Genomic DNA, 230686 nt, shown 5'->3' with positions numbered 1-230686 from the left:
ACCTGAAGCCGACTACATGTAAAGAGGCGTTGACTGGCTGGCCATCCCTCGGAGCAGGTTATCTGGCGCACGGGGGCTGCCCCACGCGCCAGATGACGCGAAAGGCCGGCTGCGGGTCGATCGATTCGGATACTCGCGGCCTTCGCCAAGGTCGACCATTGCGCGGTGTCCCGGTGAATCTGCTTGGCTATCTGGGAAGCGTCTTCAGCCGAGAGCCGCCGGCGCGATGGCCAGGACCTGTTCCATCAGGCGATCGCCACTGGCCTGGCGCAGCAGGCCGCGGCGCAACTGCTTGGCACCGGCGATGGCGGGACCTGGCGGGTGCCGTTCCATGCGCTGCGCCACGTGCTCGACGTCCGAACATCGTCGAGTTCGTCAACGAGTCGACGTCAAGAGTTGCTATGTGGGGTGATCTCGGTTTTCGTGCATTTTGTGGCGCTTGACCCGATTGACCTCAATCAACTCAATGAGTTGCGAGATGCTCGCGTTTGGCCGGACGTCGTGACCAGGTCCCGGTTATGCACATCACCATCCACGTGTCGCCGGAACGCAGCCGGATCTTGATGGATGTGCGGTGGAAAGCCTGAACACCCTAGGCGCGGGGCAGATTCCGCACGATGTGCCGCCGCTCTAGCGTCAGGCCGATGCCTATTCATGCCTCCAACTGATCGTTGCGCGGCTGCGCTCGGCCGACGTGCGTCATCTTCGCTTGACTGCCCGGTCGGGCCGTCAAGCTTGTCCGTCATTCCATCTCCACGCCCGCAGCCTTGGCCGCAGCACCCCACTTGCGCGTTTCGTCCACAAGAAATTTCCGAAACTCTTCGGGTGTGCCCCCCGACATCTCGCTGCTGGATGCCTTGGCGGAGGCAATCACGTCGGGCCGACTTTGCGCCTGCAGCAATGCCTTGTTGAGCTTTTGAATGACGGCCGGCGGGGTGTTGGCCGGCGCCACAACGCCGGTCCATGCCGCCGCTTCGAAACCGGGGTAGCCCTGCTCGGCCACCGTCTTCAGTGCGGGCATTTCCGAATACCTGGACGTGCTCGACACACCGAGTGCCCTGAGCTTGCCTAGCTTGATCTGCGGCAGCACCAATCCGCCCGCATCCATCATGACGTCGATCTGCCCTCCCATCAGGTCGGTCAAGGCACTTGCCGAGCCCTTGTAGGGAACATGCAAGATATCAATCCCTGCTTCCTTCTTGAACATCTCCATGGCGAGATTTGCCGTGATCCCCCGGCCGCCAGAGCCGTAGTTGAGCTTCCCGGGGTGGGCTTTGGCATATTGGACGAGGTCATCAAGCGTCTTGAACGGCGAGGCGGCGGGAACGACGATGTAAAGACGCCCGATGCCACTCAACGTCACCGGCGCGAACTCCTTGAGCGGGTCGTAGGGAAGTCTCTTGTACAGGCCGGGATTGATCGCAAGCTGGCCGGAAGTTCCAAGGAGCAATGTGTGTCCGTCGGGCGCCGCTTGCTTCAGTTCCTGGGCGCCCAGGATCCCATTGGCCCCGGCCTTGTTGTCCACGAAAACAGGTTTTCCCAGGATCTCCGCGAGCGCAATGGCCATTGCGCGAGCTGCTGAATCCACGGTCTGCCCCGGCGGGTAGCCAACAATGATGCGAACGGGCTTGGTCGGGAAGTCGCTCTCTTGCGCGGCTGCGCGCAGCGGGACCCACAGAGGAAGTGCAACCAGCGCTGCTGATCGCTTGATGAATGCTCTCTTCGAGGCTGTGACGGTCAAGGTGTCTCCTTGGATTGCTTGTTGAATTCTGGGATCGCTGCCTCATTGGCCCAGGACGTTGACGTCCCGAACTACGGATCGAGCCGGATGTTCGCGGTCTTCACCAGTGCCGCCCACTGCGCCGTGTCGCGGCGAATCTGGGCGGCCATCTGGGCGGTGTCGTCAACCGTTACGAGCGAGGTGTTTCGGCGCAGCATCTCCGCCCGAAATGCCGGGTCCGCAAGCAGTTCGCGCAGCGTGCTCGCGAGGGCGGTTGCGACTGGCGCGGGAATGGCCTTGGGTGCCAGCAAGCCGCTCCAGCCCACCACGTCGAAGCCCTTCAGTTCGGGGATGCCTTGGCTGCCCAGAGGCTGATACTGAGGTGCGGCCGCTTCCGGGATCGGCGAACTGACGCCGTAGGCGCGAAGGCGGTTGGCGCGGACCTGCTCATTGCCGGTTGCCACGGCGTCGAACATCAGTGTGACTTGTCCGGCAATGACATCGGTCTCCGCCTGTGCGGGCCCCTTGTACGGAACGTGGACGAGATCGAGCCCTGCCATCTGCTTGAACAGTTCCATGGCCATGTGGGAGTAGCTGCCGTTGCCGTTGGACGCGTAGCTGTACTTCCCGGGGTTGCGTCTGATCAGCGCGATCAGCTCCTTCAGGTTCTGTGCCGGAACGCTCGGGCTCGACACCAGCAGCAGTCCGCCGCTGCTCAGCAACGCGATCGGCGCCAGGTCTTTCTCCACGTCGTAGCTCACGGTCTTGTCGATCAGCGGATTGATGACAAGCGGCGACGACGTCGTGAGCAGGAGCGTGTAGCCATCGGCCGCAGACTTCGCCACCACACCGACGCCGATGGTGCCACCGGCACCCGCGCGGTTCTCGACGATGAACGGTTGCTTCAGCCTTGCGGAGAGCTTCTCGGCAAACACGCGCGCTGCGTTGTCCGAACTGCTTGCCGGACTGAACGGAACAATGATCTTGACGGGTCTGATGGGGTAGCTGTCGAGGTTCCCCTGGGCCGAGACCAACGCACAAGTGCCTGAGAAAAGTGTGAGCGCGATCAGTGATTTCATTCTCATGCCTGTTTCCTTCTTTCCGTTCAGTGCGCGACCCGGAGGCGATCTGCGGGCAGTTGCAAGCTGCGAACGAGCGATGCCGCAGAGGGCTCCTGCCGAAGGGAAAGGAGCCGTTGTGCGAGCCGTGTGGCGTGGTCCTTGCCGTAGACGGGATCGGCGAGCGACATGAACTTCTGCTGAATCCGTGGGCGTCCCAACGGCGTGGAGGCCTCCCCGATCGGAAGCATCACCTCGATCGCGAGCTCCGGCGCGCCATGCACGCTCAGACGGCATCCGGCGCCCGGAAGGTCCTTGTCGACACTGACCTGTATGTTTGCCGCCAGTCCTTCGATGTCCGGTGCTCCCAGGCGCTCATAGCTCTGCCAGTCGGCTCTTCCGTCGAGCCAGGCCGTCGCCAGCTGGAAATAGACGCTGAATTGCCCGTCGACGATGTTGCGTGGCGCCATCTTGTTGGCCAGCGGTTCACCGACGATCTTGAAGGCCGTGGGTGAGAGCTGAATCCGAAGCGCCGCATCCTTTCTCTGCGCGGGTGCGCAACGCTCGCGCAGAGCCAATGCCGCGTCGATGGCGCTGTGGGTCAGACGGCACGAAGGGTAGGGCTTGATGGCAGTCTCTGCCGTCACCCACCGTTGCCCGAGTCCCTCCGTCAGGTTCGAGGGCTTTGAGACATTGGTGTAGCCGGTCAGGAGACCGAAACGACCCGCGATGGGCTCATTGGCACTCAGGACTCCTGCCTTGGCATAGGCCAGGGCCATCAATGCGTTGTGGCCCGCAAAGCCCGGGTGCAGTCGCTTGTTCCAGGCGCCGTTGTCCAGGTACTGCATCGACCCAGCGGCCAGGCTGGCCGCAATGCCGAAAGCGCTCTCGATTGTTGCCGCGTCGAGTCGCTGCAGGCGCGCGGCCGCCGCAACCGCACCGAAGATTCCCGCGACAGACGTGTTGTGGAAGCCGCGCTCATAGGCACTCGCAGTCAGAGCGCCGCCAATTCGGCAAGTTACCTCGTAGCCGATCACGATCGCGTCGAGGAGCGCGCGTCCGCTGACATCGCTGCGTTCCGCGCAGCCCAGCGTGATTGGAATGACCGGGGCACCGGGGTGCAACACGCCGAAGCCGTTCGTGTCGTCGAAGTCCATCGTGTGGGCGAACGCGCCATTCAGGAGCGCTGCTTGCGCCTGCGTGTAAGTCGCACGTTCTCCGACCACGGTGAAATCGCCGGCCTCGGGCGCGAGCTCGAGCGTGCCGGCGCGAAATGCGGCACTGCTCTCCGCAAATTGAGCCGAGTACGCGGTGTGGCCCACGAAGTCGAGCATGCATTCTTCGACGCACGCGAGCGTCGCTTCCGGGATCTGTGTGCTCGGGGTGTCGGCTGCAAACCGAGCAAGATCGCGCGACGGCGTGCCCACTGCTTGTTGCGTCGCGGGATCGTTGTTGGCGGTCAGGTTCAAAAGGTGCCTCCTAGGGTTCTTGTCTTGATCACTGGATACGGGTCAACGGGGCGCCTTCATCGGGAACTTCATGGGGCTCGACGTATGGGCTTTCCAGTGAGCGCCTGGTTGTCTCGAGTCCGAATACCGCGACAACGACCATCTGGACGATGCCCAGGCCGATCACGGTGAGGACCACCGCGTTGACGCCGTTGTAGGCATACAGCGCGGCGACAGCCTGCGGCGCAAAGATGGAGGCGGCGCGCCCCGATACGCTCGAAATCCCGGTTCCGCGCAGGCGGACCTCCGTGGGAAAGAGTTCAGGTACGTACGTCGAGAACCCGACAGTTCCCCCGAAATAGAACGCCGTGATCAGGATGACGCCCACGGCGGTGGTCGCTTCCAGGTTCCCTGCATTGGCATAGGCCCAGCCCAGCAGCGCGCCCACGAACGAAGAAAGAACGATCCAGTTCTTGCGACTCCACTTGTCCGCGAGCAGGCCGGCGAGCACCACGCCCAACAGGCTCCCCACGGACATCAGCGCGGTATGTCCGAGCGACGAGGCGACCGAAAGCCCTTGCTTCACCAGGAAGGTCGGCAGCCAGATGATGAAACCGTACAGCGAGGCCAGCGCAACCACATTGAGGGTGACGCCGAGAAAAGTCGAGCGCAGCAGCGGTGGCTTGAAGAGATCCGCAAAGCGGTACTTGTTCTCCGCGGCTGCCCTCTGTGCCACTGGCTCGGGGAGTGGCTTGCCCGTTTCCCGCATGACTTCCCGCTCGATCTCTTCCACGATCTTGTTGGCCTCGGCATGACGACCGACGGACTCCAGCCAGCGCGGCGACTCCGGCATCTGCTTACGCATCAGCCAGACGGCCAATCCACCCACGCCAGCGATGCCGAACATCCATCGCCAGCCCAAAGTCGGGATGACGAAGTAACTGACGACGTTGGAGACGAGCAGGGCCGACGTGGCGAGGAAGAACAGGACGGCCCCCCATTTGCCCCGCTTTCCCGGCGGAACGAATTCCCCCATCGTGGCGTAGCCGACGACGATCTCGGCCCCCAGCCCGATCCCCATCACGAACCGGCATGCGATCAGCCAGGCCATGGTCGGCGCAAACGCGGCAGCGACCGACATGACGCCGAACAGGACCAGGTTGAACTGAAAGGTGAACTTGCGACCGAATCGGTCGCCAAGCCAGCCGGCACTGAACGCGCCGATCAGCGCGCCCAGCGCCCCAGCGGAGGCAAAGTCGGCATTCGACGCCATCGTCGACCAGCCGGAGGACGTCAGCGCGACCATGACGCCGCTGGCGAGATAGAGGTCGAACGCATCGAAGAAAAGCCCCGCGCCGATCATCAAGGCCATGCGGCGATGAAAGGAGGACTCCGGCAAACGGTCGAGCCGCTCCGCGGATGAATACTGCATGTTTGTCTCTGTTGTCATTGTTCTTTGATGAAAAGGGGTCAGCCGGCGAAGTCGATGGGCACGTAGAGCTCGCCGGCCATCAGGCGCCGTGCAGTGCGCGCGAAGCCGAGGGCGGCAAACTCGGGTCGAGTGGGATCGCCCTGCGCGCGAACCTTGACGTCCATCACGCCCAGGGGATGGCCGATGCGCAGTTCGTCCGTTGCTGCTGCGCCATCGCGCAGCGCCTTGTTCACCACGGACCCTTCGACCCTGGACGCCGCCGCGGTGCACACGGACCCCGTGCCCGCCATGCTCTCGTGGCATTTGCCGAGGAACACGAGGCGGGCGCGGATGTCCATCGCATCGGCTTTCTGCGTCTCGCCGTTCATGTCGATGTACATGGAGGGAGGCGCCACCATCACGAACAACGGCAGGCCGGGCAGATGAACGGCCTTCCAGTCCGGCCAGAAGCCCATGCGTTCACCCATCTTCGACTGGATCTCACCGATCGTTTCGATGAGCGACGGGTCGGCCATGATGTCTGCGGGAAGCTCGCTGCCCGTCAGGCCGATGTCTGCGGCGGAGACGTAGACACACGGGTTGCCCACGTCGCAAGCCGTGACTTCGATGGTCCTGCCGTCCTCCAGCCGAACCGTATCGGTCACGTTGCCTGTGGGGAGCAGCCGGCCGGTTTTCGCACCGACCGTGCCGGCGTAGTCCATCAGCAATTCCGCACCGGTGCCTGGCACGCCGGCGATAGCGCAATCGCCCTGGACGCGCGCCTTGCCGCCTTGCACCTGCACCTTGGCAACCAGCACCTTGTCGGTGTTGGTGTTGTAGATACGGACCGTGGTTAAGGGCTCCTTCGCTTCCACAAGCTGCTCGTCGATGGCGAAGGGCCCGACCGCCGAGGATATGTTTCCGCAGTTGCCGTCATAGCCCACGACATCACGGTCTATGTCGACCTGCGCGAAGGTGTAGTCGACGTCGGCGTCGTCACGAGAAGAGCGCTTGACGATGGCGACCTTGGAAGTGACGAGTCGCGAGCCACCCAGCCCGTCGATCTGAATGACGTCTGGCGTTCCCATCGCGCGCTTGAGGAGGCGATCGCGTGCCGGCCCTGGGGGCGGAATGTCCTCTTCGTGAAAGAAGAGTCCTTTGCTGGTGCCGCCGCGCATGAGCACGCACCGCACGGCGGTTTGGTCGGGAGAATGATTGGATTGCATCTCTGTGTCTCTGGAAGGAGGGGATCGTGCGGGTGCGGCGCCTGAGCGCAGGACGGCATTCACTCGTCGAAGGGAAAGCGTTTGACCAGTGCGCCGAAGTACGCGTCTTCGCGCCGGATCTGTGCCGCGAATTGTTCGGGCGAAGAGAGCACCGGATCGGCCGCTGCTGCCGACATGGCCTGCTGCACCCGGGCGTCCTGTCCGGCTTCTTTCACTGTTCGGGCAATCGCCTGGGCCACGTTGGCCGGCGTGGCGCGCGGTGCGAACAGGCCGTACCAGGTGACCGATCGGAAATCGCCGAAGCCGGCTTCGGCGCTCGTGGGTACGTCGGGCAACGCCCGGGGCCTGGTTTCACCTTCCGTCACGAGTACGCGCAGCGTTCCTGCCTTGTGATGCGGCAGGGCCGCCGTGAGGCCGGTGAAAGCCATCGTGACGTTGTCCCCGATCAGGTCGGACACGATGGGTGCAGTACCCCGGTAGCTGGCCACCACGAGGTTGTCGATGCCGAAATCGGCGGCGAACTTGCGAGCCGTCAGTTTGGAGATGTTCTCGCCGGAGGCGGCCGAGCACTTCACGCCCGCGGTCTTGCAATATCGAACAAGTTCGGCCAGCGTCTTTGCGGGGACCTTCGCGCCCACGACGATGGCGGCGGGGGAGGCGGCCACGCTGCTCACCGGCGCCAGGCCCGCCATCGGGTCCACCCCCTTTAGCGCTGGCACGTACTTGTTCAGCAGCAGCGAGGGCACTTGCATCAGCAACGTGTAGCCGTCAGGCTTTGCATCGATGACGCGACGCGTGCCCAGGAGTCCGTCGGCGCCGGGTACGTTTTCCACCAGCACCGGCTGCTTCCACAGCTCGGACAGTCGCAGTGCGATAGCGCGTGCATTTGCGTCCGTGCCACCGCCCGCGGCATAGGGCACGATCAGCGTGACGGGCTTGGTGGGTTGCCAATCCGCTTGTGCCAGTGCACTGCCCGTGGCGAGCACGCCTGACAGGAGTGCGAGCAACCCGGGCAGCTTGCCTTGGCGCCGGCTCATACCGTTGCTCCTGCTGCATGCCCGGAGGGCCAGGCCCAGGGGCGTCGCTTTCGGTCATCGTCTTGCCAGGCGCGGACCAGCGTATCGTCTTTCAGCGTCAATCCGATATCGTCCAGCCCGTGCAGCAGACCCTCGCGGCGCAGCGGATCGATCTCGAAGGCGGTGACCGCGCCGACGGGCGAGGTCAGGACTTTCTGCGTCAGGTCGACGGTCAGGGTGGCTCCGTTGGCGCACGCCGCAGCGAGGGCTTCGATCTCGGCGGCCGGCAGCCGGATTGCGAGCACGCCGTTCTGAAAGCAGTTGTTGAAGAAGATGTCGCCGAAGCTGGGTGCGATCACGCAACGCACGCCCATGCCTTGCAAGGCCCATACGGCGCCTTCGCGCGACGAGCCGCATCCGAAGTTGTCGCCTGCCAGCAGAACTGGTGCGCCCCGGAATGCGGGCTGATTGAAAACGAAGTCGGGGTTCTCGCTGCCGTCGTCGCGATAACGCAGCGCCTCCATCGCATAGGCGCCGAGTTGATCCTTGGCGGTGATCGATGTGAGGCGCTCGATCCGGATGATCACATCGGTGTCGATGTTGGCGCGCGGCAGATGCGCAGCTGCACCGCGCAGGGTTGTGAACGGTTGCATGCTCATGACGCGGCCTCCAGATCTGTAATGACGCCGGCAATGGCCGCCGCGGCTGCCATCGCCGGGCTCGCCAGATGGGTTCGCGCGCCGGGGCCTTGCCGTCCGACGAAGTTGCGGTTCGAGGTCGATACCGAACGTTTCTGCGGCGGCACCTGCTCGCCGTTGGCGGCCACGCACATGCTGCATCCCGGCTCGCGCCATTCGAAGCCTGCGGTCTCGAACACTTCACGCAGGCCCTCGGCCTCGGCTGAGCGCTTCACGTTCTCGGAGCCGGGTACAACCCATGCGGTCACACCCGCCGCAACGTGCTTGCCGCGCACCACGTCCGCAGCCGAACGAAGGTCGGAGATGCGCGAATTGGCGCAGGAACCGATGAACACCCAGTCGATCGGCGTACCGGCAATTGTCTGACCCGCAGTGAGGCCCATGTAGTCAAGGGCTGCATTCAGCGTGTCGCGCCGTGTGGCGTCTGCAGCGTCCGCCGGGTCTGGCACGCGGCCGTCGATCGATATCGCGTGCTCCGGGCTGGTCCCCCAGGTGATGGTCGGTCGCACGGCGGAAGCGTCGATGACTTCCTCACGGTCAAAAGTCGCGTCTGGATCGCCAGGCAAGGTGCGCCAATGCGCAACCGCCGCATCGAAGGCGTCGCCTTGTGGTGCGAAAGGGCGACCGCGCAGGTATTCAAACGTGCGCTCATCGGGGGCCACCATGCCGAAGCGGGCGCCGAGCTCCACGGACAGGTTGCAGAGCGTGAGCCGGCCTTCGACGTCCATTCCCTCGATGGCCGATCCAGCGAACTCCACGGCAGAGCCGACACCGGCCGCAGCGCCGAGGTTGCCGATGATGTGAAGCGCAAGATCCTTCGCCGTCACGCCTGCACGCAAGGCACCGTCGCATCGAACGCGCAGCTGCCTGGGTTTCTGTTGACGGAGTGTTTGCGTCGCGAGCGCATGCGTGCTCTCGGAGGAGCCCACGCCGAAGGCCATCGCGCCGATGCCGCCGTTGGTGCACGTGTGGCTGTCTCCACAGATCACGGTGAGGCCGGGCAGCACGATGCCGAGTTCAGGCCCCATCACGTGCACGATGCCCTGGCCTGGCTGGCCGAGATCGAACATGCGCACGCCCATCTCGGCACTTCGCGCCTTGAGCGCGCCATGCAGCTTTCCGCCGAGCGGGAAGGTCGAAGCCACGCGCCCCGGCTGACTCGAGACCGCATGGTCGGGCGTCGAGAAGACAAGCTCGGGGTTGTGCAATGGCAGGCCGCGCGCCGCGACCTCGCCGAGCGCCGGGGGGCCGGAGAGGTCGTGCAGCAGATGACGATCGATGTGCAACAGCGCCCAGCCATCCCCCAGCTCGCGGATGACGTGTGCGTCCCACAACTTGTCGAAGAGGGTTTTCGCAGCCATGGCGTTCACCGGCCTTCCATGGTCGCGCCGGCATTGAACCGGGTGCGAAGGGCATCCCATTCGTCGGCGCCAAAGCGGCGGAAGGTCTGCGCGACGCTCTGCGTGACCTTTGGCGGCAGGTGCGTCGCCTTCAGTTCCGCCAGCGCGGCATCCCCGGCCTCGATCGTCGCCTTGAGCATCAGCCCGGGAAGGATGGCGAGCTTGTAGCCCATGCGCTCGACTTCTCGCAGATCGATGTTCGGAGTGCGACCGCCCGGCACCACGTTCAGCAGGCAGGGGCCGCGAACCTGCTTGGGCACCGCGGCGATTTCCTCCACGCTTTGTGTCGCCTCGACGAACACCATGTCGGCGCCTGCTTCGAGTGATGCATTGGCGCGCCAGATGGCCTCGTCCAGACCGTGCATCGCGCGGGCATCGGAGCGCGCGATCACCACGAACTCCTTCGAGCGTCGCGCTTCCACGGCCGCACGGATCTTCGAGACGAACTCGTCACGTGAGATCACCTCCTTGCCATCGAGATGGCCGCATCGCTTGGGCGATACCTGGTCTTCAATGTGGATCGCGGCCACGCCACGCGCTTCGTACTCGCGCACGGTACGCGTCACGTTGAGTTCGTTGCCGTACCCGGTGTCAGCGTCTGCGATCAGCGGGATGTTTGTGGCGCGCGCCATCACGGCGGCGTTGTCGACCATCTCGCTCATCGAGAGAAGGCCGAAGTCGGGAAAGCCGCGTGCGGCGGAGGTTCCGGCGCCAGTCATGTAGACGGCCGCAAAGCCGGCTTGCTCGATCAGGCGCGCGCCGATGGCGTCGTAGGCGCCAGGCGCGATCACCATGCCGGGGGCGCCGAGGAGTGCGCGCAATGAAGTGGCAGTACTCATCTGATTTCCATTCCTGTGGTCTGTTGTCTCTCGATTTGAGATGGTGTTTATAAAGATATCACAACATAACCACAGGTCAACACGGGTATTCTCGGGGTCTCTCGAACCGCTTATCTGCTCATGAACACGTCCTCCACGCGCTCCGTTCCTCCCCCGCCTGTACTGGCCAAGGGGACGCCGTTGCATCGCCAGCTCTTCCTGACGCTGCGTGACCAGATTTCGCGCGGTGTGTTTGCGCCGGGAAGTCCCTTGCCGAAAGAGGAAACGCTGTGCGAGAACTTCGGTGTCTCGCGCATCACGGTGAGGCGCGCACTGGCCGATCTGGTCGCGCTCGGATTGCTCGAGAAGCGACACGGTCTGGGAACGTTCGTGCGATTGGATTTACCGCTGGCGCGGCCGATTCCGTCCCTCGGATTGGTCGACAGCCTTCGCAAGACCGCGCTGGCGACACACGCCGAAGTTCTGGAAGTCGCGCATGCTGTGCCGCCTCCCGATGTCGCGACGCTGCTGCAGCTCGATCCCGGCGCCCTGGCAGTTCATGCGCTGCGTCTGCGCAGCAAAGGCGATGTGCCGGTCATGCTGACCGACGCCTGGGTTCCCCTGCGTCTGGGGCGACGGGTCTCAGCCACGGCACTACGCAAGCAGGCCCTCTACGAAATCCTGATGGGGCAGGGGGTCAAGTTCGGGCGCGCCGTGCAAGAGCTGACGGCCATCGCCGCCGATTCATTGCAGGCGCGTCTGCTGCGAACCGAGCTGGGCGGGCCTTTGCTCAAGCTTGTCCGAGTGATTCACGATACCGATCAGATGCCGGTCCAGCACCTGACGGCCTACATGGCACCGGCGCACAGCCGCATCCTGATGGACATCCCAGGAGAAACGGTCAACACGCTGACGGCCGGCCAGATTGTGTTCGATGAGTCTTGATTGTTGTTTCAGGCGAAAACATCGGAGACGTAGCGTCCGTGCACGTGCTCGACTTCGTCGGCCCAGGCTTCCGCCCGCTCTTTGGACACTCCGGCCGCCACGCTGTAGATGTCGATGAAGGTTGACCTGACAGCAGGCGCCATCTGCTTGCCATCGCCGCAGACATAGACTTGTGCGCCTTGCCTGAAAAGATGTTCCACGTCATCGCGATCCTTCCAGATGCGATGCTGGACGAAAGCCATGCCGTCCTCGGGGGCCTCCGCAAACACGGGACGCATCTCAACCGCCCCAGCCTGTTGCCAGGCTTCAAATTCGTCCTGGTACAGGTAGTCACTGTCAGGGTGATTCACGCCAAAGAAGAGCAGCGCGCGCCCCGTGGCCTGACCGTTGGCCCGCAGCAGTGCACGCTCCTGGATGAAACCCCGAAAGGGGGCGATGCCTGTACCGGCGCACACCATCACGAGAGGTGTCGACGGATCCGCGGGCAGGTGAAATCCCGCTTGCGAAGGCTTCACCGCGACGATCATCCGGTCGCCTGCCTGCAGGCTCGCCAGATAGTTCGAAGCCACGCCGTGATAGTGACTCTGCCCGGACAGTGCTGGCGCGTCGACCACGGCCACGGTGATGGTCGCGTGTGCGCCGTTCCAGCGCGGCGACGAGGAGATGGAATACTGCCTCGGCCGCAGTGGCGGGAGCATGGTCAGAAACTGGGAGAACGTCAGTTCACAGGACTGCGCCCTGTCCAGAATATCAAGGGCACTCAAGCGCTTGGGCAGGACCTCTTGTGCGTATGAGGCTTCCAGCACTTGAAGGTGCTGCTGTTCCGGCGGGCAGCGCGTTGAGGTGGCCATCGTCCGGATCTGCAGCTTCGTTGCAGGCAGGGCCAGTTCCACATAGCTGGAGAGTAATTCGAAGGCGCTGATCGCATTGCCCAACGGCAGAAATTCCCAATGCGAACTTGCGGAAGTCGCGATGAGCTGAGCGTCGCGCGCGAGTGCGAAGCGTCGCAGGACACGTTCCACGGTGGCAGGCGGATTGCGCGCCAGGATGGACAGGTAGTCGCCGGCCCGATACGGCATGTCTTCGGGTAGTGCAATCTCAAGATGCCGCTTGGAGCGGGCGCCGCGATGCTGCTGATTCACCAGTTCCCGATTGGCAATGACGGTGCCTTGGCGCAATTCGTCGGCCTGTAGGTGTACGGCCCTGGCGGTGCTGTCGATCTCGACGACGATGCCGGGATCGCTCTGTGCGGCGGGCAGGGCCGTTCCTTCTGCATTGCCCAGGCAGTTCCAGAGGCTGGCGCTCCACGCGTCGAATGCGCCGAAGAGGTCGCCTCCCGCGTCCCCTTCACCCCGTTTGCAGAGCCGCCCGCCTGAGGATTTTTGCAGAGCCTGGTCCAGTTGCTTTGGGATCGCTTGGTAGGTTCTTGCCCATTGCTGGTTGCCGCACCCGAACACGGCGAATCGCAGTCCGTGAAGCATGTCTGCTTCAAGCCCTCCGATCCAGTCGACGAAGCGCCGTGCATTGTCGGGAGATCGACCTTCATAAGAGGAGGCCAGCACGATCAAGGTCTGCTGCGGCGACAGCTTCTCCGTGAAATCGTCGAGCGTTGCCAGAATAGGTGCATAGCCTCGATCCGCCGCATCGGCGGCGACACGTCGCGCGAACGACTCGCAAGTGCCACTGTTCCCGCCGAACAGGATGATAAATGGCCTGCCATCGGGCGCAGGACTTTTCGCTGGGGTCGGGGAAGGGGCAGAGCGCAGCGAAGTGGGCCGGGTGCCGAAGACCCCAGGCTTTCGCGGGCGCGCCCGGATAGTCAAACCTTCCGGCTTGATCGTCAGTGTTTCCGCGATCTTCAGTTTGTAGTCCGGATCGTGAAACTCGATGTCGAATCTCTGCAGCAGCATTGCGAGAACGAGGTGCGCCTCCTGCATCGCAAATGCTCGCCCGATGCAGGCACGGGCGCCATTCCCGAAAGGTTTCCAGGAATTCGGCGGCAGGGCTTCCATCTCACCCGGACTGAAGCGCTCCGGCCTGAAGTCTTCTGCATCCGCTCCCCAGACCGCGGGATCGCGGTGCAACATAGGCTCGAGGATGAGCACGGTGTCGTCCGGTGTGAGTCGATACCGGTTCGCCAGCAACGTCTCCTTGATCGGCTTGACCGCGAATGCGGGTGCCGTCGGCCACAGTCGAAGGGACTCCATCAAGATATGTTCGAGGTAGCGAAGTTGTGCCAGATGCTCCACGCGCGGTGAGTCGCCAGCGACAACGGAATCGACCATCTTCTGCGCCTTGCGCAGCACCTCGGGATGGCGCAACAGGAGGTACACGACGAACGACAAAAGACCACTGGTTGTCTCATGTCCTGCAACCAGGAAGGTCACGAGCTGGAAGCGGATGTTCTCGTCACTGAGAGTCTCTCCGGTGACCGGATCCACGCCGTTGAGCATCAGATTCAGCAGGTCTTCCTTCTCTTGCCTGAGAGGATCCTGTCGGCGCTGGGCGATCAGGTCGGCGGCGACCTGGCTCAGTAGCGATTTATTGGCTTCGTAGCGCCGGTTGCTCGAGACATACAACCCCGCAATCGGACCAGGGCGCCTCCCTCTCCGCCCGGACTCGTCCAGCGCGCCCACCATCGCAGCGACGAAGGGGTGCATCTCCTCATGGTAGAAGCTGTTGAAGCGGTAGTCGAATGCGCATAGTGCGATGGTGTCCAGCGTGAGCCTCGTCATGTTCTCCGCAACGTCGATGACCGCCCCTGGGCCGAAGCGCTCCCACCGCAAGAACATCTGCTCGGCGATGTCGAGCATTCGTGGAAACATGCCGCGAACGCCGAGGGGACCGAACGCCGGCATGAGCAATCGATGCGCTTTCGCCCAGTTGGGCTCGTCGTTGTCGGCAGTGAACAGGCCATCGCCTGCGAAGGCCCGAATCTCTCTCAACGCCGCGTAGATCTTCTTCTGGAACCGGGTTTCGTCGCAGAGTTCGTTTACCAGTTCCTGCGAACTCGCGACGTGGACGTAACGAGAGAATATTCTGAATCTGTAGAAAGGCCCCAGCGTCTTCGCAAGCCTCATGAGGCTCTGAATTCGGGAGGACGGATCGATCGAACCGATGTTTCCGACAATTGGCCGGGTCGGCGGCTGGGGAATCTCGACGATGCCGTTCATGTGTTCTCCTGGCAATTGGTGCTTCTGTCGCGGAGATCTCGGCTGCGCCTCGCGTCGATTCAGGCTGAGTGTTTATATTACTATAAACACAAAATAACAAGAGATGGAATTGCGCTCAACGAGCGCCACGAGTTGCGTGCGCCACTGGGTGCCGAGCCTTCGGCATCACAGATTCGTTGCGAGCGAGATCATGTTGGCGACGGCCGGCGCGAGCGCCGAACTGCGATAGGCGATGCCAAGGCTGGCGACCAATCCAGAGTTCCTGAGCGGTATGTAGCGAACCTCGTCCGAACGACTGCTGCGCATGCACGCAGGCACGATCGTGATGCCTAAGGAACTGGCGACCAGATTGATGGTGGACGAGATCTGGGGGGCGTGCTGCACCACCCGCGGACTGAAGCCGAGCGCCTCGCAAGCGGTAACGATCGCATCGGACAGGCCAAAGCGTGTGGCCCGTGGATAGAGGACGAACAGCTCGTCGCGCAACTCCAGCAGCCGCAGGCTCTTGCGCCCGGCCAGGCGGTGCGCCTTCGGCACCGCCACCACCATCGGTTCGTTGGAGATCAGGTCAAACCGCACGTCGCTGTCCATCCCGACAGGGAGGCGAACGAACGCCACATCGATCCGCCCCTGGCGCAGCGACTGCATCAGCTGGACCGATCGGTTTTCTTCCAGCGTCATTTCCACGTGCGGGTAGAGCTCGCGGTATCGGTGAAGCGCAGAGGTCACTTCGCCGTGGAAGGACGCGGACTCGGTGAACCCGACGCCGATCCGGCCGATGACGCCGCGCGCGCTCAGTTGGCAACGCAGCGTGGCCTTGGAGACGCGGTCCAGGATGGCACGCGCCTCTTCGAGGAACACTTCGCCGGGACCGGTGAGCGTGACGTTTCCGGGTTGCCTGTCGAACAGTTGGACGCCGAGTTCCTGCTCCAGAGACTTGATCTGGAACGTCAACGGCGGCTGCGCAATTCCGATGCGTCGCGCGGCCCGGGTGAAGTGCAGCTCCTCCGCAAGAACGACGAAGTAACGCAGGTGCCGTAGGTCCATATGGAGTAAGTATTGAGAGTGCTCGTCCGATATATTGGACGAGCGTATCACGGCTAAATAGACTTCACTCCACTGATAAAAGTGGAGACAAGATGCAGAGAAAACCGACACGCGGCACCGTGAGCCGCAGGCTTTTCGTCACGGCCACGTTGCTGCTTCCGGCCATGTATGCGAGCGCGCAGAGCCCTGCAGACACATCGGGCTACCCGAGCCGCCCGATCCGGCTCGTGGTCGGATTTCCGCCCGGGCAGTCCAGCGACGTCATTGCGCGCGCTTATGCCGCGGCACTGCAGCCGATCCTGAAGGCGGCCATCTACATCGACAACAAGCCGGGCGCCAACGGAATCCTTGCAGCGCAGACCGTCAAGTCGGCGGAGCCCGATGGCTATACGCTGCTGTTCGGCACCTCGGGTCAACTGGCCATCAATCCGGCGCTCTACGCGAAGCTTCCCTATTCGCCTTCGACGGATTTCGTACCGGTCGCGCCGATCGCCAGAGGCAGGCTCTTCCTGGTGGTGAACAACGACCTGCCGGTTTCATCGCTGAAGGAACTGGTGGCCTATTCCAAGGCGAACCCCGGAAAGCTCAGCTTCGGTTCCGGCGGCACTGGGATCACGTCGCACCTTGCTATGGAGATGCTGAAGTCCGCGACGGGACTGAACGCTGTCCACGTGCCCTACAAGGGGTCGCCAGCGGCCCTGGCTGGCCTGATGGGCGGTGACGTACAGCTGATGTTCGATTCGGGCGGGTCGCTCTTGCCACTGGTCGCCAGCGGCAAGGTCAAGGCGCTCGCTGTGTCCACGAAGGACCGGTATCCGGCGCTTCCCAATCTGCAGACGGTGCAGGAGCAGGGCGCGCCAGGCTTCGAGGCCTACGCATGGAATGCGGTGCTGGCGCCCGCTCGGACGCCAGAGGCCATCGTCAGGAAGCTCAACGCAGCTTTCCTCGAGGCCAGCAGATCCGAGATGGTGACTGCGCCCGTGGCAACGGCGGCCCACGACGCGCTGCAGATGGACCTGCCGCAACTCGGCGAGTTCATGCGCGCAGAAACGGTGCGCTGGGGTAAGTCGGCCGCGGCGGCCGGTGTCAAACCCGAGTGATTCATTCCCGTCTTTCCGAGATATCCAAATGCTTTTGAACGACCCCAGCAACCAATCTTCCGACGCAGCCCAACCCACGCGACAACTGGCGGAGTTCGCCGCCGCCCTGCAGTTCGACGATGTTCCCACTGCGGTGATTGAGAAACTGAAGCTGCACATGCTCGACGGACTGGGAGTCTGCCTGCACGGCTCGGCTTTGCCTTGGACGAGAAAGGTCGCGGAAATGGTGATGGCCGAGGGCGGCAATGCCAGGGCGTCCGTGTGGGGCAGGAGCGTGCGCACCTCGGTCTCCCAAGCCGTGCTGGTCAATTGCACGGCCGGGCATGCCTTCGAGATGGACGACATCCACAAGGAGTCGGTGCTGCACCCCAACTCGCTGGCCGTCCCTGTAGCCTTGGCCATCGCCGAAAGCCAGGGGGGCGCGACTGGGCGCGATGTATTGACTGCCATCGCGGCGGGGTATGAGGTGGGTACGCGTGTTGGCAATGCCGCGACAACGGCTTTGTTCCTCAACGGCTTTCATCCGCAGGGAACCTCGGGAGCATTCGTCGCCGCGGCAACCGCAGGTCGATTGCTTGGGCTGGACGCCGATGCCATGCAAAACGCGCTCGGCATCGCTGGCAGCATGGGGGCCGGATTGATGGCTGCCCAAGAGGGCGCGATGGTGAAGCGATTGCACGCCGGTCGCGCTGCCCAGAGCGGTGTCTATGCGGCCATGCTGGCGCAGCGCGGATTTACCGGCATCGCCAACGTCCTGGAGGCCGAGTACGGTGGCTTCCTCAGCTCGCTGGCCCGCAACTTCAAGATCGAGCGACTCACGGACGGACTGGGCACGGACTGGGAAGCAGGAAAAGTCGGCTTCAAGATGTACCCCAACGTGACCAGCATCCATGCAGCCCTTGACGCGCTTCAGGCCATTCAATTGACTCACAAGGTGACACCGCAGGACATTCGCCTGATCGAGGTCGGCTGCGGCCACATGACCTATGTGCACACCGCATGGGAATACAAGCCCGTGAGCGTGACTGCAGCGCAGATGAACATCTTCCACGGGCTTTCTGTCATGGCCCTGCGAGGCAAGGTGACGGCCGCTGACTACACCGAAGATTCGATTGCAGATCCTGACGTGCTGTCGTTCATGGACCGCATCAGGCCCTTTGAGGATGACGCCATCGAAAGCCGCGGGCCAGAGGCCAGGCACGCGGCCACCATGAGGGTGCACACAGCCTCCGGAGAAATCCTGGTGCAGGACATCTGGGCGCGTCGCGGCAGTCCTGAGAACCCCGTGACCTCCGATGAGGTGAAGGAGAAATTCTTCGGCAACGTCGTGGATCGGATCGAGGTGGGCAGCGCGGAACGTATTGCTTCGCTGACGAGTGGCCTTGACCTACTCGCTTCGATGGATGAACTCAACGCTCTTCTCTGAAATTGGCGTTTCGGCAGATCGGCCGCCTGGCCGATCTGATGCTGCGCCTTCCTCCGAAACGAATGCTATGCGAGCCATCACGATCGAGCAGTACGGCGGCCCCGAAGTTCTGCAGAGGCGCTCCGACGTGGAGATTCCTGTCCCCGGCCCGGGTGATGTGCTCGTGCGAGTTATTTGCGCTGGCATCAACTTCATGGATATTCACACCCGCCAGGGCAAGTACGCCAACTCTCGAACTTATCCAGTACGCCTGCCTTGCACGCTCGGAATGGAAGGCGCAGGCGAGGTGGTCGCCGTCGGGCAAGACGTGCAGCATCTAGCGATTGGCGACCGCGTAGCCTGGTGCATCGCTTGGGGAAGCTATGCCGAGTACGCCCGCATCCCTGCGGCGCTCGCTGCTCGTATTCCAGACGATGTGGACTACGACCTCGCCGCCGCATCGATCTTCCAGGGCTGCACCGCTCACTACTTGGTGGAAGACGTTGCCTGCATCGTGCCCGGCTCCACATGCCTCGTGCACGCCGCATCAGGAAGCATCGGCCAGCTGCTCATCCAGATGTCCAAGCGGCTAGGGGCAACGGTTTTCGCCACGGCCAGCACTGAAAAGAAATGCGCGGCCGCAATTGCTTGCGGGGCGGATCGGGCCGTGGTCTATGGAGATGGAAGCTTCGTCGACGTCGTTCGTCAGGCGACCGACGGCAGGGGTGTGGATGTCGTCTTCGATTCCGTCGGCCAAGCGACATTGCGCGACAGCATGAGAGCCGCCAGAACCCACGGTTTGATCGTGAACTACGGAAACGTCTCCGGCTCTGTGCGAGACCTCGATCCGATCGAGCTGGGCGAGGCGGGTTCGCTCTTCCTGACACGCCCGCGCCTGGCGGACCATATGGCCGACGCCGTCACCGTGCAGCGCCGCGCCGATGCGGTGTTCGCGGCCATGCGGCAAGGCGCATTGCGTATCGAGGTCGCAGCGCGCTAAACACTCGACGATCTGGACCTGGCGCTCGCCCGGATCGAAAGCCGCGAGCAGATCGGCAAGGCAGTCGTATGCATCTGAGTACCCCCTCGCACAACAGTCATCAAACACCAAACACCGACGACGACCACACTCCATGAACTCGATCAATCAGCACCCTGGCGCCTTGCTGCGCAGTCACATCGAGGCCCGAAAGGGACTGCTCGTTCCGGGCGCGGGCAACGCCCTGGCCGCACGCGTCATCGAAACGATGGGGTTCGAAGCGGTCTATCTCAGCGGTGCCGGGCTTGCCAATACTTTCTACGGCTTGCCCGACATGGGGTTTGTCAATCTGTCGGACATTGCAAACCACACGGCTGCCATTCGTGATGCCGTGACATTGCCGCTGATCGTGGATGCCGATACCGGCTTCGGCAATGCACTGAATGTCCGGCACACAGTCCGCACGTTGGAGCGTGCTGGTGCCAACGCGATTCAGCTCGAAGACCAGGTGATGCCCAAGAAGTGCGGACACTTTGCCGGCAAGGCCGTCATCGAAAAGTCCGAAATGGTGGCCAAGGTCAAGGCTGCCGTCGATTCGCGCCAGAGCGAAGACTTTCTGGTGATCGCGCGAACCGACGCGCGCGCGGTGCACGGGCTGGAAGATGCACTGGATCGAGCTCAGGCATTTGCAGAGGTGGGCGCTGACGTGACCTTCATCGAGGCACCTGTCAGCATCGAAGAGCTTCGCCGAATCGGCAGCCTTTCAACGCCTCAATTGGCGAACGTGGTGATCGGTGGCAAGACGCCTGCGATGCCGTTGGGGGACTTTGCAGCAATGGGTTTTTCCATTGTCTTGTACGCCAACGCTGCGCTGCAAGGTGCGGTGCGCGGCATGACCAACGCGTTGGGTCAGCTGAAAGAACACGGCGAACTGCCGGAAGATCCCTTAGTGGTCGCTACATTCCAAGAGCGTCAGGACTTGGTGCAGAAGCTCCTGTTCGACGAATTGGACCTGCGTTACGCCTCTGAGGCCGTCTAGATGTCCATTTCGGATTGTCTGGTCTGGATGGTTCGAATGTTCTTGGCCCAAGCGACTCGGTCTCTGGGCAGAGCCATGCCGTTTTTACAGCCAGCACTCGCGGTGGAGGGGCATAGGTGCCGGGGTTCCGCGCGTTGATGCGGTGCAGTTGACCTGGTTCCCGCAGGTCGAATTGCTGGGTTCTGCGCGTGCTTGCCTCATAGCATCAGCTGGCTGCTAGCTGTCAAAGGAAAGACCCCGACCAAAGGGCGACCGACTGACCAGTGTCCTGGGGCAGGGGACGGTCCGCAGCTGTCGCCGCTGGAGGATGCGCCGGCAGCAGGGCTTTTGCGACACGACCTGCTGCATGTCGATGGATCTATTGTTGCCGCATCGATGAGCGCCGCCGCCCTGGCGATCCCGACGCTCGCGAACGTCAGGTGCGCGTCGCGCGAGGGCTTCAGCATCGGAAGAAGGGCACGCGGAGTGCCCGTCAGGGCCAGGGGAAGCGCGTCAGGCTTGATCGCGCTTGAACGCTTCCTTGCGCTCATGTCGCTCAGCGTCGAACGACTTACCGAGCGTCGCGGAAAGTTCTTCCCTGCGCATCTCTTTTCCGCATTCCCGACACATCGGACCCAGTCCCGGATCCTTTCCGCAGGGAACGTGCGTATAGCGAATGGCCACCTCCTGTTTTCCGGGCTTGCACCAAGTCTCACCCCAGGCGCGAAATGCCAGGAATACGGGGTAGAAGCCGATGCCCATCTTGGTGAGGTGGTACTCGTTTCGCAGCGGCCTTGTGCTGTAAGGACGGCGTTCGATCATTCCGTCTGACTCGAGCTTCTTCAGCCGGCCTGCCAGCATCTGCGGTGTGGCCTGAATCTGCGCCTGAATCTCCTCGAAGCGATGGCTCCCGAGGAACAACTCGCGCAGCACCAGAACTGTCCAGCGGTCGCCGACGATCTTTTGCGCCAACGCAACCGGACAAACGGTGTCCTGTGTCACCGATGGCGACGCACTTTCAGCCATTCTTTTTCCTCAAAGTCTATGTACCTATGATAATCATAGGTATAGTGATCATGTTCGCGAGAGGGCCTACCAACCGGACGCGAGCCGCGGAATCAGCTGATGCACCGCGAATAGGAGCTACTGATGCAGAAAGGTTTTTTCAACATGTCTGAAGCTACAAATCTCAATCTTGCCGCGATCGCCGACCGCTACGCTGCGGCATGGCTCTCGCACGATCCCCAAGCCATTGTCGCGCTGCATACCCCTGACTCGACCTTCCAGGCGCATGGCCGCAGCGGAGCTGTCAAGGGCAAGGCGGCATTGCTCAAGGAGTTCGCCGGCGTGTTTGAGCTCTATCCGAATTTCGGCGTCGAAATACGCCGCCTTCTTCTTGGTGACAGGCACTGGACTCTCGATTGGGACCTGACATTCCAACCGCCCGGCAAGGAGTCCAGGAAGTTCCACGCGCTCGACGTCGTGGAAGTGGATGACGCTGGTCTTGTCACAAGGAAAGACACCTTCTTCGATTTCGCCCAAGTCAAAGCAGCGCTCGAGGCGAAGTGAGAGATAGACCATGACGAACACAACGACCTTCGCCACCGCACCTGCGACGCCGCTGTTCGGTCGGCCGTTGATCAGCGCATTGCCGGTGGAGCATTTATGCGACCTCAGCATCGACCTGGAACTCGGTCAAGTTATCAAAACCCACCTCGGCATCCGCTTGACTTTCGTGGTCAAGGGCGGACGCTTCGAAGGTCCCCGTTTCCGAGGCGAACTGTTGCCGGGCGGTGGCGACTGGGTCCACCTTGGTGCTGACGGGATCAGCCGCATGGATGTTCGCGCCACCTTTCGCACCCATGATGGCGTCCTCATCCACTATGACTCGCAAGGCCTGCTCAGGTACCCGGCCGACGGCCGCGAGCGGCTTGCCAAGGGCGAGCGGCTGTCCTTCGATGAAACATACATCCGTCCAACGCCTCGGTTCGAGACGTCCGACGAGCGCTATGCCTGGCTCTCCGGAATGGTCACCGTCGGCTACGGCGAATACGGCCCTGGCCGCATCGACCATCGGATGTATTGCGTCCTGTGACATGACCCGCGCAGCGCGCGAAGGGCGATGCTGCGCGGGCCAGTCTCACGCTTCGCTCCACCACAGGGATATGCCTTGGCTGATGGCCCGGCTTTGCGGCAATGCGCGCGCCAGCGCTCGCATGAGGTGGTTTGTTCAAGGCTTTATGGCGTGATGCCGCTAGCTGCATTCGTATGGCGGCGGGAATGTACGGTTTGCGCCGCTCAATGCAGACATCAGTGGCTCTGAGCCCCATGACGGCAATCGCTGCATACCTGCCGCTCGTAGAGGTGAGGTGCCGACCTGGGCGCAGCATGTTCCTTGCGTTTGCGGTGCGCTCTCAGTCGCCGATAAGGAGGGGGTTCTCATGACCTTCGTTATCGCAAATTGGGGCGTGAGACTGAACCAGCCACCGATAACTGGGTGTTTACGTGCCTTTGGTTATCGTCGGTTATCGGGGTTTCGGGCTCACGAGGTCATCATCGTGCTGTGAGTGCAGCCGGCAGCGAGGTGACGGGGCAGGCTGTGCGCAACCTGGGCCGCACGTTGGCAACGCGCTAGGGGCGGGGGGCATGCACCTGACCTTGCGGCTACGCAGCCGCGTGAACGCCACTCGCGCGGCGGCATGCCTGACGCTGGTCGTCAGTTCGTCGCGTCCAAGCGCTGAACACTAGGTGAGGAGGGGCTGGACTGTCGGTGGCACAGTTGTCTGACTGGGTATGGTGGCCCGGCAGGCAAGGGGCATGCGTCGCAGGTCAGCCTAGGTGGGGGCTAGCCCCGCCCGCTTGTCGTTTGCACTTGACCACTCCCAGCGCCGCAGGTGGCGGCGCTGGAGGATGCCTAGGGATTCATGCAGCCGGCGTAGGCCTCTCGGAGGCACGAAGCGGCACTAGCGACGGGCTACACTGAGTGTGGCACGGTGCCCGTGAATCGGGTTGGTTTCGCCTAGAGCGAAATTCGAACGAAGAGAGGTGGCGGAAGGGCGGTCGTGCACCATCCATGACTTACGATTGACGGGCTGGTGACCACACGCACACGTAGGGACTGGCCGATGAATGAGCCGCAGTGTGCACACCCAAATGGTGTGCAGATTCGATGACCACATCCGTTCATTACTTGAACGACATACTCACACCACATTTACGCCTTAGGGGCACATAGTTGAACGCCGTTGAGATAGAGCAGGCCATCACCGATCTTGCGGAGCAATCGTTCGATGGCGAGAACTTTCCATATGCCTTCCTTGAAGCCTTCGGCAACAAGGCGACGACGATCCAACGCCTGCGTAGCGGTGCGACGAACAAATCCGACCTTGGCGGCGTTCTTCAGACCAACAACATCCATTTCGCTGCCTGCGACAGCGGCCATGTCTCGAACACCCTTAAGGCCTTGAAGGGCAGCCCGGCGACCGCCCGGGCTAAGGCGAAGTTCATCCTTGCCACGGATGGCGTGGACTTTGAGGCTGAGGACTTGACGAGCGGCGAAACCGTCGCCTGCTCTTTCAAGGACTTTCCCGACCACTTTGGCGGCGGGTATCAGCACCGTCCGGCAGATCAGCGAGAACGCCTTTGACATCCGGGCGACCAGCCGCCTGAACCGCCTCTATGTTGAACTGTTGAAGGACAACCCCGAATGGGGCAAGTCCGATCGTCGCCATGACATGAATCACTTCATGGCACGGCTCATCTTCTGCTTCTTCGCCGAAGACACGGATATTTTCATCGGCAAGCGTCTGTTCACCGACACTATCACGCAGATGGGGGCGAAGGATTCATCTAACTCCCATGAGGTGATTGGCACGCTGTTCCTCGCCATGAACACGAAGCCGGGTGAGGACCGGAGAGAGGCCAAGATTCCCCGCTGGGCCGACGCCTTCCCCTATGTCAACGGCGGGCTTTTCTCGGGCAGCCTCGATGTGCCGCGTTTCAGCAAAATCGCCCGTTCCTATCTGCTGCACGTCGGCGGTCTCGATTGGACCAAGATCAATCCGGACATCTTCGGGTCCATGATCCAGGCCGTCGCCGACGATGAGGAGCGGGGCGAGCTTGGCATGCACTACACCAGCGTGCCCAATATCCTCAGGGTCCTGAATCCGCTTTTCCTTGACGATCTGCGCGCGCGGCTTGAGGAGGCGGGCGACAACCCGCGCACTTTGCTCAACCTGCGCAAGCGCATGTCGAAGATCCGGGTCTTTGACCCCGCCTGCGGCTCCGGCAACTTTCTTGTCATCGCCTACAAGGAGGTGCGCGCGATAGAGGCTGCGATCAATAGGCGGCGTGGGGAGCCAGATCGCAACTCGGAAATCCCGCTCACCAACTTTCGAGGCATCGAGCTACGCGACTTCCCGGCCGAGATCGCGCGGCTGGCGCTGGTTATCGCCGAGTACCAGTGCGATGTGCTGTATCGCGGACAGAGGCTAGCCTTGGCTGAATTCCTTCCCCTTCGCAGTGAGAACTGGATCACCTGCGGCAACGCGCTGCGGCTCGATTGGTTGAGCATCTGTCCGCCGACTGGAACCGGCGTGAAGTTTCAGGCGGACGATTTGTTCAGCACGCCCTTGGATCAAGCACAGATCGACTTTGAGAACGAAGGCGGCGAGACTTACATCTGTGGTAATCCGCCTTATCTTGGCTCACGCGATCAGACGGACGAGCAAAAGGCTGATTTGGCAATGCTCTTCGACATGCGAATCCAGAACTGGAAGTCACTTGACTATGTTGCTGGCTGGTTCATCAAGGCCGCCGACTATGGCATCAAAACGCAGTCCACCGCCGCCTTTGTTTCCACAAACTCCATTTGCCAAGGTCTGCAAGTTCCAATCTTGTGGCCGGCAATCTTTGCCGGAGGCTTCCAAATCGAGTTTGCCCACACATCCTTTCCGTGGGCCAACCTTGCAAGCCACAACGCAGGTGTGACCGTAGCCATCATCGGAATTACGACGCAACCACGCAGCCCGAGGCGCTTATTCTCTCTGGACGATGCTGGACAAACCATCGGGCGCCAATGCGCACATATCAATGCATATCTAGTGCCAGGCGAGAGTGTGATTGTGGACAAGGCTAGCCAGCCTTTGTGCACGCAGAGTGATATGACCTTTGGAAACACGCCAATAGACGGGGGTCATTTGCTGCTCTCGCGAGACGCACTTGACGCGCTGCAACTCACACCTGAGCAGCAAGACCGCTTTGTCCGTCGAATCTACGGCTCGGCCGAGTTCATTCGCGGCCTAGAGCGCCACTGTCTGTGGATTGAAGATCGACACTTGGCTGAAGCACGAGCCATTCACTCCATTGCTCAGCGTCTTCGTGATGTGCGCAGTCTGCGGCTCAACGGCGGGAAAACAGCAAGGGACATCGCTGAGAGATCGCACCAATTCCAAAGGATGTACTTTGGCAAGGTTTCAACGCTCATTGTTCCTAGCGTTTCATCAGAAAGCCGCGAGTATCTTCCTGTAGGGCTCATTGACAACCGTTCTGTTGTCAGCAATCTCGCATTCGCCCTCTACGATGCGCCCCTATGGAACGTGGCACTGATCGCCTCTCGCCTGCACCTCGTCTGGATCGGAACCGTATGCGGCAAGATGAAGACGGATTACCGCTACTCCAATACCCTAGGCTGGAACACGTTTCCAATCCCCGCTCTAACCGATAAGAATAAGACCGACCTCAAACGCTGCGCCGAGGACATCTTGCTGGCGCGCGAGCATCACTTTCCGGCGTCGATTGCTGACCTCTATGAAGTCAAAAATGGAGTTTCGCAAATGCCACACGATTTGCGCGCGGCGCATGAGCGGAACGACGAAGTGCTTGAGCGTATCTACATCGGTCGTCGCTTCAAGAACGACACCGAGCGGCTGGAAAAGCTGTTCGACCTCTACAAAAAGATGGCTGCTGCGGTTGGGCCGGCTAAGACCAAGAAGCTAAAGACGGGAGTCACCGCATGAACGACAAGAGCAAATCCGTCCCTTCGGTTTCCGTTACCTACGCCCGCAACGGCGCGTCCACCAAGGCCAATGCCCTTGGAATGCGTCCGATGCAGGAGCGTGCCTACGAAAAGCGTGGGGAGCAGTACCTCCTCATCAAGTCGCCGCCCGCGTCAGGCAAGAGCCGTGCGCTAATGTTCGTCGCGCTCGACAAACTCAAGCACCAGAGCTTGAAGCAAGCCATCATCATCGTGCCGGAGAAGTCCATCGGTGCGAGTTTCAACGATGAGCCGCTGTCGCAGTTCGGCTTCTGGGCCGACTGGCACGTCGAGCCGAAATGGAATCTGTGCAACGCGCCCGGCAACGACAACGGAGGCAAGGTGAAGTCGGTCGGCGCGTTCCTCGACAGCACCGACGAGGTCCTAGTCTGCACTCACGCGACGTTCCGCTTCGCGGTCGATGCATATGGCGTAGAAAAGTTTGACGACCGGCTGATCGCCGTTGATGAGTTCCACCACGTTTCGGCGAACCCCGATAACAAGCTCGGCCTGCATCTTGGGCAGTTCATTGCGCGAGATCGTGTTCACGTCGTTGCGATGACCGGCTCCTACTTCCGGGGCGACGCCGAGGCCGTGCTTGCTCCACAGGACGAATCCAAGTTCGATTCCGTCACCTACACCTACTACGAACAGCTCAACGGCTACGAATACCTCAAGCAGCTCGACATCGGCTATTTCTTTTACAGCGGCCCTTACGTCGATGACATCCTCAATGTCCTCGACCCGGTGGAGAAGACCATCATCCATATCCCCAACGTCAATTCGCGCGAAAGCACGAAGGACAAGATGCGGGAGGTGGAGCACATCATCGAGGCTCTTGGTGAGTGGCAAGGCATCGACGCCGCGACGGGCTTCCAGCTAGTCAAGACGCCTCAAGGCCGCGTGCTGCGTATCGCCGATCTTGTCGACGACGACGTCACGAAACGCGACCGCGTATCTGCCGGACTAAAGGACCCGACGCAGAAGAACAACCGGGACTATGTGGACATCATCATTGCCCTCGGCATGGCGAAGGAGGGTTTCGACTGGATTTGGTGTGAACATGCGCTCACGGTCGGCTATCGCGCCAGCCTGACCGAGATCGTGCAGATCATCGGGCGTGCAACCCGTGATGCGCCCGGCAAGACCCGCGCGCGCTTTACCAACCTGATCGCCGAGCCTGACGCTTCGGAGGAAGCCGTTACCGAGGCCGTCAACGATACCCTCAAAGCCATCGCAGCCAGCCTACTGATGGAGCAAGTTCTCGCACCGCGCTTTGAGTTCAAGCCAAAGAATCCGGATAACGGACCCATCCCGGGCTTCAACTATGGCGAAGGCGGCTACGATCCCGACAAGTGCAACATCGGTGTTAATGAGCAGACTGGGCAGTACCAGATCGAGATCAAAGGCCTTGTTGAGCCCAAGAGCAAGGAAGCCGCGCGCATCTGTCAGGAAGATTTGAATGAGGTGATTGCCAGCTTTATTCAGGACAAGACCGCCATCGAGCGCGGCTTGTTCGATGAAGAATTGGTGCCCGAGGAACTGACTCAGGTCCGCATGGGCAAGATCATCAAAGACAAGTACCCCGAGCTTGACGCGGATGATCAGGAGGCCGTGCGGCAGCATGCCATCGCCGCCCTCAATCTGACGCAGCAGGCCAAGCAGCTTGCCACGGGCGGCGATAGCGCCGAGCCAACAGCCAACACCGCCCTTATCGACGGCATACGCCGGTTTGCGATGGACGTGCGCGAGTTGGACATTGACCTCATCGACCGTATCAATCCTTTCGGCGAAGCCTACGCCATCCTTGCCAAGACCATGAGCGAGGAAAGCCTGAAACAGGTCGCGGCGGCTATCTCCGCCAAGCGCACGAACCTGACGCCGGAAGATGCGCTCAGTCTCGCCAAACGCGCAGCGCAATTCAAGAAGGAGCGCGGTCGTGTGCCTGCGCTCGATTCGCAAGACGTATGGGAGCGACGCATGGCCGAGGGGGCATCGGCCTTCATGCGCTTCAGGGCGGAGGGGCGCTATGAGTGATCCTGGTCTCGACGAACTAGCGGCAGAACTTTCCGACTTCGCCGCGCCTGAGAAAAAGGGCGGACGTCCCCCGCGCGAGGAGCGCATCATTGCTGGTTTTGAGGAGATTCAGCGGTTCTTTGAGAAGCATGGCCGTGTACCGCAACACGGGGAAGAGCGCGACATTTTCGAGCGGTTATACGCCGTGCGCCTCGATCGTCTGCGCGCGCTTGCGGATTGCCGCGCCGTGCTTGCGCCGCTGGACCGTCAAGGGTTGCTTGCGGGCGCGTCTAGCGTCGCCGCAACCGAGGAGGCTATCAACGTGGACGAGCTCGCGGCCGAACTGGGGGGCACGAGCAACGCCGAGGACATCACCGTCCTGCGTCATGTCCGTACGAGTACCGAGAAGCGCGCCGCCGAAGAAATCGCGCAGCGCCAGCCATGCGAGGATTTCGAGACGTTCAAGCCGCTCTTCGAGTGCGTGCAGCGCGAGATCAAGGAAGGCATCCGCGAAACGCATGCCGTCCACAAGCTGGACGAACTCAAGCTGACCGAGATTCAGCAGGGTGAGTTCTTCATCGTGGAAGGCCAGCTCGCATACATCGCAGAGGTGGGCGATGACATTCGGACGAAATACGAACGTCGGGATAGCCGCCTTCGCGTCATCTATGACAACGGCACCGAAAGCGACGTGCTGCAACGCTCGTTTCAACGCGCCCTTTACCGCGACGAAGCGGCGCGACTCGTCACCAACCCTTCCGCCGGTCCGCTGTTCTCCGATAAAGCATCGGAAGACGACCAGGAGAGCGGCACGATCTACGTTCTTCGCAGCAAATCGAACCTTCCCATCGTCGCTGCCAACCGCGACGTGCTGCACAAGATCGGAGTGACGGGGCGCAGCAATATTGCCGCGCGCTTTGCCAACGCGAAGAACGAAGCAACCTTCCTGCTAGCCGACGTGGAAGTCGTCGCCACCTACGACCTCTATAACATCAACCGCGTCAAGCTCGAAAACCTGATCCACCGCGTGTTCGATCCGGCGCTCCTCGACATCGACATCAAGGATCGATTCGGCAAACCGGTGGTTCCGCGCGAATGGTTTCTGGTGCCCGTGTTCGTCGTCGACGAAGCTGTCGAGCGCATTAAAGACGGGACGATTACGCAGTACGTCTACGACCCCAAAGCGGCGCGCCTTGTGAAGGCCCCAAGGGTGGCGCGGACCTGAGCGAAAACTTGCTCTTCACTGAAGACGAATGGAATGCCGCGATTCCAGGCGTCGTCGCTGCAATGACTGACTTCCTGCACCCCTATCGCACCGCGATCTATGAACATAAAGGGGAGTACGGCGAAGGGTGGGGTAGCGGCTCATTCCTGCGTTTGGGAGACAAGGTCTTCATACTGACCAACCAGCATATTGCCCGCATACGCGAGGAGAGTCGGATGCTTGCCTATCAATTAGACGGTCAGGAGGATATCCGCGCAATCGCTGGGAACCACACCGCAGAATGTCCGTGGCCCCTTAACCTGGCTGTGCTGCCGGTAGACATAGAGGCGTGGCCGGATGCGACCAACAAATCAAGGCCAATCACGGTAGAGCAGATCGAGCTCTGGCACGACCCCGTGCCGACGGAGCTCCTGGCGTTCACCGGCTTTGCCGGTCAGAACACATCCTTCCACTACAACACACTGTTCAGCAAGGGCACGTGCTACACCGCCCGCGAAATCGAGCCTCCTCAGGATGAACGGTTCTCTTCGCGTTTCACTTCGGGCTGGACTATCGTCCTGACCTTGCATCGAATGTGAACAGCAGGGACGCCTTGCCGCTTCCGCCCGGCCTGAGTGGCTCCACGGTTTGGGATACCAAATTTGTGGCCGCAAAGATGGCCGGTGTTTCGTGGACGCCGGACTTAGTAAGGGTGGCTGGTGTAGTCTGGGGCTGGCCTTCCGGCAACGCCTGTCTGGTTGCCACCCGTGCGGAGTTCGTGCGCAGCTTCCTTTTGGAAGTGACATCGAAAATGTGGCCAAGCACGTAAACCTGATTCAACGCAACGCGGCAGGCAACATCTTCAGTTGCCTGCCGCTTTCTTTTGCCGACGGTTATTGCGTGGCTAGTTCTTCTTGTCTTTCGGGGGATTGGGATCGTTGCCGTAGCTGTCGCTGTCGCGGATCGTGCCATCCTTGCGATGGATCACGACCTCGACGTGGTCCCGCTTCGCCTGGTCGCGCGCTTTGTCGATGGCGGCCTTCTGGGTGTCGACGACAACCCCGGCACGCTCCGCGCCTTCCTTCTTCGTCGCCCATCCATCCTTGTGCGGTACGACGTGAATGTCTTTCTTGGTCATTTGCGAATTCCCTCATGTGAGCTCACGACACGAAGCTGAGGCGGCTTGCCAGTTTTGGCCTTGCCAGTTCCCCCGCCGCTGAGCCCCGTGAGTGCGAGCCCAAACACAAGTTGATCCAGCTCCTCGACAGGGACGCACAGATCGCTGGCGATGTCGCCCTTGGAAATGCTTTCATCCCGCAAGGCTGCGAAGACCTTTTGAAGAATCTGAGAGGCTTCGCGCTGTCCTTCGTCGGGTTCGCTCTTGCGATACCCGCGCGACGACAGCTCGATGTAGAGCGACTGGTAGTGCCAGTCGCTCAAGACGCCGACGGTGTGCAGCCGATAGGTCAACGCCGCCACCGAAACGCTCCAGTACTTCTTGATCTTGATCAGATGATCGAGGGTTGCCATGCGCGGCGCATAAGCCAGCACGCTGGCGCGCGGCATCAGGAATGCCGAGGCAAAGGTGTTCGCCTCGCGCTCGGCTTCGCGGCCCTGCGGCGAGCCGTGCCGATGCAAGACCAGGTGCCCGAGTTCGTGCGCGGCATCGAAGCGACTGTGTTCGGCGGACTTCTTCGTGTTCAGGAACACGAAGGGCGTACTTTGCCGCCACATCGAAAACGCATCGACCTCGGCAGCATCCACCGATAGGGAGAAGACACGGACGCCCTTCGACTCGAGCAGGTGGACCATGTTCTTGACCGGGAGCTCGCCAAGGCCCCATTGCTGGCGCAGCATACGCGCCGCAGCCTCGGGGTCGTCTTCGCGGCTCAGGTCGGGCAGGTCCTGCGCCGGCAGCTCGAAGCGGGCCTCGATCCAGGCGTTCAGCATCAGGGCGATGGCACCGGCACCGAGCGCGGTGTCACGCTGACCGGCGGTCATCTTCGAGAGGGCACGAAAGCTGGCGATGTCCGGCGTCGGTTCGTCTAGGTCGTCCCCAAAGAAGAATTCTTCGGGGAACCCCAGGACCGAGGACAGGCTGGTCAGGCGGTCATCGTCCGGGCTGAACTCGCCTTTCTCATAGGCCGAGATAGAGCGCGGCTCTACGCCGACCGCTGCAGCCAGCTTGGTCATCGTGAGCCCGCGCCGTTTGCGAGCCAGGGTGAGCCGTGACGGGTTGAATAGAGCGGCTTCGATCATGCTCGACGCTTAACGTCGACATTGATGTCCGGCTGATGCGGCGGCGAGGGCGGGGTGATCTCCAGGAGGTCCGGATCGGTCGGGATTGCGCCCAGGATGATCCGCTCCTGCCAGCCATCCACGCGGCCATCCGGGCCCATCGATGTCGGCAAGGACAATTCGCAGCGCACTTCCCCCTGCGCGCGGTGGACCAGAAGAATCCACGTCATGCGCGGCTCATCAGATGCCGCCGGGCGCGCCGCAGGCGGTACTTCGGCCGGAGGGAAGATGAGGTCGAGCTGCAGTTGGTTGCCGGTCACCGCGCTGGCGGTGCTCGGCCCCTTCGAGGACTTGGTCGTCGGCTGGAACTCGGCGCGGCCCGTGGCATCGTCGCCGGTCGCCACCGCAATCGCCACCGCGCCCGCCCCGTTGATCACCAGCGAATAGTTGTTGTCGTCGCATCGGTCCCAGCCTTCGGGCAGCAGATATTCGCGCAGGCCGCGCACCATGGTCGCCCACGCGCTGAAGCCGGGGAAGAGCGGGGGATCGTTCGGGGTGCAGGACGTAAAGGTCACATAGCCGCGCTTCACGATCTCCGCGAGCCGGAACTCCTCCAGCCCGAGCTGCGCTAGGCGGCTGCCTACGTCTCCGGTCTCGATATGGGTCTGCGTCACTTCAGTTTTCCTTTCTGCGCCTCGCGGCCAACTTCCGGTTTTTATACCTTAAGTCAGGAGGAAAAACAAGAAGTCAGAGCGATTTTCCTGTTCTTTTCCACAGTGAGGGGAAGGTTAGGCCTCGCCGTCGCCGCCTGCCGATGGGATTGGCAGCGCAAAAGGGAAAATTCGGGGGTTCGATCATCTCAATCAGTTCGAGTCGGCGTTCGTCGAGCAGGGCTCTTCCCGGCATCCGCTGTATCAACTCAAGCTGCGCCTTGCAAGGCGGCCTCCACCTTCGGCTCGAGGAGAAAACGGCTCAGCTTTGAGTATTCGCGGCGGACGCCACTTACCTTGATTGGCGAGTGGCCCAGCCAAATCCGCTTGCGTGCGCGGGTGATAGCTACGTAGAGGACGCGGCGCTCCTCGTCCAACTTTTCAACCGTCGTCGAGCGGCGATCGGGTAGCACACCCTCTGTGACGCCAATCACAAAGACGTAGTCCCACTCCATGCCCTTCGCAGCATGGATGGTGGAGCAGGTAATCGCGCCGGTGCCGGCGATCTCTTGGATATGGACGCTCATCTCTGCGGCGCACGCGAAGCGTCGGGACAGAGGCTCCCATCGATTCAATGCGTTGCGTAGCACCTTGTTGGCGTTGACGCCGCCGTGAAGCCTCAAGTACGCACGGACGCAAGCTCTGTACGCGCCCTCCGTGTTTTTTCCGCCGGTGATGTTGAGGAACTCGTTGACAAACTGGTTCCACTTCTCGAGCTTCGGAAGAACCATCCGTGTGGTCTTGACATTCGGGTCGGCACCGGAGTCCTCCGTGGCGCCGGATAGATCGATCAGCCAGGCTGAATCGTCTAGGCCCAGCCTATCGCGCATCTCGGCCTCCAATTCGGCCGTCATGCGAGCGCGTCGGCTGTTGACGCCCGTATCGAGACCGATCCCACAGTCGTGCAGATCCTCGAACTTGTCGGCTAGCCACAGCACATCCAGGACGGCCTGGAAGTGGCTGTCGGATCCGGCGAGCAGCGTCGCTACGTTACGGGCGGCGAGTTCCTGCGCCAAGGGGTGGAGAACGGCTCGTGTGCGACCCAGAAGCGCAATTTCGGAGTGCGGCACGCCCCGTCGCAGCAGTTTGCTTACGCGCTTCGCCACGGTGCTGGCCAAGGTGCGTGTATCCGACTCCTGGATCAACACCGGAGCTTTGCCCGTCTTGTCGGTCTTGATGGCGGGTGGATCTAAAGGCGCAGCCACGGCTTGAGCAAGAGCTGCGATCTCGGCTGTCAGCCGATGCGACCGGCGCAGCACGTGTTTCTTCGACTCACCGGCAACCAGCACGACGCCAGCCTCGACCAGCGCTCGACGAAGCGAGGTGTACCGGCCGCCCGCGAACCCGTAGATCATCTGCAGGCGATCGCCCAGCACGACCGTCGTCTTCACTTGCTGGGCCAACCCGGCGACCAGCTTGGCCTGGGTGAGCGTGCAGTCTTGCCATTCGTCGACGATCAGGTGATCGATCCCCAGTTCTTCGCCAGATAGTTGGGCCATCAGACGGAGACCCAGCCGCAGCATGTCGTCGTAGTCAATCGCGCCGGACGAACGCTTGTGATCTTCGTAGGCCTGATTGCGGGTCAATTTGGCGGTCGAGGTCTTGGAGCGAACAGCGGACCTCCTTGCGGATCCCTGCTTAGCTGCGCTGAAACTCGCACCCGTCTTCCCCGCGCGAGAGCTGCCATCGATCCGTTCGAGGATCTTGGTCAAACGGGAGGGATCGACAACCGCGGGAACTGCACGATAGCCAAGTCGACGGTGGTGCCGACGAATCAGGCCGTAGAAGAGGGCATGGATGGTAGACACCTTGACGGTAGCGTCCCTGCCGGCGCTGATGTTGACGTCGGCGGCCTGGAGGCGTTGCCTGAAGTTCACGACCGTGGCGTTGGTGGCCGAAAGGACCTGAATTCGAGCAGCGGGATCCTGTTCGAGAAGATGCTTCACGCGAGCTACGGCAGTAGTGGTCTTACCACCGCCGGGGACGGCCGTGACTTCGGTGAATCTGTCCGTGCTACGGATGACGCGGCGCATGGCCCTTGTGGTCTTGATGGGCACGATGAAGGAACTCCTTGAGAAAGCTGATCGATCAGGTGAGGGCGGCGGCTCTTGGCAACTGCTGCCTCTTTGGCCTTCGCCATCCTTCTGAGTGAGCAGGATGGATGGGGCACTCGATGTAGTGTTGCGGCCGAGAAAGTGAGGTGTTTTGGCCGAGGGTGGAGGTGCGAAAAGTGCGCTAAATTGCATGAAAAAGGCCCCCAACACGATGTTTTGATCGGTTGAGGGCCCGGTGCAAGATAAAGATCCGGTACCTATACCAGGTGCAGATTTTCAGGGCCACTCGCGAGGGGGCGCCGCGATGACGCGGGCCGCTTCGCGCAGCCACGTCTTCGCGGTCATCGGCAGCAGAGCATTGGTCACCGAGGGGCGCTTCCGGCACAGCATCTGGAGGACGAACGCGTCGCCTGCTGTGTACTTCGGGGTCGTGAGCGCCCGGCGAACACGAGCCTGAAGTGCGCCGTCCCCCGTATCTCGGCGAGCGGATCGACTCAGCGCGGCTCCTATCGCGGCCCGGTTGCCGAACGCGTGATAGCGGACCTGCGTTGCCCAGAACTTGCTGAATTTAAAGTCGATCAGTGCTTCGATGGTGCCGAGACCCATCCGCTCAATCAGTTGCGTCTCTTGCAAGCGAATCTCGGTGTGCAAGCAGCGATAGCCTCGCGCGGCGGTGGCCAGCTTGGACTTGCGGTCGGAGTAGGTGACGAGGCGACGGGGAGCGTGGGGCTTTCCGAAGTAGTGCGTATTCTTGTGCTCGGTCACCTGCGCTGGTCCGTACCGCATCGTGATCGTGCGAAGGAAGTAACGCTCGAGGCGCTGCGCATCAACCTTCCAGCGGACCGGATAGTCCCGGGCAATCTCGACGTACGCGACCTGAGCTGCGATGCGAATGCCCAGCATGCGTTGAAGGACGTGCAAAGTGCTCGCGCTGGGCTGAAGCACGCGAAGAACGTATTTCCAGCGCGGGTTGTAGGGTACGTTGACCGGATCGATGGTGACCTCCTCGGGCAGGGTGTCGACCCACTCTTGGCCGGGGTGCAGGTCAATCCAAATGTCGAGGCGGTCGAACGCATCGAAGAAGCGTTTGAGAAAAAAATTGCGCATGAAAGTAGCGACCGCCCGGGGCGGCCGCGGTGAATGAAGGCTGTGATTTACCTGTCGTTGTTGGACGGGGTTTCCATGTTGGCGGACCTCTCGTACGCGCCGGCGTAACGAGAATGCCAATAGCTCGGGATGTGCGAGTGGCGCAGGGGGCGCATGGCCGTAAGTCGGGCGTCGACCTGCTCGATGCTGAGCTCGACGGCGTTGGCGATCAGGGCTCGAGGCTTTTCTTCGGCGGCGAGGTACCAGATCACGCGATCTTTGACCGTGCTTGCCACGAAGGGCTGGAAGTCAAGTTTGAAGCGCTCGCGACCGCGCGCTACTTGCGCCATGACCTTGCCGCATCCGTCCGCGAAGTAGTTCTCGCAAGTCAAGTACTCCATCGAAATGGCGACGCTGAACTCAGGATCGGGCTCGCATTCCTTGCACAGAACAGCCTCGTCGGCCGCAGCGCCGAGGATGACGAGGTCTTCGCAACTGGCGACTCGTGCGACCACCACGATGTGCTTCTTGTGGGCAACTGCGGCTTCCCGGACGGAGGCCAGGTCATCGGCCATGGCAACGGTCAGGCCGGGCGATGGAATCTGAAGAAGCAAGACGTCCGGGGAGGCGGGGTCAGCGATCAGTCGGTCGAGGTCGAGGCGCGTTGGACCGCTCAGCCAGATCGCGGCTTCGTCCAGAGACGGGTGCAGCAAGACGGGTTGCTTGCGCTTCTTCTTGCTCTCGTCTTTCTGCTTTGCCAGGTACATCTCCATGAGGCGGCTTTCGATCATGTACTTCGCAGGCGAGCCGCCGACAACAGATCCGCTGAACATGTCTGCTGCCTGCGGCAAGTACGGAAGCGATTTGGGGCGACGGAACATCCGGAGGAGGGCGCCGGAGATGTCCTGGATCAAGTTGTCCGTCAAGGTGGCGACTATCTGGAGACCGATGGAGCGGGGTGACGCGATGTGTTGTTCCCACATCGTGTTCTGGTAGGCGTCGGACGCAGTACGTTTGACGGGCTTGGCCGTCTCGGGGGTTTTCTTGGGAGGCATTCGTTATCTCGAATGGATCGAGCGCAGCGACAAGTGGTGAGTTGGCTGCTGGCTCGAAGGGGCTGCTAAAAGTGGAACGGTCTTTGTGAATACACATTGCGACCGCGGTAGCCGTATTGCTAGGCCTATGTACAACTTCGCGGGCATAGGCAGAGCAGCGGAAAAGCTCCGCCCAACGGCAGACTTTTGAGGGCTGTCGTGGGCGAAGAACGCAGGGTGAACCGGCTTGCCGAGATTCCCTATCCGGGCATCACGACTGACCGGCCAGGGAGGCCATCGAATGTGCGGCGTGGCGGCAATGCCTCGCCGATCTATGTGCCAAGCGACCGTTGAATTTCGGTAACTACAGCAGCGTAGTAGCCCTTGGTTCCCGGCCCATTGCTTTGGGCTTTAGGGATAAGACCTGCGCGCACGCGGTTGTAATAGGTCGAGCGTGACCAACCCATCAACTCAATAAACTTTTTAAGACGAACGAACTGCTGCGGAGGGTCCATGGGAATCCTCATAAAACTTCTTGACAAATCGCTTTTGGGAAAGCGCGCTAGTCAGCCGGATACGTAACGCGATGGCGCATCTCATCGCGATCCGGCGCAGAGTCAAGCCTTCGGCCTGCGCAAAGAAGGCAGCCTAAAGCTTCGCCCCGTCGTGACGGCGGCGTCTGGCGTATGGGGTTCGACGACTGGAGTGCCAGCCGGAAAAAAGGGTAGCGCGTAAAAGTAAGAAGCCAGTCACGCTAGTTGCTTAACTGGCTCCCGAGCTGACCATTGCGGTCGTGCCCTGATCTAAAAGTAGAGGTAAGGCCTCGAATCAGGTATGAATATACCTGCGTAGAAAACTCCGGTCAATACGGCGCCGCTAAGTCGGCTGCGTCCAATTCCTGGTTCTATGCCGCAATATCGGGTCACGGCCGAGCCGCTCATGCCGAGCGCACGAAACGCATCTGAGGCCGCCGTTGATTGGTGCTGCTGGCAACTGCAGCTCAGGGCGCTCAGATCGACACAGAGTGCCTATCGGCGCATGCGCCATCGTGCAAGCGCAGGCGTGTGCTAGGTCCGAGAGCCCACGGGGGCAGTTGATCTACTTTAGGACCATCCCAGAGTGATTAGGCTTCGCTGGCGGCACTTCAATCTAGCCCTGCATGCTCAGTGCTTCCTCGATCTTCTGACTCAGCAGGTCCCATGCTGCGCGCTTCTCAGGCGCGTAGTCATGGTGCAAATATGCCCGCCGCACCTTGCTGCCACCGAGCACATGGTTCTGGCACCGGTCGATGATGTCCAAGCCAATGCCTGCTCGCTGCATCATCGTGGCACCTGTGCGACGCATGTCATGCGGCGTCCATTCCCCATTGGCGCCATTGGCAAGCACTAGCGTGTTGTCGTTGGTTCGGTTCTTAAGCGCCTTGCGTTCCTTGAACATGGTCTGTCGGTCACCAATCTGCTTCGACACGCTTTTCAAACATACGTGTGTGTTCTCGGCGTCGTTGATTTTCTTGGCGTTGCGGGCGGGGAAACACCAGGGACCGATCTTGTCGCTCTGAAGCGACTTGAGCGCCTGAAACTGCCGCAGAGCAAAGGCGCTTAGGTAGACGATGTGGTCCTGCTGCCTAGCATTGGTTTGCTTGGTGTTTTTCTTCGGGATGCGCCAGACGCCAGTTTCCGTGTCCACGTGCGCCCACTCGGCCATCAGCAACTCGCCAATGCGGCAAAGGGTGGACAAGCAAATCCAGATTGCAATTTGGCTTTCGCGCTTCAGGCCATGGGAAACGGCGCGCTTGTCCTCGGCGTTTTGCCGCGCCTCTCGCATGTGGTGGAAGACATTCTGAAGCTCCCGTAGTTCATCCGGCGACAGCACGCGTTCGCGTTCATCGTTGATGTCGTACTCGGGAGCGACGATTTTTTCGATCTCGAGTAACGCGGCGGGGTTCTGCTCTATGAACAATTCTCGCCAAGGCTTGCGTTTCTCGCCCCATGCGAACAGCTGAACGAGGTCGCGATAAACGCGCACCGCCATGCGGTTGCGGCCGCGTTCCACGATGGAGGTGAGAACTTTACGAAGATCGTGTTCCGTCAACTCCTTGATCGGCTTGTTGCCGATAGCGGGGAGCACGTCTTTTTGGAAGGACCTGCGCAGTTCTGCATTACCGTCTTTACGCAGCACGCCGGTCGACAGCCATGCGTCGAACATCTCGGAAAATGGGAGCAGGGTGGCACGTAGCTGCTCTGCTGCTTGGCGTTGCTTGGCCAGGGCTTCCGCCGCCTGCTGCTGAAAGTCAATGCCGGACCGGGCTAGCGATTGAATTCTTGCGTTCTCAGCGGCGGCGTCAGCCACTCCCAGAAACCCTTCGCCGCTGCTCCCATAAGGCTTGGGGAGGCGGGCTTCTCGCTGCCTGCCGTCAACCACGTATTTGACGAGCCACCGCTTTTCTCCGTTGGCTGCGACGCGGATATATAGCCCGGTGTCTACCGTGAGCTTGTACGGCTTTTCTCGTGGCTTGGCAGCCTCGATCGCCCGAACAGTAAGTTTTGCCATGCCCTAGTCGTGCCCTAAATATGCCCTAAATATCAGTGCATTTTAGCAGGCCTGGATGCGCTAGGTTGGATGGGCGATTGTGTAAGTTATTGAATTTAAAAGGATTTATTTGTTCAGGACGGTGCAGCGCTGTGCATATTTAAATGCATGGGGTGCAAGGGGTAGAAGGTTCGAATCCTTTCACACCGACCAAAATCAGTAGATAGAACGACGGGTTACGCTCACAAGGCGTAACCCGTTTTTCTTTGATAGAGCCAACCAGAAATAGACGGCATCAGTCCAGAGTAGTTGGACTGCCGACCAACTTCTGGTGCTGCGACTAAGGCGGCTTCTTGGGACCTTCCTTCGGCCAAACCAACTCCTTGCCGGCGTATCCGATTGCGCACAAGGTCGCAACCACGGCAGTCGCGTGGAAGCTCGCTCTGCTTGCCCTGATCACATAGCCTCTGACTCCTCTGGCGCCGGGGTAGTACTGGGGGAGGCTTCGGTGCGCGACTTTGTGCGGCCTGACCGGATCTTCCTCGGATATGAAGATGGCGTTGGGTCGATTCGCAGGACCAACGAAGACTTTGCCCACGACGACCCGGTTCTTGTTCTGGAAAAACAAGGGCTTATTCGTGAAATAGTCTTCCCAGACGTCAGCAACCAGCGATGTCTCGACTGACAAGGTGGGCTTGGTGAAGTCGTGATTGCCCAACCAGCCGAAAAAGTAGCCCAGCAGGTCGTACTGGCCTCGTTGAAGTCGTGGAGCAATGCCGTGCCAGAGCGCGTTGTCGGTCAGCGGGTGCCCCATTCGCACGTTCGCCACGGAATTGGAAAGTCCCAAGGCCAATGAATTCCCGTATGCCAGCTGCCTGGTTTGTGGCAGTCCTGCTGCTTGAGCCGCGACGACCGCCAGCACCTTTGCCAGCGCACTGACCCATTGCGCCCAGATCACGAAGAGCCGTGGGGTAACTATCACGTCGACCCAGCTCGTCAGATAGAGCGTGCCGATCCGGTCGACGAATCGTCCAAGGGTTATCTGCCTGTTCAGGTACTCGCAAACACACTGCTGGATCACATGGTCGGCCACATGATGCGCCCGCATGGTGTTCTGGCCGGGGACCGAGACCCCCGTCTTTGACGTCGTGCCTATGTGAGGCACACCAGCCAGATACCTCTGTTCGATCAACCCCAGCGGGTTATAGCCGCCCAGAGGGTACATGGCTCGTTGCAGCCAGGAGGTCGATCGGTCGACGAACAGCGTCGTATTTTGTTGAAAGTCGTTCCTGCCCCTGACTTCGAAGCGTGGAGGCGGGCCTGGATTGAAGACGATCGGCATGGCTTTGCATTGCCACCTCTTATGTCGCCCGACGGGCTTGTGTGGCCTCCTCTTGCGTAAATGTAAGTTTGCGTCACACAAGATGCAAGTCGGGCCGTCTATCGCTTGCGCGGTGGCGAATGACGGTGCGGGCAAAAAAAAGCTCGCACAAAGGCGAGCTGAAGGACCCCGTTCTTGCGCATGGGGTCGGAGGGAGGAGCCCGCCGGAGGGAGGCGGGCAAGCCAATGATCGCGACCAATCTGGGAGACATTAAGGATGAGGGGCACGCCAGATATCCCCCTGATGACAATCTTGAAGTATTGCTAATGCGAAGGAACTAGTTCCTTGGGCGCTGCGGGTTCGAGGCCTATCCTCAGCCTCAACATGAACGTCCAGCAGCAACCGCAACTACAACTCCTCGTCAACCTGCCCGATGGCTGGTCGAGCCGCATCGATATCAAACAGACCACCAGCGGCCGTTACGCGGGCGTTGCCGAGTTGAGCCTTCGTGGGCTCAGGCGGGGAGTGGTCGTATTCATGCAGCAGCCCACGCTGGAGGCCGCATTGCAGCGCGTGCGGCTTCGGGCCAGCCAGTTCGCGAGGGAGCGGCTCTCCTTGCCGGGTACCAAGGCGTAGATGCTGCTCTTGCGGGTTGGGGTTTTCTATCCCGCGCATGAGGATTCCCAACTCACGAACACCCCGCCGCGCGGCACCATAGAGCTTCACTGAAGGAGAACAACGCCATGAAGGCATTCAGGAAGTTCGTCGGCGGCGCCATCTCTATCGCCGGGGCCGTGGTGCTCGTAGCTCAGCACCTGTAAGGGGCAGGGCACCGGGGCGATCAGCCGAAGGTGAACACGTAGGCCTGCGCGCCCGCGTCGAGAAATTCGATTTCGAACAGGCGGTCTTTTTCGTTCACCGTCTGACGCACCAGTTGGTACAGCCGTTGTCCGTCGATGGTGCCGTTGCCCTGCGCATCGGTATCTGTGCCGTGGTCCGCAAGTGGTGGCTTGCCATCGATCAGCACTTTGAAGCGCACGGGCTTGCCATCGGCTGACGGGCCGAGCACCAGGTGCAGGTCGCGTGCATGGAAGCGATAGGCAACGCGCCCGTTGGCGCGCACCAGCACCGCGCGTTCGCTCCCCACCGTCCATTCGCCGCTCAGCGCCCATTGGTTGACACGCAGCGACGAAGCAGCGGGATAGACCCGCGCGCGATCCTTCGCGATGCCACCGGGCGAAGCAAAGCTGTGCGCCCGTTCGTAGCCCAGGTAGGTCTCGCCCGACAAGGCCGGTGATGAAGCCGGCGCGGCCTGCGTGCCCTGGCCTTCCGGCGAGACCACGTCGGCCGATACAACCGGCCGCCCGGCTTCCGCCAGCAGCTGCTGGATGACCTGCTCCGACTTCGCGTACTGCCCCTCGCCGAACTGGTGATGCCTGATGCGCCCCTGCGCATCGACGACATAGAACGCCGGCCAGTACTGGTTGCCGAAGGCGCGCCAGATCGCGTAGTTGCTGTCGACGGCCACCGGGAAGCCGATGCCCAGGTCCTTCGTCGCGCGGCGCACGTTGGCCGGCAGCTTCTCGAACGCGAACTCCGGCGTGTGCACGCCGACGACCACCAGCCCCGCGTCCTTGTACTTCTCGGCCCATGCGCGAACGTAGGGCAGGGTGCGCAGGCAATTGATGCACGAGTAGGTCCAGAAGTCGACCAGCACCACCTTGCCTCGCAGGCCCTCGGGCGTCAGCAGTGCGGAGTTGATCCATTCGGTGGCGCCGGCCAGCGAAGGAAGGCTGCCTTCGTCGGGCAGCGTCAATGCGGGCTTCTTCGGCTCCGGTTGAGTCGACGTCCGCACCAGGCCGCCCGAGTCGATGGAAGCCTGCGGTTGCGGCGACGGCATGGGCATGTCGATCTTCTCCACAAGTGCTTTCTCCAGCGCCGAAGTCGTGCCTACCGAGAGACGGCTGAGCAGCCCGGTGTCCAGCCCCAGCGCGATGGCGCCGACACCCGCGAGAACGGCTACGCCGGCTACGCGCCGCATCCATTCACCGGTGCGCAGCGACCCCTTCATCGCCGAGAACAGCCGCCCGCCAAAGAGCAGCGCGGCCGCCAGCGAGGTGCAAGCACCGGCCGCATAGGCCAGCAGCAGCAACGACGTACCGATGCTCGCGCCGTTGAGCGCGGCGCCAGTCAGGATCAGCCCGAGGATTGGCCCCGCGCACGGCGCCCACAGCAGCCCCGTGCCAACCCCCAGCAGCAGCGGCGAAAACACCGACGCCTTCCCAGAGGCGGGCCCCGACAACCGCAAGCCGAGCGCCACCAGCGGCCGGCTCAGGCGGTCGGCCACCGATGGAAACAGCAGCGTCACGCCGAACACCGCCAGTAGCGCAATCGCCGCACTGCGCCCGTATTCGTTGAGCGCCACGACCCAGCCACCACCCACCGCCGCCAGCGTGGCGATGGCCGAAAACGCCAGCGCCATGCCCAGCAGCATTGGCAGGCCATGCGAGCGAAACGGCCGGTCGGCGCGCGCAAACACGAACGGGAGCACGGGCAGGATGCACGGGCTCAGGATGGTGAGCACACCACCCAGGTAGGCAACGATGAGGAGGAGCATGGTCGGGGTCTGGTCAATGGAGGGATGAGCGCGCGGCTCAGTTCGGCGGCGCGGCGCGCGTGCTCATGGTCAGTCGGGCTTCCAGCCCGCCTTCGGGGCGGTTGCGCAGCACCAGCTCCGCGCCCATCGCCATCGCCAGTTGATGAGCGATGGCCAGGCCCAGCCCGGTGCCGCCGGTATTGCGGTTGCGCGATCCCTCCACACGGTAGAAGGGTTTGAGCACGTTCTCCAGCTGGTCGGGCGGAATGCCCGGTCCGTTGTCGACTACGGCCAGTACCAGCCAGTCGGCCTCGGCATGCACCTGCAGGCGCACGTCGGTGCCGAACTTCAGCGCGTTGTCGATCAGGTTCGTCAAGATTCGACGCAGCGCATTCGGCCGCGTCACGATGGGCTCGCCCGTGCGGCCTTCGAGCAGCACCTGCTCGCCCGAATCCTCGTAGTCGGCCACCATGCTCTCGAACAGCGCATCGGCGTCGATGCGGCACGGTGGTTCGGTGGCGCCGTGCAGCGTGCGCGCGTAGGTCACGCCTTCGCGCACCAGGGCGTGCATCGCGTCAAGGTCTTGGCGGAACTTGTCGCGGTCCTGGTCGCTGTCCATCAGGTCGGTGCGCAGCCGCATGCGGGTGATGGGCGTCTGCAGGTCGTGCGAGATGGCTGCGAGGATCTCCACGCGCTCGGCCATGTAGCCCGCGATGCGCTTCTGCATTGCGTTGAATGCGCGCGCCGCGTGCTTCACCTCGGTCGGGCCTTCTTCGGGCAGCTGTTGCCCCTTCAGGTCCGGCCCCAGTTCGTCGGCCGCATCGGCCAGTTGCGCCAGCGGCCGCGTGACCAGCCGCACCGCATACCAGGCGCACACGGCCAGCACCAGCAGTTGTATCCACAGCAGCCACATCACCCAGCTCGACACCGGCATGTCCACGCGCCGTGCATGCACGACCACGGAAGAACCGTCCGACAGCCGCACCTGGATCTGCAAGCTTTGCGACGGGCTGTTCACCTGGCCGACCTTGACGATCTCGAACGGGCGCATCGCATCGACGATGGCTGTGGCGAACTGCTGCACCATCGGCGTGTCGGGCGGCGTGCCCTGCGCGCTGCCGCCCAGCACGAAGCGGTAGTTGCGCCGCTCCAGCCGCGCGAGCCAGCTTTCGCGCTCTGCGGCCGGCAGCCGGTCGAGGATGGCGACCGAGCTCGCGATGTCGCGCTCGATGCCGATCATCATCAGCTCGCGCATCGCGATGCCGCGTTCGTAGCGGATCGCCGTGAAGGTCAGCAGCTGCGCGATGGCCAGACCGATGACGATGATCAGCGTCACGCGCGAGAACAGCGAGCGCGGCAGCAGCCGGCGCAGGCCTGCGGGGTTGGCCAGGGCGAGGGGTGCGGGGAGGCTTGCGGATGTAGGCATGGGCTGGTTTATAGACCCGGGGTCATGCTGCAGATCACTTCTTTGTATTGCAGTGTGTTGGGCGGCGAACAGGACATACAACATTACCTACCCGGCCCAGGTGCCGCCGCAGCCTCGGCTTTGTATGGCCGTGTATCGGGTGCAGCCCGTACACACGGCCATACAAGAACACCCCTGGCATGACACATGCCGCATACATCCGGCGCATTCAATCGTTCCGTCGCCAACACAAACGAAGGAACATCCCATGTCCGAAGAACCCGTCAACCGTCAACGCCGCTTCCTGCTGGGCGGTGCCGCCGCCAGCCTCGCGGCCGTCGAGCTGGCATTCATGAGCAGCACCGCCCACGCGGCAGATGCCGTGCCCGCCACCAGGCCGCGCAAGCTGGAGCCCATCCGCCAGATCAAGGCTGGCGAGCTCGACGTCGGCTACTACGAAGCCGGCCCTGCCGACGGCATTCCCGTGCTGTTGATGCACGGCTACCCCTACGACATCCACAGCTATGCCGAGGTCGCGCCGCTGCTCGCGGCCCGTGGCTGCCGCGTGATCGTGCCGCACCTGCGCGGCCACGGCACCACGCGCTTTCTCGACAGCGCCAACCCGCGCTCCGCGCAGCAGGCGGCAGTGGCGCTCGACCAGATCGCGCTGCTCGACGCTCTCAAGATCGACCGCGCCGTCATCGTCGGCTACGACTGGGGCGCGCGCACCGGTTGCATCATCGCGGCGCTCTGGCCCGAGCGCTGCATCGGGCTGCTTTCGGTCAACGGCTACATCATGACCAACCGTCCCGGCAACAGGCTGCCGCTGCCTGCGAAGGTCGAGCTGGGCTGGTGGTATCAGTACTACTTCGCTACCGAGCGCGGCCGCCTCGGCCTGGAAGCGAACCGGCGCGACATCGCGCGCATCCTGTGGACCACGAATTCGCCGAAGTGGGCGTATGACGACGCCACCTTCGAGCGAACCGCCGCGTCGTTCGACAACCCCGATTACGTGCAGATCGTCATTCACAACTACCGCTGGCGCCTCGGCCTTGCGGACAGCTTTGCGCAGTACGAGGAATACGAGAAGCGCCTGGCCGCGTTCCCGACGATCAAGGTGCCCACGATCACGATGGATGGCGACTCCGACGGCGTCGTGCCTGCCACCGATGGCAAGGCCTACGCCGCCAAGTTCACCGGGCCGCGCACGCACCTGGTCGTGAACGCGGGACACAACGTGCCGCAGGAGACGCCGCAAGTGTTTGCCGATGCGGTGTGGAGGCTCGCGTCGGCAACGTAGTGTGGCTGGCCGGGGCGCCGGATACACAGGAATACAAACCCGCTTGTCCCGGCCCGCAGCCGGGCTACATTGCGGCTTCCGACGTACCGGCCACCTGCATGACGACCTCGAAGACTTCCGACCACATCCTCATCGTCGACGACGACCGGGAAATCCGCGAGCTGCTCACCACCTACCTGGTCAAGAACGGCCTGCGCGTGGTCGCGGTGCCCACGGGGCGGCACATGCGCGCGGCGCTGGAGGAGTCGGGGCCGTTCGATCTCATCATTCTCGACTTGATGCTGCCGGGCGAAGACGGGCTCACGCTGTGCCGCGACTTGCGCACGGGCAAGTACAAGGCGACGCCGATCCTCATGCTCACTGCGCGCAGCGAGGAGGCGGACCGCATCCTCGGTCTGGAGATGGGCGCAGACGACTATCTGGCCAAGCCGTTCTCCGCCCGCGAGCTGCTGGCGCGCATGCGATCGGTGCTGCGCCGCACGCGCATGCTGCCGCCGAACATGCGCTCGACCGAATCGGCCTCGAAGCTGGCGTTCGGCGAGTGGCAGGTCGACACCACTGCGCGCCATCTGATTGACGACAGCGGGGTGATGGTGGCGCTCAGTGGCGCGGAGTACCGGCTGCTGCGCGTGTTCCTCGACCATCCGCAGAAGGTGCTGAGCCGCGACCAGCTGCTGAGTCTCACGCAGGGGCGCGAGGCCGAGCTCTTCGAGCGCTCGATAGACCTGCTCGTGAGCCGGCTGCGCCAGCGTCTGCGGGACGATGCGCGCGAGCCGCGCTTCATCAAGACGGTGCGCAGCGAGGGCTACGTTTTTTCTTCGACGGTCGAGGCGTTGGACTGAATCGTGCTGTGATGCACTGGCAGCTCACCGGGTTGCGTATTTCGTGCGTGAAGCCGCCTGCAAGGAAGAGGAGGGCGAGCCAGAGCTTCTTCATTTTTTTGTTCCAGCGTGGGTTGTGTTTTCGGGGGGCGTGTTCGGGGTGCGTGCGAATGACACCGGGTACTCCCCTCCGCGAATGTCCCCCGCCTTCGGCTCCTCCTTTATTTCGCTGCGGGGAGCACCCGGTGCCATTCGCACATGGACGCAGCGCTTGTGCGGGCCGATCAAACGCTGCGTCCATCGATCACGTCGATGGTGTGCTCTGCGCAGCGAAATAAAGGAGGAGGCCGAAGGCCGGGGGACATTCGCGGAGCAGAGCACGCCGTCGGCGTGATCGTGCCCTGAACAAAGCTCTCAAGATCCCACCGGCGAAGGCTCAGCCAGCAGCGCCTGAATCTTCTTCTCCGTAGTGCCGTAGCTGCCTTCGCCGAAGTGCGAATAGACGATCTTCCCCTGCTTGTCGATCAGGTACACGGCGGGCCAGTACTGGTTCTTGAAGGCCTTCCAGGTGCCGTAGCTGTTGTCCTGCGCCACCGCATGCCTGATCTGCAGCCGCTGGATCGCATCCTTCACGTTCTTTGTCGATTTCTCGTACGCGAACTCCGGCGTGTGCACGCCGACGACGACCAGGCCCTTGTCCTTGTACTTCTCGTTCCAGTCCTTCACGTAGGGCAGGTGGTTGAGGCAGTTGATGCAGGTGTAGGTCCAGAAGTCGACCAGCACGACCTTGCCGCGCAGCTCACTGAGCTTCAGTGGCTGCGAGTTGAGCCAGGTGTCGATGTTTTGGAATTCAGGCGCGGGCACTGCCTCGCCGGCAGGAATGTCGCCGCCGAGCGGCGATGGTGCGGCAAAGGTCAGCGTGAGGGCCGCCGCAGAGGCCGCGATGGCGACGGCGAAGAAGAGGGTGGAAGAGCGAAAGCGCATGGTGGTTCCTTCGGAAGAATGACGGGCGTTCGTCTGTGAACGGAGCCGATTCTTCGTTGGACCACCCTGTCGTGGCGCGAAACGCGTATGCCTCTGTATCTGCGGGGAGAAGCCCACACACTACGTTTCACACCCCGTCGAGTGCAGGATCAATCGACCCTGATGTTGCGCGCCTTCACCAGCGCGCTCACTCTTCCCGTCTCGTCCTGCACGAACTTCGCGAACGCCTCTGGCGTGGTGCCGGCCGGCTCCAGGCCGAGCTGCAGTAGCTTCTGCCGCACCGTCGGGTCGTTGACCGCTGCCTGCACTGCCTTGCCGAGTTTCTCCACGATGTCGGCCGGCGTGCCCTTGGGCAGGAACACGCCGTTCCACTCGACCACGTTGTAGCCCGGCAGGCCCGACTCGGCGAGCGTCGGTGTGTCTGGCAGCCCCGGCACGCGCTTGATGGAGCTCACGCCCAGCGCGCGCAGCTTGCCGCCCTTGACGTAGCCCAGCGTCGAGGCCACGTTGCCGAAGTAGGCCGACACCTGCTCGCCCATCACGTCGGTCAGCGCGGGCGCGCCGCCTTTGTAAGGCACGTGCATCAGGTTGATCTTCGCCTGCTCGTTCAGGGCTTCGCCCGCCAGGTGCGAGCCGGTGCCGCCACCTGCCGACGCAAAGCTCAGCTTGCCCGGGTTCTTGCGCGCGAAGTCGATGAACTCCGCCACGGTCTTGTAGGGCGCACTGGTCGGCACGACGAGGATCTGCGGCGCGGTGGCCACCAGCGACACCGGAATGAAATCTTTCGCCGCGTCGAAGGGCAGCTTGCGCAGCGACGGGTTCACCGAGAACGCCGATGCGTCGTAGAGCACGGTGTAGCCGTCGCCGGCCGCCTTGGCCACGTTGTCGGCACCGATCACGCCGCCCGCGCCCGGCTTGTTGTCGATGACGATCTGTTGGCCCAGTGCTGTGCTCATCTGCTGCGCCACGATGCGCGCGGTGTTGTCGGCGCCGCCGCCCGCGGCGTATGGCACCACCATGCGGATGGGCTTGTCGGGCCAGGCGGCCCAGCTCAGCAGGGGAGCGGCGCAGGCGGCCAGCGCTACGACGGATTTCAGAAGGCGCTTCTGTGGTTGCTTCATGCCAATGTCTCGGAGTTTGTTTGTAGTTCAGGAAAAGTCGTAGAGCCGCGCCGGGTTGTCGACGAGCGCGCGGCGGCGCGCGGCCTCGTCGGGAATCCATTGGCCCAGCAGGTCGAACAGCTGTGCGTCGTCGGGCTTGGCGGCGCGCTCGGTCGGGTGAGGCCAGTCGCTGCCCCACACCACGTGGTCGGGTGCGTGCCGTACCCAGGCTTGTGCGACGCCCGTCGTGTCGGCATAGCCGCCTTCCGCACCGACACGCGAATCCAGGTAGGCGCCCGACAGCTTGATCCACGTGCGGCCGTTGTCGAGCAGCCGGCGCACGACGTCGAACGCGGGGTGTGCTAGCGCATCAGGCAACGGCAGGCGGGCGAGGTGATCGAAGACCACCGTGCAGGGCAGGCGCGCGAGCAGCGCCGCGTGCTCGACGATCTGGTTGGCGTTCCAGTGCAATTGCACATGCCAGCCGAGCGCATGCACGCGCTGCGCCAGCGGCTCGACCATGGAGAAGTCCGTCGCCGCATTCGCCGGCGTGTACAGCGTGAACCGGATGCCGCGGATGCCACCCGCGTGCAGGCGTTCGAGTTCGGCATCGCTCACCTCGGGCCGCACCACCGCCACGCCGCGCGTGTGCTCGGTGCCCAGCGCCTGAATGGCCGCCAGCGTCACGCCGTTGTCGGTGCCATGGGCGCGCGGCTGCACGATCACCGTGCGCTGCGTGCCGATGCGTTGCTGCAGCAGGCGATAGTCGTCGGCCGTGGCGTGATCGAGCATGGCGTCGGGCGGCCCGTGCAGCGCGAAGCGTCGGTCGTACACATGCATGTGAGCGTCGCATGCGCCTTCGGGTGCCGCGCTGGTGGGCTTGCGAGTGCCGCTGCTGTGGGGCACTGTGATGTCGGTGGGCATGGCTTATTTGTCCAAGCGCTGCGCGGCCAGCACGACCCCGGTGTGCTGCCCCAGCGTCGGCGCGGCAAAGGGCTCGGGGCCCGGCGTGCGGCCGAATCGCACCGGCCGGGTGAAACCGCGGTACGAGCCCAGCGTGGGGTGCGCAAAGTTCGCCACCATGTCCTCGGCCAGCACCTGTTCGTTGTCGAACATGTCTTCCACGGTGCGTGCTGCCGCGCAGGGCACTTCCTCGCCGAACAGTTCTTCCCATTCGAGCGCGGTGCGCGCGGCCAGCGCGGCACGCAGCTTTGGAACGATCTCGGCGGCATGCTGCGCGCGCTTGCGGACCGAGTCGTAGCGTTCGTCGGTCGCCAGCTCCGGCAGGTCGACCTTCGCGCACAGCGCCTGCCAGAAATGCGGCGTGTTGGCCGAGATGTAGATGTGGCCCTCGCGCGTGGGGTGAAGGCCCGTGATGCCGCCCGAGCGCATGTCGCGCCCCACGTCTTTCGGCTCGCCCTCGGCCCACACCATGCGGGCCGACTGCATCGTGAGCGCGGAGCGCAGCAGCGACACGCCGACGAACTGGCCTTCGCCGCTTTTCTCCCGCTCGTACAGCGCCGAGGCCACGCCGGCAGCCACCAGTGCGGCCGCGTAGTAGTCGACCACCGAGCCGTAGATGATCTCGGGTGGCTCGCCGCGCTTGCCCTGCAGTGCGCACATGCCGGTCATGGTCTGCAGCACCTGGTCGTAGCCTGCCTTCTCGCGCAGCGGCCCGGTCTCGCCATAGCCGGTGACTGCGCAGTAGATGAGGCGCGGGTTCACCGTTTTCAGCTGGTCGTACGCAATGCCCAGCCGCGGCGGCACGCTGGGGCGAAAGTTATGCACCAGCACGTCGGCAGTGCGCACCAGCGCCATCAGCGATGCGAGGTCTTCCGGGTTCTTGAGGTCGAGCACCACACCCAGCTTGCTGCGGTTGACGCCGATGAACGCACGGCTCTCGGCCTCCAGCGTCGATGGGTACTTGCGCAGGTTGTCGCCGGTAGGCGGCTCGATCTTGATGACTTCCGCACCCTGGTCGGCCAGCAGCGAGCAACCGTACGGACCCGCGATGTAGGCGCTCAGGTCGAGCACACGCAGGCCGCTCAACGGCCCGGCTGGGCCTCGGCGTGCGCTCGGACCTGTGTTGTCGGGGGCGGCGGAAGTGCTCATGGGGGTTTCTTTCTTTCCTCAGTCGGCTGTGATGTTCTGTTGCTTCGCGAGCTTCTTCCAGCGCTCCACCTCGTCGGCGATCACGGTGCCGAATTGCACCGGCGTGAGCGGCGTAGCGATGGCGCCTTCGCGCAGGAAGTTGGCCGTGATCTCGGGCCTGGCCAGGATCTGGTTGACGGCTCCGTTCAGCTTTGCGACCACATCGGGCGGCGTGCCTGCCGGTGCCAGCAGGCCCCACCAGAGTTCGAATTCGTAGCCTGGCACCGCGGTGGCCATCGGCGTGAGATCGGGCGCGACGGGGCTGGTCTTCAGGCTCGTGATGCCAACGGCGCGTAACTTGCCGGCGCGCACCATCGGCAGAAGCGAGGGGCCGCTCGAAATCAGCAACTGCGTCTGGTTGCCGATCAGGTCGGTCACGGCCGGACCCATGCCCTTGTAGGGGATGTGCGCGATCTGCAGGTCGCCCACCTTGGCCTTGAGCAGCTCGGTGCCGAACTGGTTCACGCTGCCCGAGCCCGACGAGGCGTAGTTGTACTGGCCCGGCTTGGCCTTGATGGCGGCGATCAGCTCGGCCGGCGTCTTCGCGGGAAACTCGTTGTTGACCGCGACGATGAACGGGCCCTTGGCGAACATGGCCACCGGCGCGAGGCCCTTGACCGGGTCGAAGGGCATCTTCGATTGAACGGCCGCGTTTGTCGTCATGCTGGACGACACCGCTACCAGCGTGTAGCCGTCGGGCGCGGCGCGCGCCACCTGCGCCGTGCCAGTGTTGCCGCTGGCACCGGGGCGGTTGTCGATGATCACCGGCTGCTTGAGCTGGTCGCCCAGCTCCTTGGCCACCTGGCGCGCGAAGGTGTCGTTGGAACCGCCGGCCGGGTAGGGCACCACGATCGTGATGGCCTTGCTGGGATAGGCGCCCTGGGCGAATGCCGCGCCAGCGAACGCCGCTGCCGCAACAACGGCGAGCACGCGCGGGCGAAGGATGGAAGGGAAATGCATTTTCTTGTCTCCGGTTTCTTATTGATGAGAAGCTCAGTTCGGCAGCAGCCCCAGACCACGTGCGCTCTCGACGATGGCGCGCGCACGAATCACGAAAGGGATGTCGATCATTTTTCCGTCCACCACGTAGGCACCGATGCCGTTGGCATCGGCCTCGCGCGCAGCCTCGACCACCTTGCAGGCGTGCGCAATCTCTTCGTCCGTGGGGCGGAACACCTCGTTGGCGATGGCGATCTGGCTCGGGTGGATGCAGGTCTTGCCCAGAAAACCGAGGTCACGTGCCAGCATGGCTTCGGCGCGGTAGCCCTCGGCATCGCGGATGTTCGCGAATGCGCCGTCATACGCATACATACCTGCTTCGCCGGCCGCGATGCGCACAGCGAACATCGCCTGGCGAATCGCCGAGGGTTCGCGCCGAGCGATGCCCAGCGGCTCGAAGAGGTCGCCCAGCCCCAGCTGCAGACCCGACACGCGCGGATGCGCCAGCGCGAGTTCCGATGCCGTGCGCAGGGCGGTGGGCGTCTCGATATTCAGCAGCAGGCCGATGGGCGCCTGCACTCCGTTGGCTCGCTCAGCGTGCTCGATGGCCTCGACCGCTGTGCGCACATGCTCCGGGCTTTGCGGCTTGGGCAGGTTGATCAGATGAACGCCGGTTTGCGCCACCGCCGCCACGTCGCGCTCGAAGTGCGGCGTGTCCATGGCGTTGACGCGAACGATCAATGTCTTTTGCGATGAGGCCGCATTGCCGCCGGCCAGCAACAACTGGCGCACGGTCTCGCGAGCCTCATCCTTGCGTGGCTCGGACACCGCATCCTCCAGGTCGAGGCAGATGGCATCCGCCGCACTGGCCAGTGCCTTGGCGAACAGTTCAGGACGGGTACCGGGAACGAAAAGTTTGCTTCTCATGCATGCAGTGTCCGCAGTTCATGAGAAGAGAAAAACAGCTGCTCTCTGCGATCAGATCGCAGAAAATCTATCTTCATGGAAACGGCCTACCTGCAAAGCTTTCTTCTGGTGGTGGAGTCGGGCTCGATGTCGGAGGCCGCGCGCCGGCTCGACCTGACGCCCGGTGCGGTGGCGCAGCAGATCCGCGCGCTGGAGCGGGAACTCAACGCGCCGCTGCTCGCGCGCGCCGGCCGCACGGTGCAGCCGACCGAGGCGGGGCACCGGCTGGTGCAGCGGGCCCGTACGCTGCTGCGCGAAGTGAGCGATATCAAGGCGCTGGTGGGCAGCGAGGCGGCCGGTGGCGAGCTGGTCATCGGCACCATCAACACGGCCATTCACAGCCTGCTGCCGGACATCCTCGCGCGCTTCGTGAAGACGCATCCGGGCGTCAAGGTGTATCTGCAGTCGGGCAACACCGCCACGCTCTACAAGGCCATGCAGCAAGGCGAACTCGACGCGGCCGTGTGCCTGTATCCACCGTTCGCGCTCGCCAAGACATTCGACTGGGCCCTGCTGCGCGAGGAGCCCCTGGTGCTGCTCGCGCCCAGCCGCCTCGCGCGGCGCGATCCCCACGAGCTGCTGCGGACCTCGCCGCTCATCCGCTACGACCGCAACTTGGGCGGCGGCAAGCAGGCCGACCGCTACTTGCGTTCGGCGGGCATCGTGCCGCAGGAGCGCTTCGAGCTCAGCTCACTGCTGGCAATCGCGATGATGGTCGATCGCGGCCTTGGCGTGTCGATCGTGCCCGACATTGCGTCGCCGCTGCTCGACGGGCAGCGCATCGCCAAGATCCCGCTGCCGCTGCCTTCGGAGACGCGGCGCTTCGGCGTGCTGTGGCAGCGGGCGTCGCCGCGGCTGAGGTTGATTCACGGCTTTGTCGAGAGTGCGGGGCTTGTCATTGCCGGCAAGGGCAATGGCTCTCGCAAGTCGACGGCCCGCTAGGCAGGCTCCATGCCGTGGCGGCGCTTCGCTTCTGCAGCGTCGGCTGAGGCCAGGTAAGCGAGCAGCCCGCGCGCGGCATCCGGCTGCGAAGTGCATGAGCCCGGTGCCGCGCTGAAGATCGTGGTGATCTGGATTTCCGGTGGCAACGGCCCCAGCAGCGCGATGCCTTCGACGCCGATCAACTCGCTCAGCTGCTGAAAGCCCAGCGCGGCTTCTCCCCGTGCGATCAACGAGCCCACCGGCACGCCGGGTGGCGCTTGTACCAATCGGCCCTTGATGGTGTCGGCGATGCCCCAGCGCTCGAACAGTGCGGCCAGGGCAACGCCACTTGGACCAGTCGAATACGCGACGCTGGCCGCATCCAGAACGGCGCGCCGCACCGCTTCTTCCGTGGAGATGTCGACCCGCGCGGCGTTCGCGGCAACGGCCACCGCAACACCGGAGCGCACCACGTCGGTCTTGCGCGATGCATCCACCTTGCCGGCAGCCGCCAGCTTGTCGATGGCATCAGAGGCGAGAACCACCACGTCGAATGGCTCTCCTGCCGAGACGCGCTTTGCGGCATCCACACCGCCCACCGCTTCGAAGGAAACCGGCACGCCGCTCGAGCGTGTGTACGCCGCGGCCAGCTCCAGCAGCAGGCCCTTCGTGGCCATGGAGCAGATGCCCCGTATCGAATCCGTCATGGTCATGCGCGGCCGATGAGGCGATCCGCGTAGGCTTGCCAGTCGCTTGCGGCATCCAGCCCCTCGAACAGGCCATCGCGTGCCTGCGTCGCAACCCAATCCTGCTTGGCCGCGATGGCCGCCGTCATCAAGGGCTCGAAGCCGGCCTCGCGCACGGTCTGCGCTGCTTCGCGCATTTCTTCCGCGCGACGCTTGCCGTGCTGCACGACACGGCTGAAGAAGTAGGCGCCTTGCTTGTCCCAGTCGATCTGCGGAAAGGTTTCCTTCAGCGTCGGCAGCACATGGGCTTCGACGCCGTAGCGCCTGGCGGTGGTGTAGCTCTCGATGACCAGCGCCTCCAGCCCCTTGATCATGATGCTGCGGCTCATCTTGATCGCCGAGGCCACGCCGAGCTGGTCGCTCACCACGCGAATGTCCATGCCCCAGCCGCTCAGCGTTTCGGCAATCGCTTCGGCCTGTGCGCCGCCCAGCAGCATCGGCACGCGGATGCCGTAGGGCGGCACCGAGGTCATGACGCCGGCCTCGACGTAGGCGACGCCCATCGGTTCCAGCGCCGCCGCGGCGCGCTGCTTGGTGCCGGGCGATGCTGAGTTGAGGTCGAGAAAGCGACTGCCGGCACGCGCGTGACGCGCGGCTTCTTCGGCCACCGCCAGCGTATTCGAGGCGGTGACGGCCGAGATGAGCAGGTCGGCGCGGCTGCAAAGCTCCTGCATGCCGCTTGCCACGAGCATCCCGTCGCTTTCTGCTGCAGCGCGTGCAGCTGCACCCGTCGTGGGGTCAGCAAAGCGCTTGTCCCAGACCCAGACCGCATCCACGCCGCCTTGCCCGCGCAAGCCGCGTCCGAAGATGCCGCCCACTTCGCCATAGCCGATGAGGCCCAGTGTCGTTCCCATGATCGTGTGTGTCCTTGTCAGAAGATGGCCTTCTCGCCGGGCTTCAGTGCCAGCACGCGCGTGCTGGTGTTGCCCAGCGCGCGGATGTATTCGTCCGGCGTACCTTTGCCGAGCGGGTTGGCGCCATAGTGCATCGGAATCACCGCGCGCGGCTTGAGCCATTCGCGTGTGGCGTAGGCGGCGTCCACCGGGTCCATCGTGAAGTGGCCGCCTATCGGCATCAGCACGAGGTCGGGCTTGTAGTAGTCGGCGATGAACTTCATGTCGGCGAACAGGCCCGTATCCCCCATGTGGTAGATGCGGAATCCGTTCTCCAGCTCGATGATGTAGCCCACGGGCTCGCCGCCGGGGTGCACTTCGTCCTTGCCGGTGGCCGGGTTCTTCCACACGATGACCGATGAGTGCTCGGCGTGCACGGCAGTCACCTTGATGCCCGGCACGGGGTTGATGGTGCCGCTCTTGTTGAAGCGCGGCACCAGGTTGGGCGGCAGGATGCCGAGCACGCCCACCGTCTGGTTCATGTCGCCGGGCGCGTACATCGGCACCTGGTTGAGCAGCGCAAGCGCAGGCGCATCCGCGAAGTGGTCGAAGTGGCCATGCGTGACCAGCAGCACGTCGACCTTGCCGAGCGCTTCGAGGTTCTTGTATTCAGCGGGCGTCAGCGGGTTCAGCTTGAGCCACGGGTCGGTCACGATCACCTTGCCGCCCGGCGTGGTGATGCGGAATGCCGACTGGCCGAGCCAGAGCACTTCGGTCTTGCCGCCGCTCGTGGGTTGTGTCGATTGCGGCGATTGCGCGCAGGCGGCGAGCAGTGCCGCGACCACAAGGGCAAGCAGCAGACGGGCGAGCGATTTCATGGTCGGTATGTTCCTGCGCAATTTCTGTCAGTCGACGGTGATGTGGGCGCTCTTGATCACGCGGTCCCACCGTTTCATCTCGCTCGCGATCAGCTGGCCGAAGGCCTGCGGCGTCGTGGGCGTGGGCTCGGCGCCCTCGGCCGCCAGCCGCGCATGCACGTCTGCCGTGTTGAGCGATTGGTTGATCTGCCGGTTGAGCATGGCGACGATGTCCGCAGGGGTTCCAGCGGGAGCGACCACGCCGTACCACTGATCGGCTTCGAAGTCCTTGGTGCCGGGCACGCCGCTTTCCGCGACCGTCGGCACGTCGGGCAGCAGCGCGATGCGCTTCGGGCTCGACACCGCCAGCGCACGCAACTTGCCGGACTTGATGTGCGGCAGCAGTGCGGGCGCGCCGGTGAAGAGCAGTTGCAGCTGGCCCGCGAGCAGGTCGGTCACCGCCGGGGCCGTGCCCCTGTAAGGCACGTGCAGCAACGAAGCGCCCGTCTGCAGCTTCAGATATTCGGTCGCGATGTGCGCCGCGCTGCCGTTGCCACCGGAGCCGAAGGCCAACTGGCCCGGCCGCGCCTTGGCCAGCGCGACCAGTTCGGCCAGCGTGCGTGCCGGAACGGAGGAATGCACCACCAGCACGTTCGGCACGCGCGCCACCCAGGCCACGGGCGCGAAGCTGCGCACCGGGTCGTAGTCGAGCTTGGGGTACAGCGATGGATTGATGGCCAGCGTGCCGATGTGCCCCATCAGCAGCGTGTAGCCGTCGGCGGGCGACTTCGCCACCTTGTCCGCGCCGATGGAGCCGCCGGCGCCGGGAAGGTTATCGACCACCACGGGCTGGTGCCACGCGCGGCCCAGCTCGATGCCGATGGCCCGCCCGAGCACGTCGGTGGAGCCGCCGGGCGTGAAGGGAATGACCATGCGGATCGGCTTCGACGGATAGGCCTGCTGCGCCATTGCGGCGCGGCTTGCCGGCAGCAGGGCGGCTGCTGCGGCCGCGAGGCAGGCGTGACGGCGTGTGATGCCTGTTGTGGTCATGACGATCAATCGGGCTTGATGTTGGCTTCGCGGATCAGCTTGCCGTAGCGCGCCACATCGGCCTTGAGCAGCTTGTCGAACTGCTCGGTCGGCCCCGGCAGCGGAACCCCGCCCGCTGCTGCAAGCTGGGCGCGCACTTCGGGCGAGTCGATGGCCTTCTGCACGGCGTCGTGCAGCTTGTCGACGATGGGCTTCGGCAGCCCTGCCGGCCCGACGAAGCCATACCAGACGCTGGCCTCGAACCCCGGGTAGCCCGACTCGGCAACGGTCGGCACGCCCGGCAGCACGGCGGAGCGTTCGGCGCTCATTACCGCCAGCACGCGCAGTTTGCCGGCCTTGGCGAGCGGCAGTGCTTCAAGTGCATTGACCGCGACCACGTCGACGTGGCCGCCGAGTACGTCGGTGAGCGCCTGCGCGCCGCCCTTGTACGGCACATGCCGCAGTTGCAGGCCGGCGGTGTGCTGGAACAGTTCCATTGCCAGGTGCGGCGTCGAGCCATTGCCCGGCGTGGCGACGGTCACGCTGCCCGGCTTCGCCTTGGCCGCCGCGACCAGTTGGGGCAGCGTCTTGATGGCCGACTCTTCGCGCACGGTGAACACCACAGGCACCCGGCCGACCGAGGCCACCGGCGTCAGTTCGCGCTCCAGGTCGTAGGGCGCCGGCTCGAACAGCGACGGATTCACCGCCAGCGCATTGGCGGCCAGCAGCAGGGTGTAGCCGTCGGGTGCGCTCGTGATGACGGATTTCACCGCGATGTTGGTGCCCGCGCCGGGCTTGTTCTCGACGATGACCGGCTGGCCGAGGATGGCCGACATGCGCAGGCCGACCGAGCGCGCAATGGCATCGACCGCGCCGCCAGCGCTGTAGCCCACGAGGATCTTCAGGGGCTTCGACGGAAAGGCGTCGGCCGCGCTGGCAATGCCGAGCTGGCCGAATGCGACCAGTGCGGCCACGCCGAGGGCGAGGCGTCGGGAAAGAGGCTTCATTTGTGTTGTCTCCAGAATCAAAAAATCAGGTGCGGCTCAGCGGCGATCCCACGCCTGCGGCGCGGCGTCCTTGCCGGCCACTGAATAAAGTGCGCCGGGCGCATTGCGGGTCTGCTGGAAGTCCTCCAGCGACTGGCCGCGCATCGCGGCATAGATGTGCAGGTTCGACACGCCCACCACCGCGCCCAGCTTTTCCAGCATGAAGAAGATCACGCCGTACTGGATCAGGCCGCGCCAGTCGCGGCGGCGCACCATGTCGCGTTCCTTGTCCGTCAGCGCGGCGGCGTCGAACGCGGCCTCTTCGTCGGCAAGAAAGGCCGCGCGGTGCGCCGGGCGCGTCATGCCGTGCAGGAACTTGTTGAGGCGGTAGGCGCGCACGCTGGTCTCGAGCGTGAACGGGTAGGTGCCCTGCAGCGCTTCCACGCCCGCCAGCTCTTCGGCGATGCGGCGGCGGTGCCGCTCGACTTCACCCGCGATGGGCGGGCTCGCCAGGTTCTCGTAGATGGCTGTGGCAATGCCCGTCATCGAGGGCAGGTAGTAGCTCTGGTGCGTCTTGCGCACGTTGGACGACAGTGCGCCGCGCATCACCAGCCACATGATGACTTCGGCGCCTTCCATGCCTCCGAGCGTCGCCAATTCGGCCTGCGTCATCTCGGTCAGCCGCACCGGGTCGTTCTCGATCAGGTCGAGAAACTGCGCATCCCACGCGGTGTTGTTGAAGCCCGCACGTTCGCCATGCACCTGGTGCGAGAGTCCGCCGGTGGCAACGATCGCCACCTTGATGTCGTCCGGATAGCTTTCGATCGCGCGTCGCAGCGCCTGGCCAAGCTTGTAGCAGCGCCGCGCCGACGGCACCGGCGACTGCAGCACGCCGACCTGAAGCGGCACCACCGGTATCGGCCATGCCGGCTCGTGCGGGCACAGCAGCGACATCGGCGAGAACACGCCGTGGTCCAGCGCCCGGTCCTGGAAGAAGGACATGTCGAACTCGTCGGCCACCAGTGAGCGGCCGATGTGCCGCGCCAGTGCTGGATGCCCCGACAGCGGCGGCAGGTCGCGTGCGCCGCCGCCTTCGTCGGCCACCTCGTGCCGCTCGCCCACGCCAAGGGAGAACGCCGAGTAGTGGTCGAAAAAGAACGAGCTGACGTGATCGTTGTAGATGAAGAACAGCACGTCGGGCTTTTTGTCGGCCAGCCATTGCTGCACCGGCGCGAAGGCCTCGAAGATGGGCGCCCAGACCGGGTCCTGCTGCTTGTTCTTGTCGAACGCGAAGCCGATGGTGGGCGTGTGCGAGCATGCGACGGCGCCGATGATGCGAGCCACGGTGCGGTCCCTTGCTCAGTCCACGTAGCGCAGGCCGGCCTTGGCAAGCGGCTCGCGCATGGCGTACATATCCAGCCCCAGCTCGCCGGCCGCGAAGCGCGCGCGCTTGCCGGCTTCGTTGGCTTCGCGGGCTTCGGCGGCGTCGGCTACGCGCGCGGCAAGCTGCGCGGGCACCACCACCACGCCGTCGATGTCGGCCACCACCACGTCGCCCGGCTGCACCAGCGCGCCGGCGCACACCACCGGCACGTTGACCGAACCCAGCGTGGCCTTGATCGTTCCCTTCGAATGGATGGCGCGGCTGAACACGGGGAAGTCCATGGCGATGAGGTCGCGCACATCGCGCACGCCGCCGTCGATCACCAGGCCCTTGCAGCCGCGCGCCTTGAGCGAGGTTGCCAGCAGGTCGCCGAAGAAGCCGTCGGTGCTGTCGGCGGTGCAGGCCGCCACGACCACGTCGCCGGGCTGTATCTGCTCGGCCGCAACGTGCAGCATCCAGTTGTCGCCGGGCTGCAGCAGCACCGTGATGGCGGTGCCGCACAGGCGCGCCTCGGGGTGGATGGGGCGAATGCGCGGCGCCATCAGGCCCAGGCGGCCCAGCGCCTCGTGCACCGTGGATACGCCGAAGCGCGACAGCTTCTCGACGGCGGCTGCATCGGCGCGCACCACGTTGCGGTGCACGACGCCGAGTTCCTGGAGGAGGGGAGAGGTTGACATGTTCAGAGTCCTTTTTTCGAGAGTGCGCGGTCCAGCCGCGGGTACACGCGGCGCGCGTTGCCTTCGTAGATCTGGTGGCGCGCCTTGTCGTCGAGCATCGGCGTGGCGTCGATGTAGCGGCGCGTGTCGTCGTAGAAGAAGCCGGTCTCGGGGTCGATGCCGCGCACCGCGCCGATCATTTCGCTCGCGAAGAGCACGTTGTCGACCGGAATCACGCGCGTGAGCAGGTCGATGCCCGGCTGGTGGTACACGCAGGTGTCGAAGAAGATGTTGTTCAGCAGGTGGTCTTTGAGCAGCGGCTTCTTCATCTCCTGCGCCAGGCCGCGAAAGCGCCCCCAGTGGTAGGGCACCGCGCCGCCGCCGTGCGGGATGACGAAGCGCAGCGTCGGAAAGTCGGTGAACAGGTCCGAGGTGAGGCACTGCATGAAGGCCGTGGTGTCGGCGTTCAGGTAGTGCGCGCCTGTGGTGTGAAAGCAGGCGTTGCAGCTCGTGCTCACGTGCACCATGGCGGGAATGTCGAGCTCCACCATCTTTTCGTAGAGCGGGTACCAGTGCCGGTCGGACAGCGGCGGGCTGGTCCAGTGGCCGCCCGAGGGGTCGGGGTTGAGGTTGACGCCCACGAAGCCGTATTCGTTCACGCAGCGCTCCAGCTCGGGAATGCAGCTGGCCGGATCGACGCCCGGCGACTGCGGCAGCATGGCCGCGCCGATGAAGTGATCGGGAAAGAGCTGGCTCACGCGATGGCACAGCTCATTGCAGATGGCCGCCCAGGTGGACGAGACCTCGAAGTCGCCGATGTGATGCGCCATGAAGCTTGCGCGCGGGCTGAAGATCGTCAGGTCGCTGCCGCGTTCCTTCATCAGCCGCAGCTGGTTGCCCTCGATGGACTCGCGCAGCTCGTCGTCGCTGATCTTCAGCTCCGAAACTTTGGGCTTGGCCGACGGGTCCTGGATGCCGGCAATCTGCCGGTTGCGCCATGCCTCCAGGGCCTTGGGCGCGGTCGTGTAGTGGCCGTGACAGTCGATGATCATTCGCAATGCTCCGGAAGATGTGCAGGGGGTGCTTCAAGCATGGAAGAAGTCTGCGCGGCGGCGGTCGTGCATGGGGTGAGTTAGCGTTTTGCTGCCATCATTCTTTTTTATCGATAAAGGGTTTACCCTTAAACGTGAAAATGCATGATCGAGAGGGACGCACCCGCCCGTGAACAAAAAAACCGAGCATCACAAAGTTATCGAGCACGCCGACAGCGTGGCGCTCGGCATCAACCTGCGCCACCTGCGCGCGTTCTCGGCCGTGGCGTCGACCGGAAGCATTGCCGCGGCTGCCGAGGCGCTGTTCCGGGTGGCGTCGGCGGTGACGCGCTCGATCCTCGATCTGGAGGCTGCGCTCGGCAGGCCGCTGTTCGACCGGCGCTCGCGCGGCGTGGCGCTCAACGCCTATGGAGGCTTGGTGCTGGTGCGTGCCCTGCGCATCGAGCGCGAGTTCGAGGAGGCACGAACGCAGCTGGTGGCGCGCGGCGGAATCGACAGCACCGCCGACGTGCACTCGCTCTTCACCTCGATCCTGAACGGCCGGCGCCTCGCCGTGATCGCGAGCCTTGCCGAGAAGCGCAACATGCCTGCCGTCGCGCGCGAGTTCGGCATCACGCAGCCGGCCATCAGCAGTGCGCTGAAAGACCTGGAAAGCGGGCTCGGCGTCACGCTCTTCAACCGGAACGCGCGCGGGCTCTCGGCCACCCCTGCGGGCGAGATCGTGGCCTTCTACTTCAAGCGCGTGCTGTCGGAGCTGCGGCATATCGGCCCCGACATCGCGGCCAGCGAGGGCACCTTGCAGGGCCGCGTGAACGTCGGTGCATTGCCGCTCGGGCGCACGCAGATCCTGCCGCTGGCGATTGCTTCGCTGCTCGCGCGGCACCCGGGCCTGCATGTCACCACCGTCGAGAGCCCGTACGACGCGCTGGCCGCGTCGCTGCGCAGCGGCGACATCGACTTCATCCTCGGCGCACTGCGCAGCGCGGGCGAAGCGAAAGACCTGCAGCAGGAGCCGTTGTTCGAAGACCGCATCTCGGTGATCGCCCGCGCCGGCCATCCGCTCGCGCGCGCAAAGCGCATCGACTTCAGGATGCTGCGCGAGGCGAGCTGGACACTCTCGCGGCATGGCTCGCCATCGCGTGAGCTGCTGGAGCGCTTCTTCTCGGATGCACGGCAGGCACCGCCGCTGCCCGCGGTCGAGACAGGCGACCTTGCCGTGCTGCGCGGCTTGCTTCTGGAAAGCGACATGCTGACCGCGATCTCGGCGCACCAGTTGCGCTACGAGATTCGCGACGGCAGCCTGGTGGTGCTGGACTTTCCGCTTGAGGAGACCCGGCGCGAGATCGGCTTGACTCAGCGTTTGGGCGCGTTTCCGTCGCCGGGGGCGCGGGCCTTGATGGACGAGATCCGCAAGGTGGTGGCCGGGTCGCCGGATTTCCACGTGCCGGAGGGGCGGAAGTGAGGCGACCGGGCATTGCCTTCAATGTGGCGCTGCCGGCGACTTCCGGCTGAAGTCGAAGCCGCGGCATACGCCGGTAGCGATCACCCCGGTGACGGCGAGCATCGCCGCGGTGTGAACACCAACGGCCACGAGCGCCAGCATCAGCGAGCCCGATGCGGTGATCTCGCGTGCTGCTGGCGCGTCGCCCATGCACAGCGGGATCAGCGCCGGCACCAGCATCAGGCCCGCGCCGTGCGCGGTGGACATCATGAAGGACCAGAGCGCCAGTCCGGCGTGCCCGGCCGTCTTTCTGGAACTGCGACCCCATAGGTGATAAGCCACGACGGCAACAAGCAGCCCACCCGCCAGCACCTGCAACGCCACGCGATCCATCGACAGGCCCAGTGCCACAGCAGCGGCGACGAGCGCGACCGATGCGGCGTGCCCGGCCCCAATCGGCACCAGGGCGCGCAGCGCGAGCGACCAGTCGTGCGAGCGCACGCCCCAGGCGGCTGCGAACGCCCAGCCGGTGGCGGGGTTCAGCCCGTGAAGGGCGCCGACCCCCGCAACCGCCAGCCAGGGCCAGAGGCTTGCCATGATGCTTCGCGCTTCAGCCGTGCGCCGAGCAGCATGAATCGCCTGCCGCCTTTGCCTGCGGCTCGTAGCGATCGTGGTGGCGCACCCATTCCATCTTGTAGGGCACCTCGCGCTCGTCGCGGCCCTTGGGCGTGAGATCCATCATGTAGTAGGCGCCCATCATCACCTCCACGCCGCGACCGAAGGTCGAGTAGGTGTGGAACACCTCGCCAGCGTCGTCCTTGTAGAACACGCTGACGCCGGGCGCCTCCTCCTGGGGAAAGGGCTGCACGGCATAGTTGTAGTAGACCTTGCCGGTAGCCTGTTCCTGGGGCGTGAAGCTGACGTGGAAGTCGTGGTTGAAGTCGCTGCCGTTCGCCGACACCCACTTGAACTGCCAACCCATGCGCTCGCGAAAGCGCGCAATTTCGGCCAGCGGTGCGCGCGAGACGGCCACCATCGTGATGTCGCGATGCGCCAGGTGCATATTCATCCCGTCTGTGTGGTCGGCCATGAAAGAGCAGCTCTGGCAGCCTTGCTCCCACCCCGGGCCGAGCATGAAGTGCTGCACCATCAGCTGGCGGCGGCCCTCGAACAGCTCGGCCAGCGTGCGCTTGCCTTCGGGCGTGTCGAAGACGTAGTTCTTCTCGACACGCTCCCACGGCAGCGCGCGGCGCTCGCGGGCGATCTGGTCGTGCAGGTGCATCAGCTCCTTTTCGCGCGCCAGCAGTGCCTTGCGCTCGGCGAGCCATTGGCCGCTGGACACGACAGGGTGGTTCGCGGTGCCCGGTTCAGTAGTAGCGGTGTTCATGATCGATGTCTCCTAGTGCCAGTTGCCGATCTGCACGTCATGGGGCGCGGGCTCGCCCTTGCCCGTTTCGACGAGGCGCTTGAGGCTCATCATGAAGATCGCCCACTTCGTGCTGCAGTGATAGGTGAACTCGACCGCCTCGCGCCAGTTCTCATGGCTGAAGAGAACGATGGTGAAGTCGCCGTCCAGGGCCAGCTTGAATCTCGCGTCGGTGCCGATCCATTCCTCCGGCCCTGAGGTGAAGCGCCATCGCACTTCCTTGTCGGGGTCGAGCGCCGCCACCTGCATGCCGATGCCGCCGATGACTTCTCCGCTCGGGGTGCTGAAGTTGAGTTCGAGATTGCCGCCGACTTCAGAGGCACCGGTGGTTTCCTTTGTCCACCAGCCAGCCACGCCCTCGCGGGTTGCCAGCGCTGCGTAGACCTTCGAGACGGGGGCCTTGATGCCGACCCCGTGAACGATGTTGATCATGTCAATGCTCCGTTGGGTTGCGGGGACGGCGAACGGCGAACGGCGCGGACCTTGCCGCTCTTGCCGCCGCCGGCATAGAAAAGATCGGCGCCGTCGGACTCGAGCCCGCTGACGCCGACGCCGTGCGGCATTTCCAGCCGCTCGAGCACGGCGCCGCTTTGCGGGTCGATGCGGCGGATGTCGCTTTCTTCAGCCTCCCAGGTGCCGTGCCACAGCTCGCCGTCGACCCAGGTCACGCCGGTGACGAAGCGGTTCGACTCGATGGTGCGCACGACTGCGCCGGTCTCGGGGTTGATCTGGTGGATCCTGCGGTCGCGGTGCTGCCCCACCCACAGGCTGCCTTCGGCCCAGGTGAGCCCCGAGTCGCCGCCGTGGCCGGGCGAGGGAATCGACGACAGCACCTTGCCCGTGGCCGGGTCGATCTTGTCGATGCGCGACTCGGCGATCTGGTAGAGGTATTTGCCGTCGAAGGCGGTGCCGGCGTCGCAGGCGGTGTCGAGCGTGCGCGTGGTCTCGCCGCTGGCCGGGTCGAAGGCGACCAGCCGGGCGCCGGTGGCGGCCCAGACGCGCTGGCCGTCGTAGGTCACGCCGGCCACCTGGGTGGCGTCGGCGAAGGGGCCGTACTCGCGCACGATTTCGGCTGCCCGCACGGTGGGCTGGGGTCTGCTCTTGCCTGTCTTCTTGTTGCTGCTGCTCATCGTTGGCTCCTTGTGAAACGCCTCGGATCGGCGCCTGGAGACAACTCTATTCAAACGGCAGCGCAGCGGGGAGTAACAAGATCGTCGTGAATCCCGCCAGCGGCGGCGACAGCCAGCGGCGCGACCGCGTCTGGCCGATGGAGCGCACCCGCCCTTCGGCCTCCAGGTCGGCGAGCGCGCGCTGCACCGTGCGCTGGCTGGCTCCGAGCGCCAGCGCCAAGGCCGAGGTCGACCATGCCGAGCCGTCGGAGAGCAGCGCGACCAGCGAGGCCTGGTCGCCGTCGATGGGCGGCGCCAGCAGGGCGACGGCGCGTTCGCCGAGCGGCTTGAGCACGAAGCCGCGCGGCGTGGCTTCGATGCTCGCCAGCGTGGTGACGAGTGCGCGCAGCCGGCCGATCTCGACACGCAGGCGCGCGCGATGCGTTTCGTCGGGGTGGCGGGTGCGGAATGCGCTTGCGATCAACGCTTCGCGATCGACATCGCCGGGCCACGCCTCGGCCAGCGAGCGCGCGAGCGTGAAAAGGATCGGACGGCGCGCCAGTGGCTGCCACGCATCGCCGGCGCCCAGGCCCCGGCGGCAGGCGTCGACCACCAGTGCGTCGGAAGCCAGCAGCGCCGCGACTTCATCGAGGCGCAGCGCCTGCTCGCCGCCCGCGAAGATGCGCCGCGCGGCGGGGCGCTCGAAGGCCGCGCGCGCCTCCGCCACCTCGGCCAGCAGCGCCGGCACCCGCGCGCGGGTGGCTGCCTCGTGTGCGCGGGCGAGCGCTGCCTGCGCCGGGCCGATGCGCAGCGAGCGCAGCGCCAGTTCGGCCGCGCTCAGCTCGGCCACCGCCGCCAGCGACGGCGGCAAGCCGCGCGCATCGAGGCGCTCCAACGCAGCCGAGGCCTGGTCGAGGCGGCCGAGCAGCAGGAGCCGGCGTGCCGCGATCAACCGCGCCTGCAGCGCGTTGGCGTGATCGTCGTGCGCCTCCAGCGTGGCTGCCGCCGCCGTCAGCGTGCGCGGCGAGCCGCCAAGGTCGCGCATGGCCAGCGCTACTTCAGCCTCGGCCACGATGCAGCGGGCGCGTGACAGCACTTCATGGGCACCGAAGTCGCGCGCGGCGCGCCGCAGGAGTTCGCGGGCGCGCGTATGTTCGCCGAGCTGGGCCATGGCGATGCCGCGCAAGGCCAGCGCAGGCGGGTCGTCGCGCAGGGCGACCCGCTTGAGGGCACCGAGCGCATCGCCCGCGGCGAGGGCGCGGGCGGAGGCGGCGATCAGGGAGTCCATGGCGCAACAGGTTACCTTGGTGTGCTGACGCCATCTTTTCGACGGCTCGTGGCCCCTAGCGCACGGCCTCGATATGCGTCACGGTCGGCTTGCCCTTGACGACCTCCACATGGAACCTGACCTTGTCGCCCGCCTTGACCTGGGTGAGCATCTTCCTGTCGGCCACGTCGAAGCCCATGGTCATGGCCGGCATGGCGAGGTTGGGAATGTCGCCGTGCTTCAGCACGATCACTCCGCCGGCCTGATCGATCTTCTGGACGACAGCGTCGGTCAGCATGCCGGCTGATTGCTGGCTGGGCGCCGGCATCTTCATGGATGACATGTCGTCCTTCGGCATCTGGGCCTGGGCGGCGCCGGCCAAGCCAGCAAACAGTGCGAGCGCGAGGGGATACGAGACTTTCATTGAACAACTCCTTGGTTGGGTAGGGTGGAAACAGCAGACAAAGGGGCGCGCGCCGGGCGGCCATGCCGGCGCAGCAGATACCAGGCAGCAGGAACGACAAGCATGCTCAGCAGTGGCGCGGTGACCATGCCGCCCACCATGGGCGCGGCAATGCGGGTCATCACCTCCGAGCCAGTGCCGCTGCCCCACAGGATGGGCAGCAGCCCGGCCATCACGACGGCCACGGTCATGGCCTTGGGCCGCACGCGCAGCACAGCGCCTTCGCGGATCGCGGCCAGCAGGGTTTCGTCGTTCATCGGCTCTCCGGCGTTCAGGCGCCGTGCCAGCGCGTTCTTCAGGTAGACCAGCATCACCACGCCGAACTCGGCCGCCACGCCGGCCAGCGCGATGAAGCCGACTGCCGTGGCCACCGAGATCGAATGGCCCAGTGCCCAGATCAGCCAGAAGCCGCCAATGAGCGAGAACGGCACGGCCGCCATCACCAGGGCTGCATCGGCGAACGACCTGAACAGCAGGTACAGCAGCACGAAAATGACAGCCAGCGTGACCGGGACGACCAGCTTCAGCCGCTCGGTCGCGCGCTCCAGGTACTCGAACTGGCCCGACCACGACACTGCATAGCCGGCTGGCGTCTTCACGGCCTTGTCGACTGCAGCCTGCATGTCGTTGACGGCGGAGCGCAGGTCACGGCCGCGCACGTCGACGTAGACCCAGCCCGACAGCCGCGCGTTCTCGCTGCGCAGCATCGGCGGGCCGTCTTCGATGGCGATCTTCGCAACGTCGCCCAGCAGCAACGTCGCACCCTTGTCGGTCACGAAGGGCAACTGCCGCAGCCGCTCCAGCGAATCGCGAATCTCGCGTGGGTAGCGCACGTTGATCGGGTAACGCTCGCGGCCCTGGATGACTTCGCCGACGTTGTCGCCGCCGATGGCCGTGGACACCACGGCCTGCACGTCAGCCACCGAGAGCCCATAGCGGGCGGCGGCGAGCCGGTCGACATCGACGTCGATATAGCGTCCGCCGGTGAGCCGCTCCGCCAGCGCCGACGACACGCCGGGAACGCCCTTGACCGCCGCCTCGATCTGCGTGGTCAGCGAATCGATCGTGGCCAGGTCTGCCCCCGCCACCTTGATGCCGACCGGGCTCTTGATGCCCGTGGCCAGCATGTCGATGCGGTTGCGGATGGGCGGCACCCACACGTTGGTCAGGCCCGGCACCTTGACGGCGCGGTCCAGTTCCTCGACCAGCTTGTCCGGCGTCATGCCGGTGCGCCATTGCGCCTTCGGCTTGAACTGGATGGTGGTCTCGAACATCTCGAGCGGCGCGGGGTCGGTCGCGGTGTCGGCGCGGCCGGCCTTGCCGAACACGCGTGCGACTTCGGGCACGGTCTTGATGAGACGGTCGGTCTGCTGCAGAAGCTCGGAGGCCTTCGATACCGACAGCCCCGGCAGCGCGGAGGGCATGTAGAGCAGGTCGCCTTCGTCCAGTGGTGGCATGAACTCGCCGCCCAGCCGCATCAGCGGCACTGCGGTCAGCGCCAGCAGCACTGCGGCGACGGCGAGCGTTCCCTTGGGAAAGCGCAGCACCAGTTCCAGCGCAGGCCGGTACACCGCCATCAGGAAGCGGTTCACGGGATTGGACGCTTCGTGCGGAATGCGCCCGCGCACCAGATAGCCCATGAGCACCGGTATCAGCGTGACCGACAGGCCTGCCGCAGCGGCCATCGCATAGGTTTTCGTGAAGGCCAGCGGCGAGAACAGCCGCCCCTCCTGCGCCTCGAGCGAGAACACCGGCACGAAGGACAGCGTGATCACCAGCAGCGAGAAGAACAGCGCAGGCCCCACTTCCACCGACGCGTCAGCGACGAGCTGCCACCGTTCCGCCACCGTGGGCTGCTGGCCCTGCGCCGTCTCGAAAGCCTCGATGTGCTTGTGCACGTTCTCGACCATCACGATGGCACCGTCCACCATCGCGCCGATGGCGATCGCGATGCCGCCCAGCGACATGATGTTGGCGTTGACGCCTTGCCAGTGCATGACGACGAACGCCGCCAGCACGCCAATCGGCAGCGCCACTACCGCGACGAGCGCCGAGCGCAGGTGGAACAGGAAGACCGCGCAGACCAGCGCCACCACGATGAATTCTTCGATCAGCTTGCCGCGCAGGTTCTCCACGGCGCGGTCGATCAGCAGCGACCGGTCGTAGGTGGGCACGATCTCGACGCCCGGTGGCAGGCTGGGCTTGAGCGTTTCGAGCTTTGCCTTGACGGCCTCGATGGTCGAGCGTGCGTTCTTGCCGGAGCGCATGACGATCACGCCGCCGGCCACTTCGCCTTCGCCATCGAGCTCGGCGATGCCGCGGCGCATCTCGGGGCCGATCTGAACGGTGGCCACGTCGCGCAGCAGCACCGGCGTGGCGCCCGTCACGGAAAGCGGGATCGCGCGGAAGTCGTCCAGCGAACGCAGGTAGCCGCGCGAACGCACCATGTACTCGGCCTCGGCGAACTCGATGACCGAGCCGCCCGATGCCTGGTTGGCCTTCTGCAGTGCCTCCACGACCATCGACTGCGTGATGCCCAGCGCGCGCATGCGGTCGGGGTCGAGCACCACCTGGTACTGGCGCACCATGCCGCCGATGCTGGCGACCTCGGCCACGTCGGGCACGGTCTTGAGCTCGAACTTGAGGAACCAGTCGTTCAGCGCGCGCAGTTGCCCGATGTCGCGCTTGCCGGTGCGGTCGATCAGTGCGTACTCGTAGACCCAGCCCACGCCCGTGGCATCAGGGCCCAGCGAGGCGTTGGCGCCCACAGGGAGCTTGCTCTGCACCTGGTTCAAGTACTCCACGACGCGCGAGCGCGCCCAGTACGGATCGGTCTTGTCGTCGAACAGCACGTAGACGAAGGAGTCGCCGAAGAACGAGTAGCCGCGCACGGTCTTGGCGCCGGGCACGCTGAGCATCGTGGTGGTGAGCGGATAGGTGACGAGGTCTTCGACCACCTGGGGCGCCTTGCCGGGAAAGGGCGTGCGGATGATGACCTGTGTGTCCGAGAGATCGGGTAGCGCATCGAGCGGCGTGCGGGCGACGGACCACCAGCCTGCGGCCACGAGGAACAGGGTCGCGATCAGCACCAGGAAGCGGTTGCCGACCGACCAGCGAATGATTGCGGCGATCATTGCTTGGCGCCCTGTTGCATGCGCTGCACGGAAACCAGCTCGTAGCCTGTCGGGCCGCCTTCCTTGAACTCGAAACGGACCTGATCGCCGGGCTTGATTTCGGGGAAAGCGTTCGGTGCTGCCTTGGCGAAGCCCATGGTCATGGACGGCCACTTGAGCGTTGCGACGGGCCCGTGCGAGATGGTGATGCCGTCGGGCGCCACGCTTTCGACTTTGCCTTCTGCCTTGTGCAGCACCACGGTCGGTGGAGCGGTTGCAGGCGATGAGGTCATGTTGCCCAGTACGGAACGCAGCCGGGCCTCGGAGTCGATGAGGAACTGGCCGCTGGCCACCACCTGATCGCCTTCGCTCAGACCCGAAACGACTTCAGTGTCGTCGCCCTGGTCCGCGCCCAGCGACACGTCGCGCGGCTCGAATGTGCCGTCGGCCTTGCGCACGATGACGACGGCGCGCTTGCCGGTGCGGATGACGGCCTCGGACGGCACGACCAATCGGGTGCTGGCGAGGCCGGCCACCTGCAGGCGCAACAGCATGCCGGGCGTCAGCTTTCCGTTCTTGTTGTCGACCTCGAAGCGGGCTTTCAGAGTGCGGGTCGAGCTGTTGATTTCGGGAAGTATCTCGTCGAGCGTTCCATCGAAAGACTGGGTCGCATCGGCCTGAAGGATCGCCTTGACCTTCTGGCCGCGCGCGAGACGCACCGCCTGCGCCTCCGGAATCTCGGCTACCGCCCAGACCTTCTCCAGGCCTGCGATTCGGAACAGCGTCATGCCCGGTGTGACCGCGACGCCTTCGCGCACGCCAAGCTCGGCCACTACGCCATCTGCCGGCGCGGTGAGCACGTAGCGCGCCTGCGCCATGCCGGTCTCCTCGCTGCGGCGGATGAGTTCGGCGGGGATGGACATGGCCCGCATGCGGTCACGCGCAGCTGCGACGAGATCGGGGGCAACGCCTGATCGCTTGAGGGCAAGCAGCTCGTTCTGCGGCCCGAGCCACTCCGGTGCGAAGACCGTCGCCAGTGCCTGGCCCTTGCGCACGCGTTCCATGGGCGCGCGGACCGACAGGCGCTCGATGTAGCCTGCAACGCGCGTCTGCACGACGACATTGAGCCGCTCGTCGAACTGCACGGCGCCGACAGCGTCGAAGGACGCGGAGGTTTCCGCGCGCCGAACGCTGGCATACCGGATGCCGAGGTTCTGCTGGACGGTGGGGCTCACTTGCACGCCGCCTTCATTCGCCGTGCCCGTTGCGCTGTCTGCGTACATGGGCACCAGTTGCATGTCCATGAAGGGCGACTTGCCGGGCTTGTCGAAGCGCGGGCCCAGAACCATGGGGTCGTGCCAATAGAGAACCTTGCGGCCGTCGGCTGTGGGTGCGTTGGCCGGCGCGGTCATCGACGTGTCCGCGGGCTGGGCTGTCTTGCGGCCCAGGTAGAAGGCGCTGGCCGCGAGCAGCAGGGCGGCCAGCAACGAGACGCCGATCATGCGTGTTCTGTTGTTCATTGCGCCACCTCGGCAGTGAGCGGCCGGAAGGCCAGTTGGACTTGGGTTCTGGCAAGGTCGCGCTGCAGCGCCAGCAGCTTGCGCTGCGCTTCGACCTCGGCGTGCCGTGCCTCGAACAGGGCGACGAGGCTGACCTGGTTGGACTGGTAGGCGGCCGTTGCCGTGGCTGTTCTCTGGCTGGCAGGAACGACGACACCGGCGCGATAGCGGTCGATGCGCTGCTCCAGGCGTCGCGCGTCGCTGCGCAGCGACCGGTATTCGGCGGTTGCGGCCCGGGTCGTTTCAGCCAGATCGGCTTCGGCCTTCTCGACCAATGCCAGCTTGGCCGCAGTGTCCCGGTCCTGCCGTTCGCCGGGTGCGACGGGCAGAGGAATGCTCACGCCCACCGACACCATGTCTGAATAGCCGGTGCGCTGGCCGTAGGCGACCTCCCAGGTCCAGTTGGGCTTGCGGTTGGACGCGGTGACGGCTGCCGTCTGCCTTGCCACGTCGACATCGCGCTGCATCGCCGCGACCGTGGGGTGCGCGGCAACGTAGGCTTCTTCGGACGGCAGGGTGATGGCACCCGGAGGCAGCAGTTCATCGGGCGGCACGCCGACCCATCGCTGGAACGCGACGCCTGCGACGCTTTGCTGCTGCAGGATGTCGGCCGTCTCGTCTTCCGAGACGCCTCTTGCACCGGCCAGCGCCAGCACGTCCTGGCTGCTCCCCGCAGCCGAAGACAGGCGTGCACGCGATGCCTCCAGCTCTTCGTGCGCATGGTGCTCCATGAGCGTCGCGAGCTTCAGGCTCTCGCCAGCGTAGAAGGCGTCCACGTAGGCGAGCGCTGTCTGCCGGCGGGTGTCGGCGGCAGCGGCTTGCACCAGCACCGTCTCCCGGCCGACCGAGGCATCGGCGGCGGCCTGCCGCGCGGCGCGCTTGTCGGCGGACAACCATTCCTGGCTGATGCCGATGCGCTTCATCGTCATCGAGTCGCGGGTTGTGTGAAAGCGATCCGGCCCGGTCGCGGGCAGGTTGTCGACGCCGATGCGCAGCGTGGGGTCGGGAAGCTGGGCTGCGGCTTGCGCCGCCTCCGTGGCACTCAATGCGCCGGCACGGGCGGCGCGGGTGGTTTCGGAGCGCCGGGCTGCAAGCCGAAGCGCTTCCTCGAGGGACAGGGGGGCTGCCGTCGCAAGATACGGCAGCAACGCGGCGGCCAATACGGCCGTGCGCGGGAAAAGAATGAACATGAGAACTCCGCAGACGAACGAGGTAATCGCTGGCGAGCGGACAAGCCGCACCAGCACCGGTCAGTCGACGGAGATTTCAGACGCGAAGTCTGCGTGTGGCGAGAAAAACGGGATCGGGCGGCGGATGTTGCCGCTCCGGTACGGCCTGCTGCGGAAGGGCGTGGCCTTCCGACACCAGCACCAAGGGCATGACCACGATCTGCACGATGGCGGGCAGCGATGGGGTGGTCAACTTCACTGGCTCGAAGGACAGCGACATGTCGGCGGCATGCTGGAAGCACAGCACCGGCTGTGCCATGTCCATGCCTTCGCAGGGCTCGCCCGAAGCCATCATTTCGGACATGGCGCCCGTATCCGGCGCACCCGGGCAAACGTAGCTTGCCAGCGCCAGCTGCGAGAACAGCAGCGACAGGACCACGAAGAACGTGGTCATGCAGCGGGGGAGCTGGCGGCGGCTGGGCATGGCGGGGTAGTGTATCTGCGGCGCTGGAAGTTCAATGTCCGATGGCGCCCGAGCCGCTTATGCCGCCTTCGGCTCGGGGATGACTGCCGTCAACGCAAAGTCGACGAGATAGAGCCAGGTCTCTTCCAGGCCCATGATGCTGTGATGGTTCGACGCGGGAACCGTCTGCACGCTGACCGGCGTGGGCCACGCCGCAATGAGTTTTTGCGAGCGCTCGGGCAGCACGACGTCGTCGTGCTCGGCCAGCAGCACTTGCGTCTTGGCCGCGACCTCCTTGCAGTGCTCCAGCGAGTTGAACTGGTGCCGCAGCAGCAGCGAAAGCGGCACGAGCGGGAAGCGCTTCTTCGCCACCTCCAGCATCGAGTCGTAGGGTGTTACCAGCTGCAGGCTCTCGAAGTCCTGCCGCGCCACGAGCTGGATCGCCACGCCCGTCCCCAGGCTGCGGCCGACCACGTGCAGGCGCGCCTGCGGAAATGCGTGGCGCAGATGGTTGGCGAACTGGCTTGCGTCTTCGACGGAGGCGATCTCGGAAGGGCGCCCCTGCGAGTCGGCCACCCCGCGGTAGTTGAGCGCGGCGAAGCCGAAGCCCTCGGGCAGCCAGTGCAGCATCTGCGCGGTGGCGCGCACGTCCTCGCCGCGGCCGGCGAAGTAGACGAACAGGTCCCGCAGCGAGTCTTCACCCTGGGGGTGATAGACATACCCGCGGACCATGCCGCCCGGCACGGTGTGGGAGTACGTGGAGAAGTCGTCCGACAGATGAACGACGGGCAGTTTGCGGGCGTTGAAAAGGATATGCCCCTGGCGCGTGGCAAGCAGGGTCCAGTACGCCGCGATGCTGCCGATGGCTGCAGCCGAGGCCGACAGGGCAATGCGGGAGACTTTGGATGACAAGGTAGGCTCCGGAGGAAAGACTGAGACGTGGCGCCTAGTTTCGCCTCATTCCTCCGTGCAGGGCCTTTGTCGGCTTCTTCCGGGCTAGTGGGACGCGATCAGCTCCTGGTAGGCGCGTGGCGCGTTGGGTGCGTAGGCGTTCAAGGCACTGACCGACGTGTTCGCGGATGCGGCGGCAGTGTGCTGCCGCTCCAGCTTGAACCTGCCGACGATCCGCGACAGGCTGCCCGCCTGCTCTTGCAGCGATTGGGCCGCGGCCGAGGCTTCTTCGACCAGCGCCGCGTTCTGCTGAGTCGCCTGATCCATCTGCGTGACGGCCTGGTTGATCTGCTCGATGCCCGAGGTCTGCTCCTGGCTCGCCGCGCTGATCTCGCCCATGATGTCCGTCACGCGCTTCACGCTGCCGACGATCTCTTCCATGGTGCGACCGGCATCGGCCACCTGCCGGCTGCCTTCCTCGACCTTGTCGACGGAGTCACCGATCAGCGTCTTGATTTCCTTGGCTGCCGCGGCCGAGCGCTGCGCCAGGCTGCGCACTTCGGAGGCGACCACGGCGAAGCCACGCCCCTGATCGCCCGCGCGCGCTGCCTCGACGGCCGCGTTGAGCGCCAGGATGTTGGTCTGGAAAGCGATGCCGTCGATCACGCTGATGATGTCCACGATCTTCTTCGACGACGCATTGATCGAGCCCATCGTCTCCACCACCTGGAACACGACGCTGCCGCCCTTCACTGCCACTTCCGAGGCGGACGCGGCCAGCTGGTTGGCCTGGCGCGCGTTGTCCGCGTTCTGCTTCACCGTGGAGGTCAGCTCCTCGAGGGAGGCGGCCGTCTGCTCCAGTGAGCTGGCCTGCTCTTCGGTGCGCGACGACAGGTCCTGGTTGCCAATGGCGATCTGCGAGCTGGCCGTGGATACGTTCATCACCACGCCATGCACCTGCGTCAGCGAGCCCTGCAAGGCGGTGCGCATCTGGTCGAGGGCGCGCAGCAGGTGGCCGGTTTCGTCCTTGGCATAGCTTGGCTGGACTGCGCCCGTGAGGTCCATCTCGGCGATCGATTGCGCGATGGTTTCGGCGCTGCGCAGCGGATGCGTGATGCTGCGTGCCAGCAGCCAGGCCAGCAGGGTGCCGAGCACCAGGCTCACGGCGGAACACACGATCAGCAGCGTGCTGGTTTGCGCGCGCAGATTGTTGGCGCGGACGGCGGCGGCGTCGAGCTGCTCGCGCTGCATGTCCACCACCTGCTGCACGCCCGCGATGTAGCTGACCGATGTGGGCTGGAACTGGGAGTCGAAGATGCGGTTGGCGCCTTCCAGGTCTCCCTTCAGCTTGAACTTGCTCACTTCTTCGCGCGAGGCGAGATACGCCTTGCGCAGGTTGCCGACCTTCTCGAGCAGTTCGCGCTCTTCGGGCTTGACCAGCTTGCCTTCGATGAACTTCTGCAGCTCGTTGGTGTCCTTGATCGACTTGGCCGTGGCCGGCGCGAAGTAGTCGATCAGGCTGGCGTCGCTGCTCTTGGCGATGGCCGCCGCCCGCTGCACGCCCGAGGTGGTGTGGCGCAGCCAGTCGGAGCCGGCACGCTCGGTCTTGACGTTGTCCTCGATCATGGTGTCGATCTCCTGGCTGAGCTGCTGCAGCTTCCACACCGCGGCGACGCTGGTGGCGAGAAAGAGCGCCAGGATGAGGCCCAGCACGATGGCCAGGCGCTTGCCAATTGAGACGTTGCTCAGAAACATATTCGGACTCCGGAATCCAGGGGAATGGCTGGATATCGGCAGTCCAAATGAAAACTTTAGTAAATGACCCACAGATGGAGCCGCGCCGGGCCCTCGGGCCCCTGCTTCAGATCTTCAGGGGCGCGAACGACTTGACCAGATCGTCCAGCGCTTTGATCTGCGTCAGGAACGGTTCCAGCTTGTCCAGCGGTAGCGCGCTCGGACCGTCGCACTTGGCTTGCGCCGGGTCCGGGTGGGCTTCGAGGAAGAGGCCGGCCAGGCCGACGGCCATGCCGGCACGCGCCAGGTCTGCCACCTGCTCGCGGCGGCCGCCCGATGCGGCGGCGCCGGCTTCGCGCTGCTGCAGCGCATGGGTCACGTCGAAGATGATGGGCAGGTTCTGCGTGACCTTCTTCATGACGCCGAAGCCCAGCATGTCGACCACGAGGTTGTCGTAGCCGAAGCAGGTGCCGCGGTCGCACAGAATGAGCTTGTCGTTGCCGGCTTCCTTGAACTTCTCGACGATGTTGAGCATCTGCGACGGGCTGAGGAACTGCGGCTTCTTGATGTTGATGATGCGGCCCGTCTTGGCCAGCGCCACGACGAGGTCGGTCTGGCGCGCGAGGAAGGCGGGCAGCTGGAGCACGTCGACCACTTCCGCGACCGGCGCGGCCTGCGCGGTTTCGTGCACGTCGGTCAGCACGGGCACGCCGAAGGCGTCTTTCACGGCTTGCAGGATCTTCAGGCCTTCCTCCAGGCCGGGACCGCGGTAGGAGTGGATGGAAGAGCGGTTGGCCTTGTCGAAGCTGCCCTTGAAGACGTAGGGAATGCCCAGTTTCTGCGTGACGCGCACGTACTCCTCGGCGCTGCGCAGGGCCAGGTCCTTCGACTCGAGAACGTTGACGCCGCCGAAGAGGACGAAGGGGGCTTCGTTGCTGGCGTTGACTTGAGGGGTGATGGTGACGGTGGACAAGGTTTTCTCCTGGACAGGTGCTTCACTGCAGGCGCCTATTGTCGTTGCGCCGGCAGGAGGGGGTCAGCCTGCCGGCGTTACCGTCAGGTAAAAGGGCGTCAGCGTCCCGGCCACGGGCCGCAGCAGCTTGAGCAGCAACGGCCGTCCATAGCCTTCACCCGCCAGCCGTTTGAGCAGGTCGGACAGCTGGGCTAGCGGCACGCCGTCGCACCCGATGAGGATGTCGCCGCTGCGCAGCCCGTCGCGCGCGGCGGCCGAGCCGGCCACCACTTCGACCACGCGCACACCGGTGGCCACGGGCCATTCGTTCTCGCGCACCCAGCGCCTGGGCAATGCCACGGCCGCGCATTGCACGCCCAGCTTGCCGCGCCGCACCGCGCCATGGCGCATCAGCTCGCCGGCCACCCAGCGCGCGGTGTCGATGGCCACCGCGAAGCTCAAGCCTTGCGCCGAGGGGATCACCGCCGTGTTCACGCCGATGACCTGCGCCGCGCTGTCGAGTAGCGGGCCGCCCGAGTTGCCCGGGTTGAGGGCCACGTCGGTCTGGATCACGTCCTCGATCATCCGGCCGCCGCGCGCGGGCAGGCTGCGGCCCAGCGCGCTCACGATGCCGGCGGTCACGGTGAAATCGAAGCCCAACGGGTTGCCGACTGCCACGGCCAGCTGGCCGGGTTGCAGGGCGGCCGAGCTACCCAGCGGCAGGAAGGCGCTCGGGTGCGACTCGATGCGCAGCACCGCGATGTCGGTCGAGGCGTCCAGCCCGACCAGGCGCGCGACGCTTTCGGTGCCGTCGGCGAATGCGGCGCGCAGCTCGCTCGCGCCCTCTACAACGTGGGCATTGGTGAGCGTGAAGCCGTCGGGCGTGAAAAGAAAACCGGAGCCGCTGCCCTGGCCGCCCGGGTTGCCGCGCTGCGCCTGCTTTCGGACCTTGATGTGGGCGACCGCCGCGCTGGCGGTGTGCGCCACCCGCGTGACGGTGGCCGAGTAGGAGTCAAGAATGAATTCGTCGCGCGCGCCCATGGAGCACCTCTTTTCAGTCGCCAGATCCCAGAGGAAATGGCGGCGTGCCGGGGCTTTTCAACCCGGGCACGGTGCCCGGTGGCAACTCAGGGCGCCTTCGGCCGCGACGACGGCTCCCACGAGTCGGGCGTGGTCGCCACCAGCGACTTGAAGTCCTTCCACGACCGGGCACCAGGGATGGTGCGCCCGCCGACGATCAGCGCCTTCGCGAACACCACCATGCGCTCGCGCAGATAGGCTCGGTCGGATTCGGGCCAGGTCTCGATCGAATGCGGCCCGCGCGCCAGCACGATCTCCTTCACGCCGCGGATGCGGTTGTAGGCGGCCACCGTGCCTTCGAGCGTTTCCGCGCGGTCCCACAGGCCCTTGCCGAAGAAGGCGGCAGGCCAGCGGTCCATGCCCGCGAGCGTGGACGAGTTCGGATAGAAAACGATGTGGTGGTCGGCCGCCATGCCGCCCAGGAACAGATTGCGGTCGGCCAGGTCGGGCGCATCGCCCACATAGCCCGCGCCGCTGGCGAACGACGACAGCAATATTGCGCCGCGGATGTTCCGCAGACCCTTGGGCGGCGTGCAGTTGGGCTCGGGCATGTCGAAGCTGCACTGGGCCACGTAGTTCCTCGTCATGGCCCAGGCGGTGGACATCGAGCCGCGCGAGTAGCCGCCGAGCACCAGCGGAATCTCGCTCGACGCCATGCCCGCGAGCAGCTTGCCCCGGGTGGCTTCGCCTTCGAGCACTTGGCCCTGGGGCGTGAGGATGCGTAGCCCGCGCCCGGTTTCCAGCGCCGTGAGCGCGCGGAACACGTCTTCGCCTTGCTCCAGCGTGTTGGTGTCGCTGAAACCGCCCGACAAGCCTTCGCCGCGTCGGTCGTAGGCCAGCACGTCGAAGCCGGCCTGATTGAGCGCATACAGGTTCTCGCGCCACCAGCGTTGGCCCATGGTCTCGGTGGTCGCGTTGGGAAAGTTGATGGGAACGGTCTTGCCGGTCTTCTCGTCGATGCGGTACGAGGCTTCGTCGGGGTGCTGGATGGCCGTGAGCTGCCCGCCGCCGCCCGGCGCCATGATGACCAGCGCGCGCACCTTCTTGCCCTTGCCGCCGTCTACGCCCGCGCCTTCGATGTACCAGCCGCGCAGCTTGATGTCGCCGGTCATCTTCAGGTCGATGCGCTCGAAGGTGTCGCGCGGCGCGGTGAACTCGACCACGTAGGTGCGGGCGTCGGCCTCGGCAATGCCTTCGCGGTACGGCGCCTTGGCGAAGAAAGCGGGCCGGCGGATCTGCTTCAGGTCGACCTGGCCGTCCGGATCAATCTTGCCGGAGGGGTCGACCACGCCGGTCGAGCGCGTGGCGCGCTCCTTGTTGGGCGGCAGCCAGCGCTGCATCTGCGCGTCGATGCGCTTGAAGCACGCCGGGTCTTCCTTGCAGGCGCGCCAGCGGGCCTTGAGCTTGTCGTCGGTGAACTCGGCGATGTGATAGTCGCCGCCCGCATAGCCGGAAGGCGTAGGGTTGGCCGTCATCAGCACCGGCACGCAGACCTTGGTGCCGGTTCCCTTCGGGCCTTGAGGCAGCAGGTAGCCGCCCATCATGGCGTTGCGGTCGGTGCCGACCCAGGCCGTGCAGTCGGTAGGCGGCGGCGTGCTGGCGGTGGCCAGGCGCTGGGCTTCGGTGGGGCCGGTGCAAGCGCCCAGCAGGAGCACAAGCGCGGCGGCAAGGCCAGATGCGGCGGATGCGGCGGATGCGGCTGCGCGGCGGCGAAGCCGGGCAGGGCGCGTGATCGTTTCGGTCATCGAATCGGGTGCTCCGGGAAGGCTCCGGGAACAGGAAATCTGGAAGCTCCGATCTTCGCCGCATCGGCGCTGCGCAACGGGAGCCGAAACCGTTTCTGGATACAAGTTCGCTCCTTGTTTTTGTAGGACATTTCCTGCACGTGCATGCGAATATTTCTACTCTTTGCCGCTGCTGCGTGCGCGTCCAATCGCCGCCGCTTCACAAGGAGACAAGAGAGATGAACTTCGAAGGCATCTATTGCTTCGACACCGCGAGCGTGCGATTTGCCTTCTACCCCGAAGGCCCTGGCGGCCCCCGAGTCATCGCGCAGATTTCCGAAGAAACTTTGCATGACGAATTCGGCACGCGCGAGGTCGGCGACCACCTGCTGGAAACGTGCCGGCAGCACTTTCACGTCATAGAGCCCGTGGCCGTCGCCCGCTACCAAGCCGGGCCGCGTCGGTCCATCACGCTCACGATCGACGACTTCGCGCTGCACGCCTGAGCCGGTAAGGCTTGAAGGCGCTGTGTGCGATTCAATCAATCAACCGTGTCCGGCAGGCGCGCGGAGACGGATCTCGCTCTGCAGCGCACGCTGGCCGGCTGAGAGCGCCAGTTCGTAGCTCTCCACAGCGTCATACGCTTTGCGCAACACGCGCGGGTGCGTGCCCCTGTCGTCGGTTTCCAGCAACTGCCAGACAAAGGCGCCCGGTAGCGGTTCTTCGATGGTGAGTTCGATGGGGTGTGTCATGGGTTTCACCATGGCGCGGCGGGGGAGTTTTGTCTGTAGGTCAGCGGCGATGGCTGTTGCGCGGAGAGCGGGGCAAACGCCGGGCGTCGCGCGCGAATTCACTGGCATGCGGTGGCGGTGCATGTCGAGTAATTCATATGCATTACATCGGCCGAAAAATTTCGACGTGTTATTACAAATCGTGACTAAATGCCTTGCTGAGATGTAACGCTATCCCATAATCGCGCCCGCAATACGTGTTTCGACACAAAAGTGTTGCTAATTAACAGAGATTTCAGGGGCGTAAAACATGAATCGGCACTTGCACCGCGTTGTCTTCAATGCGGCCAGAGGTATGCGTATGGTGGTCCAGGAAACGGCCACCAGCACGGGCAAGGGGGCAAGCAAGGCCACTTCTACTTCCGGCGTCGCGTTGCTTGGCGCGGTGATTGCTGGCGCTCTGGCTGCAGGACCGGTTCATGCGCAGATTGCCGGCGCACCCAACGTTTCCGGCAACCTTCGCCCAACCGTACTGGTGGCGCCCAACGGCGTGCCGCTGGTCAACATCCAGACACCCTCGGCCGCAGGCGTTTCGCGCAACGTCTACAACCAGTTCAACGTGGGCGCGAACGGCGCCATCCTGAACAACAGCCGGGTGAATGTGCAGACCCAACTGGGCGGGTTCGTGCAAGGCAATCCGTTCCTGGCAACGGGCCCGGCGCGCATCATCCTGAACGAAGTCAACGGCGGCTCGCCGAGCCAGCTTCGCGGGTACATCGAGGTGGGTGGCCAGCGAGCAGAAGTGATCATTGCGAACCCGGCCGGCATCAGCGTGGACGGAGGCGGCTTCATCAACGCCTCGCGGGCCACGCTCACCACGGGGACGCCGCAGTTCAATGCGATCGGGGGGCTCGACAGTTTCTTGGTTCGAGGTGGCACCGTCACCATCGATGGCGCCGGGCTCGATGCGAGCAAGACCGACTACGCAGCCATCCTGGCGCGTGCTGTGCAAGTCAATGCGGGTATCTGGGCGAGTGAGCTCAAGGTGGTGACTGGCGCGAACGAGATCAGCGCCGATCACAGTCAGGTTACGCCGACAGCGGGCACCGGTGCTGCTCCGACTTTCGCGCTCGACGTTGCGGCGTTGGGTGGCATGTATGCGAACAAGATTTCGCTGATTGGGACTGAGGCTGGTCTCGGGGTGCGCAATGCCGGGAACATCGGTGCTGGTGCAGGCGGGCTTGTCGTCACTGCAGCGGGTCGTCTTGAAAATATCGGCACGCTGGAAGGCCAGCGTGTTGAACTGACCACTCCCGGTGACATCGACAACCGTGGCGGCACGATCCGCCAGACCAGCACGGCTGGCCTGACTATCGCCTCGCCAGTCTTGAGCAACACCAATGGCGGCGTGATCGGCGCCGAGCCTGTAAGTGCTGGCACGGGCAGCACCAGTACAAGCAATGGTGGCACAACAAGCTCGGAAGGCGCGAGTTCTGGCACCAGCGGCGGTGGCACGACGACGCCATCTGCAACGGACGGCACCGGCACTGGCGGTAGAGCCGCGTCCACCACGTACACGCCCCCCGCACCTGGCGCCATCACCGCAGGCGGCACCATCTCCAACGACGGTGGACGCATCTACGCGGGCGGCCCCATCACGCTGAACACGCCCCAGATCAACAACGCAGGCGGTACGTTGAACGTTGCGACGATGGCGCTCAGCGGGGCGAACTTCAGCAATGCCGGCGGCACCCTGAATGTCAGCAACAGCTTTAGCGCCAACGTCGGCCAACTCGACAACAGCGGCGGCACCTTGCACGCGGGCAGCCTGCAGATCAACACCACGGGCAACCTGGTCAACGTCAACGGGAAGCTCACCAGCGACAGCGATGCCAACCTGACCATAGGGGGCAAGGTCGACAACACGCGCGGAACCGTCTCGGCCACCGGGGCACTGACCGCAAGCGTTGCTGGATCGGTCCACAACACGTCGGGCACCCTGGTCGCCAACAACAGCGTCGCACTCACCGGCGCGTCCCTGGACAACGCCCAGGGCAGCATCCAGTCGGCCAACGCGAACACGCAACTCGCCGTCACGAACCAGTTGACCAATAACGGCGGAACCATCGGCGCGGGCACGGACGTCTCGGTGCACGCCGGCTCGCTGAGCAACAGCGGTTCCATCCGGGGCACCGACGACACGGCGCTCACCGTCTCTGGCGCCTTGACCAACGACGGCAACATCACCGCTGGGCGCAACGCCACGGTCACAGCAGGCAGCGTGGCATTTGGCACCGCCGGCGTGCTCGGTGCAGGTGTGGGCAACGACGGCAAGCTCGGTGTAGTCGGCGATCTGCGCGTGACTGCTTCCGGTGCACTGGTCGCCAATGGCACCAACCTCGCCGCAGGCAACGCCATGCTGCAAGGCGCGAGCGTCGACCTGTCATCGAGCCAGACCAGTGCGGCCAACATCGCGGTCGCGGCCACACAAGGCAACGTGACCACCAGCGGCGCTACCGTCTCCACACCGGGCACGCTCGCCATCACGGCCAACAGCCAGCCCACGCAGACGCTGGTCAACAACGCCGGCCTGGTCAACGCCGGTGAACTCGATCTGCACGTCTCGAACATCGCCAACACGAACAACGGCCAGATCGTGCAGACCGGCACCGGTGCGACCACCATCGCCGCCTCCGGGAGCATCGACAACTCCGGCGGCCGCATTGCCAGCAATGGCCAGGACCTGCGCCTGCAGGCCGCGAGCATCGTCAACACGGCGGGCAAGATCGAGCATGCCGGCGCCGGCACCTTGACCCTCTCCGGCGGCACCTACAGCGGTGCCAACGGACAGATCACGGGCAACGGGACCCTCGCCGTTGCCATGTCCGGCAATTTCGCCCAGGACGCAGGCACGACCACCGCGAAGCAGATCACCATCAACGCGGGCTTCTTGAGCAACCGTGGCGGCCAGATCATCCAAACCGGCCCCAATGCCACGCGCATCACGGTCGTTGGGGCTTTCGACAACACCGCTGGCACCATCGCCAGCAATGGCAACACGACCATCGCGGCCGGCAGCCTGACCAACCAGGGCGGGACTGTGCGTGCCGCCGAGGCGTCCAGCCTTGGACTGAGCGTCGGCGGGGCAATCGACAACAGCAACAAGGGCGTGATCGGTGCCGGTGGCAGCACCACCGTCACAGCGGGCAGCCTGAACAACAATGCCGGCAGCGTGACCGCCGTCGGGGATCTGAATGCCACGGTGGACGGTGCTGTCACGAACGTCGGCGGTACGCTGGCGGCCAACGGCAACACCACGCTCGTCGCCGGGACGCTGGACAACAGCAGTGGAACCGCTGCCGCGGTGAACGGCAACCTCAGCGTCACGACCTCGGGCACGACGACCAACAACCAAGGGACGATGCAGGCCGGCGGCAACACCGCGCTGGTGAACGGTGGATTGGTGAATATCGCGGGCAAGGTCACTGGCAATGCTCTGTCGGTCAACACGAACGCCAACACGCTGAACAATGGCCAGGGCACGCTGGCTGCGACCACCGCCGTCAGTCTGCAGTCGGGCGCCCTGGCCAACGACGCCGGTCTGATCCAGTCCGGCGGTGCGATGACCATCAACACGAATGGTCAGAGCCTCAGCAACACCAACGCGGCCGGCTACAGCAACCAGCAGGGCGGCATCACCAGCGCCGACACACTGGATCTGAAGACGGGCGCTGTCAACAACGCGGGCGGCTTCATCGGCGCCAAGAACGCGCTGACGGCCAACACCCAGGCGTTCTCCAACACTGCAGGCGGCGTAGTGCTTGGCCAGTCGGGCGCCGCCATCAATACCGGCGGCGCGGCCTACGACAATAGCGGCGGGCAGACACTCGCCACGGGTGACCTGGGCATTGCTGGCGGCAGCATCACCAACAACGGCGGCCTGATCCGCTCCGCAGCCACCACCACGCTTAACGCCGGCAGCGTCGGCAACACCAGCACCCAAGGCAGCAATCAAGGCATCGAGAGCAAGAATGTCGTCATCGGCACCGGCAATCTCGACAACACCTCCGGCGCCATCCGCGCCGATGTCGATGCGACCATCACCAGTGGCGGTACCGTCAACAACACCTCGGGCCTGATCTCGGCGGCGAATGCGCTGACCATTCGGGACCCGAACGCGAGCCCACCCGCCGCCAAGACGCTCAGCCTGCTCAACACCAACGGCACGCTGGTGGCGGACAAGAGTCTGAAGATCGACGCCGCCACCTTCAGCGGCGACGGCAAAGCCATCTCCGGCCAGGACCTGAGCATTGGGCTCACGCAAGACATCGTTAACAACGGCGAAGTCGCGGCCAACGGCAACCTGAGCTACACCACCACGGGCAACTTCACGAACAATGGCAAGCTGCTGGCGGGGCAAACGCTTACCGTGGGCGGCAACAACGTCGACAACACCGCCAGCGCAGAAATGTCGGGGGCGAATACCACCGTCAACGCCAGCGGCACGCTGACCAACCGCGGTCTGATCGACAGCAAGGGAAATACGCAGATCAATGCGGGCACGCTGAACAACATCGGCACAGGGCGCATCTACGGCAACGCGATCTCCATCGCGGCTGGCACGCTCAACAACGACGCCGAGACGGCCAACGGCGTGACCAAGGCGGCAACCATCGCGGCGCGAGATACCCTGAACATCGGTGCAGGCACGATCAACAACCGGGAGCACGCGCTGATCTTCAGTGGCGGCCTCGGTGTGGGTTCGATGAACATCGGTGGTTCCCTCGATGCCAATCGCAAAGCCACCGGTCAAGGCGGTGTTCTTAACAACCTGAGTGCGGACATCGAGTCCTTGGGCGACATGTCGATCTCGATGGCGCAGGTCAACAACCGCGACGTGCACATCCAGAAGGGCACCCCCACAGTGACCTCCAGTCTGGTTATTGGCATCGCGCCCAAAACGCCCGTAGGCAGCGGCGTAGGGCGGACCACGACCTATTCCTTGGATGAGGTCACTCTCGACTACGCCAACGGACTTGTCTATCGCAAGGACACGGGAGAGCTTGTCGGCATCGGTGGCTTCGGCGTCTGGAACAACCAGGTCACCACCACCACGGATACCGCGATCAACGCCGATCCGGCCCGTCTCGTAGCGGGCGGCAACATGAATGTGAACGGACGCCTGTACAACCAGGACAGTCAGGTGCTGGCCGGAGGGACGATCACCACCAACGATTACGTGCCCGATCAGATGACCGGCCAGCTCACGGTCACAGGTTCGGCGACGGTGTACGACAACCTCGGTCAGCTGCAGATGGCGAACATCCCGATCATCGTTGCGCCCAAGACGATCGACCTCGGAGCCTATAAGCACCAACCCAACATCAATGCCTCCAGCGGCTATGACGCGGGAAGCGCCCCGGTCGGTGGCGCGACGGGCGGTGCGGGCGGCGCTGGTGGTGTGAATGGTGCCAGTCGCCTTGGCGCCATCGTCGAGGTGCCGGCCAATGTAGGTGGGTTCGTGAAGACCTCAGGCAGCACGGCGGGCGAGGCCGCCAGTGCAAGCGGTGCCGGTGGTGCCGGCGCCAGTCAGACGGTACCGATGGTTGTGCGTACCAGCATGCCGAACATCGGTCTTCCGACGGCCAGCTTGTTCAACATCCACACCGGTCCAGGTGGCTATCTGGTCGAAACCGATCCGCGTTTTGCGAACTATCGCAACTGGCTCAGCAGCGACTACATGCTGAGCAGCCTCGGGTTCGATCCGAACAACACCCTCAAGCGTTTGGGCGATGGCTTCTATGAGCAGAAGCTCATTCGCGAGCAGGTGGCGCAACTCACGGGCTACCGCTACCTGGATGGTTTCAGCAATGACGACGACCAGTACGCTGCATTGATGGATGCAGGCGCCACCTTCGCCAAGCAATACGGCCTGCGTCCGGGCGTAGCCTTGAGTGCGGCTCAGATGGCGCAGTTGACCAGCGACATCGTTTGGCTCGTGGAGCAGACGGTGACGCTGCCCGATGGAACGACACAACGGGTGCTTGTGCCACAGGTCTACGTGCGTGTGCGGCCCGGTGACGTCGATGGCTCGGGGGCTCTGCTGAGTGCTGACGCGGCGGTGATCAAGAGTTCGGGGGACCTCGTCAATACCGGCACCATAGCGGGGCGAAGTCTGGTCAAGATCGACGCGGAAAACGTCAGCAACCTCGGCGGCCGAATTGTTGGTGGCAGCATTGGCATCAACGCCCGTAACGACCTGAACAACATCGGCGGAAGCATCACAGCCCGGGACTCGGCAGTCCTGACAGCCGGGCGCGACATCAATATCCGGACGACGACACAGACCGCCGGCACGAGCACCGGCATTGATCGCGTGGCCGGTGTCTACGTGACCAATCCCGGAGGCGTGTTAATCGCCTCGGCGGGACGGGATGCCAATCTCATCGGAGCAGCGTTAGTCAGCGCGGGGGCTGCGTCGGTGGGGGCGGGGCGCAACATCAACATGGGCACGGTGTCTGAGGGATACACCATCTCGTTCGCAAACAAGAACGGTGCAGGTATTTCATCGGAGAGCCGAGAGGTGGGGTCGGTCATACAGGGGCAGGACAACGTGCGGTTGGCGGCTGGCAATGACTTGAACATCCGCGCGGGTGCCGTCGCCAGCGTGGATGGCGCGTTGGTCGCCACAGCCAAGAACGACATCAACGTCACGGCCGGGCAGTCCACGACCAGCGTGACCGCGGCCACGCAACGGTCGTCCAAGTCTCTGTTCAAGAAGAGCAGTTCCAGTACCTTCGACAGCACCACTACCACGGACGTTCTCTCCAGTAGTCTGAGTGGCAAGAGCGTGGCATTGCTGGCGGGCAACGACATCAACCTCCAGGCTGCACAGCTTCATTCCGACGAGGCCATGAGCCTCTCGGCGGGGCGGGACATCAATCTGACGACCGCCAACCGCACGAGTCAGGAACTCCATGCCGCGCAAAGCAAGAGCAGCGGCACGGTCTTCGGTCAACTCGCCGCTGGCGCCACGTTCGCCGGCGATGCGACTGCAGTGGCCATTGCCGGCAACAAGAAATCCTCCAACCATGCCGAAGCCAGCATCGAGACCCGAGCCATCGGCACTAGCATTTCCGCCGGCAACCTGCAGACCTTGAGCGGCCGAGACACGACCCTGCAGGGGGTCACCGTGGTTGCCGACAACGACGTCACCATGATGGCCGGGCGCAATCTCACCATCGAGAGCGCACAGAACACCCGCGCCGAGACTAGCTACGACGCCAACGGTAAGTCCGGCATGGTCGGCACTTGGTACAACCCAGCCATCGGCAACGTCAAGGGCTCGCAAGCGAACGCGACCGTCAGCACAACGCAGCAGGCGAGCCAGGTGGCCAGCCTGCAAGGCAACGTGACCCTGGTGGCGGCCAACGACTACCGCCAGACCGCCAGCAGCATCATGGCTGCCGGACAAGCAGGTCCGTTGGTGGGCGGCGACGTCAACATCCTCGCCAAGAACGTAGTCATCAACGAGGCTTACAACACTACGCAATCGGTCACGCTGGATAAGAGCTCCAGCACGATCGTGGGCGGTAGCGCCAGCTTCGCCGGCGTTAGCACCGACACCCTCAAGGGCGCTTCCAGCACGATCAAGGCCATGGGCGACACAGGCGACGGCCGCATGCAGGCCCTGGGCGCCGTCAATCTGGCCATGAGCGGCAAACAGGCCTATGACGCTGCCCAGGCCATTGGCGGCACAGGTCAACTCAGCTACGGCGTGAGTGTCAATGTCAGCCGCAACACCAGCCAGAGCACCAGCTTCACCAACAGCAGCGAAGCTGTGGGATCCAGCGTGGTGGGAGCGAACAACGTCAATATCGTAGCTACAGGCGGCGGCAAGGGATCCAACATCAGTGCCATTGGTTCCACCATCGCAGCAGGCAACACCGTCAATTTGGTGGCGGACAACGACGTGACGCTGCAGGCCAGTCGCAACACCAGTGTGACGGCTGGCCAGAACTCGAGCCATGGCGCCAATGTGGGGGTCACGTTCGGCGCAGGCGCGCAAAACGGCTTCAGCATCCAACTCGGCGTGAACAACGGACAGGGCAAAAACGACCAGAACGATGTCAGCTACAACACCACCCAAGTGAGCGGTGGCAAGGCTGTCAACATCAGTTCGGGCGGTGATCTGAACATGCGAGGGGCCACCGTCGAGGCCAATCGCGTCACGGCGGACGTGGGCGGCAACTTGAATATCGAGAGCCTGCAGGACGTGAGCGTGGGGCAGTCGCGCCAGAGCAGTTCGGGCTTCGGTTTGAGCTTGTGCATTCCACCGATCTGTTATGGCGTGGTAGCCACGGCCAGCGCCAGTGCGGCTGGTGCCAAGGCCGACGGCATCTTCGTGAGTCCGGCTGTGCAGTCCGGTATCAAGGCTGGGGACGGCGGCTTCGACGTGAAGGTGGCGGGCAACACAGATTTGAAGGGCGCCGTGATCGAGAGCACGCAGGCAGCAATCGACGCGGGCAAGAACAGCTTCAACACCGGCGGCACGCTGACGATGGTGGATCTGCAGAACGTCAGTCAGTCGAGCGGCAGCAGCTACTCGGTCAGCGGTAGCGTGGGCATTGGCTACACAACGGCGCCGACCGCAGCCACAGACACGGCGCCAGCCAGAGATATGACTGCTTCGTGGGCCGGACCAAACAACAGGCCTGGTGGCAGTGCTGGCATTGGCAGCTATTCGGGAAATAACCAGACCAGCGTCACGCGATCCGGCATCTCGGGCATTGCGGGGGGTCAGAGCGTCAGGACGGGCGACACCAGTAGTGCGGGCAAGTTGATCAAAGACTGGAACACGCAGACCATCGTCAAAGACGTTCAAGCACAGGCGCAAATCACACAGCAGTTCAATCAGAACGCGGCGAGGGAGATCGGCACATATGCAGGCAACCAGGCCGCCCAGCTTCGTACCCAAGCCAAGGTGGAGACCGACCCTGCCAAGCAGCAAGCGCTTCTAAACGAAGCCAGCCAATGGGACGAGGGTGGCTCCTATCGAGTGGCGTTACACACGGCCGCAGGCGCGCTGGGAGGCGGTATCGGCGGCGCATTGGGGGCAGGCGCCAGCGCAGCGCTGATGCCACGGATTGGGCTGGCCATCGCGGACATGGACTTGCCAGCACCGGTTGCGCAGGCATTGGGGGCCGTCAGCGCGGCGGCGATTGGGGGCATGACTGGAGGAACTGCCGGTGCAGCGAGCGCCTATAGCGTCGATATCAACAATCGGCAACTGCACCCTGCGGAAACCAAGCTGATCAAAGACCATGCCAAGGAATATGCGGCCCAAAAGGGCATCAGCGTGGCCGATGCTGAGAAAGAGCTGGCAGCTCAAGCGTTCAGACAGGTTCAATTCGGTGCGTCTGGTGCCTGGGACCAGGATGCCAGCAAATTCTTGATGACTATTGCCAAGTACTACAGCCAAGGTCAGAACCTGCCAATAGATCCGGCATTTCCGCAAGCTGGCCTTGGGTACTACTTCCAGGCACCTGATGCACAAAAAGCCAATGCGGCAATCTATCTGAATGAGGTAATTCGCAGTCCCCAAGCTTTGCAGTTTTATCGCGACAACAACATTCAGCAGCCTACCATTGCCCAGATCGCTGTGGCTGCGAGCAAGAACCAAGGCTCTATAAATGAGATTACTCAACTAACGATTCAGGCCGCGACACTTGCGGGAGGGCTTGCCTTGGCGCCTGCCCTGAGTGGCCTTGCCGCCGAGGGTTATGCGTTCACGCAAAACCCGGTCGCGTACTGCACACTCAATCCAACAGGCTGTATTGTGGCGGCTGACTTTGCGGCAACAACCGTCGCTGGCGTACCAACGAGTGGCGTAGCGATTCCAGGCCAAGTAGGCAAAGCCGTAGGAAAAGTGGCTGAAGCAGAGTTGAACTCTGTTAGGGCAGCCGAAAGGGTAAGCGTTGGAAGCTTAGCAGAGGCGGGAACTGTAAATTTAGCTTTAGAAAACAAAGCTAGTGGTGAATTGCTTAGCGCGATCAATAACTTAGGATCAAAATCCTCAGCGCGTGGATCCTCCGTGATGGTTGGTGCTTATGATTCGACAACCGGACTCACATCGGTTGGTGCTAGCGGTGCGCTGAAGGCGGAAGATTTGAGTCCCACCATGGTGAAATTTGTAGAAGACAAGTTGGGTGTCCCGATTGGGCAGGCAACCAGCTTTTGTTCGAATCTTGCAGGATTTTGTGCCGAAGTTAAAGCGGCTGATAAATTGGTTCGGCAGGGCGCCGATCCTGCCAACATCAAATTTACAAATCCAGTTCGCCCGGGAATGGTCTATGGGAACACTTCAATTCCAGAAAATGCATTCGTGCCAACCTGCGCAAATTGCTCTACCACTTGGCCAAATGGATATAAAAATTGACTAATGAAAAATTAAATCCCAACTGGACGCCTCAAGGCGCGGACTGTTTTACATGGATTGCCATGGATTGCTCGGGAAAATTGGCAGTGATGAGCAATAACGGCTTCGGAGATTTGCCCGAGAGTCTGCTTGCTCGAAATGATTCGGAAGAGTTGTTAAATGAATTTTCGGATTTTTTGTTTGAGGAGTCTGAAAAATATCCAAGTAATCTTCAAAAAAATGGGTTGGTGAATTTGCATTTTTATTCCTCTTGGATTTATCGCTCGAAAAAGGACAAAAATGAAGTTTTTCTTGATATTTTGAATGATTGGAAGGGGCGGAGGAATCTTGCGAACGCAAATTTGAGCATCAACAAAGGGATGTTTGTTTTTGAGGCCTTGGATCATGGGAATATACCCGACGAATTTCCGGTCGGCTATTCTGGAAAATGTGAAAACGGTGATTATTACAAACATTTATCGCCAACGATATTTTCTCGCATCGAAGATATTCCATTTCCACTGAGGGGGATTGTTGCGAAATCGGATTTGCTTGATTTTTCTCGGGTTGATTTAATTTCGAGAAATGAAATTCGAAAATCGTTTGAATGAGTGGGCTCAATGAATTAATGTCTGATTAATTTATTTGGGCGTGGGGTAATTGCGACTTTGATAGAAATATAAATATGGCGTATAGGTGTGTTCTTTTTGCTGCCCTGTCTGCGACGACTCTTTCGTCATGCGCGTATCACGAAATCAACCCCGACGCGGCGCTGGCCGACATCCGTGCCAACAACGGCTACAACGAGTTGCCCGATGTCGAACCTGGCACCGCCAAGCTCATCCTGCGGGCCACCGGATCAGGCTATCCGGCCAACTTCTCGGTCAGCACCTCGTCACAAGCCTGTCGGGACTTCACGTCTCTGGGCAGCGTGGCTTACGCCGGCCGTGGCATCGTGTACCCCTGGATCGCCAACGCGGTGCAGCGCGGACGTCGGACCGAGCCTTATCTTGTTTATGAGGTTAAGCCGGGCGAGCCGATCCAAGTACGCGGCTATGGCTCCTGGGCGGATGGAACAGGCTCCGGCTATCGCACCGGCCATTGCGGCCCCTCCACGGTGAAGTTCACGCCGCAGGATGCGCACGCCTACACCGTTGAGTTCGTGTGGGGTAGCAAACCGGCCTGCAGCTTGAACGTCATGGATGCCACCGACCGTGATGCCCCGGTATCCGTTCCGGTGCAGATCGTCGCGGATTGCCCCGCACCCGTTCGCTGAAGGCGGTTCTGGCCCATACAGGCTTCGATCCTAGGACAAGAAAGAGAAGAGGGAGTCTGATTTGAAACGCAATTTGTTGGCGGCCGCCATGGCGGTCTGTCCTCTGCTGGCGATGAGCCAGCAATCGCCGACCACGCCACAACCCTTCGTCGAGCAACAACGACAGCAAGAGCGCGAACGTGCCTTGCGCGAGCAGAACGAGCGTACTGTCGATCAGCGTCCACAGACTGCACCGCCAGCACCGGTCCAGCGCATCCCTGAAGCCGAGTCCCCGTGCTTCCGCATCGACCGCGTGCTGCTGGTCGGCGAGCAGTCCGAATCCTTCCAATGGGCCGTGGCCGATCTGTCCGGCCCAGAGCGAAATGATTCACCCGTTGGCCGTTGCCTCGGCACGGCTGGCGCCAACGTGGTTCTCGCGCGCGCGCAGCAAGCTGTCATTGCGCGCGGCTACGTCACCACCCGCGTACTGGCTGCGCCGCAGGATCTCTCTGCCGGCACACTGACCCTGTCGCTGGTGCCCGGCCGCATCGCAGCCATTCGGACAACGCTCGACTCTTCGTCCACGCTGCTCGGCAGCTCCGCCTTGTTGACCACGGCCATTCCTGCGCGTCCAGGCGATCTTCTGAATTTGCGTGACGTCGAGCAGGGCCTTGAGAACCTGAAGCGTGCTCCCACGGCAGAGGCCGACATCCAGATCGAACCATCGACCGCCCCCAATGCCAAGCCCGGCGACAGCGACCTCGTCGTCAAGTACATCCAGGCCAAGAAGTGGCGTGTCACCTTAAGCCTGGACGACAGCGGCACCGAAGCCACCGGCCGCTACCAGGCTGGCGCAACCCTGTCCCTGGACAACCCCTTCGGTCTGAACGACCTGTTCTACGTCAGCGCCAACCACAACATCAACAACCACGTCTTCAGTGATTCGGCCAAGGGCACCGAAGGCCAGACCGTTCACTACTCGCTGCCTTACGGCTACTGGCTCTTGGGCTTCACCGCTTCCAACGGCCAGTACCACCAGAGCGTGGCCGGCCTGAACCAGGACTACGTCTACGCCGGCAAGTCCAACAACGCCGAGGTCAAGCTCTCGCGCCTGATCTACCGCGACCAGAGCCGCAAGACGACGGTGGCCATCAAGGGATGGCGGCGCGAGTCGCGCAACTTCGTGGACGACACCGAGGTCGAGGTACAGCACCGCGTGGTCGGCGGCTGGGAGTTGAGCCTGAACCACAAGGAGTTCATTGGTGAAGCGACGCTCGAGGGCACGCTGGCCTACAAGCGCGGCACCGGCGGCTTCGGCTCGCGTGTTGCGCCGGAAGAAGAGTTCGGCGAGGGCACCTCACGCCTGAAGCTGTATACGGCCGACATCACCCTCAACGCACCGTTCAAGCTTGGTGAGCAGAAGCTGCGCTACTCCGGCCTGATCCGCGCCCAGTGGAACCGCACGCTGCTGACGCCGCAAGACCGCTTCGCCATCGGGGGGCGTTACACGGTGCGCGGCTTCGATGGAGAGACGAGTCTGTTGGGCGAGCGCGGCTGGCTCATCCGCAACGACATCGGCTGGGCGATGGGGCAGAGCGGGGCGGAGCTGTACACAGGCATGGACTACGGCCATGTGGGCGGACGTTCGACGGTTGACCTTCTTGGCCGCAGCCTTGCCGGCGCAGTCGTCGGCGTGCGCGGCCAGTGGAGCAGGCTGAGCTACGACTTCTTCGTCGGTGCGCCGATCAGCAAGCCCGAGGGCTATCGCACTGCGAAGGTGACTTTGGGGTTCAACCTCAATGCGAGCTTCTGACACGCCGCTCGTCGCGTCCTTGAGAGTTCTCGCATGATCGAGACAAGGGCCCATCGCTGCATGAGTTCGTTCGCCAGGCCGTTCTTGCTGGCGACGTTCTGCGCGGCGACTGTTGGATGCACTTCCGTCCCCAAAGAGCCCAAGGCCGTCGTCGAGGCCTACCGCCGGTTCCTCCTCGACACGGAGACGCCGTTTCTCCGTCGAGCCCAGAGGCATCTTGGAATGCAGGCCGAAGTCGACCCTGCTGCGCTGGAAGAGGGCCGCTTCACACGGTTGGGGCCATCGCCCGGGAATGCATTCAACTACGCGACGGTCACCCTGTACAAAGCCGATCCGCAGTTTCCTCTGGGAAGAATGAACATGGCACTTGATGCATCCGTTGTGTGCATCAAGCCAAGCGATCTGGCTGCGCTTGGCTTCATCTCTCCTGGCATGCCCATCGTCAATCACGAAATCAGAAACGGACAACTTGTCGTCAGCGGGCTCATACCAACACCGGATCGAATTGATTTCCCGACGCCACGCGGGCGGATAGATATCTCTCTTCTTGCTGTTGTCGATCCGGGTTGTATTGCCCGCATAGAGCACGGCATCCAATTGGCGCCCGCACGCTGAACTTGCCGGACTGCTGGTGTGCGTTCAGTGGATGCCTGCCGGCACCGACATCCGCCGCAGCAACGGCTGCCTCGCCAACACCACCTCGCACGGCCCATGGTCGAGCACATGCCCCGCCTCCATCAGCACCACAGTGTCGAACCGCTCGAGCAAACTCAGCCGGTGAACCGACGCGATCAAGCAAGCATCCGGAAACGCATCCGCAATGCGTTCGAGCACGCGGGCTTCGGTGTTTGCATCCAGCGCACTCGTCGGCTCATCGAGCAGCAGCAGCGAACTGCCTTGCGCTGCGAGCACGCCGCGCGCAAGGCACAACCGCTGTCTCTGCCCGCCTGAAAGATTGAAGCCCCGCTCCGACACGGCCGTGTCGAGGTCGCCGTGGTTCGCTTTCAGCACTTCGTCAAAAGTGCTGGTGTGCAGCGCGGCCTGCAGCAGCGCGTCGTCGCGCGGCTGGCCGAAGGCGAGGTTTTCGCGCACGCTGGCTTCGAACAGTTCGGTCTCCTGCGGGATCAGCGTGGCGAGCCGGCGCAGTTGTGCCCAGTCGACTGGTTGGCCGTCGAGCAGCAGCGTGCCGCCGTCAGGCGGATAGAGCCCGGCCAGCACGCGCAGCAGGGTGCTCTTGCCGCCGCCGCTCGGGCCAACCAATGCGACGCGCTCGCCGCGGCGCAGCGTCAGCGCCACGTCGTGCAGGCCGCTGCGCACAGGTTCGTTGGCAACGCCGGCTTCTTCGGCCGAAGCGCCGCGTGATGCATAGCGCCATTGCAGCGCCTGAATGTCCAACTGCCGCCACGGCGCACCGGCCTCTATCCGCTCTCTCTCGGGCACCTGCTCGGGCGGCGTGGCCAGCGCTTCGTCGCCCGATGGCGCCTGCCAGATCGGCTCGGCGCTGCTGTAGTCGGTGTGCATGCGCGCGAAGAAACTGAAGTTAGCCGCCACCGAGGTCACGACACCGGCCGCCTGCTGCGCGTATTGATAAATCATGAACACCGCGCCCAGCATCACGGCCTGTCCGGGCGCGCGCGCCTGCCACACGTAGACGACCACCAGCCCCCAGGTCAGCGCCAGCCCCATGAGGTCGACGGCGAACCACTTGCCTTCGTTGAGGACCACGGTGCGCTTCAGCGGCAGCGAGATGGCGGCCATGCGTCGCCGCAACAGCAGCCGCGAAGCGCCCTGGAGGCGCAGACCGATCATGGTCGAGGCGTTGCCCAGGAAGTCGAGCAGCGTGGCCACGTAGCGGCGGTCGGCATCGTTCTCGGCACGCGCGAGTTTCATCAGCGCGCGGTCGATGCGCACGATGACGAGGCCGATCAGCACGTAGCCTGCGAGCGCGGTCATGCCGCTGGTGCGCGACAGCAGCGCCAGCGCGACCAGCGGGCCGACGAAGTTGACGGCGTTGGTGAGCCAGATGAACTGGTTCTGCGCGAAGTCCGACAGCGCGCGGCTGGCCTGGTGCACTCGGTGCTGCAGCTCGCCGGAGTGGTGGCCGTCGTGCCAGGCGAGCGGTGCGGCGGCGATGCGCGCATACAGCTGGTCGGCGAGGGTCTCGCGCACCTTCACGCCGACGTTGCGCTCGAGGATGCGACCCGGCCCGTGCAGCACCCATGCGGCAACGGCCACCCCGACCAGTGCCGCGATCCAGTAGCCGGCTGTGTTCAGCTCGCCGCGCTGCAGTGCGTTGATGGCCTGCCCCGCGAGATACGGCAGGGTGAGTCGGATCAACTGCGAGGCCGCGAGCAGGGCAGTGGCCGCCAGCAGCTGTCCGCGCGCGCCTTCCGCAAAGTGCCACAGCGCGGCATAGAGCTCGCGGATGGCGCTGCCGGGGCCGGTCTTCTTGTTCGTCTTGTCGCTCGCCTGCATGCGTGTCAGCCCGCCTTGCGGAATGTGAGGTTGATGCGCGTCGCGCCCAGCAGCGGGTGCGGCTCGTCTTTCAGGGGCAGCACGCCGTGGTAGCGCAGCCGGTCTTCGCCGCCCCAGACCACGACGTCGCCGTGCACCAGCGGTACGCGCACCTGCTTGTCGCTGCGCGCGTGTCCGCCCAACAGGAACACGGCGGGCATGCCGAGCGACACCGAGACGATGGGGGCGCCGTAGTCGTGCTCGTCCTTGTCCTGGTGCAGCGACAGCCGTGCGCCCGGTGCGTAGCGGTTGACCAGGCAAGCGTCGGGCGCGAAGCCGTCGAAGCCGGCCGCCGAGGCTGCCTCGCGCGCCAGTCGTGCGAACGGCTCGGGCATGGCGGGCCAGGGCTTGCCGCTGTCGGGGTCGGTGGGGCTGTAGCGGTAGCCGCGTCGGTCGCTGGTCCAGCCGAGCGCGCCGCAGTTGGTCAGCGCGACGGACATGGTGAAGCCGCCCGGCGTGACGAGGTGGCGGAAGGGCGCGCGTTCTGCCAGCCCTTCGATGGCCGGCAGGAGCGCGTCGACGAAGGGCAGGGCGAAGCCTGGCAGCACGAAGGCGCCGGGGCCGAGCGGCTCGCGCGCCTCGTGCGGCGGGTCGTCGAACAGTGAAAGGGTGGCAGGTCCGCCGCCGCTGGAATTTCGGGAGCTCGTCGTTGAGTTCATGCCCCTCGATCTTTGCCTAAAAGCCGCGTCGGCCCCAATTCGCCGTAGCTCCCATGTTCGGGTGATGTCGTTTGGCGGTGTTGCATTTAGCCTCGGCTCCCCGGCCATAAGTAGTGCTTAGGGTTTAAATTCTTGAAACTGCGTAATAAAAGGAATACGGTGTGCTCACCATGGACAGCGCTCGACTCCCCCTCAGCGTTCCAGAAGGCTGGACGGGTTGGTTCGAGCTCATGCGCACGCCGAGCGGCACCTATGCCGGCATTTGCGAGTTGAGTCTGCGCGGCATTCCGCGCTGCGCCCTGGTGATCACCCAGCAGCTGACATGGGACGCGGCGATCGAGCGGGCCACGCTGCGGGCGGACCACTTCGTCAGGCAATGGGGCCCGGCGCGCGAGCATTGAACTGAACGCGTGCGGCGGCGCAGCAAGGTCGGCAGGCGCGTGGTAGAAACCGCGAGCCTTTCGATCCACGCTCCAACCCACGCCTCGTCGTTCCAATGCCGAACTCTCCTTGTCGGGCTGCTGACAGACCGCGCGCCCGGTGGCTGTCGTGGCTGCTGCTCGGCATCGTCGCGCTGTGCATGGCCGGCTGCGCCGGACTTCCTGTCGACGTGCAGCGCAAACCTTCCGTCGCAATCAGCGACGGCGCGGACACCACCCTCGGCCGCCTCGTGAAGGCGGCTGCCCCGCCCGGCGAGCCGCTGAGCGGGTTCAGGCTGCTGCCGATGCCGCAGTTCTCGCTGCACGCGCGCATCGAGCTCGCACGCCGCGCGCAGCGCTCCATCGACGTGCAGTACTACCTCGTGCAGAACGACGAGACCGGCCGCTACCTGCTGCGTGCCCTGCGCGATGCGGCCGACCGCGGTGTGCGCGTGCGGCTGCTGGTGGACGACCTCTACACCGCCGGCGCCGACCCGCTCTTCGCCAGTTTTGCCTCGCACCCGAACGTCGAGGTGCGCTTCTTCAACCCGTTTCCCGCAGGGCGCAGCCGCTTCGGCACGCGCTGGGCCTGGTCGATCCTCGACTTCGACCGCGTGCACCGCCGCATGCACAACAAGCTCTACGTGGTCGACAACACCATCGCCGTCATGGGCGGGCGCAACATGGCCAACGAGTACTTCCTGCGCGACGGGGGCTCGAACTTCATCGACATCGACACGCTGGTGGCCGGCGCCGTGGTGCCCAAGCTGTCGTCGCTGTTCGATATGTACTGGAACAGCCCTTACGTGTACCCCATCGAATCGCTGGTGCCGCCCACCGGCGAAACCTCGCAGCAGCTGCGCGAGCGCTTCGACCGGCTGACCTCCGGCCCCGACCAGCTGCACCCCGAAGAGCCCGACTCCACCGACCTGCTGGGCAACAACCCGCTGGCCAAGGACCTGGACGCGGGCGCGCTGAAGCTGGTGTGGGCCCGCGCCGAGGCGTATGCCGACCCGCCGGCCAAGGCGCTCGGGCCGACCGAAGAAGCGCGTGGCCCGCCCGCCGACGAGTCGAAGGACAGCGTGCTCTACAACGTGCGGCGCTACGTGCGCGGCGCCGAGAACGAGGTCATGCAGACCACGCCCTACCTGATTCCGGGCCGCGGCGGCATGGAGACGATCCGCCTCGTGCGCGGCAACGGCGTGGCCTACACCATCGTCACCAATTCGCTGGCGGCCACCGACGAGTCGCTGGTGCACATCGGCTACCGCCGCTATCGCCCCGAGATGCTGCGCCTGGGCGTGGAGCTGTACGAGCTGAGCCCCAAGCGGGTGGAGCAGACCAAGCGCTTCGGCATGTACGGCTCGGCCAGCGGGCGGCTGCACGGCAAGTCTGCGGTGGTCGACCGCAAGATCGTGTTCATCGGCTCGATGAACTTCGACCCGCGCTCGATGCTGCACAACACCGAGGTCGGCATCTTCATCTTCAGCCCGCAGATCGCGCAGCAGCTCACCAGCCTGATCGGCTTTCTCCGGCTGGACGGCGCCTACCAGCTGCAACTGGGGCCGACGGGCGCCATCGAGTGGGTGAGCCCGGCCTCGGGGGACGCGGCCGACACCATCCTGCACCAGGAGCCTGAAACGGACTTCTGGTCGCGCTGGAGGCTGGAGCTGCTGGCGCCGCTGGTACCCGAGAGCCTGCTCTAGCTCGCACGGGCCCGCATCCTCAAAACAGAGGATGGTGAGGAAGGGAGGGGCACAGAAGAATCGCAACGCTCGTGTTACGAGTTGATTCTTTTGTTTGCCCTTTCACCTGAAAAACCATCCATGAAAACAAACTTCGCGACCCCCGAGGCTTTCAGCCCGCTCTTCTTCAAGACGACGCGTTCCGCATGCGCAGTGGCACTGCTGATCTCGCTTGCCGCCTGCGGCGGAGGTGGGGGCGGCGGTGGCGGCGGGTTCGCCGGCTTCCCGGCCGCGGGCGGCGCCAGCAATCCGCCGGCCAGCGATCCGCCGGCCGCATCCACGCCGGTTACGTTTTCGGGCACGGCGGCCTCCGGCCTGCCCCTGGTGGGTACCGTCACCGTCAAGGACGCCAAGGGCGTGACCAAGACCGTGACGCTGGTCGACGGCAACTACAACATCGACGTGAGCGGCATGACGGCGCCTTTCGTCTTTCGCGCCGAAGGCACGGTGGGCGGCGAGCGCACGGTGATCCACTCGGCCGCGACCGCCGCAGATGCCAACGGCACCATCAACATCACGCCGCTGACCGACCTGGTGGTGGCCAACATCGCCGGCCGGCTGGCCGAGCAGTATTTCGATGGCGGCGAGTTCGCCTCGCTCACGGACGCCGAGCTCAAGGCCGAGTCCGATGGCCTGAAGGCCAAGCTGCTGCCGGTGCTGCTGGCGCTGGGCGTGGATGCGAGCATCGACCTGCTGCGCACCGCCTTCACGCCGCTGTCGAGCGCGCTGGACAAGGCGCTCGACGTGCTGCGCGTGAGCGTGGACCCGGCCACCAACGTGGCAACCATCACCAACATCGTCACGCAGCAGCAGATCGCCGACGACCTGGCTGTGAAGGCGGCGGCCGAGACCTCAACAACGCCGCTGAGCGGCGACGGCATGGGCACCGCGGCGGACGACATCACACTGATCCGCAAGGTGCTGTCGGACTTCGTGGGCAAGTTCGCGAACGGGCTGCCCGCGCCGGCCGAATTGCTGCCCCTCATGACCGATGGCAGCAATCCCGTCACCGGCACCTACGGCTTCAGGTCCTCCGACCTGAACGCGGCGCAGTTCGCCGGCGACGCGGCGGCGGACCCCAGCCTCGTGGGCGCGAGCTTCACGGACGTGGTCATCCAGCGGATCAACTACACCATCGACGCGAACAACACGAGCCCGCGCGCGTTCGTCGAGTTCACGCACAAGGACAAGAACGGCGTCGCCTTCAGCAACAACCAGGGCATGCAGATCGTCAAGGGCACGGACGGCACGTGGCGCCTGCGCGGCGACGGGCGCGTGCTGGACATCAACCCGCACATCCACGCCACCAAGGAGAAGGCGACGGGTTGCGTGAGCAGTTCGCTGCAGTTCGCGATCCAGGACACGAACACCGGCAACAGCGGCAACGTCGCCTCGGTTGTCGTTACCGGCCCGGGGTTGCCCGCGGGCGGCTTGCGGCACATGCGTCCTTCGGGCGGCGGCGACTGGCCGATCCAGGGCTCCTCCAACAACAACTATTACTACCTGACGTCGAACTGCAGCGGCCTGTCGACCGCCGGCCTGAGCGACAGCGCGATCGCGGCGATTTCCGCCACGCCCGAGTACACCTTCACGGCCTACGAAAGCGACGGCTCGACGGTGGCCAAGTTCAGTGGCTTCGACATCGTCTACAAGCACCGCTTCCATGGCCGGCCGATGACGCTGGCAGAGGCGGCGGCCGCAACTTACCCGGGCTTCTCGACCACGCCAGCCCTCGCGTCCTACGCAGGAGGCAGCGACTTCGTCGTCAGCGCCACGGACCTGAACCCCGGCTTCGCCGCGGAGTTCTTCCTGAACCTGGCGTCCGGCCCTTCTGCCGGCGCGCAGGACCGGGCCGATGTCGCGCCGTCGGCGGCAGGCACGGCTTCGAAGACTTTCAATCTGCCGGCGCAGGGTTCGGTTGTCTACAGGAACGTGTACGTCAGCACGTACGACGCCAACTGGCGCGAACTGGCGCTTCGCGACCAGAACTGAGGCCGGAGCACCCCTCAAAGCCGAAAGCCCCCGCGAGGGGGCTTTTTCATGGGCGCGGCGCCAGCAGACGGGCTGCTGCGGGGAGGCTACTGCTGCAGCCGTCCGCTGAGGTACGGCTCGGGGTCGACGGCCGTGCCGTTCTTGCGGATCTCGAAGCGCAGCTTCACGCGGTCGGCGTTGCTGCGGCCCATTTCGGCGATCTTGTCGCCCTGGCGCACCACCGCGTTTTCTTTCACGAGGATGGTCTGCACGTGCGCGTAGGCGGTAAGGAAGGTCTCGTTGTGTTTCACGATGACCATGTTGCCGTAAGCCGGCAGTTCGCCGCCCACGTACACCACGCGTCCATCGGCCGAGGCGACGACCGGGTCGCCGAGGTTGCCGGCGATGTCGATGCCCTTGATGCGGTCGCCGTCGAAGCGGGCGATGGTCGCGCCGTTCGCGGGGCGGATGAATAGGGCTGCCGGGCGTTGCTGGACCGGTGGCGGCTTGACCGCCGGAGCCGGCCACGGGGTGTTGAGGTCGACCGTGGAGCAGGCCGCGAGGCTCGCGGCAAGCAACGCTGCGGCGCCGGTACGTAAAACAAAAGTCTGAAGGTGCATGGCGCTCTGTTGGAACGGGTTCGTTGCGGAGGGTTCCTGCGGTCTGGCTCGCCGGGCGGGCCAAGCGGCAGATGCTAGCAAACTCATGCGTCGGAGCTTGAAGAGCAACCCGGCGCGAAGTGGCCATTGAAGGCCGGCCGAGGCTATTTCAGCGGAATCGGCGTACCGCGATCGATGGGCACGGCCGTTACGCTGTTCTTGGGTGAACCGTCGATCAGCAGGTCGGAGTAGGTCAGGTACACCAGCGTGTTGCGCTTTGCGTCGACCATGCGCACCACGCGCAGGCGCTTGAAGAGCACCGACAGCCGCTCGCTGTAGACCTCTTCGCGCTTGGGCAGCGGCTGCGTGATGCTGACGGGGCCGACCTGGCGGCAGGCAATGGAGGCTTCAGACTTGTCCTCGGCCACGCCGAAGGCGCCGGCCAGCCCGCCCGTCTTGGCGCGCGAGACGTAGCAGGTAACGCCAGTGACCTTGGGGTCGTCATACGCCTCGATCACGATCTTGTGGTCGGGGCCGATGAGCTTGAAGGCGGTGTCGACTTCGCCCACCGTTTCCGCCTTGGCCGCCGATGCCGCCAGCGCAAAGCCGAGGCCGGCGCCGTAGAGGAGGGTGGCGCGCAGTGTCTTGTTCATGGATTTCGTCAAACGATGCTGAGTTCGTGCACGCGGTCGAAACTGCCACGCCGCCGGTCGGCGAAGTAGTGCTCGAGGGTTTCGCGCACGGTGCGAAAGGCGATCTCGTCCCAGGGAATTTCTTCTTCGGTGAAGAGCTTCGCCTCGATGGTTTCGTGGCCCGGGTCGAACTTGTCGTCGAGCAGCCGGGCGCGGTAGAACAGGTGCACCTGGCCCACGCGCACCACGCTGATCACCGAAAAAAGACCTTCGAGCTCGAAGTTGGCGCCGGCCTCCTCGTCGGTCTCGCGGGCCGCGCCCTGGGCGGTGGTTTCCTCGAGTTCCATGAAGCCGGCCGGCAGCGTCCACTTGCCCCAGCGCGGCTCGATGTTGCGCTTGCACAGCAACACCTTGTCGCCCAGGACCGGAATGGTGCCGACCACGTTCAGTGGGTTCTCGTAGTGGATGGTGTGGCAGGCCGGGCAGACGGCGCGCTGCTTGGTGTCGCCGTCGTCCGGCACGCGGTAGACAACCGCGGTGCCACAGTTCTTGCAGTGCTTGATGGGTACGCGCAGGAGCATGAAACCGGCCGCCGACTTCAGACGACCTTGACGGTCAACGTCGGCAGGCCCGCGACTTCGCCCACGAGCGTGTCGCCGGCCACCACGGCGGCCACGCCTTCGGGCGTGCCCGTGAAGATCAGGTCGCCGGGCTGCAACTCCCACGCGGCCGACAGGTGCTCGATGGTTTCGGCCACGTTCCAGATCAGCTTGCTCACGTTGCTGCGCTGGCGGTCGGTGCCGTTCACCTGCAGCGAGATCTCGGCCTTTTCGGCGTCGCCGGCCTGCGCCACGGGCACGATCGGGCCGATGGGCGCGCTCTGCTCGAAGCTCTTGCCGATGTCCCAGGGACGGCCCTGTTTCTTCATGTCGTTCTGCAGGTCGCGGCGCGTCATGTCGAGGCCGACCGCATAGCCGTAGATGTGCTTGTGCGCGTCGGCGGCCGCGATGTTCTTGCCGCCGGTGCCGATGGCAACCACGAGTTCGATCTCGTGGTGCAGATTCTTCGTCAGGGTGGGGTAGGCCATGGTGCCGGTCTGGCCCGCATCGACCGCCACCAGCGCATCGGCCGGCTTCATGAAGAAGAAGGGGGGCTCGCGGCCGGTGAAGCCCATTTCCTTGGCGTGATCTTCGTAGTTGCGGCCCACGCAGTAGATGCGGTGCACCGGAAAGCGGGCGGGCTGGCCGGCCACCGGCACCGAAACGGTGGCGGGCGGGGCGAAGACAAACTCGGAAGCCATTTCGACGTGTCCTTTTTCAGCGAAACCTAGGCGGGAGACCGGCAGTGTGCCAGAGGCGGGAGGCTCACAATAGACGCTTCGCGCATCTGTTCATCTGTTCATTTCCACCATGCCTATCCGAATCGGCAAGGCCGGCAAGGCCAACGCCCTCAACGAACTCGGCCGCCAGCGCGACGAGGAGGGCGACCAGGACGGCGCGCTGCAAGCCTATGCCCAGGCCAGCGCCGTGCACCCGTACTGGTCGGCCCCCTGGTACAACGCCGGCCTCATCCACAAGTACCGTGGCGACTGGGCCGCCTCGCTGCAAGCCAACGCACGGGCCGTGCAATGCGAGCCGCGCAACGAAGGCGCGATATGGAACCTGGGCATCGCCGCCACGGCGTTGGGCGACTGGGCGACGGCGCGCAGCGCCTGGCGGCAGTACGGCATCGAGGTGGCGGACGGCGAAGGCCCCGTCGATCTTTTCATCGGACTCACGCCCATTCGCGTGCACGGCGACGAGGCCAGCGAAGTGGTGTGGGCCGACCGCATCGATCCGGCCCGCGCCATCCTGCGCAACGTGCCCACGCCAGACTGCGGCCACCGCTACGGCGATCTCGTGCTGCACGACGGCGCGGCCAACGGCTACCGCCTGCGCGGCGACCGCGAGGTGCCGGTGTTCGATGCGCTCGAACTGATCGCGCCGTCGGACTATTCGACCTACGAGGCCACCGTCGAGGACGCGACCAAGGAAGACATCGACGCGCTCGTCCAGCGCTTCGAGGCTGCAGGTGCCGGTGCCGAGAACTGGACCACCAGCATGCAGATGCTCTGCCGCGCCTGCTCTGAAGGCCGCCCCTTCGGCGAGGGCCAGCACAACCACGCGGCCGGCGAGGAGCCGGGCACGCTGGGGCCGTGGCGCATCGGCATCGCCGCGCGCGAGGAGGCGGCCGCGCGCCGCATCCTCGATGAATGGCACAACGCCATCTCCACCACATCACCAAAGGCTGCGCTGCACGACTTCCGCTGCGTGCTGGCGGCCACGCCTCGTTCCTGAGGGAGCGCTATGCTTGGAAAACCATGAAGCTGCATAACTATTTCCGTTCTTCCTCCTCGTTCCGCGTGCGCATCGCCCTTGAGTTGAAGGGCCTCGATTTCGAGTACGTTCCCGTGCACATCGCGCGCGGCGACCATCGCACCGGTCCTTATTCCGCCATCTCGGCCGACAGGCTGGTGCCGCTGCTCGAAGACGAGGGCGAGCGCTTCTCGCAATCGATGGCCATCATCGAATACCTCGACGAAGTGCACCCCGAGCCGCCGCTGTTGCCGAGCGACCCGGTGGGCCGCGCCCACGTGCGCGCGCTGGCGCAGTCGATCGCCTGCGAGATCCATCCGCTCAACAACCTGCGCGTGCTCAAGTACCTCGTGAAAGACCTGAAGCTCGACGACGAGGCGAAGAACACCTGGTACCGCCACTGGGTGCGCGACGGCATGCTGGCCTTCGAGCGCCAGCTCGCGCAGTACCCCGCCAGCACCTATTGCTGGGGCAACACGCCCACCATGGCCGATTGCTGCCTGGTGCCGCAGATCTTCAACGGCCGCCGCTTCGACTGCGACTTCAGTGGCCTGCCGCGCACCATGGCCGCCTTCGAGGCCTGCATGGAGCTCGACGCCTTCCAGCGCGCGCAGCCTTCGCAGGCGCCCGACGCGGAGGCCTGAGCCTCATGAACGAGCGCTGGCTCGTGCCCGACTGGCCTGCGCCGCCGAACGTGCGGGCCGTGTGCACCACGCGCGACGGTGGGGTTTCGCGGGGGCGCTATGAGAGCCTGAACCTCGGCGATCACGTGGGCGATGAGCTCGCGCACGTGGCAGAGAACCGAAACCGTTTGCGCATGGCCATCGGCACGCGTCCTGTTTTCCTGCAGCAGGTGCATGGCACAGGCGTCGTCGCGCTCGATGCCGCACAGGACGTGGTACGTGACGGTACTGCTGCCGATGCCTGCACGGCTACGGCGGCCGGCCTGGCCTGCACGATCATGGTGGCCGACTGCCTGCCAGTGCTTTTCACCGACGAAGCAGGCCACCGCGTGGCGGCTGCGCACGCCGGCTGGCGCGGACTCGCGGGCGGGGTGCTCGAACAGACCGCCAAGGCCTTCAAGGCGGATGGCGCGGCCCGGGGCATCGCCTGGCTGGGCCCGTGTATCGGCCCCAAGGCGTTCGAGGTCGGCCCTGAGGTCAAGGCCGCCTTCGAGGCGCATGCGTCCGAAGCGGCGTCCTGCTTCCGGCCTGCGCCGGCACCCGGCAAATGGCTGGCCGACCTGCCTGCGCTGGCGCGCCAGCGGCTGCGCGCGGTTGGCATCGAAGCTGTCTATGGCAATGACGGCAGCGACGGCTGGTGCACCGTCGGCAACCCGTCACGGTTCTTTTCGCACCGGCGGGACGGCGTCAGCGGCCGCTTCGCCGCCCTGGTCTGGAAGGCCTGAGTCTGTACTCGGTGGCGCGGCTTCTTCGGCTGCGGCACGTCGGGCAGCTTCCTGCGCTTCGGCCTCGCGCTGCCTGATCGCACGACGCCGAGCAGGCGTGCCCATCAGGTAAACCACCAGTGCCACCGGCGCCAATCCGTACAAAAGAAATGTGAAGATGGCGCCCAGCACCGTGCCGTTGGTGTTGGTGGCTTCGGCCACCGCCATCATCACGGCGACATACAACCAACCGATGACGATCAGATGGATAAACACGAGAAGTTTCAGTTGGTAAGCAAAGGGGGCGGCGTTGTGAGTGCCTTGTGAATGCAGGATACTCAAAACACGCAAGCCATCCGTATCGTTTCAGGCGAGGACCAGGAGACATGATGAAGCAACAAGCCACGGGGGCCGATGCGTTCGCGCCCTTTCAGCAGGCACTTTCAGAGGGATGGAGCAAGGCGCTGGAGTCGTTCCAGCAGTCCGTCGCACAGGGCACCGTACCGGGGGCTTCGGCCTTCAATGCCGGCGGCACGCCGCTATGGCAATTGCCGCAGGGCGCGAAGATGCCCGAGCTGCCCAAGTTCTCCATCGACCCCGAAAAACTCCAGTCCATCCAGCAGCAGTACCTGGCGGAAGCCACCGAACTCTGGCGCCAGGGTTTCGCCGCCAAGCCCGAAGGCGACAAGCGCTTTGCCGGCGATGCATGGGGCAGCAACCCGCTGTCGGCTTTCTCCGCGGCCGTCTACCTGCTCAACGGCCGCACCATGCTCGGCATGGCCGAAGCCATCGACGCTGACGAAAAGACCAAGGCGCGCATGCGCTTCGCGGTCGAGCAATGGATGGCCGCTTCGGCGCCCAGCAATTCGCTGGCCTTCAATGCCGAGGCGCAGAAGAAGGCCATCGACACGCAGGGCGAGAGCATTGCCAAGGGCATCCAGAACCTGCTGCACGACGTGAAGCAGGGGCACCTCAGCATGACCGATGAAAGCGCCTTCGAAGTGGGGCGCAACGTGGCCACCACCGAGGGCGCCGTGGTGTTCGAGAACGAGTTCTTCCAGCTGCTCGAATACAAGCCGCTCACGCCCAAGGTGTACGAGCGGCCGTTCCTGCTGGTGCCGCCGTGCATCAACAAGTTCTACATCCTCGACCTGCAGCCCGAGAACTCACTGATCCGCTATGCGAACGAGCAGGGCAACCGCGTGTTCGTGGTGAGCTGGCGCAACCCGGACGAGTCGATGGACAAGGCCACCTGGGACGACTACATCGAGAACGCCGCCATCAAGGCGATCCACACGGTGCAGGAGATCAGCGGAAGCAAGCAGATCAACACGCTGGGCTTCTGCGTGGGCGGCACCATCCTGAGCACCGCGCTGGCGGTGCTCGCGGCGCGCGGTGAGAAGCCTGCCGCATCGGTCACGCTGCTGACCACCTTTCTCGACTTCAGCGACACCGGCATCCTCGACATCTTCGTGGACGAGACGATGGTGGCGTACCGCGAAATGCAGCTCGGCAAGGGCGGCCTGTTGCCCGGCGGTGACCTGGCTTCGACCTTCAGCTTCCTGCGGCCCAACGATCTCGTGTGGAACTACGTGGTCGGCAACTACCTCAAGGGCGAGACCCCGCCGCCCTTCGACCTGCTGTACTGGAACAGCGACGCCACCAACCTGCCAGGCCCGTTCTACGCCTGGTATCTGCGCAACACGTACCACGAGAACAAGCTGGCCAAGCCGAATGCGCTCACCGTGTGCGGCGAGAAGATCGACCTCGGCAGCATCGACATTCCGGCCTACATCTACGGCTCGCGCGAGGACCACATCGTGCCCATTGGCGGTGCGTATGCCTCCACGCAGCTGCTGCCGGGCAAGAAGCGCTTCGTCATGGGCGCGTCGGGCCACATTGCCGGCGTGATCAACCCGCCGGTCAAGAAAAAGCGCAGCCACTGGATCCGCGACGACGGCAAGTTCCCGAAGACGCAGGCCGAATGGCTCACCGGCGCGCAGGAGCATCCCGGCAGCTGGTGGACCGACTGGGCACAATGGCTCAAGGGCCACGCGGGCAAACAGATTCCCGCTCCCAAGGCGTACGGCAACGGCAGGGCTTACAAGGCCATCGAACCGGCGCCGGGACGCTACGTCAAGGCTCGCGCCTGACCTTCGCTTCGCTACATCCCGATTTCAAATCACTTCAACGGAGAACCTCATGGAAGACATCGTCATCGTTTCGGCAGCACGCACGGCGGTCGGCAAGTTCGGCGGCTCGCTCGCCGGCATCGCGGCCACGGAGCTGGGTGCGATCGTGATCAAGGAAGTGATTGCACGCGCCAACCTCACGGCCGAGCAAGTCGGCGAGGCCATCATGGGCCAGGTGCTCGCGGCCGGTGCGGGCCAGAACCCCGCACGCCAGTCGTGGCTCAAGAGCGGTGGCGCCAAGGAAACGCCGGCGCTCACCATCAACGCCGTGTGCGGCTCGGGCCTGAAGGCCGTGATGCTGGCGGCGCAGGCCGTGGCCACGGGTGACAGCGAAATCGTCATTGCCGGCGGCCAGGAAAACATGAGCGCCGCGCCGCACGTGTTGCCCAACTCGCGCAACGGCCAGCGCATGGGCGACTGGAAGCTGGTCGACACCATGATCGTGGACGGCCTGTGGGACGTCTACAACCAGTACCACATGGGCATCACCGCCGAGAACGTGGCCAAGAAGTTCGGCATCGACCGTGCCGCACAAGACGAGCTGGCGCTGGGCAGCCAGACCAAGGCCGCTGCCGCACAGGACGCCGGCAAGTTCAAGGACGAAATCGTCGGCGTGAGCATTCCGCAGAAGAAGGGCGACCCCATCGTCTTCAACCAGGACGAGTTCATCAACCGCAAGACCAACGCCGAAGGCCTGGCTGGCCTGCGCCCCGCCTTCGACAAGGCCGGCGGCGTGACGGCAGGCAATGCCTCGGGCCTGAACGACGGGGCAGCAGCCGTGATGGTGATGACGGCCAAGAAGGCCGCCGCCCTCGGCCTGAAGCCTCTGGGCCGCATCGCCAGCTACGCCACCGCCGGGCTCGACCCCGCCATCATGGGCATGGGCCCGGTGCCCGCGTCGACCAAGGCGCTGCAGCGCGCCGGCTGGAAGGCCGCCGACCTCGACCTGCTCGAGATCAACGAAGCCTTCGCAGCGCAGGCCTGCGCCGTGAACCGCGAAATGGGCTGGGACGTGAACAAGGTGAACGTCAACGGCGGCGCCATCGCCATCGGCCACCCCATCGGTGCGTCGGGCTGCCGCATCCTGGTGACGCTGCTGCACGAAATGCAGCGCCAGAACGCCAAGAAGGGCATTGCCTCGCTGTGCATCGGCGGCGGCATGGGCGTGGCGCTCACCATCGAGCGCTGATCGCAGCAGGGCGCAGGCGCCCGTCGACGTTGCCGCTCAGCGCGACATCGACGGCCGCTGCGCCATCGCAGCGCGCCAGCGCATCAGCTCGGGGTGCTGTTCCCCGGGCTTGACCCGCACCACACGGGCGAAGTCCACCGCCACCACGGCGGTGATGTCGGCAATGCTGAACTGGTCGGTGGCGATGAAATCGCGGCCGACCAGCCGCTCGTTCAAGGTCTGGAAGAACTGGTGCACCCGTGCCAGTCCGCGCTGCGCCAGCTCGGGAATCTGGGCGTAGTTCACCGGTCCGGGCAGTGCCCGGTCGGCCATGGCCGGCGAGCCGTTGCGCAGCGTCTCGGCAATGGCCAGCAGGCCTTCGAATTCGATGCGCCAGTTCCAGCTGGCGATCTCGGCTCTTTCCTGTGGCGTGACGCCCATCAGCGGCGGCTGCGGATAGCGGGCCTCCAGCCAGGCTGCGATGGCGGCGTTGTCGGTCAGCAGCAACTCGCCATCGTCATCAGTGCGTAGCGCCGGCACGGTGCATTGCGGATTGATCGCGCGATAGGCGTCACCCATTTGCTCACCATGAGCGAGGTCGACCTGCACGGTCTCATGGGCAATGCCCTTTTCTGCAAGCAGGATGCGCGCGCGCCGCGGACTGGGTGCGGTGGCGCAGTCGTAGAGAATGATCATCGTCCGTCCAACTCCTGGAACTCATCGCATGAATGGCACGACAGCCTACACGCCGCCCACCGTCTGGTCCTGGAACAAGGAAAGCGGTGGCCGCTTCGCGAACATCAATCGCCCCATCGCGGGTGCTACCCATGAGAAGAACTTGCCGGTGGGCAAGCATCCGCTGCAACTCTATTCGCTGGCGACGCCCAACGGCGTGAAAGTCACGGTGATGCTCGAAGAACTGCTGGCGCTGGGCCACACCGGCGCGGAGTACGACGCCTGGCTGATCCGCATCAGCGATGGCGACCAGTTCTGCAGCGGCTTCGTGGCGGTGAACCCGAACTCCAAGATCCCCGCGCTGATGGACCGCAGCGGCGACAAGCCTGTTCGCGTGTTCGAGTCGGGCGCGATCCTGCAGTACCTGGCCGAGAAGTTTGGCGGCGCCTTCCTGCCGACCGAGCGCGCGGCCCGCGCCGAATGCCTGTCGTGGCTGTTCTGGCAGATGGGCAGCGCGCCGTACCTGGGCGGTGGCTTCGGGCACTTCTATGCCTACGCGCCCACGAAGATCGAGTACGCGATCGACCGCTTCGCCATGGAAACCAAGCGCCAGCTCGACGTGCTCGACCGCCGGCTGGCCGAGAGCCGCTACCTGGCGGGCGACGACTACACCATCGCCGACATGGCCATCTGGCCCTGGTACGGCACGCTCGCCAAGGGGCAGCTCTACGAAGCGGGCGAGTTCCTCCAGGTGAGCGAGTACAAGAATGTGCTGCGCTGGACCGACGAGATCGCGAAGCGACCGGCGGTGCAGCGCGGCCGCATGGTCAATCGCGCCTGGGGCCAGCCGAACAGCCAGCTGCACGAACGCCACGACGCCAGCGACTTCGAGACCCGCACCCAGGACAAGCTCGAAACGCCAACCTGAGCGCGGAACACAACGATGAGCGACAAGATCCTGGTCTTCTACGGCTCGTACCGCTCCGACCGCATGGGCGTGCGCCTGGCGGACTACATCGTCGCCGGGCTTCGCGCACGTGGCGACGATGCGGAGCTGATCGACGCGAAGGCAGTCGGCCTGCTCATGCTCGACCGCATGTACAAGGAATATCCGAAGGGCGGTGCTCCCGCGGCGATGGAGGCCCTGGCCGAAAAGATCCGCACGGCCGACGCCTTCGTCTTCGTCACCGGCGAATACAACTGGGGCCCGCAGCCGGGCCTGAAGAACCTGACCGACCACTTCCTCGAAGAGTGGTTCTGGCGGCCCGCGGCCGTCGCGAGCTATTCGGCAGGGCGCTTCTCTGGCGTGCGTTCGGGCACGGTGTGGCATTCGATCCTGTCGGAGATGGGCATGGTCGTGGTGTCGAGCACGCTCGCGGTCGGGCCGATCTCTCAGACGCTGGATGCGGCAGGCAAGCCGACGGGGCCTGCGGGCGAATCGCTGGAGCGCTCGTTCGGCCGCTTTGCGGACGACCTTGCCTGGTGGACCGAGGCCGCGCGTGCGCAGCGGGCGCGCAAGGCGCCGCCTTACTGAGAAGCTGAAGTGCAGGCTCGCGGCAGGCCGGGCAGCGCAGCTTGTTCACCGCCCAATTTTTGGGCAAAGTGATTAATCCCTTTATAAAACAACAGCTTGCATTCCTTTTACAAGGCTCTGCATGAGTTACCCCCAAAGTTGTCCACGGAAAATGGGGACGACATCGGACTTTTCGCAATCGCGTGCAAGTTGCTGATTCAATGACGTTTTCTGCCCACCGGAAATCGCGAAAAAGTTCTCTTCGCAGCCGCTTTCGAGCCCATGAGGCCTGTTTTGCCTGTCAAAGTTGTTCACCGCCCAAATTTTGAGCAAACTAAGGAATACCCTTGTAAAACAATGACTTAAATCTGTTTTACAAGGCTCCTCATGAGTTACCCCCAAAGTTGTCCACGGAAAATGGGGACGGGACGGACTTGTTCAGCAAACGCCTGCAAGTCCATGTTTTTGGGGTGTCGCGCTCAGTTTTCTTCGGCCAGCTGTCCGGCGTAGTGCCGACACAAGGTTTCGACCAGCGCCTGCGCATAGATCGGCAGCGCCGCCCGGTCTCGCACCAGCAGGTAACGCTCCCGCACGCACCACGCATCGCTGAGGTCGATCAGCGCGAGCTGCATGCTTTCCTGGTTGCGCCGCGCGGCCGACTCGGGCACCACGCCGATGCCCACGCCGCTGCCGATCATCCGGCACATGGCGTCGAAGCTCCCCAGCTGGATGCGCAGCTTCTGCCGCTTGCCGAGGTTGTCGGTGATCTGCGCTAGGAAGGTCTGCAGCGTGCTGCCTTGCTGCATGCCGATCGCGTCTTCGTCGAGCGTCTCGGCGAACGAGATCTTCCGGCGCTTGGCGAAGCGGTGCTTGCGCGAGGTGACGAGCACCAGTCGGTCGGTGCTGAAGTGGATGGCCTCCAGTCCCAGCGTGTCGACGCGGCCCGCGACGATGCCGATGTCGGCGCGGCCGTCGAGCACGCCGCGCGGGATCTGAGCATTCGGTTTTTCCTGAAGGTCGACGTTGATGCGCGGGTTGTGCGCCAGGAAGCCCGGCAGGATCTCGGGCAGAAAGTCGGTCACAGCCGTGGTGTTGGCGAACACGCGCAGGTGGCCGCGCAGGCCGCCGCCGTATTCGAGCAGGTCGGCGCGCAGCTGCTCCGTTTGATGCAGCACGAGGCGCGCGTGGTGCAGGAAGGCTTCGCCCGGTGGTAGCAGGCGCACGCCGCGGGCCTCGCGCTGCAGCAGCTGCAGGCCGGCCTGCGTTTCCAGCGCCTTGATGCGCGCGCTGGCCGCGGCCAGCGACAGATGCTGGCGTTCGGCGGCCCGCGTGAGGTTGCCGAGTTCGGCCGTGGCCACGAACAGCCGCAGGTCGGTGAGGTCGAAAAGCATCGCGCGATGCTAGACCCTCCCAGGCCCCAAGCCTTCGGAAACGCGGAAGGCTGGGTTCCGAAATCGCAGATTGCGCGCGGGGGGAGGGCGAACGACCATGCGGCCATGGAGACACAACACATGAGATTTCGCGCCTTCGCATTGCTGGCGTTTGCAGCGGCTGCGGCATTGGTCCAGGCCGGCCCGGTACGCGCCGAGGCCTACCCCTCGCGCCCTGTCACGCTGGTGGTGCCGCAGGCAGCCGGCGGAACCAACGACATCGTCGGCCGCCTCGTGGGCCAGAAGCTCGGCGAAGTGATGAACAACGCCAGCGTGGTGGTCGACAACCGCCCAGGCGCGGGCGGCAACATCGGCACACAGCTGGTGGCCAAGGGGCCGAAGGACGGCTACACGCTGCTCATGACCATCAGCAGCAGCCAGGCCATCAACCCGGCGCTGTACAAGAACCCGGGCTTCGATCCGGTGAAAGACTTCAAGCCTGTCGGCCTCATCGGCGCGGTGCCCAACGTGCTGCTGGTCAACCCCACGTTCCCGGCGAAGAACTTCGCCGAGTTCCTGAAGCTCGCGCGGCAGAAGGGCGCCAACTACCAGTACGCCTCGGCCGGCAACGGCACGCTCAACCACCTGCTGGGCGAAATGCTCAACAGCATGGCCGGCATCTCGCTGCAGCACGTGCCGTACAAGGGCGTGGCGCCGGCGCTCAACGACGTGCTGGGCGGGCAATTGCCGATCGTGTTCGCGAGCCTGCCTTCGGCGCTTTCGCATATCAAGGCCGGCAAGCTGCGCGCGCTGGCCGTGAGCGGAGACAAGCGCTCAGCCGTGCTGCCCGACGTGCCCACCATTGCCGAGGCGGTGCCCGGCTACAACGGCACGCTGTGGATCGGCCTGTTCGCACCCGCGGGCGTGCCGGCCGACGTGCTCGCTACCTTGCAGGACGCCACGCGCAAGGCGCTGGCCTCGAAGGATCTGCGCGACAAGCTCGACCAGCAGGGTGTCGAGATCGCGGCGCCCACCACACCCGAACAGTTCGCAGCGCTGCTGCAGGACGACCTCGCCAAGTGGGCGCGGATCGTCAAGGCCTCCGGTGCTGCGGTCGACTGAATGAAGCAATACATGTCTAACGAAACTCCCACGACCCCTTCCGTGATCGACGGCGAAACACTGGCGAAGCTGCAAGCCTGGCAAGGCCGCAGCGAAACGCTGGCCGACGACATCACCGCTGCGCCCGTGCGCGCGCTCTCCGCCACGCTCGACCGCGACGATGCGCCGCCCGAAGCCGGCACGCGCCTGCCCGAGCTGTGGCATTGGCTCTACTTCCTGCCGCACCACCGCCAGTCCGAGATCGGCGACGACGGTCACGCGAAGCGCGGAGGCTTCCTGCCGCCCGTGCCGCTGCCGCGCCGCATGTGGGCCGGCGGGCGGCTCGCGTGGGAGCCGGGCAATCCGCTGCAGGTCGGCGACAAGATTGAGCGCACCTCGACCATCGCATCTGTCACGCACAAGGCAGGCCGCACCGGCGAGCTGGTTTTCGTGCTCGTGCGCCACGAGGTGCGCAACGAGCGCGGCCTTGCGCTGACCGAGGAGCACGACATCGTCTACCGCGCCGCCGCGCAACCGGGCGAAGCTGGCCCGCCACCCACGCCCGCGCCGAAGGACGCCGCCTTCAGCCGCGACATCGCGCCTGACGACGTGCTGCTGTTCCGCTACTCGGCGCTCACCTTCAATGGCCACCGCATCCACTATGACCGCCGCTACGTGACGCAGGTCGAGGGCTATCCGGGCCTGATCGTGCACGGCCCGCTGATCGCGACGCTACTGGTCGACCTGCTGCGCCGCAACGTGCCGGGCGCGCAGCTCGCGCGCTTCGAGTTCCGTGCGGTGCGACCGACATTCGACATCGCGCCGTTCAGCGTGCATGGCAAGCCCGGCGCCGATGGAAAAACATTCAGCCTCTGGAGTGAAGACGCCGACGGCTGGCTCACGATGCAGGCCACGGCTGTGCTGGCCTGAGGGGAGAAAGAACACATGACAAGACCTCTTGACGGCATCACCGTCATCTCGCTCGAACACGCGATTGCCGCGCCGTTCTGCACCCGCCAGCTTGCCGACCTCGGCGCGCGCGTCATCAAGGTGGAGCGTCCCGAGGTGGGCGACTTCGCGCGGGCCTACGACGCCCGCGTGGGCGGCGAGGCCTCGCACTTCGTGTGGGTGAACCGCTCGAAGGAAAGCCTCACGCTCGACCTGAAGCAGCCCGCCGCGCTCGCCGTGCTGCAGGAGCTGGTGGCCGATGCCGACGTGCTGGTGCAGAACCTCGCGCCCGGCGCCGCCGCGCGCATGGGGCTCGGCGCGCAGGTGCTGCAGGCGAAGCACCCGAGGCTCATCGTGTGCGACATCTCGGGCTACGGCGAAGACGGCCCGTACCGCGACAAGAAAGCCTACGACCTGCTGATCCAGAGCGAGGCCGGTTTTCTCTCGGTCACGGGCACGCCGGACGATCCGTGCAAGTCGGGCAATTCCATCGCTGACATCGCGGCGGGCATGTACGCGTACACCGGCATCCTCGCGGCGCTGCTCCAGCGCGGAAAGACCGGCAAGGGTTCGCATATCGACGTGTCGATGCTCGAATCGCTCGCGGAGTGGATGGGCTACCCGATGTATTACGCCTACGACGGCGCACCCCCGCCGCCGCGCAGTGCCGCTTCGCACGCGACCATCTATCCGTATGGACCGTTCCCTGCCGGCGATGGCGGCACCGTGATGCTGGGCCTGCAGAACGAGCGCGAGTGGCGCACCTTCTGCGAGAAGGTGCTGCTGCAGGCGGGGCTTGCGGCCGACGCTCGCTTCGACAGCAACGCGCGGCGCAACGAGAACCGCGAGGCCCTGCGCGCGATCATCGTGGAGACCTTCGGCGTGCTGAGCACGGCGCAGGTGCTGGAGCGGCTCGACACAGCGCAGATCGCCAACGCCCGCATGAACGACATGGCCGGCCTGTGGGCTCATCCGCAGTTGCAGGCGCGCGAGCGCTGGCGGCAGGTGGGTTCGCCGGCGGGTGACATTCCTGCCTTGCTGCCGGCCGGGCGCCAGAGTGCGTTCGACTACCGCATGGACGCGATCCCGGCTGTTGGAGAACACACCGAGGCGATCTTGCGCAGCCTCGGGCGCAGCGAGGCGGACATTGCGGCGCTGCGCGAGGCGAGGGCGGTGTGAGCACACTCGCCTTGGCACGTGCCTTTCTCTTCGTGCCGGCCGACCGGCCCGAGCGCCATGCGCGCGCGCTGGCCACTGGGGCGGGAGGCGTGATCGTTGATCTGGAGGATGCGGTGGCGCCGGAGCGCAAGGTGGTGGCGCGAGACGAGCTCGCCGCTTCGTTCGCCACGCTGCCCGACATTGGCCGGCAACGCCTGCTGGTGCGCATCAATGCCGCCGGTACGCCGTGGCATGACGATGACTGCGCGCAGGTTGGCGCGCTGGTGGCGCAAGGCCTGATTGCCGGTGTCGTGCTGCCGAAGGCGGAGCGCGCGGCCGACCTGCGCCGGCTGGCCGAGGCCGTCGGTCCACGGGGCTTGCTGGTGCCGCTGGTCGAATCAGCCGCGGGCTTGGCGGCGGTCGATGAACTCGCGGCCGGCCCGCAGGTGCTGCGGCTCGCGTTCGGCAATCTCGATTTCCAGGCCGATCTTGGCCTGGCCTGCGACGCGGACGAAGCCGAGCTGGTGCCAGTCCGCCTCGCGCTACTGCTGGCCTCGCGCCGCGCCAACCTGCCAGCGCCCATAGACGGCGTGACGCCCGACTGGCGCGACGGCCAACGACTGGCCGCCGACATCGCACGCGCCCGGCGCGGCGGCTTCGGCGCCAAGCTGTGCATTCACCCCGATCAGGTCGCGCCAGTGCATGCCGCACTGGGCCCCAGCGCCGACGAACTGGCGTGGGCCCGCCGCGTGGTCGAAGCCATCCGCGCATCGGGCGGCGGCGTGGTCAGCCTCGACGGGCGGATGGTCGATGCGCCCGTGGTGCGCCTGGCCGAACGCCTGCTGGCGCTCGAAGACCAGCCGACGCCCTGACAGAACACCCATAACCATAGGAGACAAAGAAGTGACAGCAACGAAGACAACGACAAAAGCGAAGACCTGGAAATTCAAGGCCCTGCTCGCGGCCTCGGCCGGTGCCTGCCTGTTCGCCCTGCAATCGCCCGCCGCAGCACAAGCCGCGTGGCCCGACAAGCCCATCACCATGGTCGTGCCGTACTCCGCCGGCGGCCCGACCGACGTGGTGGCGCGCATGCTGGCCATTCCCATGGGCAAGTCGCTGGGCCAGACCGTGATCGTCGAGAACACCGTGGGCGCGGGCGGCACCATCGCGCCCACGCGGGTGGCCAGGGCGGCGCCCAATGGCTACACCATCCTCATCCACCACATGGGCATGGCCACCGCGCCCGCGCTCTACAAGAAGCTCAACTATGACCCGCTGAAAGACTTCGAATACATCGGCCAGGTGTTGGACGTGCCGATGACGCTGCTGTCGCGCAAGGACTTTCCGGCCAACAACTACCAGGAGCTGCTGGCCTACGTGAAGGCCAACAAGGACAAGGTCACGCTGGCCAATGCGGGCGTGGGTGCGGTGTCGCAGCTGTGCGGCCTGCTGTTCATGAACCAGATCGGCGTGCAGCTGACGACGGTGCCGTACAAGGGCGCCGGCCCGGCGCTCAACGATCTCATGGGCGGGCAGGTCGACCTGCTGTGCGACCAGACCACGCAGACCGCGCCGGTCATCAAGGACGGCAACCGCGTGAAGGTGTTCGGCGTGACCACGCCTCAGCGCCTGTCGAGCATGCCCAACATCCCGACGCTGGACGAGCAGGGCCTCAAGGGCTTCGACGTGCGGGTGTGGCACGGCATGTATGCGCCCAAGGGCACGCCACCTGCCGTGATCGAGAAGCTTAACGTCGCCCTGCGCGCCGCGCTGCAGGACGACATGGTCAAGCACCGCCTTGCCGAACTCAGCTCGGAAATCGTGCCGCTGGACAAGCAGACGCCGGAAAGCCTGCGCACGCACCTCACGGCAGAGGTCGCCAAGTGGGGCAAGGTGATCCGCGCGGCGGGCGTGCAGGCGGATTGATCCTTCGTTCAGGCGGGCGGTGGCTCTGGCTGCGTCCGCAGCGTCTCGTCGAACAGCGCGAGCAGGTGCCGCGCGAACACGTCCATGTTCGCCGGCCGGTCTGTGTCGCCGGTCTCGATGGTGCGGCTCACCGTCACCGCGCCGACCACTGCGATGCACACGTGCCCCGGTGCATCGCCATACGGGCTGCCTGACGGGCCGGCCGCGCCGCTTTCGGCGATGCCCCAGGTGGAGTGGTGGGTGTCGCGCACCCGACCGGCGACGAGCAGGGCGTAGGGCTCGGTTTCCCCGCGCATGCCGGTCATGTCTTCAGCGGTCAGGCCCAGCAGCGCCCGGCCGGCGCGCCGCGAATAGACGACGGCGCCGCCGCGGAAGTAGGCCGACGCGCCCGGAACGGCAAGCAGCGCAGCTGACACGAGGCCGCCGGCCGAGGACTCGACGACCGAGACCGTCTGGCCCCGTGCGCGGAGCGTCTTGCCGATGCGCGCGGCGAGCACCGGCAGCGGTTCGGGCAGGGCGGGCGCAGTCATGGCGCCCGGAAGCGGGAGCCGGGCCGCTTCACGTATGCCGGCGCGCGCTCGTGGCTCGCCGTGTCTCCGTAGACCGTGTCCGCCGGGTAGTACTCGGCCTGCAACTGCACCCGGGCCGCGGCTTCCTCGCCCGCGGTGTGGGCGATGAAGGCCAGCATCAGGTCGGTACCGGCCGATACCCCGGCCGAGGTCCAGACGTTGCCGTCCCGCACGAAACGCTGCTCGACCACTTTCACGTCGCCCAGCGCGCGCAGGCGGTCGAGCGAGCCCCAGTGCGTGGTCGCGGTCTTGCCCGAGAGCAGCCCGGCCGCGTGCAGCACGAAAGCGCCGGTGCACACCGACATGAGCGTCTGGCAGCCCGGCGCCTGGTCGGCCAGGAAGCGCGTCATCGCTGGGTTGTCGACCTCGCGGCGCGTGCCCATGCCGCCGGGCACGAGCAGGCAGTCGAGCGGCGGGCAATCGGCAAAGGACACGTGCGGGTTGATGGACAGGCCCTTGGCGCAGACCACCGGTTCGCGCTTTTCGGCCACGATCAGGCAGTGCTCGGGACCGCCGGCCAGCTTGCTCCACATGGTGAGCATTTCCCAGGGGCCGACGAAGTCGAGTTCCTCGACCTCGGGGAAGACGATGATCCCGAAATTCATACTTTCGAACTCCTTGGGTGTTGCCGCTTGCACGGGCTTGCACAAGAACAGACAGTGCGAGGATAGAGGCTGGGCACGAAGGCCGCTCTTCGTGACAGCTGGTTGCAAGCTTGGCTCAGTGTTTTCCTCAGAGGACGCAGGCTTGAAACTCGCTAGAGTGAAGGTGGCCGTTCAGGCTTTTGCTACGTACACAAAGGAAATCTTATGAGCAAGAAAGTTGCATATGTCACCGGGGGCATGGGTGGCATCGGAACAGCCATCTGCCAGCGTCTGCACAAGGACGGGTTCACCGTGATCGCCGGTTGCGGCCCCACGCGCGACTACGCCAAGTGGCTGGCCGAACAGAAAGCCGAAGGCTTCGAGTTCCACGCGTCGGTCGGCAATGTCGGCGACTGGCAATCCACCGTCGAGGCCTTCTCCGCCGCCAAGGCAGCGCACGGCGCCATCGATGTGCTGGTCAACAACGCCGGCATCACGCGGGACCGCATGTTCCTGAAGATGACGCCCGAAGACTGGAGCGCGGTGATCGAGACCAACCTCAACAGCATGTTCAACGTCACCAAGCAGGTGGTGGGCGACATGGTTGAAAAGGGCTGGGGCCGCATCATCAACATCAGCTCGGTCAACGGCGCCAAGGGCCAGGCGGGCCAGACCAACTACTCGGCGGCCAAGGCCGGCATGCACGGCTTCACCATGGCGCTGGCACAGGAGCTGGCCAACAAGGGCGTGACGGTCAACACCGTGAGCCCGGGCTACATCGGCACCGACATGGTCAAGGCCATCCGCCAGGAAGTGCTCGACAAGATCGTGGCCACCATCCCGGTCAAGCGCCTGGGCGAGCCGAGCGAAATCGCCTCGATCATCGCGTGGCTCGCCACCGACGAAGGCGGCTACAGCACGGGGGCCGACTTCTCGGTCAACGGCGGCCTGCACATGCATTAAGCATGCTGACCTACACCTGATCGACAAGACCCGCTTCGGCGGGTTTTTTCATTTGATCGATGCGGATTCCACGGATAGAAAGCCGCCGACACGCGTCCTACAGTTCTCAACCCTCCGGAGGCAAGCAATGGAAAACACAACAAGCACATCCGCCAAAAAGCTACCGCTCTACCGTTCGCTCTACGTGCAGGTGATCACCGCGGTGATCATCGGCGTGCTGCTCGGCCACTTCTATCCTGCGGCCGGCGAAGCGATGAAACCGCTGGGCGACGGCTTCATCAAGCTGATCAAGATGATCATTGCGCCGATCATCTTCTGCACGGTGGTGGTGGGCATCGCCGGTATGGAAGACATGAAGAAGGTTGGCAAGACCGGCGGCCTGGCGCTGCTGTATTTCGAGGTGGTCAGCAGCATCGCGCTCGTGGTCGGGCTGGTGCTGGTCAACGTACTCAAGCCCGGCGCGGGCATGAACGTCGACCCGGCCACGCTCGACACCAAGTCGATTGCCTCCTTCACCGGCCCCGGCAAGATGACCGGCACGGTCGACTTCATCCTGAACATCATTCCCAACACGCTCGTCGATGCGTTCGCCAAGGGCGAGATCCTGCAGGTGCTGCTGATCGCGGTGCTGTTCGGCTTTGCGCTGCACCGCTTCGGCGGCCGCGGCACGCTGGTGTTCGATGTGATCGAGAAGGGCTCGCACGTGCTCTTCGGCATCGTCAACTACATCATGAAGCTGGCGCCCATCGGTGCCTTCGGCGCGATGGCCTTCACCATTGGCAAGTACGGCCTGGGCAGTTTGTTCTCGCTCGGCAAGCTGATGGGCACGTTCTACCTGACCTGCCTGCTGTTCATCTTCGTGGTGCTGGGGCTCATTGCAAGGTTCCACGGCTTCAGCATCTGGAAGTTCATCAAGTACATCAAGGAAGAACTGCTGATCGTGCTGGGCACGTCATCGAGCGAATCGGTGCTGCCGCGCATGATGGAGAAGATGGAGAACCTGGGCGCGAACAAGACCTGCGTGGGCCTCGTGATCCCGACCGGCTACTCGTTCAACCTCGACGGCACTTCGATCTACCTGACGATGGCGGCGGTGTTCATCGCCCAGGCGACCAATACGCCGATGACGCTCACGCAAGAGATCACGCTGCTGGCCGTGCTGCTGCTCACCTCGAAGGGTGCGGCGGGCGTCACGGGCAGCGGCTTCATCGTGCTGGCGGCCACGCTGTCGGCCGTGGGCCATGTGCCGGTGGCGGGGCTTGCGCTGATCCTGGGCATCGACCGCTTCATGTCGGAGGCGCGCGCGCTGACCAACCTGATCGGCAACGGCGTGGCCACCATCGTGGTCGCCAAGTGGACCAACGAGCTCGACGAAACGCGGCTGCAGGCGGGGCTCAACAACGAGAGCTGGGTGGAGTCGCAGGAACCCGAAGTGCTCGATGCTGCTCGCACCAGCAAGATGGCTGGCTAGGACGAAGGGCATGGTTCGGGGCGCGATCACGCCGACGGGGTACCTTGCTCCGCGAATGTCCCCCGGCCTGCGGCCTCCTCCTTTATTTCGCTGCGCAAGGCACCCCATCGGCGTGATCGTTCAGAGCACCGGCTAATCGGCCAGCACAACGACTGCGCCCATGTGCGAATGGCACCGGGTGCTCCCCGCAGCGAAATAAAGGAGGAGCCGAAGGCGGGGGACATTCGCGGAGGGGAGTACCCGGTGTCATTCGCACGCACCCCGAACACACGCACCAGGAACCCGAACAAGATGGCCGTGTGAAATAAAAGGGCAGACATCGTTCCTGCAAAATGGAGCGATGCCCCACAGCGTCTCCCTCATCAACACGATCGCCGCCGGCTTGGGGCTGGCGCTGGTGTTCGGATTCCTGGCAGCCAAGCTGCGGCTGCCCGCGCTGGTCGGCTACCTGCTGGCGGGCGTGATCATCGGCCCCTTCACACCGGGCTTCGTGGCCGACGCGGAAATCGCCGCCCAGCTTGCCGAAATCGGCGTCATGCTGCTGATGTTCGGCGTAGGCCTTCATTTTTCCCTCGACGACCTGCTGGCCGTGCGCAAGATCGCACTGCCCGGCGCGATCGCGCAGATCGGCGTGGCCACGCTGCTCGGCGGCGGGCTGGCCCTGTGGTGGGGCTGGAGTCCCGGCGCGGCGCTGGTGTTCGGGCTGGCCCTGTCGGTGGCAAGCACGGTCGTGCTGCTGCGTGCGCTCGAAAGCCTGGGCATCCTCGATTCGTTCACCGGTCGCATTGCCATCGGCTGGCTCGTGGTCGAAGACCTGGCGATGGTGCTGGTGCTCGTGCTGTTGCCGCCGCTGGCGGGCACGCTGGGCGGGCAAGGCGCGCAGCAGGGCGGGCCGGCCGATCCGCTGTGGCAGACGCTGGGCCTCACGCTGCTGCAGGTCGGCGGTTTCGTGGCGCTGATGCTGGTGGTGGGGCGGCGCGTGTTCCCGTGGATCCTCTGGCAGGTCACGCGCACCGGTTCGCGCGAGCTCTTCACGCTGTGCGTGGTGGCCGCGGCCGTGAGCATCGCCTTCGCCTCGGCGGCGCTGTTCGGTGTGTCGTTTGCGCTGGGCGCCTTCTTCGCCGGCATGGTGATGCGCGAGTCGCAGTTCGCCCACCGCGCGGCGCAAGAGTCGCTGCCGCTGCGCGACGCCTTCGCGGTGCTGTTCTTCGTGTCGGTCGGCATGCTGTTCGACCCCTCGGTGCTGATCGACCGGCCGCTGCAGGTGCTGGCGGTGGTGCTGGTCATCGTGCTGGGCAAGTCGCTTGCGGCCTGTGCGCTGGTGCTGGTGTTCCGCTACCCGCTGGGCACGGCGCTCACGGTGAGCGCCAGCCTGGCGCAGATCGGCGAGTTCTCGTTCATCCTGGCCGGGCTGGGCGTTTCGTTGGGCCTGCTGCCGGTGGAAGGCCAGAGCCTGGTGCTGGCGGGCGCGTTGATCTCCATTGCCACCAACCCGTTGTGGTTCAGCCTGATCGGGCCGATGCAGAAGTGGCTGCACGCCCGTTCGTCCTTCGCGCGCGGGCTCGAATCGCGCGACGACCCGCTGGCCGAACTGCCCATGACCACCGAGGCCAAGTACCTCTCGCGGCAGGTGGTGCTGGTGGGCTACGGCCGCGTCGGGCGCCGCATTGCGGCCGAACTCGATGCGCACGACATTCCCTACGTAGTGGCCGACCAGAACCGCGAACTGGTCGAAAAGTTGCGCGAAGCCGGCACACCCGCCGTGTGGGGCGATGCGGCCGACCCGGCCGTGCTGATCCAGGCGCACATCGCGCGCGCCCGCGTGCTGGTGGTGGCCACGCCTGACGCCATGAACGTGCGCCAGATGATGGAAACGGCGCGCACGCTCAACCCCACCATCCAGACCGTGATCCGCAGCCACAACGAGCAGGAGGCCCGGCTGCTCACGCAGGAAACCTCCGCCACCGTGTTCCTCGGCGAGCATGAACTGGCCCAGGCCATGGCCCGCGATGTGGTCCAGCGCGCCGTGTCGATGGCCGTGCCGGCTTGAAGACGCCCGCCTTCCTCTTCTTCTCAGAGGTCTTCGATGACCAGCGTGCGGTAGCGCTGTGCGATGGAATAGGGCACGGTGCGCACCAGTTCCATCAGGCGTTCGGCGGCGGCGCCGTCTCTTGTCCTTACCAGCAGGCCCGTATGGCCGTCGTGCGCCAGCTTGGTATAGGCGCGTACCGTCGCGGCGTCGGTGCCGGCGGAGGGCAGGGGGTTGTCGGATGCCTTCGCGGTCGGGGCGATCTCGGCCAGCACCGCTTGCGCGGGAAGCAGATAGACCTCGTCGCCACTCATGCCTTTTTCGATCAGGCGGTGGCCGATGCGGTCGGCGTCTTCCGCATTCGGAAACATCACCATCGAATAGCCGGTCGGATAAAAGGCTCCGCCGATGCTCGATCGCATGCCCGGTTCAAGAGTGAAATGCTTCATGCTGCCTCCTGTTCTTGGAAAGGCTTCTGAAAGGTCCCTGACTACAACATTAGGTCGCACCGGCACCGGGCTCTGTAGGAGAAACCCGAAAGCACTGTCAACCGCGTGCGTACCCCGCCCATTCAAAAAAGAACCGACAACCTTGTCAGCCACTCGCACCTCCATGTCCTCATCGAGAAACATCGCGCTCACCGTCCATGAACTGGAGGCGGGCGAGTTCTATTGGGTGCTGATGGAGGCGGTCGACGATACGCCCGGCGAGACCTCCCACATCTACATGCCGCTGGAGGCCGCGCACGATCCCTATGCCACCTATTCGAATGCGCTGGTGGCGGGCGTGGCCGTGATGCGGCGGCTGTTCGGACCCGAGGGAAGGCCTGTCTGAGGCTCGCCCGAGGCCTTCGGCGGAAGGCCGCTCCCTATAATCCCGCCGTTCTGGTGTGTTAATTCTTATTAATCCCGCCAGGCAATACGGTTCGAAGGTGCCCCGCACGCCATCTCATGGCCACGGGGTTAAACGGGAAGCAGGTGCGCCGCGTCGTTCATTCTTGATTGATTGACGCTGCAACTCCTGCGCTGCCCCCGCAACGGTCAGCGGATCTGGAAACCCTCACGCTCATGTCCCCTCGATGGCATGGGCAGCCACTGCGCTTCGGCGTGGGAAGGCGAGGGTTTCGGCCGCGGTGTGCATCCATTCATTGATTGATTGATTGGCACGCCGCGGCGCTCCGCAAGCCCGGATACCGGCCTTCGCAACCGCCTTCGGATGCTGCGGGAGTGCGTGTCCGGGCCTGCCACCGCTTCGCGCTCGCGCGTACCGTCGCAGTCCCTTCGTCTCTTCCGCCACGTCCTTTATCGGTCAGGAGCCTGCGGGGACGCAGGTCGGAGGAGAAGTCACATGGGTCATGCATCGCCAGCGCGCGATAGCAGGGGCGCGCCGCTGTGTTGGGCACGCCTTTCGGGTCTTTCGCTGGGTCTGGGGCTGGTTTTCGGGCCTTCCGCGGTCCTCGCGCAGTCGTCGGGTGAAACGGCCAACGGCAGCGGCCAGAGCCTCAAGCCGGTGCAGGTCGAGGCCGAGCGGCACACGCCGCTGGCCATCGACGAGCCCTCGCACACCGGCAGCCGCCTGGGCCTGACGCCGCTGGAAACGCCGGCCAGCATCGAAGTGCTGACGGGCGACACCATCCGCGCACGCGGCGACGTCTCGGTAATCGATGCCGCCACCCGCGCCACCGGCATCACCGGCTCGCCCGGCCCCGGCAACGGCGGCACCGCGATGGCGGCGCGCGGCTTCTCGGGCCACGGCTCGGTGATGCAGCTCTTCGACGGCACGCGCCTCTACGCGGGCGCGGGCACCGTCACATTCCCGTTCGACACCTGGTCGGTCGACCGCATCGAAGTGCTGCGCGGCGCGGCCTCGGTGATGTTCGGCGAGGGCGCCATCGGCGGCGCGATCAACGTGGTGCCCAAGAAGCCCACGCGCGGCCCGATCCAGAACGAAGCGCTGGTCACGATGGGCTCCGACGCCACTCGCCAGGTGGCCTTTGGCAGCGGCGGGGCGATCAACGACAAGCTCTCTTACCGCTTCGACATCAGCCACCGCAAGACCGATGGCTTCATGCAGCGCGGGCAGGCCGAGAGCCTGGCCGTGGGCGCGGCCGTGCGGCTCGACGTGTCGCCGCAGCTGCAGTTCACGCTGTCGCACGACGAGGGCCGCCAGTCGCCGCAGCGCTACTTCGGCGTGCCGCTGATCGACGGCCGCCTGAGCAGCCAGACGCTGCGCCAGAACTACAACGTCGACGATGCGGAAGTCAAGTACCGCGACAAGTGGACCCGGCTCGACGCCCAGTGGACGCCCAACGATGCCGTCACCGTGCGCAACCAGCTCTACCGGCTGGAGAGCAAGCGCCACTGGCGCGACAGCGAGACCTACACCTACAACGCCACCACGCGGCGCGTGACGCGCGGTGACTACCTGGAGATCGGCCACGACCAGGAGCAGATCGGCAACCGCACCGACGCAACGTTCAAGCACAGCCTGTTCGGCCTGGCCAACCAGGTGCTGGTGGGCTTCGACGCGAACCACATCAACTTCCAGCACAGCAACGATTCGCCCTACGGCGGGCGATCGGTGGTCGACCCCTTCGTCTTCAACCCCGGCTACTACGTCTCGCCCGTGGCCTACACGCCGCGCTACCGGACCAAGACCGACACCTACGCTTTCTTCACCGAAGACAAGCTGGCCTTCAACGAGCAGTGGTCAGTGGTGGGCAGCCTGCGCTGGGACCATGCCAAGGTGGCGCGCACCGATCTGCAGAACGCGGCCAACAACCTTGGCAAGACCTTCGAGTACGCCACCGGCCGCCTTGGCGTGGTGTATGCGCCCGATGCGTCGCAGTCGTTCTACGCACAGGTGGCGCGCGCGGCCGACCCGCTGACTTCGCTCATCACCACCTCGGCCACGCAGGTGCCGTTCGAGCTCAGCACCGGCCGGCAGGTCGAGGTGGGCTACAAGCGCCTGCTGGCCGACAACCGCGGCGCCTGGACCGTGGCGGCCTATCGCATCGAGAAGACCAAGCTGCTCTCGCGCGACGCGACCGACCCGACCATCACCCAGCAGATCGGCAAGCAGTCGTCCGAAGGCATCGAAGCCACGCTCGACCTGGCGCTCACCTCGACGCTGCGGCTCGAGGCCAACGTGGCCAAGCTGCGTGCGCGCTATGACGACTTCAACGAAGTCGTCAGCGGGCGCCTGGTCTCGCGCGCGGGCAACACACCCACAGGCGTGCCCGAAGAGGCCGCGAACCTCTGGCTCAACTGGCGCTTCCTGCCGCAGTGGGAGGCCGATTTCGGCGTGCGCTACGTCGGTCCGCGCCAGGTCGATACGGCCAACTCGCGCAAGATCGGCTCATACACCGTGGCCGACGCGGGCGTGAGCTGGCAGGCGAACCCGTCGCTGAAGTTCGCGCTGCGTGCCTACAACCTGGCCGACCGTCGCTACGCGGTGTCGTTCTCGAACGGCGGCAACCAGTGGCTGCTGGGCCGCCCGCGTTCGTTCGAGCTGTCGGCTCTGGTCAACTTCTGAGCGACGCTCTCATGACTTCCGCATGGCGCCGCGCCTGGCCGGGCATCCGGCACTGGCTCTACTGGACGCACCGGTGGCTGGGCATCGGCGGCTGCCTGCTGTTTGTCATGTGGTTTCTCTCAGGCGTCGTGATGATGTATGTGGGGTATCCCAACCTCACGGACGAAGAGCGGCTCGCAGGCCTGGCGCCGTTGCGTTTCGAGCAGGCGGCGGTGTCACCTGCGGCCGCGCTCGATGTGCTTCCGCAGGCCGCCCGCGCGCAGCCGCCGCGGCGCATGGTGCTGGAGATGCAGGGCGGCATCAACGCCGAACCCGTATGGCGCATCGTCGATGCGAGCGGCGGCCGGCACACGGTCTCGGCGCGCGACGGCCACCTGCCCGGCCCGGTCGATGCCGCGCAGGCCGAGGCCATCGCACGGGCTTTCTCGGGTCACACGAGTGCGCATTGGGCCGAGACGCTGGAGCGCGACCAGTGGACCGTGCCGCAGGGCCTGAACCCGCTGCGCCCGCTGCACCGCATCGAAGTCGGCGACGCCGCCGGCACGGAGCTGTATGTGTCGCAGCGCAACGGAGAGGTGGTGCGCGACACCACGCGTTCGGAGCGCTTCTGGAACTGGCTGGGTTCCGTGCCGCACTGGATCTACTTCACGCCGCTGCGCGCCGATCCGCCGCTGTGGCACGACGTTGTGGTGTGGTTGTCGGCGGCATGCATCGTTTCGGCCGTGACGGGCATCGTCATCGGCATCCTGCGGGTGCGCTTGCGGCGCAGGTTCCGAAATGGCGCGGTCACGCCGTACAGCGGGTGGATGGCGTGGCACCACATCGCGGGGCTCATCGGTGGCTTCTTCGTGCTGACGTGGATCATCAGCGGCTGGCTGTCGATGAACCCCAATGGCTGGTTCCAGCGTGGGGCTGGCGATGCGGCGGCGATGGCGCGCTACACGGGGGCCGGCACCTCGCCGTTCCCCTGGCCGCCAGCGGTGTTGCCCTCAGGCGAGGGCGACGCCGCACCACGCGAGGCTGTGCTGCTGTGGTTCGACGGCAAGCCGCTGCTGCAGCTGCGCGACGCGAAGGCGCGTGTGCGGGTGGTCGATGCGGCCACGGGCGACCTAGCCTCTATCGCCAAGGACGACATCCTGCGCACCGCCGCCCGCCTGCGGCCCGGCGCCATCACCCAGGCCACGCTGCAGACCCGAGAAGACTTCCACTGGTATGGCCACCACCGCGAGCGCATCGTGCCCGTGTGGCGCCTGCAGTTCGACGACCCCGCGCGCAGCTGGATCTACATCGACCCGGCCAGCGGCCAGGTCGCCGGCAGCAACGACAGCAATTCGAGGCTGCGACGCTGGCTATTCAACGCCGCGCACAGCCTCGACTTTCCCTGGCTCATCCAGTACCGGCCGGCTTGGGACGTCGTGGTGTGGCTGCTGTCGATCATCGGCACCGTGGCCTCGGCCAGCGGCGTCGTGATCGGCTGGCGACGGCTGCGGCGCAAGCCCCGGCCGTCGGCCGTATCGAAGGGGCTTGCGCAAGCAGGCCCATGAACCAACAATCAACTTTCGCACTGCGGTGCATTTCAGGAGGTGCTTGATGCACATCGAACCAGGTCTCGTCGACGGATCCAAGATCTTCCTCAGCTACGCCACGGCGGCAGCTGCTCTCGCCTATACGGGCAAGGTGGCCTTCGATACGGCCGTGAAGGACGGCCTTGCCGCCCTGGCGCTGCGCTCGGCCATTGCCATTGCGCTGGTGTTCTGCTTCTTCGAAGTGTTGCCGCATCACCCGGTGGGCGTGTCCGAGGTGCACCTGATTCTCGGCACGACCCTGCTGCTGGTGTTCGGGTTGGCGCCTGCGGCCATCGGCCTGGCGGGCGGGTTGCTCATCCAGGGACTGTTCTTCGAACCGCAGGATGTGCCGCAATTCGGCATGAACGTCACCACCTTGCTGGTGCCCCTGTTCGCGACTGCCGCGCTGGCACGGCGCATCATTCCCCAGAACGTGGCCTACGTGGACATCGGCTACCAGCAGGCATTCAAGCTGTCTGTGGCCTACCAGGGTGGCATCGTGGTCTGGGTCGGCTTCTGGGCGCTCTACGGACGCGGCACCGGGCTCGAGAACCTGAGCCAGATCGCCAGCTTCGGCGCTGCCTACATGACCGTCGTGCTTGTCGAGCCGCTGGTCGACCTGGGCGTGTTGGCCGCCGCAAAGGCCTGGCGTCGTCTGCAGGGCACGGCCTTCGTCGAGCGCCGCCTGTACAGCGCCATCTGATTCAACCAATGCATCGCCGCGCTCACGAGGTGCTACCTCGGGGAGTGGCACAGGCGCTTCCGCGCCTGAAAGAACATCTCCCATGACACAAGCAAGCAACGCCAAGATCCCCGTCACCATCGTCACGGGCTTCCTCGGCAGCGGCAAGACCACGCTGCTGCGCCACATCCTCGGCAACGCCGAAGGCCGCCGCATCGCGGTGATCGTCAACGAGTTCGGCGAGCTCGGCATCGACGGCGAGATTCTTCGCGGCTGCGGCATCGGCTGCGACGACGAGGGCAACGAGCGCGAAGGCGCGCTGTACGAACTGGCCAACGGCTGCGTCTGCTGCACCGTGCAGGAAGAATTCCTGCCCGTGATGCTGCAACTGGCCGAGCGGCGCGGCGACATCGATGCCGTGATCATCGAGACCTCGGGCCTCGCGCTGCCCAAGCCGCTGGTGCAGGCCTTCCAGTGGCCGGACATCGCCAACATCTTCACCGTGGACTCGGTGGTCACGGTGGTAGACGGCCCGGCCGCCGCGTCGGGCCAGTTCGCCGAGAACCCCGAGGCCGTCGACGAGGCGCGCCGCGCCGACCCCAACCTCGACCACGAATCGCCTCTGCACGAGCTGTTCGAAGACCAGCTCTCGGCCGCCGATCTCGTGGTGCTCAACAAGACCGACCTGATGGACGACGCCGCGCGCGCCAAGGTCGAGGCACTGGTGCGCGAGGAGCTGCCGCTCGAAGTCAAGATCGTCGCCGCCACCGAAGGCAGGCTGCCGCTCGCGCTGCTGCTAGGCCAGGGCCGCGCGGCCGAGGCCACCATCCACCTGCGCGAAAGCCACCACGACCACGAGGAAGACCACGACCACGACGAGTTCGACTCGCTCGTGATCGAGCTGCCGCCCGTGGACCGCGACAGCCTGCTCGCAGTGCTCGGCAAGCTGGTCGAGCAGCACACCATCTACCGCGTGAAGGGCTTCGTCGCCATTCCGGGCAAGCCGATGCGCCTTTTGGTGCAGGGCGTGGGCCGCCGCTTCGACCACCACTTCGACCGCCGCTGGCGCGATGGCGAGGCGCAGCGCACGCGGCTCGTGTTCATCGGCGAAGACCTCGACGAGGCCGTGTTGCGCAAGGCGCTGGAAGAGGTGAGCGCGGTCGCAGCCTGACGGCCTGAACGCATGCACCTGCTGAGCACCCAGCCCGGACGCTTCGTCGAAGACGACAGCGTTGTCACCCGGCTCGACCAGACGCCGGGCGACATCGTGGTGCTCAGTTCGGCCGACACCACGCTTGCGCTGCTCGCGGCGGCGCGCACGGCGCTGGCGGCCACCGACCCCGGTTATCCCTCGCTGCGGCTGGCCAACCTGATGCACCTGCGCCAGCCTGCGTCGCTCGACCTGTACATCGACGAAGTGCTGCAACATGCGCGCGTGGTGGTGGTCGATCACCTGGGTGCGGAATCGGCCTGGGCCTACGGCTTGCAGCAGCTTGAAAAGCTGGCGAAGCGCAAAGGCCAGCAGCTCGCCATGTTCTCCGGCGACCTGCAGGAAGACGAAGACCTGCTCGCGCGCAGCACGGCGCCGCGCGTGGTGAGCCACCAGCTCTGGCAGTACATGCGCAGCGGAGGGGCGGGCAATGCGATGCAGTTCCTGCGCGCGGTGGCCTTTCATGGCCTGGGCCACGGCGAGGCGCCGTTGCCGCCGCGCAGCCTGCCGCAGGTTGCGCTGCATGTGCCGCGCGGTATTGACGCGGCCCACACCGTGGCCGGCATCGATGACCTGCGCGCCGGGTGGCATGCGGGCGCGCCGGTGGTGGCGCTGGTGTTCTATCGCTCGCATCTGCTTTCGGGCAACACGGTGGCTTTCGATGCGCTCGCTGCCGCATTGAGCGCAGAAGGGCTGAACCCGCTGCCGGTCGCGCTCGATTCGCTCAAAGACCCGCTGTGCCTGTCCACGCTGCGCGAGCTATGCATCGAGCATGACGTGCAGCTTGTGCTCAACACCACGGCCTTCGCGGCACTGGGGCAGGGCGCGCAGAACGAAGAGGGCGAAGGCATCGCGCTGGCCGGCGACGCACCCGTGCTGCAGGTGATCGTGAGCGGCGGCAACCGCGAAGACTGGCTGGCCGACAGCCAGGGCCTGCGCCCGCGCGACATCGCGATGCAGATCGCGCTGCCCGAGATGGACGGCCGCATCATCACCCGGGCCGTGAGCTTCAAGGGCCTGTCGCACCGCTGCGAACTCACGCAGACAGAGGTGGTGAACTACCAGCCCGAGCCCGATCGCATCGCCTTCGTGGCCGAGCTGGCGCGCCGTTGGTGCAGGCTGCGCAGCCTGCGGGCCGGCGAGAAGCGCATCGCGCTGATCCTTGCGAACTACCCGGGTAGCGAAGGGCGCATCGGCAGTGGCGTGGGGCTGGACACACCGGCTTCGGTGATGGCGATTCTGCGAGCGATGGCGGCCGAGGGCTATGCGCTGGGCGAGCCCGGCACGATGCCCACCGACGGCGATGCGCTGATGCGCAAGCTGCAGGAAGGCATCGCGAACGACCCCACGCAATGGACCGCGCGGCCGGCATGGCAGAGCTACGGGCTGGCCGAGTACCGCGCATGCCTGGCGAAGCTGCCCGACGGCATGGCGGCCGCCATCGACGCGCGCTGGGGGCCGCCCGAACAAGACCCGATGGTGCGAAACAACCGCTTCATGATCGCCGGCCTGCGACTGGGCCGCGTGTTCGTCGGCATCCAGCCTGCGCGCGCCCTGGGCACACTGGGTGCGGCCGACTACGCGAGCTATCACGACGCGGAGCTGGTGCCGCCGCACAGCTATCTCGCTTTCTATTTCTGGCTGCGCGAGGCTTTCGCCATCGACGCGGTGGTGCACGTCGGCAAGCACGGCAACCTCGAATGGCTGCCGGGCAAGAGCATCGCGCTGTCGCAGTCCTGCTGGCCCGACGCCATCCTCGGGCCGCTGCCCAATGTGTATCCCTTCATCGTCAACGACCCGGGCGAGGGCGCGCAGGCCAAGCGGCGCACGCAGGCGGTCATCGTCGACCACCTGATGCCGCCGCTCACGCGCGCCGAGAACCATGGTCCGATGCAAGACCTGGAGCGGCAGGTCGACGAGTACTACGACGCGCTGCTGGTCGACGCGCGCCGCGCCAAAGTGCTGCGTGCCCAGATCCTCGCGGCGGTGCGGGCGCAGCATCTGGTCGAGGAGCTGGGCATGCCGGGTGTGGAAGACGATGCGGTGCTCGCGCGCGTGGATGCCTACCTGTGCGAACTGAAGGAAACGCAGATTCGCGACGGGCTGCACGTGTTCGGCGCGTCGCCGCAGGAGCGGCTGCGGCGCGACACGCTGCTGGCGCTGGCGCGCTATCCGGCTGCCGATGGCGTGGGTGCGAATGCCGGCCTGCTCGGCGCGCTGTCGCAAGACCTGCTGGCGGGCGATGCCTTCGACCCGCTCGACATCGACGCGGCCAAGCCTTGGCAGGGCGCGCGTCCTGCGCTGCTGCAATCGGTGAGCCCTGAAGCATGGCGGCATCAGGGTGACACGCGCGAACGGCTGGAACTGCTGGCGCAGCGCCTGCTGGAAGAGGGCGAATGCCCGCCCGAACTGCCGAAGACCGCCGCTGTGATGGGCCGTATCGCGCAAAGCCTGGCGCCTGCGCTCGATGCCTGCGGTGCGCAAGAGCTGCTGCAACTCTCTCGCGCCCTGCAAGGCCGCTTCGTGCCGCCGGGCCCGAGCGGTTCTCCTTCGCGCGGCCGTCCCGACGTGCTGCCCACCGGGCGCAACTTCTACGCGGTCGATACGCGCGCCATTCCCACACCCACTGCCTGGATGCTCGGCCTCAAGTCGGCCGCGCAGTTGGTCGAGCGGCACATGCAGGAGCACGGCGACTATCCGGTGGCCATGGGCCTGTCGGTTTGGGGCACGGCCACCATGCGTACCGGCGGCGACGATCTGGCGCAGGCCTTCGCGCTCATCGGCGTGCGGCCCAAGTGGGCGCCGGGCAGCCAGCGCGTGGTCGATTTCGAGGTGCTGCCCACGGTCGGCCTCGGCCGTCCGCGCATCGACGTGACGCTGCGCATCTCGGGCTTCTTCCGCGACGCCTTTCCCAACGCCGTGCAGATGTTCGATGCGGCCGTGCAGGCTGTCGCTGCGCAGGAAGACGAAGACGCCGAGCGCAACCCGATCCGCGCACGCATCCTCCGCGAAGCCGCTGCGCTGGAAGCACAGGGCACTTCGCCGGAAGAAGCGCGCCAGCAGGCCGGCTGGCGCGTATTCGGCTCCGCGCCCGGCAGCTACGGCTCGGGCCTGCAACCGCTGTTCGACCATGGCGACTGGCAGACCGACGACGACCTGTCGAAGGCCTATGTCGGCGGCAGCGCTCACGCTTACGGCCAGGGCAGCGACGGCGTGCCCGCCACCGACGCACTGGTGCGCCGCCTGCGGGCCATGAACGTCGTCATGCAGAACCAGGACAGCCGCGAGCACGACCTGCTCGACTCCAACGACTACTACCAGTTCCAGGGCGGCATGGTGGCCGCCGTGCGCCACCTGAGCGGCCGGCAGCCGACCATGTATCACGGCGACCACGGCAACCCGCAAGCGCCGCGCGTGCGCACGCTGAAGGAAGAAATCAGCCGCGTCATCCGCTCGCGCGTGGTCAATCCGAAGTGGATCGACGGCGTGAAGCGCCATGGCTACAAGGGCGCTTTCGAGATGGCCGCGACGGTCGACTACCTGTTCGGCTTCGACGCCACCGCGCGCGTGGTCGGCGACCACCAGTACGCGATGGTGGCCGACGCCTACGTGCTCGACGAAGCCACCCGCGACTTCGTGAGCGAACACAATCCGCGCGCACTGCACGACATGCTCAGCCGCCTGCTCGAAGCCATGCAGCGCGGCCTGTGGCAGTCGCCCGGTGACTACAAGAACCAATTGGAAAACCTGTTGCTCGACCACGAGCAGCAGATGGAAGGAAGCCTGCGATGACCACTGCCGCCCCGATGCCGGTGCCTTTTCCCTTTTCCGCGATAGCGGGTCAGCCGCAATTGCGCCAGGCGCTGCTGCTGGCCGCTGTCGATCCGGGGCTGGGCGGCGTGCTGATCGAAGGGCCGCGCGGCACGGCCAAGACCACGGCCGCGCGCGCGCTCGCCGAGCTGCTGCCCGGTGCGCCCTTCGTCACGCTGCCGCTGGGTGCGAGCCTCGAAAGCCTTGTCGGCACGCTGGACCTCGGGCATGCGCTGGCCGGCCATGAGCTCAAGTTCGCGCCCGGCCTGCTGGCGCGCGCGCATGGCGGTGTGCTGTATGTGGACGAAATCAACCTGCTGCCCGATGCGCTGATCGACTCGCTGCTCGACGCGGCGGCCAGCGGTGTCAACGTGGTGGAGCGCGACGGCATCTCGCACCGGCACGCGGCGCGCTTCGTGCTGGTCGGCACCATGAATCCGGAAGAGGGCACGCTGCGCCCGCAACTGCTCGACCGCTTCGGCCTGTGCGTACAGCTGCGCAACATCGGAGACGCGGCGGAGCGACAGGCCATCGTGCGTGCGCGGCTGGCTTTCGATGCCGATCCGCTGGGCTTTCGCGCGAAGCATGCACAGGAAGAGGCCGAACTGGCGGCTGCGCTGGTTCGTGCGCGGGCGCTCGTGGCCGATGCATTGGCGCTGCCGTACGGCGATGCGGTGCACGAGGCGGTTGGTGCGCTGTGTATCGAGGCCGGCGTCGATGGGTTGCGCGCCGATCTCGTGATGCTGCGCTCAGCCCGGGCACTAGCGGCGTGGGAGGGCTCTGCCGCCATCACCACCGACCACGTGCAGCGCGTGGCCGAGGCCGTGCTGCTGCATCGGCGCAAGCCTGAAGCCGAGGCGACTCCAGCGCCGGCCCCCACCCCCCGAGTCGCCAAGCCCGACGGGAGCAGTAACGGCAAGGATGAAGCGAACAGCACAGGCGACGAAGACTGGGGTGCCATGCCGCCAGAACCCGTCGGCATCGAGCGCGTGAAGCCGCTGCGCCCGCTGATCGCCCCGGCGCAGGCCGCCCCAAAAAAAGCCTGAGCCTCCGGGACGCCGCACCCGCTGGCGCACGCCAGGGTGACCGGAGGCAGGGCTCGCAAAGGGAGGCATGGCACGGCCCCTCGCCGCAGGGCACGGCCTTCGACTGGCCGCGCACTCTTGTGGCGCGTGGCGCCGATCGGCTGCGTGCCGAACACCTGCGCCATCGCCCGCAAGAGGCGCGCAGCGGCGCGCTCCATTGCTTCCTGCTCGACTGCTCGGCCTCTATGCGCAATGACGGCAACCTTGCACGCGCCAAGGGCCTGCTGCTCGTGCTGATGCAGGAGGCCTACCAGCGCCGCGACCACGTTGCGCTGCTGTGCTTTGCTGGCGAAGTGGTCGAACTGCGCCTGCCCCCACGCCGCGCCAGCGCCTGGAACGACGAGTGGGTCGCGCCGATTGCCGCTGGCGGCGGCACGCCGCTCGCGCTGGGTGTGCAGCGTGCCGACCAGTTGCTCGCGAAGAGCGAGGCGCGGCAACGCTGGCTGTGGCTGCTGACCGACGGCCGCAGCAGCGAAAGCCCCGCGCGGCCCGAGGCCGCCGATGTCGCGTGCGTGGTCGATTTCGAGGCAGCGCGAGTGCCGCTGCACCGCGCCAAGCAGCTCGCCGCGCAGTGGGATGCGCGCTACCTCACCGTGTAGGGCTGATTGGCGGTTTTTGCACCGCCGTTGCGTTACCGTGCGGCATGAGCGTCAAAACCTTTTTCCTGGCCCTTGCGTTGAGCGTGACGCTGCCTGCCTTCGCACAATCCGCCGTGCCGCCGGACGGCGCGACTTGCCAGGCGGAGGAGGCATCACTTGAGCGCGACATCGATCTCGCGCGTTCCCGGGGCCAGATGCTGCGGCGGCGAGAGCTTGCCGAGGCATTGAGCGCTCTGCAGACGCGTTGCAGCAAGACCGCGCCGCCGGCCGAGAGCCGCGCAGCCCGCATCGACAAGCTGGAGCAGGAAGCCAGGGCGCTTCGCCTGGAACTCGATCGCACCGAGGAGCAACTGCGCAAGCTGAAGAACGAGTCGCCCTGACGGCAAGGCCACCTCGGACGACGGGTCGCTTACGGGGCGGGCGCCTCGGTTTCTTCAGGCGCCAGCATCGTCCCCCTACAGCCCGGTGAGCCGCAATGGCAGGGGTACTTCGATGGCGGCGAGCCGTCGTCCGCCGTCAGCGAATAGTCGATGAACAACTCGTCGCCCGCGTCCACCGCCACCAGCGTCTGGAACTTGAGCACCAGTTCGCCAGCTTCGTCGTATTCCTCCACCGCTTCGCAGTTCGGCTCGCACGAGTGGTTCAGGTGGCGCGTGGCGTTGCCGCCCTTGGCGCCATCGATGGTCTCGTGGTTCGTCAGCGTGAACAGGTAGGTGAGCTGGTCGTCCCAGACCTTGGTGGCGATTTCGGCCTTGGTGTAGCGGCGGCCTTCGTAGAGGCCGAGGAAGGCTTCGGGCGGCAGGTCGCGCGTGGCGAAGGCGCCGAGGCCGTGCACGCCGCTGGGGCCCACCCGGACGAAAGGGGTGGAGGAGGTTTGCTTGCGATGCTTCATTGGGGAAAGAGGGAAACGGTGGGCGTGTTGTTGTCGCTGTCTGTCATTCAGGGCTTCGGCTCGCCCAGCGAGGCCAGGCACCCCACGATGGCATCGGCCGCCTCGTCCAGACGCGGGCCGGGGCGCATCATCAGGTCGAAACGCGCCGACGCAAAGCTGCACACGCGCCCGCGCTGGATGGCCGACATGGCCGACCAGCCGGGCCGCGAAGCCATGGCGGAGATTTCGCCGAGGGCCGAGACCATCAATACGTCTGGGTTGGCGCGCACCACGAATTCGGGGCTCATCTTCGGGAACGGGCCGAGCGTGCCCGGCACGGCGTTGCCGAGCCCGAGGCGGGCCAGCGTCTCGCCGATGAAGGAGCTTTCGCTGGCCGCGGCCATGCCGCCGTGCACTTCGAAATACACGCGCCGGCCTTGCCAGCCGGCCGGCACGCGGGCCTTGGCCGCGTCCAGCCCGGCATCGAGCTTGCGCCAGAAGGCTTCGCCCGCACCGGGACGGCCTGTGGCTCGGGCCACGGTTTCCATCACGCGGCGCATGTCGGCATGGGTCTTGGCGTCGAGCGCCAGCACCTTGATGCCCAGGCGCTCCAGCGGTTCGGCGGCGCGGCTGCGCGGACGCAGCAGCACCAGGTCGGGCTTGAGCGCGACGATGCGCTCGATGTTCGCGTCGTCGATGCCGCCCACCTGCGGAAGCCCTTTGACCGACGCTGGCCAGTTGGCGTGGCGGTCGATACCCACCAGCCGATCGCAGGCGTCGAGCGCGCAGACGGTTTCGGTCAGCGAGGGCATCAGCGACACGATGCGTTTTGCTGGCGCCTGCAGTTCAAGCGTGGTGCCGCGGTCGTCCTCGAGGCGGATGCCGGCTGCGTGCGCGTGCATCGCCGCTGGGCCGAGGCCCAGGGCCACGAGGGCCGCGGCCTTGGCGATCTGTCGTGCGGTGGTGGTGGAAAGGGGCGGGCGCAGGGCGGAAGAGTTCATCGGGCGGGCATCGTGAGCCCGCTATTGTCGCGGCGTCTGCATGCGCAGGCGCCGCGCCGCTTCTTCCTCGCGTGCATCGTCCACCTCGCGCAGCACGTTGCGCAGGTCGACCGGGCCGGTCTCGTGCACGAACATGCCCGTCAGCTCCGTCTCAGGGCGCAGCAGGCCGCGCTCGTAGAGGTGCCAGATTTCGTCGCCATAGTGCGTACGCAGCAGCGCGGGCGCGAATTGGCCGAAGAAGTCGCGCAGGTTCCCGACGTCGCGCAGCAGCATGCGCCGCGCATGGTTGTTGCCCGCTGCGTCCACCGCCTGCGGCAGGTCGATGATCACGGGGCCGTCTTCGGCCAGCAGCACGTTGAACTCCGAGAGGTCGCCGTGCACGATGCCGGCGCACAGCATGCGCATCACTTCCTTCAGCAGGCTGGCGTGGTGGCGTATGGCATCTTCGGGCGAGAAGGCTACGTCGTTCAGGCGCGGGGCGGCGTCGCCGTTGGCGTCGGTCACGAGGTCCATCAGCAGCACGCCTTCGAGAAAGTTGTGCGGCGTGGGCACGCGCACGCCCGCGGCGGCCAGGCGGTAGAGCGCATCGACCTCGGCGCTCTGCCAGATGGCCTCGGTCACCTGTCGGCCGAAGCGCGTGCCCTTGGCCATGGCGCGCGCTTCGCGGGTGTTCTTGACGCGGCGGTTCTCGGTGTAGTCGACGGCCTGGCGGAAGCTGCGCTTGTCGGCCTCCTTGTAGACCTTGGCGCAGCGCGTCTCGTCGCCGCAGCGCACGACGTAGACCATGGCCTCCTTGCCGCTCATGAGCTGGCGCACCACGGTGTCGATCAGGCCTTCGTCGATCAGTGCCTGCAGTCGCTGGGGTGCTTTCATGGACGTGTCTCCTGGAGGAAGGTTCTCAGGCTTTCCGTGCCGATCTGGTAGAGCCCATCATGCCTGTGCGCGGCATAGCCGAGCCGGTGGTTGATGGAGAGCATGGGCTCGTTGACCTCGGCGTTGTGGGTAAAGGCCATCGCGACCTCGGGATGGCGCTGGCGCACGAGCTGCAGCATGGCGGCCTTCACGCCCTTGGCCAGGCCCTTGCCGCGCCACCGGCGCGCCACGGCCGTGAGCCGCTGGTGCATGCGGTCGGGAAAGCGCTGGTTCCAGGCGGCGTCGCACACCGCGATCACTTCGTCGCCGTCGAGCAGCAGCACGAGAAAGTGGTCACCGCCGCGGCGGTCCATGTCGGCGTACCAGGGCGGAAAGTCTTCCAGGTCGTAGCGCAGCGGCGGCCGTTCGAGCATGGTGGTGGGCGCGTCGCTCAACAGCACGGATAGCGGCTCCATCAGCGTCGCGAGCCGCTCGAACGGCACGCGGCCGGCGTGCACCTCGGCGCGCAGGCCGTGGGCGGGTGCAAAGCCTTCGGCACGCCAGCGTGCGAGTGCCTGCCAGTCGAGGCCGGCGAAGGCCATGCGGTTCTCGACGCTGCGATGCTTCTCGACAGCGCCGATGGCCTGCAGGAAGGCGTGGCCTTCGGGCAGGTGCGCCTTGATGGTCGCTACGGACTTGCCCTGCGCCTCCATCAGCGCCAGCAACGTACGAAGCAGCGCGCTCGCCACGCCGCGGCGTCGGTGGGGGCGCAGCACGCCGCCCCAGGCTTCGAGGAACGGCGTGAACGCCTCGTACTCTGGAGTGCCTTCGCGGCGAAAACTCGCGCTCAGGCTGCCGATGAATTCGCCGTGCTCGCCGACGGCCAGCACGCGGTGAAAGACATACAGCGGGTTGGGCCGCTGCACGTTGTACCGGGTGTCGGCATCGGGAGCGATGGGGTCGCCGGGAAAGTCTTCTTCGGTGCGCAGGCGCCAGTACGCGAGGAAGTTGCCCCAGTCGGCTTCGCTCGCGCGTTGGGGATCGAAAACAGTGATCACGGTATGCCGCGCAGATGCGGCACGGGTTTCGAGCATGGTTGTTGGCCTTGATTCGACAAATGAACGGGGCGCCGCCGGCACATGCGTGCCGGTGGCGGCGTTTGAATCGGGGCGGCTTGGGGGCGTCGCGACGGCCGGGAGGCCGTGCGGGGCAGACTGGCTACGCGATAGACGCGTGAGCGATCAGTTCAGATGAGGCCCGACAAACCGCACGTGGATGGGGGCATGAATTGCAGTGTCTACCATCGCGCACCTCCGCTTTCTGTGTGGTTGTCGAAGCGTCGAATGTAGCGGGCTCGCCGCGTGCTGGGAAGTGCCGTGTGGTTTTGGCGCATGCAGCGCGTCAGTTCTTCATGCCGTGCACGACCGACGCAATCACCGAAGACACGAGGATGGCCGCGATGAAGCGCAGCCAGCCGGGCTTGCGCTGCAGGAAGTTGCTGATCGCCACGCCGCCCGTCAGCAGCCAGATCAACGGGCTGGTGCCCGCGAGGAAGACGCTGACCACGTAGAGGGCCTGCAGCACCATGCTCAAGACCCAGCCGATCTGGGCGGCGGCGCCCAGCGTCCTGGTGGGTGCTTCAGCCTGGCTGGACGCGGGCCGTGCCGTGCTGCGCGTCGCTGCGGGGGCGGTGGCCGGCTGCTGCGGCCGTGCTGCTTCGCGCTGCGCCTTCTTTTCTTCCGCCAGTTGCTCGGCGGTTTTCTCCAGCACCGGCGCGGGCGCTTCTGCCGGCTGCCACCACGCGGGCCAGGGCGCCTTGCCCGCGGCGGATTGCTTGCGGAACTCGCCTGCTGCGAGCTTGCGTTGAGAGGCTTGTGGAGCCGTCGTCGTCGCTGCCGCGCCGCTTCCTTGGTGCTTTGCAGCCAGCGCACGCACGCGTTGCAGGTACGGCTCGCCGCGCGCCGGGTCGGTCATCGCGATGAAGTTCGCATAGCCGCGCAGCGCACCGATCACGTCGCTGTTGCCGTTCCACTGCAGGCCCTGCGGTCCGTGCCGTTCGGCCTGGTGCAGCACGGCGCGGAAGCGCCGCAGGGTGTCGCGGTCGACCGAGAGCTTGTCGTTCACCACGATGCCCGTCACATGCTGCTGCTGATGCTTGCGCATGACCTGCTGCTTGTCGGGATGCACCGTGAGGCCTTCACTGGCTACGATCTGCTTCACGCGCCACAGCAGCTTGCCGGTGTCCTGGCTGTGCTCGGGGCCGGCCGAGAAGCTCAGGTCGTCCGCATAGCGCGTGTAGCGAAAGCCCAGCTTGGCGGCGCTGGCGGCCAGCCGCGCGTCGAGGCGGCGACACAGCAGGTTGGTCAGCATCGGGCTGGTGGGTGCGCCCTGCGGCAGCACGCGTTCGCCGCGCGCGACGAAGTAGCGCCGGCCGTCGAGCTGCACTTCGTCGGTTGGCGCCTCGGTGCACACCAGCGCCAGCAGGCTCGCCACCTGCGACGAATAGCCGAGCTGGCGAAACACGCCGCGCACGCGGCGCATGCCGATGGAGGGAAAGAAGTCTTTCAGATCGAGGTTGATGACCACGTCCTGGCCCACGTGCGGCGCAGCATTGGTGAGGATCGATCGGCCTGGCAGAAAGCCGTGCACGGCCTCGTGCACCGGCATCTTCGCGAGGATGTTGTCGAGCACCCAGTACTGCGCGCGCTTCATGCGCGGCATGGGCGCGGAGATGTGGCGCTCGCCGCCGCTCTTCTTGGCAATGGTGAAGCGCTGGTAGTGGCTCACGCTCGCCACCTCGCGGTGCCAGGCGAGAAAACGCAGTTCGCCGAGGCCGATGCCCATCGCGGTGGCGAGGTCGCCCGCATGGTCGAGCGCGGGCAGGGCGTTGCGGGCCAGCGCCTGGCTGTCGCTGTGTGCCTCGTTGAGGCCGCCCGATACGCCGTCGCCCACATACAGCAACTCGCGCTGGCGCCGGTCGTGCCATGCCACGGCGCGCGCATGGCGGCTCTGTGCAAGGCGCTGGCGGGTTTCCTCGCGGCGTTCGCGGGCCTTGGCCATGCGCTCCTTGCGCATCGTCTTCAATGCCCTGTCGCGGTCTTCGATGCCGCGCAGTTCGTCGCCGAGCTTGGAGAGAGCCGTCTGCAGCTCGCTTTCGCGGCGGATCAGTTGCGCCTCGACCGTCGGCTGCGCAGCGTCCTGCGGCCAGAAGCCGAGGCGCTGCATTTCCTCGAGGATGACTTCCTGCTTGGAGCCCTTGCGGATGCGCTCGTACAGCTCCTCGCGCGTAAGTGCCGAGTCGGGAATGGAAGAAGAGGAGGCGGGGGACTGCATGGTCATGGCGCTGCGCCACTGGCCGATGCACTGCTGATGATGAATCAGAAAAATTGCGAACGAAGCGGGAATCTCGTCGAAGAGCCTCGGGACTGGAGGGCTCCACTCGACGCCGGATGGCCATGGTGACGCCGATGAGCTTCGAGGAAGCCGCACTGTTGTCGCGTCACCATGGCCATCCGGCACAGTGAAGAGACGTCCAGTGACGCTTGGGAAGTGCTGTGTACGAGGACGGCGATACGCCGTCCGGATTGCAAGAGCCTTCCCGCTCCGTTCGCAAAAAACAGTGTATCAGCCGATGTGTGCGGTGGTCCTTTCCTGATCGGTCGATGTTGCTGCCGGATTGGCCGACAGGCGCAGCGCGAGCATGTGCTCGCACGGGCCCTTGGTCATGCGGTGGCGGACGAAGTGGGAGCACTGACAGTCGCCCGAGGCCACGCGCTGATCGGCGTCGAGCTGCAGGCTCATGAGGTATTCGCGCTGCCCCGAAGCGCCCTTGCACTTGCCGCTCAGCGTGAGGCCGCCGTTGGGGCGAGCAAGCGTCTTCACGTTGGCGATGCGGCGCGCCTGCACCAGTTCGGCCGCGGCTTCTTCTTCGGGGCTGGCGTAGCGCAGCTTGTCCATGGGCAGCGGCTCGCGGCTCAGTTCGCGCAGCCGCCACACGCCGTGCGCGATGTCGTACACCACGCGCCCGGCCTGCACATAACCGCCGAGGGCTGCATCGACCGTGAGGGTCGACAGGCCCGTGGCCGCTGCCAGCTCGGCCGTGGTGGCGCGCCAGCGTTCGCCCAGCGCCGCGAACACGCGCAGCTGGCTGTCCTGGTCGACCGTGTGGCGTGGCTGCAGCAGCTCGAAGTGCCCGTTGCGCGACCAGTCGTTGGCGGTCCAGCCCGAGAGGCCGAGCGTGAATTCCATGTCGGGCAACTGCGCCACCCAAAAGCTCGGCATGCCCGTGCCCAGCAGGTGCACCGTGAAGCCCTGCGCCACCGGCACGAGGCGTTCGAGCTGCAGCAGGCGGCGCCGGCCCCACACGCGGATGTCGATGTCGGAGGTGGCGCTGTGCGTGGAACGCGGGCACACCAGCTCGTGGCCCCAGGGCTCGAACAGGATGCGCACCGGCTGCCCCGGCCGCAGGATGAAGCGCAGCGAGCGCGGGCCCACGCGCTCCTTGCGGCGGCGCAGCACCAGGCAGATGTTGTGCACGTCCATCGGGTGCAGCTGCAGCCGCTGCGCCGGCAGCAGCATCGCGCTGCTCACTTGCAGGAAGCCGCGCACCCAGCTGTCGGGCACGTCGATCTTCGGCTCGTGGAAGGCCGGGTCGTTGTCGCTCTGCACCTGGAAGCCACCGGGGTCGATGGCCAGGCGCGTCGTCTTGTAGTCGCGGATCTTCTGGAACTCGTCGTACAGCGATTCGGAATAGTCGACGTTGGTAGTGCCGAAGGCGTGGTCGCTCACGCGGTCGAAGATGTCGTGGCTGCACGAGAACATGCCGTAGCTCGACTCGTCCTGGCTGAAGCACTCGAAGAACACGCGGTCGGGGTGCACCGTGATCACCGGGTCGAGCACGAACCAGGCTTCGCGGTTGACCTTGTAGATGTGGTCGAAGTAGCGCTGCTGCGCGCTCATGAAGGGCTGCAGCACGGCCCGCTTGCTCTTGCGCAGCTCGGCCAGCTCGTTGCTGATGGGCGCCATCTGCGCCTTCAACTGGTCGCTGCGGGCCATGAACTGCGCGAGCAGTTCGTTCTCCTGCCCGGCCAGCCATTCGAGGTACGCGCTCTTGTCGCGCGGCTTGAAGCGAAGGTCGCCCACCACCACGTCGTGCAGCGCGGACATGCCTTCGCGGAACGGCAGGTGGCGGTTGATGTCGGCGACGAAATGCACCGGCGCGCGCAGGGTGTCGGGCGCGAACTGCAGCGCCGTGCTGTTGGCGGTGTGCTGTGCGCCCGAGTGGCCGAAGTAGCGGTACTGGAATCTCATGCGGCGGGCCCTCCGGTGGGGGCTACAGGGGCTATGGGCAGTGCACGGCGCGGCGCGACGCTGCGCACCGGTGCGGTCTGCAATGGGTTGTCCAGCCCGGGGAACGCGGCCTGGATGCTGCGCAGGCCGGCCACGTACTGGGCGCGTTCGGTGATGGCGCCGGTAACGGCCTGCCGTGCGAACACCCGCGCGACGATGCGTGCGATGTCTTCCGAATGCGCCGCCTGTGCGGCCAGGAACTCCATGACGCGTGCCTTGGCCAGCCGGCCCCGGTTGGCCTGCGACAGCACGCTGAGGAAGTAGGGCTCCAGCCGCGCGAGCACGTCGACATTCCGGCTTGCGGCCGAGGCCAGCCAGTTCGTGACGAAGAGTTGCATGCCGGGCGAGGGATGCTGGCTCAGCTGCAGCATGTAGGTGGTGACGTCGGTCACGTCGAAATGCGTGGTGAGCAGCTCGCGGCCCAGGCGCTGGGCGCCTGCGTCCTTGTGGTCGCACAGGCGCACCAGCAGTGCAGGCGTCCACTGGCTTGCGCCGCTCTGGGCGCCGAACCATTGGCGGGCCCAGTCACGTGCGTCGTCCCAGCGGCTGTCGAACATGCGCAGGGCATCGCCCGGCTGCGCCAGTGTGCGTTCCGGGTTCGCGGCCAGTTGGTCCATGGCCCAGCGGCGCGCGGCGGCGGTGTCGACAAGGCCGAGGCTGGCGGTCTGCAGCACGTCGAAGCTTTGCGGGTCTTGCTGCGGCAGCAGCCATGCACCGAGGCGTTGCGCGCCCTTGCTGCGCGCTTCGAGCAGGCGCAGCGTGACGGCGGTCTCGCCGCGGCGCGTGTGCTCGGCCAGCGGGCCGCACAGCCATTGCAGCAGCGAATCGAACACGCCCTCGGCGGCTTCGGCGCGGAACAGTTCGTCGCGCAACAGCGGCATCAGCGCGGCGCCGAAGTCGGGGTGCGCGGGCAGCAGTTGCGCGAGCCGGGGCGCGACGGCCGCGCGCACGGCTGGCATCGGGCTGCTGCAGAAGGCGGCGAACAGCTCTGGCTGGGTAATGAGTGTGGCGTCGGGCAGGGCCGTGAACAGCCGCACGCCTGCGCCGCGCAGGCGCTCGTCGTCGGACTGCAGCAGGCGCGTGAGCACGCTCACCGGCAGGCCCTGGACCGACGATGGGTGCAGCAGCAGCCATTCGGCAGCGGTGCGCACCACGTCGGGGCTCGCATGGTCGAACAGCGCGAGCAGTTCGGGCAGCGGTGCCTTGGCGGCCGGGTTGCGCAGCAGGCCTTGCAAGGCCCACTGCAGGTTCTCGCAGATGGCGCCGAGCTCGGGTTGCCCGGCGTCGCATCCTGACAGCCATGCGAGCAGGCTCCCGCACAGGGCATCGAGCGTCGACGGGTTCGGGGCGGCGGCCTGCAGCAGAAGACGGGAGGCACGGCGCACTTCGGCATCGGCCGAGGTCAGCAGCATCAGCAAAAGGTCGACCTGCTGGCTGTAGAGGCCCGGGTCTTGCCCGATGCATTCGAGCGCAAGGGCGCGCGCCTCGGCCAGCGGCGAATTCAGCAGGGCGGGCAGCCAGGGCAGGGCCTGTGCGCCTGCCGCAATGCGTTGGCGCGCGATGGCGAGCGCGAAGCGTGCGGTGTCGTCCCAGGTGCTGCCCAGCAGGCGCCAGACGGCGGGCGCTTCGAGCGCTTCGCAGAAGGGCTTGTTGTCCTGCAGTGCGCGCGTAGCAAAGGCATGCACGGCGGCACAGCGGCCCTGTTGCATCAGCTGAAGCAGCGCCCGCGGGTGGCGGTCCCAGCGCTCGGGCCAGGCTTCGGTGCGGTTGACGCGCTGCGCGGGCAGCGGCGTATTGCGGCGCCAGCGCAGGCCGCCGCGTTGGGCCTCCCATTCGGCGTCGTGGCGGTGCAGCAGCTGCATCAGCACCAGCCAGCGGCTGTAGGGGCCGGTGTGCCAGCTTTGAGGCTCAGGGGTCCAGCGGGTTTCGCGTTGCTGGCCGGCGGCGTCGGCTTCGGTATCGTCGGCTGCGAGCAGCACGCCCATGGCCAGTTGCAGCCAGCTTGCTTCGTCGGCCGTGCCGGCCAGCGCCAGCCGGCGCAGGCTGCGCCAGGTGCGGCGGCGCAGGTAGTCGCGCGTGCGCTGGCTGTAGGCGAGGCGGCTGTCGGGCCGCACGATTTCCTTCGCGATCTCGACATAGCGGCCATTGACCTGTGCCCAGCGACCACCGGTGCGGAAGGCTGCGCGCTGCGTTTCGAGGCGCTGGTGCAGCACGCCGAGCAGGGCGTAGTCGCCCGCGAACTCCGCGCCCTTGTACAGCCGGCGCCATGCGCGGAAGCTGCCGGCGGCGAGCTGCAGCGTCGGTGCGATTTCCATCAAGGCCGTGCGTGCGAGCCCGTCGGTAGCCGGGCTTTCGAGCAGTGCAAGGTCGAACAGCTGCTCGACCCAGACCGCGTATTTCAAGCCGTTCCAGAGCGCGGGGTCGGTCAGGTGCTGCCGAAGCAGCGGCATGGCCTGCTCGACCGGCACTTCGCGCATGGCAGCCCAGGCGCGGCGCAGCGGCGCGGGCCAGTCGTCCACGATGCGCGCCGTCTCGGCCGCGCGTTGTTCGGCAGGCCACAGGTTCAGCGCAGCCCAGCGCGCTGCGCGGGTGATCACGGGCGTGCGGCCGCGCCGGGATAGTTCACGCATCGCCTCGAACGCGCCACCGTCGCCACAGCGGCCGATCGCCCAGGCAATGCAGTAGTCGAGCAGCGGCTCGCCGGTTTCGATGTGGTCGATGAGCTGCGGCACGGCGGCGGCCAGCCGGCGCTCGCCGATGCGCCACACCACGCGGCTGCGGCGCACGGGGGCCAGCAGGCGCCATGCATCGGGGCGGATGCTGGCCAGCAGCACGGCGTCGCCGGGGTGTGCGAGCACGGCGGTTGTAGCGGTGGTGACGACGGCCTCAGCGGCCGTCCCTTCGATCGCATAGCCCTGCGCGATCTGCGCCGCCACGGCACGCTCGAAAGCGGCGTTGGCGGCCTCCAGTGGCAGCGGCGATGGCGTGTAGACCGTCTCCTTCCACTGCAGTCCGTCGCGGCTGGTGCTCACATGCACCACATGGCCCGGCGCTTCCGGCAGGGCGAACAGTTCCACGGTGCTGAAGCCTGCGGCGCCTGTTGCGCCCGGCTTCGTGCGGATCAATTTCTCGGAGCGAATGCGCTTCACGCGGAGGCCTCCCTGCCTTCGGTTGGGTGCTTGTGCTTTTTGTTTCGCTGCGCATCTTAGCGGCGATGCGTGCCAATCGTGTCGATGTGTAGCATCGCGGCCTGAGATTCACCCCCGCACATCTTTCCCATGCCGAATGCAGAACAGACCCCTCAGTCGAGCTTTCTCTATTTCACGGGCCAGGGCTCGGACAAGGTCTACCAGGTGCACCTGCGCCCCAAAGACGATGGCTGGGTGGTCGATTACGGCAACGGCCGGCGCGGCGGCACGCTCTCCACCGGCACCAAGACCAGCAGCCCGGTCGCCTACGAGGCGGCGCTGAAGATCTACGACAAGGTCGTGAAGGAAAAGACGTCGAAAGGCTACACGCCCGACCAGTCCGGCGCGCTCTACACCTCGACCGACCTGGCCGGCCGCATGAGCGGCGAGCTGCCGCAACTGCCCACGCTGATCCTCGAGGAGCAGGCGGCACGCTACTTCGACGACCCGGGCTGGGGCCTGCAGGAAAAGGCCGATGGCGAGAACCGCATCCTGTTGATCGAGGGCGAGGCGGTGCGCGGCACCAACCGGCGAGGACTTTTCGTCGACATTCCGCAGGCTTGGGTCGGCGTTGCAGATGCGTCGGCGGGCCGCACCGTGGTTGCCGGCGAGCACGTAGGCGATGCCTTCATGGCCTTCGATCTGCTGGAGCTCGGCGGGCAAGACCTGCGCGGCGCGCCGTTCATCGAGCGTTTCGGGCATCTGCGGAAGGTCGCTGAGCGTGTTTCGTGGATGGCCGTGCTCGAACTCGAACTCACCGCCGAGGGCAAGCGCCGCCGCGCCGCCGAACTGCTGGCCGCGCATGGCGAAGGCTATGTGCTCAAGGCGCTCGACGCGCCGTTCTCCGCGGGCCGCAGCGCCAGCAGCCTGAAGTTCAAGTTCAACCAGAGCGCGACCTGCGAGGTGATTCGCGTCAACGCACAGCGCTCGGTGGCCGTGGGGCTGCGTGACGAGGCTGGTGCGATGCTCGACCTGGGCAACGTGACCGTGCCGCCCAACGAGCCGCTGCCGGCCGTGGGCACCCTGGTCGAGGTGCGCTACCTCTACCGCTATGCGGGCGGCAAGTTCGAGCAACCCGTCTACAAGGGCCAGCGGCCTGACATGACGTCCGCAGACGCGGTGCTGTCGCAGGTCACGCGCATCAAGGATCGCAGCGCGGTCCTCGACGACGAAGCGGCCTGAGCGCCATTCAACTGGAAGATCCGAACGCCGCGCGCAGCTTTGCCGCAAGCCGGTTCGCTTCAGCGGCGGTGGCGATGTTGGTGAAGCCCATCAGCAAGCCCTGCTCGCCGGGCCCAGCGACACCGCGTGCCGACAGCGGCTGGCAGTTCAGCCCCGCCTGCTGAGCGCGACGGGCTAGCGCCATATCGCTTTCGCGGCGCCCATCGAATCGTGCGATCAGGTGCATGCCGCCGCCGCGCAGGTCGATGCGCACCGTGTCGCCGAAGGCCTTCAGTAGGCCGGCCACGAGCATCGCGCGCCGCCGCGCATAGAGCAGGCGCATCTTCTTCAGGTGGCGCGGGAAGTGCCCCTCGCGCATGAAGTCCGCCACCACGGCCTGCGTGATCTGCGGGCTGCCGTTCGACCAGGTGCGCGCGGCCTCCTCGAAGCGCGTGCGCAGCGATTCGGGCACGACCACGTAGCCCAGCGCCAGCCCGGGGTAGAGCACCTTCGAGAAGCTGCCCGCGTACAGCACGCGGTCATGGCCGTCGAGGCTCTTGAGGGCCGGCAGCGGCGCTCCGGCATAGCGGTACTCGCCGTCGTAGTCGTCCTCGACGATCCATGCATTTGCCTGCGAGGCCCATTCGAGCAACTGCAGCCGGCGCGCGAGCGTCATCGACACACCCAGTGGCGCCTGGTGCGAGGGCGTGACGACGGCCATGCGCGCCTTCGGCGCCTTGCGCTGGCCGCGCGCGACGACGAGGCCGTCTTCGTCCACCGGCACGGGCACCGCGCGCTGGCCGGCGGCGCGCAGCACCTCCTGCGTTGGCGGAAAGCCCGGGTCTTCGATCCAGACGCGATCGTCCTTCTTCAGCAGCGTGCGCGCGACGAGTGCGAGCGATGCGCGGTAGCCGCCCGTCACCAGCACCTGCGAGGCATGGCACGACACGCCGCGCGACACCAGCAGATAGGCCGCGATGGCTTCGCGCAGCGGCGGATAGCCGCAAGGGTCGCCGTAGAACATGTCGGCCGCGTTCGTAGCCCGCGCGCGGCGGGCCGTGAGGCGCGACCACAGCTTGCGTGGGAACGCGTCGAGCGCCGGAATGCCCAGCTGCATGGGCGGCGGCTCACCCGGCTGCTTGAGTGCATCGCCAGACGTCCGCGCATCCGTGCGCCGGGGTTCCCGCCGCGTGGGCCGATGCAGCGGAAGCGACGGCGAGACCACGGTGCCCGCCTGTCCGCGCGAAGAAAAATAGCCTTCGCCCATCAGCTGGTTGTAGGCCGTCTCGACGGTGCCGCGTGCCACGCCGAGTTCGCCGGCCAGGCTGCGCGCCGATGCCACCCGGTCGCCGGGGCGCAGCGTGCCTTGCTCGATGGCGCTTCGGTAGCGCCCGTAGATCTGGCGGAACAGCGGTGTTTCTTTTGCGCGGTCGATCTTGGGTGTCATGGCCTGGTCGTTTTCAAGATTCTTGGCTCTTTTCGATGGGGCATCGTAAATCCATGATCGACCTTCCGAACAGCCTGGAAGGAAGAGACGCAATGAGCGAGAAGGTATTTTTGGCGGGTGCCACCGGAGCGGTCGGCGCCGCGCTGGTTCCGGTGCTGATCGAGGCGGGCTACACCGTGCATGGCAGCACGCGGCGCGCAGATCGTGCAGGCGTGCTGGAGGCGCAGGGCGTGCATCCGGTCGTCGTTGACGTGTTCGACGCTGCGGCGCTGCGAGCCGCGCTGGTGCGCATCGCGCCGTGGGGCGTGATCCATCAGCTCACCGATCTGCCCAAAGACTTGGACCCGGGCCGTATGGCCGCGGCCTCGGTACTCAATGCGCGCGTGCGCATCGAGGGCACGCGCAACCTCGTGGCGGCAGCGCAGGCCGCGGGCGCGAAGCGGCTGGTGGCGCAGAGCATCGCCTGGGCCTATGCGCCGGGCCCCAAGCCTTTCATGGAAGAGCAGCCGCTCGACACCGAGGCGGAAGGCATCCGCCGCGTCAGCGTCGATGGTGTTGTTGCACTGGAGACATGCGTGATGGCCGCGCAGGGCATGACCGCCACCGTGCTGCGCTACGGGCAGCTCTACGGACCGAACACTTCGACCGATACACCCAAAGGCCCGAGCCCCCTGCACGTCGAGGCTGCAGCGAGGGCCGCATTGCTGGCGCTGCAGCGTTCGACCGGCGGCATCTTCAACATCGCCGAAGACGGCGCCGAGGTCAGCAGCGAGAAGGCGAAGCGCACGCTGGGCTGGCGCGCCGATGCGCGGCTTTCTCAAGGAGCCATGTCATGAACACGATGCCTCTCTTCCTGCGCCACCGTGCGGGTGCCGGGCTTGCTGCGTTGACTGTCGCCGCTGTGGGCTGGGCATTGCTGCCCCACGCGAGCAGGCAATCGACCGTGCAGTTCATCGACGACATCTGCAGCACCGTGAGCCGCCCGATGTTCGCATCGGCGCCGGCCCCCGAAGGCTCAACTGCTGCGGCGCGCCCGCAGACTTCGACCAAGGTGATCTCCTGCGAGGCGCTGCCCAATGTGCCTGGCAAGTCGGTCACCACCGTCCTCGTCGACTTTCCGCCGATGGCTTACTCGCCGGCCCACCGGCATCCGGGTTCGGTGACTGCCATCATTCTCGAAGGCACGGTGCGCTCGCAGCTGGCCGGCGGTCCGGTGGGCGACTACAAGCCCGGCGAGACCTTCTTCGAACCGCCACGCACGCTGCACATGTTCGCGGAGAACCCTGATCCGGTGAAGCCCGCGAAGCTGGTGGCGGTGTTCGTGGCGGAAGAGAACTGCGGGCCGCTGCTGCTGCCGCCCTGAGCTACCGCACCCGATCCCCGTCGCGCACCGACTCCACCGCGCCGTTGTAGAAGCGAACGATGCCCAGGAAGTTGCCCTGGCCGCGGTGGTAGACCCAGTCTTCCATCGGAACGCACTGCTGCGTTACTACCTGCTGGGCGGGGCCGCCAGGGTAGGGCGAAAGCACCCACGCCACCTGCGGGCGGGGCACGCAGACAAGCTCCTTGGACAGCGGCTCGCCGCACTTCTGCACCACCGAGAATTTGGAGTCGCCGACGCCGGAGAGCGAGCCGTTGCAGCTCAGGGACTGGGCAGAGGCGGTGCCGATGTGCATGACGGCGGCAAGTGGGAAGAGTGCGGTCGCGGCGAATTTGCGCATGGTGTGGATGGACTCCTTGAGCAGTCTGGGACTGTGGCGGACCTCGATAGTTTCTCTTGCCGTCATCAAGACCTCGGGCCGCGCAGCTTGGCGACGCCGAAGCCCAGTGCGAGAGCCGCGCAGAGAAAGGCCAGCAACGCGAGCCAGACCGACCGCGTGAACGCATAGGTGCCCAGCGTGGCGCCCGCGGCGAGCGCCACGGCCAGCCATTCGAGCACCGGGTCGATCCAGCTCCTGGGCTTGCTGCTGCGTTGCGCGGCCAACGCGCGTTCGTGTTTCTCGATCTGTTGCTGGGTTTGCGGCTTTCGCGGCTTCCGTTGCCTTGGGTCGGGGAAGAGAGCTCTCAGCGCCGGCGTGGGCCATGCGTCGTCCGGCGATGCGCCGATGCCCGCCAGTTGCCAGACCACGTCCGCATCGTGGCGCGAGAGATCCGTCATGAGGTCATCGAGCACCTTCTTGTCGTTCAAGCGGTCGATGGAGGCCAGCTCGGCGCGCAGCCACGGCTCTGCATCGGCGGCATCTGGCAGCCCCTGGGTCCGCAGCAGGATGTGGTCCGCGAAGCCGTGTGCGGTCCAGGCTTCGAAGCCTTCGTAGAGAGGTCGATAGCGCTCGCCGATGGCCGCGATCACGGCTTCGCGCCGCGTTGCGAGCCGCTCCAACGCAGTGGCCTTGTCGGTGACGAGGTACGGGTAGGCGGCGTCAGTGCCGAACTCTTCCAGGCATTCCTCGCGCTCGACGGTGCTGTCTTCATCGTCGATGTTGTATGCGTCGATGAAGCGCGCATGGCGGATGTCGCTCTCGCTGAAGAGCGCCCGCCAGAACAGCGGAAAGAAGGCGTTGGCCTCGAGCTCTCCACCGTGGCCGAAGAAGCCGCGCCATTCGTTGCGGCTGCCTTCGGGCATGCGGGGCAGGGTCGAGCTGGACAGGTAGACGGGGTGGGACATCTTCTTCGCTCCGGGGAAGGGGCGGAAGCCATCTTACGGGCGGGGCGCAGATTGCTTTCTTGTAATCCGCGTGTCAGGCGATGGCCGGGTGGGCTTTACAGAATCCAGCGCGTGCCGGTCTTCATCACTCGCCATTCATCACTTCAAGGAACACCATGAAACACGCATTCCTCGCTACCACTGCCTTCGCCGCGCTGCTGGCCGTGTCCGCCACGGGCGCCGCCGCATCGGGCACGCACGACGGTGCCATCGGCAAGCCCGGGGTGGCTGCCAAGGCGGCTCGCACGGTCCAGGTCGACATGACGGACAGCATGCGTTTCACGCCAGCCGACATCGGCGTCAAGCAGGGCGAGACCGTGCGCTTCGTGGTCAGGAACTCTGGCAAGCTGAAGCACGAGCTGGTGCTCGGCACCGCGCAGGAACTGAAGGCGCACTACGCGGCCATGATGAAGAACCCCGAGATGGAGCACGCCGAGCCGAACATGGTGACGCTCGCGCCGGGCAAGACGGGCGAGGTCGTCTGGCAGTTCACCAAGGCAGGCAAGGTCGACTTCGGGTGCCTGCAGGCGGGGCACTACGACGCGGGGATGAAGGGCGTCGTGAGCGTGGCGGCCAAGTAGACGAGCCCCTGGGCCCAGGGGCTCGACGTACACCCGTGCGGCGAACGGGATTGAGCGGATTCCCGAGAATGGGATTCATGAGTCCCGAGCATCTTTCTCTTCTTCCAGGCTTGCCTGCCGGCAAGGAATGGCTTCCCGTGAGCCATGGCGAGTCGGCGGACAGTGTTTATCGGCGCACCGATGGCGAGGCCTTCGCCAAGGTGTCCGGCCGGGAAGGCGCGGCGTCGCTGGCGGGTGAACGCCTTCGCACCGAATGGCTGGCGCCTTTCGGTCTTGGGTCCGCCAAGGTGCTCGATTGGCATGCATCGAAAGATGGCGCATGCCTCGTCACGAGTGCCGTTCCCGGCGTGCCTGCCAGCGACCTTCCGGCTGCGGATCTACTCAAGGCGTGGCCGTCAATGGCGCAACGGCTCAAGCTGCTGCACGAACTCCCGATCGCGGATTGCCCGTTCACGCGCGCGCTCTCGACGATGTTCGATCGGGCCGCCGACGTGGTCGCGCGCAACGCAGTCAACCCCGAGTTCCTCGATCCCGAGCAGCAGCACATCCCGCCGCCGCTTCTTCTCGAAGCCCTTCGCGTACAACTGCCCGAACGCCTCGCGCAGGAAGAGCGCGACCGGGTCGTGTGCCATGGTGATGCGTGCATGCCGAACTTCATGATCGATCCGCAGACGCTTCGCTGCACGGGGCTGATCGACCTCGGTCGGCTGGGCGTTGCAGACCGGTATGTCGACCTCTCGCTTTTCCTGGCGAATGCGCGCGAGAGCTGGAGGGGGCCGGACGATGAGCTCGCCGCGCGTGCCGGGCTATTCGGCGCCCTGGGCATCGACGAGCCCGACGACGAGCGGCTTGACTTCTACCTTCGTCTGGATCCGCTGACCTGGGGTTGATGCACAGCGCTCGGTGCTGCGATTGTTTCCATCGCATGAACGCCGCGGTTCCTTTTGCTGCGGGTTTTTACCTACTCATCGGCTCACAATTCATCTCACAGACCAGCCCACAAGCGAATCTGGATGAACAGGCCCCGAGCGAGGTGGCCGCCCCCCGAAGGGACGGTGACCCACCCAAGACCGGTTCGAAACCATCCCGTATGCAAAGAACTGAATTGAAGGAAATCCAAATGACCGCCTCGAAGCTCCTCTCCGCCATCTCCCTCGCACTGCTGGCCGCTGCCGGTGCCGCTCATGCCGAAAGCTATGACGGCGTGCATCAACTGACCTCGGCCGCAAGCCGCGCCGACGTTGCAAGCCAGGCCGTGGTTGCCGCACGCAGCGGCAACCCCTACGCCGACGGCGCCAACTCGGGCCCCGTGCAACTGATCGCCTCGACGACCAGCCGCGCAGCAGTTCGTGCTGAAGCCGTGGCTGCTGCACACAGCGAGAACCCGTATGCAGAAGGCGTGACCTCGCGTGTCGCTCCGGTTCTGGCCAGCGGTGTCGATCGTTCCACCGTGCGTGCCGCAGCCCGCGCTGCTGCTCGTGGTGACGCTCTGCCGCTGTAATCGACAACAGCGCGCAAAAACAAAAGCCGGGCCCTGTGAAAGCGGGGCCCGGCTTTTTGTTTGTTTGTCCAGGGGCGAGCTAGTAGACGCGCTCTTCGATCGGCCCCACGCGGTCCGGATAGAACGCCACGTAGTCCTTGATCTGCGAGACATGCTCGTACGGCGACTCGTAGGTCCACACCGCATTCACCGAGCGCTCGCCGCCGGCCGGAATGCTGTAGTAGTTGCACTCGCCCTTGTACGGGCAGTAGGTTGCATGAGACGTGCGCTCGAGCAGCGACATCTTCACGTCCTTGCGGGGTATGTAGTGCACGGTTCCGAAGTGCGCCTCGCGCAGCGTCAGCGCTTCGCGCGTATCGGCGACGACGCAGCCATCGACCGACACCACCACGCGAAGCGGGTTGGGTGCAATGGTGATCGGATGGTCAGGGCCGGGGGTCTTGATGGTGCGTTCTGCGGTAGCGAACATGAGAAAGCTCCTTCGGGCAATCGGGGTGACGCAGGAATCGGCGGATGCGCATCTTGCCGCGATGCCGTGGCGATTTGAAGTAGCCAGAAAATTGGCCCATTCGCGACATGGTTAAAGACCGCGAATTCATTTGAACGGCTCTGGGAGCCTTTCAGATGATGATTCAGCATGTAAGGAATACTGAAGTTCCATATCTTCGGTGCGCAGGTTGCGTGTGGTCACGAATGTGTGTGCTTCGCGCATCAGCCTTCGATGAATCGAAGGCCCACGGTACCGCCGATTACCAGCGCGATGCATGCCAGTCGCGGCGCGAAAAGGGCCTCGCCGAAGAACAAAACGCCCATCAGCACCACGCCCACCGAACCGATGCCAGTCCAGATCGCGTAGGCCGAGCCCAGCGGCAGGTAGCGCAGCGCCCTGGCCAGCAGGTAGATGCTGAGCAGCGCGGTCGATACGCCGACGACCGAGGGCGCGAGCCTTGTCCAGTCTTCCGATTGTTTGAGTGCGGCGGCCATTGCGATCTCGACGAGACCAGCAGCCAACAGAAATATCCAACCCATGAAAAAACTCCTTCGATGCTGTTGCGGGTAGAGCGGAACCGGATAATTCCGGGCTGGGCACCGATCAACAAGTACGCACCTTTTGGTAACCATGGGAAATTCAAAGATGCCATCGAAGGAGGCCGCGCCGGCCGACGTGTGGAGCGCCGACTGCCCCTCGCGCCGCGTGCTCGAGCTCATCGCCAACAAGTGGGCGCTGCTGCTCATTCCGTTGCTGCGCGGCAAGCCGCAACGCAACAACGAGCTGCTGCGCAAGGTCGGCGGCATCTCGCAGAAGATGCTCACGCAGACTCTGCGCGACCTGGAGTTGAACGGGCTGGTGCTGCGCGAAGACCACCAGACGGTGCCGCCGCATGTCGAGTACAGGCTCAGTCCGCTCGGCCTGTCATTGAGCAAGACGCTGATCGCAGTGGACCGCTGGGCCGAGGCGAACCATGCGCAGATCGACGCGGCGCGGCATCGTTGGTGATCAACCGAAGGACCGAAGTGAAGAAGAACAAACTCGCCACGTTGTTGCTCGCCGGCCTGCTGGCCGTCAGCGCCTGGGCCCAGGACTGGCCCGCCAAACCCGTGCGCGTGATCGTGCCCGCACCGGCCGGCAGCTCGCTCGACCTGATCGCGCGCACGCTGGCCGACCGCCTGCGCGTGATGTGGAAGCAGCCCGTGGTGATCGAGACTAAGGCCGGCGCGGGCGGCCTGATCGGCATGGACACGGTGGCCAAGGCGCCGCACGACGGCTACACGCTGGGCATCGGCTTCAACGGACCGATCGCCTTCGGCCCCTACATGTATGCACGCATGCCCTATGCGCCCGCGCGCGACCTCGTGCCCATCGTGCTCACGACCTCGCAGCCCAACGTGCTGGCGGTGCAGGCGGGCAACCCCGCGAACACGTTGCCCGAGTTCATCGAATGGGCGAAGAAGCGCGGCAACAAGTTCAGCTATGCATCGGTCGGCGCGGGCAGTTCGTCGCACCTCACGATGGAGCTGTTTCGCAGTGTGGCGCACATAGAGGCGGTGCATGTGCCGTACTCGGGCTCGCCGCCTGCCGGGCTTTCTTTGGCGGCCGGCGACACGCAGGCGCTGTTCACGGTGGCGCCCGCGCTGCTGCCGTTGATCCAGGGCCAGCGCGTGAAGCTCATCGCCGTGACCAGCGCCAAGCGCTCCGAGCTCATGAAAGACCTGCCTACCGTGGCTGAGTCGGGCTACCCGGGTTTCGAGTCGCTGGCCTGGAACGGTTTGTTCACCGCCAGCGGCACATCGCCCGAGGTGGTGCGCCGCATCAACGCCGACGTCAACGCCGTGCTGCAGGAGCCCGCCGTGCGCGAGTTGCTGGCCAACCAGGGGCTGGTGGCGGGCGGCGGCTCGCCGGAAGAGTTCAAGGCCTTCATCGATAGCGAAGGCCGCAAATGGGGTGCGATCATTGCCAAGGTCGGCATCCGCCTTGACCAATAACATTCTCGACAACCCACGCCAGAAGACTCCAGGAAGAGAAAGAACATGGAACAGCAGTTTCCCCGCGACATCTACACGGAACCCGAGCCCGATCCGCACACGCTCGCCAACCTGGGCCCGCTCACGGGCCTGGCGGGCCTCTGGATCGGCAAGGCCGGCCACGACGTGAGCCCGAAGGAGGACGGCCCCGAGGCCGAGGCCTACATCGAGCACGCGGAGTTCCAGCCCATCGACGCGCAGACCAACGGGCCGCAGATCTTCTACGGGCTGCGCTACCACCTGCGCATCGTCAAGCCTGACGATGTGGAGACTTTTCACGATCAGGTCGGCTATTGGCTCTGGGAGCCCGCCACGGGTGCACTGATCCAGACGCTGTCGATCCCGCGCGGCCTTACGGCCATGGCCACGGGGCACGCGAAGGCCGATGACCGCAGCTTCAGGCTCGAAGCAGTGCGCGGCGGCGAAACCAACGGCATCGTGGCCAACCCGTTCCTGGAGCATGCGTTCAAGACGCTGCGCTACAGCATCCAAGTGACCATCCACGACGACGGCAGCTGGTCGTATGAGCTGGAAACGGTGCTGAGCGTGCTCGGAAAGGCCGAGCCCTTCAGCCACACCGACCGCAACACGCTGCGCAAGATCGGCGAGCCCACGCCGAACCCGACGGCACAGGCCGCGATGGCCGCAGCCTGAGCCGCTACTCCGCGAGTGCCGCTTCCACGTCCGCGTGGAACTTGGCCGAGCACCACTCGGTCGCGCCGAAGTACAGCGATGTCTGCGCACCGCTCGCAAGCGTCGATTGCGCCGACACGCCGAGTGCGAAGTCTTCGTCGAGCGCGCCCCAGAACGATTCGACGTTCTTGCGCCAGTAGTTCATCGACTTCTCAGTCTTCGGCAGTTCGGGAATCAGCGTGCTCGCGATCACGCGTGAGCGCCCCGGCGATTCGGGCAGCACGGTGAACGCGTTGGCGTGATCGCCCTCGTGCAGGATGAAAGTCGCCGGGAAGAAGTAGTAAATGATGTTCGAGTGCGGCCCCACCTGCCATGCCTGCGTGGGTGTGCCGCGTAGGCCTTCGATGCTGCGCTTGGGCAGGAAGAGGCGCTGGTGCTGCCGGTCGTGGTCGGCCATCAGCAGGTTGTCGTAGAACAGTGCGGCGATGCTGTTGCGGTGCGCGTACTGGAAGTGATACGTCTCCAGGTTCGCCTCAAAAGGGATCTTCCAGTTGGCCGCGTTGTCGAAGGCGTGCTGGTGAAACGGCACCCAGCTGTCGTAGCCCCATGAGCGCAGGTCGCCGCCGAAGCGGCCCAGCCAGTTGTCGATGTCGAGTTGGGCGTTTTCGCCATCGGCTACCACGCGGGGGATGGCCCAGACGAAGCCCAGTGCTTCGGCAACCGGCACGCGCGCCAGACTGCAGTCCGATGCCGGCGCATGCGGAAAGTCTTCCGCCGATGGCCTGCCGCGCAGCGCGCCATCGAGCCCGTAGGTCCAGCTGTGGTACGGGCAGATCAGCGCGCGCTGGTTCGACGATGCGCCGGGTGGCCTCAAGCGCGCACCGCGGTGGCGGCAGGCGTTGACGAAGCCGTTGAGTTCCCCGTCCAGCCCGCGCACGAACACCAGCGGCATGCCGGCCACGTCGATGGCGAACGAATCGCCGGCATTCGAGAGAGACGCCGAAGGGCACAGCGCCAGCGGATAGCGCTTGAAGATGCGTTCGACTTCCCGCTTGTGGCGTTCAGGATCGAGATAGCGCGCGACCGGACTGACGCCCGGCTCGCCGCGCTCGCTGCCGCCGGTCTCGATCAGCGCGAGCGCGCGCCGGATCAATGCGATCTGTTCTTCATACTGCATGCGCGCGATTGTGGGGAGCGACTCGCCTCGCGGCTTGTTTCAACTGGTCGTGTTTCGCTGCCCGGATAGAACAAACACGCATAGCTCGTAACCGGTTATGTCGATAGCCTCAGAGCCATGGACCTGAAACAGCTGGAGTACTTCATCCGCGTGGCCGAACTCGGAAGCTTCACCCGCGCGTCGGACGTGATCGACATCGCGCAGCCCGCGCTGAGCCGCCAGGTGCGGCAGCTTGAAGTGGAGCTGCGGCAGAACCTGCTGGTGCGCAACGGCCGCGGTGTGGTGACAACCGATGCCGGCAAGCGCTTGCTGGAGCACGGCCGCGGCATCCTCCACCAGGTCGAGCGGGCGAGGGAAGACATGAGCCTCATGCGGGACGCGCTGGCTGGCCGCGTCGCCGTCGGCCTGCCGCCCAGCGTGGCGGGCGTGCTGACGGTGCCGCTGGTGCGGGCTGTGCGCGAGCGGCTGCCCGATGCGGCGCTGTCGATCACCGAGAACCTCTCGACCGCGATGCAGGAATCGCTGCTCACCGGCCGGCTCGACATTGCGCTGCTCTACAACCCGCAGCCTTCGCCCGACGTGGACAGCGAGACGGTGCTGGAGGAAGACCTGTTCCTGATCAGCGCGACCAAGGGCACTGGGCCGGTGCGACGCGGCACGCCGCTGGCCTTGCATCAGCTGGCCGAGCAACAACTGGTGATTCCGACCCGGCCCAACGCGATCCGTATGCTGGTTGAAGCGGAGTTGGCCGCCATCGGACGGCGGCCGCAGATCGCGCTGGAGATCGACGGAGTCCCGGCCATCCTCGCGCTGGTGGCCGATGGCGCCGGCCACGCCGTGCTGTCGCGCAATGCGGTCACCCTTGCGGGACGGTCGCAGCGCTATGCGATCAGGCCCATCGTCAAGCCCGGCCTGCGCAGCCGGCTGGCGCTGGCGACCAGTTCGCAGCGCCCGGTCACGCGCACGCAGCGGGCCATGGGGGAGCTGTTGCGCGAGCTCGTGCAGCAGCACCTCGGCGCCAACGCCGTGAGGGGGTGACTCAGAAACGATGACGCACACCCACACCCACGCTGCCGCTGTTTCTGAAGCCAGTCAGCCGGTCTTGCATGTAGACCGCGTACAGGTCGGTCCGCTTTGACAGGAAGTGGTCGTAGCCGGCTGCCCAGGTGGTGCGGTGTGTCTCTGCGCTGCCCGTCACCTTGCGCTCGGTGCGAGCCACCGAAGCGATGAAGCGCCCCGCGCCCACGGGAACCGCCGCGCCCAGTTGCGCGGTATTGGCGGTGGTGCGGATGTCGGGCGTGCGGGTGCGCTGCAGCTGACCGTACAACTGCACGGCCTTGAAGTCGTAGGAGGCGCCGATCAGCGCGGCGTCCTGCCGGCCGATGGTCGTGGTGAAGCCGGGGCCGGTCTTGGCCTGCTGCACCGACACCACGGCGGCAAAGGGGCCGGCCGCGTAGTTGAGCGTCAGGTTCAGGTTGCGGATGCCTTCGCGGTCCTGCACTTCGCCCATGCCGTAGAGCAGACTGGCGCGCAGGCCGGCGAAGGTGAGCGAGGTGTACTGCACGGCGTTGCTCCACACGCTGTCGCCGAGCACGGCGCGGTTGTACGTGGGCTGCCATGTGTGGAGCATGACGGGCGAGAACTGCAGCGACACGCCGAACGGGTTGAAGGCGCCGCTGGCTACAAACATCGGATTGGTCTGCCGGCCGAGCGACACCTGGCCGAAGCCGCCCGCCAGGCCCACCCACGCATTCCGGGAGAAGTACGGGTCGGTGCTGTTGCGCCCGAAGGTGCCGGAGTCGGTCTGGAAGAAGCTTTCCAGTGCGAACTGAGCCTGCAGCCCATCGCCGAGGCTCTCGCTGCCCCGCACGCCCCAGTAGGCCGTCGTCATGCCGCCGCTGCCGAGGACCTTGGTGCGGCCGGGCTCGTCGCTGCGCTGCATCGATCCGACAAAGGCGTCGAGCAGGCCGTAGATCTGCACGCTGCCTGCAGGGTCTGCGGCGGACTGTGCCCATGCGGAATGCGCGGCGGTGTATAGCGCCAGCGTCGAAAGTGCCTGAAGGCGGGAAAGTCTTCTCATGTCGTCTGTCTCCTCGTTGTGATTCGTAGCCTGCAAGGGCGCAGGCGCGCGCGTCCGCACGCCACGGTTGCGCCGTGGCGTGGCGTGGGGCGGTGTCGGTGGTGTGTACGAAGCGCGGCGGTGGCGCTCAGTCGTACCAGTACAGGCGGGTCGGGTTGTCGACCAGCAGCTTGCGAAGCTGCGCCGGGTCGTCGCTGAACAGCGGCAGCAGATCCACCAGCTTGCCGTCGTCGGGCATTTCGCGCACGTTGGGGTGTGGCCAGTCGGTGCCCCACAGCACGCGGTCGGGTGCGGCCTCGATCAGCCGGCGCGCAAACGGCACGGCATCCGCATAGGGCTGGCCCTGGGTCGAGAGAGTCTGCGAGATTCGCTCCGCGCCGCTCACCTTGACCCAGGCACGCTCGTCGCGCATCAGCTCGAGCATCAGCGTGCAGGCCTGCTGGTCGAGGCCATGCTCGACCATCGTGCGGCCCATGTGGTCGATGACGAAGGGCACCGGCAGCGTGTCGAGGAACGCGCGGTAGGTCAGCAGGTCATCCGCGTCCAGGTGCAGCACCAGGTGCCAGCCCAGCGGCCGGATGCGCTCGGCCATGCGCAGCACCGTGGGCAGGTCGGGCGCGCCGCCGAGGTGCTGCACGAAGTTGAAGCGCACCGAACGCACGCCGGCCTTGTGCAGCGTGGAGAGTTCGGCATCGGTAATGCCCGCTCCCACCATGGCAACGCCGCGGTAGCTGTCGGGCGATTGCCCGATGGCGTCGAGCATGGCGCGGTTGTCGTGACCATGCACGCTGGCCTGCACCAGCACCACGCGTTCGATGCCGAGCAGTTCGTGCAGTGCGCGCAGCTTGGCGGCAGGCGCGTCGGGTGGCGTGTAGCGGCGGTTGTCCGAGTACGGGAACACGTCGCCGGGGCCGAACACATGGCAGTGCGCGTCGCAGGCGCCCGCGGGTAGTCGGAACGTGGGGCGGCTTGGGTTTGAGTGGGGTGGGGCGATGGTTTTCAAGATGTCGCTCACTGCTGCTTATTGCTTGGGAATGCCGGCACGCTGGATCACGGCCGACCAGCGCTGGATTTCGCTGTCGAGCAGCCGCGCCTGCTCCTGAGGCGTGCTGCCGCGCGGCTCCACGCCGAGGTTCTGCAAGCGCTTCTTGACCTCGGGCGAAGCAAGGGCAGCGCGGGCTTCCTGGTTCAGGCGGGCGATCACGTCGGGCGGCGTCTTCGCAGGCGCGGCCAGCGCGTTCCACGATGCAACCTGGAAACCCGGCGTGCCGCTTTCTGCCACGGTCGGCACGTCCGGCAGGCTGGGCGAGCGCTTGTCGCCCATGACCGCCAGCGCGCGCAGCGCCTTGCCTTCGATCTGCGAGAGAACGGGCGAGAGGATTTCCACCGCCACGTCGACCTGCCCGCCACGCAGCGCCGTGACCACGGCCGGCGTGCCGTTGAAGGGCACGACCTGCGCATCGATGCCGAGCGAAGTCTTGAGCAGTTCGCCCGCCAGGTTCTGCGTGCTGCCGACGTTGATGGTGCCGATGTTGAGCTTGCCCGGATGGGCCTTGGCGTGAGCCACCAGGTCGGCGAATGTCTTGAACTTGCTGTTGCTCGCGGCGAGCACCGCCATGTCGAAGTAGCCGAGCGTCGAGATCGGCGCGAAATCCTTCAGCGTGTCGTAGGGCAGCGACTTGAACAGGCCCACGCTCACGGCGTTGCCGTTGGACATCAGCAGCAGTGTGTGGCCGTCCGGCGGCGCCTTGGCCACGGTGTCGGAGGCCACCACGCCACCCGCGCCGGGCTTGTTGTCGACCACGATGCTCTGGCCCATCGACTCGGACATCTTCTGGGCCACGCTGCGTGCGACCAGGTCCGCCACGCCGCCAGCACCGAATGGCACGACCAGGCGGATCGGACGCGAAGACAAGGGGGCGGCCAGCGCAGGCGAGGCGCGCAAGCCGGCGGCCAGGGTCAGCATCAGGCCGACGAAGCCGCGACGGGAATGTCTCATGTGTCTCCTTTTTTGAACTTGTGTGCGGCCTTGCGCGCCGCCGAACCGCACTATTGCCCGTGGGTCAGCCCCCGGCAAGGTCGCGTTCGCACTGGGAGATATAGCCTTTCGGCATGGCTGGGCGCCTTGCCTCAATCCAGCCGCAGCGACCCCAGCCGCGCGACGATCAGGTCGTGCAGCGTTTGCGCCGCCACCGACAGGCTGCCTTCGCGCCGCTGCACCATGTAGAGGGTGCGCATGAGGGAAGGCAGGGGCAGTGGCCGCGTCACCAGCGTTTCGCGCTGGAAATGGAACAGCGTGAGCGCGGGCACCACGCTGATGCCCAGACCGGCCTCGACCAGCCCCATCACGGTGGCCAGGTGCTCCACCTCGAACACCGCATTCAGCCTTTGCGGGTGTAGCGCCGCGTCGAGTGCCTGCCGCACGCTGCTGTTGCGCGCCATCTGGATGAAGGGGTGAGGCGCGATCTTCTTCACCGTGAGGCGTGGCTCGCGCGCCAGCGGATGGTCGGCGCGGCACACGAGGTGAAAGCGGTCGGTGCAGAGCTTGCGCGCACGCAGGTCGCTGTCGGCCGTGCCTCCGGCGCCCGAAGCGGCGAGCGCGAAGTCGGCCTGGCCGTTGCGCACCAGCGCAATGCAGGCATCGGACAACGCATCGTCCAGGTCGATGCGGATGCCCGGCCAGGCCTGCATGAACTCGGCGAACACCGTGGGCAGCCAACCCGCCGCGAGCGAGGGCAGGGCGGCCACGCGCACGCGGCCCTTGCGGCGCTCCACGTGGTCGGCAAGGTCGCCCATGGCGCTGCCCATGTCGTCGAGCAGCCGGCGCGCGGAGCCCTCGAACAGCCGGCCTTCGGGCGTGAGCTGCACGCTGCGCGTGTCGCGGTCGAACAGGCGCGTGCCGACCGCGTCTTCGAGCGTGCGTATCAGCGCGCTGAACGCGGGCTGCGAGAGATGGCTGCTCTGCGCCGCACGCGTGAAGTTGCGGTGCTCTGCCAGCGCGAGAAAGGCGCGCAGCTGCCGCGTGGAGAGGTCGGGCGTCTTTCTCATCATGTCTCTCTTGTTATTTGAAAAGCAGATCAATCGATCCGTATTTTCGATTTTACGGATGATCGGTGGCTACCTAAAGTGCACAGCAATGAACTCCATTGATCCGCCCACGCTGCTGATAGGTTGCGCTGCCGGCTTCTCGGGCGACCGCACCGATGCTGCCGGGCCAGTGGTCGACACGCTGATCGCGCGGTTGGCCAGCGGCCCCGAGGGGCAACGCGCCTTCCTGATCTTCGAGACGCTGGCCGAGCGCACGCTCGCACTGGCGCAGCTGCGCCGCCGCGACAACCCCGAAGCGGGCTACGAGCCACTGCTCGACGACATGCTGCGGCCCGTGCTCGCGCGCTGCCTGGCGCACGGCATCCGCATCGTGAGCAACTTCGGCGCCGCCAACCCGCGCGCCGCCGCCCGGCACATCGCCCGCATGGCGCGCGAACTGGGTGCGAGCGCGCCGCGCATCGCGGTGGTGGAGGGCGACGACCTGTCGGGGCCCGAACACCGCGCGTTGCTGAACGAAGCGCTCGGCGCGCAGATGGAAGGCCTGCGCATGGTCAGCGCCAATGCCTACATCGGTGCCGAGCCGATTGCCGCGGCGCTCGATGCGGGCGCGCAGATCGTGGTGTGCGGCCGCGTGGCAGACCCATCGCTGACGGTCGGGCCGGCCATGTCGCACTTCGGCTGGCGCGCCGACGACTGGGACCGGCTGGGCCGCGCGACCATGGCGGGCCATCTGCTCGAATGCGGTGCGCAGGTGTGCGGCGGCTACTTCGCCGACCCCGGCTACAAGAACGTGCCGGGGCTGGAGGTGGTGGGCTTCCCCATCGCGGAGATAGACGCCGACGGCCGCTGCACCATTGGCAAGGCTGACGGTACCGGTGGCCTTGTGAGCGAAGCCACGGTTAAGGAGCAACTGCTCTACGAAGTGCACGACCCGGCGGCCTACCTGACACCCGACGTGATCGCGGACATTGCCGATGCTGAAGTGCACGCGCTGCCCGGCGCTGATCGCGTCGCGCTCTCTGGCGTGCGCGGTCATGCGCGGCCGGGCCGCTACAAGGTCAACGTCTGCCATGAAGGTGGCTGGCTGGCTGAGGGCGAAATCTCCTATGCGGGGCCGCGCGCCGAGGCTCGTGCACGGCTCGCGGCGGATGTGCTGCGCAAGCGCCTCGACGGACTCGCATTGCGCGTAGACCTGATCGGCGCGCTGAGCATCCTGGGCGACGACGCGGGCCGTGCGCTGGCGGATACGCCCGACGCCGGCTTGCGCGACGTGCGCCTGCGCGTTGCAGCCACACATGCCGAGCGGGCGCAGGCTGAGCGACTGGCGCGCGAGGTCATGGCGCTGTACACCTGCGGCCCGGCAGGCGGCGGCGGTGTGCGCACCGCACTCACACCGCGGCTCAACACGCTGTCGTGCCTGCTGCCGCGCGAGGCGGTGCCGGTGCGCTTCGAACTGGTCGGCGAGGAGGCGCTGGCATGAACACCATCACCACCGACACCGTCGAAGTGCCGCTGTACCGCGCCGCGCATGGCCGCACCGGCGACAAGGGCGACCGATCCAACATCAGCGTCATCGCATGGCACCCGGAGCTTTATCCCTTGCTGGTCGAGCAGCTCACGCCCGAGCGCGTCGCGGCGCAGTTCCATCACCGTGCGCCATCGCAGGTCCAGCGCTTCGTGTTGCCGAAGCTCCATGCAATGAACTTCGTGCTCGACGCGGTGCTGGACGGCGGCGTCAACGATGCACTGAACCTCGACGCGCATGGCAAGGCGCTGTCCTTCCTGCTGCTTGACATGCCTGTTCGCGTGCCTCGCGCGCTTGTGCCACTGCTGGCCGGGCCATAGCCGCGGCTCTTTTCTTTTTCCCCTAGCCATTCCATCCGGAGACAAAACAATGAAACGATTTCCCCTCACCGCACTGACCGTCGCGCTGGCCCTGGTGCCGCTGCTGGGCCATGCGGAGGCCTTCCCCGAGAAGGCCATCACCTTCGTCGTGCCCTTCGCGGCCGGCACCGCCACGGACCAGATCGCGCGCGCGCTCGGCAACCAGATCGCGGCGGAGACGAAGCAGGCCGTCATCATCGACAACAAGGCCGGCGCCAGTGGTTTCATCGCCTCGCAGAACGTGGCCAAGGCGCCCGCCGACGGCTACACGGTGCTGATCACCACCAACACCACGCATGCGGCCAACGAGCACCTGTTCAAAAAGCTGCCCTACGACCCGGTGAAAGACTTCGCGCCCATCGCCGCGCTCGGCAAGGGCGGGCAGATCATGGTGGTGAACCCCTCGTTCCCTGCGAAGAGCGTGGCCGAGTTCATCGCGCTCGCAAAGAAGGAGCCGGGCAAGTACAGCTTCGGCAGCGGCAGTTCGTCGAGCCGCATGGCGGGCGAGCTGCTTCAGCAGATGGCCGACATCAAGCTGCTGCACGTGCCCTACAAGAGCAACACGCTCGCCGTGACCGACCTGCTGGGCAGCCAGATCAACATGATGATCACCGACACGGCCACCGGCCTGCCGCAGGTCAAGGCCGGCAAGCTGCGCGCGCTGGGTATCTCCAGCTCGGCGCGCTCGCCGCTCGCACCCGACGTGCCCACCATTTCCGAAGCTGGCGTGAAGGGCTACGAAATGGGCTACTGGTTCGCGGCCTATGCGCCCGCGAAGACGCCACCCGCCGTGGTCAAGCGGCTCAACGAGCTGCTGGTGAAGGCCGCGAAGAGCGAGGCTGCAAAGACCGCGTTCTACGAGCCGACCGGCACCGAGGTGTTCACGACCTCGCCCGAGGAACTCGCGAAGTTTCAGGCCGGCGAGTCGCAGAAGTGGGGCCGCATCGTGAAGTCGGCCGGCATCGAGGCCGAGTAGCCCGCGCGCCGTAGCGGGGACCGGCGCCGCAACGCGACAAGACACACAACGAAGGAGACAAACCATGAAACGCTGGAGCCTTTGGGCTGCCACGGTGGCTTCGGCCGCCCTTTTTCTGACTGCCTGCGGTGGAAGCGGCGGGGGAGGTGGCGTGCTGTTGCCACCGCCTACCACCGGAACGCCGACAACGACACCGCCCGTGACTGCCACCGCGCCCAAGTACAAGCTCGCCATCACCGCGACCGAAGACGTGCCCGGCACATTCGGCAGCGTGGGCGCCTACGAGAAGATCACCGGCACCTTCACCGGCGAGGTCGATCCGAAGGACGCCCGCAACGCCATCATCCAGGACTTGCAACTCGCGCCGCTCAATGCCAACGGCAAGGTCGAGTACACGTCGGACTTCGTGCTCTTCAAGCCGAAGGACATGACCAAGGCCAGCGGCGTGTTGCGCTACGACGCGCCGAACCGCGGCAACATCGTGAGCCTCGATCCGTACTTTGCCTCGCGCGGCTACGTGTTCCTGACGGCCGCATGGCAGGGCGATGTGCCGGCTGCGCCCGGCAAACTCACGCTGAAGGTGCCGGTCGCGAAGAACGCCGATGGCAGCAGCATCACCGGCACCTACCGCGCCGAACTGCTGCCCACCGCTGCGAACAACGATTCGCTGCCCCTGCCGGGCGGCCCGTTCAATGCGGCGATGCAGGCTTATGCAACCGCGAGCCTCGACAACACCAAGCCCGGCTATGTGCTCACGCGCCGCATCAACGAAGGCGACGCACGCCAGCTCATTCCCGCAAGCGAGTGGAAGTTTGCAAAGTGCAGCGCCGCCACGCCGTTCCCCGGCACGCCCGACGAGACGAACGTCTGCCTCAAGGGCAAGTGGGACCCGGCGTACCTGTACGAGCTGGTCTACATCGCGAAGGACCCGAAGGTCATGGGCCTGGGCCTCGCGGCGCTGCGCGACATGATCACCTTCTTCCACCGCGATGCGAGCGATGCGGCGGGCACGGCCAACCCGGTGGCCGCCGCGATCAAGAACACCATTGCCTCGGGCGTCTCGCAGTGCGGCAACTTCATGAAGACCTTCGTGCATTTGGGCTTCAACGAGGACCGCGCGGGCCAGAAGGTGTTCGACGGCGTGTTCGCGCAGATCGCGGCGCGGCAGACCAACATCAACATGCGCTTCGCCATTCCCGGCGGTGGAGGTGGCGTGCGCGCCGACCACACGGCCTTCGGCCAGGCCGGCACGCGCGGCCTCTCGAAGGACTATGTGGACGACGTGGCGCAGCGGCGCGGCGGCATCCTGTCGCGCTGCGAGGCGAGCGGCACCTGTCCCAAGCTCTTCATCGGCTTCAGCGGCACCGAGTTCTGGACCCTGCAGGGCTCGCCGCTGCTGACCGATGCCTGGGGCACGACCGACCTCGCGCAGCCCGGCAACGCGCGCATTTACTACTACGCGAGCACGCACCATCTGCTGGGCCTCCCGTCGCTGCCGGGCGCGAGCGCAGGGGCGCTGTATGCGACCAACGGCAATGCCGGCGTGATCCCGGTCGTGCGCGCGCTGTATCAGAACCTCGAAGACTGGGTCGTCAAGGGCACCACGCCGCCCAACAGTCAGGTGCCGAAGCTGGCAGACACCACGCTGGTGCGACCGCAGCAGGTCAAGTTTCCGGTGATTCCGGGCGTGAGCTACACGGGGCTGGTCAACACCTATTCGTTGCTGTACTGGGGCCCCAACTACAGGCCGCAGGACGAGAGCGGCATCGCCACGCAGGTGCCGCCGGCCTACCTGGGCCGCGACTACGCGATCCTGGTGCCGCAGGTGGATGCGGATGGCAACGACGTTGCGGGCATCCGCAGCCTGGACGTCGCTGTGCCGCTGGGCACCAACACCGGCTGGAACTACACGAACCAGCCCGGCCGGATCGATCAGGCGGGGCTGTTCGGGTCGTATTTCGTGTTCGCGAAGACGGCGGCGCTGCGCGGGAGTGATCCGCGCCTGTCGCTGCAGGAACGCTATGTGGATCAGGCGGGCTACGTCGCGGCAGTGACCACGGCCGCCAACGATCTGGTGGCGAGGCGCTTCATGCTGCGTGTGGATGCTGACGCGGCGATTGCCAACGCGGTTGCCAACCCGGTGCTGCCTTAAGCCGAGTGCACCCCAAAGCCCGTCTCGCCCGGCGCGATGTCTTCGCGCAGCGTGAGCGCGGGAATCTCATAGTCGCCGGCATTCTGTTGGCGAAACGGAATCGGGTCGGTGGTGAACAGCGTGTCGAGCCGCTGACCTAATTCCTCGGTGATCCGCGCATACGCAGCCTCGTCGACCTTGTGCGTGCGATGCACCACGTACGGCGGCAGCACGTCGAATCCGGGGTAGTAGAGGATTCCGTGGTGGATGGGGAACAGCAGGTCGTCCATCGGCCCATTGATGCCGCGCGGCGCGTAGTGCGAGGCCCAGCCACCGGTCGTTACCACCAGCATCGCGCGCTTGCCGGCCATCACGCCTTCGCCGAAGCGGTCGCCCCAGTGCGTGTCTGAATGCTCGCCGACGCCATAGGCGAAGCCGTAGGCATAGATGCGCTCGACCCAGCCCTTGAGGATCGCGGGCATCGAGTACCACCACAGCGGAAATTGCAGGATCACCGCGTCGGCCCACAGCAGCTTTTCTTGTTCGGCGGCGATGTCGGCGGTTTGCGTGCCGGCCTCGAAGGCATGGAGCGAGTCGAGCACGGGGTCGAAGCGTGCAGAGATGTCGCGCGCGGGGAAGTCGTCGGCGTCGAGCGCGGGCTTCCAGCGCATGGCGTACAGGTCGGACACGCGCACTGAATGGCCCGCAGCCGTCAGGCGTTCGAGCATGAAGCGATGGAGCGCGCCATTGAGCGAGGCGGCTTCGGGGTGGGCAAGTACCAGCAGGATGTTCACGGTTTCACAAGGGTTCGAATGAAGATGCCCGCAGGTTAGGCTCCGTGGCGATATATTGGAAATGAATAGTCTGAATTCCAGGAATTGCCGTGAACAATTTCAGCCGCCTCGACCTCAACCTGCTGGTCACGCTCGACACGCTGCTTGCCGAGCGCAACGTCACGCGCGCGGCCGAGCGTCTGAACCTGTCGCAGCCCTCGGTGAGCGTGCAGCTCGCCAAGCTGCGCGAAGCGTTCGACGACCCGCTGCTGGTGCCCGCGCAGCGCGGCATGCGGCCCACCGCGCGCGCCGACGAACTGCGCGAGCCTCTGCGCGAGGCGCTTGAATCGCTGGGCCGCGCGGTGGCGCCCACGAAGCCTTTCGACCCTGCCGAAGCGACCACCACCTGGCGCGTTGCCGCAGCTGACTATGCCGAGTCGGCCATCCTGCTGCCGGCGCTGGCGGGGCTGCGCGCCGCGGCGCCGCACACGCGGCTGGCCGTGGTGGAGGCGGTGCCATCGCGCATGGCACGGCAGCTGGAGAGCGGGGAGATCGACTTGTTCTTTCACACCAGCGTGGGTGCCCCGCGTGGCCTGCATGCGCGGGTGCTCTTCCAAGAACGCTACGTGCTCGTCGGGCGCGCCGGCCATCCGCGCCTGAAGCGCAGGCCGACGCTCGCGCAGTTCTGTGCGCTGGAGCATGTGGTGGTGTCGCTCGCTGGCGGAGGCTTCGCCGGGCCGACGGACGAGGCACTGGCCGAAAGAGGCCTGACGCGGCGCGTGGCACTGTCGGTGCCGCACTTCCTTTTCATGATGTCGGTGCTGGCCAGCACCGACATGGTCGCGATGCTGCCCGAGCGGCTGGCGCGCGGCGCAGCCGGGCTGTGCGTGATGGAGGCGCCGCTCGACGTGCCCGGCTACGAGATGGCGATGCTCTGGCACGAGCGCCGGCATCGTGATCCGGCGCACAAGTGGCTGCGCGAGCAGATCGTTGCGAGCCTCTGAGCCGGGCTCAGAAGGTGCTTGTGTCCTTGTCGGTTTCGGCCTTGCGGTGCAGCGGCAGCCAGAGCGAGAAGCGCGTCCCGCTGCTGCCGGACTGCCAACTCACCGTGCCACCGATCACCTGCGCGCGCCGCTGCTGGTTGCGCAGCCCCCGGCCGCTTCGGCGCAGGGCCTCTTCCACGTCGAAGCCCTCGCCGTTGTCTTCGATCACCACGTTCACGCCTTCATCGGCCGTCGCGGTGCTCACGCAGATGATGGTGGCCCGCGTGTGGCGCAGCACGTTGGCCACGCATTCCTGCACGATACGCAGGATGTGCAGCGCGTTGTCCGGGTCCAGCCAGGGCAGCGTGGGAACGGGTTGCACCTCCCATTGCAGCGTGATGCCGGCGCTCTCGATGCGCGGTGCCAGGCGAAAGCGCATGGTCGCCAGCAGGAGCAGCAGGTCGGCGTCCACGCTTTCCATGGAGTCGATCACCAGCCGCAGGTCTTCCATGCAGCCCTTGAGCACGCGGGAAATCTCGGCCTCGCTCATGGCGCCTCGCTCCACCGAGCGGATGGCGCTGATCAGCGACGAACCCAGCCCGTCGTGCATGTCCTGCATGAGGCGGCGGCGTTCGGCATTGAGCATGTGCTGGTTCTCGATCACGCGCAGCCGCTGGTAGCTTTGCTCCAGCTCGGCTTCGCGCGCCTGCAGGCGCTGGGCCAGGCCTTTGTTCAGCCGGGCCACCTCGGCGAACGCGCCTGTGTAGCGCTGGAACATGATGTACGAGAAGACGAAGAACAGGCTGATGATGGCGTAGGGCGAGGTATACACGGCCTCCGGGCTGACCAGGTTGTTCTGCAGGAGCCCGTCGTAGGACGTGAATGCGACGGCGAAGACAGTCCAGCCAGCCACCAGGCGTCCCTCAGGCAGTTGCGCGCGAAGCGCCTTGCGCAGGTTCACCGCAAAGAGCGTCACCGCGACGGGCAGCACCGTCAGGTTCAGCAGGGGCGTGAACAGGTAGAGGCTGACGATTTCCGTCGACACACGAGGCAGCGTCGCGACGCTGCAGGCCAGCGCCAGGGTCACCGACACACGGGTCAGCCAGGGCGAGGGCTGCTGGTGCAGGCGCTGCAAAAACAGGTGGATGAGGATGATCAGCCAGAGCAGGCTGGCCACGGTCATCCACTCGAACCAGTCGTCCGAAATCGGGATGTAGCTGCCGCCCACGTAGTAGTGCAGCGTGCGCACGAAGGCGAGCGCCGAGATGGCAAAGAACAGCAGGTAGAGCGATTCGCGCCTCTTGAACAGCCACACCGCGAGCGCGAATGCGCCAACCGCCAGAAACGCGGCGCTGCCCATGAAGGGCAACTGCACTTGCAGCAATTGGCGGATCTGGTAGCGCCAGCTCAGCGATTCCTCGTCGCCCACCCACAGGGTCGAAAAGCCGTTGCCGCTGTTGCGCAAGCGGTCGACGCGAATCAGCACAGACGTCGGGGAGGGCGTGTTGGCGGTCGCGTTCAACGGCAGCATGAGCGGATGGTTGTAGCCGTTGTGGATGGGACTGCCATGCGATTGGTAGAGCAGTTCGCCGTCGCCGTACACCGCAATATTGCCCAGCGTCTTCCAGCGCGGGAGATAGAGAAGGCGTTGCCCCGCCGACGGCGTCAGCCCGGCCAGATCGACGCGGTACCAGTCGGTGATGGTTCGCTCGCCGCTCGATGCATCGGGCACCAGTTCGCGCCGGGCTGTGTACGGGAGGCTGATCGTCTTCCAGCCGTCGGTCGGCAGCGCGGCGTCTACGACATGCCGCGGAGGAGCGGAATAGCCCGTGCCGGTAATGGACAGCAATTCGGCCCGGGTGATGTGGACGGCGCCTTCGCCCTGTGGGTGCGCAGCGTCATCGTGCTGCGGCACCGCATCCGCCGGGGATTCACTGGCGTATGCAAAAGGCAGGAAGGCCAGCAGCGGCAAGGCCAACCAAAGCTTTGCGATCCACCGGCTGGTTTGCCAACAGCCTTTGCTGCCTAGCCTCATAGATCGCTTCTGCCTTGGAAGTCATTTTTTGCTTGCTGTGAATGCGCCGGGCGAACACCGGCACCGTGCTGTAGCCCGCGTGACGGGCCCAAGCTCCCGCTATCGCGGGCGGGCGCAATTATGTCCTCGCCAGGGCTTTCCGGCCAAACCAGGGCCGCTTGCCGCAGATTCTTGAATGGCATAGGCCGTCCGTCGAATGCACAGCGGCGGCTTCGGTGCCTAGCATGGAGCGCGTCGCCGCTCTTGCCGCACTCTGCCCGATGCACCGATGAAAACGCTCGCATTCCTGGCCAGCCTCGCCGGCATGGCCTTGCTTTCGCTCGCCACGGGTGCCGCCGAGCCCGCCAAGGACCACCCGCTGGTCGGCCGCTACGAGGGCGCGGTGCTCGACGGCTACAAGGCCGCCGCCTACGACGAGGTCGGCCTCATCAAGGAGCCGTTCCAGAACTGGGCCGGCGGCAAGCCCGATCTGCTCAAGGTCGAGGGCAAGGTGACGCTGTATCTCTACAGGCTGCCAAAAGACCGCTCGCTGCTCGAAGTGCAACGCAACTACGAGTCAAGCCTGAAGGCCAAGGGCTTCGAGGTGCTGTTCACCTGCGGCACGGCCAATGCCTCCTGCTACAAGCCGCGGCCCGGCAGCGTGGACACCAACACGCCCTACGACTTCGCGCTGGCCTTCGACGACCCCGAGTGGCCGCGCCTGGGCAGCCGCGGCGACTACGCGCGCAACTATTTCTCGGTGAGCGGCCGCTACCTGCTGGCGAAGAAGACCGGGCCCACGGGCACCGTCTACGCCAGCATCGCGCTGGCCGAGCACAACGCCGATGTCGGCAACCACGCCTTCGTGCGCGTGGTCGAGAGCAAGGCGATGGAAGACAACAAGATCGTGTTTGTCGACGCCACGGCCATGCAGAAGAGCCTGGCGGAGACGGGGCGCATCAACCTCTACGGCATCCTGTTCGACCTCGACAAGGACATCATCCGCCCCGAGTCGCAGCCCACGCTCGACGAGATGACCAAGCTGATGCGCAGCAACCCGCCGCTGAAGCTGTCGGTGGTGGGCCATACCGATGCGCAGGGGGAGGCGAAGCGCAACGACGACCTGTCGAAGCGCCGCGCGCTGGCGGTGATCGCGGTGCTGGTGAAGGCTGGCGTGGACCCGCGCCGCTTCACCACGCGCGGAGCGGGCGCGTCGGAGCCGGTGGCGCCGAACGATAACGAGGCGGGGCGGGCGAAGAACCGGCGGGTGGAACTGATCCGTCTCTGAGGGAGCCCGTTCGCGTTCTCCTCAGATGACCGGCACGCTGGTTTCCTTCAGCACGCGTAGCACGAAGTGCGACTTGCTGTGCCGGATGCCCGGGATCTTGTAGAGCTTCTCGCGCAGCAGCCGCTCGTAGTCGCGCGTGTCGCGCACTGCGATGCGGATGTAGTAGTCGTAGTCGCCCGACACCAGGTAGGCCTCCTGTATCTCGGGAATGGTCGCGAGCACGCGGCCGAAGTCGTACAGAGTTTCGTCGGTATGGCTTTCGAGCGTGACCTGCACGATCACCGAGTCGTGATAGCCGAGCTTGGCCGGGTCCACATCGACCGTGTAGCGCTTGATGACGCCCGAGGCTTCGAGCTTCTTGATGCGCGTCCAGCAACTTGTGGGCGACAGGCCGACCTCGTTGCCGATTTCCTGCAGGGTCTTGCGCGAGTCGAGCAGCAGCACGCGCAGGATCGCCAGGTCGGTCTTGTCAAAAGATCCTTCGTTGTCACCGGGTGTTTGCCGATTGGTTTTCATTAATCGAGCTTAAAGAGCCAAAAGAAAGAAGCATATTTTGCTCCCGAACCGGAAGAATTGACGGCATGCGACTGCTCGACCTACCCCTCACGCCCTCCCTGTCACTTCACCCGGAAACGCCAGCGCGCATTCGCAACGGTGCCGAAGCCCTGCTCGACACGCTGGTCGAGTGCGGCGTTGACACCATCTTCGGCTACCCCGGCGGCGCGGCGCTGCCGCTGTACGACGCGCTGCACGGTGAGCCGCGGCTGCGCCATGTGCTGGTGCGCCACGAGCAGGCGGCCGTGCATGCAGCCGAAGGCTATGCGCGCAGCACCGGCCGCGTGGGCGTGGTGCTGGTCACTTCGGGGCCGGGCGTGGGCAACACCATCACCGGGCTGCTGGACGCCATGAGCGATTCGGTGCCGGTGCTTTGCATTAGCGGGCAGGTGGCAACGGCCGTCATCGGTACGCAGGCGTTCCAGGAGAGCGATGCGCTGGGCATGTCGCGTTCGGTGACCAAGTGGAACCGGCAGGTGCGCTCGGCCGACGATGTGCCCTTGCTGGTGCGCCGCGCGCTGGAGATCGCCACCACTGGCCGTCCCGGACCGGTGCTGCTCGACGTGCCGAAGGACATACAGCTCGACCGCCTGGGCCATGCGCCCGAGCCGGTGCCCCTGCGGGCCCTGCGCACCAGCCGTACGGCGCTGCCGCCCAAGGCCATGATGCAGCGCGCCGCCGACCTGCTCTCGACCGCGCGCCGGCCCGTCATCTACGGCGGCGGCGGGCTGGTCAATTCGGGGCCTGCCGCGTGCGAAGCCTTTGCGAAGCTCGTGAACCTGCTGCATGCGCCGTGCACGCTCACGCTGATGGGACTGGGCGCGTTCCCCGCGTCCGACCCCAAGTTCATCGGCATGCTGGGCATGCACGGCATGCTCGAGGCCAACCTCGCAATGCACGAGGCCGACCTGGTGGTGTGCGTCGGTGCGCGCTTCGACGACCGCGTGACCGGCAAGCTCGACGAGTTCTGCCCGCACGCGCGCAAGATCCACATCGACATCGACCCCGGCAGCATCAACAAGGTGGTGCGGGTGGACGTGCCGATGGTGGGCGACTGCGCGGTGATCCTCGACGGCCTGCTGGCGCTGCTGCCGGCAGAGGGCTTCGCGCCCGAGCGCCTCGCGCCGTGGTGGGCGCGCATCGAGCGCTGGCGTGGCGAAGACTGCCTGGCCTTCGAGCCGCGCGAGGATTCGATCCTGCCGCAGCAACTGATGTCGTCGCTGCAGAGCGCCATTGGCGGGCGCAATGCCATCGTGTCGACCGACGTGGGCCAGCACCAGATGTGGGCCGCGCAGTACCTGCGCTTCGACAGCCCGCGCCACTGGCTCACCTCGGGTGGGGCGGGGACCATGGGCTACGGCCTGCCCGCTGCCATCGGCGCGCAGATCGGCCACCCCGAAGCGCTGACCGTGTGCGTGAGCGGCGATGCCTCGGTGCTCATGAACATCCAGGAGCTGTCTACGGCTGTGCAGCACCGCGTGCCGGTGAAGCTGGTGCTGTGCAACAACGGCTACATGGGCATGGTGCGCCAATGGCAGGAGCTGAATCACGGCAACCGCCTGAGCCACAGCTGGAACGAGGCGCTGCCCGATTTCGTGGCGCTGGCCAAGGCCTTCGGCTGGGGCGCGCGGCGCGTGTCGGACCCGGCCGAGCTGGAAGACGCGCTGGCCGAATGCCTGGCGAGCCAGGGGCCGTTCTTTCTCGACGTGCAGGTGGCGGCGCAGGAGAACTGCTTTCCGATGATGCCGGCGGGGCACGGGCATCACCGGGTGATGCTGGCGAAGGACCGGTGGTACGAGGAGTCTTGAACGCAGGGCCTGGCCCTAGACGCTCTGGAGCCGCACGTCGTTCGCGGGAATGGCGTTGAGCTCGGCCCAGTCCATCTCTTCTTCCAGTTGGTGGTAGGCGTCGTCCTCAATCTGTCCGCTGTGGCGCAGCGCTTCGAGCGCCTGCCGCTGCGCGCGAATCGCCACGGCGCGCAGCCGGTCGTGCGCCGTCTTTGCCTGCGGCTGGCGCTCGTCCTGCGCCAGCACGCGTGCCGCGCGGTATTCGTCGCGCACGGCGTCGGCCTCACGGCTTTCTTCGGCTTCGAGGGCCGACAGCGCCGCGTCCATCATCGCGGTGCGCGCGAGCGACACCTCCTTGTCGAGCGATGCGTCGGGCTCGATCTTCAATGCCCTGATCAGCGGCCCGATGGTGAAGCCCTGGATCACCAGCGTGCCCAGCACGACCGCGAACGCGCTGAGCACGATGAGGTCGCGCCCCGGAAAATCCGCCGGCAGCGCGAAGGCCGTGGCCATCGTCACCAACCCGCGCATGCCTGACCACCCCACCAGCAGCGCGATGCGTTTCGACGGCACGGGAACGTTGTGCCCCTGCGCGATCAGGCGCACCTTGTAAGTACGCATCGCGGCCCCGTAGAGCATCACCCAGGCCACCCGCACCGCGATGACCAGCACCAGCACGAGGCCGGCGAACTGCAGGGCATGCACCAGCTGCGGCCCCGACAGCCGCTCGAGGATGCTTCGCGCCTGCAGCCCCATCAGGAAGAAGGCCAGCACGTTGAGCGTGAACACCACCGCGCCCCACACCGCATAGGAGTGCACGCGGTCGCGCGGCGCATGGTGCTTTGGCGCGAACTGGCCCAGCGTCATGCCGAAGGCAACCACCGAGATGATCGGAGACAGGTGCAGCCGCTCGGCCACGATCCACGCGCCGAAGGTCATCACGAATTGGAAGATGATGGCCGAGCGCGTGCCCGCGAAGAGCGGCGAGCCGAAGTGGATGTTGAGCTTGGCGAATGCGAAGCCGACCAGCGCGCCGCCCGGCACCGCGACCAGCAGCATCGGCAGCGAACTGGTCATGGGCACGTGTGCGGCGCCGGCCGCCGACACCGCCACGCCGAACACCAGCAGCGCCACCGCGTCGTTGAGCAGGCTCTCGCCGTTGATGATCGACAGCGTGCGTCGCGGAATGCGGAACTGCTGCATCACCGCCGCAGCGGCCACCGCGTCGGGCGGCGCGACGATGGCGCCGAGCGTGATTGCCGCCGCCAGCGGCAGGCCGGCCAGGGCCCAGCCGGCCCATGCGACCGCCGCCGTGGTCAGCAGCACCGCCACCAGCACCAGCGAGACCAGTGGCATCCAGTTGCGCCGCAGCTCGCGCGGTGAGATGTCGAAGGCCGAGTCGAGCAGCGCGGGCGCGATGAATAGCGCCAGCGCCAGGTGCGGGTCGAGGCTGATGTGCGGTACCCAAGGCATCGCGCCCAGGCACACGCCGGCCAGCGCCAGCATCGACGGATAGGGCAGTGCGAGACGCCGCGAGAGCTGCAGCAGCAGACAGGCGGCGATTAGCATGACCAGCACGTTTTCGAAGATGTCCATCGGAGCCCTCGGTCTGGGTGTTGTTTTCCCCGAATACTAAGAGGTCGATTCATCCTCGCCCGATGAAAAGAAAAGGGGCCCGGCGGCGGGCCCCTTTTCTTCAGGATCATCAGGACTTCACGAACGCCAGCAGGTCGGCGTTGAACTTGTCCTTGTGCGTGTCGGTCAGGCCGTGCGGCGCGCCGGGGTAGACGATCAGCTTGTTGTTCTTCACCAGCTTGGCCGAGGCCAGGCCGGCGGCGCCGATCGGCACGATCTGGTCGTCATCGCCGTGCACGATGAGCGTGGGCACGTCGAACTTCTTCAGGTCTTCGGTGAAGTCGGTTTCGGAGAACGCCTTGATCGAGTCGTAGGTGTTCTTGTGGCCGCCCGCCATGCCCTGCACCCACCACGAGTCGATGAGGCCTTGCGACACCTTGGCGCCGGGGCGGTTGAAGCCGAAGAAGGGGCCCGAGGGCACGTCCTTGTAGAACTGCGAGCGGTTCGCGAGTTGCGCTGCGCGCAGGCCGTCGAACACTTCGATCGGCAGGCCGCCGGGGTTGGCGGCGGTCTTCAGCATCAGCGGCGGCACGGCCGAGATCAGAGCGGCCTTGGCCACGCGCTTGGTGCCGTGGCGGCCGATGTAGCGCGCCACTTCGCCGCCGCCGGTCGAGAAGCCGACCAGGATCACGTTCTTCAGGTCCAGCGTCTCGATGACGGTGGCGAGGTCGTCGGCGTAGGTGTCCATGTCGTTGCCGTTCCAGGGCTGGCTGGAGCGGCCGTGGCCGCGGCGGTCATGCGCCACGGTGCGATAGCCCTGAGATGCGAGGAACAGCATCTGCGATTCCCAGCTGTCGGAGTTAAGCGGCCAGCCGTGGCTGAACACGACGGGCTGGCCGGAACCCCAGTCCTTGAAATACAGCTGCGTGCCGTCCTTGGTGACGATGGTGTTGCTCATGGTGCGTGTTCCTTTCAAAGAACGATGGATGGCGCCTTGGTTCGGCGCAGAAGTGGAGGCGGCGGACGCCGCCTGGGAAAAGCCGGTCCCCACGAGGGCTCCGGCTGCGACGGAAGCGCCACCGACCAGGAGGCTGCGGCGGGTCGGGGTGGCGGTTGGATTCTTGCTGTTTGCGGACATGGTGTGCTCCTTGAGTGACGTGGTTGAGGTGAGTTTTGTATCGTATGAATTAATATCGCATACGATGTATTTGCCTTGAAAAAACAGGAACGGCGAAGCGGCTGCGCATCACGCGTTCCTGTCGAGGCTGGCGCGCAGGCCCAGCAACTGGGTGCGCAGCGCGCCGATCTGCTCGGGAGACAACTCCATGGCCTGCGCGACGCAACCCGGCAGCCCCTGCGCCTTGGCGCGCAGCGCGCGGCCACCAGCCGTGAGCGACACGATGACCTGGCGCTCGTCTCTGGGCGAACGCACGCGCTGGATCAGTCCGCGGGCTTCGAGCCGCTTGAGCAACGGGGTGAGGGTGGTGGTTTCGAGTGACAGGCGGGTGCAGATCTCGGAGACGTTGATCTCGTCCTTCTCCCACAGCACCAGCATGACAAGGTATTGCAGGTAGGTGAGATCCAGGTCGCGCAGCAGGCCGCGGTACACCTTGTTGAGGCTCAGCATCGTCGAGTAGACGGCGAAGCAGAGCTGTTCGTCCAGCGCCAGCGAATCGCTCGCAGGGGTGTCGACGGGTTGGGCGATGGAGCGCTTGGCAGGCATGGCCGAATATTATATCGCATGCGATCTAATGGCAAGCAATATTTCTCCGGCCGCGCGAATCCTTCAGTCCGGCGATCTGCGGTAGGCCCCGGGCGGGGTTCCGAACTGGCTCCTGAAGCAGCGGCTGAAATGGCTCGCATCGCCAAAGCCGTTGCGATAGGCGATCTCCGAAACGCTCAGGTGGTCGAGCCGCCGGTTCTGCAGCTCTTCCTTCGCGCGCTCCAGGCGGCGCACCTTGAGGTACGTGCCGTACTGCGTGCGCTGCATCTCGAACAGGCGGTGCGTGAGCCGCTTCGAAATGCCAAGCTCCTTCGAGACCGCATCGACCGACAACTCCGCATCGCCCAGGTGCGCCTCGATGAAGGCCACGAGTCGCTGCCAACGGTCGCGCTCGCGGCGCTTGCCGTCGGCAGCGTCTTCGGCGACCGATTCGCCCACCGACTCGCAGTAGGTCGCGGCCAGCAGCGAGACGAGCGACTGCTCCGAAAAATACGCCAGCGCTGGCGCAGCCTGCACCGCGCCGGGAAACACATGGCCCATGTGCGTGCGGGCGGCCTCGGCCAGGCGCGAATCCGCCTGCGCGATCGAAGGCACGAAGCGGTCGTGCAGGTCGGCATAGATGCCGAAGAAGCGGTCGGAGGGCAGGCGCAGCATCACCAGCTTGCCGGGCGCGGTCAGCGTGCAGGTGGAGGGAAGCCGGGTGGTGCGGAAAGTAATGTCGCCCTTGCGGAAGGGCATGCGCCGCCCGCCCTGATCGATGGTGCCTTCGCCTTCGACGGCAATCATGGCGAGCACGTCGCCCGTGCCGCCGCCGCAGGCCAGCGCCGTGTCATGGCGAACCGCGAGCGGTGTCGAGGTGAAGCTGATGGCCAGGCCGCCGCCTACGAGACGGCAGGCTTCGAGGCTCATGCGCGGGTTGCTGTCTTGCACGCTCAGTTCGCCGGGGTAGACCAGCGAATCGAGCGCGTTCGAGTAGCCCTGCACGTCGCCCGGGTAGAACGGGCGGAAGCAGGGCGCGAAGCTCAGGTCGGATGCTGCTGTGTCGTGGTGCATGGGTGGGGCTCCTGCCGTTGGCCCGCACGCTTCGTGCCAAGCAGGTGCAGTCGGATGCAGTCTAGGCGGCCGTCTGCCTTGGGGGAGTTAAGACTTTCCACTAGTTGGCACGCTGGATCAACCCGCGTGCGCCCACGCGCAAGAGCAAACCGCACCCCGCTTCTTACATTGGCCGCACCCCGCCGATGCAAAGGAGCCACAGCGTGAACGATACGAGCCCAGCAAACCACGACACCCCCGCGCCGTCCCTCGACGGCCTCAGCTATGGCAACTGGACCGAGGCCGAGAGGCTCGCGCTCAGTTGCCGCATCCTCGCGAAGGAAGGGCACTCCGAAACCCTGGCCGGGCAGGTCACCGTGCGGCAGCCCGACGGCACCTTCCTGACGACGCCGCTCGCGCATGCCTTCGCCGAGATTCGCCCGCAGTCGGTCATGCGCATCGACGATTCGCTGCGCGTGCTGGAGGGCCGCGGCGTGCCCAACCCCGCGGTGCGCTTCCACCTGTGGGTCTACAGGCGCCGCCCCGACGTGAACTGCGTGATCCACACGCACCCGCCGTACGTCTCGGCGCTGTCGATGACGGGCGAGCCGCTGCAGATCGCGCACATGGACGCCACGCCCTTCTTCGACGACTGCGCCTTCCTGCGCGAATGGCCCGGCTTGCCGATCGCCGACGTCGAGGGCGAGATCATCTCGGCAGCCCTGGGCAAGAAGCGCTGCGTGCTGCTCGCCAACCACGGCTTCCTGGCCGCCACGGCGACCATCGAGGAGTCGCTCTACATGTCGGTGCTCATCGAGCGCGCGGCGCGCAACCAGCTGATTGCGCAGTCGGCCTACGGGCGGCTCAAGCTGGTGGACCCGGTGCTGGCGAAGGAGTCGCACGACTTTCTTTTGCAGCGGAGCATCGTCAACGCCAGTTTCGCGATGTTCGCGCGGCAGATCACACAGGAGCAGCCATGAACAGCATCGCCTCGCCATTGCAGGCACAAGCGGCCACCGTGGAGCGAAAGCACCAGAGCGTGTGGAAGATCGGCGCCGCCACCATGGTCGGCACGGCCATCGAAGCCTTCGACTTCCTTGCCTACGGCACCGCCGCAGCGCTGGTGTTCAACAAGCTCTTCTTTCCCAACTTCGACCCCACCGTCGGCACGCTGGCAGCCTTCGGCACCTTCGCGAGCGGCATGCTTGCCCGGCCGCTGGGCGGCATCATCTTCGGGCACTACGGCGACCGGCTGGGTCGCAAGTCGATGCTCACGCTGAGCCTGCTGCTGATGGGCATCTGCACCGTGCTGATCGGCCTCTTGCCGACCTACGAATCGATCGGGCTGTGGGCCGCGGTGCTGCTGGTGCTGCTGCGCATCGGGCAGGGCCTGTCGTTCGGCGGCGAGCTCGGCGGCGCGATGCTGATGGCCGTGGAGCATGCACCGCCCAAATGGAAATCGCTGGTCGGCAGCATGCCGCAGATGGGCGCACCCATTGGCGTGCTGCTGTCGTCGGGCGCCTTCGCGCTGGTCACTCAGTTGCCCGAGGCCAGCTTCCTGAGCTGGGGCTGGCGGCTGCCGTTTCTTGCGAGCGCGGTGCTGATCGTGCTGGGCGTGTTCATCCGCATGAAGGTGCAGGAGTCGCCCGAGTTCATGCAGGTCAAGGTGCACCAGAAGACGGCGGCGCTGCCGGCGCGCGAGGTCGTGGTGGCGCACCTGAAGCCCCTGCTGCTGACCATCGGCGGCAAGCTGGCCGAGGTGACGCTGATCTACACGATCCTGGTGTTCTCGATCTCGTATGCGACCAGCCGCCTCGGGTTTTCTCGCGCCGATGCGCTGCACGCGCTGATCGCCGGCTCGACCGTGATGGTCTTCACCATCCCGGCCAGCGGTTGGCTTGCCGACAAGGTGGGCGCGCGGCGGCTTTACGTGTTCGGCGGGCTGCTGCTGGCGATCATGGCAGTGCCGCTGTTTCAGGCCATCGGCAGCGGATCGCTCACGGCGTACACCGTAGCCATGGTGGTGGCACTGTCGATCAACTACCCGTTGATGTTCGCGCCGCAGTCGAACCTGTATGCGGCGCAGTTCCCGGCCGAGCTGCGCTACTCGGGCATCTCGATAGGCATCCAGTTCGCGGCGGCCATTGGCGGCGGGCTTGCGCCGATCATCGCGGCTACGTTGGTCGCGAAGTACTCGAGCATCGTGCCGGTGGGCATCTATGTCGCGGTGCTTGGTGTGGTGGCTGCCGTCTCGGCCTGGCTGATGCGCCCTACCGCGAACGAATGATTGCCCTTCAGGAGTGCCCGTCCACTCGCATCTGAAAGAGGAAGTAGGGCGGTATGCATGCGCCGCGCCCCTCGGGTTGGCCCTCGGCCTGCGCGCAGATGTAGTCGTCGCGGCAGGGCTGCTGCGCCGAGCAACTGCGCAGATTGCCGGGGCGCGTGTGCTTCGCCAGGCATTCGCCGAAGGGCTTCTTCGCGGCGAGGCAACTGTTGAAGTCGCTGAGGATCGCGATGCCGCCGCAGGTGCCGTTCTTGTCGTTCGGATCGCAGGGGCCCGAGCACATGCCGCCCGGGAAGCCGACCGAGGTTTTCTCGCACACGGAGAGCATGCCTTCGCAGGAGATGCGCGGCAGTTTCTCGGCGCGGTCCAGCCATGGGTTGGCGGATGCGGTGATGCGGGTGGGCTCGCAGCGCGAGCCGACTGTCGGCTTCTCTGCCACGGTGTTCGCATCGTCGGGCTCGGCCAGCGGGCGGAACGGATCGGGCCGTGGCGTCGACAGCGCGGCCCGCACATAGGCGCCGCGGCGTGCCAGTTCGTCCTGCACATGGGGCGAGTGCGGCACCGCCAGCGCGTTGCCCGTGGTGAAGGTGCGCGATGCACCGCGCCGATCTACGCCTAGCAGGTGAAAGCCCGCGACCGCGCGGCTCTGGTGACAGCCTGCGCAGCTCAGGTCGTCGAGGCGGCGCAGCACTGCCTGTGGCGATTGCAGCGTTCGACTGCCTGGAACGGCCTGCCACTCGCCCGGCGCGAAGAGCTGCTCGAAGGGCCGGTTCGCCAGTCGTTCGAGTCCGCGCGGCGCGACCGAAATGGCTTCAGTCGCGAGGAACTTCTCGGGAATCTGCAAGGTGGCCTCGTCCAGCGCGCGCAGGTTGGCGGGCTGCTGCAGCCATTGCTGCAGTTCCTTGCGCAGCGGTGCGTTGGCCTTGAGCTTTGCAATGTCCGGCGTGTTCTCCAGCGGCGCAACGTCGAAGCGCTTCGCTCCTGCATTCCAACGGAAAGCGCGCAGCATGTATTCGGCATGGCCGCCCAGGTCGGGTCGCACCGCCGAGGGCCAGCGCACGCTCTGCAGGTTGGTTGTGACCTGCGCGATGTGCGCGAGCGCTAGGCGCTGCTGCGCCAGCGGACCATCGGCAGACACCAGCCAGCGGCCCGTCGCCTCGTCGGTCATTGGCGCTTGCGGCGGCTGCCAGCGTTTCGCGGCGCTCGCACAACTGCCATCGGCATCGGGCGCATCGCCGCGCAGCTCGACGTTGACCGTCATCGGCAGGCGCGACTGCATCGCGGCCGTGCGATAGGCCAGGCGGTAAACCAGCCGCGTCTCGCCACATGCGCCGCTCTGGAAGGGACGCCGGTCCATGCGGTTGGCGACGCCCACCAGCTCGAAGAAGGCATCGGGGCTTGCAAGCCAGCGCGCATCGAACAGCCGGTGCGGATATTTCGAGATACCGACGCCGGCCTGCCTGTCGCGCCGCTGGATGCCGGCGAGGCTCGCGCTGATCGGCTCGACGATGGAGCGCCAGACGGGCGAGCGCATCAGGGCCTGGTTGGTCGCGATGCCGTCGCTCCCCGGTGCCTCGCCGGCCCAGTGCGCAAAACCTGCGCCGGACTTTTCCGCGGCCTGCAAGGCGGCAGGCGACGTGACCAGGAGCACCGGCTCGGCCGCGGCACCAAGGGCGAACGCCAGCGCGAGGCTGGCAGTCAGGCTGTGTTTGAAGATCGGCACGCGGGCGATTGTGCCGCGATGGACCGCCCGCTTACGACCGCCGCCTCAACGGCGCGGAGAGATGTTCAGCGTCTTGCAGAAGTCGTAGAAGGCTTCGAGTTGCAGCGATTTGTCGAACACCGCATCCACGCCCGCGGACAGCGCGCCTTCGCGCACCTCGGAGGTCGCGTAGTTCATGAGAACCACCGTGCGCTGCGCCGGTGACTTGTGCTCCTGCAGGTACTGCGCGACGGTGAGCCCGTTGCCTTCGGCCAGGAAGATGTCGATGACGGCCGCGTCCCAGCCTTCGGGGTTTTTCTTGAGCCAGTCGATGGCGCCGCCAGAGGTGGTGGCGGTGCCGATCACATTGCATTCGGAGAATTCTTGCAGCCCGTCGGTCAGCGTGGTGGCGATCAGGGGGTTGTCTTCAATCAGATAGATGCGGGTCATCGTGCGGAGCCAGGAGCTTCTCGTTGTGTTCAATCGGCTTGTCTCGGCCGAGGCGGTCATTGTGTCTACCGCTGTGGCGGGGCGAGTCGGACAACGCCGTCATCTGTCGTAGCGGGATCACTGGCGTACAAGACGCGGCGGCGTATGCAGCCATATCGTGCGGCGGTCTTGAACTTGTCCACATCCGATGCCGCAATCTTTTACGCCTCCTTTCACATCCTCCGGCCGCAGTGCGCTCGTACAGGCACCGCCCTGGCACTACGCCGGCTGGCTCGTCAACGTTGCCTTCGAATTCGATGCCGCGCTTGGTGCGGCGCTGGTGCCGGGTGAGCTCGGCACGGCCACCGGCAAGGGCTGCGTTCACTTCGCCGACTGGCAGGCCTGTGGCGACGATGGCCGCGAGCTGCTCGACCCCGTATACGCGCAGTACCGAGAGACCATCGTCGTGCTCGAAATCGCGGCAAGGCCGGGCGGTGGCGATGCGCGCTTCTATTGCCCGCTGATCTATGTGGACCAGGATATTTCGCTGCTGCGCGGCTGGCTCCAGGGCTGGCCCAAGAAGATCGGCCAGACCTGGCTCACGCGCAGCATGCCGCTGATCCATCCGGCGGCCGCGCCGTTGTCGGCGGGCAGCCAATTGGGCGCGAGCCTCAGCGTGAAGGAGCGGCGACTCGTCGATGCCTCGGTCACGCTGTCGGGCGAGAAGACCGGGCGCCTGGGTTTTCTGGCGGCACCAACCATCGGCGCCATCGGCTGGCCCGATCTGACACAGCCGGGCAGCGTGGCGGTGCCGCGCTATCTGCGCGCCGACATCATCGACCGCGTCGAGTCGGGCTGGTTCGGTGGCAGTGCGACGCTGCGGTTCCACGATCACCCGGTCGAAGAGCTGGCGCTGCTCGGCCCTGTGGACGCCACGACCGCCAGCGCCGGCTGGATGGGCATCACAGTGCGGGGGGCGCTACCCTTGGAGGGATGAACCCGCGCACAAGCTCACCCGCCTCGCACGTGATCGGCCTGCCGATGGAAGACGGCGCGCAGGTCGAGGCGATGTTCGCGGCCGACCCCAAAGCGCGCTTCGAGCTGCACTGGCATGCCGAGTGGAGCGTGGGCGCCATCCTCGAAGGCCGCTGCGAATTCACCTGCGCCGGCGAGCGGCAGGTGGCGCAGGCGGGCGATCTGGTGCTGATGGCGCCCTTCATGCTTCACACCGCCGGCGTGAGCGCGCAGGGCTTTCGCATGGTGATGCTGTATGTGCCGCACGCCTGGGTCGGCGCGCGCTTCGGATGGCCGCAGGGCCAGCGGGGCGCGCTGCGCCGGAGCGTCTGGCAAGACGCGGCCATGGCCGATGCACTGGCCGTTGCGGCGCTGGCGGAAGACGGTGCGCGGGTCGGCCGGCTCCTGGAGCGGATTCTTGGAGCGCAGACCAGCGGCGAACTGGTGGCGGTCGAGCGTCACGCGGGCGACACGCGCGTGGAAGCCGTCTGCGACGCGCTGGCGACCGAGGATGCGTGCCGCATCGATCCGGGTGCGCTGGCCCGGCGGCTGGGCGTGTCGCGCGAGCACTTTCATCGCCTGTTCCGCATGGCCGTCGGCGTGACGCCGGCGCACTATGCGCGGCTCGCGCGCATCGGCAGGGCCAAGGCGCTGCTGCGCGAGGGGTGCGCGGCGGCCGACGTGGCAGCGCAATGCGGCTTTACGGACCAGGCTCATTTCTCGCGCTGGTTTCGCCGCTGCTTCGGCGTGACGCCGGGCAACTACATGGCCGTGCGGCAAGGCGCGCAAAAGGCCGCTTGAGAAGGTCGCTGACCGTCAATGCACAGTGTGCATGCCGCCACCCAACTCGAGGCGATTGACCAGCTCCATCAGGATGCCCTTGACGACCTGCGCAGGCTCCGACAGCGGCAGGTGATCGGAAGCACACAGCGCCAGCGGAATCTCGATGTGCGGCGACACCAGCCGCCCGACGTCGACCGCTGCAGTGGCCGCGACGGAGCGCGCAAGCGACACGGGCAGGATCGTCGCGCCCACGCCCGAGGCGACCGCGGCCGACAGCGTGCTCGAAGACTCCATCTCCGCCACCACGCGCGGGATCATCTTCGCCGAAGCAAAGGCCCGGTTCACGCTGCGGCGCAACTGGTTGTCGATGCTGGGCAGGAGCAGGTCCACGTTCCGCAGTTCGGCCAGCGCGAGCTCGTTGCCGTCCATGCGCAGCATGCCGTGAGAGGCCACGACGCAGAGGTCTTCGGTGAGCAACGGGTCGAACGACAGGCCCCGCACCGCATGCTCGCCGCCATAGAGCACGGCCATGTCCATGAGGCCGTTGCGCACTACGTCGCACAGCGTCGTGCCGAAGTTCTCGTTGATGTGCAGCATGAGCTGCGGATGCCGCTCCTGCACCGTCTGCAGCAGCGGCAGGGCCAGGCCCGACGCGGCGGTGCCCGGCGCAAGACCGACCGACACCTGCCCCGCCAGGCTGCGCCCGGCATTGACGACATCGGCACGCGCCTGCTCGAACTGGCGCAGTATCAATTGCGCGTGGCGGTACAGCACCATGCCGGCTTCCGTGGGCACCACGCCCTTCTGCGTTCGCAGCAACAGACGCTGGTTGAACTCGCCTTCGAGCGTGGCCAGCTGCTGGCTCAGCGCAGGCTGCGCAACGTGCAGCACCTCCGAGGCTTGCGTGAGGCTGCCCACGTCAACGATCTTCACGAAATATTTCAACCGCCTGAGGTTCACCGGGTCTCCGTCGTCTTGCTGTTCTGTTTGCAAGCAAGCATCGAGCCACGCGTTGGCAGCGTCAACCGGGGTTACGATCAGTTCGCACCCGACTTCCCATGACGGTAAATTTCAAGACCCTCAAGAGCTTCGTGACTGCGGTTGATGCGCGCAGCCTCTCCGCAGCCGCCGCGCAACTGAGCGTCGCGCAACCGGCATTGAGCCAGCACATCGCTTCGCTCGAAGAGCACTTCAAGCACAAGCTGTTGAACCGCTCCAACGCCGGGGTGACACCCACCGCTGCCGGCAACGAGCTCTACCGCCACGCACAGATCATGCTGAGCCACCTCGAGCAGGTGGAGCGCGAACTGATGAACCGCACCGACGAAAGCTTCATCTCGGGCCCCGTCTCGGTCGGGCTGGCCACCTACAGCACGGCTTCGGCGCTGTCGATGCCGCTGCTGCAGGCGGTGCGCAGCGCATACCCGGGCGTCAACCTGTTCATCAACGACAACTTCGGCCTGGTGCTGAGCGAGATGGTGATGACCGGGCGCCTGGACATGGCCATCATCTACGCGGGCAGCCCCATGAAGGGGCTCACGCTGCAGCCGCTCTTGACCGAAGACCTGTTCCTGATCGCCCCGCCGGGCATGGAGCTGGAGCAGAACGACGACCAGACCATCGCCCTGCGCGCATTGGCCGGCATCGATCTGCTGCTGCCGAGCCGCATGCACTTTCTGCGGCGGATGGTCGACGAGGCCTTTGCCCGCGTCGGCGTGGTGCCGAATATCCGCGCCGAGATCGAATCCGCCGAAACGCTGCGCCAGGCAATCCAGGCCGGCGTGGGCGCGACCATCCTGCCTTCGGCGCTGGCGGACTTTCCGCCGGCCGCGAACCCGCCGGTGATCCGCAGGATCGTCGAGCCTGCGCTGCAGGCCACCGTGTCGCTGTGCGTGCCGGACCACCTGCCGATGTCCGACCAGGCGCGCGCCGTGCTGGAGATTCTCCGGGCGCAGATCGACAACCTGTTCGCCGCCGGGCGGCTCGCGGGCATCCGCGCACCGGAAGCCGCGTTACCGCAGCCCTGATTTCTCGAAGCTCAGTGCGCGACGGCCGCCACCGGCTGCGACAGGTTGCGCATTGCCGCAACGCCTTCCGTCACGAAAGGGTCCGCGTGGTAGTACAGCAGCTGCGCACCCATCGACACCAGGTGCTCGACGTCCTGCTTCACGACCAGCGTGCCCGCGATTTTTCCTGCCGCGCGAATGCGCTGCAGCGTCTGATCGACCAGGTCGAGCGCGGGTTGCGGGCGGCGCTTGCCCGGTGCCACTGCGGGCGAATAGCCCATCGACTGCGACAGGTCGCCGGGCCCGACGAAGAACACGTCGATGCCTTCGACCGCCAGGATCTCGTCGAGGTTGCGCACCGCTTCGACCGACTCCACCATGCCGACCAGCAGCTTCGTCGCATGGTCGTCGGGGCAGGCATAGCGGAAGGTGTGCACCACCTGGCGGGCGATGTCCGCGGTGTGGATCAGCGGCACCATCACGCCGTCCGCACCCGCGTTGAGGCAGCGTGTGATGGTGGAGCGCTCCTGATTCTGCGGGCGCACGATGCCGAAGCCGCCGGCATAGCGCGCGGCCTTGGCCATGTGGTGGATGTCCTCGAAGCTGGCCAGGCCGTGCTCGCAGTCGATGAAGACCGAGTCCGCGCCCGAGCGCACGAGCTTCTCGCACAGCGTGGGGGACACATGGTTGGGGTTGACCATCAGCACGGAGTCGCCGCGTGCCAGGCGTTGATGAAGGGTGTCGCTCATGCTCTTCTTGTCTCGTTCAGGGTTTGCCGGGTGTTCCGTCGGGCGCGCCGAGCCAGCGGCTGATTTCGATGTCGGGGCCCTGGTCGCGCGCGCGGGTCGGGCTGATCACCAGCTGCTCGATGGTGGTGCCCTGCGGCAGCGTGCAGGCCAGCAAGATGGCGCGCGCCACGTCGTCGGGCGCAACCATGGCGGCGCGCTCTTCGGCACTCGGCGGGCGCGCGCGCGTGTCCATGATGGGCGTGTCGACCTCGCCGGGCAGGATGGTCGTGGAGCGGATGTTGTTGTTGCGGAAGGTGCCGTGCACGAAGCCCATCAGGTTCGTCACCGCCGCCTTCGCCGCGCCGTAGGGCGCACCGCCCAGCAGGTTCGGGCGCACGGCAGCCAGCGAAGACACGGTGACGATGGTGCCGGCACCGGCATCGAGCATCCCCGGCAACACGGCCTGGATCAGCACGTAGACCGCCGTCAGGTTGACCGACACCGCCGACTCCCAGTCGTCCGGCTCGATCCAGCGGATGTTGCGCACGCGGCTGGTGAGGCCCGCGTTGTTGACCAGGATGCCGATGGGGCCGACCTCTTTCCCGGTCCACTGCACAAGCTCCAGCAGTTGCTCACGCTCCTGCAGGTCGGCCTGGCGCGCCCAGGCTTCGCCACCGGCGCTTCGAATCTCTTCGACCACCGCCTGCAGCGGCTCAAGCCTGCGGCCCATCACGACGACGCGCGCGCCCTCGGCGGCAAGCATCAGCGCGGTGGAGCGGCCGATGCCCGAGCCGCCACCGGTGACGAGTGCGACCTGTCCCTTCAGTGCGCCGGCCATCACGCCACCGCCTTCTGCGTTTCGGCGCCGGCTTCGACCTCGTACCCATAGTCGACCTGCGCGCCGGCCATGCTGACGAGGCCCTGGCGCAAGTCGTCTTCGACCAGATCGCGCGAGCGCTGCTGGGCATCGCCCCAGCCGCCGCCACCCGGCAGCTCGATCGTCAGGCGCTCGCCCGGCGCCAGCACCAGCCGGCCCTTCGGGAACACGGCCTTGCCGTCGTGCAGCACCGCGCCATTGCGCCCGGCCTGGCCGCCCAGCACGCCGAGGCAGGGGTACTTCACATGTTCGGTGCTCAGGTAGATGTTCATCTCGCGGTCCGACAGGTTGCGGATCACGCCGCGCTGGCCCAGCCCGCCGCGAAACTTGCCGGGTCCGCCCGAGTCCGGAATGAGCTCCTTGCATTCGGTGAGCACTGGCACTGCAAGCTCGTACATCTCGATCGGCGTCACGCGGCAGTTGGACGGAAAGCTCAGCGTGTCCAGGCCGTCCATCGACGAGCGTCCGCCTTGTCCGCCATGAAAGTTCTGCGCACTGCCGTAGGCCGTGCCGTCGGAACGCTGGCCCTGGCAGTTGATGCCCCAGATCGGCGCGCCGCCGCTGTCGCCCATCGCACCATCGGGCACCACGTGCTGCAGCGCCTTGAAGATCAAGCTGGGAATGCAGTGCCCCACGAGGTTGCGCGCCGCACCCGCCGCGTGCGGCCGCGGGTTGAGGATGGAGCCTGCCGGCGCCGAGTCGGTCAGCGCGACCATGCAGCCTTCGTTGTTCGGCGTCTCCGGGTCGAGCAGGCATTTCAGCGCATACACGCTGTGCGCCACGCGGTAGTGCGGCACCACGTTGATGCCGCGCGCCACCTCGGGCGATGTGCCCGTGTAGTCGACGTGGATCGAGTCGTCGCGCACCTCCACGCTCACGCACAGCTTCACGTCGGACTCGAAGCCGTCGATCGTCATGTCGGCCTTGTAGCTGCCGTTGGGCCAGGCCGCGATGGCCTTGCGCATGTGGCGCTCCGAGCGGCTGAAGATGGCCTCGCCGAGGCCGTCGCAGTCCTCGAGGCCGTATTCGTCCATGAAGCGCGTGAGCTCGCGGCTCATCACCTCGTTGGCGGCCACCATGCTCTGGATGTCGCCGCGCACCTCGTGCGGCAGGCGCACGCTGGCCTCGATGACGGAGAACACGTCGGTGTTCGGCTTGCCGGCCTTGAACAGCTTGAGCATCGGAATGCGGATGCCTTCCTCGAACATGTCGGTCGAGTCAGGCGACTGCGGCCGCCCGCCGATGTCCGGCAGGTGGGCGATGCTGCCCGCGTAGCCCACGATCTTTCCCTTGCGGAAGATCGGCGTGAGCATGACCATGTCCGGCAGGTGGCCCGTGCCGATCACCGGGTCGTTGGTGGCCAGCACGTCGCCGGGCTCCAGCGACTCGGGCGGAAAGGCCTTGAGGAAGTAGTTCTGCGCCGCCATGGGCAGCGTGGTGATGAACACCGGAATCGACCAGGTGCACTGCGCGAGCGCGCGCCCCTTGGCGTCCAGCAGCACGTTCACGTAGTCGTGGTTCTCGCGCACGATGGGCGAGAAGGCCGTGCGGCCGAGCGCGCTGTCGGCCTGGTCGGCAATGAAGACCAGGCGGTCCCACATCACCTGCAGGGTGATCGGGTCGTTGAAGTCGGGTTTGAGCATGGACATGGCAAGAAGACCTCAGGACAAAAGCATGATCAGGTTGTGTTGGGCATCGAGCGAGGCACTGGCGTTGGGCCCCATCACCACGGTCGACTCGCGCTGCTCGATGATCGCCGGCCCCTCGACCGGAACGCCGGGCACCAACGCATAGTGGTCGTAGACCGGCGTGTCGACGTACTTGCCAAGCTCCGGGAAGAAGACCGGCCGCGTACCCTTGCGTGCATCGCGCGCCACATTCGATTCGCCGCGCAGGCTCGCGAGCGAGACCGGCGCCTTCGGACCGCTGGCACGCACGCGCCAGGTGATGACCTCCGCGTCGGTGCCCGAGACGCCGCGTCCATACAGGGCCACGTAGTTGGCATGGAAGCGGGCCAGCAGTTCCTCGATGAACTTCGGGTCCGCCGGGTCCAGCTCCGGCAGCGGCACCGAGATTTCGTAGCCCTGGCCCACGTGGCGCATGTCCACGGTGTACGAGTAGCTGATGTGGTCCACCGGCACCTTGCTCGCCAGCACCACTTCGCGCCCCTGGTCCGCCAGCGTGGCCTTCACCACGTTCACCGCGCTCGGATTCCAGGCCGAGATGCGCATCGGCAGGCTGGCCGACAGGTCCGCCGCCACCGGCGCGCCCAGCAGCCCGATGGCCGAGGTGACACCGGCGCCCAGCGGGCAGATCACCTTGCGGATGCCCAGCTTGCGGGCCACGCCGTAGGCATGCACCGGGCCGGCGCCGCCGAAGGCGATCAGCGGCAGGGCGCGCGGGTCGACACCGCTGTCGGTGGCCTGCATCGAGGCGGCCTCGGCCATGCTCTCGTTGACCATGTCGTGGATGCCCCAGGCGCAGCGCTCGAGCGAAATGCCGAGATCCTTTGCGAGCCGTGCCATCGCCGATTCGGCGGCGGGCTTGTCGAGCGCGAAGTCGCCGCCCAGGAAGGAGTTTTCGTTCAGGTAGCCCAGCAGCAGGTCGGCATCGGTCACCGTCGGCTCCGTGCCGCCGCGGCCGTAGCAGGCCGGCCCCGGCGCCGCAGCCGCGCTGCGCGGCCCCACGCCCAGCAGGCCGAGCTTGTTGCGCGCCGCGATGCTCCCGCCGCCCGCGCCGATCTCGATCATGTGGATCGACTGGATCTTGAGAGGAAAGCCGCTGCCCTTGCGAAAGCGCTCGTGGCGGGCCACTTCGAGGTCGTTGGCCACCATCGGCTGGCCGTTTGGAATCAGGCACAGCTTGGCGGTCGTGCCGCCCATGTCGAACGACAGCACGCTCGACTCGCCGGCCTGGCGCGCATAGTCCGCCGCCGCCACGGCGCCAGCGGCCGGCCCCGATTCGATCAACCGCACCGGCGTGCGCGAAGCTGAAGAACTCGGCACCACGCCGCCGCTCGAAGTCATCCAGAGCAGCTGCCCTTCGACGCCACGCTGCGACAGCTCGCGCTCGAGGTGGTTCACGTGCCCGACCATCATCGGCCGCGTGTAGGCATTGACGACGGTGGTCGAGGCGCGGTCGTATTCGCGCACCTCGGGGCACACCGTCGAAGACAGCGAGACCGAGATGCCCGGCGCGACCTCGGCCAGGATCTCCGCCACGCGCCGCTCGTGCTGCGCGTACTTGTAGGCATGCAGCAGGCACACGGCCACCGACTCCACCTTCTTGTCGAGCAGCACGCGGGCGATGGTGCGCACGCCGTCTTCGTCGAGCGCCTTGATCACCGTGCCGTCCGCGGCAATGCGCTCTTCCACGCCGAAGCACAGCTCGCGCGACACCAGCGGCTCGGGGTATTGAATGCGCAGGTCGTAGAGGTCGTAGCGCCCCTCCGTGCGAATGCGCAGCATGTCCTGGAAGCCGTCGGTGGTGATGAAGGCGGTGTGCACCCCGCGGCGCTCCAGCACCGCGTTGGTCACGACCGTGGTCGCGCCAAGAATCTGCAGCTGGCCGTTGCCTTTGGCCTTGCCGCCATCGCGGGCCCGCACCTTGGCCAGCAGCTCGTCCACGCCCTGGAGCACGGCGCGTGCGGGCGCATCGGGCGTGCTCAAAACCTTGTGCAGCAGGATGGTGCCGTCGTCCTCCGTCATCGCGAAGTCGGTGAACGTGCCACCTGTGTCAAATGCCAGTTTCATGCCTTTCAGCTCCTTGAGTGTTCGGTTGAGATGTGTGGTGCTCAGGCAGTGGCCGCATCGGATGCGCGCCTGCCCGTCATGAACAGTTCGCCCAGGTCAGCGGTGCTCAGCGCCTCGACCGGGCTGTCCCAGATGACCTTGCCCAGGCGCAGCACCACGGCGCGCTCGGCGGCTTCCATGGCCTTGCGGGTGTTCTGCTCGACCAGCAGGATCGTTCGCCCGCCCTTGTGCAGGCGCTTGAGTTCGTTGAAGACCAGCGTGATGGCCTGCGGCGAGAGGCCGACCGAAGGCTCGTCCACCAGCAGGATCTCGGGGCGGCGCAGCACGGCCATGGCCATTTCGAGCAACTGCTGCTCGCCGCCGGACATGTTGCCGGCGAGCTCGTTGCGGCGCTTGCGCAGAATGGGAAAGAGGTCGTAGACGTACTCGCGCTCGCCTTTCAGGTCGCCGCCCTTGATGGTGTAGGCCGCCATCTCGAGGTTCTCGTCGATGGACATCAGCTGGAAGTTGCAGCGGCCCTGCGGCACGTAGGCAATGCCGTGGCCGAGCATCGCCTGCGGGCGCAGGCCAGCGATGTCCTTGCCCTTCCAGCGGATCGCGCCGCCCTTGTGGGTGGTCATGCCGAAGAGCGACTTCAGCAGCGTCGACTTGCCGGCCCCGTTGGGCCCCAGCAGCGTGACGAATTCGCCGTGCCGGATCTTCAGGTCCACGCCGTGCAGGATGTCCAGGTGGCCGTAGCCGGCGCGGAGGTTGTCGATTTCGAGTTCCATGATGCTGCTCCTTGGTGTCAACCGCCGAGGTAGGCCTCGATGACCTCCGGGTTGCGAACGACTTCTTCCGGCGTGGCGTCGGCCAGCTTGGCGCCCTGGTGCAGCACGACCACGCGGTGGCTGAGGTTCATCAGCACATCGGTGTTGTGCTCGATCACCACGAAGGTCACGCCCAGCTTCTGGTTCGCGTGCTCGATGCACTGGATGACCTTCTCGATGAGCACCGGGTTGATGCCCGCCAGCGGTTCGTCCAGCAGGATCAGCTCGGGTTCGGGCATCAGCATCGACGCGAACTGCAGCAGCTTCTGTTGCCCGCCCGACATGTTGCCGGCCGGCTGGTGCGCCACGCGTGCCAGCCCGGTCACCTCGATCAGTTCCTTCGCGCGTTCACGCAGGGCCTTGATGCGCTTCTTGGCCGACGGCCCGACCCAGAAGGTAGACAGCACGTTCGGAAAGCGCGACATCTGCCCGGCCAGCACGAGGTTTTCTTCGGAGTCCAGCGTGGGGAAGACCACTGTCTTCTGGAAGCTGCGCAGAAAGCGGCCCTCGCGGGCGATGCGGTTCATCGGCCAGCCGGTGATGTCGACGCCCTTGAGCAGCACGCGGCCCGAGTCGCTGCGCTGCAGCCCGGTGCAGCAGTCGAACAGCGTCGACTTGCCGGAGCCGTTGGGGCCGATGAGCCCCATCACCTCGCCGCGGCGGACTTCGATGTCCACGCCCTGGAGCGCCGCGACGGCACCGTAGTTCTTGCGCAGGCCTTCGATGCGCAGCATTGCGGGTTCAGCGGACATCGCGCGGCCCCTTTCCGATACCGGCAATGCGTTCTGCCGCACGCTGGAACAGCGGCGCCAGCCCCTGCGGGAACAGGAACACCAGCCCCAGCAGCACGAAGCCGTAGATCACCATGCGCAGCTCCGGCGTGATGCGCAACGCCTCGGACAACGCCACGAAGACGAAGCTGCCGATGATGGCGCCCGGCACCTTGCCCACGCCACCGCCCAGCACGATGATCAGGATGGTGTTGGAGTAGTAGGCCTGGAAGACCAGCGGGCTCACGACCGTCGAGAAATGCGCGTAGAGGCTGCCGCCCAGCCCCGCGAAGACGGCGCTCAGCATGAAGACCAGCAGCTTGTAGGTCCAGGTCGGCACGCCCAGCGATTCGGCCAGCGTCTCGTTGTCGCGAATGGCCACCATGCAGCGGCCCGCGGGCGAGCGGATCAGTGCGACGAACGCAGCAACCGCCAGTGCGGCAACGGCGAGCACCAGGTAGAAGTACTCGGGCGCCTTGATGACGGTGTAGACCCAGTCGCCAAAGCCCAGGCGCGGCCGGGCTACGCCCGACAGCCCCATGTCGCCGCGCGTCAGGTCGATCCAGTTCTTCGACACCATCTGCGCGATGACCACCATGCCGAGCGTGCACATCACGAAGGAGGTGTCGCGCAGCCGCAGCGCCGGAATGCCCAGCGGCAGCGCGACCAGCCCGGCCACCAGGCCCGCGACCAGGAAGTTCACCAGGAACGGCGTGCCGAAGTGGATCGACATGAGGGCCGACGCATACGCACCGAGCCCGAAGAACACGCCCTGCGCGAGCGACAGCATGCCCGTGTAGCCCAGGATGAGATTCAGGCCGAGTGCCGGCAGCAGAAAGATCATCGCGAGGACCATCGCGTGCAGGTAGTAGTCGCCGAGGAAGAGCGGCGCGCAAAGCAGCGCGACCACGCCAACGGCGCATGCGCTCCAGTTGACCGCGGCGACCCGGGCGGCCGGCAGACGCGGCGTGTCCAGCGTGGTGGTTGACAAGATTGCCTGTTTCATGACGTTGACGCTCTCAGAAGCGGGCCTTGCTGCTGAACAGGCCGTGCGGCCGGAACATGAGCATGAGCAAAAGCACGATGAAGCCGACGGAGTCGCGGTACTGCAGGCCGATGAAGCCGGCGACGAGGCTCTCGATAACGCCCAGCAGGCAGCCCGCGATGAGCGTGCCGCGCACGTTGCCCATGCCGCCCATCACGATGACGGCGAATGTCTTCAGCGTGATCGACTCGCCCATGCCGCCGTAGATGCTCACGTTGATCGGCCCCGTCAGGATGCCGGACAGCGCCGCAATGGCCACGCCGATCAGGAAGGTGCGGCGCACCACCTGCTCGACGTCGATGCCGTTGACCTGGCAGCACTCGATGTTCTGCGACACGGCACGGATCGAGCGGCCCAGGCGCGTGCTGCGCACCATCCATTCGAGCCCTGCGAACACCGCGATGGTGACGACGACCAGGATCACGCGCTGCTGCGACATGCCGAAGTCGCCGAGCTCGATGGGTTCCAGCCAGCCGCCCGAGAACACCTTGTAGCCGCCACCGAAGGCGAGGATGACCACGTTCTGCAGGATGAGCGAAAGCCCCAGCGTGGCCAGCACACCGGCCTGGAAGGGTTGACCGATGAGGCGCTGCATCACGCTGCGCCCGATCAGCACCGCGATAACGCTGACGATGGCCACGCCGCCGACGATGGCCAGGCTGTAGTCGGCCATCAGCTTCGACATGACCCACCAGGCCGCGAAGGTGCCCAGCATGTAGTACTCGCCGTGGGCGAAGTTGATGGCCCGCAGCACGCCGAAGATCATCGTCATGCCGGCGGCCACCAGGGCGTAGACCGACCCGGTGATGATGCCGTTGACGATCTGTTCGAAGAGGAAGGAACTCACGGTGTTCTCGCAGGCCGGGTAGGGCGCTTCTTCTTCACTTCGCGCCGGCCGCGTAGTCGACCTTGGTCGCGATCATTCCCTTGATGGCCGGCTTGCCGTCGGTGATCTCGAGCAGCACCATGGGCATGACTGCCTGGTTGTGGTCGTCGAAGGTCACGACGCCCATCGGGCTGTCGTACTTGATCTTCGCCATGGCGTTGCGGATGTCCTCGGCCTTCAGGCTGTTGGCGCTCTTGATCGCGGCCACGACGAGGTTCAGCGTGTCGTAGTGCGTGTAAGCATGGTTGTTCGGCATCTCGCCGCCGTTGGCCTTCTTGTAGTCCTCCACGAACTTGAGGCTGCGCGGTGCCGGCACCTCGGGCAGCCACGCGGCGGCCTCGACAGCGCCGTTCATGACCTTCGGCGCTGCGGCGATGGTTTCCTTGGTGTTGAACTCGCCGTTGCCGACCAGCGCGACCTTGCCGGCCAGCCCGAGTTCGAGCATCTGGCGGGCGATGATCGGCGTGGTGTCGGCCTGCCCGTAGAGGAAGATGGCCTGCGCGCCCGAGCGGCGGATTTTGCTCAGCACCGAGCGGAAGTCGGTCTCCGAATCCTTGTAGTAGTCCTCGCTCAGAATCTCAGCGCCTTCGTACTTCGGCAGGTAGCGCTTGGTGAACTTGATGGCGCCGCGGCCGTAGTCGCTGTCGACCGAGAGCACCGCGAACTTCTTGAAGCCCTTGGTCTTCGAGGCGTACTCCAGCACCGTCGCGGCCCGCACCTCGTCGGTCGGGTAGTTGCGGAAGGTCCACTTGAAGCCGCCCACGCCGGCCTTGTAGGTGATGTCGGGGTTCGACGAGGCCGCGTTCACGAGCAGCACCTTCGACTCTTCGGCCAACGGCTGCATCGCCAGCGTGACCGAGCTGCAGACGTCGCCGATGATCACCGCCGTTTTCTCGAGGCTGATCATGCGCTGGGTGGCGGCAACGCCTTCCGCCGGCACGCACTGGCTGTCTCCGCTCACCAGCTCGATCTGCTTGCCGAGCACGCCGCCGGCGGCGTTGATTTCTTTGGCGGCGAGCGCCGCGCCCTTGTTCGCGAAGGCGCCGTAGCGTGCATTGGGGCCGCTCATGGGCGCGATGACACCGATCTTGAAGGTGTCGGTCTGCGCATTGGCGGGCGCAAGCGTGCAGAAGCCGGCGATTGCGGCAATGGCCACCAGGGCCGTGCCGCGCAATCTCGAATTCGTGGGGTAGCTCATTGCTTTTCTCCGGGTCATGGAAGGGTTGAAGGAATAGTAGGAAGAGGGCGCTGCGGCGGCCAATACGTTATGGACCTTCGCCTATAAGGATTCTTGATAGGCAAGGTCCGCAGCCCGGAGGTCAGGCGAGCTTCGCCACCGCCGAGGCGATGCGCCGGCAGCCTTCCTCGATCTGCTCGACGCTGGTGGCCGTCGACATGCGGAAGTAGGGAGATACCCCATACGCCGTGCCCGCCAGCACCATGACGCCGCCCGCTTCGAGCAGGTAGATCACGACGTCGTTGTCGGTCTCCAGCGTCTTGCCCTCGGGCGTTCGCTTGCCGATCAGGCCGCCGCAGTGGGGGTAGAGGTAGAACGCGCCGCCCGGTGCGCGGGCGCGAATGCCCGGAATGTCGTTGAGCAGGCGGGTCGCGGTGTCGCGGCGCTGCCTGTAGGTGACAACCCAGGCGGGAAGAAAGGCCGCGTCGCTGTTCAGGGCTGCCACGGCGGCGGCCTGGCTTACCGACGATGCGCCGCTGGTCGACTGCGACTGCAGCATGTCCAGCGCCGCGATGATGTCCGCGGGGCCGGCCGCATAGCCGATGCGCCAGCCCGTCATCGCGTAGGTCTTGGACACGCCGTTCACCACCAGCGTGCGGTCGCGCAGGCCGGGCTCGATGGCCAGCAGATGGGGCGGCGCCGCATCGGTGAAGCGGATGTGCTCGTAGATGTCGTCGGTCAGCACCATGACCTGTGGGTGGCGTATCAGCACGTCGGCGAGTGCGCGCAGTTGCCCGGCGGTGTAGGTCGTGCCAGTGGGATTGGTGGGCGAGTTGAAAACCAGCCAGCGCGTGTTCGGCGTGATGGCGGCTTCAAGCGCCTCCGGCGTGAGCCGGAAATCGTCTTCTTCCTTGCAGGCCACGGTGACCGGCGTGCCGTCGCAGGCCAGCACCATGTCGGGGTACGACACCCAGTACGGCGCCGGCACGATCACCTCGTGCCCTTCTTCGACCGTTACCGACAGCGCGTTGAACAGCGCATGCTTGGCGCCGACCGTGACGATGATCTCGCGCGGGCTGTAGCTCAGCCCGTTCTCGCGCAGGAGCTTGGCCGCGATGGCTTCGCGCAGGGCTAGCGTGCCGGCGACGGGCGTGTAGCGGGTTTCGCCGCGTTCGATGGCCGCGCAGCCTGCTTCGCGGATGTGCACGGGCGTGTCGAAATCGGGCTCGCCGATGGCGAGGTTGATGATGTCCTTGCCGGCCCTGCGCAGCTCGGCGAACCGGTCTGCGGCGGCGCTGCTGGGGGAGGGCTTGATGCGGCGGATGCGCCTGGAAATTCGGGACGGGCTGGACGGGCTCACGTGGCTTCCTCTTCGGTGTCGATGTCGGAGGCATGACAGTAGGAGCGTCCCGGTGCTGGCGCAAAGACGGACTTGTTCTAGGGGTGACGCATTTCCTTATGGGGGCCGCGCGGCATGGTGTCTCAGCGTTACCACCGCCTTCGGCGACGAGGGCACAGTCCGCTGGCTATTGCGGTCCATTGCGCTGCGTCTGCCTGCGCCGGCAATGTCGGCCCAGGCCGACACGCATGCGGCGTCAGTAAGCCGCCTCGCCGCCCAGCAAGGCACGCCGGGCAAGCAGAAAGGTCGCGGCATTCCAGCTCTGCCCGGCCATGCCCATGGGCGCCAGCGTCCGGCCGTGGAACCACTCGGTGAAGCGCCAGTCGTCGAGCGCGTTGACCTGCGCCAGCCGCACGAGTTCGGACCAGGCCAGGTCATGCAGGCCCAGCTTGGCGAGCGCCATCACCCAGAAGCCGCCGACGAAGGGCCAGATGCCGCCGTTGTGGTACTGGTGCACGATGTTCTGCTGATGGCGCCCCATGTACGCCCGCCACAGCGGGTGCTGGCGCGACAGCGGATGCAGCACCACGCGCACGGGGTAGGGCTCTGCGGCGTGCGCTTCTCTGATGGTGTCGACGATGCGATGTGCCATGGCCGAATCGGCCAGCCCGCTCTGTATGGCCAGCACGTTGCCGAACACGTCGCCCTCGTCGCCGACCACGGCCAGGTTGACGAAGCTGAGGTACAGGCCAGGGTCGCGCCGGCCGCGGCGCGCATAGTGCTGCAGCAGCCGGGCCCGGTGATATTCAGGCAGGTCGCGCTGGAACGGATTGAACAGATGGTTGAAGTGGTGCTGCGTTGCCTCGGCATGGTCCAGCGCGTAGCGGCGCTTGACCTCGTACCAGAGCGCGTTGCTGTACAGCACGTACCCCGAGCGCGGCATGATGTCGGCCCAGTCGCTGGCCTCGTTCTGCTGCAGCAGCCGGAAGTGCTGATGCTCCTGCGCCAGCAGCCAGTCCACCGCGCGGCTCACCTCGCTGCTCCAGTGCGACAGGCCGACCTGTCCATGGCGGCGCACGTGGTCCACGGCAATCAGCCACCACAGGGTGGCGTCGATGCAGCCCAGGTACCAGAAGTCGGCATCGCGGCCCTCGGGGTCGACGTATTTGGGAATCTGCCCGTTGGCCGCCTGTTGCGCCGCGAGCGCGTCGAGGCTGGCCACCGCACCTTGTTCCAGCGCGGGCACGCCGCTGCCGCACATCGCGATCACGCATATCGCCGCGTCGCGCCCGAAGATGCGCGTGTAGCGCCGCGCCTCGGCGGCCTCGGTCCGAAGCGCCGCGAGGATGCCGTGCGGCGTCAGGTTGCGTTCCAGAAGCGCGAGCGAGGCCTGCGAGCAGGTGTCGAGCAATGCGAGCGCGGGGGCATCAAGGTCGGTCATGAACACACATCGTGGCCTGGGGCTGTCTTTTTATCACCCGCCAGAGGTGCGCACCGGCAGGTGACACGGGCAACTCTCCGACACGGCGAGGCGGCGCAGACCGTAACCGCGGCGTGCCGTACGCCTGCAAATTGACGCAGGCCATGTGAGAACCGAAGTCGGTCCTCGAACAACCGTTCCACTGGCCTTCAACAGGAGCGCCGGTGCAGTCGAACCATTCACTCCAGAGCGAGCGAGACGCTTATCTTTTTCGGGAGGGAACCCACTCCCGGCTGTATGACCTGCTGGGTTGCCACCCCCTGGAAGAGGGCGGCGCCCGGTTCGCGGTGTGGGCGCCGAACGCGGAGTCCGTCTCGGTGGTCGGCGACTGGAACCACTGGTCCGGCGACGCCGACTCGCTGGCACCTAGCCCCGACGGCACGGGCATATGGCAAGGGCAGGTCGCCCATGCCGCGATCGGCCAAGCCTACAAATACCGCATCCGTTCCCGTCACGGCAGCTACACGGTCGACAAGGCCGACCCTGTCGCCTTCAGCGCGGAGCCCCCGCCCGCCACCGCATCGCGCATCTGCGAACTTTCTTACGAATGGGGCGACGCGGAGTGGATGGCGACGCGCGGGCAGCGCAATGCGCTCGACGCCCCCATGGCGGTCTACGAGGTACACCTTGGCTCGTGGCGGCGCCGCGATGGCCTGTTTCTCGACTACCGCGAGATGGCGCACCAGCTTGCCGCCTACGTGAGCGAGATGGGCTTCACGCACGTGGAGCTCATGCCCGTGACCGAGCATCCCTTCTACGGTTCGTGGGGCTACCAGACCACCGGCTACTTCGCGCCCACCGCGCGCTTCGGCTCGCCGCAGGACTTCATGTACCTCGTCGATCACCTGCACCAGCAGGGCATTGGCGTGCTGCTCGACTGGGTGCCCTCGCACTTTCCGACCGACGAGCATGGGCTCGGATACTTCGACGGCACGCACCTCTACGAACACGCCGATCCGCGCCAGGGCTTCCACCCGGAGTGGAACTCCAGCATCTTCAACTACGGCCGGCCGGAGGTGCGCAGCTTCCTGGTGTCGTCGGGGCTGTTCTGGCTCGAGACGTACCACCTCGACGGGCTGCGCGTGGACGCCGTCGCGTCGATGCTCTACCTCGACTACGCGCGAGAGCACGGCGAGTGGATTCCCAACCGCCACGGCGGCCGCGAGAACCTGGAGGCCATCGACTTCCTCCAGACACTGAACCGCGCCGTCTACCGCGAGCACCCCGACACCATCACGGTGGCCGAGGAATCGACAGCGTGGCCGCGCGTGTCCCGGCCCACCGACATGGACGGCCTGGGCTTCGGCGAGAAATGGAACATGGGCTGGATGCACGACGTGCTGGCCTACATGAAGCAGGAGCCGGTCTACCGCAAGTACCACCATCACAAGCTGACTTTCTCGCTGGTGTACGCCTTCCACGAGAACTTCGTGCTGCCGCTCTCGCACGACGAGGTGGTGCACGGCAAGGGCTCGCTCCTGAACAAGATGCCCGGCGACGCCTGGCAGCAGTTCGCCAACCTGCGCGCGCTCTATGGCTTCATGTGGGCGCATCCGGGCAAGAAGCTGCTCTTCATGGGCTGCGAGTTCGGCCAGCGGCGCGAGTGGACGCACGACGGTGAACTCGAATGGTGGGTCTGCGAGCAGGAAGGGCACCGCGGCTTGCAGCGCCTTGTGGCCCAGCTCAACCGCGTCTACCGCGGCGCGCCCGCGCTCCACCAGGTCGACTTTTCGTCCTCGGGGTTCGAGTGGGTCGCGGCAGACGACGCCGACACCAGCGTGTTCGCCTTCCTGCGCAAGGCGAGCGACGGCAGTCCGCCATTGCTGGCGGTGAGCAACATGACCCCGGTGCCGCGCACCAACTACCTGCTCGGCGTGCCGCTGGGCGGCCACTGGCGCGAGCTGATCAACACCGACGCGGCGGAGTTCGGCGGGGCGGGCTGGGGCAATTTCGGGGGCGTCGAGGCGGCGCCCGTGCGTTCCCATGGCCGCAGGCAATCGGTGTGCATCACCTTGCCGCCGCTGTCCACGCTGATCCTGGAGCACCGTCCCTGATGAAGAACATCTTTTCGACCAAGCCCGCCCCCGCAGCGGCCGGGACCGACATCGACCTCGACGGCGGCGCGGTCCGCGCAGTCATCGACGCCGTGCTGCCGTGCGTGGACAACGGCCGCTTCCCGGTGAAATGCGTGGCCGGCGAGCGGGTGCGGGTTCGCGCCCATTGCTTCACCGACGGGCACGACGTGCTGCGCGTGCAGCTGTGCTGGCGCGCGCAAGACCAGGCCCAGGCCTCATTCCGCGAAGTGCCGATGAAGCCGCTGGGCAACGACGTGTGGGAGGCCGCGTTTTCACCGCCATCGATCGGGCGCTACGTCTACACCGCCGTCGCCTGGGTGGACCCGTTCGAGTCGTGGCGCAGCGAGATGACGCGGCGCGTCGACCCCGACGACGTGCGCATTGCCGCGCAGGTCGGTGCGCTGGAAATCGCCGCCGCCGCCGCGCGCGCCGAGGGCGCCGACCGCACCGCGCTGAACCGCTGGGCCACCGAGCTAGATGCCGTGGCGGCCAGCCCCGCGTACGACGTCGTATCGCTGAAGGCCTTGGCGCTCGACGACGAATACGCCGAGCTGGCGCGTCGCCATCCCGACCGCCGGCATGCGGTGCGCCACCCGGTCGAGCTGCCGCTGGTGGCCGACCGCGAGCGTGCGCGCTTCAGCACCTGGTACGAGCTGTTCCCGCGCTCGACCGGCCCCGCGCCCGGCGTGCACGGCACCTTCAAGGACGTGGAAGCGCGCCTGCCGGCCATCGCCGCCATGGGCTTCGACGTGCTGTACTTTCCGCCGATCCACCCCGTCGGCCGCGAGCAGCGCAAGGGCCCCAACAATGCGCTCGAAGCCGGCCCTGGCGACGTGGGGAGCCCGTGGGCCATCGGTGCGGCCGAAGGCGGGCACAAGTCGATCCTTCCGGAGCTTGGCACCGAAGAAGACTTCAGGCACCTGCTCGCACGCGCGGTGGAGCACGGCCTGGAGATCGCGCTGGACATCGCCTTCCAGTGCGCGCCCGACCACCCTTACGTGAAGGCGCACCCCGACTGGTTCCGCTGGCGCCCCGACGGCAGCGTGCAGTACGCCGAGAACCCGCCCAAGAAATACCAGGACATCTATCCCTTCAACTTCGAGTGCGAAGACTGGCGCGGCCTCTGGGCAGAGCTCAAGAGCGTGTTTGACCACTGGATCGCGCAGGGCGTGCGCATCTTCCGCGTGGACAACCCGCACACCAAGGCCTTTCCGTTCTGGGAGTGGGCCATCGGCGAGGTGAAGCGCGTGCACCCTGACGTGATCTTCCTGGCCGAAGCCTTCACGCGGCCGAAGGTGATGCACCGGCTCGCGAAGCTGGGCTTCTCGCAGTCGTACACCTACTTCACCTGGCGCAACACGAAGGAGGAGCTGCAGGAGTACTTCACCGAGTTATCGAGCGGCCCGGGCATTGACTACTTCCGCCCCAACGCGTGGCCCAACACGCCCGACATCCTTCACGAGCAGCTGCAGGCCGCCGAGCCCGCCGTGTTCATGTCGCGGCTGGTGCTGGCCGCCACGCTCGCGGCCAACTACGGCATGTACGGGCCGGCCTACGAACTGCTCGAGCACTTGCCGCGCGGACCCGGTAGTGAGGAATACCTCGACTCCGAGAAGTACCAGCTGCGCCACTGGAACCACGACGACCCTGCAAGCCTCGCTCCCTTCATCGCGCGGGTGAACCGCATCCGCCGCGAGAACCCAGCGCTGCATCGGGACAGGGGCTTGCGCTTCCTGCACATCGACAACGACCAGTTGCTGGCCTATGCCAAGGAATCGCCAGAGGGCGACAACGTGATCGTCACCGTGGTCAACCTCGATCCGCACAACATGCAGTCGGGCTGGCTCGGGCTGGAGCCCGGCAGCGTGGGCGTGCCGGCCGGGCGCAGCTTCCAGATGCACGACCTGCTCAGCGGCCAGCGCTTCACCTGGCAGGGCGACTGGCACTACGTGCGGCTCGATCCCCACAGCGTGCCCGCGCACATCTTCGTGGTGCGTCGGCGTCACGGCGACGAGCGCGACTTCGATTACTTCCTCTGAGGTCGTCCGCCCATGAACGCACCCGTCTCCCACATCGCGCTGGAAACCGTCGAGATCGACACCAGCGACGATCCGCTGTGGTACCGCGACGCGGTGATCTACCAGCTCAACGTCAAGGCCTTCTTCGACTCCAACAACGACGGCATGGGCGACTTCAAGGGCGTTACCGCCAAGCTCGACTACGTGAAGGAGCTGGGCGTCAACACCATCTGGCTGATGCCGTTCTATCCCTCGCCGCTGCGCGACGACGGCTACGACATCTCCGGCTACGAGGACGTGCACCCGCAGTACGGCACGCTGGACGACTTCCGCGAGATGCTGGCCGAGGCGCACAAGCGGGGGCTGCGCGTGATTACCGAGCTGGTCATCAACCATACGTCGAACGAGCACCCGTGGTTCAAGGCCGCGCGCCTCGCGCCGCCCGGTTCGCCCGAGCGCGATTTCTATGTGTGGAGCGACACCGACCAGCTCTACCAGGGCACGCGAATCATCTTCACCGACACCGAAACGTCGAACTGGACCTGGGACCCGGTGGCCAAGCAGTACTTCTGGCACCGCTTTTTCAGCCACCAGCCCGACCTGAACTTCGACAACCCGAAGCTGATGGAAGCGATCCTCAAGACCATGCGCTTCTGGCTCGACATGGGCGTGGACGGCTTCCGGCTCGACGCCATTCCCTACCTGGTGGAGCGCGACGGCACCAGCAACGAGAACCTGCCCGAGACCCACGCAGTGATCAAGCAGCTGCGCGCGGCCATCGACGCGGAATACAAGAACCGCTTTCTGCTGGCCGAAGCCAACATGTGGCCGGAGGACGTGCGCGAGTATTTCGGCGATGGCGACGAGTGCCACATGGCGTATCACTTTCCGCTGATGCCGCGCATGTACATGGCCATTGCGCAGGAAGACCGTCACCCCATCGTCGAGATCATGGCGCAGACGCCCGACATTCCCGAGGGCTGCCAGTGGGCCATCTTCTTGCGCAACCACGACGAGCTCACGCTCGAGATGGTGACCAGCAAGGAGCGCGACTACATGTACACCATGTATGCGGCCGACATGCGCGCGCGCATCAATCTAGGCATTCGGCGGCGCCTGGCGCCGCTGATGGAAAACGACCTCGACCGCGTGAAGCTCATGAACGGCATGCTGCTGTCGATGCCGGGCTCGCCCATCATCTATTACGGCGACGAGATCGGCATGGGCGACAACGTGTTCGTGGGCGACCGCAACGGCGTGCGCACGCCCATGCAGTGGAGCCCCGACCGCAACGCCGGCTTTTCGCGCGCCGACCCGCAGCGCCTGTACCTGCAGCCGATCATGGACCCGATGTTCGGCTACGAGGCGCTCAACGTCGAGACGCAGGCGCGCGACAGCAGCTCGTTGCTGAACTGGACCAAGCGCATGCTCGCCGTGCGCAAGACCAGCCATGCCTTCGGACGCGGCAGGCGCCGCTTCCTGAAGCCGGGCAACCGCAAGATCCTGGCCTACCTGAGCGAGTACGACGGCGACGTGATCCTCGCGGTGTTCAACCTCTCGCGTGCCGCGCAGCCGGTGGAGCTCGACCTGTCGGAGTTCAAGGGCTTCGTGCCGATCGAGATGCTGGGCCGCGCGCCGTTCCCGCCCATCGGCGAGCTGCCATACCTGCTCACGCTGGCCTCGTACGGCTTCTACTGGTTCAAGCTCACGGCAGAGGCCGACGCGCCGAGCTGGCACGAGCAAGGCGTGGCGCTGCAGGAGTGGCCCACGCTGGTGCTCTTCGACGGCTGGACCAGCTTCTTCCGCGACCGCGTGATGCCGTGGCGCATCGGCATGTCCGAGCGCATGCGCAGCCAGTTCGAGCTGGAGACGCTGCCGCGCCACATCGAGATCCAGCGCTGGTACGCCTCCAAGGGCACCGCCATCAAACGCGCGCGGCTGTTCGACCACGCCGTGTGGGAAGTGAACGGCCTGAGCTGGATGCTGTCGCTGCTCGACCTCGAAGGCTTGCCCGGAGGCGCCACCTACTTCATGCCGCTTGCACTGGCCTGGGAAGAGCGTGATGAAGAGCGCATGGCCGGCGTGGCACAGGCCGCGCTTGCCAAGGTGCGGCAGCAGGCGCAGGTCGGCCTGATGGGCGATGCCTTCTACGACGAGGCCTTCTGCCGCGCGCTGGTGCGCGCCATCGAAAGCGGCGCCGAACTGCCGACGCTGAACGGCAAGCTGGTCTTCAGGCCGACGGCTGCCTTCGCGGAGATCGCCGTCGACATCGATGCGTTGTCGGTCGGCCGCCCGAGCGGCGTGAGCAGCAACACCGTGGTCACGCTGGACGAAACCCTGTTCCTCAAGGGCTACCGCCACGTGCGCGAAGGCATCAACCCCGAGCTGGAGATGGGCCGCTTCCTGACCGAGGTGGCGCGCTACCCGCATTGCGTGCCGGTGCTCGGCGCGCTCGAGTACATGACCAACGACGGGCGCACGATGACGCTCGCGATGGTGCAGAGCTACATGGCCAACCAGGGTGACGGCTGGGACTACACGCTGGGCTACCTCGAACGCTTCCTGCGCGACGTGGCCACCACCGACGGCACGACGAAGCCCGACGTTGCCGAAGTGGCTGCGGTGCACGGCGGCTTCCTCGCGCTCATGGCCACGCTGGGCCGTCGCACGGCAGAGCTGCACCGAGCGCTCGCCGCGCGCACCGGCTCGGTCGCCTTCGACCCCGAGCCGCTGGCCGCCGCCGACTTCGCCGGCTTCAAGACGCACGCGGCGAACGACGCCACGGCCACGCTCGCGCTGTTGCGCGAACGGCTCGACCTGCTGCCGCTCACCGCGCAGGCCGACGCGCGCAACCTGCTCGAAGCGGCCGACGCGCTGCAAGCCGGCATCCAGGCGCGCCATCCGGTGGAAGGCGGCGGCATCAAGAGCCGCTATCACGGCGATTTCCACCTGGGCCAGGTGCTGGTGAAGGACAACGACTTCGTCATCATCGACTTCGAGGGCGAACCTGCGCGCAGCTTTGAGGAGCGCCGCGCCAAGAGCTCGCCGCTGCGCGACGTGGCCGGCATGCTGCGCTCGTTCAACTACGCCCGCTGGTCGGCGCTGCGCCGGGTGGCCCAGAGCCCGGACGAGGCCGAGCGGCTGGCCGCGCCGGCCATCGCCTGGGAGCGCGCGACGCGCGACGCTTTTCTGGCTGGCTACGGCGCCACGATGGCGCCGCCCGACGGCGCGCCGCTCGATGCCGAACTGCTCGCGCTGTTCGAGCTCGACAAGGCCCTCTACGAGCTGCGCTACGAGCTCGAAAACCGCATCGAATGGGCGCAGGTTCCGCTGCACGGCGTGCTCGCGCTGATCCAGCCGCCCCGCGCCTGACGCTACCGACGCCACCCCTTCAACGGAAGACACACCATGGAAAATTTCGGCATTCACCTGGAGCCGCTGCGCGCCATCCTCTACCAGGTCGGCGCCTTCATTCCGCGCCTGCTGATCGGGCTGGTGGTGGTCCTCATCGGCTGGCTGGTCGCCAAGGCGGCGCGCTTCGCGGTGACCAAGGCGCTGCGCGCCATCAACTTCAACGTGCTCACCGAGCGCGCCGGGCTCGACAACTTCCTGCGCCAGGGCGGGCTGGCGGGGGACACCAGCAGCCTGTTCGGCATCCTGACGTACTGGCTGGTGATCCTGGCTTCGCTGCTCATCGCCTTCAACGGCATGGGGCTGAGCTACATCGCCGATCTGCTGGGGCGCATCGTCTGGTTTGTGCCGAACGTGTTCGTGGCGCTGCTGGTGCTGGCCTTCGGCTCGTACTTCGCGCGCTTCGTGGGCGAAGCGGTGGGCAGCTATTTCCGCGGCGTGAAGATGCAGGACGCGGCGCTCTTCGGCAAGGTTGCGCAGTACGCGGTGATGGCCTTCGTGATTCTCATCGCGCTCGACCAGATCAAGGTGGGCGGCGACATCGTGCGCGAGAGCTTCCTCGTGATTTTGGCGGGCGTGGTTTTTGCGCTGGCCCTGGCATTCGGGCTGGCCGGCAAGGATTGGGCAAAGGCCCAGATCGAGCGCTGGTGGCCGCGGCAGATCAAGGACGCCAAGGCGCCGCCGCCGAGCGTGACCACCGTAGGCAGCAGCAGTCCCACGCGTTTCGACAACGACCGTCCACCCCGCTGAACGCACCTGAATGACACGAAAAACCAATCCGACGATCAATGCTGTCTGGCCCGGTCGCCCCTATCCGCGCGGTGCGACCTGGGACGGGGAGGGCGTCAACTTCGCCCTGTTCTCGCAGCATTCGGACAAGGTCGAGCTCTGCCTGTTCGACGAGCGCGGCCGCCAGGAACTGCAGCGCATTCCGATGCGCGAACGCACGGACGGCGTCTGGCACTGCTACCTGCCCGAGGCGCGCCCCGGGCAGGCCTACGGCTACCGCGTGCACGGGCCCTACAAGCCCGAGGAGGGGCACCGCTTCAATGCCCACAAGCTGCTGGTCGACCCGTATGCCAAGGACCTGGTGGGCGACCTGCGCTGGGGCGATGCGCTCTACGGCTACACCGTGGGCAGCAAGCGCGAAGACCTTTCGTTCGACCGCCGCGACAGCGCACCGCTGATGCCCAAGGGCCGCGTGCTCGAAACCGCCTTCACCTGGGGCGACGACCGCCGCCCCTCGGTGCCGTGGCAGGACATGGTGATCTACGAGATGCACGTGCGCGGCTTCACCATGACGCACCCCGACGTGCCGCCCGGGCTGCGCGGCACCTATGCCGCACTCGGCTGCGCGCCGGTGGTCGACTATCTCAAGCGCCTGGGCGTGACCACGGTCGAGCTGCTGCCCGTGCACAGCTTCCTCAACGACCGGCACCTGGCCGAGAAGGGCCTGCAGAACTACTGGGGCTACAACACGCTGGCCTTCTTCGCCCCCGAGATGCGCTACAGCGCCTCGGGCAAGGTGAAGGAGTTCAAGACCATGGTGAAGACGCTGCACTCCGCGGGCATCGAGGTGATTCTCGACGTGGTCTACAACCACACCTGCGAAGGCAACCAGCTCGGGCCCACGCTGTCGATGCGCGGTGTGGACAACGCCTCGTACTACATCGCCAATGCCGAGAACCGCCGCTACTACGACGACTTCACGGGCTGCGGCAACACGGTGAACCTAGAGCATCCGCACGCGCTGCAGCTGGTGATGGACTCGCTGCGCTACTGGGCCGAGGAGATGCACGTCGACGGCTTCCGCTTCGACCTGGCCTCGGCGCTGGCGCGCGAGGCCGGCAAGGTCGAGAACCTCGGCGGCTTCTTCGACGCGATCCGCCAGGACCCCACGCTCAACCGCGTGAAGCTCATCGCCGAGCCCTGGGACTTGGGCCACGGCGGCTACCAGGTCGGCAACTTCCCGCTCGGCTGGGCCGAGTGGAACGACCAGTACCGCGACGGACTGCGCGGCTTCTGGAAAGGCGATGGTGGGCTCGTCGGCGAGGTGGCCAGGCGCGTCACCGGTTCCGAGGACCTGTACGGCTGGTCGGGCAAGCGGCCCAGCGCCAGCATCAACTTCATCACCGCGCACGACGGCTTCACGCTGCACGACCTGGTCTCCTACAACGACAAGCACAACGAAGCCAACGGCGAGGACAACCGTGACGGCAACAGCCACAACGTCTCGTGGAACTGCGGCGTCGAGGGCCCCACCGACGACCCCGAAGTGGTGGCCCTGCGCGAGCGCCAGAAGCGCAACCTGCTGGCCACGCTGCTGCTGTCGCAGGGCGTTCCGATGCTGCTGGCGGGCGACGAGCGCGGCCACACGCAGCAGGGCAACAACAACGTCTACTGCCAGGACAACGAGCTCGGCTGGATCGACTGGACCTCCACGCCCGAACGACTGGCGCTCGCGACCTTCGTCGAGCGCATGGTGGCGCTGCGCCGCGCGCACCCTTCGTTCCGGCGCCGCACCTTCTTCGCGGGCAAGCCCGCCGAAGGCGAGACCGTGACCGACGTTCACTGGCTCAAGCCCGACGGCCAGGAGATGCGTCCGGAAGACTGGGACGACGCCAACGCACGCTGCATTGCGATGTACATCCCCGGCGGCGGCATTGCCGACCACGGGCCGCGCGGCGAGGTGCAGCACGACGACGACTTTCTCGTGCTGCTCAACGCCCACCACGATGAGATCGCCTTCACGCTGCCGTCGATGCCGCATGGCGCGTGGCGCTTGCTGGTCGACACGGCCAGCAGCACGCCGCCGCTCGCCACCGAGGACGCAGCCGCGCTCGCCCCTGCATGGGCGCAGCCAAGCTATCCCCTGCAATGCCGCTCGCTCGTGGTGCTGAGCCGGCCGGATGTGCGGCCATGAGCGCGCATGTACACCGCATGCCATTCGGCGCCACGGTGCATGCCGATGGTGCGGACTTCGCGCTCTGGGCTCCGTCGGCGGAAATCGTCATGCTCGAGCACCACGCGGTGGCTGGCGAAACCTCGTCGCAGCCGATGACGCGCGACGGCAAGGGCTGGCATCGCCTGGCCGTGCCCGGGGTGGGGCATGGCGACAGCTACCGCTACCGACTGCCCGACGGCACGCGCGTGCCCGACCCGGCGTCGCGCTTCAACCCCGAAGACGTGCACGGCCCGAGCGTGGTCATCGACCCGCAGCGCTTCGAGTGGACGGATGGCGCATGGCGCGGCCGTCCCTGGCAAGAAGCGGTGGTCTACGAGCTGCACGTCGGCACCTTCACCGAAGAGGGGAGCTTCAGCGCCGCGCGCGAGCGGCTGGGCGAACTCGCCGAGCTCGGCATTACCGCTGTCGAGCTCATGCCGGTCGCTGATTTTCCGGGGCAGCGCAACTGGGGCTACGACGGCGTGCTGCCGTTTGCGCCCGATGCCTCGTACGGCGCGCCCGACGAACTCAAGGCGCTGGTCAATACGGCGCATTCGCTGGGGTTGATGGTGCTGATCGACGTGGTCTACAACCACTTCGGGCCGGAAGGCAACTACCTGCACGCGTACTGCCCCGAGTTCTTCAACCCCGGGCACCAGACGCCGTGGGGTGCTGCGATCAACTTCGACGGGCCGGGCTCGCGCACGGTGCGCGACTTTTTCATTCACAACGCGCTCTACTGGGTGGAGGAGTTCCGTTTCGACGGCCTGCGCATGGATGCCATTCATGCCATTCACGACGAGACGCGGCCGCACATCGTGAACGAGATCCGCGAGGCGCTCGATGCCGGGCCGGCCCGCGAGCGCCACGTTCACCTGGTGCTGGAGAACGATGCCAACCAGGCCTCGATGCTGATGCGCGACGGCCGCGGCATGCCCGTGGCCGGCACGGCGCAGTGGAACGACGACCTGCACCATGCGGTGCACGTGTTGGCCACCGGCGAGCGCGATGGCTACTACGCCGACTATGCCGACGACCCGGTGTGCCGCTTCGCCTGCGCGCTGGCCGAGGGCTTCATCTACCAGGGGCAGCCGTCGGCCTTCAGGCATGGCGAGCGGCGCGGCGAGCCGAGCACGCGGTTGCCGCCGCAGGCGTTCGTGTCTTTCCTGCAGACGCACGACCAGGTCGGCAATCGCGCCTTCGGCGAGCGCATTCACGCGCTTGGCGATCCGGTGCTGGTGCGTGCGGCGCTGGCCTGCCTGCTGCTGTCGCCGCACGTGCCGATGCTGTTCATGGGCGACGAGTTCGCGGCCTCCACGCCGTTCCAGTATTTCTGCGACTTCGGGCCGGAGCTTGCGGCGGCGGTGTCCGAAGGACGCCGCGCGGAGTTCGGCGGGTTCGCGATGTTCGCGGACGAAGCCGCTCGCGCGCGCATTCCGGACCCGAATGACGAGGCGACCTTCCTGGCCTCGAAGCTGCGCTGGCGCGAGCGCGGGGCACGCGCGCATTTTTCGAGGCTCAGCGAGGTGCAGCAGCTGCTGAATTTGCGGCACCGCCTGATCGTGCCGCGGCTCGGCGGCATGGCGGGAGCGGGCGTCTACCGGTGCGAGAACGACATGCTCCAGGTGCAGTGGGACATGGAGTCGGCGCGGTTGCATCTGCTCGCTCATTTCGGCGCGCAGCCTGTGGATGGCGTTGTGGCGCTACCCGGCGAGGTGGTCTACAGCGACGGGGCGACGGCCGATCGCGAAGGCGCGTTGCACCTGGCGCGCGGCGCGGTGCGCGTGACGCTGGAAGCGCTGCATGGCGGATGAAGCAGGCCACGGCCCTGTGACGGGCGATCTCGGGCGGCTGTGCGCGCACTTCGGCATTGCCACCGGTTATTTCGATGCCTTCGGCGCGCGGCGCGAGGCTTCCGCTGAGAGCCTGATCGCGCTGCTGGCCGAGTTCGGCGTGCGGCTCGACGGCGCGGCTGACGCGGGTCGCGCATTGGAGGCCGCACATCGCTCGCGCTGGGCGCAGGCGCTGCCGCCGGTGCGGGTCGTGCAGGCCGGCAGCGCTGCGTGGTCGGTGACGTTGCGGCTGCCGGCGTCCATGCGGCGGCTGCGCTGGCAGCTCGGTGACGAGCAGGGGCGCGAGCTGCAAGGCGAGGCCGACGCCGAGGCGTTGCTCGAGACTGGCCGCATCGACATCGACGGCATCTGGCGGTGCGAGCGCGTTCTGCAGATGCCGATGGCGCTCGAAGCCGGCTACCACCGGCTGCGCATCGAAGGCCTGCGCGGCGAGACGCTGGTTCTTGCAACGCCCGGCCGCTGCTACCGGCCGCCCGCGGTGCGCGATGGCGGTCGCGTGTGGGGCGCGGCGGTGCAGCTCTATAGCCTGCGCTCGCCGCGGAACTGGGGCATCGGCGACTTCAGCAATCTGGAGGACCTCGCCGTGCGCATGGCGGCGCAGGGTGCGGACATCATCGGCCTCAACCCGCTGCACGCGCTGTTCGCGAGCACGCCATCGAATGCGAGCCCGTACAGCCCGTCGTCGCGCCAGCAGCTCAACGTGCTCTACATCGACGTGGAAGCGGTGGATGGTTTTGCGGATTGCGACCCGGCCCGCGAGCGGGTGCATTCGCCCGACTTCCAGGCGCGGCTCGCCGCGCTGCGCGCGACGCAGCTGGTGGACTACGCGGGCGTGGCCGTGGCGAAGTTCGAAGTTCTCGAAATGCTCTTCGGCCATTTCTGCGCGCGGCATCTGCCTGCGGAGGGCGCGCCCGACGAGACGGGCAGGGAGTTTCTGGCCTTCGTCGCGGAGCGCGGTGAGGCGCTGCGGCAGCACGCTCTTTTCGAAGCACTGCAGGCGCACTTTCTTGCAGCCGAAGGCGGCGCGTGGGACTGGCATGCATGGCCGGTCGCCTACAGGAATCCGGATTCCGCCGAGGTGACCGCATTCGCCGTGGCGCATGCGCAGCGCGTGCAGTTTCACCAGTACCTTCAGTGGCTGGCCACACGGCAACTGGCGCGAGCGGCCGCGCGCTGCGATGCGCTCGGCATGGGTGTGGGCCTGTACGTGGACCTGGCGGTGTCGGTCGACCGCGCCGGCTCCGACACCTGGGGCGCGCAGCAGGTGTTTGCGGAAGGCGCCAGCGTTGGCGCGCCGCCGGACGAGTTCAACCCCGCCGGGCAAGGCTGGGGCCTGCCGCCGCTGCGCCCTGATCGCCTGCGCAGCGATGGCTATCGCTTCTTCATCGAAACGCTGCGCGCGAGCATGCGCGGCGCGGGCGCGCTGCGCATCGATCACGTGATGGGCCTGATGCGCCTGTTCTGGATTCCGCAGGGCCGCAGTGCGCGCGAGGGAGCGTACGTCTACTACCCGCTGGACGAGATGCTCGCCATCGTGGCGATCGAGAGCCACCGCCACCGCTGCATGGTCGTGGGCGAGGACCTTGGCACGGTCGAAGATGCGGTGCGCGATGCGCTGGCGCAGGCCGACGTGCTGTCTTACCGGCTGCTGTATTTCGAGAAGCAGCGCGATGGCCGTTTCACGCAGCCCGAGGCCTATCCGCCGGCTGCCCTGGTCGCGATCAGTACGCACGACCTCGCGACCTTCGCGGGCTGGTGGACGGCTGACGACCTGCGTGAGCGGCTCGCACTGGGCCTGTTTCCCGATCCGGCGATTTTCGACAAGCAGCTGATGGACCGGGCGCAGGAGCGCATCGAGTTGATGCAGGCCTTGCAGCAGGCGGGCCTGCTGTTGCGCGAGGAAGTGGCGCAGGCGGCCGGGCTCGCGATGCCGTCCGCGCGCATCGTGGAAGCTGCGCATGCCTTCCTGGCGGCTGCGCCGTCGGCGCTGATGATGGTGCAGCTGGAGGACGTGGCGGGAGTGGTGGCGCAGGCCAACATGCCCGGCACGGTGGACGAGCATCCGAACTGGCGGCGCAAGCTGCCCGAGCCGGTGGCGGCATTGGCCGGCGGCGAGCGCATGCGCGGGCTGGGAGAGGCCCTGCGCACAGCCCGGCCGCGCCAGGTCGAATCGGCCGGGCGGAGTGAGTCGCCGGGTCTGACGACTCGCGTGCCTCGCGCCACCTACCGGCTGCAGTTCCACAAGGACTTCGGCTTCGACGACGCGATCCGCGTGCTGCCGTATCTTGCGAAGCTCGGTGTGAGCCATGTGTACTGCTCGCCGATCCAGCGCGCCCGCGCGGGTAGCATGCACGGCTACGACGTGGTGGCGCATGCGCAGATCAACCCCGAACTCGGTGGCGAAGAAGGCTTTGCGCGCTTCGTCGCGGCGCTGAAGGCCAACGGCCTGGGCCAGTTGCTGGACATGGTGCCCAACCACATGGGCGTGTTCGGTGCCGACAACGCGTGGTGGATGGACGTGCTGGAGAACGGACCTGCATCGCTGTTCGCGCAGCACTTCGACATCGACTGGCAGCCGCTCAACGTCGAGCTGACCGGCAAGGTGCTGCTGCCCGTGCTGGGTGTGCACTATGGCGAGGCGCTGGAGAACGGCGAGCTGGTCCTGCGCTTCGAGGACGCGACCGGCAGCTTTGCCATCGGCTATTACGACCACCGGTTTCCGCTGGCGCCCGAGAGCTATCCCATGGTGCTCGAACGGGCGCTGGCGCGGCTGGGCGATGCAGCGGCGTCGGGGCGGCTGGCGAGCCTGTCGACGGCTTTCGGCCATCTGCCGGGGCGGAATGCGGCTTCTGCGCAGGAGCAGGCAGAACGCGTGCGCGACAAGGAGTTGCTCAAGACGCGGCTGGCGCGGCTTGCGCAGCGCCATCCTTCGGTGGCGCAGGCGCTCGTGGCGTCGGTGGCGGAACTGAACCTCGCCTTGCCGGAAGCCCGCGACGCACTGCACAAGCTGATCGAGCTGCAGGCGTACCGGCTCGCGCATTGGCGGGTGGCGGCGGACGAAATCAACTACCGGCGCTTCTTCGACATCAACGATCTCGCGGCCGTGCGCATGGAGCGCGAGGAGGTGTTCGAGGCTACGCAGTCGTTTGCGCTGGACCTCGCCGCATCAGGCGTGGTGGACGGCCTGCGCATCGACCACCCCGACGGGCTCTACGACCCGGCCGAGTACTTCCGCAAACTGCAGGAAGGCTATGCGCGACGCGCCGGACTGGTGCTTCCCACGCACGACGCGCAGGGGCGGCCCGCTCGGCCCCTGTACGTGGTGGCCGAGAAGATCGCCGGCGCGCACGAGGAAGTGCCCGAGAGCTGGCATGTGCACGGCACCACCGGCTACCGCTTCGCGAATGTGGCAAACGGCGTGCTGGTCGACACCGCGGCCGAGGCGAGCGTGGTGCACGCGTGGCAGCGCTTCACCGGAGAGATGGAAGACTTCGCCTCGGTGTCGCGTGCCGGCCGGCGCGAGGTGATGCGCAATGCGCTCGCGTCGGAGCTGAACGTGCTGTCGACCGAGCTGCTGCGCATCGCAAGGGCCGACCGCAGCACGCGCGACTACACGCTCAATGCACTGCGCCGCGCGCTGGCGGATGTCGGTGCGTGCATGCCGGTGTACCGGACCTACATCGTCGAACGGCCGTCGGAACAGGACGCGCGCTTCATCGACGAGGCCGTGGACGAAGCCGCCCGGCAGAGTGGGGATGCCGATCGGTCGATCTTCGATTTCGTGCGATGCGCGCTGCGGGGTGAGGCTGTTGCTTCCGCTGCGCCGGCGCTGGGAGAGCGGGTGCACCGCTTTGCGCTGCGCTTCCAGCAGTTCAGCGCGCCGGTGGCGGCGAAGGGCGTGGAAGACACGGCTTTCTACCGCTACTTTCCACTCAGCTCACTCAACGAGGTGGGCGGCGAACCGGATCTGTTCGGCATCGAGGTCGACGCATTCCATGCGGCGAGCGCCGACCGCGCGCTGCGCTGGCCCCACACCATGCTGGCGACTTCGACGCACGACAACAAGCGGTCGGAAGATGTGCGCAACCGGATCGACGTGCTGTCCGAAATGCCCAACGAGTGGGTGCTGGCGCTGACGCGCTGGCATGGCCTGTGCCGCGGCACGCGCAAGAAGCTGGCCGGCGGCGAGGCGCCGTCGCGTGCTGACGAATACCTGCTGTACCAGACGCTGCTCGGCACCCTGCCTGTGGGTGGGCTCGATGCCGGCACCGCGCCGGGCTATAGCGACCGCATCTGGCAATACATGCAGAAGGCCGCCCGCGAGGCCAAGCTGCGCACGCGATGGTCCCAGCCCGATGCGGACTACGAGGCCGCGCTCGAGCGTTTCGTGCGCGAGCTGCTGGCCGATCCGGAAAAGGGCGCGTGCCTTGCGGACATCCAGCGGCTGGCGGACACGCTGGCATGGTTCGGCGCATGGAACAGCCTCACGCTCACGCTGCTGAAATACAGCTCGCCTGGAGTGCCCGATCTCTACCAGGGCAGCGAGCTCATCGAACTGAGCCTGGTCGATCCGGACAACCGGCGCCCGGTGGACTACGCCCTGCGTCAGCGGCGGCTGGCCGCGCTGCAGGCAATGGTTGGCCAGGAAGGAGATGGCCTGGCAGCGCGGGTGCGCTCGATGGTCGAGGCGCCGCACGACGGCCGCGCCAAGCTCTGGTTCATCTGGCGCCTGCTGTCGTTGCGGCGCGAGCAGCCTTTGCTGTTCAGCGAAGGCAGCTACGAGCCGCTGGCGGTCGAGGGGCCGCTGTCGAGGCACGTCGTAGCCTTTGCGCGCAGGCATGAGGGCCGGCTGCTTGTGGTCGTGGCGGGGCGGTTGTTCGTTGATCTCTCGCGCCGCGGCGCGGATGACGGCGCCATTCCAGCGCTTCCTGAGGCGACGAGATGGAGCGGCACGACGGTGTGCCTTCCCGCAGGCGTTGGCGCGGTGGTGCTCGAGAACCTGTTGACTGGAGAGTCGCTGTCGGTCGGGGAGGGGGCTATTTGCCTGGAGGAGGCGCTGCGATGGATGCCCTGGGCCGTCTTCAGCCGTACAGCGCCGCGGGAGAAATACGCATGATCTGCACCTGCTGCGCGGCGTCGATGACGCGAGCGACCGGCTCCCAGACGCTCGAATAATCCGGCAAGGCGTCGGGCGCGAAGCTCGTGTGCGGCCAGTCGGAGCCCCACACCGTGCGGCCGGAGAACAACCCGGCAAGCTCATCGATGCGGGCGTCCAGAGAGTCGTACGGTGCCTGTGCGGCGAGGCGATACCAACCCGACAGCTTGAGCCACGCGTCCCCTTGCACAAGTCGCTCGAGTGCCTGCCGGCTCTCGATGGACAGCTGCGCGTTTGCATCCACGCCCGCCAGGTGATCGAGCACGGCAGTCACTTCGCAGCCGGCATGCAGGTCTGCGATCCGGTGCCAATGCTCCGGCCGCGCGTACCACTGCACATGCCATCCCATCGCCTGGATGCGGGGGGCGAGTGCATGGAAATGCGCGCCGATGTCCTTGTCATTGCCAACCGGCGATACAAGGTTGAACCGCACGCCTCGCACGCCGAGGGCATGCATCGATGCCAATTGCGCGTCGGTCGTGCCGGGCTCCAGCACCGCAACGCCCCGGTGCCGACCATTGCTCTGGCGCAAGGCTTCGAGCATCACCGTGTTGTCGTAGCCGTAGACGCTGGGTTGCACCAGCACCAGGTGCGCGACACCGTGATGCCCGGCCAGTTGCTCGATGTCTGCCAGTGGCCGGTCCACCGGCCGGTAGTGACCCGGCACGACCGGGGCTTGCGCGTCGAAGACATGGACATGGCTGTCCCAGCCAAGGCCGCCCGCGACATCCCGCATCACTTGTTCAGCCCACGACGATCTTGCGGTCGCGCACGATGCGCGCCCACTGCGCCCGTTGGGCTGAAAGAAAACCCGTCACCAGGCCTTCCGGGCCATCGGGGAAGGCCTCGCCACTCAGCGCCCGGATGCGGCCGAGCACTTCGGGATCGGTCATGGATTTGCGAATGGCCGCGACCAGCACGGCCTTGGTCGCCGGGTCGATGCCGGCGGGCGCCAGCACGGGGTTCCATTCGAGCACTTCGTAGGCCGGCACACCGGCTTCTTCCATCGTCGGTATGGTGGGCAGTGCCCGAGTGCGCCGGCGCGTGGTCACGGCAAGCGGACGCAGCCGGCCAGACTGGATCTGCCCCAGAGACGATGCAACGTTGGCAAAGAAGAGCGGCACTTGCCCGCCCATCACGTCATTCATGGCCGGGCCGCCGCCCTTGTACGGGACATGCGTGAGGCTCACACCCGCACGGTCTTCGAAGAGCGCGCCCGCGAGGTGCTGGGCAGAGCCGTTGCCGGAGGATGCGTAGGCGATCTGCCCCGGCTTGGCCTTGGCCATCTGCACGAGATCCTTGACGCTCTTGGCTTCGAAGCTTGGCGTGCAGACCAGCACGTTCGGAAACAGCGCCAGGATGCCGAGCGGTGTGAAGGACTTGTCGTTGTCGTAGGGGAGCTTGGGGAAGAGCGCAGGGTTCACGGCGAACGAAGACGCGTCCACCAGCAGTTGCGTGCCGTCGGGGTTGGCACGGGCCACCTGCCCGGCGGCAATCTGTCCGCTGGCACCGGGCTTGTTGTCTACCACCACCGTCTGGCCCAGTGCGTCGGCGAGCCGCGGCGCAATGAGGCGTGCCATCAGGTCGGCACCGCCGCCGGCCGCATAGGACACGACCAGCGTGATGGTCTTTCCGCCTGCAATCTGACCCGCGGCGCGGGCCAAGGCCCATGGAGCCGCCGCAACGGCGGCTCCGGCGCGCAGCAACTGGCGCCGCGAGCGATCAACCGTGACCTGGCTGAAACTGGAAATCGATGCTTCTTTCATGGCGCTCTCGCAAAAGGTTAAAGGCAGGGGTGGTGCGTCGCACCGGTTCAGGTGATCGTGACGGTGTAGTGGAAGGCGTAGGCGTCGCCCCGCGTGTAGCGGGCCTCGATGCACCGGCCGCTGAAGTCGTACGCGCTGCGGGTCACCAGAGCGCAGGGGTGGCCCGCCGGCAAGTCCAATTGGCTCGCATGCAGGCGAGCGAGGGTGCCGAACGCGATTTCGTCGACGGCGCGGTGCACGGCAACGCCGCAGCGCTCGACGAACATGGGGTACAGCAAATCGCCCCACTGAACAGGGTCGTCATCGACCAGGCAGGTGAACAGATCGAGCGGGAGCCAGATTTCTTCGGCAACACATGGCTGCCCCGACAGGGAGCGCACGCGCAGCAGGCGCAATGCCGTGCTGCCGGACTCAAGCCGAAGGCGCCGCGCGACGTCCGAAGGCGCAACCAGCACCTTGCGCGAGACGATACGGGAGACAGGCACTTCACCCGTGCCTTCGCCAAAGCGGAAGAACCGCATCATGGTTCCGGCGTTGGTCATGCCGACTCGCACGAATGTGCCGCGGCCCTGAATGCGCTCGATCAATCCGTCGCTTGCAAGAAGCTCCAGCGCGTGACGCAAGGTGCCAAGGGCCACTCCGTGTTCGGAGGCCAGCGTCTGCTCCGCCGGCAGTGCAGCACCAGGTGGCCATTCGCCTGCCATGACTCGTGCCCGCAAGGCCGCCGCGAGCGCGGCATAACGGCTTTGCCCCGGCTCGGAAGGGACCACGGTCAACGACGGCATTTGGATTGATCTAGTCCTGTAGATGACTAAATGATAACAAGTCTCAGATGGGAAGAATCGTTTTGTAGCACTTGTAAGTTATTGAGCTCGATTTCTGCGAATTTGCGACTGGTGCGGTGGCGTCGGACGTGAGCAGCCAGCCCCAACTCCCCTTGCGCCATCTGTTCAGCAGCACCAGCGGCCTACCGCACTCATATTTCACTGGTATCACTATTTCGGGTGATGCCCGAGGGAAATAAACCCGATTCAATCGAATCTGTGCACTTTCGAGTGCACAGCCAAGCTGCAGCGGCTGGATCAACCCGAGGTTGATCTCCTCCATCTCGCGGTGTCGGGATGAATGCTTTTCGCTCAGATGTCTTTGGTTACGTGATGCCTGAATGCTGTTGCACTTTCGGCGTCAAGGCGGTGACCTTCACCTCGGATACCGATTTTCTGCAGGGCACAGGCGGGTATGGCTACCTGCACGCGGGCGCCGAGGTTCGCCTTCAGCAAACCCTGAACCTTGGCAGTGCGGTCGGATCCGGGATCTCGCTGGTCTGGGATGGAGTTCCCAGTCCGGCACTTGGTGCCGGAGCCGGGAACGAAGACGTGCTCTTCCAGTTCAACATCTCGGTTCCGGCAGGCGGTAGCGTCACGCTGATGAACTTCCTGGTGATGTCGGGCACGGACACGGGCCTCGTTGCCACGGACATCACGGCAAGGGCGACCGAAGTGGATACGCAGCTTGCGGACATTGCCAATAACTTCCGGACCAACTTCGCCTACCAACGGGGCCTGACCCAGGCTCAGTTGGACACGGTGAAGAACTTCTAGGCAGCCAGCGGGCAGGCGGATTGCTTCATCCGCCTGCCCGAGGGCAGCGATCTTCTATCGCGCGCGAATCCCCTGAATCGTTGCCGCGTGAGAAACTACCGGCTTGATGTAGCCGATGCCCGTGCAGATGCTGACAGGACCGGCGAGCGAGGTCGGGCCCTTGGTCTTCGAACGGTTGGCGGGGTTCCAAGTGTATGAGTGACAACGCTAAGCCATTGAATTTAAAAGAAAAAATCATCTCGGTAGCCCCGATGATGGACTGGACGGACCGCCATTGCCGGTACTTCCATCGCCTGCTGTCGCGCCACGCGCTGCTCTACACCGAGATGGTGACGACCGGCGCGCTGGTGCATGGCGACGTGCCCCGGCACCTGAGCTTCAACGCCGAAGAACATCCAGTGGCGCTGCAGCTCGGCGGCAGCGAGCCGGCCGACCTCGCGCACTGCGCGAAGCTCGGCGAAGAGTGGGGCTACGACGAGATCAACCTCAACTGCGGCTGCCCGAGCGAGCGCGTGCAGCGCGGCGCGTTCGGCGCCTGCCTGATGAACGAGCCGCAACTGGTGGCCGACTGCGTGAAGGCGATGGTCGATGTGGTGAGCGTGCCCGTTACGGTCAAGCACCGCATCGGCATCGACAAGATCGAGAGCTACGAATTCGTGCGCGACTTCGTCGGCCAGGTGAGCGAGGCCGGCTGCCAGACTTTCATCGTGCATGCGCGCAATGCGTGGCTGCAGGGCCTGAGCCCGAAGCAGAACCGCGAGATTCCGCCGCTGCGCTACGAGCTGGTGCACCGGCTGAAGCACGAGTTTCCGGAGCTGCGCTTTGCCATCAACGGTGGCATCTCTGTCAACGCGCAGGTGCATGAACACCTGCGTCTGCTCGACGGCGTGATGGTCGGGCGCGAGGCGTATCACAACCCCTGGTGGCTGGCCGAGTGGGACGCCGAGTTCTTCGGCGCCGAAGCACAGCCGCTGACCCGCGAAGAGGTCGAGTCGCTGATGTGCGACTACATGACCCGCGAGGCAGCCGAGCACGGCACGCAGTGGTGGTCGATCGCGCGGCACATGCTGGGCCTGCGCAACGGCCTGCCGGGTGCGCGCCGCTGGCGCCAGGTCTGGAGCGATCACCGGCTCAAGACGCTGCCTGCGCACGAGGTGATGGCGATGGCGCGCGAGCCTGTCGCGCAAGCCGCCTGAGCCCGAAGCGCATCGCGCGCTTTCTCCCCGGGAAGCGGGCCTGTCACGGCCCGCAAATTTTCAGTTGAAACGGTGTTCCATAAATCGCTACTTCACGATAAGTGGCGCGTCAACCGTTTTTTGCTGAAAAATGAGGAGCATCAGGGACATAAAAAGGTTTGGATACATGAATGACGCGATTGGCGGCAAAGAAGAAGTGAGTGCGCTCGCCAGAGGTTTGGCCCTCCTCAGGGTCATCGGCATGGCATCGGCACCGATAGGCAATCGCGAACTGGCAGACACCACGGGCATCCCCAAGGCCACGGTGTCGCGGCTCACCGCCACGCTGGTGAGTGCGGGGTATTTGCGACAGTCGCAGGACAGCGAGCGCTTCAGCCTCGGCCCGGCGCTGCTGGACATGAGCAGCCGCTACCTGCGCCATTTCGACCTGCGCACGGTGGCGCGGCCGCACCTCGCGGCGCTGTCGGAGTCGGCCGGCGTGAGCGTGCACATGGGCGTGCGCGACGAGCTCGACATGCTCGTCATCGATTCGCTGCGGCCGCGTTCCGTGGTCATCAGCTCGCGCATCGAGGTAGGCACGCGCATGGCCATCGCCACCTCGGCCGCCGGGCGCGCCTACCTGGGGGCGCTGCCCGGGCCGGAGCAGGCCGAGCTGCTGGCGCAGATCAGGACCGAAAGCGGAGAAAGCTGGAGCGCCATCGAGCCCGGCCTGATCGCCAGCCTCGACGAGTACGCCCGGCTGGGCTACTGCAGCTCATTCGGCGAATGGAATCCGCACATTCACGCCATCGGCTTCGCGCTGGAGGGCCCGCGCGGCGAGCGCTACTCCGTGAGTTGCGGCGGCCCGGCCTATCTGCTGCCCAAGGACACGATGGTGGTGCGCATTGCGCCGCTGCTGCTGGAGACGGCGCAGCGTCTCGTCGGGGAAACCGGCACGTCGACCTAGAACTGAAAGGGCTCCGGCCCTAGTGGTCGTTGCGCAGCGCCAGCACGTAGCCCTCGCCGCGCACGGTGTGGAGCAGCTTCAGGTCGAACGGATCGTCCAGTTTCTGGCGAAGCCTGAGGATGCCGACCGTGACCATGTTGTCCCGCTCGCCGGTGCTCGCTCCCCACACGGCCTTGATCAGCTCGGCGCGCGACAGCACCTGGCCTCTGCGTGCCATCAGCGCATCCAGAAGCTCGAACAGCGTGGCGCTGAGGCCGAGATCGACGCCCTGACGAAACGCCTTGCCGCTCGCCCGGTCGATGGCCAGGTCCGCCAGCCGAAGGATGGCCGCCTCCGGACTATGACCGCCTGATGCAAGCGCCCAGGCGCGCGCCACCAGATCGGCGGGCGCACAAGGCTTGACCAGATATTCGGTCGCGCCCTGCGCCAGTCCTTCGAGACGGTCGGCCACCTGGTCTCGTTGCGTCAGCACCAGCAGCGGGGCACTGCTGTTGCGGCGAACGGAACGTATCGCCACGTGCGCGGCGGCCGGTTGCGCGGCGTCGAGAAGAATCAGTGCGTACGGCTTGCTTGTGAAAAGCCACGCGCCGGCATCGGGAGAGTTGATCACGTCGACGGCAAAGCCGCATCTCCCGAGCACACCGCCAAGTTCGTCGCGCGTTCCGTTTCCGGATCTGAGAAACAGGACATTCATGGGTTGGAACCCCTTGCCGGTGCCGAAGCCAGCGCAGCCGGAGCATTCGGGGACATGTCGGGTTGCCTGTGCGCGCAACCGTCCATCAGAAAGACGCCGACCACCATCGCGAGCACAGCGGTGTGGGCGACTGCAAAGCTGGAGAGGTATTTCATTTCTTGTCGTTTCTTGCCCTGTCGGGCGTCAGTCGAGAAGGACGACGCGATCGCCCGCGGCGGGCCGGCAGCCGTCGAAGACGGGCTCCCAGCCGCGGCGCACCACGACCTGCCTGCTGTCGTGGCACAGCTCGATGCGCTCGCTCCCGGGGCGTTGTTCGCGTACGAAAGCTTCCACGGTCGAGGGCAGGCTGACGCGCAGCTTCAGCGCATAGACGTCGTCCTGCGGGTGGTCGTCCAGGTGCAGCAGCGGCACGAAGTTCGACGCGAAGATGAGCGCATGCGAGCCGACATCGACCGGCTCGGGCTTGTAGGGCGCCTCGCGCAACCATTGCTGGGCGCGCTCGCGCAGGTCGTCTCCGTCGGGCAGCTCGCCCCACGCCACGGCGAGCAGTTCCATGACCCACTGGTTGCAGTTCTGGTAGCGCAGGCTGAACGGATAGGCATTGGCGCTGTAGCGCGCGGCCAGCAGATGCAGGGCGCGCGGCGTGTCGAGCGCCGCGCTGCGCAGCGCCTGCGCCGCTTCGGAGGGCAGGGCCACGATGGAGACGTAGCCCAGCGCGGAGTCGTCGATGCCCATGACGAAGCCGGCCAGGCCCTGGTCGTAGAGGCGCGGGTGTCCTTCGTCGCAGGCGTAGTACAGCTGCCGCGCGGACCAGGTGCCGTCCGCGGCTTTCCAGGCGATGGCGGCGTGGGAGTAGCGGATGCGGAAGCGCGAGAGATCGAGGCCGGAGCGGCTGATCAACACGGCATCGCTGCCTGTGTTCGAAAGCGCTTCCTGCACGACGGCGGTGAAGCGCAGCAAGCGGTCCTGCTGGCTCGCTGTGAGCGGTTGCGCGCGATCGCAGAACTGCGAAGACGCCGCGTGCGCAACGCCACCCGCCAAGGCGAGGAAGGCCGAGAGCCCCAGCAGCAACAGACGGCGAGCGACGATCAAAGGCTCACGGGCCGCGCGGCGAGCCCCCCGTACCAGTCGTCGGCGAGCACGAGGTAGAACGCCTCGCGCGTGTCGCCACGTGCGAAGGCGGTGCCGTAGGTGCGCTGCTGTGCATGAACGAGATCGCCGAGGCCCAGTCGCTCCTTCGCGAAAGTGGCCTGCGGCAGTTCGAGCACGATGCGCTGCTGGGCGTCGCTGTCGCTCTGCATCGCGACGCGCGTGAAGCCCTCGCGGCCTGTGGCCTGCGCGACTTCGGTGATGCGGTAGTCGCCTTCGGCCACCTTGCCGCCGTCGAACGAACTCCTGCTCGAACCGCGTAGTGAATCGGACACGCTGCCGCTGGACGCGGAACTGGCGCTGGAAGCCACGGACGAGGCGAAGCTTTCAGCGTGGGCATTGATGAAGGCCGTGGCGAGCAGGGCTGCGATGCCCGCGGCGCGGAAGAAATGAAGGAAGGTCATGGAATGCTCCGGCTGGGTGTGAGGGAGGAAGTCATTTCGCGTGGAAGATGCCCAGCCTGGACCGGCGGGCACGTGCGAAGGCGCATTGCAACTTGATGCAGGTCCTGCGCAGCCGTCTCCAGAGCGCCGTCGTCATTGCAGGTACGCGACCAGCTGGTCGGCGCCGTTTTCAATGCCTGCGATGGAGGCGCTCCGGGCCCCGATGCCGGCCTTGAGATTCCATGCGTTCGGGTACTGCTTGGTGACGTAGGCGCCGAGCAGTTCGTTGGTCGAGGCGTCGTAGATTTCGACGGCAAAGCTCACCGAGCCCGTCATTGCGCCTTCCTTGCCGCGGATGGCTTGCACGGCGTTGTACGGGCCGCCCAGCAGGTCGAAGCGCGAGAAGGTGCTGAGAACGGCCGTGTTCGTCTTGGCGCCGGTGAGCGTCAGCTTGATCCGTACGGCGTTGGCGTTTCTGCCAGGAGCGTTCCGGAAGCGCGCATTCAGCTTGTCCGTGAACTGGTTTTGCATGTAGCGCGCCAGGAAGACTTTGTCGTCCTCCGACACGTCTTCGAACTGGCCGTCGTTGCCGCGATAGATGGCGACCGGATCGAGGACGAAATCCGAATACCGCCGCCAGTCGATGTTGGTCTTGTATTCGAAGGGAATGCGACCGGAGTCGTCATGCTGGCTGGGTTGCAACTGGGTCGCGGAGGCGATGCCGGCATACGGCACCGGCTGTGTGCTGGCACACGCCGTCAGGATCAGGCAGACCGCCAGAGTGATGGCCTTGGGGGCATCGGAAAGAGCACGCATCGCGTTCCTTAATTGGGAAAAAGTGAATGAACAAGGCAACGACCGTGTCCAGATTTAAAACTGTACGGTACGGTTCATTATTGGGGTGGATTTTGGCGATGTCAAGAAAACTGTACAGTTGGGTATTCTTTTGAGGGAAATGCGATGAAGGTCAGGACAGAAGCGCGGCGCAACGTCATCCTTGAAGCGGCGGTGGCGCTGTTCAAGGAGCTGGGTTACGAGCGCACGTCGATGAACGAGCTCGCGAAGCGCCTGGGTGGGTCGAAGGCCACCCTGTACGGGTACTTCGCCTCGAAGGAGGAGCTCTTCAGGGCGGTCGTGCAAACCGTGGCCGTCTCGCATCTGGCCGAGGCCGCGGCCGAGTTGCAGGAGGCGAACGAGACCGCCACCCTCGAAGCACAGTTGATGCGCTTCGGCGAGCGAATGCTGTTCGTGTTGACCAACGACGCGGACGCGCTGGCGGTTTACCGGATGGTTCTTGCCGAAGCCGGGCGCTCCGACGTGGGGCAGCAGTTCCAGGAGTCGGGGCCTGCCGAATACATCCGAACCCTTGCGGGGTTCATGGATGCGGCAATGAAGCGTGGCGAACTACGGCGCCTGGACCCGCATGTGACCGCGCTGCAGTTCACCACGTTGATCACGGCTGAGACCCAGGCACGGCTCTACCAGGCCAACCCCGAGCCCGTGTCGGTAGAGCAGATTCACGCGCTGGTCCAGCGCGCCGTCGAGATGTTCCTATACGGCGCGGCGCCGCGCTAGTTCGCGGCTTCGAGCCCGTTCTGAAAGTGCTCGCGCATGCGAGCCATGGCGGCCTCCGCGTCCCGCGCCTCGATGGCGGCCATCACCGAGCGGTGCTCCGCCAGCGACTCCGCGATCCGGCCGGCCTTCAGCAGCGAGTTGTGCCGGTTGAGCTTCATTACCTTGCGCAGGTCGGCCACCATCTGGTCGCGCCACTTGTTGTTGGCGATGGCCAGCAGCCGCATGTGAAAGCGCTCGTTCAGGGCGAAGAAATGCTCCCGGTTCTCGGGTGAGGCCGCTGCTTCCAGCTCGGCGTGCAGCGCCTTCAGCTCGGCGCGCTGCGCGTCGGTGGCGCGCTCGGCCACCACACCGGCGGCGTCGCTCTCCAGCAGTGAGAGCAGGTGGTACACGTCGGTCAGGTCCTGCTCCGACACCTCGGTCACGTAGGCGCCGCGCCGCACCTTCATCGTCACCAGGCCTTCGGCCGCCAGCACCTTCAGCGCCTCGCGCAGCGGCGTGCGGCTGATGCCGTATTCCTCGGCCAGCTTGAGTTCGTCGATCCAGCTGCCGGGCTCCAACTCGCGGCGAAAGATCCGCTGGCGCAGCAACTCGGCCACCTCTTCATAGAGGGCGCGGGGGGTGAGGGTGACGGCGGACATGGGCCGGACTGTACTTCAAAAACGGCGTTTGAATTAATAATTATGGATCGGTTAGACTCGCGGCCGGCTTGCAAATCCGTGCAGGCGAATTTGCGAATACCCTGCAAGACACTGCGAACGGCCCCTTCATGAGCAGCACACCCGAACCCTCTTTCAAGCCCGCCGACCTCGATGCCTGGGCCAAGGCTGCTGCCAAGTCCGCACCCGGCGGCGACGTGAACGCGCTGAACTGGATCACGCCCGACGGCATCGCCGTGAAGCCGCTGTACACCGCCGCCGACCTGCAGGGCCTGAAGTACACCGACACGCTGCCCGGCTTCGAGCCCTACCTGCGCGGCCCGCAGGCCACCATGTACGCGGTGCGCCCCTGGACCATCCGCCAATACGCCGGCTTCTCGACCGCCGAAGAATCGAACGCCTTCTACCGCAAGGCGCTGGCCGCCGGCGGGCAGGGCGTGAGCGTGGCCTTCGACCTGGCCACACACCGTGGCTATGACAGCGACCATCCGCGCGTGACCGGCGACGTCGGCAAGGCCGGCGTGGCGATCGACTCGGTCGAGGACATGAAGATCCTGTTCGACCAGATCCCGCTCGACAAGGTCTCTGTGTCCATGACGATGAACGGCGCCGTGCTGCCGGTGCTCGCGGGCTACGTGGTTGCGGCCGAAGAGCAGGGCGTGGCGCAGGACCAGCTCAGCGGAACCATCCAGAACGACATCCTCAAGGAGTTCATGGTCCGCAACACGTACATCTTCCCGCCTGGGCCGAGCATGCGGATCATCGGCGACATCATCGAGTACACGGCGCAGAACATGCCCAAGTTCAACTCGATCTCGATCAGCGGCTATCACATGCAGGAAGCCGGCGCCAACCAGGCGCTCGAACTCGCCTTCACGCTGGCCGACGGCAA

The 230686-nt window shown here is 65.7% G+C and carries 192 protein-coding genes, 3 pseudogenes and 1 riboswitch (1 of these 196 only partly in view); of the genes and pseudogenes, 83 read left to right on the top strand and 112 right to left on the bottom strand.

What is annotated here, in order from left to right; translation table 11 throughout:
• Positions 1–204: 204 nt before the first annotated feature.
• The 10 genes from ACSFBF_RS08240 to ACSFBF_RS08195 form a co-directional block, all read right to left on the bottom strand.
• Positions 205–333, bottom strand: coding sequence for a hypothetical protein (locus tag ACSFBF_RS08240; protein WP_435465948.1), 129 nt, complete (start codon positions 331–333; stop codon positions 205–207).
• A gap of 409 nt (positions 334–742) precedes the next feature.
• Positions 743–1741, bottom strand: coding sequence for a Bug family tripartite tricarboxylate transporter substrate binding protein (locus ACSFBF_RS08235; RefSeq protein ID WP_435465807.1), 999 nt, complete (start codon positions 1739–1741; stop codon positions 743–745).
• Positions 1742–1812: 71 nt separating this feature from the next.
• Positions 1813–2805, bottom strand: a complete 993-nt coding sequence (locus ACSFBF_RS08230; protein ID WP_435465806.1) for a Bug family tripartite tricarboxylate transporter substrate binding protein — start codon at positions 2803–2805, stop codon at positions 1813–1815.
• Positions 2806–2825: 20 nt separating this feature from the next.
• A complete protein-coding gene (locus ACSFBF_RS08225) occupies positions 2826–4247 on the bottom strand; it encodes an MmgE/PrpD family protein (protein WP_435465805.1) in 1422 nt (473 codons plus the stop codon).
• A gap of 28 nt (positions 4248–4275) precedes the next feature.
• On the bottom strand, positions 4276–5658 hold the full coding sequence (locus ACSFBF_RS08220) for an MFS transporter (RefSeq protein ID WP_435465804.1): 1383 nt from the start codon (positions 5656–5658) through the stop codon (positions 4276–4278).
• Positions 5659–5696: 38 nt separating this feature from the next.
• Positions 5697–6863 carry a 2-methylaconitate cis-trans isomerase PrpF family protein gene (locus ACSFBF_RS08215; protein WP_435465803.1) on the bottom strand — a complete coding sequence of 389 codons (1167 nt, stop codon included), beginning with the start codon at positions 6861–6863 and terminating at the stop codon, positions 5697–5699.
• A gap of 59 nt (positions 6864–6922) precedes the next feature.
• Positions 6923–7900, bottom strand: a complete 978-nt coding sequence (locus tag ACSFBF_RS08210; protein WP_435465802.1) for a Bug family tripartite tricarboxylate transporter substrate binding protein — start codon at positions 7898–7900, stop codon at positions 6923–6925.
• Positions 7897–8532 (bottom strand): 3-isopropylmalate dehydratase small subunit, encoded by a 636-nt coding sequence (gene leuD / locus ACSFBF_RS08205; protein WP_435465944.1) that lies wholly within the window; start codon positions 8530–8532, stop codon positions 7897–7899. The genes ACSFBF_RS08210 and leuD overlap by 4 nt, the downstream gene beginning before the upstream one ends.
• Positions 8533–8534: 2 nt before the next feature.
• On the bottom strand, positions 8535–9938 hold the full coding sequence (gene leuC, locus ACSFBF_RS08200; RefSeq protein ID WP_435465801.1) for a 3-isopropylmalate dehydratase large subunit: 1404 nt from the start codon (positions 9936–9938) through the stop codon (positions 8535–8537).
• Positions 9939–9943: 5 nt separating this feature from the next.
• A complete protein-coding gene (locus tag ACSFBF_RS08195) occupies positions 9944–10816 on the bottom strand; it encodes an isocitrate lyase/PEP mutase family protein (protein ID WP_435465800.1) in 873 nt (290 codons plus the stop codon).
• A 120-nt stretch (positions 10817–10936) separates the two neighbouring features.
• Between ACSFBF_RS08195 and ACSFBF_RS08190 the strand changes: the two genes are divergently transcribed.
• Positions 10937–11740: a GntR family transcriptional regulator gene (locus tag ACSFBF_RS08190; RefSeq protein ID WP_435465799.1), complete on the top strand. Its 804-nt coding sequence runs from the start codon at positions 10937–10939 to the stop codon at positions 11738–11740.
• A gap of 8 nt (positions 11741–11748) precedes the next feature.
• Here the strand turns inward: ACSFBF_RS08190 and ACSFBF_RS08185 are convergent, their stop codons facing one another.
• On the bottom strand, positions 11749–14913 hold the full coding sequence (locus tag ACSFBF_RS08185; RefSeq protein ID WP_435465798.1) for a bifunctional cytochrome P450/NADPH--P450 reductase: 3165 nt from the start codon (positions 14911–14913) through the stop codon (positions 11749–11751).
• Between the two features lie 165 nt (positions 14914–15078).
• Entirely contained in the window at positions 15079–15960 is an 882-nt protein-coding gene (locus ACSFBF_RS08180) for a LysR family transcriptional regulator (protein WP_435465797.1), read from the bottom strand.
• A 92-nt stretch (positions 15961–16052) separates the two neighbouring features.
• Here ACSFBF_RS08180 and ACSFBF_RS08175 point away from each other — a divergent pair, with 92 nt between their 5' ends.
• From ACSFBF_RS08175 to ACSFBF_RS08160, 4 genes and pseudogenes are all read left to right on the top strand, one after another.
• Complete coding sequence (locus ACSFBF_RS08175; RefSeq protein WP_435465796.1) at positions 16053–17060, top strand: Bug family tripartite tricarboxylate transporter substrate binding protein; 1008 nt, start codon at positions 16053–16055, stop codon at positions 17058–17060.
• Positions 17061–17088: 28 nt separating this feature from the next.
• A complete protein-coding gene (locus ACSFBF_RS08170; protein WP_435465795.1) occupies positions 17089–18486 on the top strand; it encodes an MmgE/PrpD family protein in 1398 nt (465 codons plus the stop codon).
• A gap of 67 nt (positions 18487–18553) precedes the next feature.
• Positions 18554–19543 (top strand): annotated as a pseudogene (locus ACSFBF_RS08165) (quinone oxidoreductase family protein).
• A 55-nt stretch (positions 19544–19598) separates the two neighbouring features.
• Positions 19599–20483 (top strand): isocitrate lyase/PEP mutase family protein, encoded by an 885-nt coding sequence (locus ACSFBF_RS08160; RefSeq protein ID WP_435465794.1) that lies wholly within the window; start codon positions 19599–19601, stop codon positions 20481–20483.
• A gap of 492 nt (positions 20484–20975) precedes the next feature.
• Here ACSFBF_RS08160 and ACSFBF_RS08155 read toward each other — a convergent pair whose 3' ends face one another.
• Complete coding sequence (locus tag ACSFBF_RS08155; protein WP_435465793.1) at positions 20976–21488, bottom strand: winged helix-turn-helix transcriptional regulator; 513 nt, start codon at positions 21486–21488, stop codon at positions 20976–20978.
• A gap of 123 nt (positions 21489–21611) precedes the next feature.
• Between ACSFBF_RS08155 and ACSFBF_RS08150 the strand changes: the two genes are divergently transcribed.
• The 6 genes and pseudogenes from ACSFBF_RS08150 to ACSFBF_RS08125 all read left to right on the top strand — a co-directional run bounded on the left by ACSFBF_RS08150 (position 21612) and on the right by ACSFBF_RS08125 (position 30315).
• The gene (locus tag ACSFBF_RS08150) at positions 21612–22031 is read left to right on the top strand and encodes a nuclear transport factor 2 family protein (protein WP_435465792.1); all 420 of its coding nucleotides are present in this window, start codon (positions 21612–21614) and stop codon (positions 22029–22031) included.
• 10 nt (positions 22032–22041) lie between these two features.
• Positions 22042–22557: a DUF3237 domain-containing protein gene (locus ACSFBF_RS08145; protein ID WP_435465791.1), complete on the top strand. Its 516-nt coding sequence runs from the start codon at positions 22042–22044 to the stop codon at positions 22555–22557.
• A gap of 1140 nt (positions 22558–23697) precedes the next feature.
• A pseudogene (locus tag ACSFBF_RS08140) lies at positions 23698–26479 on the top strand (class I SAM-dependent DNA methyltransferase).
• A complete protein-coding gene (locus tag ACSFBF_RS08135; protein ID WP_435465790.1) occupies positions 26476–28533 on the top strand; it encodes a DEAD/DEAH box helicase in 2058 nt (685 codons plus the stop codon). Before ACSFBF_RS08140 ends, ACSFBF_RS08135 begins: the two are co-directional and overlap by 4 nt.
• Positions 28526–29737 (top strand): GIY-YIG nuclease family protein, encoded by a 1212-nt coding sequence (locus tag ACSFBF_RS08130; RefSeq protein ID WP_435465789.1) that lies wholly within the window; start codon positions 28526–28528, stop codon positions 29735–29737. Before ACSFBF_RS08135 ends, ACSFBF_RS08130 begins: the two co-directional genes overlap by 8 nt.
• 8 nt (positions 29738–29745) lie before the next feature.
• A complete protein-coding gene (locus ACSFBF_RS08125) occupies positions 29746–30315 on the top strand; it encodes a hypothetical protein (RefSeq protein WP_435465788.1) in 570 nt (189 codons plus the stop codon).
• A 305-nt stretch (positions 30316–30620) separates the two neighbouring features.
• On the opposite strand, the gene ACSFBF_RS08120 is transcribed toward ACSFBF_RS08125, so the two are convergent.
• The 8 genes from ACSFBF_RS08120 to ACSFBF_RS08085 all read right to left on the bottom strand — a co-directional run bounded on the left by ACSFBF_RS08120 (position 30621) and on the right by ACSFBF_RS08085 (position 40709).
• Entirely contained in the window at positions 30621–30854 is a 234-nt protein-coding gene (locus ACSFBF_RS08120; protein WP_214701205.1) for a DUF2188 domain-containing protein, read from the bottom strand.
• Positions 30851–31975 (bottom strand): helix-turn-helix domain-containing protein, encoded by a 1125-nt coding sequence (locus tag ACSFBF_RS08115; RefSeq protein ID WP_435465787.1) that lies wholly within the window; start codon positions 31973–31975, stop codon positions 30851–30853. Before ACSFBF_RS08115 ends, ACSFBF_RS08120 begins: the two co-directional genes overlap by 4 nt.
• Complete coding sequence (locus ACSFBF_RS08110; protein ID WP_435465786.1) at positions 31972–32628, bottom strand: hypothetical protein; 657 nt, start codon at positions 32626–32628, stop codon at positions 31972–31974. The genes ACSFBF_RS08115 and ACSFBF_RS08110 overlap by 4 nt, the downstream gene beginning before the upstream one ends.
• A 245-nt stretch (positions 32629–32873) precedes the next feature.
• A complete protein-coding gene (locus ACSFBF_RS08105) occupies positions 32874–34721 on the bottom strand; it encodes a 3'-5' exonuclease (RefSeq protein WP_435465785.1) in 1848 nt (615 codons plus the stop codon).
• Between the two features lie 273 nt (positions 34722–34994).
• The gene (locus tag ACSFBF_RS08100; RefSeq protein WP_435465784.1) at positions 34995–35825 is read right to left on the bottom strand and encodes a hypothetical protein; all 831 of its coding nucleotides are present in this window, start codon (positions 35823–35825) and stop codon (positions 34995–34997) included.
• Between the two features lie 47 nt (positions 35826–35872).
• A complete protein-coding gene (locus ACSFBF_RS08095; protein WP_435465783.1) occupies positions 35873–36859 on the bottom strand; it encodes a hypothetical protein in 987 nt (328 codons plus the stop codon).
• A 1128-nt stretch (positions 36860–37987) separates the two neighbouring features.
• Entirely contained in the window at positions 37988–39388 is a 1401-nt protein-coding gene (locus tag ACSFBF_RS08090; protein WP_435465782.1) for a tyrosine-type recombinase/integrase, read from the bottom strand.
• A gap of 319 nt (positions 39389–39707) precedes the next feature.
• The gene (locus ACSFBF_RS08085) at positions 39708–40709 is read right to left on the bottom strand and encodes a hypothetical protein (protein WP_435465781.1); all 1002 of its coding nucleotides are present in this window, start codon (positions 40707–40709) and stop codon (positions 39708–39710) included.
• Positions 40710–41073: 364 nt separating this feature from the next.
• Here ACSFBF_RS08085 and ACSFBF_RS08080 point away from each other — a divergent pair, with 364 nt between their 5' ends.
• Positions 41074–41325 carry a hypothetical protein gene (locus ACSFBF_RS08080; protein WP_435465780.1) on the top strand — a complete coding sequence of 84 codons (252 nt, stop codon included), beginning with the start codon at positions 41074–41076 and terminating at the stop codon, positions 41323–41325.
• 205 nt (positions 41326–41530) lie between these two features.
• On the opposite strand, the gene ACSFBF_RS08075 is transcribed toward ACSFBF_RS08080, so the two are convergent.
• A complete protein-coding gene (locus tag ACSFBF_RS08075) occupies positions 41531–43306 on the bottom strand; it encodes a cytochrome c biogenesis protein DipZ (RefSeq protein ID WP_435465779.1) in 1776 nt (591 codons plus the stop codon).
• Positions 43307–43343: 37 nt separating this feature from the next.
• Complete coding sequence (locus ACSFBF_RS08070; RefSeq protein WP_435465778.1) at positions 43344–44711, bottom strand: ATP-binding protein; 1368 nt, start codon at positions 44709–44711, stop codon at positions 43344–43346.
• A 247-nt stretch (positions 44712–44958) separates the two neighbouring features.
• Between ACSFBF_RS08070 and ACSFBF_RS08065 the strand changes: the two genes are divergently transcribed.
• Both ACSFBF_RS08065 and ACSFBF_RS08060 read left to right on the top strand, forming a co-directional pair.
• Positions 44959–45990 carry an alpha/beta fold hydrolase gene (locus ACSFBF_RS08065; protein WP_435465777.1) on the top strand — a complete coding sequence of 344 codons (1032 nt, stop codon included), beginning with the start codon at positions 44959–44961 and terminating at the stop codon, positions 45988–45990.
• Between the two features lie 98 nt (positions 45991–46088).
• The gene (locus ACSFBF_RS08060) at positions 46089–46832 is read left to right on the top strand and encodes a response regulator (RefSeq protein WP_258350011.1); all 744 of its coding nucleotides are present in this window, start codon (positions 46089–46091) and stop codon (positions 46830–46832) included.
• A 393-nt stretch (positions 46833–47225) separates the two neighbouring features.
• Here the strand turns inward: ACSFBF_RS08060 and ACSFBF_RS08055 are convergent, their stop codons facing one another.
• The 6 genes from ACSFBF_RS08055 to ACSFBF_RS08030 all read right to left on the bottom strand — a co-directional run bounded on the left by ACSFBF_RS08055 (position 47226) and on the right by ACSFBF_RS08030 (position 52912).
• Complete coding sequence (locus ACSFBF_RS08055) at positions 47226–47795, bottom strand: thioredoxin family protein (protein WP_435465776.1); 570 nt, start codon at positions 47793–47795, stop codon at positions 47226–47228.
• A 149-nt stretch (positions 47796–47944) separates the two neighbouring features.
• Positions 47945–48916, bottom strand: coding sequence for a tripartite tricarboxylate transporter substrate binding protein (locus ACSFBF_RS08050; protein WP_435465775.1), 972 nt, complete (start codon positions 48914–48916; stop codon positions 47945–47947).
• Between the two features lie 27 nt (positions 48917–48943).
• On the bottom strand, positions 48944–49819 hold the full coding sequence (locus ACSFBF_RS08045; RefSeq protein ID WP_435465774.1) for an amidohydrolase family protein: 876 nt from the start codon (positions 49817–49819) through the stop codon (positions 48944–48946).
• Positions 49820–49822: 3 nt separating this feature from the next.
• Positions 49823–51007: a CoA transferase gene (locus ACSFBF_RS08040; protein ID WP_435465773.1), complete on the bottom strand. Its 1185-nt coding sequence runs from the start codon at positions 51005–51007 to the stop codon at positions 49823–49825.
• 18 nt (positions 51008–51025) lie between these two features.
• Complete coding sequence (locus tag ACSFBF_RS08035; protein ID WP_435465772.1) at positions 51026–52006, bottom strand: tripartite tricarboxylate transporter substrate binding protein; 981 nt, start codon at positions 52004–52006, stop codon at positions 51026–51028.
• A 33-nt stretch (positions 52007–52039) separates the two neighbouring features.
• Positions 52040–52912 (bottom strand): HpcH/HpaI aldolase/citrate lyase family protein, encoded by an 873-nt coding sequence (locus ACSFBF_RS08030; RefSeq protein WP_435465771.1) that lies wholly within the window; start codon positions 52910–52912, stop codon positions 52040–52042.
• Between the two features lie 75 nt (positions 52913–52987).
• Between ACSFBF_RS08030 and ACSFBF_RS08025 the strand changes: the two genes are divergently transcribed.
• Positions 52988–53893, top strand: a complete 906-nt coding sequence (locus tag ACSFBF_RS08025) for a LysR family transcriptional regulator (RefSeq protein WP_435465770.1) — start codon at positions 52988–52990, stop codon at positions 53891–53893.
• Here ACSFBF_RS08025 and ACSFBF_RS08020 read toward each other — a convergent pair.
• The 8 genes from ACSFBF_RS08020 to ACSFBF_RS07985 are packed head-to-tail and all read right to left on the bottom strand — an operon-like array spanning position 53890 to position 61415.
• Positions 53890–54579 (bottom strand): substrate-binding domain-containing protein, encoded by a 690-nt coding sequence (locus ACSFBF_RS08020; protein ID WP_435465769.1) that lies wholly within the window; start codon positions 54577–54579, stop codon positions 53890–53892. The genes ACSFBF_RS08025 and ACSFBF_RS08020 overlap by 4 nt on opposite strands.
• A 2-nt stretch (positions 54580–54581) precedes the next feature.
• Positions 54582–55472, bottom strand: a complete 891-nt coding sequence (locus tag ACSFBF_RS08015) for a DUF1932 domain-containing protein (protein WP_435465768.1) — start codon at positions 55470–55472, stop codon at positions 54582–54584.
• Positions 55473–55489: 17 nt separating this feature from the next.
• Complete coding sequence (locus ACSFBF_RS08010) at positions 55490–56329, bottom strand: metal-dependent hydrolase (RefSeq protein WP_435465767.1); 840 nt, start codon at positions 56327–56329, stop codon at positions 55490–55492.
• Between the two features lie 27 nt (positions 56330–56356).
• Positions 56357–57358 carry a Bug family tripartite tricarboxylate transporter substrate binding protein gene (locus tag ACSFBF_RS08005; RefSeq protein WP_435465766.1) on the bottom strand — a complete coding sequence of 334 codons (1002 nt, stop codon included), beginning with the start codon at positions 57356–57358 and terminating at the stop codon, positions 56357–56359.
• A 5-nt stretch (positions 57359–57363) separates the two neighbouring features.
• Entirely contained in the window at positions 57364–58344 is a 981-nt protein-coding gene (locus ACSFBF_RS08000) for a Bug family tripartite tricarboxylate transporter substrate binding protein (protein WP_435465765.1), read from the bottom strand.
• Positions 58345–58380: 36 nt separating this feature from the next.
• Positions 58381–59667, bottom strand: a complete 1287-nt coding sequence (locus ACSFBF_RS07995) for a gallate dioxygenase (RefSeq protein ID WP_435465764.1) — start codon at positions 59665–59667, stop codon at positions 58381–58383.
• A 15-nt stretch (positions 59668–59682) separates the two neighbouring features.
• Positions 59683–60384, bottom strand: a complete 702-nt coding sequence (gene ligK / locus ACSFBF_RS07990) for a 4-carboxy-4-hydroxy-2-oxoadipate aldolase/oxaloacetate decarboxylase (RefSeq protein WP_435465763.1) — start codon at positions 60382–60384, stop codon at positions 59683–59685.
• A gap of 2 nt (positions 60385–60386) precedes the next feature.
• A complete protein-coding gene (locus ACSFBF_RS07985) occupies positions 60387–61415 on the bottom strand; it encodes an amidohydrolase family protein (protein WP_435465762.1) in 1029 nt (342 codons plus the stop codon).
• 169 nt (positions 61416–61584) lie between these two features.
• Between ACSFBF_RS07985 and ACSFBF_RS07980 the strand changes: the two genes are divergently transcribed.
• Positions 61585–62877 carry a LysR family transcriptional regulator gene (locus ACSFBF_RS07980; RefSeq protein ID WP_435465761.1) on the top strand — a complete coding sequence of 431 codons (1293 nt, stop codon included), beginning with the start codon at positions 61585–61587 and terminating at the stop codon, positions 62875–62877.
• 18 nt (positions 62878–62895) lie between these two features.
• Here the strand turns inward: ACSFBF_RS07980 and ACSFBF_RS07975 are convergent, their stop codons facing one another.
• The 15 genes from ACSFBF_RS07975 to ACSFBF_RS07905 all read right to left on the bottom strand — a co-directional run bounded on the left by ACSFBF_RS07975 (position 62896) and on the right by ACSFBF_RS07905 (position 79827).
• Complete coding sequence (locus tag ACSFBF_RS07975; RefSeq protein ID WP_435465760.1) at positions 62896–63453, bottom strand: hypothetical protein; 558 nt, start codon at positions 63451–63453, stop codon at positions 62896–62898.
• A gap of 13 nt (positions 63454–63466) precedes the next feature.
• Positions 63467–64243, bottom strand: a complete 777-nt coding sequence (locus ACSFBF_RS07970) for a DUF899 domain-containing protein (RefSeq protein ID WP_435465759.1) — start codon at positions 64241–64243, stop codon at positions 63467–63469.
• Positions 64244–64255: 12 nt separating this feature from the next.
• Complete coding sequence (locus ACSFBF_RS07965; protein WP_435465758.1) at positions 64256–64714, bottom strand: SRPBCC family protein; 459 nt, start codon at positions 64712–64714, stop codon at positions 64256–64258.
• A complete protein-coding gene (locus ACSFBF_RS07960) occupies positions 64711–65412 on the bottom strand; it encodes a Vgb family protein (RefSeq protein WP_435465757.1) in 702 nt (233 codons plus the stop codon). The genes ACSFBF_RS07965 and ACSFBF_RS07960 overlap by 4 nt, the downstream gene beginning before the upstream one ends.
• Before the next feature lie 46 nt (positions 65413–65458).
• Positions 65459–66679, bottom strand: a complete 1221-nt coding sequence (locus ACSFBF_RS07955; protein ID WP_435465756.1) for a helix-turn-helix domain-containing protein — start codon at positions 66677–66679, stop codon at positions 65459–65461.
• A gap of 55 nt (positions 66680–66734) precedes the next feature.
• Positions 66735–67082: a copper-binding protein gene (locus ACSFBF_RS07950; protein ID WP_435465755.1), complete on the bottom strand. Its 348-nt coding sequence runs from the start codon at positions 67080–67082 to the stop codon at positions 66735–66737.
• Positions 67079–70255, bottom strand: coding sequence for an efflux RND transporter permease subunit (locus ACSFBF_RS07945; protein ID WP_435465754.1), 3177 nt, complete (start codon positions 70253–70255; stop codon positions 67079–67081). The genes ACSFBF_RS07950 and ACSFBF_RS07945 overlap by 4 nt, the downstream gene beginning before the upstream one ends.
• A complete protein-coding gene (locus tag ACSFBF_RS07940) occupies positions 70252–71754 on the bottom strand; it encodes an efflux RND transporter periplasmic adaptor subunit (RefSeq protein WP_435465753.1) in 1503 nt (500 codons plus the stop codon). The genes ACSFBF_RS07945 and ACSFBF_RS07940 overlap by 4 nt, the downstream gene beginning before the upstream one ends.
• On the bottom strand, positions 71751–72983 hold the full coding sequence (locus ACSFBF_RS07935) for a TolC family protein (RefSeq protein WP_435465752.1): 1233 nt from the start codon (positions 72981–72983) through the stop codon (positions 71751–71753). The genes ACSFBF_RS07940 and ACSFBF_RS07935 overlap by 4 nt, the downstream gene beginning before the upstream one ends.
• A gap of 76 nt (positions 72984–73059) precedes the next feature.
• Positions 73060–73416, bottom strand: coding sequence for a hypothetical protein (locus ACSFBF_RS07930; protein WP_435465751.1), 357 nt, complete (start codon positions 73414–73416; stop codon positions 73060–73062).
• Between the two features lie 87 nt (positions 73417–73503).
• Positions 73504–74337, bottom strand: coding sequence for an alpha/beta hydrolase (locus tag ACSFBF_RS07925; protein ID WP_435465750.1), 834 nt, complete (start codon positions 74335–74337; stop codon positions 73504–73506).
• A gap of 84 nt (positions 74338–74421) precedes the next feature.
• Positions 74422–76071, bottom strand: coding sequence for a methyl-accepting chemotaxis protein (locus ACSFBF_RS07920; RefSeq protein ID WP_435465749.1), 1650 nt, complete (start codon positions 76069–76071; stop codon positions 74422–74424).
• A gap of 106 nt (positions 76072–76177) precedes the next feature.
• A complete protein-coding gene (kdsA, locus tag ACSFBF_RS07915) occupies positions 76178–77023 on the bottom strand; it encodes a 3-deoxy-8-phosphooctulonate synthase (protein ID WP_435465748.1) in 846 nt (281 codons plus the stop codon).
• 63 nt (positions 77024–77086) lie between these two features.
• Positions 77087–78043 carry a S1C family serine protease gene (locus ACSFBF_RS07910; protein ID WP_435465747.1) on the bottom strand — a complete coding sequence of 319 codons (957 nt, stop codon included), beginning with the start codon at positions 78041–78043 and terminating at the stop codon, positions 77087–77089.
• 86 nt (positions 78044–78129) lie between these two features.
• Positions 78130–79827, bottom strand: coding sequence for an alpha/beta fold hydrolase (locus ACSFBF_RS07905; protein ID WP_435465746.1), 1698 nt, complete (start codon positions 79825–79827; stop codon positions 78130–78132).
• Between the two features lie 218 nt (positions 79828–80045).
• Here ACSFBF_RS07905 and ACSFBF_RS07900 point away from each other — a divergent pair, with 218 nt between their 5' ends.
• Complete coding sequence (locus ACSFBF_RS07900) at positions 80046–80312, top strand: hypothetical protein (protein ID WP_435465745.1); 267 nt, start codon at positions 80046–80048, stop codon at positions 80310–80312.
• Positions 80313–80351: 39 nt separating this feature from the next.
• On the opposite strand, the gene ACSFBF_RS07895 is transcribed toward ACSFBF_RS07900, so the two are convergent.
• Positions 80352–80558, bottom strand: coding sequence for a hypothetical protein (locus ACSFBF_RS07895; RefSeq protein ID WP_435465744.1), 207 nt, complete (start codon positions 80556–80558; stop codon positions 80352–80354).
• A 289-nt stretch (positions 80559–80847) separates the two neighbouring features.
• Between ACSFBF_RS07895 and ACSFBF_RS07890 the strand changes: the two genes are divergently transcribed.
• From ACSFBF_RS07890 to ACSFBF_RS07870, 5 genes are all read left to right on the top strand, one after another.
• Complete coding sequence (locus ACSFBF_RS07890; protein WP_435465743.1) at positions 80848–90975, top strand: two-partner secretion domain-containing protein; 10128 nt, start codon at positions 80848–80850, stop codon at positions 90973–90975.
• Positions 90972–91565, top strand: a complete 594-nt coding sequence (locus ACSFBF_RS07885; RefSeq protein ID WP_435465742.1) for a hypothetical protein — start codon at positions 90972–90974, stop codon at positions 91563–91565. Before ACSFBF_RS07890 ends, ACSFBF_RS07885 begins: the two co-directional genes overlap by 4 nt.
• Before the next feature lie 74 nt (positions 91566–91639).
• Positions 91640–92230, top strand: coding sequence for a hypothetical protein (locus ACSFBF_RS07880; RefSeq protein WP_435465741.1), 591 nt, complete (start codon positions 91640–91642; stop codon positions 92228–92230).
• An 88-nt stretch (positions 92231–92318) separates the two neighbouring features.
• Positions 92319–94022 (top strand): ShlB/FhaC/HecB family hemolysin secretion/activation protein, encoded by a 1704-nt coding sequence (locus ACSFBF_RS07875; RefSeq protein ID WP_435465942.1) that lies wholly within the window; start codon positions 92319–92321, stop codon positions 94020–94022.
• 60 nt (positions 94023–94082) lie between these two features.
• Positions 94083–94637, top strand: coding sequence for a hypothetical protein (locus ACSFBF_RS07870; protein WP_435465740.1), 555 nt, complete (start codon positions 94083–94085; stop codon positions 94635–94637).
• 24 nt (positions 94638–94661) lie between these two features.
• Here the strand turns inward: ACSFBF_RS07870 and ACSFBF_RS07865 are convergent, their stop codons facing one another.
• Both ACSFBF_RS07865 and alkB read right to left on the bottom strand, forming a co-directional pair.
• Positions 94662–96497 carry an ATP-binding cassette domain-containing protein gene (locus tag ACSFBF_RS07865; RefSeq protein WP_435465739.1) on the bottom strand — a complete coding sequence of 612 codons (1836 nt, stop codon included), beginning with the start codon at positions 96495–96497 and terminating at the stop codon, positions 94662–94664.
• A gap of 5 nt (positions 96498–96502) precedes the next feature.
• Positions 96503–97195 (bottom strand): DNA oxidative demethylase AlkB, encoded by a 693-nt coding sequence (alkB, locus tag ACSFBF_RS07860; RefSeq protein ID WP_435465738.1) that lies wholly within the window; start codon positions 97193–97195, stop codon positions 96503–96505.
• 170 nt (positions 97196–97365) lie between these two features.
• Between alkB and ACSFBF_RS07855 the strand changes: the two genes are divergently transcribed.
• The 3 genes from ACSFBF_RS07855 to ACSFBF_RS07845 all read left to right on the top strand — a co-directional run bounded on the left by ACSFBF_RS07855 (position 97366) and on the right by ACSFBF_RS07845 (position 101351).
• The gene (locus ACSFBF_RS07855; protein ID WP_093080462.1) at positions 97366–97596 is read left to right on the top strand and encodes a hypothetical protein; all 231 of its coding nucleotides are present in this window, start codon (positions 97366–97368) and stop codon (positions 97594–97596) included.
• A 95-nt stretch (positions 97597–97691) separates the two neighbouring features.
• Positions 97692–99320: a phospholipase D family protein gene (locus tag ACSFBF_RS07850; RefSeq protein WP_435465737.1), complete on the top strand. Its 1629-nt coding sequence runs from the start codon at positions 97692–97694 to the stop codon at positions 99318–99320.
• A gap of 120 nt (positions 99321–99440) precedes the next feature.
• A complete protein-coding gene (locus ACSFBF_RS07845; protein ID WP_435465736.1) occupies positions 99441–101351 on the top strand; it encodes a hypothetical protein in 1911 nt (636 codons plus the stop codon).
• A gap of 86 nt (positions 101352–101437) precedes the next feature.
• Here ACSFBF_RS07845 and ACSFBF_RS07840 read toward each other — a convergent pair whose 3' ends face one another.
• The 4 genes from ACSFBF_RS07840 to ACSFBF_RS07825 all read right to left on the bottom strand — a co-directional run bounded on the left by ACSFBF_RS07840 (position 101438) and on the right by ACSFBF_RS07825 (position 103861).
• Positions 101438–101950 (bottom strand): murein hydrolase activator EnvC family protein, encoded by a 513-nt coding sequence (locus ACSFBF_RS07840; RefSeq protein WP_093080268.1) that lies wholly within the window; start codon positions 101948–101950, stop codon positions 101438–101440.
• A 143-nt stretch (positions 101951–102093) separates the two neighbouring features.
• A complete protein-coding gene (locus ACSFBF_RS07835; RefSeq protein WP_435465735.1) occupies positions 102094–102582 on the bottom strand; it encodes a CreA family protein in 489 nt (162 codons plus the stop codon).
• 8 nt (positions 102583–102590) lie between these two features.
• Positions 102591–103142: an NUDIX hydrolase gene (locus ACSFBF_RS07830; protein WP_435465734.1), complete on the bottom strand. Its 552-nt coding sequence runs from the start codon at positions 103140–103142 to the stop codon at positions 102591–102593.
• 17 nt (positions 103143–103159) lie between these two features.
• Positions 103160–103861 (bottom strand): fumarylacetoacetate hydrolase family protein, encoded by a 702-nt coding sequence (locus ACSFBF_RS07825; protein ID WP_354338301.1) that lies wholly within the window; start codon positions 103859–103861, stop codon positions 103160–103162.
• 109 nt (positions 103862–103970) lie between these two features.
• On the opposite strand from ACSFBF_RS07825, the gene ACSFBF_RS07820 reads away from it, so the two are divergent.
• From ACSFBF_RS07820 to pgeF, 3 genes are read left to right on the top strand one after another with little or no spacing between them, the layout of a single operon-like run.
• Entirely contained in the window at positions 103971–104897 is a 927-nt protein-coding gene (locus ACSFBF_RS07820) for a tetratricopeptide repeat protein (RefSeq protein WP_435465733.1), read from the top strand.
• A 23-nt stretch (positions 104898–104920) separates the two neighbouring features.
• Positions 104921–105559 (top strand): maleylacetoacetate isomerase, encoded by a 639-nt coding sequence (maiA, locus tag ACSFBF_RS07815; protein WP_435465732.1) that lies wholly within the window; start codon positions 104921–104923, stop codon positions 105557–105559.
• Between the two features lie 5 nt (positions 105560–105564).
• The gene (pgeF, locus tag ACSFBF_RS07810) at positions 105565–106323 is read left to right on the top strand and encodes a peptidoglycan editing factor PgeF (RefSeq protein WP_435465731.1); all 759 of its coding nucleotides are present in this window, start codon (positions 105565–105567) and stop codon (positions 106321–106323) included.
• Here pgeF and ACSFBF_RS07805 read toward each other — a convergent pair.
• The gene (locus ACSFBF_RS07805) at positions 106255–106578 is read right to left on the bottom strand and encodes a hypothetical protein (protein WP_435465940.1); all 324 of its coding nucleotides are present in this window, start codon (positions 106576–106578) and stop codon (positions 106255–106257) included. The two genes, pgeF and ACSFBF_RS07805, sit on opposite strands and share 69 nt — an antisense overlap.
• Before the next feature lie 113 nt (positions 106579–106691).
• On the opposite strand from ACSFBF_RS07805, the gene phaC reads away from it, so the two are divergent.
• Positions 106692–108455, top strand: a complete 1764-nt coding sequence (phaC, locus tag ACSFBF_RS07800; RefSeq protein ID WP_435465730.1) for a class I poly(R)-hydroxyalkanoic acid synthase — start codon at positions 106692–106694, stop codon at positions 108453–108455.
• Positions 108456–108504: 49 nt separating this feature from the next.
• Positions 108505–109683 carry an acetyl-CoA C-acetyltransferase gene (locus tag ACSFBF_RS07795; RefSeq protein ID WP_435465729.1) on the top strand — a complete coding sequence of 393 codons (1179 nt, stop codon included), beginning with the start codon at positions 108505–108507 and terminating at the stop codon, positions 109681–109683.
• A 36-nt stretch (positions 109684–109719) separates the two neighbouring features.
• Here the strand turns inward: ACSFBF_RS07795 and ACSFBF_RS07790 are convergent, their stop codons facing one another.
• A complete protein-coding gene (locus tag ACSFBF_RS07790; RefSeq protein WP_435465728.1) occupies positions 109720–110358 on the bottom strand; it encodes a glutathione S-transferase family protein in 639 nt (212 codons plus the stop codon).
• 28 nt (positions 110359–110386) lie between these two features.
• Between ACSFBF_RS07790 and yghU the strand changes: the two genes are divergently transcribed.
• Together yghU and ACSFBF_RS07780 are read left to right on the top strand one after the other, a co-directional pair.
• Positions 110387–111265 carry a glutathione-dependent disulfide-bond oxidoreductase gene (gene yghU / locus ACSFBF_RS07785; RefSeq protein WP_435465727.1) on the top strand — a complete coding sequence of 293 codons (879 nt, stop codon included), beginning with the start codon at positions 110387–110389 and terminating at the stop codon, positions 111263–111265.
• 15 nt (positions 111266–111280) lie between these two features.
• Positions 111281–111871, top strand: a complete 591-nt coding sequence (locus tag ACSFBF_RS07780; protein WP_435465726.1) for an NADPH-dependent FMN reductase — start codon at positions 111281–111283, stop codon at positions 111869–111871.
• Between the two features lie 458 nt (positions 111872–112329).
• Here the strand turns inward: ACSFBF_RS07780 and ACSFBF_RS07775 are convergent, their stop codons facing one another.
• Positions 112330–113241: a LysR family transcriptional regulator gene (locus ACSFBF_RS07775; RefSeq protein ID WP_435465725.1), complete on the bottom strand. Its 912-nt coding sequence runs from the start codon at positions 113239–113241 to the stop codon at positions 112330–112332.
• A 120-nt stretch (positions 113242–113361) separates the two neighbouring features.
• Here ACSFBF_RS07775 and ACSFBF_RS07770 point away from each other — a divergent pair, with 120 nt between their 5' ends.
• From ACSFBF_RS07770 to ACSFBF_RS07750, 5 genes are read left to right on the top strand one after another with little or no spacing between them, the layout of a single operon-like run.
• Complete coding sequence (locus tag ACSFBF_RS07770) at positions 113362–114342, top strand: tripartite tricarboxylate transporter substrate binding protein (protein ID WP_435465724.1); 981 nt, start codon at positions 113362–113364, stop codon at positions 114340–114342.
• A gap of 12 nt (positions 114343–114354) precedes the next feature.
• Positions 114355–115251 (top strand): HTD2 family dehydratase, encoded by an 897-nt coding sequence (locus tag ACSFBF_RS07765; RefSeq protein ID WP_435465723.1) that lies wholly within the window; start codon positions 114355–114357, stop codon positions 115249–115251.
• 15 nt (positions 115252–115266) lie between these two features.
• The gene (locus ACSFBF_RS07760; RefSeq protein ID WP_435465722.1) at positions 115267–116448 is read left to right on the top strand and encodes a CaiB/BaiF CoA transferase family protein; all 1182 of its coding nucleotides are present in this window, start codon (positions 115267–115269) and stop codon (positions 116446–116448) included.
• Positions 116445–117299, top strand: a complete 855-nt coding sequence (locus tag ACSFBF_RS07755) for an HpcH/HpaI aldolase/citrate lyase family protein (protein WP_435465721.1) — start codon at positions 116445–116447, stop codon at positions 117297–117299. Before ACSFBF_RS07760 ends, ACSFBF_RS07755 begins: the two co-directional genes overlap by 4 nt.
• A 31-nt stretch (positions 117300–117330) precedes the next feature.
• Complete coding sequence (locus ACSFBF_RS07750) at positions 117331–118353, top strand: tripartite tricarboxylate transporter substrate binding protein BugD (protein WP_435465720.1); 1023 nt, start codon at positions 117331–117333, stop codon at positions 118351–118353.
• Between the two features lie 8 nt (positions 118354–118361).
• Here ACSFBF_RS07750 and ACSFBF_RS07745 read toward each other — a convergent pair whose 3' ends face one another.
• Positions 118362–118883, bottom strand: coding sequence for a CinA family protein (locus ACSFBF_RS07745; protein ID WP_435465719.1), 522 nt, complete (start codon positions 118881–118883; stop codon positions 118362–118364).
• Positions 118880–119527 carry a DJ-1/PfpI family protein gene (locus ACSFBF_RS07740; protein WP_435465718.1) on the bottom strand — a complete coding sequence of 216 codons (648 nt, stop codon included), beginning with the start codon at positions 119525–119527 and terminating at the stop codon, positions 118880–118882. The genes ACSFBF_RS07745 and ACSFBF_RS07740 overlap by 4 nt, the downstream gene beginning before the upstream one ends.
• Positions 119528–119731: 204 nt before the next feature.
• Here ACSFBF_RS07740 and phbB point away from each other — a divergent pair, with 204 nt between their 5' ends.
• The 3 genes from phbB (at position 119732) to ACSFBF_RS07725 (ending at position 123990) form a co-directional block, all read left to right on the top strand.
• Positions 119732–120469, top strand: a complete 738-nt coding sequence (gene phbB / locus ACSFBF_RS07735) for an acetoacetyl-CoA reductase (RefSeq protein WP_093052606.1) — start codon at positions 119732–119734, stop codon at positions 120467–120469.
• A gap of 127 nt (positions 120470–120596) precedes the next feature.
• A complete protein-coding gene (locus tag ACSFBF_RS07730) occupies positions 120597–121940 on the top strand; it encodes a dicarboxylate/amino acid:cation symporter (RefSeq protein WP_435465717.1) in 1344 nt (447 codons plus the stop codon).
• Between the two features lie 340 nt (positions 121941–122280).
• On the top strand, positions 122281–123990 hold the full coding sequence (locus ACSFBF_RS07725; RefSeq protein ID WP_435465716.1) for a cation:proton antiporter domain-containing protein: 1710 nt from the start codon (positions 122281–122283) through the stop codon (positions 123988–123990).
• A 23-nt stretch (positions 123991–124013) separates the two neighbouring features.
• Here the strand turns inward: ACSFBF_RS07725 and ACSFBF_RS07720 are convergent, their stop codons facing one another.
• Entirely contained in the window at positions 124014–124418 is a 405-nt protein-coding gene (locus ACSFBF_RS07720; protein WP_435465715.1) for a hypothetical protein, read from the bottom strand.
• Positions 124419–124581: 163 nt separating this feature from the next.
• Here ACSFBF_RS07720 and ACSFBF_RS07715 point away from each other — a divergent pair, with 163 nt between their 5' ends.
• The 9 genes from ACSFBF_RS07715 to ACSFBF_RS07675 all read left to right on the top strand — a co-directional run bounded on the left by ACSFBF_RS07715 (position 124582) and on the right by ACSFBF_RS07675 (position 136834).
• A complete protein-coding gene (locus tag ACSFBF_RS07715; RefSeq protein WP_435465714.1) occupies positions 124582–124803 on the top strand; it encodes a hypothetical protein in 222 nt (73 codons plus the stop codon).
• Positions 124804–124882: 79 nt separating this feature from the next.
• A riboswitch (cobalamin riboswitch) is annotated at positions 124883–125184 on the top strand.
• A 132-nt stretch (positions 125185–125316) separates the two neighbouring features.
• Entirely contained in the window at positions 125317–127503 is a 2187-nt protein-coding gene (locus tag ACSFBF_RS07710; RefSeq protein ID WP_435465713.1) for a TonB-dependent receptor, read from the top strand.
• 11 nt (positions 127504–127514) lie between these two features.
• Positions 127515–129047 (top strand): PepSY domain-containing protein, encoded by a 1533-nt coding sequence (locus ACSFBF_RS07705; RefSeq protein WP_435465712.1) that lies wholly within the window; start codon positions 127515–127517, stop codon positions 129045–129047.
• Between the two features lie 46 nt (positions 129048–129093).
• Positions 129094–129771, top strand: a complete 678-nt coding sequence (locus ACSFBF_RS07700; RefSeq protein ID WP_435465711.1) for an energy-coupling factor ABC transporter permease — start codon at positions 129094–129096, stop codon at positions 129769–129771.
• An 82-nt stretch (positions 129772–129853) separates the two neighbouring features.
• Positions 129854–130921 (top strand): cobalamin biosynthesis protein CobW, encoded by a 1068-nt coding sequence (cobW, locus tag ACSFBF_RS07695; protein WP_435465710.1) that lies wholly within the window; start codon positions 129854–129856, stop codon positions 130919–130921.
• Positions 130922–130933: 12 nt separating this feature from the next.
• Positions 130934–134752 carry a cobaltochelatase subunit CobN gene (gene cobN, locus ACSFBF_RS07690; protein WP_435465709.1) on the top strand — a complete coding sequence of 1273 codons (3819 nt, stop codon included), beginning with the start codon at positions 130934–130936 and terminating at the stop codon, positions 134750–134752.
• Positions 134749–135816: a magnesium chelatase ATPase subunit I gene (locus tag ACSFBF_RS07685; RefSeq protein ID WP_435465708.1), complete on the top strand. Its 1068-nt coding sequence runs from the start codon at positions 134749–134751 to the stop codon at positions 135814–135816. Before cobN ends, ACSFBF_RS07685 begins: the two co-directional genes overlap by 4 nt.
• A gap of 119 nt (positions 135817–135935) precedes the next feature.
• Positions 135936–136454: a vWA domain-containing protein gene (locus tag ACSFBF_RS07680; protein ID WP_435465707.1), complete on the top strand. Its 519-nt coding sequence runs from the start codon at positions 135936–135938 to the stop codon at positions 136452–136454.
• Positions 136455–136498: 44 nt separating this feature from the next.
• Positions 136499–136834 (top strand): DUF1090 family protein, encoded by a 336-nt coding sequence (locus ACSFBF_RS07675; RefSeq protein ID WP_435465706.1) that lies wholly within the window; start codon positions 136499–136501, stop codon positions 136832–136834.
• Between the two features lie 29 nt (positions 136835–136863).
• On the opposite strand, the gene ACSFBF_RS07670 is transcribed toward ACSFBF_RS07675, so the two are convergent.
• From ACSFBF_RS07670 to ACSFBF_RS07640, 7 genes are all read right to left on the bottom strand, one after another.
• Complete coding sequence (locus tag ACSFBF_RS07670; protein ID WP_435465705.1) at positions 136864–137346, bottom strand: SET domain-containing protein; 483 nt, start codon at positions 137344–137346, stop codon at positions 136864–136866.
• 47 nt (positions 137347–137393) lie between these two features.
• Positions 137394–138326 (bottom strand): ABC transporter substrate-binding protein, encoded by a 933-nt coding sequence (locus tag ACSFBF_RS07665; RefSeq protein ID WP_435465704.1) that lies wholly within the window; start codon positions 138324–138326, stop codon positions 137394–137396.
• 21 nt (positions 138327–138347) lie between these two features.
• Positions 138348–139199, bottom strand: a complete 852-nt coding sequence (locus ACSFBF_RS07660; protein ID WP_435465703.1) for a PA4780 family RIO1-like protein kinase — start codon at positions 139197–139199, stop codon at positions 138348–138350.
• Complete coding sequence (locus ACSFBF_RS07655; RefSeq protein WP_435465702.1) at positions 139196–140272, bottom strand: GNAT family N-acetyltransferase; 1077 nt, start codon at positions 140270–140272, stop codon at positions 139196–139198. Before ACSFBF_RS07655 ends, ACSFBF_RS07660 begins: the two co-directional genes overlap by 4 nt.
• Before the next feature lie 307 nt (positions 140273–140579).
• The gene (locus tag ACSFBF_RS07650; protein WP_435465701.1) at positions 140580–142517 is read right to left on the bottom strand and encodes a reverse transcriptase family protein; all 1938 of its coding nucleotides are present in this window, start codon (positions 142515–142517) and stop codon (positions 140580–140582) included.
• Between the two features lie 285 nt (positions 142518–142802).
• Positions 142803–144488, bottom strand: coding sequence for an SWIM zinc finger family protein (locus ACSFBF_RS07645; RefSeq protein ID WP_435465700.1), 1686 nt, complete (start codon positions 144486–144488; stop codon positions 142803–142805).
• Positions 144485–147676 carry a hypothetical protein gene (locus ACSFBF_RS07640; protein ID WP_435465699.1) on the bottom strand — a complete coding sequence of 1064 codons (3192 nt, stop codon included), beginning with the start codon at positions 147674–147676 and terminating at the stop codon, positions 144485–144487. Before ACSFBF_RS07640 ends, ACSFBF_RS07645 begins: the two co-directional genes overlap by 4 nt.
• A 129-nt stretch (positions 147677–147805) precedes the next feature.
• Between ACSFBF_RS07640 and ACSFBF_RS07635 the strand changes: the two genes are divergently transcribed.
• Positions 147806–148897 carry an ATP-dependent DNA ligase gene (locus ACSFBF_RS07635; RefSeq protein ID WP_435465698.1) on the top strand — a complete coding sequence of 364 codons (1092 nt, stop codon included), beginning with the start codon at positions 147806–147808 and terminating at the stop codon, positions 148895–148897.
• Positions 148898–148904: 7 nt separating this feature from the next.
• On the opposite strand, the gene pdxR is transcribed toward ACSFBF_RS07635, so the two are convergent.
• A complete protein-coding gene (gene pdxR / locus ACSFBF_RS07630; protein ID WP_435465697.1) occupies positions 148905–150323 on the bottom strand; it encodes a MocR-like pyridoxine biosynthesis transcription factor PdxR in 1419 nt (472 codons plus the stop codon).
• 92 nt (positions 150324–150415) lie between these two features.
• Here pdxR and ACSFBF_RS07625 point away from each other — a divergent pair, with 92 nt between their 5' ends.
• Both ACSFBF_RS07625 and ACSFBF_RS07620 read left to right on the top strand, forming a co-directional pair.
• Positions 150416–151159, top strand: a complete 744-nt coding sequence (locus ACSFBF_RS07625) for an NAD-dependent epimerase/dehydratase family protein (protein ID WP_435465696.1) — start codon at positions 150416–150418, stop codon at positions 151157–151159.
• A complete protein-coding gene (locus ACSFBF_RS07620; RefSeq protein ID WP_435465695.1) occupies positions 151156–151686 on the top strand; it encodes a cupin domain-containing protein in 531 nt (176 codons plus the stop codon). Before ACSFBF_RS07625 ends, ACSFBF_RS07620 begins: the two co-directional genes overlap by 4 nt.
• A gap of 1 nt (position 151687) precedes the next feature.
• On the opposite strand, the gene ACSFBF_RS07615 is transcribed toward ACSFBF_RS07620, so the two are convergent.
• Together ACSFBF_RS07615 and ACSFBF_RS07610 are read right to left on the bottom strand one after the other, a co-directional pair.
• Positions 151688–152044, bottom strand: coding sequence for a DUF2845 domain-containing protein (locus ACSFBF_RS07615; RefSeq protein ID WP_435465694.1), 357 nt, complete (start codon positions 152042–152044; stop codon positions 151688–151690).
• A 65-nt stretch (positions 152045–152109) separates the two neighbouring features.
• Positions 152110–152988, bottom strand: a complete 879-nt coding sequence (locus tag ACSFBF_RS07610; RefSeq protein WP_435465693.1) for a hypothetical protein — start codon at positions 152986–152988, stop codon at positions 152110–152112.
• A gap of 155 nt (positions 152989–153143) precedes the next feature.
• Between ACSFBF_RS07610 and ACSFBF_RS07605 the strand changes: the two genes are divergently transcribed.
• From ACSFBF_RS07605 to ACSFBF_RS07595, 3 genes are all read left to right on the top strand, one after another.
• Entirely contained in the window at positions 153144–153608 is a 465-nt protein-coding gene (locus ACSFBF_RS07605) for a cupredoxin domain-containing protein (RefSeq protein ID WP_435465692.1), read from the top strand.
• A 77-nt stretch (positions 153609–153685) separates the two neighbouring features.
• Positions 153686–154498 carry an APH(3'') family aminoglycoside O-phosphotransferase gene (locus ACSFBF_RS07600; protein ID WP_435458151.1) on the top strand — a complete coding sequence of 271 codons (813 nt, stop codon included), beginning with the start codon at positions 153686–153688 and terminating at the stop codon, positions 154496–154498.
• Positions 154499–154728: 230 nt separating this feature from the next.
• On the top strand, positions 154729–155109 hold the full coding sequence (locus ACSFBF_RS07595; RefSeq protein WP_435465691.1) for a helicase SNF2: 381 nt from the start codon (positions 154729–154731) through the stop codon (positions 155107–155109).
• 79 nt (positions 155110–155188) lie between these two features.
• On the opposite strand, the gene ACSFBF_RS07590 is transcribed toward ACSFBF_RS07595, so the two are convergent.
• Together ACSFBF_RS07590 and ACSFBF_RS07585 are read right to left on the bottom strand one after the other, a co-directional pair.
• Positions 155189–155578 carry a DUF427 domain-containing protein gene (locus ACSFBF_RS07590; RefSeq protein WP_093052527.1) on the bottom strand — a complete coding sequence of 130 codons (390 nt, stop codon included), beginning with the start codon at positions 155576–155578 and terminating at the stop codon, positions 155189–155191.
• Between the two features lie 242 nt (positions 155579–155820).
• Positions 155821–156138 (bottom strand): DMT family transporter, encoded by a 318-nt coding sequence (locus ACSFBF_RS07585; RefSeq protein ID WP_435465690.1) that lies wholly within the window; start codon positions 156136–156138, stop codon positions 155821–155823.
• A 106-nt stretch (positions 156139–156244) separates the two neighbouring features.
• Between ACSFBF_RS07585 and ACSFBF_RS07580 the strand changes: the two genes are divergently transcribed.
• From ACSFBF_RS07580 to ACSFBF_RS07570, 3 genes are read left to right on the top strand one after another with little or no spacing between them, the layout of a single operon-like run.
• Positions 156245–156607, top strand: a complete 363-nt coding sequence (locus ACSFBF_RS07580; protein ID WP_435465689.1) for a winged helix-turn-helix transcriptional regulator — start codon at positions 156245–156247, stop codon at positions 156605–156607.
• A gap of 17 nt (positions 156608–156624) precedes the next feature.
• Positions 156625–157593 carry a Bug family tripartite tricarboxylate transporter substrate binding protein gene (locus ACSFBF_RS07575; RefSeq protein ID WP_435465688.1) on the top strand — a complete coding sequence of 323 codons (969 nt, stop codon included), beginning with the start codon at positions 156625–156627 and terminating at the stop codon, positions 157591–157593.
• A gap of 45 nt (positions 157594–157638) precedes the next feature.
• On the top strand, positions 157639–158286 hold the full coding sequence (locus ACSFBF_RS07570) for an FABP family protein (RefSeq protein WP_435465687.1): 648 nt from the start codon (positions 157639–157641) through the stop codon (positions 158284–158286).
• Positions 158287–158290: 4 nt separating this feature from the next.
• Here the strand turns inward: ACSFBF_RS07570 and ACSFBF_RS07565 are convergent, their stop codons facing one another.
• Positions 158291–159442: an aromatic ring-hydroxylating oxygenase subunit alpha gene (locus ACSFBF_RS07565; protein WP_435465686.1), complete on the bottom strand. Its 1152-nt coding sequence runs from the start codon at positions 159440–159442 to the stop codon at positions 158291–158293.
• A 117-nt stretch (positions 159443–159559) separates the two neighbouring features.
• Here ACSFBF_RS07565 and ACSFBF_RS07560 point away from each other — a divergent pair, with 117 nt between their 5' ends.
• On the top strand, positions 159560–160480 hold the full coding sequence (locus tag ACSFBF_RS07560; protein WP_435465685.1) for a LysR substrate-binding domain-containing protein: 921 nt from the start codon (positions 159560–159562) through the stop codon (positions 160478–160480).
• 1 nt (position 160481) lies between these two features.
• On the opposite strand, the gene ACSFBF_RS07555 is transcribed toward ACSFBF_RS07560, so the two are convergent.
• The 4 genes from ACSFBF_RS07555 to ACSFBF_RS07540 all read right to left on the bottom strand — a co-directional run bounded on the left by ACSFBF_RS07555 (position 160482) and on the right by ACSFBF_RS07540 (position 164570).
• Positions 160482–161522: a porin gene (locus tag ACSFBF_RS07555; RefSeq protein WP_435465684.1), complete on the bottom strand. Its 1041-nt coding sequence runs from the start codon at positions 161520–161522 to the stop codon at positions 160482–160484.
• Positions 161523–161649: 127 nt separating this feature from the next.
• Complete coding sequence (locus ACSFBF_RS07550) at positions 161650–162525, bottom strand: amidohydrolase family protein (protein ID WP_435465683.1); 876 nt, start codon at positions 162523–162525, stop codon at positions 161650–161652.
• A gap of 18 nt (positions 162526–162543) precedes the next feature.
• Complete coding sequence (locus ACSFBF_RS07545) at positions 162544–163521, bottom strand: Bug family tripartite tricarboxylate transporter substrate binding protein (protein WP_435465682.1); 978 nt, start codon at positions 163519–163521, stop codon at positions 162544–162546.
• A gap of 131 nt (positions 163522–163652) precedes the next feature.
• Positions 163653–164570: a LysR family transcriptional regulator gene (locus ACSFBF_RS07540; RefSeq protein ID WP_435465681.1), complete on the bottom strand. Its 918-nt coding sequence runs from the start codon at positions 164568–164570 to the stop codon at positions 163653–163655.
• 88 nt (positions 164571–164658) lie between these two features.
• On the opposite strand from ACSFBF_RS07540, the gene ACSFBF_RS07535 reads away from it, so the two are divergent.
• From ACSFBF_RS07535 to ACSFBF_RS07520, 4 genes are all read left to right on the top strand, one after another.
• Positions 164659–166050 (top strand): acyclic terpene utilization AtuA family protein, encoded by a 1392-nt coding sequence (locus tag ACSFBF_RS07535; protein ID WP_435465680.1) that lies wholly within the window; start codon positions 164659–164661, stop codon positions 166048–166050.
• Positions 166047–166415: an AtuA-related protein gene (locus tag ACSFBF_RS07530; RefSeq protein WP_435465679.1), complete on the top strand. Its 369-nt coding sequence runs from the start codon at positions 166047–166049 to the stop codon at positions 166413–166415. The genes ACSFBF_RS07535 and ACSFBF_RS07530 overlap by 4 nt, the downstream gene beginning before the upstream one ends.
• A 49-nt stretch (positions 166416–166464) precedes the next feature.
• Positions 166465–167430, top strand: a complete 966-nt coding sequence (locus ACSFBF_RS07525; protein ID WP_435465678.1) for a Bug family tripartite tricarboxylate transporter substrate binding protein — start codon at positions 166465–166467, stop codon at positions 167428–167430.
• Between the two features lie 64 nt (positions 167431–167494).
• Positions 167495–169582 carry an alpha/beta hydrolase domain-containing protein gene (locus ACSFBF_RS07520; RefSeq protein ID WP_435465677.1) on the top strand — a complete coding sequence of 696 codons (2088 nt, stop codon included), beginning with the start codon at positions 167495–167497 and terminating at the stop codon, positions 169580–169582.
• Here the strand turns inward: ACSFBF_RS07520 and ACSFBF_RS07515 are convergent.
• Positions 169579–170355 (bottom strand): NAD(P)H-dependent oxidoreductase, encoded by a 777-nt coding sequence (locus ACSFBF_RS07515; protein ID WP_435465676.1) that lies wholly within the window; start codon positions 170353–170355, stop codon positions 169579–169581. The genes ACSFBF_RS07520 and ACSFBF_RS07515 overlap by 4 nt on opposite strands.
• An 89-nt stretch (positions 170356–170444) precedes the next feature.
• Between ACSFBF_RS07515 and ACSFBF_RS07510 the strand changes: the two genes are divergently transcribed.
• The gene (locus ACSFBF_RS07510) at positions 170445–171338 is read left to right on the top strand and encodes a LysR family transcriptional regulator (RefSeq protein ID WP_435465675.1); all 894 of its coding nucleotides are present in this window, start codon (positions 170445–170447) and stop codon (positions 171336–171338) included.
• Between the two features lie 7 nt (positions 171339–171345).
• On the opposite strand, the gene ACSFBF_RS07505 is transcribed toward ACSFBF_RS07510, so the two are convergent.
• The gene (locus ACSFBF_RS07505) at positions 171346–173352 is read right to left on the bottom strand and encodes a sensor histidine kinase (protein WP_435465674.1); all 2007 of its coding nucleotides are present in this window, start codon (positions 173350–173352) and stop codon (positions 171346–171348) included.
• Positions 173321–173419: pseudogene (locus ACSFBF_RS07500) on the bottom strand (DNA-binding response regulator); the annotation flags it as partial. The gene ACSFBF_RS07505 and the pseudogene ACSFBF_RS07500, both read right to left, overlap by 32 nt.
• Before the next feature lie 201 nt (positions 173420–173620).
• Between ACSFBF_RS07500 and ACSFBF_RS07495 the strand changes: the two are divergent.
• Positions 173621–174619: an OmpA family protein gene (locus tag ACSFBF_RS07495; RefSeq protein WP_435465673.1), complete on the top strand. Its 999-nt coding sequence runs from the start codon at positions 173621–173623 to the stop codon at positions 174617–174619.
• A gap of 21 nt (positions 174620–174640) precedes the next feature.
• Here the strand turns inward: ACSFBF_RS07495 and ACSFBF_RS07490 are convergent, their stop codons facing one another.
• Positions 174641–175135 carry an Lrp/AsnC family transcriptional regulator gene (locus ACSFBF_RS07490; protein WP_177142350.1) on the bottom strand — a complete coding sequence of 165 codons (495 nt, stop codon included), beginning with the start codon at positions 175133–175135 and terminating at the stop codon, positions 174641–174643.
• A 65-nt stretch (positions 175136–175200) separates the two neighbouring features.
• Here ACSFBF_RS07490 and ilvB point away from each other — a divergent pair, with 65 nt between their 5' ends.
• Complete coding sequence (ilvB, locus tag ACSFBF_RS07485; RefSeq protein ID WP_435465672.1) at positions 175201–176982, top strand: biosynthetic-type acetolactate synthase large subunit; 1782 nt, start codon at positions 175201–175203, stop codon at positions 176980–176982.
• Between the two features lie 15 nt (positions 176983–176997).
• On the opposite strand, the gene ACSFBF_RS07480 is transcribed toward ilvB, so the two are convergent.
• The 4 genes from ACSFBF_RS07480 to ACSFBF_RS07465 all read right to left on the bottom strand — a co-directional run bounded on the left by ACSFBF_RS07480 (position 176998) and on the right by ACSFBF_RS07465 (position 181312).
• A complete protein-coding gene (locus ACSFBF_RS07480) occupies positions 176998–178557 on the bottom strand; it encodes a cation:proton antiporter (protein WP_435465671.1) in 1560 nt (519 codons plus the stop codon).
• A 109-nt stretch (positions 178558–178666) separates the two neighbouring features.
• Positions 178667–179494 (bottom strand): alpha/beta fold hydrolase, encoded by an 828-nt coding sequence (locus tag ACSFBF_RS07475; protein WP_093052466.1) that lies wholly within the window; start codon positions 179492–179494, stop codon positions 178667–178669.
• 288 nt (positions 179495–179782) lie between these two features.
• Positions 179783–180259 carry a MarR family winged helix-turn-helix transcriptional regulator gene (locus tag ACSFBF_RS07470; protein WP_435465670.1) on the bottom strand — a complete coding sequence of 159 codons (477 nt, stop codon included), beginning with the start codon at positions 180257–180259 and terminating at the stop codon, positions 179783–179785.
• Positions 180260–180322: 63 nt separating this feature from the next.
• On the bottom strand, positions 180323–181312 hold the full coding sequence (locus tag ACSFBF_RS07465; protein ID WP_435465669.1) for an AraC family transcriptional regulator: 990 nt from the start codon (positions 181310–181312) through the stop codon (positions 180323–180325).
• Positions 181313–181515: 203 nt separating this feature from the next.
• Here ACSFBF_RS07465 and ACSFBF_RS07460 point away from each other — a divergent pair, with 203 nt between their 5' ends.
• Positions 181516–182271 carry an aldolase gene (locus ACSFBF_RS07460; RefSeq protein WP_435465668.1) on the top strand — a complete coding sequence of 252 codons (756 nt, stop codon included), beginning with the start codon at positions 181516–181518 and terminating at the stop codon, positions 182269–182271.
• A complete protein-coding gene (locus ACSFBF_RS07455; protein ID WP_435465667.1) occupies positions 182268–183578 on the top strand; it encodes an MFS transporter in 1311 nt (436 codons plus the stop codon). Before ACSFBF_RS07460 ends, ACSFBF_RS07455 begins: the two co-directional genes overlap by 4 nt.
• Before the next feature lie 7 nt (positions 183579–183585).
• Here ACSFBF_RS07455 and ACSFBF_RS07450 read toward each other — a convergent pair whose 3' ends face one another.
• Positions 183586–185298, bottom strand: coding sequence for a hypothetical protein (locus ACSFBF_RS07450; protein ID WP_435465666.1), 1713 nt, complete (start codon positions 185296–185298; stop codon positions 183586–183588).
• A 45-nt stretch (positions 185299–185343) separates the two neighbouring features.
• Positions 185344–185727: a response regulator gene (locus tag ACSFBF_RS07445; protein ID WP_435465665.1), complete on the bottom strand. Its 384-nt coding sequence runs from the start codon at positions 185725–185727 to the stop codon at positions 185344–185346.
• A 187-nt stretch (positions 185728–185914) separates the two neighbouring features.
• Between ACSFBF_RS07445 and ACSFBF_RS07440 the strand changes: the two genes are divergently transcribed.
• Both ACSFBF_RS07440 and ACSFBF_RS07435 read left to right on the top strand, forming a co-directional pair.
• On the top strand, positions 185915–186703 hold the full coding sequence (locus ACSFBF_RS07440; RefSeq protein ID WP_435465664.1) for an acetoacetate decarboxylase family protein: 789 nt from the start codon (positions 185915–185917) through the stop codon (positions 186701–186703).
• Positions 186700–187521 carry a helix-turn-helix transcriptional regulator gene (locus tag ACSFBF_RS07435; protein WP_435465663.1) on the top strand — a complete coding sequence of 274 codons (822 nt, stop codon included), beginning with the start codon at positions 186700–186702 and terminating at the stop codon, positions 187519–187521. The genes ACSFBF_RS07440 and ACSFBF_RS07435 overlap by 4 nt, the downstream gene beginning before the upstream one ends.
• Positions 187522–187536: 15 nt before the next feature.
• On the opposite strand, the gene nac is transcribed toward ACSFBF_RS07435, so the two are convergent.
• Positions 187537–188463, bottom strand: coding sequence for a nitrogen assimilation transcriptional regulator NAC (gene nac / locus ACSFBF_RS07430; protein WP_435465662.1), 927 nt, complete (start codon positions 188461–188463; stop codon positions 187537–187539).
• A 98-nt stretch (positions 188464–188561) separates the two neighbouring features.
• On the opposite strand from nac, the gene ACSFBF_RS07425 reads away from it, so the two are divergent.
• Positions 188562–189530: a LysR substrate-binding domain-containing protein gene (locus ACSFBF_RS07425; RefSeq protein ID WP_435465661.1), complete on the top strand. Its 969-nt coding sequence runs from the start codon at positions 188562–188564 to the stop codon at positions 189528–189530.
• A gap of 11 nt (positions 189531–189541) precedes the next feature.
• Here the strand turns inward: ACSFBF_RS07425 and ACSFBF_RS07420 are convergent, their stop codons facing one another.
• The 11 genes from ACSFBF_RS07420 to ACSFBF_RS07370 form a co-directional block, all read right to left on the bottom strand.
• Positions 189542–190258: an HpcH/HpaI aldolase family protein gene (locus ACSFBF_RS07420; RefSeq protein ID WP_435465660.1), complete on the bottom strand. Its 717-nt coding sequence runs from the start codon at positions 190256–190258 to the stop codon at positions 189542–189544.
• Positions 190259–190274: 16 nt separating this feature from the next.
• Entirely contained in the window at positions 190275–191075 is an 801-nt protein-coding gene (locus ACSFBF_RS07415; RefSeq protein WP_435465659.1) for an SDR family oxidoreductase, read from the bottom strand.
• Positions 191075–192763: a hydantoinase B/oxoprolinase family protein gene (locus tag ACSFBF_RS07410; RefSeq protein ID WP_435465658.1), complete on the bottom strand. Its 1689-nt coding sequence runs from the start codon at positions 192761–192763 to the stop codon at positions 191075–191077. Before ACSFBF_RS07410 ends, ACSFBF_RS07415 begins: the two co-directional genes overlap by 1 nt.
• A gap of 12 nt (positions 192764–192775) precedes the next feature.
• Positions 192776–194866: a hydantoinase/oxoprolinase family protein gene (locus tag ACSFBF_RS07405; RefSeq protein WP_435465657.1), complete on the bottom strand. Its 2091-nt coding sequence runs from the start codon at positions 194864–194866 to the stop codon at positions 192776–192778.
• A 41-nt stretch (positions 194867–194907) separates the two neighbouring features.
• Positions 194908–195636 carry a branched-chain amino acid ABC transporter ATP-binding protein gene (locus ACSFBF_RS07400; RefSeq protein ID WP_007836487.1) on the bottom strand — a complete coding sequence of 243 codons (729 nt, stop codon included), beginning with the start codon at positions 195634–195636 and terminating at the stop codon, positions 194908–194910.
• 17 nt (positions 195637–195653) lie between these two features.
• The gene (locus ACSFBF_RS07395) at positions 195654–196427 is read right to left on the bottom strand and encodes an ABC transporter ATP-binding protein (RefSeq protein WP_435465656.1); all 774 of its coding nucleotides are present in this window, start codon (positions 196425–196427) and stop codon (positions 195654–195656) included.
• Entirely contained in the window at positions 196417–197451 is a 1035-nt protein-coding gene (locus ACSFBF_RS07390) for a branched-chain amino acid ABC transporter permease (RefSeq protein ID WP_435465655.1), read from the bottom strand. Before ACSFBF_RS07390 ends, ACSFBF_RS07395 begins: the two co-directional genes overlap by 11 nt.
• 13 nt (positions 197452–197464) lie before the next feature.
• Positions 197465–198337 carry a branched-chain amino acid ABC transporter permease gene (locus tag ACSFBF_RS07385; protein ID WP_435465654.1) on the bottom strand — a complete coding sequence of 291 codons (873 nt, stop codon included), beginning with the start codon at positions 198335–198337 and terminating at the stop codon, positions 197465–197467.
• Positions 198338–198371: 34 nt separating this feature from the next.
• Complete coding sequence (locus ACSFBF_RS07380) at positions 198372–199574, bottom strand: ABC transporter substrate-binding protein (RefSeq protein WP_435465653.1); 1203 nt, start codon at positions 199572–199574, stop codon at positions 198372–198374.
• 121 nt (positions 199575–199695) lie between these two features.
• The gene (locus ACSFBF_RS07375; RefSeq protein ID WP_435465652.1) at positions 199696–200913 is read right to left on the bottom strand and encodes an aspartate transaminase; all 1218 of its coding nucleotides are present in this window, start codon (positions 200911–200913) and stop codon (positions 199696–199698) included.
• Between the two features lie 235 nt (positions 200914–201148).
• Positions 201149–202333 (bottom strand): amylo-alpha-1,6-glucosidase, encoded by a 1185-nt coding sequence (locus tag ACSFBF_RS07370; protein WP_435465651.1) that lies wholly within the window; start codon positions 202331–202333, stop codon positions 201149–201151.
• Between the two features lie 203 nt (positions 202334–202536).
• Between ACSFBF_RS07370 and glgB the strand changes: the two genes are divergently transcribed.
• From glgB to ACSFBF_RS07335, 7 genes are read left to right on the top strand one after another with little or no spacing between them, the layout of a single operon-like run.
• Positions 202537–204426: a 1,4-alpha-glucan branching protein GlgB gene (glgB, locus tag ACSFBF_RS07365; RefSeq protein ID WP_435465650.1), complete on the top strand. Its 1890-nt coding sequence runs from the start codon at positions 202537–202539 to the stop codon at positions 204424–204426.
• Positions 204426–206486, top strand: a complete 2061-nt coding sequence (locus ACSFBF_RS07360) for an alpha-1,4-glucan--maltose-1-phosphate maltosyltransferase (protein ID WP_435465649.1) — start codon at positions 204426–204428, stop codon at positions 206484–206486. The genes glgB and ACSFBF_RS07360 overlap by 1 nt, the downstream gene beginning before the upstream one ends.
• A 12-nt stretch (positions 206487–206498) precedes the next feature.
• Positions 206499–209837, top strand: a complete 3339-nt coding sequence (treS, locus tag ACSFBF_RS07355) for a maltose alpha-D-glucosyltransferase (RefSeq protein WP_435465648.1) — start codon at positions 206499–206501, stop codon at positions 209835–209837.
• Between the two features lie 36 nt (positions 209838–209873).
• Positions 209874–210626 (top strand): mechanosensitive ion channel family protein, encoded by a 753-nt coding sequence (locus tag ACSFBF_RS07350; RefSeq protein ID WP_435465647.1) that lies wholly within the window; start codon positions 209874–209876, stop codon positions 210624–210626.
• Between the two features lie 10 nt (positions 210627–210636).
• Complete coding sequence (gene glgX / locus ACSFBF_RS07345) at positions 210637–212799, top strand: glycogen debranching protein GlgX (protein WP_435465646.1); 2163 nt, start codon at positions 210637–210639, stop codon at positions 212797–212799.
• The gene (gene treZ / locus ACSFBF_RS07340) at positions 212796–214634 is read left to right on the top strand and encodes a malto-oligosyltrehalose trehalohydrolase (RefSeq protein WP_435465645.1); all 1839 of its coding nucleotides are present in this window, start codon (positions 212796–212798) and stop codon (positions 214632–214634) included. The genes glgX and treZ overlap by 4 nt, the downstream gene beginning before the upstream one ends.
• The gene (locus ACSFBF_RS07335; RefSeq protein ID WP_435465644.1) at positions 214624–219789 is read left to right on the top strand and encodes a malto-oligosyltrehalose synthase; all 5166 of its coding nucleotides are present in this window, start codon (positions 214624–214626) and stop codon (positions 219787–219789) included. The genes treZ and ACSFBF_RS07335 overlap by 11 nt, the downstream gene beginning before the upstream one ends.
• Here the strand turns inward: ACSFBF_RS07335 and ACSFBF_RS07330 are convergent.
• From ACSFBF_RS07330 to ACSFBF_RS07320, 3 genes are read right to left on the bottom strand one after another with little or no spacing between them, the layout of a single operon-like run.
• Entirely contained in the window at positions 219755–220564 is an 810-nt protein-coding gene (locus ACSFBF_RS07330; RefSeq protein WP_435465643.1) for an amidohydrolase family protein, read from the bottom strand. The genes ACSFBF_RS07335 and ACSFBF_RS07330 overlap by 35 nt on opposite strands.
• A gap of 7 nt (positions 220565–220571) precedes the next feature.
• Positions 220572–221594, bottom strand: coding sequence for a tripartite tricarboxylate transporter substrate binding protein (locus tag ACSFBF_RS07325; RefSeq protein WP_435465642.1), 1023 nt, complete (start codon positions 221592–221594; stop codon positions 220572–220574).
• Between the two features lie 47 nt (positions 221595–221641).
• A complete protein-coding gene (locus ACSFBF_RS07320) occupies positions 221642–222379 on the bottom strand; it encodes a GntR family transcriptional regulator (protein WP_435465641.1) in 738 nt (245 codons plus the stop codon).
• A 336-nt stretch (positions 222380–222715) separates the two neighbouring features.
• Between ACSFBF_RS07320 and ACSFBF_RS07315 the strand changes: the two genes are divergently transcribed.
• The 3 genes from ACSFBF_RS07315 to ACSFBF_RS07305 all read left to right on the top strand — a co-directional run bounded on the left by ACSFBF_RS07315 (position 222716) and on the right by ACSFBF_RS07305 (position 225337).
• A complete protein-coding gene (locus ACSFBF_RS07315; RefSeq protein WP_435465640.1) occupies positions 222716–223195 on the top strand; it encodes a hypothetical protein in 480 nt (159 codons plus the stop codon).
• 194 nt (positions 223196–223389) lie between these two features.
• Positions 223390–224391: a tRNA dihydrouridine(20/20a) synthase DusA gene (dusA, locus tag ACSFBF_RS07310; RefSeq protein ID WP_435465639.1), complete on the top strand. Its 1002-nt coding sequence runs from the start codon at positions 223390–223392 to the stop codon at positions 224389–224391.
• 166 nt (positions 224392–224557) lie between these two features.
• On the top strand, positions 224558–225337 hold the full coding sequence (locus ACSFBF_RS07305; protein ID WP_435465638.1) for an IclR family transcriptional regulator: 780 nt from the start codon (positions 224558–224560) through the stop codon (positions 225335–225337).
• 19 nt (positions 225338–225356) lie between these two features.
• Here ACSFBF_RS07305 and ACSFBF_RS07300 read toward each other — a convergent pair whose 3' ends face one another.
• The 4 genes from ACSFBF_RS07300 to ACSFBF_RS07285 all read right to left on the bottom strand — a co-directional run bounded on the left by ACSFBF_RS07300 (position 225357) and on the right by ACSFBF_RS07285 (position 228379).
• Positions 225357–226031, bottom strand: coding sequence for a winged helix-turn-helix domain-containing protein (locus ACSFBF_RS07300; protein ID WP_435465637.1), 675 nt, complete (start codon positions 226029–226031; stop codon positions 225357–225359).
• Between the two features lie 183 nt (positions 226032–226214).
• Positions 226215–227120 (bottom strand): DUF2145 domain-containing protein, encoded by a 906-nt coding sequence (locus ACSFBF_RS07295; RefSeq protein WP_435465938.1) that lies wholly within the window; start codon positions 227118–227120, stop codon positions 226215–226217.
• Positions 227120–227584 carry a hypothetical protein gene (locus ACSFBF_RS07290; RefSeq protein ID WP_435465636.1) on the bottom strand — a complete coding sequence of 155 codons (465 nt, stop codon included), beginning with the start codon at positions 227582–227584 and terminating at the stop codon, positions 227120–227122. The genes ACSFBF_RS07295 and ACSFBF_RS07290 overlap by 1 nt, the downstream gene beginning before the upstream one ends.
• A 132-nt stretch (positions 227585–227716) precedes the next feature.
• Positions 227717–228379, bottom strand: coding sequence for a DUF3313 domain-containing protein (locus tag ACSFBF_RS07285; RefSeq protein ID WP_435465635.1), 663 nt, complete (start codon positions 228377–228379; stop codon positions 227717–227719).
• 144 nt (positions 228380–228523) lie between these two features.
• On the opposite strand from ACSFBF_RS07285, the gene ACSFBF_RS07280 reads away from it, so the two are divergent.
• Entirely contained in the window at positions 228524–229138 is a 615-nt protein-coding gene (locus ACSFBF_RS07280) for a TetR/AcrR family transcriptional regulator (RefSeq protein ID WP_435465634.1), read from the top strand.
• On the opposite strand, the gene ACSFBF_RS07275 is transcribed toward ACSFBF_RS07280, so the two are convergent.
• Entirely contained in the window at positions 229135–229776 is a 642-nt protein-coding gene (locus tag ACSFBF_RS07275) for a GntR family transcriptional regulator (protein WP_093052379.1), read from the bottom strand. The two genes, ACSFBF_RS07280 and ACSFBF_RS07275, sit on opposite strands and share 4 nt — an antisense overlap.
• A gap of 128 nt (positions 229777–229904) precedes the next feature.
• On the opposite strand from ACSFBF_RS07275, the gene scpA reads away from it, so the two are divergent.
• Positions 229905–230686, top strand: the 5' end (the start) of a protein-coding gene (gene scpA, locus ACSFBF_RS07270) for a methylmalonyl-CoA mutase (RefSeq protein WP_435465633.1). 1381 nt of this gene lie beyond the right edge of the window; the window shows 782 of its 2163 coding nt (coding positions 1–782); it begins with the start codon at positions 229905–229907; the stop codon falls past the right edge of the window.

The organism is Variovorax nivicola (assembly GCF_051216475.1).
Lineage (GTDB): Bacteria > Pseudomonadota > Gammaproteobacteria > Burkholderiales > Burkholderiaceae_C > Variovorax.
This window is presented reverse-complemented; position numbering and strand designations above follow the sequence as displayed.

Excerpts from the sequence above, each read along its gene's own strand:
- ACSFBF_RS07625 (WP_435465696.1), top strand. The coding sequence starts at position 150,416 with ATGAGCGAGAAGGTATTTTTGGCGGGTGCCACCGGAGCGGTCGGCGCC.
- ACSFBF_RS07960 (WP_435465757.1), bottom strand. The coding sequence starts at position 65,412 with ATGAGCAGCAGCAACAAGAAGACAGGCAAGAGCAGACCCCAGCCCACC.
- ACSFBF_RS07975 (WP_435465760.1), bottom strand. The coding sequence starts at position 63,453 with ATGGCAAGCCTCTGGCCCTGGCTGGCGGTTGCGGGGGTCGGCGCCCTT.
- ACSFBF_RS08170 (WP_435465795.1), top strand. The coding sequence starts at position 17,089 with ATGCTTTTGAACGACCCCAGCAACCAATCTTCCGACGCAGCCCAACCC.
- ligK (WP_435465763.1), bottom strand. The coding sequence starts at position 60,384 with ATGTCAACCTCTCCCCTCCTCCAGGAACTCGGCGTCGTGCACCGCAAC.
- ACSFBF_RS07820 (WP_435465733.1), top strand. The coding sequence starts at position 103,971 with ATGCCTATCCGAATCGGCAAGGCCGGCAAGGCCAACGCCCTCAACGAA.
- ACSFBF_RS07775 (WP_435465725.1), bottom strand. The coding sequence starts at position 113,241 with ATGCTTTTCGACCTCACCGACCTGCGGCTGTTCGTGGCCACGGCCGAA.
- ACSFBF_RS08060 (WP_258350011.1), top strand. The coding sequence starts at position 46,089 with ATGACGACCTCGAAGACTTCCGACCACATCCTCATCGTCGACGACGAC.
- cobN (WP_435465709.1), top strand. The coding sequence starts at position 130,934 with ATGCACCTGCTGAGCACCCAGCCCGGACGCTTCGTCGAAGACGACAGC.
- glgX (WP_435465646.1), top strand. The coding sequence starts at position 210,637 with ATGACACGAAAAACCAATCCGACGATCAATGCTGTCTGGCCCGGTCGC.
- ACSFBF_RS07875 (WP_435465942.1), top strand. The coding sequence starts at position 92,319 with ATGGCGGTCTGTCCTCTGCTGGCGATGAGCCAGCAATCGCCGACCACG.
- ACSFBF_RS08055 (WP_435465776.1), bottom strand. The coding sequence starts at position 47,795 with ATGCGCTTTCGCTCTTCCACCCTCTTCTTCGCCGTCGCCATCGCGGCC.
- ACSFBF_RS07905 (WP_435465746.1), bottom strand. The coding sequence starts at position 79,827 with ATGACCGAAACGATCACGCGCCCTGCCCGGCTTCGCCGCCGCGCAGCC.
- ACSFBF_RS07325 (WP_435465642.1), bottom strand. The coding sequence starts at position 221,594 with ATGAAAGAAGCATCGATTTCCAGTTTCAGCCAGGTCACGGTTGATCGC.
- ACSFBF_RS07445 (WP_435465665.1), bottom strand. The coding sequence starts at position 185,727 with ATGACCCGCATCTATCTGATTGAAGACAACCCCCTGATCGCCACCACG.
- ACSFBF_RS07920 (WP_435465749.1), bottom strand. The coding sequence starts at position 76,071 with ATGTTTCTGAGCAACGTCTCAATTGGCAAGCGCCTGGCCATCGTGCTG.
- ACSFBF_RS07620 (WP_435465695.1), top strand. The coding sequence starts at position 151,156 with ATGAACACGATGCCTCTCTTCCTGCGCCACCGTGCGGGTGCCGGGCTT.
- ACSFBF_RS07950 (WP_435465755.1), bottom strand. The coding sequence starts at position 67,082 with ATGAAAGTCTCGTATCCCCTCGCGCTCGCACTGTTTGCTGGCTTGGCC.
- treS (WP_435465648.1), top strand. The coding sequence starts at position 206,499 with ATGAACGCACCCGTCTCCCACATCGCGCTGGAAACCGTCGAGATCGAC.
- ACSFBF_RS08005 (WP_435465766.1), bottom strand. The coding sequence starts at position 57,358 with ATGACCACAACAGGCATCACACGCCGTCACGCCTGCCTCGCGGCCGCA.
- ACSFBF_RS07380 (WP_435465653.1), bottom strand. The coding sequence starts at position 199,574 with ATGAGCTACCCCACGAATTCGAGATTGCGCGGCACGGCCCTGGTGGCC.
- phaC (WP_435465730.1), top strand. The coding sequence starts at position 106,692 with ATGAAGCAACAAGCCACGGGGGCCGATGCGTTCGCGCCCTTTCAGCAG.
- ACSFBF_RS07855 (WP_093080462.1), top strand. The coding sequence starts at position 97,366 with ATGGACAGCGCTCGACTCCCCCTCAGCGTTCCAGAAGGCTGGACGGGT.
- ACSFBF_RS07545 (WP_435465682.1), bottom strand. The coding sequence starts at position 163,521 with ATGAGACATTCCCGTCGCGGCTTCGTCGGCCTGATGCTGACCCTGGCC.
- ACSFBF_RS07675 (WP_435465706.1), top strand. The coding sequence starts at position 136,499 with ATGAGCGTCAAAACCTTTTTCCTGGCCCTTGCGTTGAGCGTGACGCTG.
- ACSFBF_RS08210 (WP_435465802.1), bottom strand. The coding sequence starts at position 7,900 with ATGAGCCGGCGCCAAGGCAAGCTGCCCGGGTTGCTCGCACTCCTGTCA.
- ACSFBF_RS07600 (WP_435458151.1), top strand. The coding sequence starts at position 153,686 with ATGAGTCCCGAGCATCTTTCTCTTCTTCCAGGCTTGCCTGCCGGCAAG.
- ACSFBF_RS07660 (WP_435465703.1), bottom strand. The coding sequence starts at position 139,199 with ATGAAAGCACCCCAGCGACTGCAGGCACTGATCGACGAAGGCCTGATC.
- ACSFBF_RS07710 (WP_435465713.1), top strand. The coding sequence starts at position 125,317 with ATGGGTCATGCATCGCCAGCGCGCGATAGCAGGGGCGCGCCGCTGTGT.
- ACSFBF_RS07395 (WP_435465656.1), bottom strand. The coding sequence starts at position 196,427 with ATGTCCGCTGAACCCGCAATGCTGCGCATCGAAGGCCTGCGCAAGAAC.
- ACSFBF_RS07470 (WP_435465670.1), bottom strand. The coding sequence starts at position 180,259 with ATGCCTGCCAAGCGCTCCATCGCCCAACCCGTCGACACCCCTGCGAGC.
- ACSFBF_RS08010 (WP_435465767.1), bottom strand. The coding sequence starts at position 56,329 with ATGAAATCGCTCGCCCGTCTGCTGCTTGCCCTTGTGGTCGCGGCACTG.
- ACSFBF_RS07370 (WP_435465651.1), bottom strand. The coding sequence starts at position 202,333 with ATGACCGACCTTGATGCCCCCGCGCTCGCATTGCTCGACACCTGCTCG.
- ACSFBF_RS07465 (WP_435465669.1), bottom strand. The coding sequence starts at position 181,312 with ATGCACCACGACACAGCAGCATCCGACCTGAGCTTCGCGCCCTGCTTC.
- ACSFBF_RS08150 (WP_435465792.1), top strand. The coding sequence starts at position 21,612 with ATGCAGAAAGGTTTTTTCAACATGTCTGAAGCTACAAATCTCAATCTT.
- ACSFBF_RS07730 (WP_435465717.1), top strand. The coding sequence starts at position 120,597 with ATGGAAAACACAACAAGCACATCCGCCAAAAAGCTACCGCTCTACCGT.
- ACSFBF_RS07425 (WP_435465661.1), top strand. The coding sequence starts at position 188,562 with ATGACGGTAAATTTCAAGACCCTCAAGAGCTTCGTGACTGCGGTTGAT.
- ACSFBF_RS07305 (WP_435465638.1), top strand. The coding sequence starts at position 224,558 with ATGAATGACGCGATTGGCGGCAAAGAAGAAGTGAGTGCGCTCGCCAGA.
- ACSFBF_RS08035 (WP_435465772.1), bottom strand. The coding sequence starts at position 52,006 with ATGCATTTCCCTTCCATCCTTCGCCCGCGCGTGCTCGCCGTTGTTGCG.
- ACSFBF_RS07280 (WP_435465634.1), top strand. The coding sequence starts at position 228,524 with ATGAAGGTCAGGACAGAAGCGCGGCGCAACGTCATCCTTGAAGCGGCG.
- ACSFBF_RS07390 (WP_435465655.1), bottom strand. The coding sequence starts at position 197,451 with ATGAAACAGGCAATCTTGTCAACCACCACGCTGGACACGCCGCGTCTG.
- ACSFBF_RS07540 (WP_435465681.1), bottom strand. The coding sequence starts at position 164,570 with ATGAGAAAGACGCCCGACCTCTCCACGCGGCAGCTGCGCGCCTTTCTC.
- ACSFBF_RS08045 (WP_435465774.1), bottom strand. The coding sequence starts at position 49,819 with ATGCCCACCGACATCACAGTGCCCCACAGCAGCGGCACTCGCAAGCCC.
- ACSFBF_RS07635 (WP_435465698.1), top strand. The coding sequence starts at position 147,806 with ATGCCGAATGCAGAACAGACCCCTCAGTCGAGCTTTCTCTATTTCACG.
- ACSFBF_RS08085 (WP_435465781.1), bottom strand. The coding sequence starts at position 40,709 with ATGCCGATCGTCTTCAATCCAGGCCCGCCTCCACGCTTCGAAGTCAGG.
- ACSFBF_RS07285 (WP_435465635.1), bottom strand. The coding sequence starts at position 228,379 with ATGCGTGCTCTTTCCGATGCCCCCAAGGCCATCACTCTGGCGGTCTGC.
- ACSFBF_RS08120 (WP_214701205.1), bottom strand. The coding sequence starts at position 30,854 with ATGACCAAGAAAGACATTCACGTCGTACCGCACAAGGATGGATGGGCG.
- ACSFBF_RS07535 (WP_435465680.1), top strand. The coding sequence starts at position 164,659 with ATGAACTCCATTGATCCGCCCACGCTGCTGATAGGTTGCGCTGCCGGC.
- ACSFBF_RS08070 (WP_435465778.1), bottom strand. The coding sequence starts at position 44,711 with ATGCCTACATCCGCAAGCCTCCCCGCACCCCTCGCCCTGGCCAACCCC.
- ACSFBF_RS07780 (WP_435465726.1), top strand. The coding sequence starts at position 111,281 with ATGAGCGACAAGATCCTGGTCTTCTACGGCTCGTACCGCTCCGACCGC.
- ACSFBF_RS07585 (WP_435465690.1), bottom strand. The coding sequence starts at position 156,138 with ATGGGTTGGATATTTCTGTTGGCTGCTGGTCTCGTCGAGATCGCAATG.
- ACSFBF_RS07435 (WP_435465663.1), top strand. The coding sequence starts at position 186,700 with ATGAACCCGCGCACAAGCTCACCCGCCTCGCACGTGATCGGCCTGCCG.
- ACSFBF_RS07595 (WP_435465691.1), top strand. The coding sequence starts at position 154,729 with ATGACCGCCTCGAAGCTCCTCTCCGCCATCTCCCTCGCACTGCTGGCC.
- ACSFBF_RS07400 (WP_007836487.1), bottom strand. The coding sequence starts at position 195,636 with ATGGAACTCGAAATCGACAACCTCCGCGCCGGCTACGGCCACCTGGAC.
- ACSFBF_RS08020 (WP_435465769.1), bottom strand. The coding sequence starts at position 54,579 with ATGACGGATTCGATACGGGGCATCTGCTCCATGGCCACGAAGGGCCTG.
- ACSFBF_RS07605 (WP_435465692.1), top strand. The coding sequence starts at position 153,144 with ATGAAACACGCATTCCTCGCTACCACTGCCTTCGCCGCGCTGCTGGCC.
- ACSFBF_RS07610 (WP_435465693.1), bottom strand. The coding sequence starts at position 152,988 with ATGTCCCACCCCGTCTACCTGTCCAGCTCGACCCTGCCCCGCATGCCC.
- ACSFBF_RS07725 (WP_435465716.1), top strand. The coding sequence starts at position 122,281 with ATGCCCCACAGCGTCTCCCTCATCAACACGATCGCCGCCGGCTTGGGG.
- ACSFBF_RS08155 (WP_435465793.1), bottom strand. The coding sequence starts at position 21,488 with ATGGCTGAAAGTGCGTCGCCATCGGTGACACAGGACACCGTTTGTCCG.
- ACSFBF_RS08115 (WP_435465787.1), bottom strand. The coding sequence starts at position 31,975 with ATGATCGAAGCCGCTCTATTCAACCCGTCACGGCTCACCCTGGCTCGC.
- ACSFBF_RS07300 (WP_435465637.1), bottom strand. The coding sequence starts at position 226,031 with ATGAATGTCCTGTTTCTCAGATCCGGAAACGGAACGCGCGACGAACTT.
- ACSFBF_RS07850 (WP_435465737.1), top strand. The coding sequence starts at position 97,692 with ATGCCGAACTCTCCTTGTCGGGCTGCTGACAGACCGCGCGCCCGGTGG.
- ACSFBF_RS07900 (WP_435465745.1), top strand. The coding sequence starts at position 80,046 with ATGAACTTCGAAGGCATCTATTGCTTCGACACCGCGAGCGTGCGATTT.
- ACSFBF_RS07440 (WP_435465664.1), top strand. The coding sequence starts at position 185,915 with ATGCCGCAATCTTTTACGCCTCCTTTCACATCCTCCGGCCGCAGTGCG.
- cobW (WP_435465710.1), top strand. The coding sequence starts at position 129,854 with ATGACACAAGCAAGCAACGCCAAGATCCCCGTCACCATCGTCACGGGC.
- ACSFBF_RS07935 (WP_435465752.1), bottom strand. The coding sequence starts at position 72,983 with ATGTTCATTCTTTTCCCGCGCACGGCCGTATTGGCCGCCGCGTTGCTG.
- ACSFBF_RS07890 (WP_435465743.1), top strand. The coding sequence starts at position 80,848 with ATGAATCGGCACTTGCACCGCGTTGTCTTCAATGCGGCCAGAGGTATG.
- ACSFBF_RS07740 (WP_435465718.1), bottom strand. The coding sequence starts at position 119,527 with ATGAATTTCGGGATCATCGTCTTCCCCGAGGTCGAGGAACTCGACTTC.
- treZ (WP_435465645.1), top strand. The coding sequence starts at position 212,796 with ATGAGCGCGCATGTACACCGCATGCCATTCGGCGCCACGGTGCATGCC.
- ACSFBF_RS07505 (WP_435465674.1), bottom strand. The coding sequence starts at position 173,352 with ATGAGGCTAGGCAGCAAAGGCTGTTGGCAAACCAGCCGGTGGATCGCA.
- ACSFBF_RS07880 (WP_435465741.1), top strand. The coding sequence starts at position 91,640 with ATGGCGTATAGGTGTGTTCTTTTTGCTGCCCTGTCTGCGACGACTCTT.
- ACSFBF_RS08130 (WP_435465789.1), top strand. The coding sequence starts at position 28,526 with ATGAGTGATCCTGGTCTCGACGAACTAGCGGCAGAACTTTCCGACTTC.
- ACSFBF_RS07615 (WP_435465694.1), bottom strand. The coding sequence starts at position 152,044 with ATGCGCAAATTCGCCGCGACCGCACTCTTCCCACTTGCCGCCGTCATG.
- ACSFBF_RS08015 (WP_435465768.1), bottom strand. The coding sequence starts at position 55,472 with ATGGGAACGACACTGGGCCTCATCGGCTATGGCGAAGTGGGCGGCATC.
- ACSFBF_RS08040 (WP_435465773.1), bottom strand. The coding sequence starts at position 51,007 with ATGAGCACTTCCGCCGCCCCCGACAACACAGGTCCGAGCGCACGCCGA.
- ACSFBF_RS08025 (WP_435465770.1), top strand. The coding sequence starts at position 52,988 with ATGGAAACGGCCTACCTGCAAAGCTTTCTTCTGGTGGTGGAGTCGGGC.
- ACSFBF_RS07840 (WP_093080268.1), bottom strand. The coding sequence starts at position 101,950 with ATGCACCTTCAGACTTTTGTTTTACGTACCGGCGCCGCAGCGTTGCTT.
- ACSFBF_RS07745 (WP_435465719.1), bottom strand. The coding sequence starts at position 118,883 with ATGACTGCGCCCGCCCTGCCCGAACCGCTGCCGGTGCTCGCCGCGCGC.
- ACSFBF_RS08075 (WP_435465779.1), bottom strand. The coding sequence starts at position 43,306 with ATGCTCCTCCTCATCGTTGCCTACCTGGGTGGTGTGCTCACCATCCTG.
- ACSFBF_RS08195 (WP_435465800.1), bottom strand. The coding sequence starts at position 10,816 with ATGAGTACTGCCACTTCATTGCGCGCACTCCTCGGCGCCCCCGGCATG.
- ACSFBF_RS07765 (WP_435465723.1), top strand. The coding sequence starts at position 114,355 with ATGTCTAACGAAACTCCCACGACCCCTTCCGTGATCGACGGCGAAACA.
- ACSFBF_RS07895 (WP_435465744.1), bottom strand. The coding sequence starts at position 80,558 with ATGACACACCCCATCGAACTCACCATCGAAGAACCGCTACCGGGCGCC.
- ACSFBF_RS07870 (WP_435465740.1), top strand. The coding sequence starts at position 94,083 with ATGAGTTCGTTCGCCAGGCCGTTCTTGCTGGCGACGTTCTGCGCGGCG.
- ACSFBF_RS07700 (WP_435465711.1), top strand. The coding sequence starts at position 129,094 with ATGCACATCGAACCAGGTCTCGTCGACGGATCCAAGATCTTCCTCAGC.
- ACSFBF_RS07955 (WP_435465756.1), bottom strand. The coding sequence starts at position 66,679 with ATGGACTCCCTGATCGCCGCCTCCGCCCGCGCCCTCGCCGCGGGCGAT.
- ACSFBF_RS08145 (WP_435465791.1), top strand. The coding sequence starts at position 22,042 with ATGACGAACACAACGACCTTCGCCACCGCACCTGCGACGCCGCTGTTC.
- ACSFBF_RS07835 (WP_435465735.1), bottom strand. The coding sequence starts at position 102,582 with ATGAACAAGACACTGCGCGCCACCCTCCTCTACGGCGCCGGCCTCGGC.
- ACSFBF_RS07670 (WP_435465705.1), bottom strand. The coding sequence starts at position 137,346 with ATGAAGCATCGCAAGCAAACCTCCTCCACCCCTTTCGTCCGGGTGGGC.
- ACSFBF_RS07970 (WP_435465759.1), bottom strand. The coding sequence starts at position 64,243 with ATGAACACCGCTACTACTGAACCGGGCACCGCGAACCACCCTGTCGTG.
- ACSFBF_RS07330 (WP_435465643.1), bottom strand. The coding sequence starts at position 220,564 with ATGCGGGATGTCGCGGGCGGCCTTGGCTGGGACAGCCATGTCCATGTC.
- ACSFBF_RS08030 (WP_435465771.1), bottom strand. The coding sequence starts at position 52,912 with ATGAGAAGCAAACTTTTCGTTCCCGGTACCCGTCCTGAACTGTTCGCC.
- ACSFBF_RS07965 (WP_435465758.1), bottom strand. The coding sequence starts at position 64,714 with ATGATCAACATCGTTCACGGGGTCGGCATCAAGGCCCCCGTCTCGAAG.
- ACSFBF_RS07910 (WP_435465747.1), bottom strand. The coding sequence starts at position 78,043 with ATGGGCGCGCGCGACGAATTCATTCTTGACTCCTACTCGGCCACCGTC.
- ACSFBF_RS07415 (WP_435465659.1), bottom strand. The coding sequence starts at position 191,075 with ATGGCCGGCGCACTGAAGGGACAGGTCGCACTCGTCACCGGTGGCGGC.
- ACSFBF_RS07495 (WP_435465673.1), top strand. The coding sequence starts at position 173,621 with ATGAAAACGCTCGCATTCCTGGCCAGCCTCGCCGGCATGGCCTTGCTT.
- ACSFBF_RS08215 (WP_435465803.1), bottom strand. The coding sequence starts at position 6,863 with ATGCAATCCAATCATTCTCCCGACCAAACCGCCGTGCGGTGCGTGCTC.
- ACSFBF_RS07715 (WP_435465714.1), top strand. The coding sequence starts at position 124,582 with ATGTCCTCATCGAGAAACATCGCGCTCACCGTCCATGAACTGGAGGCG.
- ACSFBF_RS08190 (WP_435465799.1), top strand. The coding sequence starts at position 10,937 with ATGAACACGTCCTCCACGCGCTCCGTTCCTCCCCCGCCTGTACTGGCC.
- ACSFBF_RS07720 (WP_435465715.1), bottom strand. The coding sequence starts at position 124,418 with ATGAAGCATTTCACTCTTGAACCGGGCATGCGATCGAGCATCGGCGGA.
- ACSFBF_RS08100 (WP_435465784.1), bottom strand. The coding sequence starts at position 35,825 with ATGCGCAATTTTTTTCTCAAACGCTTCTTCGATGCGTTCGACCGCCTC.
- ACSFBF_RS07865 (WP_435465739.1), bottom strand. The coding sequence starts at position 96,497 with ATGCAGGCGAGCGACAAGACGAACAAGAAGACCGGCCCCGGCAGCGCC.
- ACSFBF_RS07290 (WP_435465636.1), bottom strand. The coding sequence starts at position 227,584 with ATGACCTTCCTTCATTTCTTCCGCGCCGCGGGCATCGCAGCCCTGCTC.
- ACSFBF_RS07580 (WP_435465689.1), top strand. The coding sequence starts at position 156,245 with ATGCCATCGAAGGAGGCCGCGCCGGCCGACGTGTGGAGCGCCGACTGC.
- ACSFBF_RS07475 (WP_093052466.1), bottom strand. The coding sequence starts at position 179,494 with ATGAGCAACACCATCGTCACCAAGGACGGCACGCAGCTGTATTTCAAG.
- leuD (WP_435465944.1), bottom strand. The coding sequence starts at position 8,532 with ATGCAACCGTTCACAACCCTGCGCGGTGCAGCTGCGCATCTGCCGCGC.
- alkB (WP_435465738.1), bottom strand. The coding sequence starts at position 97,195 with ATGAACTCAACGACGAGCTCCCGAAATTCCAGCGGCGGCGGACCTGCC.
- ACSFBF_RS08095 (WP_435465783.1), bottom strand. The coding sequence starts at position 36,859 with ATGCCTCCCAAGAAAACCCCCGAGACGGCCAAGCCCGTCAAACGTACT.
- ACSFBF_RS08090 (WP_435465782.1), bottom strand. The coding sequence starts at position 39,388 with ATGGCAAAACTTACTGTTCGGGCGATCGAGGCTGCCAAGCCACGAGAA.
- pgeF (WP_435465731.1), top strand. The coding sequence starts at position 105,565 with ATGAACGAGCGCTGGCTCGTGCCCGACTGGCCTGCGCCGCCGAACGTG.
- ACSFBF_RS07830 (WP_435465734.1), bottom strand. The coding sequence starts at position 103,142 with ATGCTCCTGCGCGTACCCATCAAGCACTGCAAGAACTGTGGCACCGCG.
- ACSFBF_RS07275 (WP_093052379.1), bottom strand. The coding sequence starts at position 229,776 with ATGTCCGCCGTCACCCTCACCCCCCGCGCCCTCTATGAAGAGGTGGCC.
- ACSFBF_RS07825 (WP_354338301.1), bottom strand. The coding sequence starts at position 103,861 with ATGGCTTCCGAGTTTGTCTTCGCCCCGCCCGCCACCGTTTCGGTGCCG.
- ACSFBF_RS07315 (WP_435465640.1), top strand. The coding sequence starts at position 222,716 with ATGAATGCTTTTCGCTCAGATGTCTTTGGTTACGTGATGCCTGAATGC.
- ACSFBF_RS08080 (WP_435465780.1), top strand. The coding sequence starts at position 41,074 with ATGAACGTCCAGCAGCAACCGCAACTACAACTCCTCGTCAACCTGCCC.
- maiA (WP_435465732.1), top strand. The coding sequence starts at position 104,921 with ATGAAGCTGCATAACTATTTCCGTTCTTCCTCCTCGTTCCGCGTGCGC.
- ACSFBF_RS08000 (WP_435465765.1), bottom strand. The coding sequence starts at position 58,344 with ATGAAGCCTCTTTCCCGACGCCTCGCCCTCGGCGTGGCCGCACTGGTC.
- leuC (WP_435465801.1), bottom strand. The coding sequence starts at position 9,938 with ATGGCTGCGAAAACCCTCTTCGACAAGTTGTGGGACGCACACGTCATC.
- ACSFBF_RS07490 (WP_177142350.1), bottom strand. The coding sequence starts at position 175,135 with ATGAAAACCAATCGGCAAACACCCGGTGACAACGAAGGATCTTTTGAC.
- ACSFBF_RS08180 (WP_435465797.1), bottom strand. The coding sequence starts at position 15,960 with ATGGACCTACGGCACCTGCGTTACTTCGTCGTTCTTGCGGAGGAGCTG.
- ACSFBF_RS08220 (WP_435465804.1), bottom strand. The coding sequence starts at position 5,658 with ATGCAGTATTCATCCGCGGAGCGGCTCGACCGTTTGCCGGAGTCCTCC.
- ACSFBF_RS07420 (WP_435465660.1), bottom strand. The coding sequence starts at position 190,258 with ATGAGCGACACCCTTCATCAACGCCTGGCACGCGGCGACTCCGTGCTG.
- ACSFBF_RS07410 (WP_435465658.1), bottom strand. The coding sequence starts at position 192,763 with ATGTCCATGCTCAAACCCGACTTCAACGACCCGATCACCCTGCAGGTG.
- ACSFBF_RS08050 (WP_435465775.1), bottom strand. The coding sequence starts at position 48,916 with ATGAAGCAACCACAGAAGCGCCTTCTGAAATCCGTCGTAGCGCTGGCC.
- phbB (WP_093052606.1), top strand. The coding sequence starts at position 119,732 with ATGAGCAAGAAAGTTGCATATGTCACCGGGGGCATGGGTGGCATCGGA.
- yghU (WP_435465727.1), top strand. The coding sequence starts at position 110,387 with ATGAATGGCACGACAGCCTACACGCCGCCCACCGTCTGGTCCTGGAAC.
- ACSFBF_RS07530 (WP_435465679.1), top strand. The coding sequence starts at position 166,047 with ATGAACACCATCACCACCGACACCGTCGAAGTGCCGCTGTACCGCGCC.
- ACSFBF_RS07665 (WP_435465704.1), bottom strand. The coding sequence starts at position 138,326 with ATGAACTCTTCCGCCCTGCGCCCGCCCCTTTCCACCACCACCGCACGA.
- ACSFBF_RS07520 (WP_435465677.1), top strand. The coding sequence starts at position 167,495 with ATGAAACGCTGGAGCCTTTGGGCTGCCACGGTGGCTTCGGCCGCCCTT.
- ACSFBF_RS07650 (WP_435465701.1), bottom strand. The coding sequence starts at position 142,517 with ATGACCATGCAGTCCCCCGCCTCCTCTTCTTCCATTCCCGACTCGGCA.
- ACSFBF_RS07760 (WP_435465722.1), top strand. The coding sequence starts at position 115,267 with ATGACAAGACCTCTTGACGGCATCACCGTCATCTCGCTCGAACACGCG.
- pdxR (WP_435465697.1), bottom strand. The coding sequence starts at position 150,323 with ATGACACCCAAGATCGACCGCGCAAAAGAAACACCGCTGTTCCGCCAG.
- ACSFBF_RS07940 (WP_435465753.1), bottom strand. The coding sequence starts at position 71,754 with ATGAACAACAGAACACGCATGATCGGCGTCTCGTTGCTGGCCGCCCTG.
- ACSFBF_RS07560 (WP_435465685.1), top strand. The coding sequence starts at position 159,560 with ATGGACCTGAAACAGCTGGAGTACTTCATCCGCGTGGCCGAACTCGGA.
- ACSFBF_RS07525 (WP_435465678.1), top strand. The coding sequence starts at position 166,465 with ATGAAACGATTTCCCCTCACCGCACTGACCGTCGCGCTGGCCCTGGTG.
- ACSFBF_RS07565 (WP_435465686.1), bottom strand. The coding sequence starts at position 159,442 with ATGCAGTATGAAGAACAGATCGCATTGATCCGGCGCGCGCTCGCGCTG.
- ACSFBF_RS07350 (WP_435465647.1), top strand. The coding sequence starts at position 209,874 with ATGGAAAATTTCGGCATTCACCTGGAGCCGCTGCGCGCCATCCTCTAC.
- ACSFBF_RS07405 (WP_435465657.1), bottom strand. The coding sequence starts at position 194,866 with ATGAAACTGGCATTTGACACAGGTGGCACGTTCACCGACTTCGCGATG.
- ACSFBF_RS07320 (WP_435465641.1), bottom strand. The coding sequence starts at position 222,379 with ATGCCGTCGTTGACCGTGGTCCCTTCCGAGCCGGGGCAAAGCCGTTAT.
- ACSFBF_RS07705 (WP_435465712.1), top strand. The coding sequence starts at position 127,515 with ATGACTTCCGCATGGCGCCGCGCCTGGCCGGGCATCCGGCACTGGCTC.
- ACSFBF_RS07590 (WP_093052527.1), bottom strand. The coding sequence starts at position 155,578 with ATGTTCGCTACCGCAGAACGCACCATCAAGACCCCCGGCCCTGACCAT.
- ACSFBF_RS07790 (WP_435465728.1), bottom strand. The coding sequence starts at position 110,358 with ATGATCATTCTCTACGACTGCGCCACCGCACCCAGTCCGCGGCGCGCG.
- ACSFBF_RS07945 (WP_435465754.1), bottom strand. The coding sequence starts at position 70,255 with ATGATCGCCGCAATCATTCGCTGGTCGGTCGGCAACCGCTTCCTGGTG.
- ACSFBF_RS07480 (WP_435465671.1), bottom strand. The coding sequence starts at position 178,557 with ATGGACATCTTCGAAAACGTGCTGGTCATGCTAATCGCCGCCTGTCTG.
- ACSFBF_RS07795 (WP_435465729.1), top strand. The coding sequence starts at position 108,505 with ATGGAAGACATCGTCATCGTTTCGGCAGCACGCACGGCGGTCGGCAAG.
- ACSFBF_RS08230 (WP_435465806.1), bottom strand. The coding sequence starts at position 2,805 with ATGAGAATGAAATCACTGATCGCGCTCACACTTTTCTCAGGCACTTGT.
- ACSFBF_RS07455 (WP_435465667.1), top strand. The coding sequence starts at position 182,268 with ATGAACAGCATCGCCTCGCCATTGCAGGCACAAGCGGCCACCGTGGAG.
- ACSFBF_RS07655 (WP_435465702.1), bottom strand. The coding sequence starts at position 140,272 with ATGCTCGAAACCCGTGCCGCATCTGCGCGGCATACCGTGATCACTGTT.
- ilvB (WP_435465672.1), top strand. The coding sequence starts at position 175,201 with ATGCGACTGCTCGACCTACCCCTCACGCCCTCCCTGTCACTTCACCCG.
- ACSFBF_RS08065 (WP_435465777.1), top strand. The coding sequence starts at position 44,959 with ATGTCCGAAGAACCCGTCAACCGTCAACGCCGCTTCCTGCTGGGCGGT.
- ACSFBF_RS07555 (WP_435465684.1), bottom strand. The coding sequence starts at position 161,522 with ATGAGAAGACTTTCCCGCCTTCAGGCACTTTCGACGCTGGCGCTATAC.
- ACSFBF_RS07770 (WP_435465724.1), top strand. The coding sequence starts at position 113,362 with ATGAGATTTCGCGCCTTCGCATTGCTGGCGTTTGCAGCGGCTGCGGCA.
- ACSFBF_RS07335 (WP_435465644.1), top strand. The coding sequence starts at position 214,624 with ATGGCGGATGAAGCAGGCCACGGCCCTGTGACGGGCGATCTCGGGCGG.
- ACSFBF_RS07845 (WP_435465736.1), top strand. The coding sequence starts at position 99,441 with ATGAAAACAAACTTCGCGACCCCCGAGGCTTTCAGCCCGCTCTTCTTC.
- ACSFBF_RS08185 (WP_435465798.1), bottom strand. The coding sequence starts at position 14,913 with ATGAACGGCATCGTCGAGATTCCCCAGCCGCCGACCCGGCCAATTGTC.
- dusA (WP_435465639.1), top strand. The coding sequence starts at position 223,390 with ATGAGTGACAACGCTAAGCCATTGAATTTAAAAGAAAAAATCATCTCG.
- ACSFBF_RS07645 (WP_435465700.1), bottom strand. The coding sequence starts at position 144,488 with ATGAGATTCCAGTACCGCTACTTCGGCCACTCGGGCGCACAGCACACC.
- ACSFBF_RS07360 (WP_435465649.1), top strand. The coding sequence starts at position 204,426 with ATGAAGAACATCTTTTCGACCAAGCCCGCCCCCGCAGCGGCCGGGACC.
- ACSFBF_RS07985 (WP_435465762.1), bottom strand. The coding sequence starts at position 61,415 with ATGATCATCGACTGTCACGGCCACTACACGACCGCGCCCAAGGCCCTG.
- ACSFBF_RS08175 (WP_435465796.1), top strand. The coding sequence starts at position 16,053 with ATGCAGAGAAAACCGACACGCGGCACCGTGAGCCGCAGGCTTTTCGTC.
- ACSFBF_RS08240 (WP_435465948.1), bottom strand. The coding sequence starts at position 333 with ATGGAACGGCACCCGCCAGGTCCCGCCATCGCCGGTGCCAAGCAGTTG.
- ACSFBF_RS07930 (WP_435465751.1), bottom strand. The coding sequence starts at position 73,416 with ATGACCACGTTCTTCGTGGTCCTGTCGCTGCTGTTCTCGCAGCTGGCG.
- ACSFBF_RS08135 (WP_435465790.1), top strand. The coding sequence starts at position 26,476 with ATGAACGACAAGAGCAAATCCGTCCCTTCGGTTTCCGTTACCTACGCC.
- ACSFBF_RS08160 (WP_435465794.1), top strand. The coding sequence starts at position 19,599 with ATGAACTCGATCAATCAGCACCCTGGCGCCTTGCTGCGCAGTCACATC.
- ACSFBF_RS07570 (WP_435465687.1), top strand. The coding sequence starts at position 157,639 with ATGGAACAGCAGTTTCCCCGCGACATCTACACGGAACCCGAGCCCGAT.
- ACSFBF_RS07685 (WP_435465708.1), top strand. The coding sequence starts at position 134,749 with ATGACCACTGCCGCCCCGATGCCGGTGCCTTTTCCCTTTTCCGCGATA.